Raw genomic sequence first — 230,686 nt, 5'->3', positions numbered from 1 at the left:
CCAGACAAGCTGAACCATGGGCTTGCCAGCAATGGTTTTCAGTGGCTTGCCGGGAAAACGGCTGGAGCCGTAACGCGCAGGAATGACAACGGTGAACGCTGCTGTCATTTTTCCAGCCGCTCATCGGTGCTCAAGGTGCGCGCTTCGCTTTCGAGCATCACCGGGATGCCGTCGCGTACCGGGTAGGCAAGGCCTGCCCCTTTGCTGATCAGCTCGGTCTTGTCGGCGCTGAGCTTCAATGGTCCCTTGCAGACAGGGCAAGCGAGGATATCGAGTAGTTTGGTGTCCATAGGAGATCCTGAAGCAATCATGGAGAGAGACGTAGCAGTTGCTCATCGAACCAGTCGACAAAAGCATTGGACGGTACTGCATCCACTGCCAGATACCACCAGTCATCGGCTGCAAAGGCACGACATTTCACCGCATCCTTCTCGGTCATGACCAAGGGTAATGAAGGCGTGAATGTCAGCGCCTGGGCACTGTAGACCGCATGGTCGGCGAACGCGTGAGCCACCGGCCGCCAGTGTAATCCTTCGAGGGTATTGAAGAAACGTTGAGGATTGCCGATTCCGGCGACCGCATGCAGCGCCTGCCCGGCCGGGAAATAATCCACCGGCTGGCGTTCGTCACTGCGCAGATTGATCAGGGCTGACGGTTTGAGCATAAATGCGTAGCCATCGTCGCGATCAGCCGTCGCGCCGTTGTAAAGCAAGGCGTCGACACTGCCTAGCCGCTCAACCGGCTCGCGCAATGGCCCGGCAGGCAGACAACGACGGTTGCCCAGCCCGCGGGCGGCATCGATCAGCACCAGCTCCAGATCGCGGGCCAGACGATAATGTTGCAAGCCATCGTCGGAAAGAATCAGATCCAGAGGCTCGGCAGCGAGCAGAGCCTGCACGGCGCGACTGCGATCCGGATCGATCATCAGCGGCACGCCACTGCGTTTGACGATGAGCAACGGCTCGTCGCCCGCCTCACTGGCACTCTGGTCGGCCTTGACGCGCCACGGCAGGCTGGGAGGTTTGGCACCGTAACCGCGACTGACCACACCAACGCGCAGGCCACGACGACGGCAGTGCTCGATCATCCATAGAATCAATGGCGTCTTGCCAGTGCCGCCGATGGTGATATTACCCACCACAATAACCGGCACCGGAGCGCGGTAGATGCTGCCCTCACCCGCCAGAAAGCGCGCGCGTTTGCCATCGACGACACGCCGATAAAGGCATTCGAGCGGACGCAAAAGCGCCAGCCCAGGGTGGCCCTTGTACCAGGCATCAAGCAAACGTTCGGTAAATGCCATCAGTTAGCCGGCGTGGCCTCGACAGTGGTCATGCGCAAATGGCTGAAACCCAGTTTGCCCGCCGCATCCATGGCCGTAATCACCGATTGGTGCGGGGTCTTGCCGTCGGCACTGATCGACAACGGCAGGCTGGTATCGCCCGCCGACTCGCGTTGCAGCGCTTCGATAAGGGTTGCCAGATCGTTCTTGGGCAACAGTTGGTTGTTCAGCGAGAAGATCCCGTCGGCGTTGATGGCGATGTCCAGATGCTTCGCGCTGGCGTCCACCTCCGGCGTACCGGTGACCGCCTGTGGCAGATCCACCCGCAGTTGGGTTTCACGGGTGAAAGTGGTCGTCACGATGAAAAACAGCAGCAGGATGAACACCACATCAATCAGAGAGACCAGATTGATGTCGATGTTTTCCCGGGGTCTGCGACGGCGAAATTTCACTTCTTCTTGCCCCCGCCCGCTCTGGCCAGCGACTTGAGATCGATTTTGGCGTCGATCAGATCGACATCGCGGTCGCCCTGCACCACTTCAACCAGACGAATGGCCTGCTGCTCCATGCCGACCACCAGTTCATCGACGCGACTTTGCAGGAAGCGATGAAAGAAGATTGCCGGAATAGCCACGATAAGACCGGAGGCGGTACAGATCAGCGCCTTGGAGATACCACCGGCAAGTACACCGGCATTGGCCGTGGCCCCCGAACTGTTGAACGAGCCGAAGATATCGATCATGCCCAGCACCGTACCCAGCAAGCCAAGCAGCGGTGCCATGGCGGCAATCGAACCCAGCGCGCTCAGGTAGCGCTCCAGTTCATGGATAACCCGGGCGGCGGCTTCTTCGATGCATTCCTTCATGATCTCGCGACCGTGCCTGGAATTGGCCAGACCTGCGGCGAGAATTTCACCCAGAGGCGAGTCAGCGCGCAGTTGCTTGAGCTTTTCGCCGTCGAGCTTCTTTTCCTGAATCCACTGCCAGACCTGTCCGAGCAGATGCGGCGGCGTGATACGGCTGGCACGCAGCGTCCACAGACGCTCGATGATAATGCCGGCAGCGGCGATGGAGCTCAAAATAATCGGCAGCATCATCCAGCCGCCAGATTTGACCAGTTCCCACACAGTGATCACTCCCTCGAAAAATTGGCGCCACTCTATCATAGGGTCGCCAAGTGCCGAACGCCGAGATCGATATCCATTCACTCAGTCACGCCAGAAACGCCGTTGCGCGCGCTCTGCCTGCGGCGTGCCGAACGTACCCAGCCGCAGACTGACAGCGCCCAGCTCAGCGCTGTCATAACTGGCCATACCCAGCCATCGATAACGCGCCATGACCAACGGATGCGGGTGGCCGAAGGCGTTGTTACGGCCACGGGAGATCAGCACGCCAACCGCTCCGACGGCCTGAAGAAATACTTTGGATGACGAGGTCCGGCTGCCGTGATGCGGGGACTGCAACCAATGGGCACGAAGGTCGAAACCGCTGGCGATTGCCGCACGTTCCGCGTCGACGTCGATATCACCCGTCAGCAGCAGACGCTCGCCCCCGGCGTCGACACTCAACATGCAGGATGCCGGATTGCCATCAGGGCCCTGCTCCCAGCGCCAGGTGGAGAACACCACCCCATCCCACTCCCAGCGCGCATCGCTCTCACACAAGCGCGCGTCGAGTTGCGGCGCGAGCCTGGCCAGCTCACCGCCCAGTACACGGTCAACCGGAAATGCCTGATGAACCGCCGCTGCGCCCCCGGCATGATCGGAGTCGGCGTGACTGATCAACATCAGGTCCAGATGACGCACACCGGCCTTGCGCATGGCGGGCACGACCACACGCTGACCGATATCGAACTCGCCGAAACGTGGACCTGCGTCGTACAAGAGCGTGTGATTTCGAGTGCGCAGGAGAATGGCTAGGCCCTGCCCCACGTCCAGCTGCAATACTTCTACCTGGCCTGCAGGCACTGAGTCGAGCGGCGGAAAAACGCACAACAACAGCAATGGCCAACCCAGCGGACGCATCGGCACGCCTTTGGGCAGTAATAAAATGAAGGCCCCGAGCAGACTAAGCAGCCACGCCCACCCCGGCATTGCACTGGGCAACCAGGCGGGCAAGACTGCGGCAACCGAGCCGAGAAACATAAACAGCCACTCTAGCGCTCCTCCGGCCAGCCAGAGCAAGCCTTCGCCCACAATAGGCACCGGCAGCAGCAGTGTTCCAAGCAACGCAGGCGGCAGGACGATCAAGCTGACCCAAGGCACAGCCAGCAAATTGGCAAACGGACCGCTGAGGCTGATCGGCAGGTTCAGCGCCAGCAGAATAGGCAGCAAGCCAATTGCGATCAGCCACTGCGCACGCGTCCAGCTTTGCCACCAATTCCAGGCACCGAGACGTCCACTGAAAATCAGCACCAGAATGCCAACCGCCGCGAAAGACAGCCAGAACCCCGGCTGCAGTGTCACCAGCGGCTCGAAAATCAGCACCGCGTTGAATGACAGTAACAACGGCCAGACAACGCCCAGGTGCCGAAAGCGCAAACGCCACAGCAGCACCATCGCGACCATCACACAGGCACGCCGTACCGGCACCTCGAAACCGGCCAGCAGCCCGTAACCCAGCGCAGCGATGAACGCCAGCGCACAGGCCCAAGGCAGCCAGGGCAAAGCCCGTGGCCACAGCCCCCAGCGTGCAAGGCCTGCGACCAGCGCGTAAATCACCCCGGCCAGCAAACCGATATGCTGGCCGGAAATCACCAGCAGATGCACCGTGCCGGTGTCCTGCAGCACCTGCCAATCGGTGCTCGACAACCCGGAGCCATCGCCCAGCACCAGCGCCGCCAAGCCGCCCTCTCTGCCCTGCGCATCGACCGCCAGCAAGCGCTGACGAATAAGGTCGCGCCACGCCCCGCGCGCAGGTGTCAGCAGTTGACCATCCACCACCGTACCGGTGGCATCGATGCGCTGCGCCAACAGCCAGGCTTCGTAATCAAAAGCATCAGGATTGACCAGCCCGGCCGGCCGCTTGAGTTTGACCGCCATGCGCCAGCGCTCACCGCTGTTGACCTGCGGACCGCCGTACCACGCCACCCGGATGCGTGCAGGCAATATCGCCCTGCGCGACCTTGCCCCCTCCAGTTCGAAACGCACCACGCCCTCGGCGACACTGGGCAAACCGACCACCTTGCCTTGCAGCCACAGCGTCTGACCGTCCAGACGATGAACCAGACGGTCATTCAACGCCCACTGCGCAGAAACACACGCCCAGGTAAAACCGAGCAGGAACAGCGCCAGTGGATAGGTACGAAACGGTAGCAGCATCAACGCCAGTATCGGCATCAGCAGCAACAGCCAGGTCGGCGGCAAAGCAGGCAGAAAGCATAAGGCCACAAGCCCCGACGCGAGCGCGATCATCCCTGTGCGCATGGTGATTCCTTGAAGCGGAAAGCTTCAAGGATCAGCGCAATATCGAAATGTCGGAAGTGATGGTGTGTTGCAAAACCTGAACAGCCGGTCTCGGCAGACAGGCGACCCGCCAGGCTGGCGGGTCGCAAAGCATGTGTTACTGACGCATACCGCGCCCGCTCACCAGCAACCGTGCGCAGCCGAAGTACAGTACAAACGTTGCCACGATCATGAACGCCAGGGCGATGCTGATCTTGATGTCGGAGACGCCCAGAATGCCGTAGCGGAAGGCGTTGACCATGTGCAGGACCGGGTTGGCCAGCGATACGGTCTGCCAGAACGGCGGCAACAGGTTGATCGAGTAGAACACGCCACCCAGATAGGTCAGCGGGGTCAGGACGAAGGTCGGAATGATCGAGATGTCATCGAAGTTGCGTGCAAACACTGCGTTGATGAAGCCCAGCAGAGAGAAAATCGTCGCGGTCAACACCACCACCAGAATGGTCACGCCCAAGTGGTGCACTTGCAGGTCGGTGAAAAACATCGACAGCATGGTGACAATGAAACCCACCATCAGCCCGCGCAACACGCCGCCCAGGGTGTAACCGATCAGAATGGTGTGCGGGGAAACCGGCGAGACCATCAGTTCTTCGATGGAGTGCTGAAACTTGGCACCAAAGAAGCTGGATACCACGTTGCCGTAGGAGTTGGTGATCACCGACATCATGATCAGCCCCGGCACGATGTACTGCATGTAGGTAAAGCCGCCCATGTCGCCAATCTGGCGGCCGATCAGGTTACCGAAGATCACGAAGTACAGAACCATGGTGATCGCAGGCGGCAGCAGGGTCTGCGGCCAGATCCGCATGAAGCGATGGACCTCGCGGTAAACGATGGTCTTCAGGGCAATCAGGTTGGGGCGCAACTCGCCGCTCTGCACAGTCATAGCGCCACCTTCGCAAGGTTTTTTTCCACCAGGGACACAAACAACTCCTCAAGGCGATTGGATTTATTGCGCAGGCTCAAGACTTCGATGTTCTGGAAAGCGAGCTGGCTAAACAGCGCGGTGATGCCGACATTCTTGTCGACCTGAACTTCCAGGGTGTGGCTGTCGAGCAAACGGCAAGGGAAACCGGGCAGCTGCGGCGCGGTCTGCCAGGACGCCTTCAAATCCAGCACGAAGGTTTCGACAGTCAGGGTGCTGAGCAATTGCTTCATGCCGGTGTTCTGCACGATCACCCCGTGGTCGATAATGCCGATGTTGCGGCACAGCTGCTCGGCCTCTTCCAGGTAGTGAGTGGTGAGGATGATGGTGATGCCTTTTTGATTCAGTTCGGTCAGGAACGTCCACATCGAACGGCGCAATTCGATGTCCACACCAGCAGTGGGCTCATCGAGGATCAGCAGACGCGGCTCATGAATCAGCGCACGGGCGATCATCAAGCGCCGTTTCATACCGCCTGACAGCGACCGCGAAGGCACGTCGCGCTTGTCCCACAGGCCCAGTTGAGTCAGGTACTGCTCGGCGCGCTCCTTGGCGATCTTTGCCGGGATGCCGTAGTAACCCGCCTGGGTGACGACGATGTCGAAGGTCTTCTCGAACTGGTTGAAGTTGAACTCCTGCGGCACCACGCCAATGGAACGCTTGAGCGCAGCGGGCTCGCGATCCAGATCGTGGCCGAAGATGTTCACCGTTCCGCTGGTCTTGTTGACCAGCGTCGAGATGATACCGATGGTGGTGGACTTGCCTGCGCCATTAGGGCCAAGCAAAGCGAAGAAATCACCCTCGGCCACGTCCAGATCAATGCCACTCAAGGCCTGGAAACCGTTGCCGTAGGTTTTGGTTAGCTGCCGAATGGACAGAGCGGAAGACATATCGGAAAGAGTACTCATCAGGAAAAAGGAATGAAGCTGACCGGGAACACACGCCTGTCATGACGACCCAGGCGTGCAATGGTGCTCGGCTGGGTCATTCAAGTACAGACACATCTGTTAATAGTAAATATCAAGAGCCGAACATGAGCCCGATCAACTGTTTTAAATGCTCAGACTGCATGCTCAGGTCAGCGGACTCATGACGGCCTTGCGATACGCCGGACGCGTCTTGAGGCGTTCATACCAGGCTTGGAGGTGGGGCAGCGGCGGACGTTCAATCGGCATTTCGAACCAGCCGTAAGCGAAGCACCCCAGGGGAATGTCGCCCATGCCAAAAGCTTCGCCGGACAGGTAAGGCTGGCGAGACAGGGCCTCATCGGCGACCAGCAGCAGACTGTGCAGGGTCTTGATGCCTTGCTCGATGGCCGGCCAGTCCTGTTTCTCGGGCGGGGTGCGTACCACGCCCCAGAATACCGGGCTGAACGGGGCCGCGATGGTCGAGGAGGTCCAGTCCATCCACTTGTCTGCGTTGGCGCGGGCCTGAAGGTCAGCGGGGTATAAGTCCGAGTCGGGGGCATGGCGGGCGGCCAGATAGCGTACGATCGCGTTCGACTCCCAAAGCACGAAGTCGCCGTCTTCAATCATGGGAATCCGGCCATTGGGGTTTTTCGCGCGGTAAGCTGCTTCATTGACCAGCCCGAATGCCCCACCGGCGTCCTGCGTTTCGTAGGGCACGCCCACTTCTTCGGCAATCCAGAGTGCCTTGCGCACATTGCTGGAATTCTTTCGTCCCCATATCTTGAGCATTGCGTTCCCCTCGCAGTCGCTGATAAATAAAGGCTCACAGTCTACCCCGAAGCGGCGGCAACTTCCTCGTCAACCAGGGGTCACTATCGATGTCGCCTCACCACTGCCCGGCGACCAGTTCTTGATCGCTGCCACGGCGGCGGTCATCACGGAGGAATACCTATGCTGTTGTTGTGGATTGTAGTGCTGGTCGTCGGCATTGCCTGGCTGGCCCATCGGCGTACCGCCCCGCTCCCGGCGCTTGGCGTGGTAGCCGTCTACCTGCTGGCCATGGGCATTTTCAGCCACGCGCCAGGATGGCTGCTGACTGTTTTCTGGGTGCTGTGGCTGGCAGTGTTCGTACCTGTTGTGCTGCCCGACCTGCGCCGCAAGCACTTCACTGCGCCCATGTTCAGCTGGTTTCAGAAAGTGCTGCCGCCCATGTCGGAAACCGAGCGCGATGCGATTGACGCCGGTACGGTCTGGTGGGATGGCGAGCTGTTCAGCGGTCGCCCGGACTGGGACAAGCTGCTGGCCTATCCAAAAGTCCAGCTCACCGAAGAAGAACAGGCCTTTATCGACGGGCCGACCGAAGAACTCTGCGCGATGGTCAGCGACTGGGAAATCGGTCAGGCCATGGACCTGCCGCCTGAAGCCTGGGCGCACATGAAAGAGCACGGGTTCTTTGCCCTGATCATTCCGAAAGAATTCGGTGGCAAGGGCTTCTCGGCCTACGCCCACTCTCAGGTGGCCATGAAACTGGCCACCCGCAGCGGCGACCTGGCCTCCACCGTGATGGTGCCCAACTCCCTCGGCCCTGCTGAATTGCTGCTGCATTACGGCACCGACGAACAGCGCAACCATTACCTGCCACGTCTGGCACGTGGCGAAGATATCCCCTGCTTCGCGCTGACGGGTCCATTGGCAGGTTCCGATGCGGGCGCGATGCCCGACACCGGGGTCATCTGCAAAGGTCAGTGGCAAGGCGAGGAAGTCATCGGCCTGCGCCTGACCTGGGAAAAGCGCTACATCACCCTTGGCCCGGTTGCCACCCTGCTCGGCCTGGCTTTCAAGGCTTACGACCCTGAGCACTTGCTAGGCGAAGAGGAAGATCTGGGCATCAGCCTGGCATTGATTCCGACCGACACGCCAGGCGTTGAAATCGGCCGTCGCCACTTGCCGCTGGGCGCAGCGTTCATGAACGGCCCGAATTCAGGCAAGGACGTCTTTGTTCCGCTGAGCTACCTGATCGGCGGCCAGCCAATGCTCGGCAAAGGCTGGATGATGCTGATGAACTGCCTGTCGGTAGGACGTTCGATTTCGCTGCCCGCGGTCGGCACCGGCGCTGCCAAGTACACCAGCCTGGTCACCGGCCAGTACGCCAAGGTACGCGAGCAATTCAATGTGCCGCTGTCGGCGTTCGAAGGTATTCAGGAAGCGCTGGCGCGCATCGGCGGCAACGCCTGGCTGATGGACAGCGCGCGCATGCTGACCGCCAATGCGGTCGATCTGGGTGAAAAGCCCTCGGTGCTCTCCGCGATCCTCAAATACCACCTGACCGAGCGTGGCCGCGAATGTATCGGTCACGCCATGGATGTGCATGGCGGCAAGGGCATCATCATGGGCCCGAACAACTACCTGGGCCGCAACTGGCAAGGCGCGCCGATTTTCATCACCGTTGAAGGGGCGAATATCCTTTCACGTAACCTGATGATCTTCGGCCAGGGTGCCATTCGCTGCCATCCATTCGTGCTCAAGGAAATGGCCTTGGCAGGGCGCGAAGACAAGCAGCAGGCGCTGCTCGAGTTTGACGCGCTCCTGCTCAAGCACATCGGTTTTGCGGTGAGCAACGCCGCCAGCACCCTGATTCTTAATCTGGGCTTTGGCCATTTTGAAAGAGCGCCGGGCAACAGCCTGAGCCAAGGCTACTTCCGCGCGTTGAACCGTCAGGCAGCAGCTTTCGCGATGTTGGCGGACTTGAGCATGATGCTGCTGGGCGGCGAGTTGAAACGCCGCGAACGCCTGTCGGCGCGTCTGGGGGATGTGCTCAGTCATATGTATCTGGCTTCGGCGGCACTCAAGCGCTACCACGATCTTGGCTCGCCAGATCACATGAGCCCGCTGTTTCGCTGGGCCATGGAAGAAAGTCTGGGCCATTCGGAACGTGCGATGGACGAGATCCTCAGCAACTTCCCCAACCGCATACTGGGTGGGCTGTTGCGTGCAGTGGTGTTCCCGTTCGGTCGTCGCCATAAGGGCCCTTCGGACAAGCTGGACGCCGAAGTTGCACAGGTACTGGGCCGCGCCAAGGGCGATCCGACACTGGAAGAGTTGCTCGCAGGCTGCTATCGCCCGCAATCGGCAGAAGATCCGGTCGGCGCGCTGCAACATGCCATCGACTTGCTGACTACTGCATATCCGTTGCACAAGAAGCTGCAAACGGCGCTCAAGAGTGGTCAGATCAAACCGGCCGCAGGCGAGCATGCCATCGACGCTGCGTTGCGCATCGGTGTATTGCAGGCAGAAGAGGCACAGACACTGCGTACAGCCGAAGCCGCCCGTCGCAAGGTGATCGACGTGGATGATTTCGACAAGGAAGAACTGACCCTGGCAGCGGGCAAGATTCGCTGACGTTCAAGGTCACACCACACAGCAGGCGCGTAGAGCTTTATACTCTCGCGCCTGTTTTTGCATTTGAGGATTACCCGATGGCCGACGCCACTCTCGATCACCAACTTGGCCTGCTGGCACACCTGCGCAGCATTCTGGTCGCGCTGGGCGAGGCCGAGCAGGTTCCGGAAGAAAGCCATGCGCTGTTCATGGAGCGCTTCGACGAACTGGTCGAGCAACTGCCGCAGGACCCGATAGAAAGCCAGTACCTGGGCCAGGACATCCTGTGTCAGGTCATCCAGCGCTACCCGCAAATCGCCCACCTGGTGCCTCGCGACCTGCTGTGGTTTTTTGCCGGTGACTGCCTGCATTTCATGCCGGATGATGAAATCGAGCTGTATCAGGCGCTGGAAGAGCGCCGTTACGAAGCCGAGCAGAACGACGAACCATTTGACTGGAACCAGGAAAAGCAGCTGCTGGCCATGTCGACACAGGGCAGCAAACACTGATCACCTCTCGTTGTAACGCCTGGCCCGGAGTCTGTTCCGGGCAGGTTGCCTGTTACTCACGCCAATGCGTATCAGCAGGCGACACATCGATAAATACGATCATTCCGTTCCGGGATTCGAATCAGTTAATCGAATAGACAGGCATACCATGACACTCCCTTGCGCCTGAAAAGGCCACCTGATAAGGAGTGCTCTCTTTCCATGACTCAATTTCGTAAAGTCCTGTCGATTCAGGCAGGCCAACCTGCCTCTGACGGCGCGGGAGTCAAACTGACACGCGTTTTCGGCGGACGGGGCGTGGAACAATTCGATCCATTCCTGATGCTGGACGAGTTCGGGTCGGACGTGCCTGATGATTATATCGCGGGCTTTCCACCTCATCCGCACCGTGGCTTCGAAACGGTGACCTACATGCTTGAAGGCCGTATGCGTCACGAAGACCATATGGGCAATGTAGGCCTGCTGCAGGGCGGCGGCGTACAGTGGATGACCGCCGCACGCGGGATCATTCACAGCGAAATGCCTGAACAGGAAGAAGGCACCATGCGAGGTTTTCAGCTATGGCTGAACCTGCCGGGCAAGAACAAGCTGAACGACGCCAGTTATCAGGACATCCAGCCGGAAAACGTTCCTCGCCTGACCACTGAAGCCGGCGTGCAGGTGGTGGTATTGGCCGGGCATTTCGACGATGGCCAGGTTCGACAGGCCGGTGCGGTACAGCGCCCGGATACCGAGCCCTTGTACTTTGACTTCGACATGCCTGCCGGCAGCCGTATCAGCCCGCGCTTGCCCGAAGGGCATCTTGCATTGCTGTACGTGTACGAAGGCAGTATCGAAATAGAAGGCAGCGCACAGTCAGTGAGCAAGCGCCATCTTGCGCGCCTGTCTGACACAGGGGATTTGCAGATCAGCAGCACCAAGGGTGCGCGCGTCTTGTTGATTGCAGGCAAGCCCTTACGCGAGCCGATCGTGCGGTACGGGCCGTTCGTGATGAACACCCGCGAAGAGATTGACCAGGCGTTGCGTGATTTCCGGGAAGATCGTCTGACGGCGTGACAGGCAGATACTCTCACGCAGGTAATCAGGAAACCGTGCACCTCGCTTGAAGTGCACGGTTTCGCAACTACTGTCTCGTGACAGAGACGAGCGCGACTCAGACCAGCACAGGGTTCTGCTTGCCTGGGTCGATCTTGTAGCGTTCGATGGCCTGGGCCACGACCTTACGCTCGACCTTGCCGTCATCGGCCAGCGCCTTGAGCGCAGCCACAGCCACGAAGTAACGGTCCACCTCGAAGAAATGACGCAGCGATTCACGGGTATCGGACTGACCAAAACCATCCGTACCCAGCGCCACGAAACGACGCAGGGGTACGAATGGGCGGATCTGGTCAGCGAAGATCTTCATGTAATCCGTTGCCACGACGACCGGCCCTTCCCTGTCGGCGAGACAGCTTTCAACGTAGCTCAGGCGCGGCTCCTGCTCAGGGTGCAGCAGGTTCCAGCGCTCGACGTCCTGGCCTTCACGGCGCAGCTCGGTGAGGCTGGTAACACTCCAGATTTCACTGCTCACACCAAAGTCGTCCTCCAGCAATCTGGCGGCCGCGATGACTTCCAGAAGGATCGACCCGCAGCCCATCAACTGCACGTGCTTGCCGGAGTTGACCGATGCACTGGCCTGCAATGGATACATGCCCTTGATAATGCCGGCTTCGGCGCCCTCGGGCAGATCAGGGTGCGGGTAGTTCTCGTTGAGCAAGGTGATGTAGTAATAAATGTCCTCATTTTCGGCAAACATGCGGCGCATGCCATCCTGAATGATCACCGCCAGTTCAAAGGCAAACGTCGGGTCATAAGATACACAGCACGGTATCGTCGACGACATCACGTGACTGTGCCCGTCATCATGCTGCAGGCCTTCGCCCATCAGCGTGGTCCGGCCTGAGGTGGCCCCCAGCAGAAAGCCCCTGGCCCGGGCATCACCCGCCGCCCAGGCCAGATCGCCCACACGCTGGAAACCAAACATCGAATAGAAGATGTAGAACGGCACGGTCATCACGCCATGGTTGGCGTAGGACGTACTGGCGGCAATCCACGAGGAAATGGCACCGGACTCGTTCAGCCCTTCCTGCATGATCTGCCCGTCAGTACTTTCCTTGTAGTAGCTCAGTTGCCCTGCATCCTGTGGCGTGTACAACTGACCGACATGGGAATGGATGCCGATCTGGCGGAACAGGTTCTCCATACCAAAGGTTCGCGACTCGTCCGGCACAATCGGCACGATCAACTTGCCGATGTTCGGGTCCTTGAGCAGCGTCGAGAGGATGCGCACAAAGGCCATGGTCGTCGATATACCGCGATCACCGGTGCTTTTCAGCTGGGTATCCAGCACCGAAAGCGGTGGAACCTGCAAGGTGGCCGCGTCACTGAAACGCGCCGGAATGTAACCGCCCAACTGAGCCCGGCGGGCCTTGAGGTACAGCGCTTCGGTACTGCCCTCGGCGGGTTTCAGATAAGGCATGTCGCCCAGTTGATCATCGGTGATGTCCAGAGAGAAACGGTCGCGGAAGGCCTTGATTGCCTCTGCACCGAGTTTCTTCAACTGGTGGTTGATGTTCTGCCCCTCGCCAGCCTCGCCCATGCCGAAACCCTTGACGGTCTTGGCCAGAATCACGGTCGGCCCGCCCTTGTGACGCATTGCGGCAGCGTAGGCGTTGTAGACTTTTTCCGGATCGTGCCCGCCCCGCGAGAGCTTCCAGATATCGTCGTCGCTCATGTCGCTGACCAGCTCCAGCAACTCAGGGTACTTGCCGAAGAAATGCTCACGCACGTAGGCGCCGTTCTGGGATTTGTAGTTCTGGTACTCGCCGTCCACGCATTCCATCATGCGCTGACGCAGCAGCCCGCTCTTGTCCTTCTCCAGCAGCGCATCCCAGCCACTGCCCCAGATGACCTTGATTACGTTCCAGCCAGCGGCGCGATACAGGCTTTCGAATTCCTGAATGACCTTGCTGTTACCACGCACCGGGCCGTCGAGACGCTGCAGGTTGCAGTTGACCACGAAGATGATGTTGTCGAGCTTTTCGCGCCCGGCCAGCGCAATGGCCGCCTGAGACTCGGGCTGGTCCATTTCGCCATCGCCGAGAAAAGCCCAGACCTTGCGCCCCTGATGCTCCTTGAGCCCGCGATTTTCCAGGTAACGCATGAAACGCGCCTGATACGCCGCCGTGATTGGCCCAAGCCCCATTGAAACAGTAGGGAACTGCCAGAAGTCCGGCATCAGGCGCGGGTGCGGATAAGACGAGATGCCATCACGGTCCGTTTCACGACGGAAGTTGTCCAGTTGCTCTTCGCTCAGGCGACCTTCCAGGTACGCCCTGCCGTAAATGCCCGGCGAAGAATGGCCCTGGATGTAGACCAGATCGCCGGCGAACTGCTCGGTACGACCCCGGAAGAAGTGATCGAACCCCACGTCATAGAGCACGGCGGCAGACGCATAGGAGGCAATATGGCCGCCCACACCGGAATGCTTGCCGGCACGCAGTACCATCGCCAGGGCGTTCCAGCGGATGAACGCGTTGATACGCTTTTCAACCTGGAGGTCACCCGGATAAGGCTGCTGACGGTCGCTGGGAATGGTGTTGACGTAGGGCGTCGTGACCCGACCATAGAAATCGCCATGTTGAGCGACATCGAAGTCCAGCAACTGATCGATCAGGTAGTGCGCGCGCGGGCGCCCTTCAATGTTGAGTACCGACTCAATCGATTCGAGCCATTCGCGGGTTTCTTGCGGATCCTCGTCAAGAAACCGGGGTTGCTGTGCCATCGTCGTCTCCTACTGTGATGCGGCAGTGGACGCCGGACAGGCGTCTGCCTTGAAAAATCTGATTGCAATTGCAATCACATGCCGGAATTTATCCCGTGCTCGGTTACTATTGCAACCCTCAAGAACTTCAGACAAAGGTGATTCATGTCGTCAGCCGAACCGGATACGTGGTTCAGATTCGTCAGGGCGCACCGCTGTCTTATTCGCGAGATCGAACGCCGTCTGGCGGCGGCCGAGCTGCCCCCATACGCTTGGTATGACGCGCTCTGGGGTGTGGAAAGCGGGCCTCAAGGCATGCGCCGCATGCATGAGCTGGCCGATGTCATGGCCATCGAACGCTACAACCTGACCCGCCTCATCGACCGCCTTGAAAGCGAAGGGCTGGTGGAACGCCACAGATCGGACAGCGACGGCCGGGGCGCGGTGGCAGCGATCACCGACAAGGGCCGGACACTGCGCAAACAGATGTGGCAGATCTACGAAACGGCGGTCGACGAGCTGTTTCTGGCGCAATTCGACGCCCCGCAGCGCCGCGTGTTTGCTGATGCGCTGGAACGTGCCGCACTGGCAGCCCGACAAAGTGGCAGTAAAAGCTGACATCAGACCAGCCGATAGCGTTGCAGGGCGAGTTTCAACGGCTCGTAACTCAGTTGCCCGCCCTCCGCAAGCGCGGTCAGGGCCTGAACGACAATCCACTCGGGGCTGATTGCAGGCTTACCTTGCGGCGCAGCGGAATCGGCTCCCAAGGCAACAAACCGTCCGGGGACATGTTCACGCAGTTGCTCGGCCACGGCCTGCGGATAACCGGTGACCGCCACCACGGCGTCGTGCCCTTCGCCGAGGCAATCACGCAAGTGCCAGGACCGAGGGGTCTTCAAGGGATGGAAACGATTCCAGCGTCGGCCCGAGCCGGCATCGCGCGCCAGTCGGGTATAGCTGGGGCAGCTCCAGACTTCGCAATCGACATTCCAGTGCTCCTTGAGCAGGCTGGCCGCCTGACGTACTGACCGCAGGGCCAGGCCCGCACCCAACAGGCGCACGCGACGGCCGTCGTTGCCGGAAACGACATCGCCAACCCGATACATACCTTGCACAGCCGCCGCAGCCTGCGTCTCGCTTAACGCACTGACCTGATCATTGGATTCGTCATGCAACGCCATGTAATAGAAACCGGCCCGGCCTTCAACATACAGACTGTGCAAGGCGTGCAGCGTGATCGCCCGCGCCTCCGCAGCATCCGCAGGGTCGTAAGGCTGACACTTGCTGTTTGAAAGGAGCCACAACGGCAGCCACGGATGAGCGCCCTTGGGCCAGCGAGATGGCAACGTCTCGATGTCGTTGCAGAAAATTCCACGTTGGGATGACTCCGATGCCAGCGCGCTCAGTTCGGCCGAGGTTTCGCTGCTGATCATGTAGATCAGAGGCAATTCGACCTTGCCGGCCTGTGCAGCAAATCGCAAAGGCCAGGCGCTGGCGAGCACGCCCTCCTGTTCGCAGGCCATGTGCTTGCTGGCTCGCACCACGGATATACGCCGCGAGGTAGACGGGTCTCGGGTCAGACGCTCGACGATGTCGGCCATCGCAAACAGGGGTGAACAGCACCCGCGCAGCGCAAGCCCCGCAGCCGCTTGAATCTTTTCCATGCAAGCCAGCGCTGCAACCCGGGTTTGCGGCGCCAACTGGTGGCCATTTGCGCTGTTCATCACTACTCCTTGCTGTCGGACAAGCGTCCTTGCACCTTAATGGAACGAAGAATATGATTGCAATCGCAACAAAATCCCATCCGGTGTGCGTGATCGCAGTGCAGGGCCCAACGCCCAAACACGTGTGCGCTCGTATGCAAATGCTTCGACGAGCGCACTTTTTTACAGCCTTGACCGGTGTTCAAACTCAAAAGACACAGGTAGTCCATGTTTTCATGTACTACTTAAATTACACATGCGGATAATGAGTACAGCCAGGCCGAGAACAAAACAATAAACAAGGTATTACATGGAGGTTCGTACCGTGAAAGCCCAACTTGACTGCCCACCGCTGAAGATAAACGGGGCCCCTGCCCCTCTCCGTCAACTGATCGAAGACTTTGAAAACGATCTGCACCACATTGGCGATTTTACCTACGCCTACTTTTCCACGCCCAAGACGCGCAATGTCAAACCCGTCATTTTGTCCAATTACCCAGACTCCTGGCTGAAATCTTATGTAGCCTCAAACTATCACCTCATTGATCCCATCATCAAACATGCCTGGCATAGCATTACGCCATTTTTCTGGAGAGAGGCCCGCAATGCTGTTCAGGGCGTCGAAACCGACGATTTCCTGAAGCGGTCAGCCAAATATCAGCTGTCCTCGGGGGCCACTTTCACCCTGCACGATGCCAGTGGGCTTTTTGCCGCACTGAGTCTTTGCAATGCCCGGCAGCAGAACGATTTCGATCAGCGAATCCGCGAAAAAGCCGCCGATATCCAGATGAGCCTCATCCGCTTCCATGACCGTTTGATCAAGACCCGAGCGCCCCATGAACTCTTTCCGCAGCCCGCCCAGTGCAAGTTGTCCACCCGCGAAACAGGTGTGTTGAAATGGGTGGCGATGGGCAAGTCGTACAGCGAAATCGCTGAAATATTTTCCATCTCGGAACGCACTGTGAAATTTCACATGTCCAATGTCTCCAGCAAGCTCGAAGTGCGCACTGCCAAGCAGGCGGTCTACAAAGCCATCAACATGGGCATGGCCTGATTCAGGCAGCGCTGTGCATGCAGGCTTGCGGTGCGGAACCTGATACGCCAAGCGCTATCGGCCAACGCAGCAGGTCATCCGTGACAGGCTCTCTGAGGGCAATATTCTCGAGCAGCCGCTGATGGTTGTCGGCCGTCACCGGCATCTCGAGCAACAGCACTGTCTCGCCTGGCGATGCTTCACCGGTCGACAGCACACGGTGCTCCCATCCAGACTTGCGCACGATCCGCGCCATTGCCTTGCTGACCACCGTGATGATCGATTGCAAACCGGACAACGCAGCATGGTTGTGCATGGAGAACAGCAGCATTTCGGTCAGTGGTGCGTGCAGAATACCCAACGAGCGTGCCCGAGCCGTGTCGACAAAGAACCTGCTCGACTCCGCCATGGCGGCATTTTTGGGCGCAGCGCAGTCAAAAAAACTGCGGAATGGGCCTTCCAGCATGTAGGGATCACAGGTGTTGATCAGCCTTAGCCCGGCCAGCGGAACCCCCTTCCAGCTTCCGACAAGGTAAGTGGTAGCGGCATTGTCGTATTCATCAAATTCAAATGCGTGACTCACACGAACTTTCCATTCAAGACGATCTGAAAAAATCTTCTTGCGCATGGAATACAGTGTTTCCAGCAACGTAACGGGCATCGTAGTGTAACTGGCTAACTGAAACTCAAACCCGCTCGACATTATAAACTCCACTCCACACAACCAGTGTCAAGCATCGCGTATTTCAAAGGGTAAATCTACTGTACCTAAGAACAGGTCAACACCTTAAAATATAACCTTCTGTTATTTGCACTTAGGTACAGTGTTATTTCAGCCAAAAATAAGGAAATCTGCTTCGGCGCTCTGGATATCCAAGACGGCTGCACCCCAAACAATAATGACTCCATAGGGATAATGATATGAACAGTCTATATGCCGGTATCGACACCTTGAACGCGGTTCCAGTTCTGGACGATATTACCCAACACGAAATCTCTGCCCTGAAAACCCGTTTCAACCTGGCCGATGCACACACTCATCAGGATCAGAGCGATACTCAGCGCATGATCGTCGCCAGCCTGCCCGAGCTGTGGTATCAGGCGCAGAACCAGACCCAATACCAGAGCGAGCAGGCCTTTATTCATGCCTTTTTCACCTTCCATGGTCAGCACCATGCGCTGAAACGCCACGACGAAATCTATCTCGTCTACGCAGCGTCCATCGCCATGCACATTACCGCGACCTACCTGCGCAAACAGAACATGAGTGTCGGGCTGATCGAGCCTTGCTTCGACAACCTGCACGATCTCTTGAAACACATGGAAGTGCCTATGTCGGCACTCGATGAAAGCCTGTTCACCTCATCGACCGAGGTGTACGCAAACTTGCAGAAAGCGGCCATCGGGCTGGATGCGATCTTTCTGGTCGACCCTAATAACCCGACCGGTTCCAGCCTGTTTGCCGACGGACCGGATACGTTCGTCGAAGTGGCCAGATACTGCCGCGATTACAACAAACTGCTGATACTCGATTTTTGTTTCGCCTCGTTCTTCAAGGCGGCCGGTCGGGAACGCGTGGACGCCTACGCGATTCTCGACGATATCGGCACGCAATACCTGGTCATGGAAGACACTGGCAAGACCTGGCCGCTGCAAGACACCAAATGCGCCACCCTCATGGCCAGCCAGGACATCAACGCCGATATCTATAGCATCGTCACCAGCGTCCTTTTGAACGTCTCGCCATTCATCCTCAATGTGGTTACCCGCTACATCGAGGACAGCAAGGACGATGACTTCAACTCAGTGCGTTCGGTGCTGGACGTCAACCGCCGCATGGCCCGCGCGGGTCTTGAAGGCCGGTTTTTGCAGTATGTGGAGCCGATGATCGACACCAGCGTGGCGTGGTTCGAGATTCTGCCCACTGGCATTAACGCCGATGAGTTGCAGGCTTATCTGTTGCAATGGGACGTGTACGTACTGCCGGGCAAATATTTCTACTGGAGCCAGCCCGAAAAAGGCCAGCGTTACATACGTCTGGCGCTGGCACGCAAACCGGAAGAATTTGCGGCCGCCGTTCAGGTCATCGCAAAGGCCCTGGAGAACTTCCATGTCTGACTTCGACCTGCCAATGATCGACGCAACAGTGTTCATGGGCATGCACCACGCCGATCCCGGCGTGCGTGAAAAATCCCTGGGTTTGTTTTCCCGGTTCTATGAAAGCAGCGTGCAGATGAATTTCGCCCAGATAGGCATTTGCGACGCCATTATCTGGAAGAAAAGCCGCGCCTTGCAGGACGTGTACTACCCGTTCATGGATGTACTGCACACTGACATGGCCATCCAGCGCCAGGGTTGTAGCGAACACATACTCCAGCGCGCCGCGACGGACACACTGCTCAAAGGCCTGCCCGTCGAAAAGAAACTGCTGGCGGCGCAGGTACTGGAGCAGGAAATCCCGTTTTATACCCATGATCCAGAGCTGCTGCGCCTGCACGTCCTGCAGCCTTTCCTGCAGCCGTTCGAAAGCCCCGTCAGACAGCCTGCGTTCCCGGAGATGTTGCAACGTCTCTATGACCAGTCGAGTGCCATGGTGATCCGCAACGAGGACTTTGAACATGTCTGGTAAAACCATTCTGGTGCCGCTGGTGACGCCCCTGAACGAACAGGCGCAGGTCTGCGAAACCAGTCTTGAACGTCTTTTGAGCAGCCTCGCAGCCCACGTCGACGGCTACATTCCATGCCTGACCTCTGGAGAAGGCTGGCGGCTGTCGCGCCAGCAGTGGCTAAAGATGCTGGAGCTGACCCTACGCTACGCAGGCGACAAGCTGGTCATCGCCGGGATTGAGCGCAGTTCGACGCAGGAGGTACTGGACTTTGCCCTGATGGCTCAGGATGCCGGCGCGCAAGCGGTGATGTTCACCTCGCCGTTTACACCCGGTATCAGTCAGCAGGTGATCATCGACCATTACCAGACCATTCATGACGCGACGCATCTGGATATCTTCATGTACAACGAGGCCGCCCTGTCAGGCAACGAAAAGACCTTCACCACCCTCAAGGCAATCGCGCAGTTACCCAGAGTGATTGGCCTCAAGGACTCGCCGTCCATGTCCCGCTCGCAGGATCAGGTGGATGCCATTCGGCAACAGGGCGTCGACTACTTTATCGGCTGGGAAATGCAGCTGGCTGGCGAACTGGAGTCCGACGGCAATGTGGTGTCCCTCGCCAACCTGGAACCGCTGCTCTGTCGGCAAGCGGCTGCCCGCCAACAGCCAGCGCTCAGTCAGGAAATCGCGACGCTCAATGAACGGTATCTGCTGAGTGCGTCCGACTGGTACGCCCAGGTCAAGCGCGAGCTTAAAGCGCGTGGCGTGATCGACAGCGACCGGGTTATGACCGAGGAGGCTGCTTAATGGAAAACATGCAAAAGCAACTGTTTCTGGCCAATCGTGCGCTTATCGAAAAGCTCGTGCCTATCCCACAGGAGCTTCTGACATTTGAGCAGCGCTGGATCGACGACGCCATCGAACGCAGCATGACCGCGGATGTTCCTGGTGATCTTGCTGGTCTGCGCAGGATGCTGGCCGAACTGGTCGAACTGGAGAGCAGCGAAGTACCGCCCAGCGCGCACTATGTCGGCAGCGACATGACGCTCGACGAGTTTCGGATTCTGGTTCAGGAGTTTGCGCTGGATGGTCTGACCGAAGCGCAGGTTTTCTATCATCTGATGCCCAGGCTCAGCCTGCCCGCGCAAATGCCCATGCTGCGCATGATGATCGACGAGTTTGGCTCGGGAAACCTCAAGCGCTCGCATACCACGCTGTATCAGGACCTGCTGCGCGAACTGGACATGCCGCTGGACCTGCAATTCTATGTGGAGGCCAACTCCAGTGCCGGTTTCACCTTTCCCAACATGTTCTGCTGGCTGGCCATGCGCGCGGATGATCCATCATGGTTTGCCGGGGTCATTACCTACTTCGAGACCGTGGTGCCGTTCTTTTTCGAGTGTTACACCCAGCTCTGCGAGCGATTGCAGATCCAGGCTCATACCTACTACTCCGAACACGTTCATATCGACGTTTTCCATGCCATCGAGGGGCAGCGCCTGCTCAAGGCCATGGACGTCAGCGGTGATCTGGACCCGGTGAAAGCCTGGCGAGGCATCTGCATGGGGCGCGAGATCACCAATCTGGCATTCGACCTGGCCGTAGAGAAAGCTCGCCGAGTCAAGCACTTCAACAAGGAGGCCAACCTTGAACGAGCCTGCTGAGTTTCGTCGTCCCGACACGTTCACCGTGCATATCGGCCAGGAGCAATACCTGGTACCGAGTAGTTGCCCGCATCGTGAGGGGTGGCTGGAGCATGGAGTGGTCAACGAGAAACGCCGATCCATTACCTGTCCCCTGCACTTCTCGGTGTTCAGCCTCGAAACCGGAGAGCAATTGAGCGGCCCGCCTTGTGGCAACCTGCAGGTTCGGCGACTGAGGTAGAAGCGCGTCCCACGGCAGGATTCGCTCCTGCCGTGGAGGCGTCATGTGAGGCGCAGGAACCTTTTCAATTCCGCACCTTGGGCAATCGCATCGTGTCGGCCCAATTCGATCAGTTCGCTGCAATAACCCGATTCGAACAACAGATAGCTCAGGACACTGGCGCCACTGCTTTTGGTCGCGCCCGGCCCGCGCAGGAACGTGCGCAATGCAGGCGGAAGTTCACGGCGGTGCCGGGCAGCGATTTCGTCCAGCGGGCGGCTTGGGGAAATCACCAGCACTTCCACCGGCTCCATACCCGGCTGCCTGATCTGATCGCAAGGCAGCAACGCGCTGGCCATGTTCAAGCGCTCCAGCAACTCGATATCGCTTTCCAGATTATCGATGAAGGTGCTGTTGAGCATGTGGCCGCTGATCTGCGCCAGACTTGGCTGTATGCCGATTGGCGCACGTGGTGCCGGCCTTTCGGTTTTCAGCCCGCGCGGATTGCCACTCACGCCTACGACCAGAACACGATTGGCACCCAGGTGCAGCGCCGGACTGATCGGTGCCGACTGACGCACGGCACCGTCACCAAAGTATTCCTGATCCAGCATTACGGGGGCGAACAGCAAGGGAATGGCCGAACTGGCAAGCAGGTGATCCACGGTCAGTTGAGTCGGGCGGCCGATACGTCGATGACGCAGCCAGGGCTCGATGGTGCCGCGGCCCTGATAGAACGTGACTGCCTGCCCTGATTCATAGCCAAAAGCTGTTACCGCCACGGCGCGCAGGTGATGGGCATCAATGGCGGCCTCGATCCCGGACAGGTCCAGCCGCTCATTGAGCAGTTCACGCAGAGGCGAGCTGTTGAGTAAGGCAACCGGGATATTTCGCCCGAAGCCCATCAGGCTGCGGCCGAAAAAACGGCTCGCCTGATGAATCACACCAGACCAGTCGCTGCGCAGCACCTGATGGCTGCGGAACGACTGCCAGAACTCGGTCAACTGGTGAATGGCAATGCGAAAGTGCAGCGCACCACTGGCCAGTTTCACCGCGTTGATTGCCCCGGCTGACGTACCGACAATGACCGGAAAGGGATTGGGAGAACCGGGCGGCAGCAAGTCGGCAATGCCTGCAAGTACGCCAACCTGATACGCAGCACGCGCACCGCCACCTGACAAAATAAGCCCGGTCACGGGCTCGACTTCGGTTACAGCCTGGGTCACTACTGCGGTATCTGGCATCTACAACTGGCCTCGATGGTCAACGACGCTTTTTATCTACGTTTGTTATATAGCTTCGGTTCGCCAGCCGGTCGACTCTTGAAGCGCCGATGCGCCCAGAGATATTGTTCCGGGCATTCAGTGATAGCACTTTCTACCCATTGATTGATACGCAAGCAATCGGCTTCGTCGCTTTCACCCGGAAAATCCTGCAGCGGTGGGTGAATCACCAGCCTGTAACCGCTACCGTCAGCCAGACGCTGCTGAGTGAATGGCACCACTTGAGCACGGCCCAGACGCGCAAATTTGCTGGTAGCGGTCACGGTCGCGGCCTGAATGCCGAACAGCGGCACAAAGATGCTCTGTTTAGCGCCATAGTCCTGATCCGGTGCATACCAGATGGCCCGGCCGGCACGCAGCAACTTGAGCATGCCGCGCACGTCATCGCGCTCGACAGCCAGCGAATCAAGGTTGTGCCGCTCGCGTCCGCGACGCTGGACGAAATCGAACAGTGGGCTCTTGTGCTCGCGGTACATGCCGTCGATGGTGTGTTGCTGGCCCAGCAGTGCCGCACCGATCTCCAGCGTGGTGAAGTGCAGCGCCATCAGAATCACGCCCTCGCCTTTCTCCTGAGCATTCTGCAAATGCTCGAGCCCTTCGACATGAGCAAGTCTGGCCAGACGTTTTTTCGACCACCACCAGCTCATGGCCATCTCGAAGAAGGCGATCCCGGTGGAGGCGAAGTTTTCCTTGAGCAGACGCTTGCGCTCGGCGGCGGACAAATGAGGAAAACACAGCTCAAGATTGCGTGACGCGATATTTTTTCGATCAGTGGCCACTCGGTACATGACCGCACCCAATGCCCGACCGATGGCCAGCAGGGCGCGAAACGGCAACTGGACAACCAGCCATAAAAGCCCTAGCCCCAGCCACAACGGCCAGAAACGGGGGTGAAGGAAACTGGCTTTAAAGCGCGGGCGATCCATTTGGGCTTCCGTCAGAACAAAGGCCGCGCATTCTACAACGGTTCTACCTGCTTGCGGCTCGCGGGCGTTCTCGCTATAAGTCTCGGCACTTTTAGCGACAAGCTGTTGTGTATATCAACCATGAGCCAGATTGAATCGCAAAACCCGGAACCTGTATTTCAGCTCAAGGGCAGCATGCTCGCCATCACTGTGATGGAGCTGGCCCGGACCAACCTTGAAGCGCTCGACAGGCAACTGGCGGCGAAAGTGGCACAAGCCCCCAACTTCTTCAGCAATACGCCGTTGATCCTGGCTCTGGACAAACTCGCGCCGAACGAAGGCCCGGTGGATCTCCCCGGGCTGGTGCGTATCTGTCGCCAGCACGGTCTGCGCACCCTGGCGATCCGTGCGAACCGCATCGAAGACATCGCTGCAGCCATTGCCGTTGATCTTCCGGTGCTGCCGCCGTCCGGCGCACGTGAGCGCGTAATCGACCCGGTTGAAGTCGAAGCGCCGAAAAAGATCCCGGAAAAACCACCCGAACCGCTCATCAAGCCGACCCGCGTGATAACCGCTCCGGTGCGCGGCGGTCAGCAGATTTATGCCCAGGGCGGCGATCTGGTTGTGGTTGCGCCGGTCAGTCCCGGTGCGGAACTTCTGGCCGATGGAAACATCCATGTGTACGGCCCAATGCGCGGCAGGGCACTGGCGGGAATAAAAGGCGACACGAAAGCACGAATCTTCTGTCAGCAGTTGAGTGCAGAGCTGATTTCGATTGCCGGGCAATACAAGGTTTCCGAGGACTTGCGCAGGGACCCTCTATGGGGCTCGCCGGTTCAGGTCAGCCTGTCAGGTGATGTGTTGAACATCATTCGTCTTTAACGGATACTGCCGCAATTTTCAAAGTATCTCTGATTCGTCGCAAAACCGTCGTGAGGCGGCAGGAAGTTCTGACAAGCACTGCTTTTCAGCGGGTATATGAGTTGAAAGTAATAGCTTAACGCTACCTTTCCGGAATCAGACCCCAGAATTGACACAATGCTTCGACGGGCGCGGCGCCAGGAGATGCTCTTCAGGGACTTAATGTCCTTTTCCTCTAGGGGTGATACACCTTGGCCAAGATTCTCGTTGTTACATCCGGCAAGGGTGGTGTGGGCAAGACCACCACCAGCGCCGCTATCGGTACCGGTCTCGCATTGCGTGGTCACAAGACAGTCATCGTCGACTTCGACGTCGGCCTGCGTAACCTCGACCTGATCATGGGTTGCGAGCGTCGGGTCGTGTATGACTTCGTCAACGTGGTCAATGGCGAAGCCAACCTGCAACAGGCGCTGATCAAGGACAAGAAGATCGAAGGCCTGTACGTGCTGGCTGCCAGCCAGACCCGTGACAAGGAAGCACTGACCAAGGAGGGCGTTGAAAAAGTCCTCATGGAGCTGAAGGAATCTTTCGAATACATCGTCTGCGATTCGCCGGCAGGTATCGAGACCGGTGCTCACCTGGCCATGTATTTCGCCGATGAAGCGATCGTCGTGACCAACCCCGAAGTATCCTCTGTGCGTGACTCCGACCGTATGCTGGGCCTGCTGGCCAGCAAATCACGTCGTGCCGAACGCGGCGAAGACCCGATCAAGGAACACCTGCTGCTGACTCGCTACAACCCTGAGCGTGTCAGCAAGGGCGAAATGCTCGGTGTGGAAGACGTCAAGGAAATCCTTGCTGTTACCCTGCTCGGCGTGATCCCCGAATCCCAGGCTGTCCTGAAAGCCTCCAACCAGGGCGTGCCGGTCATTCTCGATGACCAGAGCGACGCTGGTCAGGCCTACAGCGATGCCGTTGACCGCCTGCTGGGCAAAGACCGGGAACATCGCTTCCTGGATGTGCAGAAGAAAGGATTCTTTGAACGTCTGTTCGGGGGTAATTAATGAATATTTTTGACTTCTTTCGTGACCGCAAAAAAGAAAGCACGGCCTCGGTAGCGAAAGAGCGTCTGCAGATCATCGTTGCGCACGAACGCGGCCAGCGCAGTACCCCGGACTACCTTCCTGCACTGCAGAAAGAGCTGGTGGAAGTGATCCGTAAATACGTCAATATCGAGTCCGATCAAGTTCAGGTTGCTTTGGAAAGCCAAGGCAGCTGCTCGATTCTGGAACTCAATATCACCCTGCCGGATCGCTGATCAGGCAGTCGCTTGCGGCGGTATCGGCGCACTTCTCAGGAAGCTGCGCCCTTACCGCCGTTGGCGTTTCTAGCGTTTCGAGGCCGTTGCATGCCGTTGTCGAACATCCGCATCATTTATCAGGACGCAGCCGTTCTGGTAATCGATAAGCCTACCCTGCTGCTTTCCGTCCCCGGCCGCGCCGATGACAACAAGGATTGCCTGATTACCCGCCTGCAGGAAAACGGCTTCCCCGAAGCCCGCATCGTCCATCGTCTGGACTGGGAAACGTCGGGCATCATCCTGCTGGCCCGCGATGCCGACACGCACCGCGAGCTGTCGCGTCAGTTTCATGATCGCGAAACCGAAAAAGCCTACACCGCACTGTGCTGGGGCCAGCCGTCGCTGGACAGCGGCAGTATCGACCTGCCGTTACGCTACGACCCGCCTACCAAGCCCCGGCATGTCGTGGATCACGAGGGTGGCAAACACGCGCTGACATTCTGGAAAGTCGTCGAACGTCACGACACCTACTGCCGGGTCGAACTTACCCCTATTACCGGTCGCTCGCACCAACTGCGGGTGCACATGCTGTCGATCGGTCATCCGCTGTTGGGCGATGGTCTGTATGCCCACCCCGAAGCGCTGGCGGCGTATCCGCGCCTGTGCCTGCATGCCAGCATGTTGAGCTTTACCCATCCGGGCACCGGCGAGCGGTTGACCTTTGAGTGCCCCGCGCCTTTCTGATCTGAATGACACGCTGGCTATCGTGCAGATGCTCCGCGTCATACAGCTGCTCTGACTATCGTTCCCACGCTCCGCGTGGTAATGCCGTTCGTGACGCTCCGCGTCACACAGCGGTTCTGCGACTTCAGGTGGATTTAGGGTCGACTCAAGTCACCTTTTCGCCCCTCGGCGACTCACTTTGAGGGACCAAAGTGAGCAAGGCCCTTGTGGCTCCGGTTTCCGGCTCAACTTCGTCAGGCTCCTTCACGGTCGAAAAGCGTTTCTGTGGCAGCGGCAACGACTGAGCCAATGGGGTAAACTCGCGCCATTGCTGTCTGGAGCTATTTATGCGCGCAGAGTTGAACAACGGCCTCATCGATTTTCTGAAGGCTTCTCCCACCCCGTTCCACGCCACCGCCACCCTCGTGCAACACTTCGAAGCTGCGGGTTTTCAGCGGCTGGATGAACGTGATACCTGGGCAATAGAAACTGGAGGTCGTTACTTCGTCACCCGTAATGACTCCTCTATCGTCGCCTTCCGCATGGGCCGTCAGTCGCCACTCACCGGCGGGATTCGCATGGTTGGCGCACACACGGACAGCCCGTGCCTGCGGGTCAAACCGCAACCGGAACTGCAGCGCCAGGGCTTCTGGCAACTGGGCGTCGAAGTCTACGGCGGCGCGCTGCTGGCACCGTGGTTTGACCGTGATCTGTCGCTGGCAGGTCGCGTCACCTTCCGCCGCGATGGCAAGGTTGAAAGTCAGTTAATCGACTTCAAGCTGCCGATTGCCGTGATTCCCAATCTGGCCATCCACTTGAACCGCACTGCCAATGAAGGTTGGGCGATCAATGCGCAAAACGAACTGCCGCCAATCCTCGCGCAAGTGGCTGGCGACGAACGCGCGGACTTCCGTGCGCTTCTGACTGATCAACTGGCCCGCGAACACGGGCTGAATGCAGACGTGGTGCTCGATTACGAGCTGAGCTTCTATGACACACAGAGTGCCGCCGTTGTCGGCCTCAATGGGGACTTCCTGGCAGGCGCACGCCTGGACAACCTGCTGTCGTGTTATGCCGGGATGCAAGCGCTGCTGAACAGCGAAAGTGACGAAACCGCTCTACTGGTATGCACCGATCATGAAGAAGTCGGTTCGTCGTCGACCTGTGGCGCAGACGGCGCAATGCTTGAGCAGATCGTCCAGCGCCTGCTGCCGAGCAGCGAAGACTACGTGCGGACCATTCAGAAATCGCTGCTGATATCGGCCGACAACGCCCACGGCATACACCCCAACTACGCCGAAAAACATGACGCCAATCATGGTCCCAAGCTCAACGCCGGGCCGGTGATCAAGGTCAACAGCAACCAGCGTTACGCCACCAACAGTGAAACGGCCGGTTTCTTCCGCCATCTGTGCATGGCTGAAGAAGTACCGGTGCAGAGTTTCGTGGTGCGCAGCGACATGGCCTGCGGCTCGACTATCGGACCAATCACCGCCAGCCATTTGGGTATCCGCACGGTAGACATCGGCCTGCCGACGTTCGCCATGCATTCGATTCGCGAACTGGCTGGCAGTCATGATCTGGCGCATCTGGTCAAGGTATTGAGCGCGTTCTATGCCAGCCACGAGCTGCCATAACACCTGCAATGATTGATTCTCGTGGGGGCGGCGTGCTGCTCCCGTGTAACAGTTCTGACGCCCGGCCGAATACCCTGATTGAAAAAATAAAGTTTCGCGGCTTACACATAAAAAACAACGCAGGTTTTATCGGTTTTACCCCTGGCACCTTTGTGCCGTACACCGTTGATTCGTTTATAAAGGGACATCATGTCCCGAACCGCACCGACGTACCCTGTCGATGATTCAGTACGAATAACCCGGTTACGTGACTCAGGTATCGTCCTCGTCGGTTTTATTGACGATATCGTCATCGTCGTTCACGTAATACGGAATGTCGGCTTCAACACCGTTTTCTCCCGTCCTGGCCACCAGTTGTCTGTACCGCTTACCGTCCCAGAGCCTGAAAACAAGCGTGGAGTCTTCTCCTGCCGATAACGTGGAACCTTCACTGCCAATAAGTTTGCTGCGAGCGCCTGCTGTCAACACACTGTTCTTTCCAGCGGTCAGTCTGCTTTGGTCTCCCGCCATCAACGTGCAGTCATGCCCGCCGGTCAACTTGCTTCTGTCTCCAGCGGTGAGGTAACTGTTGTTACCGGCCAGTAGTTTACTGCGGTCCCCCGCCGTCTGATTACTGTCTGCACCGGCGATAAGTCTGCTGCGGTCACCTGCCAGCTGTACGCTGCCTGCACCGGCTATCAGCGTGCTGCGAAAACCTGCGGTCTGCGAACTGCCCTTGCCGGCGATAAGCATGCTTTTGTGTCCGGCCACCTGAATACTTTCATGGCCCGCAATCAACGAGCTGCCATAACTTGCAATCTGGTTACTGCCGTAGCCCGCAGTCAATGTGCTGCGAATGCCCGATGTGAGACTGCTGCCATAACCGGCAATCAACACACTGCGAAGTCCGGCGATCAACGTACTGCCATAGCCTGCCGTCAGAAAACTTCGGATTCCGCTGGTCAGGGAACTGCCATAACCGGCGATCAATGAGCTGTCCTGCCCGGCCGTTGCCGTACTGCCATACCCCGCCGTCAATGAACTTCCATGCTCGGCAGTCTGGGTACTGCCATAACCTGCCGTGAGCGTACTTTTATAGCCTGCCGTCTGCGTACTGCCGTAACCCGCGATCAGCGAACTCTCATAGCCGGCGGTGGAGGTACTTCCGTAGCCGGTGGTGAGCGAGCTTTTTTCCTGCGCGGTTTGCGTACTGCCATAACCGGCTGTCAACGTGCTCTCGTAACCTGCCGTCTGCGTGCTGCCGTAACCCGCGATCAGCGAGCTTGCATAACCTGCGGTGGAAGTGCTTCCGTAGCCTGTAACCAGGTCACTGCGTTCCTGCGCCGTTTGCGTACTGCCATAACCCGCAGTCAATGTGCTCTCGTAACCTGCCGTCTGCGTACTGCCGTAACCCGCAATCAGCGAACTTGCATAGCCCGCAGTGGAAGTACTTCCGTAACCAGTGGTCAGCGAGCTGCTGTCCTGTGCGGTTTGCGTACTGCCGTAACCGGCGGTCAACGTGCTCTCGTAGCCTGCCGTCTGCGTACTGCCATAGCCAGCAATCAGGGAGCTTGCGTAACCCGCAGTCGACGTGCTTCCGTAACCTGTGACCAGGTCACTGCGTTCCTGTGCCGTCTGGGTACTCCCATAACCGGCAGTCAATATGCTTTTGAAGCTCGCCGTTTGGGTGCTTCCATATCCGGCGATAAGCGAACTGTTTGAGCCTGCCGTTGAAGTGCTGCCATAACCTGCGACCAGGTCACTGTACTCTCTGGCCGTCTGAGTACTCCCATAACCGGCGGTCAGCATGCTTCTGTAACTCGCGGTCTGGGTGCTGCCATACCCTGCGATCAGCGAACTGCCCGAACCTGCTGTTCCAGTACTGCCATAGCCCGCGATCAGGTCGCTACCGTCCCTGGCAGTCTGAGTGCTTCCGTAGCCAGCGGTCAGAATACTTTTGTGGCCTGCTGTCTGCGTACTTCCATAGCCCGCAATGATGAAGCTCTCATGGCCCGCGGTGCCCGTGCTTCCATAGCCTGCGGTCAGGTTACTGTCAGCGCCGGCCGTTTGCGTGCTGCCGTAACCGGCAATCAGCGAGCTGTCGGCACCGGCTGTCCCGGTACTTCCATATCCGGCCGTCAGGGTGCTGCCTTCACGGGCAGTCTGGGTGCTGCCGTAACCTGCAGTGAGCGAACTGCCGCTGCCCGAGGTTTGCGTACTACCGTAACCGGCAATCAACGAGCTGTCGGAACCTGCCGTGCCAGTGCTGCCGTACCCAGCCGTCAGGTTGCTGCCTTCCTGTGCGGTTTGCGTACTGCCATAGCCCGCAGTGAGCGAACTGTCGCCTCCAGAGGTTTGCGTGCTGCCGTAACCGGCGATCAACGAGCTGTCGGAACCTGCCGTGCCAGTGCTGCCGTATCCGGCGGTCAGATTGCTGCCTTCCTGTGCAGTCTGCGTACTGCCGTAGCCCGCTGTCAGTGCGCTGTCCCCTCCTGACGTTTGCGTGCTGCCGTAACCCGCGATCAGCGAGCTGTCGGAACCTGCCGTGCCGGTGCTGCCATATCCGGCGGTCAGGTTGCTGCCTTCCTGAGCCGTTTGGGTACTGCCATAGCCCGCTGTCAGTGCACTGTCGCTTCCTGATGTCTGAGTACTGCCATACCCCGCAATCAACGAGCTGTCGGAACCTGCGGTACCGGTACTGCCGTATCCTGCGGTCAGGTTGCTGCCTTCCTGTGCGGTTTGCGTACTGCCGTAGCCCGCCGTAAGGGCGCTGTCCCCTCCTGACGTTTGCGTACTGCCGTAACCGGCAATCAGAGAACTGTCAGAGCCTGCTGTGCCGGTGCTACCGTATCCAGCGGTCAGGTTGCTGCCCTCCTGCGCAGTCTGCGTACTGCCGTAGCCTGCCGTCAGTGCGCTGTCACTTCCTGATGTCTGGGTGCTGCCATATCCGGCGATCAATGAGCTATCCGCGCCTGCGGTGCCGGTGCTGCCGTACCCAGCCGTCAGGTTGCTGCCTTCCTGTGCAGTCTGGGTACTGCCGTAGCCCGCCGTCAGTGCGCTGTCCCTTCCTGAAGTTTGCGTGCTGCCGTAACCGGCGATTAGCGAGCTGTCGGAACCTGCCGTGCCGGTGCTGCCGTATCCGGCGGTCAGGTTGCTGCCTTCCTGTGCAGTCTGGGTACTGCCATAACCAGCCCTGAGCGAGCTGTCACTCCCGGAAGTTTGCGTACTGCCATAACCTGCAGTCAGCGAGCTGTCGGAGCCTGCCGTGCCGGTGCTGCCGTACCCAGCGGTCAGATCACTATGGCTTCCCGCCGTTTCGGTGCTGCCGTAACCCGCGACAAGCTGGCTGTGGCTGTCACCAATCAACGTGCTGCCGTAGGTCGCTGTCTGCAGCGTCTGCGTGGTGACGGCGGGAAGATTGCCCTCCGCGCCGACAGCGGCACTCACTGATGCCACGTCAAATACTTCATGACTGACAACAAGCTCGCCACTGGCCGGACGAACCTCGACAGCCGCAGGGGGACTTGTCGATGAGTAACTGGCCCGGTGCATCAAGAGGTAATGTGCAGCACTGCTTTTGTCACCGACATGAACGACTTGCGCCCGCTGGAATTTCACCATTCCGCTCTCGGACAACGCAATGAGGTCGGCAACGGCCACTTCACAGACAACCCATCGCGCATCGGCATGAACACTCAAAAAGGCGCTGGTTCCAACACCCCACAATAAACCTGCCAGTCCATTTTCATGTGCTTTTGTCGGTTGCCAGTGCCTGCACTCAACGGTCCCTGAGACAGGCCACACCAAACCGCAGTGATCGGCCATGTTATTTGCACATGTCCGTAATACCAACGCTTTTTCAAGATTCATTACAGCGCCCTCATAGATCCTTTAAATGAAAGTAGCCGCACTCATCAATTCACACGTTAACGGCCAGCTACGATATCAACCTTCACATCCCACACGCGAAACTGCGCCAGGCAATCCACTTACCGACCACGCGCAATGACGCTCTAAAAACGTATCACACCCAACTAATAAATATTAATCAATACGGATTTTTACTATTTATTTTCGACAACCGGAATAAAAAAACCTTAACTTTTTCACCTAAAAAACTTTTTAAGTTACGCTCCCCCCTTTGCAGCTTAAAGTTATTTTCTCATTAAATTTTTAAATAAGCCGGACGTCTGCGCGCACGCACTCGACCTGAGCGGCCCGCACAGCCAAGGTTTTCAATGAAGAGGAAGGTCACGTCTTACTGGCTGGCACCCGCAACTAACAAAGCGCTGAATACACCGATATTAATTTACTGAAACTTGCCGCATGCCCGGAGTTTTTGAAGAGCCGCACTCAACTACAACTTGCCACGCACATTGGCGCGCACATGAATAGCATCATGACGCCAGTATTCAAGATCGCAATCAATCAGTCGATCACGCTGGTCATAGTTTATTCTTGCAATACGCAGGCCGGGGCTGCCCAGGGAAACCTTCAAGGCGGCTGCAGCGTCGGCATGCAGTGCCGTGGGGACCATATCAAAACGTACTTGTCCGTAATGCAGGTCATAACAGCGGGCATAAAGCTCGGTGAGTGACTCGTTCAGGTCGTGATCGAGGATGCCGGGGAATAATTCCGGCCTCAGGTAATGCTCAACATAGAGCACCAGCCGCTGATCGATACGCCGGGCGCGGCAGATCTGGATCACGCTCGACAGCGCAGGCAGTTCGAGCATTTCGCAGATCATCGCCGAAGCCGGTTGCAGACGTGCCGACAGCAGCTGAGTGTGAGCCACTCTTCCCTGCGCGCAGACCATTGCGTGAAAATGGCTGCGCCGAATCAAGTCATACGCCAGTCGTGGCGGGGAAATGAACCAGCCGCGACGCTCTTCACGGTAAATAAGCCCTTGCGCCTCCAGTTGCACGAGGGCCTCACGCAACGTGATACGGGTGGTAGCAAACACCTCGCTAAGCTTGCGTTCCGCAGGCAGCTTGCTGCCATGCGGCAACAAGCCATGTTCGATCTGCTCCTGCAGAGCACTGCAAATCGTTGTTACCGCCCGTGGCACATCTTCGCGCATTCCGGTATCCGTCTGGACTAGACCAGCTCTATTGCGGGGCACACCTCAGTGCAACCGACGCCATTAACTCCATTGCTTCAAGCCTAGGCCGGGCACATGACCATTCTGTGACATGACGAAACACGATCCATGCCAACTGCTCCGAAAAAAGGCCTTTAGCCGTTGAAAAGCAAGCACGATCCCATGGTCTACGCTTAGCGCCAGGCACTGCCGAACCACGTTAAAAACAGCTTCTGGCACTGAACACGACACGAAAATGTCATGCAAAAAGCCTAACTTGGCTCAGGTATTGCTGATCTAGACCAAACAATCCGAAACGAACACTTCTTGCAAGAAGTGCACTAGGGAAGGTCTGAAGTAGCCGGATGTTTTCCGGCTACCGAGTCCTCAGCACTTTTCAAAAAACGATGCATGTCGAAATTTGCTCAATTATCTTCGCTTTTTAGCTCTTTCGGCCGCTGCAAAGCCTTTTGCGGTAACCATTTCCTGCATTACACGCGCACCTCTCCTGCGCTCGCCAACAAATGTCGGCGGGCCATCCACAGGTTTGACAGGGCGAACAACGTCACCATCTGCGCGGTGTTCTTGGCCAAGCCCCGAAAGCGCACTTTTTCATAGCCAAACTGGCGTTTGATGACCCGAAACGGATGCTCGACCTTGGCGCGAACCTGGGCCTTGGCCTTCTCGATTTTGCGGATCGCCTTGTACAAAATACTGCGTTTTCCGTGCTTTTTGTAAGTGCTGCGGCGGGCGGCAATCTGCCAAATGACCTTGCGCCCGGCGTGTTCTTCGCGCTTCTCGACCCCGGTGTAACCTGCGTCGGCGCAGACTACGTTTTCCTCGCCGTGCAGCAGTTTGGCAACCTGCGTGACGTCTGCCACATTGGCCGCTGTTACTACCACGCTGTGCACCAGGCCTGACTCGTCGTCGGCGCCGATGTGAGCCTTGGCGCCGAAATAGTACTGGTTACCTTTCTTGGTTTGATGCATCTCAGGATCGCGTTTGCCATCCTTGTTCTTGGTCGAACTGGGCGCGTGAATCAGCGTGGCATCGACGATGGTGCCTTGACGCAACGACAAGCCACGGTCGCCCAGATAACCATTAATTACGCCGAGAATCCCGGTCGCCAACTCGTGCTTTTCCAGCAGACGACGGAAGTTGAGAATGGTGGTTTCGTCTGGAATTCGCTCCAGGCTCAGGCCTGAAAACTGACGCAGGATGGTCGTCTCATACAGCGCTTCTTCCATCGCCGGATCGCTGTAGCCGAACCAGTTCTGCATCAGATGAACACGCAGCATCGCCATCAGTGGGTAGGCGGGCCGGCCACCTTCTCCTTTTGGATAATAGGGCTCAATCAGGGCAATCAAACCTTTCCAGGGCACCACCTGATCCATCTCGATCAGGAACAATTCCTTACGGGTCTGCTTGCGCTTGCCGGCATACTCGGCGTCGGCGAAGGTCATCTGTTTCATCATCGAAAAGCTCGGCGACTGGTGTCCGGAGATTTTGCCAAATTAGGAAGTCTTTTTCAGAGTTTCCCTAGGAGCTCCGAATGAAACATCTTTTGTTGGCATCACTCCTCGGTTCAGCCATGGCAATGAGTTCGCTGGTCATGGCTGCGGACACAGACCTTAAAACGCTGGAGGCTGCGGCCAAGGCTGAAGGTGCGGTCAATAGTCTCGGCATGCCGGATGACTGGGCTAACTGGGGTGGCATCTGGAAAGACCTGGAAACCAAATACGGCCTCAAGCACATGGACACCGACATGAGTTCGGCCCAGGAGATCGCCAAATTCGATGCGGAGAAAGACAACGCCAGCGGTGACATCGGCGACGTGGGTGCCGCGTTCGGTCCTATAGCCGTTGCCAAAGGCGTGACCCAGCCTTACAAGCCAACCACTTGGGAGCAGATTCCGGACTGGGCCAAGGACAAGGACGGCCATTGGGCGCTGGCCTATACCGGCACCATCGCCTTTATCGTCAACAAGAACCTGTTGCACGGCTCTGAAATACCGAAAAGCTGGGCCGATCTGAAAACCGGTAAATACAAGGTTTCCATTGGTGATGTAAGCACTGCTGCGCAAGCAACCAATGGCGTACTGGCCGCAGCCATTGCCATGAAAGGCGACGAAAGCAACATCGAGCCAGGCCTGGCACTGTTCACCGACCTGGCCAAGCAGAAACGCCTGTCACTGGCCAACCCGACCATTCAAACCATCGAAAAAGGCGAAATCGAAGTCGGCGTGGTCTGGGACTTCAACGGTCTCAACTACAAAGCCAAGATGGCCAAACCGGATGACTACGTGGTGCTGATCCCGTCGGACGGCTCGGTGGTTTCCGGCTACACCACCATCATCAACAAATACGCCAAGCACCCGAACGCCGCCAAACTGGCGCGTGAATACACCTTCAGCGATGCCGGTCAGATCAACCTGGCCAAAGGCAATGCGCGTCCGATTCGCGTCGAACACATCAAGCTGCCAGACGACGTGAAAGCCCAGTTGCTGCCGCATGAGCAATACCTCAATGCCAAGCCGATCAAGGACGCGGATGCCTGGGAAAAAACCTCCAAAGCGCTGCCTCAGAAGTGGAACGAGCAAGTCATCATCGAGATGAACTGATTCTCTCCTGCGGCTCAGGGATGAAGTCGTGTACATCGGGCGAGCCAGACTCGCCCGTTCTTTTAAAGCGAGTCGCCCATGAAACACAACGTCATCCTGATCGTGCTCGATGGCCTCAACTACGACGTGGCCCGCCACGCAATGGGCCATCTTCAAGCCTGGCATGATGCTGGCCGCGCCGCGCTCTACAAGCTGGAATGCGAGCTACCCGCCCTCTCCCGCCCCCTGTACGAATGCATATTGACCGGGGTCGCGCCTATCGACAGCGGCATCGTGCATAACAACGTTTCCCGCCTGTCTAACCAGCGCAGCGTCTTTCACTACGCTCGTGACGCCGGCCTGACCACTGCAGCGGCGGCCTATCACTGGTTCAGCGAGCTGTATAACCGCACGCCGTTCGACACGGCACGCGATCGTCATACCGAGGCAACGGAACTACCCATTCAGCACGGGCTGTTCTACTGGGCCGATCACTACCCGGACTCGCACCTGTTCGCCGACGCTGAAAGCCTGCGCCTGAAACATGCACCGAACTTTCTGCTGATTCACCCCATGAACATCGACGACGCCGGGCACAAGCACGGCCTCGACACTGCGCAATACCGCAACACCGCCCGCAATGCCGACATCATTCTGGCTGACTACCTGCAACGCTGGCTGGACGCGGGTTATCAAGTGCTGGTGACCGCCGACCACGGCATGAACAACGACCGCTCGCACAATGGCCTACTGCCGGAGGAACGCGAAGTGCCGCTGTTCGTGCTGGGTGATGCGTTCAGCCTGAATGTCCATGCAGCGCCACGCCAGACCGACCTGTGCGGCACCATCTGCGAATTGCTCGGCATACATCACGACAAACCGGTCTGCCGGGAGATGCTCAATTGACCCGATTTTCCCGAGGCAAGTGGCTGGGGCTGTTGTGCCTGGTGCCCTTTGCCGTGTTCTTCATTGTGTTTCAGATTGCGCCGCTGCTCTGGGTGGCGACTCACAGCCTGCAAAGCGACGCCGGTTGGGGCTGGGAAAACTTCACCAAAGCGTTCAGCTCGAAGTTCTATCGGCAGGCGATCCAGTACAGCCTGGAGATCAGCTTCTGGTCGAGCCTGTTCGGCATCATCATCTCTGTGCTGGGTGCCTATTCGCTGCGCAAGGTAGACTCGCGGCTGCGCGATTTCGTCAATTCGTTCGCCAACATGACCAGCAACTTTGCCGGCGTTCCATTGGCGTTCGCGTTCATCATTCTGCTGGGTTTCAACGGCGCATTGACCCTGATCCTCAAGCAAACCGGGATCATTGATGACTTCAACCTGTACTCCAAGACCGGGTTGATCATCCTCTACACCTACTTCCAGATCCCGCTTGGCGTGCTGCTGCTCTACCCGGCATTTGACGCGGTGCGCGAGGACTGGAACGAGTCGGCGGCGCTATTGGGTGCCAGCACTTATCAATTCTGGCGCTATATCGGCCTGCCGGTCCTGACCCCTGCGCTGCTCGGTACGTTCGTGATTCTGCTGGCCAACGCGCTGGGCGCGTATGCCACGGTGTACGCCCTGACCACCGGCAATTTCAACGTGCTGCCGATCCGCATTGCCGCGATGGTGGCAGGCGATATCACCCTGCACCCGAACATGGCCAGCGCTCTGGCGATGATTCTGGTCGGCCTCATGACTCTGGTCACAGTCGTCCATCAGTGGCTGTTGAAGAGGAGCTACCATGTCGCGCGCTGAACGACGGCCTGCGGGCATTTACCACAAAACCGTGGTTTACCTGCTGTTCCTGATCCTGTTATTACCGCTGGCCGGGACCTTTCTGTACTCGATTTCCACCAGTTGGTCGGCGACCATTCTGCCCAGTGGCCTGACCTTCAAGTGGTACGTGGCGCTGTGGAGCGATCCGCGTTTTCTGGCGGCGTTCGGCCAGTCACTACTGGTATGCGTCGGCGCGTTGATACTCTCGGTGGTGCTGATTCTGCCGCTGCTGTTTGTCGTCCATTACTACTTCCCGCGCCTCGACGGGCTGATGAACATCCTGATCCTGCTGCCGTTCGCCGTGCCTCCTGTGGTCTCGTCGGTAGGCTTGCTGCAACTCTATGGCTCAGGCCCCATGGCCATGGTCGGCACGCCGTGGATTCTGATTGGCTGCTATTTCACTGTTGCCCTGCCTTTCATGTACCGCGCCATCACCAATAACCTGCAGGCCATCAACCTGACGGACCTGATGGACGCCGCCCAGTTGCTCGGCGCCAGCACCTGGCAGGCGGCTTTCATGGTCGTGCTGCCTAACCTGCGCAAGGGCTTGATGATTGCCCTGCTGCTGTCGTTCTCGTTCCTGTTTGGCGAATTCGTGTTCGCCAATCTGCTGGTCGGCACTCGCTATGAAACCCTGCAGGTCTACCTGAACAACATGCGCAACAGCAGCGGTCACTTCAACAGCGCGCTGGTGATTTCCTATTTCCTCTTCGTGCTGGTGCTGACCTGGGCCGCCAATCGACTGAACAAGGACAAAGACTGAGATGAGTTTTGTCAGCATTGAAAACCTGCAGAAAAGCTATGCCAGCACGTCAGTGTTCAGCGACATCAACTGCAGTATCACGAAAGGCGAGTTTGTCACCTTGCTCGGCCCGTCCGGCTGTGGCAAGTCCACGTTATTGCGCTGCATTGCCGGGCTGACGCCAGTCAATAGCGGGCGCATCCTGCTTGATGGCACTGACCTGGTGCCGCTCACACCACAAAAACGCAACATCGGCATGGTGTTCCAGAGCTACGCGCTGTTTCCCAACATGACCGTCGAGCAAAACGTCGCGTTTGGCCTGCGAATTCAGAAAGTCAATGCGGCCGACAGCGAAAAGCGCGTTGCCGATATTCTGCGCATGGTCGAGCTGCACGACTTTGCCACGCGTTATCCGCATCAGTTATCTGGCGGGCAATGCCAGCGCGTGGCTCTGGCGCGCTCGCTGGTCACTCGCCCACGCCTGCTGTTGCTTGATGAGCCGCTGTCGGCACTGGATGCGCGAATTCGCAAAAACCTGCGTGAGCAGATCCGCGCCATTCAGCGCGAGCTGGGCCTTACCACGATCTTCGTGACCCACGATCAGGAGGAGGCGCTGACCATGTCCGACCGCATCTTCCTGATGAACGAAGGCCGGATCGTGCAGAGTGGTGACGCAGAAACCCTTTACACCGCTCCGGTTGACGTGTTCGCTGCGGGCTTCATCGGCAACTACAACTTGCTGGAAGCCGAAGACGCCACGCGCCTGATGCAACGCCCGATCACCAGCCGCATTGCGATTCGCCCTGAATCGATCCAATTGAGCCTGACCGGCGAACTGGAAGGCGAAGTACGCAGTCACAGTCTGCTCGGCAACGTCATCCGCTACCGGATACAGGCCCGCGGCGTGGAACTGGTGGTCGACGTACTGAACCGCAGCGCCGACGACCTGCACCCGGATGGAAGGCGTGTAACACTGAACATCGAACCGTCGGCGCTCTGTGCTCTGAACTAACCGTGCTCTGAACTGATTTTGTTCTGCACGGATAACGCCACACGCTTGCCGATCAAGACGCCAAGCGTGAAGCTGACAGCTGATTCAACAGACTTTTAGGAGAAACGCACATGCCCCTGGCAATTTTCGACCTGGACGAGACCCTGATCGGCGGCGACTGTGCCACGCTATGGAGCGAGCAGATGGGTCGCCTGGGCTGGGTCGACTCAACCTCGTTCATGCAGCGCAACGACGAACTGATGGCCGCCTACAGCGCAGGCGAGCTGGCAATGGAAGACTACATGGCGTTCAGCCTTGAACCCATGGCTGGCCGTACGCCTGAAGAAATCGATCATCTGGTCGGCCCGTGGGTTGAGGACGTCATCGAGCCGATCATCTACAGCGACGCCTGCAAATGTATTGCCCAGCATCGCGCCAAAGGCGACCGGATTCTGGTGATCTCGGCGTCAGGTGTGCACTTGGTAAAACCCATCGCAGAACGCCTCGGGATCGACGAAGTGCTGGGTATCGAACTGGACGTGCAACATGGCGTGTACAGCGGTGCCACGGTCGGCGTGCTGACCTATCGGGAAGGCAAAATCACGCGCCTGATGGAGTGGCTGGACGCCGAAGGGGAAAACCTTGAGGGGGCGAGCTTCTACTCGGATTCACGCAATGACCTGCCGCTGCTGCTCAAGGTTGACCACCCCAATGTGGTCAACCCCGATGCCGTGTTACTGGAACACGCGCAGAAAGCAGGCTGGCCGGTGCACGACTGGAGCTGAGTCCAGAGGCACCGACGGGTCAGACCAGGCTTTCGTCGATGACCAGCACGATCTTGCCGGACACCGTGTTGGTCGCCAGCTCTTCGAACGCAGCGTCGGCATCCTTGATCGCAAAGGATTTCGCCAGTTGCGGCTTGAGGCGGCCTTCAGTGAACAGCGGCCAGACGTGCTGGCCCAGGTCGCTGAGCAGGTCGGCCTTGAATGTGTCATCGCGACTGCGCAAGGTCGAACCCATCAACTGGATACGTTTGCCCAGCACGTGCGCCAGATCCACCTGCGCCTCGCGCCCGCTCATGATACCGATCAGCACCCAGCGACCGTCCAGAGCCAGCAGTTTGACGTTAAGTTCGGCGTAGCTTGCGCCCACCGGGTCGAGAATGACGTTGAACGGTGCAAAATCGTTCAGGCCTTCAAGACTTTCGCTGCGCACTACGCCGCCCTGTGCTCCCAGTTCGACGCAATAGGCCAGACGCTCGGTCGAACCGACACTGACCCAGACCGGGTTGCCGAACGCTTTGCAAAGCTGAATACCGGCTGAACCAACCCCACTTGCGCCTGCGTGCAACAACACCTTTTCACCCGGCTTGAGGCCTGCCAGCTGAAACAGATTGAGCCACGCGGTGGCATACACCTCAGGGATGGCGGCGGCCTCATGCAGCGACAGCCCTTCCGGGACCGGTAATACGTGTCGCCCGTCGACCACCACTTCTTCAGCCATCGCCCCGCCCGCCAACAGCGCGCAGACGCGGTCTCCGACCACCCAGGACGTGCCCGGACCCACTTCGGCGATCACCCCCGAGCACTCCAGACCGAGCGTTTGAGTGACCCCGGGCGGCGGCGGATACTTGCCCTCGCGCTGTAACAGATCGGCTCGATTCAAACCTGCCGCAGCCACTTTGATACGTACCTGCCCCACATCAAGGGCCGGACTCGGCTCCTCGACCCACTCCACATGTCCTTCAACGCCTTGCAATGCCTTCACGGTGCCTCCATAGTGAGTCCAGACTGAGCCCGTGGCTGTTTTGCCCGGGCTTTTGCATTATGCGGCCGGGTCCGAAGGAACCGGCGACCTCAAAGACGGCCTAATATGCGTTATCAATTGTCCTCGCGTCGAATCAGCATGAAGCAATTATTCCCCAGCACTGCCCTCGCACTGTTTGTCGGCCTTAGCGTTTTGCCGATGTCAGCCAGTACCTTTGCCGCCAACAGCTGGGATAATCTTCAGCCGGACCGCGACGAAGTGATTGCCAGCCTCAACGTGGTTGAGCTGCTCAAACGACATCACTACAGCAAGCCGCCCCTGGACGACAAGCGTTCAGCGATTATTTACCAGAGCTACATCAAGCAACTGGACCCCTCGCGCAGCTATTTCATGGCCAGCGACATTGCCGAATTCGACAAATGGCAGTTCCAGTTCGACGACTTCCTCAAAAGTGGCGACCTGAATCCGGGTTTCACTATCTACAAGCGCTACCTGGACCGCATCAAGGCGCGTCTGGACTTCGCGCTGGCTGAGTTGAGCAAGGGCGTCGACAAGCTTGACTTCAATACCAAGGAAACCCTGCTGGTGGACCGCAAGGACGCCGCATGGCCCAAGGACACTGCCGAGCTCGACGAGCTATGGCGCAAGCGCATAAAAGATGAAGTTCTGCGCCTGAAGATCGCAGGCAAGGATCCGGCGAAGATCCAGGAAACCCTGACCAAGCGTTACAAGAATCAGCAGGCCCGTCTGAACCAGACTCGCGCCGAAGATATCTTCCAGGCCTACATCAACACTTTCGCCATGTCTTATGACCCGCACACCAACTACCTGTCGCCTGACAGCGCGGAAAACTTCGACATCAACATGAGCCTGTCGCTGGAAGGCATCGGCGCTGTGTTGCAGAGCGATAACGACAACGTGAAAATTGTGCGTCTGGTCCCGGCAGGCCCTGCGGCCAAAACCAAGCAGGTCGCGCCAGCCGACAAGATCGTGGCCGTTGCCCAGGGCGACAAGGAAATGGTCGATGTGATCGGCTGGCGTCTTGATGAAGTCGTCAAGCTGATCCGCGGTCCGAAAGGTTCCGTGGTCCGTCTGGAGATCATCCCGGCCAGCAATGCGCCGAATGACCAGACCAGCAAGATTGTCGCCATCACCCGTGAAGCGGTGAAACTTGAAGAGCAGGCGGCCAAGAAGTCGATCCTGCACCTCAAACAGGACGGCAAGGACTACAAACTCGGGGTCATCGACATCCCTGCGTTCTATCTGGACTTCAAGGCCTACCGTGCTGGCGATCCGGAATACAAGAGCACCACCCGTGACGTGAAGAAACTGCTTACCGAGCTGCAGGCCGAGAAGGTCGATGGCGTGGTACTGGATCTGCGTAACAATGGTGGCGGTTCGTTGCAGGAAGCGACCGAGCTGACCAGTCTGTTCATCGACAAGGGCCCGACCGTGCTGGTGCGTAACGCCGACGGCAAGGTCGATGTGCTGGAAGACGAAGCCAAAGGCGCGTTCTACAAAGGCCCTATGGCCTTGCTGGTCAACCGCCTGTCCGCTTCGGCATCTGAGATTTTCGCTGGCGCGATGCAGGATTATCACCGTGCGCTGGTGATTGGTGGCCAGACCTTCGGCAAGGGCACCGTGCAGACCATTCAGCCGCTCAATCATGGCGAACTGAAGCTGACTCTGGCCAAGTTCTATCGGGTTTCCGGTCAGAGCACCCAGCATCAGGGTGTAGTGCCGGACATCACTTACCCGTCGCTGATCGATACCAAGGAAATCGGCGAGAGCGCGCTGCCCGAGGCCATGCCATGGGACAGCATCAAACCGGCGATCAAGCCGGCAATCGACCCGTTCAAGCCGTTCCTGGCGCAGTTGCAGGCGCGTCATGAAGCACGTTCGGCGAAAGACGCCGAGTTCGTGTTCATTGAAGACCGTCTGGTGCTGGCCAAGAAGCTGATGAACGAAAAAACGGTCAGCCTCAATGAAGCCGACCGTCGTGCCGAGCATGCGTCCATCGAAAGCAAGCAGCTCGCGCTGGAAAACACCCGCCGCAAGGCCAAGGGTGAAGAGCCGCTCAAAGAGTTGAAGAAGGAAGACGAAGACGCGCTGCCGGTGGAAGACGAGAAAACCAAACCCGAGGACGATGCCTACCTGGCAGAGACCGGGCGTATTCTGATCGACTATCTGGGGCTAAGCGCCGCTGTGGCGAAAAAATAAGACAGACTCATTGATGGCCATTTAGCGTCAACGTCATCAAACAGTCATGAAGCTGTCGTGAAATACGGGGCTGAACGCGCAAGCGCTCAGCCCTTTTTTATTCTCTTCGAGACGACCATGACCCTAACCGAGCAGTTGAGCACACTGAGTTCGATTCTGGCTCGTGGTGATTTGCACAGCTTGTTCCAGCCCATCGTGTCGCTATCGGAACGTCGCATTCTGGGTTATGAAGCCTTGACCCGCGGACCGTCCAACAGCGCGTTGCATTCGCCCCTGAACCTGTTTTCCATCGCTCGACAGGCAGGCCGCCTGAGTGAGCTGGAACTGAGTTGCCGTGACAGCGCCTGCCGGCGTTTCAGCCAGCAGAAGTTGCCGGGCAAGCTGTTTCTCAACGTCTCTCCCGAATCGCTGCTCGAAACGTCTCATCCACCGGGCCGCACCCTGGAAATGCTGCGCCGTTATCAAATCGCGCCCAAGGATGTAGTCATCGAACTGACCGAGCAGATGCCCACCGATGATTTCGACCTGCTGTACAACGCGCTGCACCACTACCGCGACATGGGCTTCTCCATCGCGCTGGATGACCTGGGTGCCGGTTATTCGAGCTTGCGACTCTGGTCGGAGCTGCGCCCGGACTACGTGAAAATCGATCGGCACTTCATCGACGGAATTCACCAGGATGCGGTGAAGCGCGAGTTCGTTGGCTCCATGCTGCAAATGGCCAAGGCTTCCAGAGCGACCGTGATTGCCGAAGGCATCGAATTGCCCGAAGAGCTGGCGGCGCTGAAGGACATGGGCGTGGATCTGGTTCAGGGCTATCTGCTTGCCCGTCCGCAAGAGCGCCCGCCACGCGACACCCGCGCCATGCTGCCCAAGGCAGAGACCACCAGCGCGCCGTTGAACGAAGAAGCGGCAGACCTTTCTGCCCTGCTCAACCCGCAACCATCAGTCAGCCAGTCCACGCCCACAGCTGAGGTGCTGGAAGCGTTTCGCAGGCAGGCCAATCTCAATTCGCTGGCCGTGCTGGACGACGAGGCCAGGCCCTGCGGCATCGTCCATAGGCATTCATTGTCCGAGGCACTGCTCAAGCCCTTTGGTACCGAACTGTTTGCCCGCAAGCCAATCAGCCGCCTGATGAGTGATGACTTTCTGGCCGTGGAAGTCAGCCAGTCACTGCAACAGGTCAGCCGACTGTTGACCAGCCGAGCCCGGCAGCGCATCGAAGAAGATTTCATCATCATCTCCAACGGTACCTATCTGGGCCTGGGACGGGTCATCGATGTTCTGAAGCTGATTACCGAGATGAAAATCCAGCAGGCACGTTACGCTAACCCGCTGACCCTGCTGCCCGGCAATGTTCCGATCCAGCAATGCCTGATGCGTCTGCTGCAACAGGGCCGCGAATCGGTGATCTGCTATGTGGACATTGACAGCTTCAAGCCTTTCAACGACATCTACGGCTACGCCCGTGGCGATGAAGTGCTGCTGTGTCTCGCGCAGTGTCTGAACGACCGTATCGACCCAAGCAGAGACTTTGTCGGACACATCGGCGGGGATGATTTTCTGATGGTGCTGGGCATTGAGGATTGGGAGCGCCGCCTGAAAACCCTGCTGGATGATTTCCAGAATCAATGCCGACGTTTCTACCGCGCGGAGCATCTGGAAGCCGGTTGCTTCGTCGCCCTCAACCGACAGGGGCAGCGTCAGGAATTCCCGTTGTTATCGCTGTCGATTGGCGTAGTGCATCTGCACGAAGAAAGCTGCACGCTGGTCGATGCCAGCCAGCTGGCCGACCTGGCCTCACAAGCCAAACATTTCGCCAAGGACGTTGCTGGCGCGAGCATTCATGTGATCGATTCGACGCGGCTGGATTTATTGGTACAAGCGTGAGGGTAAATGAGCTGAACGTGCGACTTCGCGAGCAAGCTCGCTCCCTCAGGTTCGCTGTTGTGGGAGTGACCGGGCGGCGACCCGCATTACTCACGAAGGGGTCGATACAGCCACTGAAGATTCGGGGGCCGAATCGCTACTGCACCTCCACTTCCGGGTAGCTGTATTCAAACACCCGAACCACTTCGGCGGCGTGCCACGAGGCGGCGGCGACGCCATCTGACGGGCCAGAGAAGCGTCCGAGGCGCTCTGCGCATTCAAAAAAACCTGGGCGCGGCAAGCGGCTTGCGCCCTGACTGATCACCAGCGAGCTGCGCAAAGGCTGTTCCGCGCGGGCGTCCATGGCGGCCAGATGCTCCAGGGCTGCGGTCAGGGTCTGCATGGCCGGACTGGGCAATTGCAAACGCTCGACCAACGCGCGATAGGTCAGCAGATGACGCTGGCGGCGCGCCTGATCGAGCTCATTGAGAAGGCCGTCCCAATGCTGACGGCTGATGCGCACGCTCACGACTCGCCTCGCCAGCCCGGCACTCCAAGCTCCCATGCCAGGCTGCGCTTTATTGCAGCATCCGGCTGACGGGTACCATTCTCGATCAACTCCAGATAAGACGGACTGATGCCGACCGTACGCGCCAGGCTGGCCACTTCAAGACCTTTGGCCTCGCGCAGTGCCCGCAACTCATCGAACCCTGGAAGCTCACCGGCAGCGATGCCGGAAGTCGATGCAACAGGTTCCTGGCGCGGCTTGCCGACCAACCCGGCAGCCTTCAGCAGTGCCTGGTACTGAGCCCAGGGCAGCACTGCATATTCCGGCTCACCGTCACGGGATATCACTTGAAGATCCATAGAGTCACCTTGTACTACACGACCGCACACTGATCAGGCTTGATTCATAGGCTGGCATCTTAACAGCGGAACGCTATGGCTTGTGTTCAATCAGTGAGACTTACACCTTACCCCGCTCTTTCTCCAGCAGCGCCTGAGTCTTGGGCAGCTGCTCGACCACGATGAGTTTCTCGGGGGGTTGCTGCTCGCGCCACGCACGAAAAGCATCCAGTTCGTCGCTCAAGTGCTTGGTGACCCAGGCCAGCACTGCGATGTCATCGAACATCCCCAGGCCTGGAATCCAGTCAGGAATAGCGTCCAGCGGGCTAAGGAAATACATCAGGCCCGCGACAATGGACAAAATGGCTTTAGGACTGATGCTTCGGTACTCACCACGCCAGTAAGCCAGACACAAGGCCTGGATCAAACGCAGATCGTCCTTGAGCTTGCCCAGACGATTACCTTCACTGTTGCCCTTGCGTGCGACAGCAAACAACAACCCTGGCAGTCGCCCCGCTGCCAGCAGACGCCGGGCTCCGGGCAGATAACGAATAAAATTCCACGGTGCTTTCATACCCACTCCCGTTCAGCAAAATGTCTTTCGATAAAAGCAGATCCGGCGAACCTGCCTGGCCGGTACCGCAAGGTTATCCACAATAATTGTGGATAACCTTGTGAACAGTGGCTTTTTTCATGCCTGAACTCCCCGTTATCGGGGGACCACAGTCAAATCGGGCGTTTTTTACTCACAAAAAAGCTACAAAGGTGTGAAACCGCCCCCCTCGCTCAAGCGAGTGCCGTTACCTTGCCGGACTGTCGGACAATGCTACTGCGCGCTTCCATGATAGTGGGACTGCCCGAATGGCCAAGCGTTCGGGAAATAAGCCGGACACAAAAACGCCCTGTCGAGACAGGGCGTTTTCTGTAGCCAGGTAGTACGTTACTTCTTGGCCGGAGCCGAAGCGGCAGGAGCTGCCTCTTCTTCTTCGTCAGCATCAGCACCAACTGTCGGAGCAGCTGCCGGGTCTTTGATGCCAAGCAACTCAAGGTCAAAGACCAGTACCGAATTTGCCGGGATCGCAGGGCTCGGGCTCTGCGCGCCGTACGCCAGATCACTAGGGATGAAGAGTTTGATCTTCTCGCCTACGTGCATCAGTTGCAGACCTTCGACCCAACCCGGGATAACGCCGCCTACAGGCAGGTCAATCGGGCTGCCGCGCTCAACGGAACTGTCGAAGACCTTGCCGTCAATCAGTTTGCCTTCGTAGTGAACAGTCACAACATCGGTAGGCTTAGGCTGAGCGCCATCCGCTTTCTTGATGATTTGATACTGCAAGCCGGAAGCAGTGGTGACCACGCCATCCTTTTTGCCGTTCTCTTCGAGGAATTTCTTGCCAGCGGCCGAAGCCTCTTCGCTCATCTTGGCCAGACGCTCCTCGGAGCGCTTCTGCAGGGCCGAGAAGGCTTCAACCAGCTCTTCGTCTTTGAGTTTCTGATCTTTCTTGCCGACTGCGTCTTCGATACCCAGGGCCACAGCCTTGGAATCCAGATCATCCATACCTTCCTGAGCCAGGCTTTTGCCCATGTTCAGACCGATGCCATAAGACGCTTTTTGTGCCGGAGTTTTCAGCTCTACGGTGCTGGCTTGCTTGTCACAACCTGCGAGTACCAGACCGACCAGGGCAATCGCCGCTGCCAACCGATGCTGTTTCATGCTAATTCCTTGTTCATGCGCCAAAAGGGCAAACGAGTAAAGCCGCGAGCTTATCAGGCCGCCGCGATCAATGGCTACCGGCATGAGAGGGAGAAAACGCCGATAAGTTCAGGTATCCAAAGGTTTTCCCGGCGCGGCACTGGATTGTTCAGTTGCAGTTCAGTTTGTGATTCGCATGGGAAACGCGCGGGTTTGCAGTGAAGGGCTCATGACACGGGGCTGACCACCCCGGCATGAGGCCAGCGCTTACTGGTCTGCAGCACGCGCAGGTGCCCGGCTCTTGCCACTGCGCGAACAAAGTCCTGCACATTGATCGTACCTGCGGCGAGTTGCGCCTGGATGGACTCAGCCCCCGAGTAAACGCGCGATACGCTTCGTAAAAGCCGAAGCTCCTCGTCAGACCGGCTGGGTGTGTACGCGAGCAGCGCACCATCGGCTGCCGAGAAATAAACTGCCGACATCTCGAAGCCGTAACGAATTGGCGAGCCTTTGGGTCGCTGTGCAGGCTTGTACCGATAACTGAACATGCGATGCAGATCGTCCGGGTCAAAGAAATCACTCACTACTTCACGCCCGCCCTCAGCTACGAGGTTGGCAGATGAAAAATACATGCCGTCAACACGATAGCCATCAGGTAATGCAGGCCGGTAGTAAGCATCGGGGTGAAACGCCGAACAGGGTGCGTAGACCGGAGCGCCATCTTCAAGGATCGGCTCGGCGATCAGGTAAGCGCGCGTTACCGGGTTGAACAGTAGGAAACCGATGATCTGCGAATGAATGCGAGTACCAATCCGGCCGTGCGCGTAACGTGCAGCTTCATCAGCACGGGTAAACGGCACGCTGAGGCTCAGAGGCCTGGGTGGCCATTGCACGGCGCAGCTTGCAGGCGATGTCACAGGAGGCGTGCGAGTGGCGGCATCGTCCGGATAAGGGTGCCAGTCTGTAGACACTTTCCCGACCCGCCCCCACAGACGACTGGGCACTATCACTTCCAGATCCCCGGCACCTGCCAGCAACCGGACCACATCACTGGGCAGCATGGTGAGGTTCTGCAGCGCCTTGTGGATCTGACTGAGTTCACTCAGGTGCGGCATGCCTGGCGGTCCGGCTACGCGCGCGAACAGCGTGTCTTCGGCGGCAGAACGGGACAGCGTGTATTTGATCAAGGAGCCGTCAGGTCCGGAAAGATAAGTCGCCGGACAAACCTCCTGGTCATCGATCGCTGCATAGATGTCGCCCGCTGAAAAACTGTTCGGGTAAGTAACCTTTTCACGCTCCGGCCATTCTTCAAGCCCGGCCTGAAGTGACGGGTGAGAATGGTAAATCGCATAGTCGTCATACCCTTGCGGGTAGAGCACATACCCCTCCTCATCGTTGCGCGGAAAGACTTCGTTGGGGTCAAAGCTGAACCGGCTACCGTTCATGGGTTCGGTCGCAACGTACTTGCCATCCTTGCGAACCAGAATAAAGCCGCCGTATTCACGGTCACGCCGATTGCCGATCCGCTCATGGGCATAGCGCGCCGCATCATCAGGATGATCGAAAGGCACGCTAAACGCTGGCATGCCGGGATGATGGTCAACGGACCGTTTTTCAATTCTTTTTCTGGGGTGCATCCGAGGCTCCTTGAAAGCCTGACTGATTGAGACATTAGCGTAAGGAAACTCAGGGTGGCGGGTGACATAGATGAATATGACAACAGGTAGACGCCGCGGCACCCGGCAACATGAAACTAAAGATAATTTTTAACCGTTAACGGATGTGGTTCGATCCGCTGCGTGGGCGAATCTGCCCAGCCCCTGTTTCGATCACCACGACTGGCGATCAGGGCTTATGCAGTTTGTCGTGCTCAGGAACGTGTTATGCAATCGAACAATCGTTTTCGCCCGATGCGCTCGAGAGTTTGCCAATTAGCAGGCCTTGCAGCCATCACCGCAGCAGTCATGTTGCCGGTCAGCTCAGCCTACGCGACCAAGAAGCCACCTATTGTTGTAACCGAGGGCATCAAGGCATACAGGCTGTGCACAGGCCCCGACAATCTGTCACACGTCATCGAAGGCTCGATTGATCAAAAGGCAATGACCGATGTGAACGCCCTGCACTTCAAGGAAACCCCGGCGCACTCGCAATATGACTGGCACGCCGCACCGGAAGAGCAATACGTGATCACCCTTTCAGGCACGCTCGAATTTTCCACCACGGGTGGAGAGAATTTCGTACTGCGCCCAGGGGAAATATTATTGGCACAGGACACTACCGGCCCTGGCCATCGCTGGAAACTGATCGACGACCAGCCGTGGCGACGCGCTTACGTCATTAACCAAACCAGGCGACAAGGCTGCATTCGTACCAAAGGACGGAGCTGCTTCGAAGGGCTGCTAACGTCCAGAGCTCAATGCGGGTCTTGCAGCGGGACAACCTGATCCAGACTGGCAAAACGCTCCACCAGAAAATCGATCAGACAACGCACCCTGGCGGACAAATGCAACTGCTGCGGATAGACCGCGTAGACGTCCGCCCGAGTGGGTGTCTGGTCTTCAAGCACCAGACGCAGACGGCCACTGCGCACGTACCGGGCAATGTCCCATTCAGCCCGCAGCAAAATGCCGAACCCTTCCAGCGCCCAGTTCAGCGCGACCTCACCGTCATTGCAGCCCAATGCGCCATGTACCTTGACGTTCTGCGTACGCCCCCCGTTGCTGAAGCTCCATACCCCGTAGGGTGTTTCGTTCTGACGCAGAAAAATACAATTGTGATGCTGCAGTTCCGCCAGACGTGTCGGCGTACCGTGCTTTTCCAGGTACAGCGGTGATGCGCAGAGCAGACGTCGATTGGATGCGATCTTGCGCGCATGAAAGGCCGCGTCCGGAAGGCTGCCGAAACGAATGCCCAGATCAAAACCATGGATGGCCAAATCCAGTGGGTGGTCACTGATTTCCAGCTGGATCTGAACCTCGGGGTAACGGGCAAAAAAAGCCGCCAGTGCCGGGCCTATATGGCGGCGACCGAAACCCAGTGAAGCGTTGACCCTGATGAGCCCTTTGGGGCTGGCAGAACTGCTGGTGATCAACTGCTCGACTTCATCGATCTGGGTCAGAATCCGCGCCGCATGGCTGAAATACAACTCGCCCTCGGCAGTCAGACTCATGGACCGCGTGGTGCGATTCACCAAGCGTGTGCCGAGCCGCGCTTCCAGAAGGCTCAAGCGTTTGCTGATGGCAGGCGGCGTCACGCCCAGTTCGCGGGCTGTCGCGGCAAGACTGCCCTGCTGAGCCAACAGATGGAAAAACGACAGGTCCTGTGTCTGATTCATTGGTAAATCAAAGTTAATTATGTAGTGATTTCGAGTAACTCATACGTTCCGGTTCACTACATATACTCCGTCCACACCCTGTCGAACAGAGCGTTCGCAGGCACAACAAAAAGCACCGGACAGTGGAGTGGACCATGAGCAGTTACAACATTGCAGCAGTACCCGGCGACGGCATTGGCGTGGAAGTGATCGCCGCAGGTGTTGAAGTCCTACAGGCGCTGTCGAAAAAATCCGGCTTCGACCTGACCTTCAAACACTTTGACTGGAATTCGGATAACTACCTGAAGAACGGCCACTACATTCCTGGAGGCGGTCTGGCCGAACTCAAGACATTCGATGCGATTTTCTTCGGCGCAGTGGGTGCCTTGAATGTACCCGACCATATTTCCCTGTGGGGTTTGCGCCTGCCGATCTGCCAGGGCTTTGACCAATACGCCAACGTACGTCCAGCGCGCGTTCTGCCCGGCGTAAAGAGCCCGCTGCACAACGGCCACGAGATCGACTGGGTCGTCGTTCGCGAAAACTCCGAGGGCGAGTACTCCGGCAATGGCGGGCGCGTGCATCGTGGTTTGCCAGAGGAAGTCGCAACCGAGGTTTCGGTGTTCACACGGGCCGGTGTAGAGCGCATTCATCGCTTCGCTTTCGAACTGGCGCGCACTCGCCCGCGCAAGCACCTGACCATGGTCACCAAGTCCAACGCGCAGCGCCATGGCATGGTGTTGTGGGACGAGATTTTCTACGAAGTGGCCAAGGACTTCCCGGACGTCAGGATCGACAAGGAGCTGGTGGATGCCGTGACCACGCGCATGGTGCTCAAGCCATCGTCGCTGGATGTCATCGTCGCCACCAACCTGCACGCCGACATCCTTTCCGATCTGGCTGCCGCCCTGTCCGGCAGTCTGGGCATCGCCCCTACCGCCAACCTCAACCCAGGCCGCAACTTCCCGTCGATGTTCGAACCGATTCACGGCTCGGCCTTCGATATCACCGGCAAAGGCGTCGCCAACCCGATTGCAACGTTCTGGACCGCTGCGATGATGCTTGAGCATCTGGGTGAATCGGCAGCGGCCAAGACCCTGATGTCGGCCATCGAGGCGGTCACCGAAAGCGGTCTGCATACCCCGGACCTCGGTGGCACGGCCACCACCAGGCAGGTCACCGACGCGGTACTGCAACTGATCAACCGCTGAGGCGCGTTCGCCAGATCATCGTCGTATCGCGGTACAACGCCACGGAGACCGGCCTGCCGAGTCTCCGGGCATTTCCTGACAACAATAAAAACTCAGGACCCGGTCATGAAAAGCATTCTAGGCAAACTGTACGTACAGGTTTTACTCGCGGTCATTCTAGGCGCCATCGTTGGCGTTGTGGCACCGGAGACCGGCGCAGCGCTCAAACCCATCGGCGATGCATTCATCAAGCTGATCAAGATGCTGCTCGCACCAGTGATTTTCCTGACAGTGGTGTCCGGCATCGCGCGCATGGAAAACATGAAGGAGCTGGGCCGCGTCGGGTTTCGGGCACTGATCTATTTTGAAGTGGTGTCGACCCTGGCGCTGGTCATTGGTCTGGTCGTGGTAGATGTATTCAAACCCGGTGCCGGGATGAACATTGATGTGGCGACGCTGGACTCTTCCAGCCTGAGCACCTACACCAGCGCGGCGAAGCATTCGTCGTTCATGGACTTTTTGATGGGCATCATTCCCGACACCATCATCGACGCATTCGCCAAGGGCAATATTCTGCAAATCCTGCTGTTCTCGATCCTGCTCGGGATCGCTCTGGCTCAGGTAGGTCCGCGCGCCAAACCTTTTGTCGATGCGCTGGACAGCCTGATGCAGGGCATGTTCAGAATCGTCAACATGGTCATGCGCCTGGCACCGCTCGGCGCATTCGGCGCAATTGCCTTCACCATCGGCAAATATGGTTTCGGTTCGCTGTTTTCTCTGGGCAAACTGATGGCCTGCGTCTACCTGACCTGCGCAGTGTTCGTGATCTTCGTACTCGGGCCGATATGCCGCTACAGCGGGTTCAGCCTCTGGAAATTCCTGCGTTTCATCAAGGAAGAACTGTTCACGGTGCTGGGCACCAGTTCATCTGAATCGGTGCTGCCACAGATGATCTCGAAAATGGAGAAAGCCGGCGTGTCAAAACCGGTCGCAGGAATGATCATTCCATCCGGCCTGACCTTCAATCCGGACGGCCAGGCGATCTACTATACGATTGCTGCGATCTTCATCGCCCAGGCGACCAACACGCCACTGACCCTGACCGACCAGTTGATCGTACTGGTGGTGCTAATGTTCACCTCCAAGGGTTCGGCGGGTGTCACGGGCTCAGGCTTCATCATTCTCGCCGCGACCCTCGCGTCACTTGGCACCATCCCTGTCGCGGGCATGGTGCTGTTACTGGGCGTGGACCGTTTCATGTCCGAAGCGCGGGCGATCACCAATACCATCGGCAACGGCGTCGGCACCATGGCCATCGCCAAATGGGTCGGCGCACTGGACAGCGAAAAGATGCACCGGGCGCTGAATGGCGAGTACGAGCCGAAACAACCCGAGCCTTTGCCCCTGCCGAAAACCGGTCAGGCCAGACCTGCCGCGATCACGGAAGGGATCAGTCCGTCGCCGACCTGAATCAGGCCAATTCGGAAATTTCGATCAGGTTCAGATCAGGATCGCGCACGTACACAGAACGAATCGGCCCGGTGGCGCCGGTACGCTCCACCGGACCTTCAACGATAGGCCAGTCCTGCTCCTGCAGGTGCGCGATGACTTGAGCCAGCGGGATGCTGGCAATGAAACACAAGTCCAGCGCACCTGGCACAGGCAGATGGGCCTTGGGCTCGAACTCTTTACCACGCTCATGGACATTGATTTTCTGATTGCCGAAGCGAAACGCCAATCGGCCCTGGCGAAAGCGTTCAGGGGCCATACCCATGACACGTACGTAAAAATCCTTGCAGGCGTCAACATCAGCAGTGGTCAATACAAGATGGTCCAGATGATCAATCACGGGATCAGCTCCGTTTGGAATAGAGTTCTGTTTACGGCAAAGGCCGCATTTCGGATCAGATGATGCCAAGCCGACGCCATTCGGCGCGAGTGGCTGCGTCTATACCATGTGCTTCGAGAACGGCGTCGGTGTGCTGACCCAGGGTCGGCGCGGGCGTTCTTACCTGGCCCGGCGTGCCTTGAAGTTTAGGCACAATCCCCGGGAGGGTAACGGGCGTGCCGTCATCCAGCGCGCTCTGCAACAACATGTCACGCGCCTGATAATGCGGGTCGCCGGCGATATCGGCAGCGTCGTAGATCTTGCCTGCCGGGATACGCGCCTCGTTGAGTGCAGCAAGAACTTCGTCCATCGAGCGCTCGGCGGTCCAGGTCGAAATGGCAGCATCAATGCGTGCCACATGCCTGACCCGCCCGTAGTTGTGCTCAAGCTCGGGGTCATTGGCCAGATCCATTCGACCGATTTTTTCCATCAACCGGCGGTAGATACTGTCGCCATTACCTGCGATCAGCGCGTACTTGCCATCATTGCAGCGGTAGGCGTTGGTCGGTGCAATGCCTGGCATGCTGCTGCCTGCTGGCTCACGGACAGTATTGAATACCGAATACTCGGGAATCAGGCTTTCCATCACGTTGAACACTGACTCGTACAACGCGACATCTATCTGCTGCCCATCACCGCCATTCTGCTCGCGGTGACGAAGCGCCAGCAGAATGCCGATCACGCCGTGCAACGCTGCAAGTGAATCGCCGATCGACACACCGACACGCACCGGCGTACGCCCTGGCTCGCCCGACAAATGACGCAAACCGCCCATCGCCTCGCCTATTACGCCAAAACCCGGCCTGTCACGGTACGGGCCGGTCTGCCCATAGCCGGAGACGCGCAGCATGATCAGTTTCGGATTGAGGGCATGCAGCTCTTCCCAACTGAGCCCCCAACCCTCAAGCGTACCGGGGCGGAAATTCTCCACCAGCACATCGGCATCACGGATCAGCTGGCGGGCCATCTCCTGCGCCTTTGGTTGACGCAGGTCGAGGGTCACCGACTGCTTGTTGCGCGACTGCACCGCCCACCATACGGAGGTGCCGTCGTGCAGCAAACGCCATTTGCGCAGAGGATCACCGGTCAGCGGCGGCTCGACCTTGATGACCTCGGCACCGAACTCGGCAAGGATCTTCGCCGCAAAAGGTCCGGCAATAAGCTGGCCCAGCTCCACCACCTTGATGCCCTGAAGAGGTAAATTCATGACACGTCCGTTCTTGTTGGGAATGGATAGATGATCTGCGCAAATGCGGTGGATGGAAAGCCGGAGGTGTTTGACAAGGTTCTGCCCTCGCCCCCCCAACCCGGTGAGGCTCATTCAATCAGTTGCTGCACGCCAGCTGAAAACTCATAGAAGCGTCACCCGAGGCACCGTCCTTACCGACCATGAGACCTAACACATTGACTTCTTTTGTGGTGGCAGCGCCACCCAACTTGACGTGACCGTAGAACAACCGTTCATAGTCACTGGTATCAATAGAAGATGCCGAGCAGAAACCAGGCGAGCGTTTGAAGTGGTCTTCATTGAAAATCACTTTATACGTTGCGAAATAGTCGCTCTTACTACTGTAACTTACGGACTTGATCCACGGAGACGATTGAGCAACGACAGTGCCGTGCTGATCGATAGTCGCGGTGTGCAGCACAGGCAAGGCCAACGCGCTGACGGAGGCGGCCATGACAGAGGCAGCCATTAGCAGTTTAAGACCAGTGTTCATATAATTTCCTTATTTAAATATAGAGCATTCAACCGCCCTGACAGGGCGACCTTACAGAATCAGATATAAGACATTCGGTCAGCACACTGAAGGCGCCAACCGACAAAACCAGCTAATACCAGCGAAGATGAGAAATCAAGGACTTGATCGCGTTAAACAAAGAGCTAGTCATAAACTTCAACAAATAAGGAAATAACTTACATTGGCTAAGAGGAAGTCTTACCTGATGATGCGTGGAAGCACACAACGTTGTATCACATGAAAACAGCGCTCCTCTGCGCCATTAACCAAATCATGCCAGTAGAATGCCCGCACATCCCAAAATGCTATTCAATACAGATATAAAATGCAGACGTAGGCCTGTAACCCAAGCCGCGCCAGGTGCCCCGCTCCCCCGGCCCGCCTTAGCTAAGGCTTGGCCGCCCAATAGCGGTCGGCAGTAAAAAACACCAGCAACAGCGCACCCGTAACCCCCAAGGTTGCGGGCGCGCCCATGAACGCTGCGCCCAACCCGGCCAATAGACCGCCGATGGCCTCAAAGCCGAAACGCATTGCGATATAAAACGCCACGACTCGCCCACGCAGTGCTGCGGGCGCCTTGCTTTGCAACAGCATGTTGGTGCTCACGTTACTGGCAGTAATACCGAAACCCACCAGCGCCAACAAGCCAAGCGCGGCTGCCAAAGGCGCATTCAAGGCCATTCCCAGCATCGCCACCGAGCAACACAGAACGGCAGCCGTGATGAACGCGCCAAGCCGGTTGAGAGTCCCACCCAATGCCAGCATTAACGTCGAGACGAACGCCCCGGCGCCAGCAGCGCCCCACAACCAACCCAGGGTCTGCGCATCCCCTCCGTAAATTGACTTGGCCAGGATCGGCAGCAGCACGGCGTAGTTCGACGCCAGCAGATTGACGACGACCACGCCGATCATCAAGCGGCGAATATCAGTCGTACGCCAGATATAACTCAATCCTTCCTTGAACACCTGACCTGTGGAACCGCTGGCTTTTACCTCGGCAGCCACACGGGTTCTGATCAGGCTGACCAGCAACAGGCCGAAGGCAATCGAGGTCATGAAAAAGCAGGCGCCTTCACCGCTGACCGTGATCAGAAAGCCCGCCAGCGGCGGGCCAATGAAACGAGCGGCGTTGATCAGCATGGCATTTAGCGCCAACGCATTGGGGAGATCGGCGGGCTCATCCACGAAACTGCTGATCAGAGCCTGGCGCAGCGGCGTTTCAACCGCGTTGAGCAGCCCCAGCAGCACAGCCATGACAATGATGATGGTGTCATCTATCCAGCCCAGCCAGGCGAGGATAGCGAGAGTGAGCGATTGCCCGGCCAACAGTGCCTGGGCAATGATCAGCAAACGACGCTTGTCGTGCCGGTCGATCCAGGCCCCGGCCAGCGGGCCGACCACCAACTGCGGCGCCAAGGTCAGAAATGTCAGCAGGCCCAGCAGGAATGCCGAACCCGTGAGATGGTAAGCCAGCCAGGAGAGCGCAACCTGCTGCACCCATTTACCCAAGGTGGAAATTGCCTGACCAGCGAAATAAATCTGAAAATTTCGATGCGCCAGCGCTCTGACTGGAGCAGGCCACCGCTTCAAAACGGGCGGATAGGAAGACGACATCAGAACCTCACATTAAGGCCCCACGCGATCGTCTTCTACCAGCGACGGTGATCGTGCGCGAGAGGCACGATACGCCTGCTCATTCGGGGAGCAGGCAGCCTTTCTTTTTCAAGGAATCGAGGACCCACGAACGGTCGTTTTCACCCTTGGCAATCTGATCAAGCTGCTTCTGCTCGGCATGATGCTTGGCAGAGGCGCGGTCGTAGACTTCCGCTACGTGGTCGTAAGGTACACACAGCAGGCCATCATCGTCACCTATCACCAAATCGCCCGGCTCGATCACCATGCCATCGATAGCAATAGGCACGTTGATTTCCCCAGGCCCGTCCTTGTAAGGACCACGGTGAGAAATACCTGCCGCGAACATCGGGAAATCACCGGCGCCGATGCTTGCCGCGTCGCGAATCGCCCCATTGATGACAATACCCGCCACACCGCGTTTGACAGCGTACGCCACCATCATTTCGCCGATCAGGGCGTTACTCAGATCGCCGCATGCGTCTACCACAATCACATCCCCAGCCTCGGCGATGTCGATCGCGTGATGCAGCATGAGGTTATCGCCAGGCCGGGCTTTAACTGTCAACGCAGGGCCTGCCAGGACGCCCTCGCGGTGCATGGGACGCAGCCTGGCACCCGCAGCAGTCATTCGGTTCATCGAGTCGCTGATGTTGGCCACCGGCACATCGCGGTAGCGATTGACCCACTCCAGGCTGACTTTTCGAGCTGCTTTGAGGACACGAAATCCAATGGTCATGTGGCATTTCTCTCTTGAAATTATGGGATGCCGCCGGGTATCAACTAGCCATTTACAGAATGGCATTTCATTAAAATCGAATCAAAACCCAATAATGCGAAAATTTTGCGATATAAGAAATTTAATTATGCCTATATTGCAACGACATTTCGTTATGGTAGGGTTTTGTTAACGACGGGGCAGCGACCCTTGCCGCCAACGACACAAACAAGAACAAGGTAACGACCATGACCCGCAAAATTCTGCTGACCGGCCCCGCGCTCGCGGCTGATGCAATGGCATTCGCCGCTTCGCAAGACATATCGATCATCCCTACAACGCCCTACCTGCCAGCCGAAAAGCTGACCGCGCTCATCTACGAGGAGCAGCCAGACGCGATCATCGTGCGTCAGGGCAAGCTGACACGTGAAATGATCCAGGCGTCGCCCAAATTGAAAATCATCGCCAAAAACGGCGTTGGCTACGACACCATCGACATCCAGGCCGCCGCCGAACAGGGCGTGCCCGTGACCATCGCCTTGGGCGCCAACGCGCAATCGGTGGCCGAGCATGCCTTCGCACTGATGTTCAGCGTTGCCCGTCAAACCGCTGCGCTAGATGCCCGGATGCGCGCCGGTCACTGGGACAAAACCACGGCCAATGGCACCGAACTGTTCGGCAAAACTCTGGGACTGGTGGGGCTGGGCTCGATCGGCAGCATCCTGATGGACCTGGTCGCTCCGCTGCATATGAAGGTGAAAGTGTTTGATCCGTACCTGAAAACACTGCCGCAGCGCGATTACGTCGAGCGCGAAACCGATTTCGACAGCTTGCTGGCCACTAGCGATATCATCAGCCTTCACTGCCCCCTGACAGATCAAAACCGCGCTCTTTTTGGCCGCGATCAGTTTCGGCGCATGCGCTCAAGCAGCATCCTGATCAACACCGCGCGCGGCGAGTTGGTAGACACCGCGGCGCTGGTCCAGGCACTGATTGATGGCGATATTTCAGGGGCCGGCCTGGACACGTTCACCCCTGAACCACCACCTGCCGACAGCCCGCTATGGAGCCTGCATAACCTGGTAGCCCCCCCCACGTGGGCGCAAATACCACGGATGCACGCGACCGCGTCGGCCTGTTGGCGGTGCAGCAAATAGTCAAGGTTTGGCAGGGTGCCGAGCTTGATCCGCGCTGCGTGGTCAATCGCCAACTGTTGGGCACTGAAGCCTGATTAACCTGAGCCAGGGTTGACGATCAACCTTGCACTCAACCGAACAGCGTTTCTCCAGAAAAATAATTACAGGAGAGCACCAATGGCCATCGCTCAAACATCCCCCCCGATCAGCGATCTCGAACGCCTCACCATGAAGCGGGTCGCCTGGCGACTGCTGCCGTTTCTGATCGTGTGCTACCTCATTGCGATCATCGACCGTGGCAATATCGGCATGGCGTCGCTGCAAATGAATCAGGACCTGGGCTTGAGCCCGGCGATCTTCGGCTTTGCCAGCAGCCTGTTTTTCTTCTCTTACTTCCTGGTAGAAGTGCCCAGCAACCTGGCGCTGCAGAAGTTCGGCGCACGGATCTGGATTGCCCGAATCATGGTGACCTGGGGGATCATCTCCGCCGGGACGGCATTCGTGACGGGCGCGAATTCTCTTTATGTCATGCGCTTCTGCTGGGCGCTGCTGAAGCAGGTTTCTTCCCGGGCGTGCTGCTGTACCTAACCTACTGGCTGCCATCGGCGTATCGGGCCCGCATGGTTGCCATCTTCATGGTCGCCATTCCTGGAGCCAATTTCATCGGCTCCCCCTTGTCGGGGCTGCTGCTGAGCCTGGATGGCTGGATGGGTATGCGTGGCTGGCACTGGCTGTTCATACTGGAAGGTATTCCCGCGGTCCTGCTGGGCATCGCGTGCCTGTTCGTTTTGACCGACAAACCCGATCAGGCGAAATGGTTGAGCGACGAGCAGCGTCACTGGCTGGTCAACAAGCTGGCCGAAGAGCGTCAACGCAAGACCAACATCGGCCATATCTCCCTATGGAAACTGCTCAGGCACAAAGACATCTGGGTCTTGGCGCTGGTCTACTCCGGGGCATCGGCGGCGGGCAGCACGATGAGTATCTGGGCCCCGCAACTGTTGAAGACCTTCGACCTGTCGAACATGGAAATCGGCCTGGTCAATGCCATCCCCTACGGGATCGCATCGGTGGCAATGATCATCTGGGGGCGTAGCTCCGACCGGACCGATGAGCGGCGCTGGCACACCTCGCTCACCTTGCTGCTGATCACTGCCGGCTTGCTTCTGGCCTCCGTTACCTCCTCACTGCCGGCAACCGTGATGCTGTTGAGCATGGTGCTGATCGGTGCCTACTCCATGAAAGGACCGTTCTGGGCGCTGGTGTCCGGCTGGCTGTCTTCGTCGACAGCAGCTGCGGGGCTCGCCGCAATTGGAGCCCTGGCAAACCTGATCGGTGGTGGTGTGATGGTCAACGTCTACGGCGCCATCCATGGCGCAACCGGGAGTTACGCCCTGGCCATGCTGCTGGCCGCATTGTGTGCGGCAGGAGGTGTGATGGTGCTGGTGATGGGCCGCAAGCGTCTGAAACAGGAAGCCGCTGAAGTAGAGCCTGTATAAAGCTCTCTGTCTTGCTGGACAAACAACGCCGCGCGCTTCATGCAAGCGAGTGGCGTTGTTACTTGTTTACCCTGTTATCTTCTGAAATCCCGAACTCCCTCCTGCGCCAGACCTGATTCATCCCTTCGCGAACTCAGCTGACCGCTTCGATACTGTCCGATTCAGCAGATTGCCGATCATCACGAAGCGTCTTGCCACCCAGGCTGCGCATCAAATCATCGGCCACTTCCGAGAAAATCTTTCTCAGGCGCCCGGCATGCTCCTCGGTCAAGCGACTGGCCGGACCCGACAACACCAGAGCGCCGATCAATTCTTGAATAGGCCCGTAAATCGGCAACGCCATGGAGGCTGCGTGAGGATCGGTGGCACCACATGAATAAATAGGATCGAGCCCATTGCGCGCCTCTTCTAAAGTGGTGCGCAAAGCTTGAGCGCCCGCAGCGCCGTCCATCGGCCGCATATCGCCTGGTTGCAAATGCAACCGCAGCCGATGAGGCGAGTTGACCCTGTACTGGCAGAGCCGGTAAGCCCCATGCCGCACATAGAAGGACGCAGTCTCGCCGGTTTCTTCGGTCAGGCGATGCAGTCGAGGCATCACATGCCGCTCCAGATCGAGGGCCTCCTGATAAACCGCATTGAGCCGCATCACCTCGCTGGCCAGCATGTACCGACCATCCGCAAGACGAGTGACAAGGCCGTAGGTTTCCAGGGAAACCATCAAACGCATGATGGTGCTTTTGATCAGGTCTGTGCGCTGCACCAGCTCAACCAGACTCAATGCAGTGTCACCCACCTGGAATGCAGTCAGAACGGTCAACACCCGATCAGCGGAAGCTACCCCGTTAACCGCAGGTCTTGGACGCGTTTTAACCATTGGATGCTCCTTAGCGCTTATAGGGCTCGTGATACCGAGCTAATGAGCGGGCATTATCAGCCAGGCAGACCCGAACCGCCACTGCGCGGGTTTTCAGGTGCTCTTGCATCCCGAGCAACCCCACCACCCTGCGGCCCGCCATCGTACGCGCCACTGATGAGCCTATTTGCGGCTCAGGCCGGGACAGGTGCCTAGGGAAATAAGCAATTGCTTATCATGCCGATAGAAACGGAAATGCCAGCGCCTTCAACCCGTTTGGGGACGCAGGCAAGACGGGGAATATAACCCCAGCAGTAGACGAACCCATACGAAACCTGATGCGCAAGGAGCCGTAAAAGGCTTTGCCAGCGGCGTACATGAATGTGTACTTAAAACCGTGGCTGAAGATGGATTCCAACGAAATTCAGACACAAAAAAAGCGGCACAAAGCCGCTATTTCAAATAGCAGAAAGCCCGCACGAGGCGGGCTTTCTGTTTGCTTCAAGGAGTTCAAGGGCCTTGAAGCTGAATATGGCGCAGCGGACGGGACTCGAACCCGCGACCCCCGGCGTGACAGGCCGGTATTCTAACCGACTGAACTACCGCTGCGCGTAACACTAAAAGCGAGTTTGGTGGGTGATGACGGGATCGAACCGCCGACCCGCTGCTTGTAAGGCAGCTGCTCTCCCAGCTGAGCTAATCACCCTTCACTCTCGGTGTGGCGCGCATTCTACGGAGCGACCTGCACTCTGGCAAGCACTTTTTTAAATAATTTTTATAATCCTTCCAAAGGCTTACAAACGCTCTGTGCAGGGTTGGCCGCAGCCGCCGAGGAGCGAATAATGCCCGCCTTTGTATAGAAAGAGAGACTCACCTCATGTGGTTCAAAAACCTGCTTGTCTATCGCCTGACCCAGGACGTGCCTTTCGATGCCGAAGCGCTGGAGACAGCACTGGCAACCAAACCGGCTCGTGCCTGCGCCAGCCAGGAGGTGGCCACCTATGGTTTCGGCGCTCCTTTCGGCAAGGGCGAGGACGCTCCATTGGTACACATCAGTCAGGACTTTCTGCTGATTGCTGCACGCAAGGAAGAGCGCATTCTGCCGGGCAGCGTTGTACGCGACGCGCTCAAGGAAAAGGTCGACGAGATCGAAGCCGAGCAGATGCGCAAGGTCTACAAGAAGGAACGTGATCAGCTCAAGGATGAAATCATCCAGGCCTTTCTGCCACGTGCGTTTATCCGCCGCTCCGCGACCTTCGCTGCCATCGCGCCAAAGCAGGGCCTGATTCTGGTCAACGCCTCCAGCCCGAAACGCGCCGAAGACCTGCTGTCGACACTGCGTGAAGTGATCGGCTCGTTGCCGGTACGTCCGCTGACCGTCAAGGTTTCGCCGAGTGCGACCATGACCGACTGGGTCAAGACCCAGAAAGCGGCCGACAACTTCTTCGTGCTTGACGAATGCGAACTGCGCGACACCCACGAAGACGGCGGCATCGTACGTTGCAAGCGTCAGGACCTGACCAGCGACGAAATTCAGCTGCACTTGAACACCGGCAAGGTCGTCACCCAGCTGTCGCTGGCCTGGCAGGACAAACTGTCGTTCGTGCTGGACGACAAGCTGGTGGTCAAGCGCCTGAAGTTCGAAGACCTGCTGCAGGATCAGGCGGAACAGGACGGTGGGGACGAGGCACTGGGCCAGCTGGACGCCAGCTTCACACTGATGATGTTGACCTTCGGCGAGTTCCTGCCGGAACTGTTCGACGCGCTGGGCGGCGAGGAAATCCCGCAGGGGATCTGATCCCCTCCCGTCGCTGCCTGCAACACCGCGCCGTCCTGTGAGACGGCGCGTTCATTTCACACAGGTTTTTTTACAGGAGGAAGCACCCCATGCGTGCGTTGGCAGCCTTGAGTCGGTTTGTCGGTAATACCTTTGCTTATTGGGTGCTGCTGTTCGCCATCCTGGCGTTTCTGTTCCCGCAGGCCTTTATCGGTCTGAAAAGCTGGATCGTACCGCTGCTGGGTCTGGTCATGTTCGGCATGGGTCTTACCTTGAAGCTGGAAGACTTCTCTGAGGTGGCGCGAAACCCGTGGCGCGTTGCGCTGGGTGTGGTCGCGCACTTTGTGATCATGCCCGGCGTGGCATGGTTGCTGTGTCAGGTGTTTCAACTGCCGCCGGAAATCGCTGTGGGTGTGATTCTGGTTGGCTGCTGCCCGAGCGGTACGTCATCCAACGTCATGGCCTGGCTGGCCAAAGGTGATCTGGCGCTGGCGGTGGCAATCGCGGCGGTGACCACCCTGCTCGCCCCGCTGCTGACCCCGACCCTGATCTGGTTCCTGGCGTCGGCGTGGCTGCCGGTGTCCTTCCTCGATATGTTCTGGTCGATCCTGCAACTGGTCATGCTGCCGATCGTGCTCGGTGTGGTTGCACAGCGTCTGCTGGGTGCGCGGGTCAGCTACGCCGTGGACGTGCTGCCGCTGGTCTCGGTGGTGAGCATCGTGATGATCGTCTGCGCCGTAGTTGCCGCCAGCCAGGCGAAAATCGCCGAATCGGGCTTGTTGATCATGGCCGTGGTGATCCTCCATAACACCTTCGGCTTTTTGCTGGGTTATTTCACCGGCAAGGTCTTCAAGCTGCCATTGGCGCAACGCAAGTCACTGGCGCTGGAAGTCGGCATGCAGAACTCCGGCTTGGGCGCTGCGCTGGCCAGCGCACATTTCTCGCCGTTGGCGGCGGTGCCGAGCGCGCTGTTCAGCGTCTGGCACAACATTTCCGGTGCGTTGCTATCGACGTATTTCAGGAAGATGCCGGAGGAAGAAACCAGGCAGGGTCGTTGATGAGCGGCGCATGACTGGGATGCAGAAATGCATGCCTACGAGCATTGGCACGATAGTCATATCGTGCCAATGCAGCGCGGAGCGCTTATTGCACCTTCCCTCTCAGCGCCTTCACCTCTTCACGCACATCCACCGGCGTTGCAACATCTGCTGCAATGGGCGAACCCGCGACCAGCACCACACGCGACCAGAGGCGACGGAACAGGGTCTTGCTCGGGTCACGGCTGAAAAAGCTGCCCCACAACCCTTGTAGTGCCAGCGGAATGACCGGCACCGGGGTTTCCTCAATGATGCGGCTCATGCCGCTCTTGAAGCCGCTGATCTCGCCGTCGGTGGTCAGCTTGCCTTCCGGGAAGATGCACACCAGCTCGCCTTCGGCGAGGTACTGAGCGATGCGCTTGAACGATTGCTCGTAGATGTCCATGTCCTCGTTGCGCCCGGCAATCGGGATGGTCCCGGCCGTGCGGAAGATAAAGTTGAGGACCGGCAACTGGTAGATCTTGTAATACATAACAAAACGGATCGGCCGCCGCACTGCACCGGCAATCAGCAACGCATCGACAAAGGACACATGGTTGCAGACCCGCAGCGCTGCGCCCTCATCTGGTATCCGGTTCAAATCGCGATGCTCGACGCGGTACATGGAATGGCCCAGCAGCCAGATCATGAAGCGCATGGTGAACTCGGGGACGATTTTGAAGATGTAGATATTGACGGCGATGTTCATCAGCGACACCGCCAGAAACAGCTGCGGAATCGACAGTTTGGCGAAGCTCAGCAGCAGAATCGAAACAATCGCCGAAACCACCATGAACAGCGCGTTGAGGATGTTGTTGGCAGCAATGACCCGTGAGCGCTCTTTCACCGGTGTTCGCGACTGGATCAGGGCGTACAACGGCACGATATAGAAGCCGCCGAACACGCCAATGCCCAAAATATCGAACAACACCAGCCAGCCCTGCCCGTAGGAAAGGACCGCCAGCCAGTCGTTGGCCTGCACGTTCTGCGGGAAACCACCGGAATGCCACCACAGCAACAGACCGAAAATCGTCAGCCCCATCGAGCCAAACGGCACCAGCCCGATCTCGACCTTATGCCCGGATAACCGCTCGCAAAGAAGCGAGCCCAGCGCGATACCAATGGAGAACACGGTCAGGATCAGCGTGACGACCGTTTCGTCGCCGTACATCCACTCTTTCGCGTAAGCGGGGATCTGCGTCAGGTAGATAGCACCGACAAACCAGAACCACGAGTTGCCGACAATCGAGCGCGAGACTGCGGGCGTCTGTCCAAGCCCCATGCGCAGGGTCGCCCATGACTGGGTGAAAATATTCCAGTTGAGTTTCATCTCGGGCGAGGCGGCAGTCGCGCGCGGAATACCGAAGCTGGCAACGAACCCCAGGCAGGCGACCAGCACGATAGCGGCCGCAACAATCCAGGCATAGTGCGCAGAAGACATCATTACGCCAGCACTGATGGTGCCGGCCAGAATCGCCAGAAAGGTGCCCATCTCGACCAGCGCGTTGCCACCGACCAGTTCACTCTCGCGCAGGTGCTGGGGCAGGATCGAATATTTGACCGGCCCGAACAGCGCTGAATGCGTGCCCATGGCGAACAGCGCCGCCAGCATCAATTCAAGGTGATCGAACAGAAAGCCCGCAGCCCCGACCGCCATTATGACGATCTCGCCGAACTTGATAATGCGGATCAGCGTGTCCTTGGGGTACTTCTCGCCGAACTGCCCGGCCAGCGCCGAGAACAGGAAGAACGGCAGGATGAACAGCAAGGCACACAGATTGACATAGATCGAACGATCCCCGTCGATGCTCAGCTTATAGAGGATGGCGAGGATCAATGACTGCTTGAAAATATTGTCATTGAACGCCCCGAGGGACTGCGTGATGAAAAACGGCAGGAAACGGCGTTTCCCGAGCAAGCTGAATTGTGACTGTTGGCTCATCGTCCGTGGTCCTGAGAGGCTGTTGACCGGAGCATGTCACTCCGGCAAGTGCGCCATTGAAGACGTTAAGCAGGCATATGTCGATAGTGCTGTTGCTTCTACCGGCTCACGATGCGAAGCCTGTCAAACCAAACGCTACTCTTTGCGTCGTGCCAACCCTGATACGACAGCCACGAACAGCAAGCTGAAGCCCCATCCCGCGAGTATCTCGACCCACATTACAAAACGCACCAGGCGCTTGGCACTGAAGAATCCCCACAGCTCTGCAAAAATATTCGCCTTCGGGGTTTCAATCAACGGAGCCCAGTCTTTTTCCTGGTGCAGGTCCACCAGCGGGAGCAGCAAATCAAGAGAGAATGCAAGTGGGCTGAAGCCGGTATAGGCCTCTGGCAGCTCAGCGCAGAGATACCAGTTACCTGTATCGGATGGCTCTTGCCCTGTGGGTGAGGCCGGAGGCATGCATGACGCATACTTTTCGTTTTGAAAAACAAGCGGGTCGCTTGGAGCAAAAATTGCGCCTTCGTTAGCGGCCAGCCAATAGATGCCTGAACACACTAACCAGACACTACAAACGAACGTAACAGCAGCATCGGTCTGTAACCGTATCCCGTCAGAAAGCCGTACATAACATGCAGGAAGGTCATCAGCTTTTTGTAGAACCAGCGCCGCAAAGGATTCCAGCGCTTAGGGCCTTGGCCGATCAAACCGGCAGCGCGAAGGCGCTTTTCGAACTCTATGCCTACCTGACGAGCCTCTTCAGCATGGCCCATTTCATCAAGAACACTTTGCAGATGTCGCCAGGGCTGAGGGCGAAACTCCTTTACACCATATTCGTGGGAAACAGGCGTGCTTTGCTTGTTCAGCCACTCCAGACGACCCTCGATCGACATTTCAGCATGGACATTTATGAACCCATAGACAAAGCCATTGATATCCAAACTCCTGCCCCAAGATTGCTTATCATCGTCCAGAGATCCCGATCGAGCACCGGCAAAAGAGACAGACTCTAACGACTCCTCCAGACCACGTAGAATCAGCGTCCCCTTGATATTGATTCGATCAGCGTCTAGCGTCCCAATGCATTTGGCATTGCTTATTACAAGATCCCCTCCGACTTGAGCATTTTGCAGATTAACCCTCCCCCAAGCACTGAACCTACGATCCAGCGATACCGACTCGGAGATTACTGCATCGTCCATGCGAAAAGCGTCACCGCTCGGCCACTCGAACTGACCGCCGCTACACCTTAGCTCTCCGTAAACTCTGGCACCGACAAAACGCACACCACCGCTAGCAGAAAAACCATCACTCAGAAAGACGCTGCCTCTGACAATAATTCTGTCGGCCAGCAAAGCCCAGTCTTCAGATGCCGTGAATGTGGCGCTTGCACAATTAAGTTGCCCCTTTATCTGAGCACCGCCCAAGCTCACGTTACCATTGGCCACGAAACCATCACATAGATGGATATCCCCCCCACAAACAACGCCCTCAGCTGTAAGTGCAGTAGCGTCAATACCGTCCAAATTTGCACTCGAAAAACTGATCTGACCTTTTACGCGTGCTTCGTCGAGATCAACCAGGCCGTAAGAACTGACACTGTTTAGTGAAAAAAAACCCTCTACTTGAACACGTCCCGCGCGCATGCCGTTTAGCCTTGATCCGTGAAAAATCAAGGAGTGCGAGAATTTGGCGTCTGTCAGTAAAGTTTTAAGCTGTAAGTGGCAGTAGGTGATCGACAGCGATACGGGCACGACTGACGAACTCAAATTTAGGCCACCTTGAATGTAAGCGCCTACAAGCCGGACACCACATTCGTGCACAGGAGCAGCTTTATCCTCGCCCAAAGACAGAAAACGCAAAAAGCCTGCTCGAATAGTGTTTGTTGGAGTAGGATCTTCGGGTACGTCTAGACCTATCTTCGCTATCGTCCCCAAACTGCAACAATTCAACAACACCTGCTCAGCTGGTTGGAGTGGGGTGAATTCATGCAATGAGCGGCCATGGGCTTTCATTTTAACTCCCTGTACTTGTGCACGATGCTGTACTAAGCAGTGGCGCGCATTGATCAAAGACCCCGGATAATAGATACAAGGCCAGTAGCCATCAATCTATAATTAGGGAAGGTCTGAAGTAGCCGGATGTTTTCCGGCTACCGAGTCCTCAGCACTTTTCAAAAAACGATGCATGTCGAAATTTGCTCAATTATCTTCGCTTTTTAGCTCTTTCGGCCGCTGCAAAGCCTTTTGCGGTAACCATTTCCTGCATTACACGCGCACCTCTCCTGCGCTCGCCAACAAATGTCGGCGGGCCATCCACAGGTTTGACAGGGCGAACAACGTCACCATCTGCGCGGTGTTCTTGGCCAAGCCCCGAAAGCGCACTTTTTCATAGCCAAACTGGCGTTTGATGACCCGAAACGGATGCTCGACCTTGGCGCGAACCTGGGCCTTGGCCTTCTCGATTTTGCGGATCGCCTTGTACAAAATACTGCGTTTTCCGTGCTTTTTGTAAGTGCTGCGGCGGGCGGCAATCTGCCAAATGACCTTGCGCCCAGCGTGTTCTTCGCGCTTCTCGACCCCGGTGTAACCTGCGTCGGCGCAGACTACGTTTTCCTCGCCGTGCAGCAGTTTGGCAACCTGCGTGACGTCTGCCACATTGGCCGCTGTTACTACCACGCTGTGCACCAGGCCTGACTCGTCGTCGGCGCCGATGTGAGCCTTGGCGCCGAAATAGTACTGGTTACCTTTCTTGGTTTGATGCATCTCAGGATCGCGTTTGCCATCCTTGTTCTTGGTCGAACTGGGCGCGTGAATCAGCGTGGCATCGACGATGGTGCCTTGACGCAACGACAAGCCACGGTCGCCCAGATAACCATTAATTACGCCGAGAATCCCGGTCGCCAACTCGTGCTTTTCCAGCAGACGACGGAAGTTGAGAATGGTGGTTTCGTCTGGAATTCGCTCCAGGCTCAGGCCTGAAAACTGACGCAGGATGGTCGTCTCATACAGCGCTTCTTCCATCGCCGGATCGCTGTAGCCGAACCAGTTCTGCATCAGATGAACACGCAGCATCGCCATCAGTGGGTAGGCGGGCCGGCCACCTTCTCCTTTTGGATAATAGGGCTCAATCAGGGCAATCAAACCTTTCCAGGGCACCACCTGATCCATCTCGATCAGGAACAATTCCTTACGGGTCTGCTTGCGCTTGCCGGCATACTCGGCGTCGGCGAAGGTCATCTGTTTCATCATCGAAAAGCTCGGCGACTGGTGTCCGGAGATTTTGCCAAATTAGGAAGTCTTTTTCAGAGTTTCCTTAGAGCTCAACTCTCCCCTCACTGCGACACCCCGCCACGCTCGACCTTGGTCGACAAAGACGAAGCGCGGCCATCGTGCGAGACTGCGCGCTATCGATACGGTGTGGAATTTCATATGTCGCTGTCCAGCGGGCTGATTGCGGCCGTTGCCTTGTCCTATATGGCCATCATGTTTGCTATCGCCTTTTACGGCGACCGCTACAGCGCATCGCTGCGCCCGAGCATGCGCGCCTGGGTCTACAGCCTGTCGCTGGCGGTGTATTGCACCAGCTGGACGTTTTTCGGTGCGGTGGGTCAGGCCGCCGAACAGCTGTGGTCGTTCCTGCCGATTTATCTGGGGCCTATCGTGCTGATGGTGCTGGCACCATGGGTGCTGCAGAAGATGGTGCTGATCAGCAAGCAGGAGAACATCACCTCCATTGCCGACTTCATCGCGGCACGCTACGGCAAGTCCCAGTCACTGGCGGTCATGGTCGCGCTGATTTGCCTGATCGGCATGCTGCCGTATATCGCGCTGCAACTGAAAGGCATCGTGCTGGGCGTGAATATCCTGATCGGTGCCGTGGCTGATTCCACCGGCACCCGCGCTCAGGACACCGCGCTGGTGGTGTCGCTGATTCTGGCGTTGTTCACCATCGTCTTCGGCGCACGCAATCTGGATGTGACTGAACACTATCGCGGTATGGTGCTGGCTATTGCTTTCGAAGCGCTGGTCAAGCTGTTCGCGTTCATGGCAGTCGGCGTGTTTGTCACGTTCGGCCTGTACGACGGATTCGACGACCTGTTCAATCAGGCCAAACTTGCGCCACGCCTCGAGGAATACTGGAAGGACACGATCAACTGGCCGTCGATGTTCGTGCAGACCGGTGTGGCGATGATGGCGATTGTCTGCCTGCCCCGACAGTTTCACGTCACGGTGGTCGAAAACATCGAGCCTCAGGACCTGAATCTCGCCAAATGGGTGTTCCCGGCCTATCTGGCACTGGCGGCATTGTTCGTCGTGCCGATTGCGCTGGCCGGACAAATGCTGCTGCCCGCGTCCATGCTGCCCGACTCGTTCGTGATCAGTCTGCCACTGGCGCACGCTCACCCGTCACTTGCCCTGCTGGCCTTCATCGGCGGCGCATCGGCGGCAACCGGTATGGTGATCGTCGCCTGCGTGGCGTTGTCGACGATGATATCCAACGACATGCTGCTGCCCTGGCTGTTAAGGCGCAAAAACACAGAGCGGCCGTTCGAAGCGTTTCGTCACTGGATGCTCTCGGTAAGGCGCATCAGCATTGTGATGATTCTCCTGCTGGCCTATGTCAGCTACCGGATGCTGGGCTCAACGGTCAGCCTGGCGACTATCGGGCAGATTGCCTTCGCCGCGATCACCCAGTTGGCACCGGCCATGTTCGGTGCGCTGTACTGGAAGCAGGCTAACCGGCGTGGTGTCTTTGCAGGCCTGGCGGCGGGGATCTTCATCTGGTTCTACACCTTGGTATTGCCGGTCGCGGCGCATGGCATGGGCTGGTCGCTGAGCAATTTCCCGCTACTGTCCTGGCTGCACAGCAACCCGTTCGACCTGCCGATCTCACCGATGACTCAGGGCGTGGTGCTGTCGATGGCCGGCAACTGCACGCTGTTCGCCTGGGTGTCGATGTTGTCGCGCACCCGAGTGGCGGAGCACTGGCAGGCAGGTCGTTTCATTGGCCAGGAAACCCAGGGGCGCGACTTCAGCCGACCGCTGCTCGCCGTCCAGATAGAAGACCTGCTCAACCTCTCGGCGCGCTTTGTTGGTGAAGACCGGGCGCGTCAGAGCTTCATTCGCTTCGCCAACAGACAAGGCAAGGGTTTCAACCCCAGTTTGAATGCCAACGGAGAGTGGATCGCGCACACCGAGCGGCTGCTGGCTGGCGTGCTCGGCACTTCCTCGACCCGCGCCGTGGTCAAGGCTGCTATTGAAGGGCGCGACATGCAGCTGGAAGACGTCGTACGCATCGCCGACGAAGCGTCCGAAGTCTTGCAGTTCAACCGTGCGCTGTTGCAGGGGGCCATCGAAAACATTACCCAGGGCATCAGTGTGGTGGATCAGTCCTTGAGGCTGGTGGCCTGGAATCGCCGCTACCTCGAGCTGTTCAATTACCCCGAAGGCCTGATTGGCGTCGGCCGGCCGATTGCCGACATCATTCGCTACAACGCCGAACGTGGGCTGTGTGGGCCGGGTGAGGCCGAAGTGCATGTAGCGCGACGCCTGCACTGGATGCGTCAGGGCCGCGCGCACACCTCGGAGCGGCTGTTCCCCAACGGGCAGGTGATCGAGCTGATCGGCAATCCGATGCCCGGCGGCGGTTTCGTCATGAGTTTCACCGACATCACCGCGTTTCGTGCCGCCGAACAGGCCCTTAAAGGCGTCAATGAAAGCCTTGAGCAGCGTGTCGCCGCACGTACCCATGAGTTGTCGCAGCTCAATCAGGCGCTGACCGAGGCCAAGGGCACCGCCGAAGCCGCCAACGAATCGAAAACCCGCTTTCTGGCCGCCGTCAGCCATGACCTGATGCAGCCGCTGAATGCTGCAAGGCTGTTTTCCGCTGCGCTGTCGCATCAGCAGGACGGAATTTCCAGCGACGCCCAGCAATTGGTCCAGCATCTGGACAGCTCGTTGCGTTCTGCCGAAGACCTGATCAGCGACCTGCTGGACATCTCGCGCCTGGAAAACGGCAAGATCACCCCGGACCGCCAACCATTCCCGCTCAACGCGCTGTTTGACACCCTGGGCGCCGAATTCAAAGCGCTGGCCCAGGAGCAAGGTCTGAATTTTCGTGTCAGAGGCACTTCACTGCGCGTCGACAGCGACATCAAGCTATTGCGCCGGGTCCTGCAAAACTTCCTGACCAATGCTTTCCGCTATGCCAAAGGCCCTATTCTGCTGGGTGTCAGGCGTTACGGCGACAGCCTGAGCCTTGAGGTCTGGGACCGCGGGCCAGGCATCCCCGAAGACAAGCGCCAGGTGATCTTCGAAGAATTCAAACGCCTCGACAGCCACAAGACTCACGCGGCGAAGGGGCTGGGCCTGGGGCTGGCTATTGCCGATGGTTTGTGTCGCATTCTCGAGCACCCTTTGCAGGTGCGTTCGTGGCTTGGCAAAGGCAGCGTTTTCAGCGTGCGGGTGCCACTGGCAGCAGCCCCGGCGACAATGCCCGACACGCTGCCGGATGTCAGCCGACCCGCGCTGAACGGCACGCAGGTGCTGTGTGTCGACAATGAAGACAGCATCCTGATCGGCATGAACAGCCTGCTGTCACGCTGGGGTTGTCAGGTGTGGACCGCTCGCAGTCGTCAGGAATGCGAAGCACTGCTGAACAATGGCGTCAGGCCGCAGATTGCGTTGGTGGATTACCATCTGGATGAGGGCGAGACCGGCACTGAACTGATGGCCTGGCTAAGAACACGCCTGGGGCAACCAGTGCCGGGCGTGCTGATCAGCGCTGATGGTCGTCCGGAGTTGATCGCTCAGGTGCACGCAGCAGGACTCGATTACCTGCCCAAACCGGTCAAGCCTGCAGCGCTGCGAGCGCTGCTGAGCCGGCATGTGAATCTGGACTGAGAAAGGGCTGACGGTTGTTCGCCATGCCGCGGACAACCGGATCAAAGCGGTTGCTCAATCAAACAACCAGTAGCCCAGCAATGTCAGCACCACCACCGCCAGCACAGGCCGCAAAACGCGGTAAGCCTTGGGGTTGGCGCGCTTGAACTGCTTGACCTTGCCACTGAAGCCGTCGCTGAAGCGCTTGCTGAACGCATACGCCTGATTGATCCCGCCGACCCGCTCGTCGTCCAGATTCTGCGGCGCGGTTGCGCGGCCCAGAAACGCACTGACGCTGCGGTTCACACGCGTCATGAAGCGGTTGGTCAACGGACGCTCGACGTCACAGAACAGAATCACCCGGGTCTGCGGCGTTTCATTCTTGACCCAGTGCACGTAGGTCTCGTCGAACATCACGTCCTGGCCGTCACGCCAGGCGTATTCCTTGCCATCGACAAAGATCCGGCAGTCATCGGAGTTCGGCGTGGACAGCCCCAGGTGATAACGCAAGGAACCGGCAAACGGATCGCGGTGCGGATTGAGGTGGCTGCCGCCCGGCAACAGCGCGAACATCGCGCCTTTGACGTTGGGAATGCTGTTGACCAGCTCAACGGTCTTCGGGCACAGCGCTTCGGCAGATGGCAGTGCCTTGTCATACCATTTCAGATAAAAACGCTTCCAGCCCTTCTTGAAGAACGAGCCGAAACCGGCGTCGTTATTCTTCTCGGCCGCACGAATGTAGCCTTCATCGAACAGGTGCATGGCTTCGTCGCGAATGGTTTCCCAGTTGTCCTTGAGGATATCCAGCTCAGGGAATTTGCTGCGATCCAGATACGGCTCGGACGGCACACGGGAAAACAGGTACATCAGTGCGTTGTAAGGCGCGAACAGTGCCGAATGGTTGACGAACTGCCGCAACAGGGGCAGCCGGGCCCGACCGCGCAAATGAACGTACAGCGTGCTGCCCAGAAACAGCATCAGGATCGATGCCTTGGCAACAAATGAAAGGGTCATGAAGCTCTCCTTGAAGCGGGCAGATAACGCCAAACGTCACGCGGGCAGTACTGATGCATGATTCTGAATGAAAGACCGCAAGCACCGGACGAACAGAGATAATCGTCCGGCGACGCGTAAGCTGGCCATCATAAACCCTTGCGTTGCCCGCATGAAGTGCACACTTGCGAAGATGTGTTACTGAGAAAGCTCCTGATCGGTAAACAGGTCGCTGAACAGCATGCTGGACAGGTAACGTTCGCCAGAGTCAGGCAGGATCACCACGATAGTCTTGCCCTGCATCTCCGGTTTTTCAGCCAGACGGACGGCCGCCGCCATGGCTGCTCCGCACGAGATACCGCAAAGGATGCCCTCTTCCTGCATCAAGCGCCGGGCCATGGCCTTGGATTCTTCATCGGTGACACGCTCTACGCGGTCCACAATCGACAGGTCGAGGTTTTTCGGAATGAAACCGGCACCGATGCCTTGAATCTTGTGCTGGCTGGGCTTGATCTCTTCACCGGCCATCGCCTGGGTGATAATCGGCGAACCGTCCGGCTCGACCGCAACCGACAGGATCGGCTTGCCTGCGGTGTGCTTGATGTAGCGGGAAATACCGGTGATAGTCCCGCCAGTCCCGACGCCTGCCACCAGTACGTCGATAGCGCCGTCGGTGTCCGCCCAGATTTCGGGGCCGGTGGTCTTTTCATGGATGGCCGGGTTGGCCGGGTTCTCGAACTGTGCGGGCATGAAATATTTTTCCGGATCGCCCGCCAGCAGCTCTTCTGCCTTGGCAATCGCGCCTTTCATCCCCTTTGCCGGTTCAGTCAACACCAGTTCGGCACCCAACGCCTTGAGTACCTTGCGACGTTCTATGCTCATGGAAGCGGGCATGGTGAGCATCAATTTGTAACCACGAGCGGCGGCAACGAATGCCAGGCCAATCCCGGTATTGCCCGAGGTCGGTTCGACGATGGTCATGCCGGGCTTGAGTTTGCCGCTGCTTTCAGCGTCCCAGATCATGTTGGCGCCGATACGGCACTTGACGGAGTAGCCCGGATTACGCCCCTCGATCTTGGCCAGAATCGTGACACCGCGTGGCGCAATACGATTGATCTGCACCAACGGCGTATTACCGATGGAATGGGCGTTATCAGCGTAGATACGACTCATGAAAGTGTCCTTGTGCACATCGGTTAAAGACCCAAAGCCTATGCCGCCAGCCCTGGGGCGTCCAGTCTGACCGAACGGATGACCGCGTGCGTAGTCAATCCCTCATTGAAACAGGAGACTCATGTCATGAAACGTCGCTACAGCTGGCCGCTATGGACCCTGGCCGCTCTGGTAGTTCTGCTGATCGCGATCAATATCGCCTTGCCCTATCTGGTGCGCGACTATCTGAACGACAAACTGGCCGACATGGGCGACTACCGAGGTGAGATCACCGACGTAGACCTCGCGCTGTGGCGAGGGGCTTACCGGATCAAGGGACTGAAGATCGTAAAGACCGATGGCAAGGTCCCGGTGCCCTTTTTCGACGCACCGATGATCGAACTGGCTGTCAGCTGGCATTCACTCTGGTATGACCATGCAGTGGTCGCGAAAGCCCTCTTCACCGGCCCGCAGATCAACTTCGTGGACGGCGGCAGCAAGCAGAACTCGCAGACCGGTCAGGGCACCGACTGGCGTACCCAGATGGACAAGCTGCTGCCCATCACCCTCAACGAATTGCGCATCGATAACGGGCGCATCACGTTCAATAACTTCAATTCCACGCCCAAAGTAAAAATCGAGGCGGATCAGGTCAATGCCAGCATCTATAACCTGACCAATGTGGTCGACGTGGAAGGCAACCGCGATGCCGAATTCAAAGGCAAGGCACGCCTGCTGGGCCATGCCGATCTGGAAAGCACCGCCAGATTCGATCCGTTCAGCAACTTTGAAGATTTCGACTTCAAACTGCGCGCCACCGGCATTCAGCTCAAGAAGCTCAACGACTTTTCGTCGGCGTATGGCAAGTTCGACTTTAACGCCGGTGACGGCGATCTTGTGATTGAAGCGCAAGCGGATAAAGGACAGCTCAGCGGCTACATAAAGCCCCTGCTACGCAACGTGGACGTGTTCAACTGGCATCAGGACGTCGAGAACAAGGACAAGGGCGTTTTCCGCTCGATCTGGGAAGCGCTGGTCGGCACCAGCGAAACCGTGTTGAAAAACCAGCGGGAAAACCAGTTCGCCACCCGTGTCGACCTGAGCGGCAGCGTCCATCAGCAGGACATCAGCGGCTTCCAGGCGTTTCTGCAGATTCTGCGCAACGCCTTCGTACAGGCATTTAATGCGCGGTATGAGAGCAGCAAGGGGTCTTAGTGGTTTTTTTTATCCACGGAATAAACGCCCCGCTCCTCGGCGGCATGTGCCTGTTGCTGCAATGCATCCCAGCCCAGGCAAGCCAGCGCAAGGGTACGTGGCGTAGCTTCGCGAGAGTTGCTGTAGCGAGTGATACTGCGAGGGCTGACACCCAACGCCTGTGCGGCCTTAGCCAAGGGCAAACCCGTGCGGGCACGCCACCCGATGAAAATACGCGTGTTTTCGTCGGTGGCAGCTTGAGCCTGAGCGTCGAGATACAGGGTATCCGCACCGATCTGGATATCCAGTTCCGGCCATTCAACCGTCCAGCCATCATCGCCCACTTGGGCGTGGGCGAAAGCTTCAGCAGCAATCAAGGGTCGTAATCCCGGAAAAGCCTGCACATCAGCGCTCATGTCGAGGACGAATTGTTGATCGTCGATGAATGTCAGGGCCAGCCGGTATCCGGACTGCGCCTGAACATCCTTGAGCCGGGGTCGTTTCATGGATGCCATCGTTTCCACTCCTCCATCAGTTCGTCGCGGTGAATTCGTATCCATTCGAGAGCTTCCTTAAGCACAACAGTCGGGGCATGTCCGCGCATGGGCTCTACGAGCTCAAGGCAAATCAGTACATCCAGACCACCAACGGTCAGATGCACATGCGGCGGCAGGTGGTCTTTTTCCCTCAACTGAATCCTGTATTTATCCCTGAATCTGTATTTAGTCGACATGAAGTGTATGGTATAGCCAAATTAGCCATACAGAAAGCAGCGTTACAATTTCGACCCGGTCACTGCGTGACGCCCCATTCAAGAACTAAACAAGGGATACGATAGAGAGCCTTATAAACCGGGGCTTTCAGCGGCGTTACGTACTGCTGTTGTGCACCTGTGCCGCTGGCCTGTGCCCCAATTCTGAATAAGGAACTGCGCCTATAGTGGCATTATAGAATTGCAGCACAGAACGCCCACGGCTAAAGTGCGCGATCTAATTAAGCATTCAACAGGGAACACACATGCGCGTCGTCGGATGGATACTTACAGTACTGGGCTGTCTCTGGGCTTTCTCCGGCATAACCAGAATCTTAGCTGCGTTCACTGGCTACTCAGCGGCGAGTGTAGTGTCGCAACTGATTATAGGGCTGTTGACGCTGGGGCTGGCGTGGCTGGCGATATGGGGCGGCGGCAAGCTACGTGCGAAAGCGAATAAGGCATCGGCCTAATCACGCTGCTTGTCCAGACTCTCCGTGGTTGGTTAACTCCCTGTGCAGGGCCTCGCGGGTGTTGCGTAGCCAGTGTATCGCCTCGGCCTTCTGGTCAGCGGGGAATGACCGGGCAGCCCGTCTCCCGTTGACACCTATTTCACAGCGCCAACGGTTCCGCACAGCCCAGTAGCTCAAACCCTTTACGCCGCTACGGTTGTGCCGGGCAAGCTTCTGGTTCTGCGTGTTCTGCGCAACACTGCAAAGGCGCAAGTTCAGTGGGTCATTATTCGCCCTGTTGCCGTCGCGGTGGTCCACCAGCGCCGGACCAGGGTCCACGCCGTAGTAAAGGGCAAACGCTACACGGTTCGCCCGCAGGGAAACGCCACGGCAGCGAACTTGATAGTAACCACGGCCATTAGAGCTGCCTGCTATTGTCCCTGCTTTTCGGCTACTGTTCGGACGCTCAACCCACCGCAGGCCGGTAGGCGACGTACTGTCTATGGCAAGATGCTTGCGAATCCACTCCAGCGGTATTGGATGATGGTTCATGGATAAACCTGTATTGCAGGCAGCCGCGTACCACCCCTGCATGTAGGGTGATGGCGGCTAGTGCTTCGGCGTGCTGCATCCAGGCTACTGGAGCCATCGTTTACAGCGTTATGAAAGCGGTGCGGAGTACCTGCAAGCTCGCCATCAATCACTGCCTGAGCAGCCAGCAGTGCCACCTCAGATGCTGCCACAAGGGCCTTGCACGGCAACAAAGTGGTGCCCTGCTGTGGTGTGGTGGCTTCGCCGTAGAGGACTGCGGCTTGGGTATCGACCTGTACCACGCTATTCCCGACACGGATGCTCAGCGGGGCGTGTCGCTGACCGAAACTCTTTAGGCCTTCGGGATAGATAGCAAATCCTGCAAGTGCAGCCACTTGTTCAAGGTCCTGATGCTGCAGATCAGCAGGCGCAATTCCTGCCTGTGCCAAGGTCATCAGACCACGACCGGCAGCGACGGTATTCAACTCCGATGCAGCGGCGGCATTGATCGTTTCCCTGATCATCAAATCCAGCGCGACTGCCGCCAATGTCTTGTTGCTGGCCTCGGCAGCGTCTTTCACTACACCAACGCCAACAACATCACGGATGGCAAGTACGTCTAGGGAAACTCTGAAAAAGACTTCCTAATTTGGCAAAATCTCCGGACACCAGTCGCCGAGCTTTTCGATGATGAAACAGATGACCTTCGCCGACGCCGAGTATGCCGGCAAGCGCAAGCAGACCCGTAAGGAATTGTTCCTGATCGAGATGGATCAGGTGGTGCCCTGGAAAGGTTTGATTGCCCTGATTGAGCCCTATTATCCAAAAGGAGAAGGTGGCCGGCCCGCCTACCCACTGATGGCGATGCTGCGTGTTCATCTGATGCAGAACTGGTTCGGCTACAGCGATCCGGCGATGGAAGAAGCGCTGTATGAGACGACCATCCTGCGTCAGTTTTCAGGCCTGAGCCTGGAGCGAATTCCAGACGAAACCACCATTCTCAACTTCCGTCGTCTGCTGGAAAAGCACGAGTTGGCGACCGGGATTCTCGGCGTAATTAATGGTTATCTGGGCGACCGTGGCTTGTCGTTGCGTCAAGGCACCATCGTCGATGCCACGCTGATTCACGCGCCCAGTTCGACCAAGAACAAGGATGGCAAACGCGATCCTGAGATGCATCAAACCAAGAAAGGTAACCAGTACTATTTCGGCGCCAAGGCTCACATCGGCGCCGACGACGAGTCAGGCCTGGTGCACAGCGTGGTAGTAACAGCGGCCAATGTGGCAGACGTCACGCAGGTTGCCAAACTGCTGCACGGCGAGGAAAACGTAGTCTGCGCCGACGCAGGTTACACCGGGGTCGAGAAGCGCGAAGAACACGCTGGGCGCAAGGTCATTTGGCAGATTGCCGCCCGCCGCAGCACTTACAAAAAGCACGGAAAACGCAGTATTTTGTACAAGGCGATCCGCAAAATCGAGAAGGCCAAGGCCCAGGTTCGCGCCAAGGTCGAGCATCCGTTTCGGGTCATCAAACGCCAGTTTGGCTATGAAAAAGTGCGCTTTCGGGGCTTGGCCAAGAACACCGCGCAGATGGTGACGTTGTTCGCCCTGTCAAACCTGTGGATGGCCCGCCGACATTTGTTGGCGAGCGCAGGAGAGGTGCGCGTGTAATGCAGGAAATGGTTACCGCAAAAGGCTTTGCAGCGGCCGAAAGAGCTAAAAAGCGAAGATAATTGAGCAAATTTCGACATGCATCGTTTTTTGAAAAGTGCTGAGGACTCGGTAGCCGGAAAACATCCGGCTACTTCAGACCTTCCCTAAGCCTGCCATCAATGTACTGCGGGACAGACTAGGTTCCTGACGACGGATTGCGCCTGCGGTAGCGGGTTCCTGACGAGCGTTTAATGCTCGCAGCGCCCTGATAATCATGGCTTGGCCGACAGGTTTGCGTCCGCCAGCGAGGTAGTTTGATTTCATCTTGCTGTACTCCTTGAAATACGTGAGGTGCCAAAACGGCAAAAGGAAACACCAGACACGCCGAGGCCTCCGGACTAGTGGTGATGGGTTTAATGCAAGTTGTCCACAGGACAAAGGTGATTGCCGTGGTAGTACAGGAACGGGCGTAAAGCGGGGAAGTGCGGCGATTAATGCTGGCGCTTTCGCGGGATGCTTGAACGAGCTTGCGAATGCAGAGGGCGCGCTGATCGGGTTCTAATATGAAACGTGATCGGGCTTTGGTCTAGGTGGTGCCGTGGTATCCAGAACGTCCGACTGGACACCACTCGCCCTGCCATGACTCAGATGCACCAGTACGACGCAGAGGCAGAGAGATAGGGGTTCTCTCTTCATCAGTATGTGATATCTACCAATCAGCCCGAACCGGGAGGAACTTCCGTTAGGCCATCCGGCCCAGTTCATAGCCTTTGCGTTCTTACCTACGTATGTCACTTCAAACCGGACATGGTGTGCGGAGTGCCAATGACTGGTCAGGCTGCAGCACAGGCGCGCTTAACCGACGCAATCGAGATGCTGAAATGCTCGGCAGTCGCCTTGATACTGGCACCTTGGGCAACGCGCCACGCGCTAACCTGTGCATCGTCTATCACCTTTTCGCGACCCAGGGCCTTGCCCTCAGCCTTGGCGCGCTCAATGCCTGCCATCTGCCGGGCCTTGATGTTAGACCGCTCCAGCTCAGCCACAGCAGCCAGCATGGTGAGCATCGCTTTGCCCATAGGCGTACCCAGGTCGAAGCCCTCGCGCTTGGAAATGATGCTTACGCCCTTCGCCTGCAATACCTCTACAGTGTTCAGCACGTCCAGTGTATCGCGCCCCAAGCGGTCTACAGCGCTCACCACGAGCGTATCACCACGACGTACGTACGCTACAAGGGCAGCAAAGCCAGGACGATCCAAGGCCTTCACAGCGCCAGATACACCGCTGTCCTCGTACCACTCCTCTACGTTGTATGTATCGGACAGCCCGTGCTTTTGGGCATCGACACTTTGGTCGTGAGTGGAGACGCGCACATATCCGATGGTAGCCATGATGAAATCCTGAGTGGGTGGCCTGAGTAGCTCAGAACCTATGGCTCACATAGTGCTGGGTAGCTCAAATTAAGTCAACACCTTTGAGCTACATTATCGCAGTCGTTTGTGCATAGCTCACAGCGTGTACCATTTGAGCTAGCTGGAAGCATGCAGCGCTTGTAGACATAGCCCATCACACATTGATAGCGTTAGGTCGTCATCACATGAGTGGTGGCTTTCTAAGGAGAGAACACGATGGCTGAGGTAGCGTACTTCTACATTTATAAAGACGAAAAGAAGGAATGGCGCTGGAGATTCAAGGCCAAGAACGCAAAGATCATCGCAGTAAGCTCTGAGAGTTATCACAACCTGAAAGACTGTGAATACTCTATCACCCTCCTAAATGATCAGGGTCCGACTGCGCCAGTCATAGGTGATGACGACTACGATGCAGCCAGAAAGTAATTAGGTACAGGCCCATCACCAGTAGATGGGCCATCGCTAATCAAACTCCCGGTGGTTGAGAGGATGCTCGCTGGCTGTAGCGCCCCACGGGGTAAGACGGCGTGACCGAATTGGAGAAGCCCTAGCGCACGAAGGCAGCATTTTTAGGCCGTGTATAGAACTCCGCATCCTGATTCAGCCCAGTAGGTTGCGTACCGCTGCCAGCAATGCCCTAGGTCGGTCGAGCGGTGCGCTCCCGCCGTATATACTCGTTGCCCTTGAGCCTTTGCTCGTATGTCCAAGCACTGCTCCCACCTCTTCGCCTGACGCACCAACTGCACGTAACAGGTCAGCGCAGGTATGCCGGAGGCTGTACAGGCTCAATCCCTCGGGATGTCCCCGTAATCCAATACGAACGGCTGCGCTTAGTCGCGTAACACGTTGTCTACCGCGCCGCTCCCTCTGGTGCTTCGTCGCATTCTCCGGCAGGTCCACTGCCGCTAGGACAAGCTTGAATGCTGCGATGTCATCATCGTGCACCGGCAAGTCTCTCCGGCTTGCAGAGTTCTTTGCACCTGACAACCCAGCACGGAACACCAGCTCACGCTTGCCGAGAATGTCTACACGTTCTGATAGCGCGTCTAACCCCTCTTGCAACAGCTCTATCGGGCGTAGGCCATACCGAACAAGCAACCGCGCTGCTGTCGCATCCACTTCATCGCCGCGAGCAGTCAGGCTCTTGTGCACATTGTCTAGAACATCCAGCGGCATGGGGCCCCTCGCCTCTTTGGAAAGGCCAGCCCCTGCCCTGACAGCTCTTGCGACTGCACCAGTCCTAGGCAAAGAGATGCCACTCCACCCCGGCAGCTCACGCAGGATTGTGATCAACCCCGCTGCTTGTGTATGCACTGAACTTGCCTTACCACCGCTGGCGAGCTTTCCCTCGGCGTACTGCATGATGCGCTGCACTTGTTCCGCCTGGGTACTGGGCCAGCTGAGAACATCGCTACAAAGCTTACGCATGATGGATGCACGACCGGAGCTGACACGCTGGCAGTATCCGTCGAGAGCTTCTGCGAACTCTCCCCCTGTCCGGTGATCGCCATCAACTGCGCGCTGCTGCTGAGACGCACGAACTTCCGCAGCCACGGGAGGCGCAGCTAGCGGCATAGGGGAGCCGTCACGCACTGCGCGTATTGCCTTGAGTGCGGCCATAGCTTCCAACGGGTGGTATTTAGCTGCGTCCATATGCGTACCATCTGCAACCGCCTGCCACGCCCTCTCCTGCCACTCCAGCTCAGCCTGCCAACTTTTAGCTAAGCGCTGTCCTCTTGGGTGCATTGCCTGCACTGCGGCCAATGTGACGCGCTCTACAACAGCCTGTAAGCCACTCAGAACTGCATTGGCATCTACGCCCGGCAACTCGTCGCCTATCGGTCTGACATCGCCACAGTGCCCCTGCACTGCCTGAGCACATATATTGTCGAACTCTACTGACACCTGTCGTGCAAGCCTCAGCGCCTCTGCCCTATCAGCAGTGCCAAGCGCCTTACGAAACTCAGCACGTCCAACAATGAGAGCCACATCAGCAGGAAACCTGCGTCGGTAGTGATACCGTCCGTCGCGTCGGGACAAGTAGGACATTCGTCTTTCTCCGGGGCACGTGTCACGGTCGTGTGTTGGCGGCTTGTGGACCATGCGGAACCTGAATATCGGGGCATGTGTCACAATCTGAATTCGCTATAAGCCTTATTCTACAAGGCTTGGAGCCGACCGAATGGTTTTTAAGTGTACCCATGAGTCAAGAACTGAATGAGGCGTCTGCGTTCACAGCCGTCCGGCAGCCACGTTATAGTTCCGGCATTGCTTGCCCCTGTTACGGTGTGCGCACCGACAGGCTGCGCCTACCCACGTGAAAAGGATTGATCATGAAGTTCGAAGGTACCCCGGCATACGTCGCCACTGACGATCTCAAGCTGGCGGTCAACGCGGCAATCACGCTGGAGCGTCCGCTGTTGGTCAAGGGCGAGCCCGGCACCGGTAAGACCATGCTGGCTGAGCAACTGGCCGAGTCCTTTGGCGCGAAGCTGATCACCTGGCACATCAAGTCCACCACCAAGGCGCATCAGGGCCTGTACGAATACGATGCCGTCAGCCGTCTGCGTGACTCGCAACTGGGCGTCGACAAAGTCCACGACGTACGTAATTACCTGAAAAAGGGCAAGCTCTGGGAAGCCTTCGAGTCCGATGAGCGGGTCATTTTGCTGATCGACGAGATCGACAAAGCCGACATCGAGTTCCCCAACGACCTGTTGCAGGAACTCGACAAGATGGAGTTCTACGTCTACGAAATCGATGAAACGATCAAGGCCAAAAAGCGCCCGATCATCATCATTACCTCCAACAACGAAAAGGAATTGCCGGACGCCTTCCTGCGTCGCTGCTTCTTCCACTACATCGCCTTCCCGGACCGTGCCACGCTGCAACGCATCGTCGACGTGCATTACCCGGACATCAAGAAAGACCTGGTGAGCGAAGCGCTGGACGTGTTCTTCGACGTGCGCAAGGTGCCTGGCCTGAAGAAGAAGCCTTCCACGTCCGAGCTGGTGGACTGGCTGAAGCTGCTGATGGCCGACAACATTGGTGAAGCCGTGCTGCGTGAGCGCGACCCGACCAAGGCGATCCCGCCGCTGGCCGGGGCGCTGGTCAAGAACGAACAAGATGTGCATTTGCTGGAGCGTCTGGCGTTCATGAGCCGCCGCGGCAACCGTTGAGCGCCTTCATCCACCCCGTTACGTAAAAGGGCGACAGCCATGCTGCTCAACCTGTTCAACGAAATGCGCGCGGCCAGAGTGCCGGTGTCTCTGCGTGAATTGCTGGACCTGATCAATGCGCTGAAACAGCGGGTTATCTTTGCCGATATCGATGAGTTCTACTTTCTTGCGCGCACGATTCTGGTCAAGGACGAGCGCCATTTCGACAAATTCGACCGGGCCTTCGGTGCGTATTTCAAAGGTCTGGAAAATCTCGACGATCATTTGCAGGCATTGATCCCCGAAGACTGGCTGCGCAAAGAGTTTGAGCGCTCGTTGAGTGACGAGGAACGCGCGCAGATTCAGTCCCTCGGCGGCCTCGACAAGCTGATCGAGGAATTCAAGAAGCGTCTGGAAGAACAGAAAGAACGCCACGCCGGTGGCAACAAATGGATCGGCACAGGCGGCACCAGCCCTTTCGGCTCGGGGGGCTATAACCCTGAAGGCATTCGTGTCGGCGACGCAGGGGAACGCAAGGGCAAGGCAGTCAAGGTGTGGGATCAGCGCGAATATAAAAACCTGGACGATCAGGTCGAGCTGGGTACGCGCAACATCAAGGTGGCCCTGCGCCGTCTGCGCAAGTTTGCCCGCCAGGGCGCTGCGGATGAACTGGACATCGACGGCACCATTGATCACACCGCTCGCGATGCGGGCCTGCTGAACATTCAGATGCGCCCTGAGCGGCGCAACACCATCAAATTATTGCTGCTGTTCGACATCGGCGGTTCGATGGACGCGCACGTCAAGATCTGCGAAGAGCTGTTCTCGGCCTGCAAGACCGAGTTCAAGCATATGGAGTATTTCTACTTCCATAATTTCATCTACGAATCGGTGTGGAAGAACAACCTGCGCCGCGGCTCGGAGCGGACCGCCACTCAAGACCTGCTGCACAAGTACGGCGCAGACTACAAAGTGATTTTCATCGGCGACGCTTCAATGGCACCGTATGAAATCACCCAGCCCGGTGGCAGCGTCGAACACTGGAATGAAGAAGCAGGCTATGTATGGATGCAGCGCTTCATGGCCAAATTCAAGAAGATCATCTGGATCAATCCCTACCCCAAGGATGCCTGGGACTACACCACGTCCACGCATATCGTGCGCGACCTGATTGAAGGACAGATGTACCCGCTAACCCTGCGCGGCCTGGAGGAAGGCATGCGTCATCTGGCGAAATAAGCATGACGGGCGCGTGCTGACTCTACGCAACGCCCGTTCTCGTTATTACCCTCTCCAGCGATCAGCGCCAGTCCCGCTCAAGTTGCGGCTTGCGTCCGTCCACCGTGGATCACCCAGCCGAGTAACAGCCCGACGCTTTCCACCACAAGAGCCAGCAGCAATGCACTGATGATGCCCCAGGCAATGACTTCGGGGGCCAGCAGGACTTGCCACGTATAACCGTTGAACGTTTCCCGGCGGATATCCGCATCGGCAGACGTGACGACGAACAGGACTTTGGAATACCACGGTCCCTGGAGTCCGAGCCACTGACGCTCAAGGATATGGGTACGGCTCATCAACGTATCGATGTTGTCCGCATCGGCTCGGAAAACCGGGTCTTCGCTGCTGCGATAGTGCTGGATCAGCGCCTGTATATCGCCCTTGAAGAACTGCTGCGCAGTAGCGGTGTAGCCCTTGACGGCCTGTTGCGCCTCGATCAGATGCGCTTCGACACGCTTGCTGTAATCACTGATGAATCCGGGGATCTGTACCCCGAACAGCAGGCCTGTGGTGAACAGGACCAATCGCAGATAACTTCGCAGCATCAATATCCCTCTTCTTTTTTATCCAGTATGCCGGTGGAGGCGCTGTTACTGCACTGCTGTCTCGACCGAGCCTTGCGCCACGCACTCACCCTTGCGCCACAGGCTCCACTGGCCCGGTTCATAGCGCTTCCAGTTTTCGTTCTCGGTCAATGGCTCGGTGGCGATCACAGTCACCACGTCGTGCGGCGTTGTTTCAGCCTGAAAATCGACAATCACGTCGACATCTTTCAACCTTGCCGGGCCGAACGGCGCGCGCCGGGTAATCTGAACCAGTTTGGTACTGCAAAAGCAAAACAGCCAGTCGCCATCGCTCAACAGGCAGTTGAACACGCCTTTACTACGGTATTCAGTGCAGGCCTGGATCAGCGAAGGCAGTAATTGCTCAACCTCAACCGGCTCGGGAAAGGCTTCGCGAACGCGATTGAGCAGGTCGCAGAATGCAGCTTCGCTGTCGGTATCGCCCACCGGCCTGTAAAAGGTGGCAACGGGGGTGAAATCCGCCAGCTGGCCATTGTGCGCAAAGCACCAGTTGCGGCCCCAGAGTTCACGCACGAAAGGATGTGTGTTGGACAGACAGACCTTGCCGACGTTGGCCTGACGAATATGGCCAATCACCACTTCGCTTTTGATCGGATAGCGCTGCACCAGTTGCGCAACTTCAGATTCACTGCTGGCTGCGGGGTCTTGGAACAAGCGCAGGCCGCGACCTTCGTAGAAAGCAATGCCCCAGCCATCGCGATGCGGACCAGTACGCCCGCCACGCTGCATCAGCCCGGTAAAGCTGAAGACTATGTCGGTCGGGACATTGGCGCTCATGCCCAGTAGTTCACACATGCTCAGGTTCTCGCTTCAAGACGTTTTGCAGCAGGTCATGCGCCGACAATGACGGCGCATGCCAACGAAGCGGGATCTACAACCGCGGTTCGACTCGCGCAGCCCTGGTCGGAGGAAGCGGCGCAGCGGATTTGCGAGGGTAATGATCGTCCTCGGCAAACGGTTCGTCAGCGGGGTCTGTGTCGACAGGCTGAGCGGCGGGCCGGGGCTGGCGAGCCTTGCGGCTGCGCTCGATCGGCCAGCGGATGAGCACGAACAGCGCGTACGCAGCGAAGGCGAACATGCCATACATGGCCAGATCCGACACAGCGGTCCAGACATTGCTGCCGACCTTGAACATCAGGTCGAGCGCGGTGATCGCCACGGCTGGCGCCATCGCATCCTTGGCAGGGTCGACCATGGTCGGCGTAAACAGCAGCACCGCCACTGCTACCAGCAACGGTTCCTTGAGATAACGCCACATCCAGCGGGTCATCAGGAACCATACCAGCAGGCAACCCAACGCGGCGAAGGCGTAGACGCTCCAGGCGATCAGATAGTCGTTTTCGGTCATGACGTCCGTGGTAAGGCAGGTAAAGAGGCGCTTATGATAACGGCTTTTGCCTGACGCGGCTTGCCTCGCTTCAGTAATCGGTTCAGCGTGTACCGAATTTCCATGATTGATGCCTAAACAGAGAGCCCAGCATGTCCTTCTCGAATGCAACCTCCAGCGCCCCGATTGCTCGCAAGGCCGACGGTTCCGATCCCTATGCCTGGCTACAGAACCGCGACACTGACGAGGTGCTCGACTACCTCAAGGCGGAAAACGCCTGGCAGGAGCAGCAACTGGCAGAGCAGACCGGGTTGCGCGAAAACCTGTTTCAGGAGATCAAGGGCCGTATCCTTGAAACCGATCTGTCACTGCCCTCCCCTTGGGGGCCGTACCTTTATTACACGCGCACCACACAAGGCGATGAATACGCCCGTCACTATCGCTGCCCGCGCCCGGCCGACGACTCCAATACCGTGGACGAAAGCCGTGAAGAACTATTGCTGGACCCGAACGCCATGGCCAATGGCGGCTTCTTTTCGCTGGGCGCGTTCAGCATCAGCCCTGACCACCAGCGCCTGGCCTACAGCCTGGACACCAGTGGCGACGAGGTGTACCAGCTTTACGTCAAGGAACTGAGCACCGGCCAGATCAGCAGCCTGCCGTTTGAGGACTGCGACGGCAGCATGACCTGGGCCAACGACAGCCAGACCCTGTTTTTCGGTGAGCTGGACGAGACCCATCGCCCCGGCAGGCTGCATCGCCACACATTGGGCAATGCATCGGCAGAGCTGGTGTTCGACGAGCCGGACGGTCGATTCTTCCTGCACTGCTTCCGCAGCAGTTCCGAACGCCAACTGATCATTCTGCTCAATAGCAAAACCACCAGCGAAGCGTGGGTGCTGGACGCCGATCATCCGCAACAGGCCTTCACCTGCCTCGCGCCGCGCAGCGAAGGGCACGAGTATTATCCGGATCACGGGCTGCTCGATGGTGTGTGGAGCTGGTTCATCCGCAGCAATCAGAGCGGCATCAACTTCGCGCTGTATCACGCAGCGGAACAGGCCAGTGGCGCCCCCGTTCGCGAAGACTGGCAGACCCTGGTTGCGCACGATGACAAGGTCATGCTCGAAGGCGTGAGCCTCAACGCCAAAGCGATCAGTCTGAGCCTGCGCGAAGGCGGCTTGCCGATCATCGAAGTACGCCCGCAGGATCTGCCTGCCTATCGCGTGCAGTTGCCCGACGCCGCGTACAGCCTGTATGTGCAGGACACCCTGGAGTTCGACAGCGACAGAATTCGCCTGCGCTATCAGTCGCTGAACCGTCCGGCACAGGTGCGTCAACTGACCCTGGCCAGCGGCGAGCAGGTAGTGCTCAAGGAAACGCCGGTGCTGGGCACTTTCAACGCCGACGCCTACGTCAGCCAGCGTCTGTGGGCCACCGCCAGTGATGGCACTCAGGTGCCGATCAGCCTGGTGGTCAAGCGCGAACTGGCCGGCAAGGCGACCCCGCTGTATCTGTACGGCTACGGTGCCTACGGCGAAAGCCTCGACCCGTGGTTTTCCCACGCGCGCCTTAGCCTGCTCGACCGTGGCGTGGCGTTTGCCATCGCCCATGTACGCGGCGGTGGCGAGCTGGGCGAGGCCTGGTATCGCAATGGCAAGCAGGAACATAAACAGAACACCTTCGGCGACTTCATTGCCTGCGCCGAACACCTTGTTGCTCAGGGCCTGACCAGCGCCGAACAGCTTGTGATCAGCGGCGGCAGCGCCGGTGGCCTGCTGATCGGTGCCGTGCTTAATCAGCGACCCGAGCTGTTCAGGGCAGCAATTGCCGAAGTGCCGTTCGTCGATGTGCTGAACACCATGCTCGATCCGGACCTGCCGTTGACCGTCACCGAATACGACGAATGGGGCAACCCGCAGGAGCCTGAGGTCTATGAGCGCATCAAGTCCTACGCGCCTTATGAGAACGTCAGCGCTCAGGCGTACCCGGCCATGCTGGTCATCGCCGGTTACAACGACAGCCGTGTGCAGTATTGGGAAGCCGCCAAATGGGTCGCGAAGTTACGCGCCCGCAAAACCGACGATAATCTGCTGCTGCTCAAGACCGAACTGGGTGCCGGACACGGCGGCATGAGCGGTCGCTATCAAGGGTTGCGTGACGTGGCGCTGGAGTACGCGTTTATCTTCAAGGTATTGCAGATCGCCGAATGAACTTGGCGTGAAACACCTTTCTTACTAGCATCGGGGGGCACGGAGCTGCCCCCTTCGTATCAGGATTGAAAGACCGAACCATGTCAGAACCATTGTCCAACCTGAACAACGCCATACGCGACATGCTGCTGGACTGCGGCCTGTTCGACACGCTGCTGCCCGGCGACTTCGTGACTGTAGCCGGGTATTTCAGCATTACCGACATCGAAAAAGGCGAGACCATCTTTGCCGAGGGCGATGCCGGGACATTCATGTGCATCATTCATCAAGGCACTGTGTCTGTGCAGAAACTTGCCGCAGACGGTCAACAGGTCGAAATCGCCGTTCTGCGGCGCGGGCGGGCGTTCGGGGAAATGGCTGTACTGGATGGCGAACGTCGCTCGGCCAGCTGTATCGCGGCCACCCAATGCCAGTTATTGAACCTGGGACGCGACTCTCTGGACAAGATGCTCGACGAGGCGCCGAAAATCGCCGCCAAGATCATTCGTGCCCTGGCCATCTCGCTGTCCAGGCGCCTGCGTATGGTCGACGGCCAATTACTGTCGCAGCAGGTGTGAGTTTGCCCATCTGGCGCTAAACTTGCCGATATTCCGCTTTCAATGCGCACACGCACAGGTGACACCATGAGCACGGCCAATCCTCCTTCCCATACTGCCAAGCTGGACCGCATTCTGGCCGACGCCCAGCGCGACCGAGAAATGGGTTACCGCGACAAGGCGTTGCGCATGTACCCGCACGTTTGCGGCCGTTGCGCCCGTGAGTTCGCTGGCAAACGCCTCAGCGAACTGACCGTGCACCACCGCGACCACAACCATGACAACAATCCGCAGGACGGTTCCAACTGGGAGCTGCTGTGCCTGTATTGCCACGACAACGAGCACTCGCGTTACACCGATCAGCAGTATTTCGCCGACGGTTCGCTGAGCACTCCGAAAACCGCCAAGGCAACCCACAACCCGTTCGCAGCGCTGGCGGGATTGATGAAGAAGGACGAGTAACCCGGTACTTTCCCGCAACCGTATTTCCCCGCCCTACCCACGCAGTCTTCGGCCTGCGGCCAACCGACTGACCGGATACTTCGCCATGCCCTCCCGTACCTCAAGACGAACCTTTGTGAAAGGGCTTGCCGCCAGTGGCATCCTCGGCGGCCTGGGGCTGTGGCGCAGTCCGGCATGGGCGGTTCCGAACCCGGGTCAGCCGGCCGGGCTGTCCGGCACCGAGTTCGATCTGTATGTCGGCGAAACCCAGGTCAATATCACCGGTAATACCAGAACCGCGATGACGATCAACGGCGGCATTCCTGGCCCGCTGCTGCGCTGGCGCGAAGGCGACACCGTGACCCTGAGGGTCAAGAACCGGCTCGACGAAACCACGTCCATCCACTGGCACGGCATTATCCTGCCCGCCAACATGGACGGCGTGCCGGGGCTGAGCTTCGACGGTATCGCGCCCGATGGCATGTACGTCTATCGCTTCAAGGTCAAACAGAACGGCACCTATTGGTACCACAGCCACTCGGGCTTTCAGGAACAGTCGGGGGTTTACGGGCCGCTGGTGATCGACGCCAAAGAGCCAGAGCCATTCAAGTACGACCGCGAACACGTGATCATGCTCAGCGACTGGACCGACGAAGAGCCGCTTCAACTGATGAAAACGCTCAAGAAACAGTCCGATTATTACAACAATAACAAGCGTACTGTCGGCGACTTCATCAACGACGTCGGTGAGAAAGGCTGGAGCGAGACCACTCGTGATCGCTGGATGTGGGCGAAAATGGGGATGGAGCCGACTGACCTGGCGGATGTCAGCGGCGCGACCTACACCTACCTGATGAACGGCCAGGCCCCGGATATGAACTGGACCGGCCTGTTCGTACCCGGTGAGCGGATTCGACTGCGCTTGATCAACGGCTCGGCCATGACGTATTTCGACGTGCGTATCCCGGGCCTGAAAATGACCGTAGTCGCCAGCGATGGCTTGCACGTCAAGCCAGTAACGGTCGATGAATTGCGCATCGCAGTGGCAGAAACCTTCGACGTGATCGTCGAGCCTGCCGAAGGAGCCTACACGCTGTTCGCCCAGTCGATGGACCGCACCGGCTACGCCCGCGGCACCCTGGCCAGCAGGCCCGGCTTGCAGGCCGTCGTCCCGCCCCTTGATCCACGCCCACTGCTGAGCATGAATGATGTGGGCATGGCGGGTATGGATCATGGCAGCATGAACCACGGCGCAGCCCCGGCGATGGACGACATGTCAGGCATGGACCATAGCAAGATGGGCCATGACTCGATGCCCGGCATGGACCACAGCAAGATGCCGATGAAAGAAACACCTTCCATGCAGTCACACCCGGACAGCGAACAAAACAATCCGCTGGTCGACATGCAGGCCATGAGCACCTCGCCCAAACTCGACGATCCGGGCATCGGCCTCAGGAACAACGGGCGCAGAGTTCTGACTTACGCAGACCTGCGCAGCACCTTCGAAGACCGGGACGGTCGTGAGCCCAGCCGCACGATCGAACTGCACCTGACCGGGCACATGGAAAAATTCGCCTGGTCGTTCGACGGTGTGAAATTCTCGGACGCCAAACCGCTCATGCTCAAGTACGGCGAGCGAGTGCGTGTCGTGCTGGTCAACGACACGATGATGTCTCACCCCATCCATCTGCACGGCATGTGGAGCGATCTGGAAGACGAAAACGGTCAGTTCATGGTGCGCAAACACACCATCGACATGCCTCCGGGTTCACGCCGCAGCTATCGCGTCACCGCTGACGCACTAGGCCGTTGGGCTTATCACTGTCACATGCTGTACCACATGGAAATGGGCATGTTCCGCGAAGTGCGGGTGGAAGAATGAGGATTTTACCGGTGAATGGATTGCGCAACTCGTCCTGCCTGCCAACCCTGCTGCTGACGGCAGGCCTGGCCATGACACCCTGGGTAAACACGCAGGCTGCCGGAATGGAAGGCATGGAAGGCATGGAAGGCATGGAAGGCATGGATCATGGCAGCCACTCGATGCCTATGGACGCCAGCGAGCACAATGCCGCCCCAATGCAGAGCCGGACACCAATCCCGGCTGTCACCGACGCCGACCGGGCTGCGGTGTACACCAGCCATAGCGGGCATCAGGTCCACGACAGCGCCATCAACAGTTACTTTCTGGCCGACAAGCTGGAATGGCAGGACGCAAACGACGGCAGCGCGCTGGCCTGGGACCTGTCCGGCTGGATTGGCGGTGATGTCGACCGCTTGCTGTTGCGTTCAGAGGGCGAGCGCAGCAACGGCAAGACCGAGGAGGCGGAAATCCAGGCGTTATGGGGTCATGCCGTCAGCTCATCGTGGGACGTAGTCGCTGGGGCACGCCAGGACTTCAAACCTGGCGCGCCACAAACCTGGGCGGCTTTCGGCCTGCAAGGGCAGGCGATTTCGGATCTTGATATCGAAGCCACCGCATTCATCGGTGAGGCCGGGCAGACCGCGGCGCGCCTGGAAGCTGACTACGACCTGTTGCTGACCAACAATCTGATTCTTCAACCCACTGCCGAGCTGAATTTCTACGGCAAGAACGACCCGCAACGCGGCAATGGCTCGGGCTTGTCGACCAGTGAGTTCGGCCTTCGGCTGCGCTATGAAATCACCCCGCAATTCGCTCCTTACGTGGGCGTAACCTGGGATAGGTCCTACGGCAATACTGCCGATTACGCACGCGAAGACGGTGAGGACGTTGCCGATGCGCGGCTGGTCGTCGGTTTACGCATGTGGTTCTGAGAGCGTCGGAATTGAAAATGGCATTGCTCTGACGCTGCCGTATAATCCCCGGTTTTCTTCAGAGCACCCTCCCCGTGGCCAATAAACGGTACGCCTGCATCGGTCTTTACAACCCCAAGTCCCCGGAAAATGTCGGCTCCGTCATGCGAGCAGCCGGCTGCTACGGTGTGGCGTCGGTGTTCTATACCGGTAAACGCTATGAGCGTGCGCGGGATTTCATCACCGACACCAAGAAAATCCATCAGGACATCCCGCTGATCGGCATCGAAGACCTCAAGAGCATTCTGCCGCTGGGTTGTATTCCGGTGGCCGTCGAACTGGTGGACGGTGCCCGTGCCCTGCCTGAATACACGCACCCTGACCGCGCGTTGTATATCTTCGGTCCGGAAGACGGCTCGCTGGATCAGGACATTCGCGACTGGTGTGAAGACGTGGTCTATATCCCGACCGAGGGCTGCATGAATCTGGCCGCAACCGTCAACGTGGTGCTCTACGACCGCATGGCCAAAGGCATCAATACCCGCTCGGGGCCACAGTTCGGTCGCGAGAAAATCGATCCGGCCAGCGACCGCTGACGGAAAAGCATTGAACCTGTGTCGCGGGCGAACAGTCAGTTTCTCTGAACCGGGTTACTACCTACTTCCTGCGAATTATCGCCTCATGGAGAGCCATCATGCGCGACACCCCGATTATCGAACGCATCGACACACCTGAACTGCTGCAGCGCAACCCTGATCAGAACGTCCACGGCTGGGAGCGCATTGGCTCACTGGCTGGCGGTGTACTGATGATGGGCAAAGGTGTCCGTCGTGGCGGCTTTCTGGGCCTGATCCAACTGGCCATCGGCGGCGCAGTGCTGGCTCGCGGCATCAGCGGTCACTGCTCGGCCAAAAGCCTGGTGGAAAAAGGTCGCAGCGACCTGCACAGCGCCCGCTCGACTATCGAACGTGCCGGTGCCCAGTTGAACAACCTGAAAGACGACGCCGAAAACGCGGTGAAAAACGCTGCCGTCAAAGGTGTGGAAGCGCTGGCCGAGCCAAAGCCGGTCGTTTAAACGCTCAACCTGCGCGAAAGATCAGGTAATCCTCCCAGTCGTCTTCAGCCACACTGTTCTCGCTGAGCATGCGGCCTGACTGGGAGATACGCTCGTGATGCACAGCCGTGCGATCACCACACACCAAATGATGCCAGAGCGGCAAATCCTTGCCCTCGCTGACCAGCCGATAGCCACAGGTGGGCGGTAGCCATTTGAATTCATCTGCCTGCCCCGGCGTCAGTTGAATACAGTCAGGCACCGACGCACGACGATTGGCGTAGTCGGAGCACTGGCAGGTCTTCAGGTCCAGCAGCTTGCAAGCGATCCGCGTGTAATAAACGCTGTTGTCTTCTTCGTCTTCCAGCTTCTGCAGGCAGCACAAGCCACAGCCATCGCACAACGATTCCCACTCCTCGGCGTTGAGCTGGTCGAGGGTCTTGCGAATCCAGAAGGGTTCAACTTTAGCGGCCATGGTTCGGACAACGGTATCGAAAATGAAAAGGCCGTCAGTCTAGAGGTACAAGGGGTGCGGGCCAAGCACTTGCGACTGCCGGTAGCCGGGACTTGTCAGCGACAGGGCAAAACAGTAGCGTTAACGGGTTTTCCAGTGCGCTCAAGCGATGCCTGCCGACCACGGCCCATCAAGCCACGCTCGTTTTTCACCTTCGCTATCAAGGACTTTTATGAGCACGAACCCTCGCATCGCCGATCACCCTATCGACCCGCAATTCACCGAGCGCTGGTCGCCACGTGCATTCAGTGGCGAAAGCATCGATCAGGAAACCCTGCTGAGCTTTTTCGAAGCGGCACGCTGGGCACCCTCGGCCTACAACACGCAGCCTTGGCGTTTTCTGTATGCACGTCGCGACACGCCTAACTGGGAGCGTTATCTGGGCCTGCTGAACGAGTTCAACCGCAACTGGGCGCAACATGCAGCAGCATTGGTGATCATCGTCTCCAAGACCACCTTCGTCGCGCCAGGCGCAACCGAAGAAAGCCCGGCCTTGTGGCACACCTTCGATACCGGCTCGGCCTGGGGTTATCTTGCACTGCAAGCGAGCCTGAGCGGCTGGCACACCCACGGCATGGCGGGCTTCGATCAGGACCTGACCCGCAAGGAGCTGAGCATTCCAGAGGATTACGCACTGCACGCCGCGGTGGCCATCGGCAAAATCGGTGACAAGTCGACGCTGCCGGAATACCTGCAAGGCCGCGAAGCGCCAAGCCCGCGCAAGCCACTGGCAGAACTGGCCGCTGAAGGTGATTTTTCGCTGTAACTGACTGTTCTCTGCAATCAATGCCGACGAGCCGACGCCTGAAACGTCGGCTCGCTCGGAACGGCCTCAATAACCTCGCGAAAAATCGACCTCTCCGCGCAAAGCTTCTCCAGCCTGAAACGCTTTCAGGTTTTCAACGAAAAGCTCGGTCATGGCCACCGGCGATGTCGGGGCCGAACTATGACCGGTCAACAGCAGACCATAGGCGGTCCAGAATGGATGGCGCTGCGGCAAAGGCTCCTGACGGCAGACGTCAATGACCGCACCGGCCAGATGGCCTTCCTTCAACGCCTCGACCAGATCTGCGTCCACAACCGCTACACCGCGCCCAACGTTAATGAACAGCGCCGTTGGCTTGAAGCTGGCGAACAGCTTTGCGTCATACAGGTCGTGGGTCTCAGGTGTATTGGGCAGTAGATTGATGACGTAATCCATCTCGCCAAGCAGCCTCGTCATGTCAGACAGCGCTGTTACCTCGATGAACGGCGCCTGAGTGCGCGCACTGGAGGCCACGCCGTAGACGTGCACACCGAACGGCAAAAGAAACTCGGCGACACGCTGGCCGATATTACCGGCGCCCACGATCAATACCTTGCGACCAGACAGACTCTGGCCAGTACGATTGTCCCACTTGCGCTCGACCTGACTCATCAAACGCGCCAGCACCTCACGCTCGTGACCGAGCATGTAGGTCAAAACGAATTCGGCCATGACCTGACCGAAAATCCCGACTGCACGTGTCAGGCGATATTCGCGCGACAGGCTGTCGGCCAGCAGTGGCGTAATACCCGCCCAGGTGGATTGCAGCCACTGAGGCTTGTGCCCTTGACGCAGCAGGTTGGCCATCAGGTCCGGCTGTCCCAGCCAGACCGGGCAATCGCTGGCCATTCGCGACAGCTCGGCAGAGTCGCCCGTGCTGAAGACTTCCAGATCAGGCGCGGCCTTGCGCAACAATTGGGTGTAAACGTGATAATCGTGCTCGGCAATCAGAACGCGCATGTTTCAAAAACCTTAAAAACAGGACAGGCAGCCCACGGCGATGTGGACCGCTTTACAACGTGAGCAACTATTACATCGGATCGTTGCGGCGCAGCAGCTCTTCCGGCAAATGCTCGATGTAGTCATCTTCGGCAGGGGGCATCTGCAGGTGATAGCCCTGGCTGTCGAGATTCTCCAGCACCACATTGATGTCCTCGCGCGACAGCGCACGCTCGGGACTCAGGACCAGGTCAAATGCATGAACCGGCTTGCCAAACGCGACCAGCAGTTCAGGCGGCACGCGTTTGAGGACATCGCTTTTCAAGACGTAAAGGTACATCTCGTTTCTTTTCGGGCTGCGATAAATCGAGCAGATACGCTTCAAGACTGTTCTCCGGGGGTGGCCAGGCTGTCCAGCAGCGCCTGACCCATCAACTCGCGACGCCAGCCACGCAGCGAGTCGGGCAATTGGTAAGGACCGTCGGGGTAGCCGCTCTTGAGCAGCGCTTCGAGAGTCTTCTTGCGCAGCATCAACTCCGGGGCCATGTCCAGTTGCTCGGCGTATTGCTGACCGATTGCACGCAGACGCTTGATCGACCCGGCCGCATCAATGGGCAGTGGCTCAGGCAATGCAGGCGGCCACTCTTCTGGCGGAAGCGTGCCTGCGGTCTTTATCAGCTCAAGCAGAAACTCGCCGTCATGACGAACGGTGCGGGGGTGCATGTCTTCGATACGCCCCAGTGCAGCGAGGTTATCCGGCTGCGTCTTGGCCAATGGCCACAGCGAGTGCTCACGCACAATGCGGTTGCGCGGCAGGTTGCGGGCGCGCGCCTCGCGCTCACGCCAGGCACACAACTCACGCAGCACCGCCAACTGGGCACGGGACAGTTTCCAGGCCAGTTTGGCCTCACGGTAGACCTCGTACGGGTCAACTTCGCGGCGCAGGTTGGCGACCAGTTCGGCACCGTCATCCAGCAGCCAGGCGTATTTGTCATCGGACAAACGCGGACGCAGGATGGCGAACAGTTCGGCAAGGTGCACAGCATCTTCGGCGGCGTAACTGATCTGCGTCTCCGACAGCGGACGTTGCAGCCAGTCAGAACGGGTTTCGCCCTTGGGCAGGTCGATGTTGAGGACCTCCTGCACCAGACGCGAATAGCCCATGGAAAAACCGAGGTTCAGGTAAGCGGCTGCCAACTGGGTATCAAACAACGGCACCGGCAGGCTGCCAGTCAGACGCAGCAAAACTTCGAGGTCCTCGCTGCACGCGTGCACTACCTTGATGACGTCGGGGTTTTCGAGCAGCGCAGACAGCGGCTGCCAGTCGTTGATCAGCAAAGGATCAATAAGCCAGGCGCTTTGCCCGTCGCCAATCTGCAGCAACGCTGCTATCGGGTAAAAAGTATCGACCCGCATAAACTCGGTGTCGAGCGCGACAAAAGGCAGCAACTGCCATTCTGCGCAATGCCGGGCGAGGCTGTCGTCGTCGCGAATCCAGTGAATATCGATGGCCACACGGCTCTCCCTTCAACAATGGCGCGCAGTATATATCGTGATGGGAGATTATCGCGCGTCTGTCGTCCCGGTCTGGCGTATCTTCACGCAAATGACGGACAGGAGGAACTGTTGCCTGGCAAAAGGGCCAAGGATGAGCGTCCCCACGCAAGCGTGGAAACGATCTCTATCCTGAGCAAGCACAGATTTTACTGCTTGTCAGCGGCCGCCAGTTCAGTGCGGCACCCGGCGAACATATCCAGGCTTGGGTTGTAGACCTGAGTGTCGACTTTCAACAAGCCGAGCATTGAATGAAAGAGATTGTCCTGGCTCAACGGCGCATTGCGCTGTTTGGCCAGGCACTCCGGGCTGACTGCAAAGGACTTCTGATAGGTATCGGACAACCAGATAAGCATCGGCACATGCTTTTGCTGATCAGGAGCCAGCACATACGGTGTGCCGTGCAAGAACAAATTGTACTCGCCAAGCGACTCACCATGGTCCGACAGGTACACCATGGCAGTGTCGACCTTGTTTTGATTACTGCGCAACAGATCAATCAACGTGGCCAGTACGTGATCGGTATACAACAGTGTGTTGTCGTAGGCATTGACGATGCTGTCCCGGCTGCAATTGTTCAAGGCATTGCTTTCACACACCTGCGTAAACTTTTCAAACTCTTTAGGGTAACGCTTGAAGTATTCAGGGCCATGGCTACCCATCTGGTGCAGCACCAGAACAGTGTCCTTGTCGAGGCTGTCGATAAAACCCTGCAGGTTTTGCAACAGTATCTCGTCGCGGCATTCATGGCTGTTGCACAACAACGGGTCCTTGAGATTACTGACATCCTGGAAGGTCACTCGATCACAGGTCCCTTTGCAGCCCGCCTGATTATCACGCCACACCACTTCTATACCGGCACGCTTCAGGACATCCAGCAAACCTTCCTGATTACGGGCCTTGGTTGCGTTGTAGTTCTTTCGACCCATGTTGGAGAACTTGCACGGCACCGACACTGCGGTTTCGGTGCCGCACGAGTAAACATCGGTAAACGCCACCAACCCGCTCTCCTTGTTCAGGTTGGGCGTGGTGTCGCGACCATAGCCAAGAATTCCGAAGTTTCCGGCACGGGCACTTTCACCCACGACCAGTACGGTCAAAGACTTGCGGGCATGCGTGGCCCAGTCCGCCGACCGCTTGGCGTCCTCGCCAATCTTGACGAACGGGCGCTGTGCGGAGATCACTTGCTCGCTCAGGTAGCCAAGCGAGGCACCGATGTAATTGCTTGGCACGACCATCAGGCGCAATTCGTGATGGTTGCGGAACAACGAGGACAAACCTTGATAATTCGCCAGCGCAACGCCGCCTATTGCCACGCAACAGACCACGCCTACCACCAGCTTGCTGAACAGTTCCAGGTGCCAGCGACGGTAGCTGATCGGCAGTTTCCATAGAATCAGCGAAGGCAGTACGCCCAACAGAACGATATACAACGCCAGTTTAAAAGACAGCAGCCCTTGCACTTCCGTCACGTTGGTTTCGGCGAAGTTTCGGAACATCCCGGCGTCAATCATGACACCGTACTCGGTCATGAAATACACCACCCCGGCGCTGATCATAAACAGAGCGATCACCACAGGCTTAAACACACGGCGAAATGCCAACAGCGTCAGAACGATATTGAATACGCAGAAAATCATCAGCCCGAATGCAAAGCGCATGGCCAGACCTTTGGCATCGGAGCTGGTAATCGCGAAAAGATGCTGCCACAGATTTATATTGAAACCCAGTAACAGAAAGGCACTGGTAAGTAAGGTAACAACCTCTGGACGAACAGCTCTGGGTGTCGGCATCGTGGTCTGCTTATCGAATTAATATGCATCGGGCATTCAGAAGCCAGATAACTCCCGATGGCGCGCACTCTAGGCAGCGCTTCATCAATTTTATGTGAAAACGGTGAGAGGATTGGGTTGAATGAAGCTTATTTCACCGTGAAGCAATACGCGCCCATAAACGTGCAGTTACCCCGCCAACAAAGCGTCTGCGCAAGCAAGCTCGCGCAGACGCTGTCACTCTGGAAACGCTCGATCAGACCGAACGACGGCGATAGGCACGATAGCCCGGCAGCCAGAAATTACGCTCGATGGCTTCAAGCAGTGCCTCTTCGGAAGTTTCCAGTGCCAAGCCTTCAGCCTGGGCCTCTTTGGCAACAGCCAGCGCAATTTTGCGGCTCACCTGCTGGATCTCCTTGAGCGGCGGCAACACCGCATCGCCCTGCCCCGTGACCATCGGCGAACACTCGGCCAGCGCATTGGATGCCGCCATCAGCATACGGTCGGTGATGCGCGACGCCTTGCAAGCCACCACGCCGAGGCCGATGCCCGGAAAGATATAGGAGTTGTTGCACTGAGCGATGTGCACGGTGCGACCGTTGATCTCCACCGGCGCGAACGGACTGCCGGTAGCAACCAGCGCATTGCCATCCGTCCAGCGCAGGATTTCTTCCGGCGTGGCTTCTACCTTGGAAGTCGGATTGGATAGCGGCATTACCAGTGGTTTGGCGCAATGCTTGTGCAGTTCGCGAATCACTTGTTCGGTGAACAGACCACGCTGCCCGGACACGCCAATCAACACCGTAGCCCCGGCGTTCGTCACCACGTCGAGCAACTGCGGGAAGGCTTCTGTGCCAGCAGCCCAGCCAGACACATCGGCGGTCTTCTGCGCCAGACGCTTCTGGAAATCGAGCAGATTGTCCATACCCTCGGTCAGCAGGCCGAAGCGATCAACCATGAAGATTCGTTTGCGCGCTTCGCTTTCACTCAGGCCTTCAATGCGCATCGCTGCGATGATGTGCTCGGCAATACCGCAGCCCGCCGAACCGGCACCGACAAACACCACTTTCTGCTGGCCAAGGGTTTCATTCTTGGCCTTGCAGGCCGCCAGCAATGTACCCACCGCAACCGACGCAGTGCCCTGAATGTCATCGTTGAAGCAGCACAGCTCATCCCGATACTTCTCAAGCAACGGCATGGCGTTGGACTGGGCAAAATCTTCAAACTGCAACAGCACATCCGGCCATCGACGCTGTACGGCATCGATGAACAGTGCGATGAAGTCTTCGTATTCCTTGCCCGATACCCGCTCGTGACGCCAGCCCATGTACATCGGGTCGTCCAGCAGCTCACGGTTGTTGGTGCCGACATCCAGCACGATCGGCAGCGTGTACGCCGGGCTGATGCCGCCACAGGCGGTGTACAGCGACAGTTTGCCAATCGGAATGCCCATGCCGCCGATGCCCTGATCGCCCAGACCGAGAATTCGCTCGCTGTCGGTCACGACAATGATTTTGATCCGGTCTTTGGTGGCGCTGCGCAGAATGTCATCGATGCGGTCACGCTCGGGGTAGGAAATGAACAGGCCACGGTGCGTGCGGTAGATCTTGGAGAATTCCTGACACGCCTGACCCACCGTCGGGGTGTAGATAATCGGCAGCATCTCGTCCAGATGCGAGTCCAGCAGGCGGAAGAACAGGGTTTCGTTGTTGTCCTGGATCGAACGCAGGTAGATATGCTTGTCCAGATCGCTCGCGCACTGCTTGTACTGGCTGTAGACCCGGGTGACTTGCTCTTCGATGGTCTCTACGTTCTGCGGCAGGAGCCCGATCAGATTGAATTCGACCCGCTCTTGCGGGGTGAAGGCACTGCCTTTGTTCAGCAGGGGCATTTCCAGCAGTGAGGGTCCTGCATAGGAAATATACAAAGGTCGCGAAGTTCTGGTCATTTTCTCTAATCGCCTTTTTCGTCTACTCATTAATTCTTTACGTCGACCGGGGCGGGCAGCCTGGCTCGTTTCTTGTTATTTTTTCTTGTCGCCAGTTCTCTATCAGGCCATGCCGAAAACCATTCGGCGTGTAAGGTCAGGGCGAACATATTACCCGGCTAAAGGCCCATTGCGACATTTTGTCGCGCAAAGAATGGCTAAGTGACGCTACTACTGGCGCAGCTTTCCAGACCAGCGGGTGCACATAGCACGCTGGAGACCGTCATCAGAATGGATGAGAATGCCCCGACGAAAGCCGGGGCCTGAAAAGGTCAGGACACGCCTGGTTTTTCAGCGATGAGCCCGATGGTGAAGCCGTCCACCGCAGAGATCCTGCCGCGCCACAACACACCTGCGTCGCAAATCGGATTACCGTCAGTGGAATAGGTCCGGCAATCCTTCAGGTGAATGAAATGGAATGCTGGCGTGTCTTCGGAAGACTCTCCCGGCTTGAAGGACAGAATCATTTCTTTCATCGTCGCGTCAGTGCCATTGGCAAACGAACTGAACGGCGCCGAAATATCGTCGGCCAACTGCTCAAAATAGGTGTCGTGAGAAATCAGGTGCCCGGAAACCAGATTCCCGCCCACCGACAGCGTCACGCCCAGCTCCACCTTGGTGTTCGCGACAAACTTGACCAGCCATTGCAGCAACCAGTCGATCTGCTTGCCCTGCCACTTGAACTGGGCAATCACATCATCATGGCTCTGACTGGGAGAGGGTTGCGACTTTTGTACCTGATCTACGTCCGACATCTGATAGCTCCTCGCCTCACAAAACGTTGAACCCAAGGTATAGATCAGAAAGGGCTAAAGGGGAAACCGGGAGGGGTGAATAGTTTGGGAGTGGTGATGGGGCGGCATCGTCCCGACTTCGCTCAAGCGTTCGGGGTTGCTGTCGATTTCCAAAAAGTGAATAGCAACTCGGCGAAAAGCACACAAATTTGTTGCGCAATCAAGGCCTCAAGTATACTTTTCAGAATTCTGTATACACTGTTTACAATCACCACCCGTGGAGGCCAATATGGCATCGCCTGTTTTGTCATTCCGTGTCGAAGAAGGCTTGGTCGAAATGCTCGACCAGCTAGCGCTTGCCACGGACCGTGATCGTCAGTACCACCTGAAACGTGCTTTGTCTCGCTATGTCGAAGCAGAAGCCTGGCACCTGAAAGCCATTGACGAAGGCTTAGCCGACATTGATGCAGGAAAGACGATCAATCTGGAAACGGTTAAAGCCAAGTGGGTAGCACGTGCCGCAAATCGAGTTAAGTGAAAAAGCCGATAGCGATCTGGAAGCGATTCATGAGCATTATGCGGGGCTGATGGGCCATCAGAGAGCTGACGAAGTCGTCAGCACCATTCTGGAATCCATTGAGCAGCTCGCAACGTTTACAGGTATGGGACGCCCTTCCCAAGCCCCGAACATACGCGAGCTGGTACTTACTCGCTACCCCTTCTTAGTGAGCTATGTGGTTCGCAGCCAGGTCGTGTTCATCGTCCGCGTGCTGCATGAACGGAACGAGCGCCTGAACACTTCAAAAATCCCGGATCAATTCAGCTAGTTCTGACCGGCCAGCTATCTTCGACTGCGGAAAAAATGGAGTCGGGGAAGGGGAAAATCTGGGAACGAGGTAGGTAGTACAGCCTAAAAACAAAAAACCCCGTGAATCAAAGATTCACAGGGCTTTTCAAATAATGGCGGAGAGATAGGGATTCGAACCCTAGGTACCGGTGAAGGTACAACGGATTTCGAATCCGTCCCATTCGGCCACTCTGGCATCTCTCCAACGGCGCGCATCATAACAGTATCAGCGCAGAAGGCGAAGCCCTTCTGCTGTTTTTTTTCGTGCTATCAAGCGCTTGCGTGTTTTTCCGCTTATAGCGGCACGCCCAGACGGTTTGCGACTTCTTCGTAAGCTTCGATGACGTCGCCCAGACCCTGGCGGAAGCGGTCCTTGTCCATTTTCTTGCGAGTGTCCTTGTCCCAGAGGCGGCAGCCGTCCGGGCTGAATTCGTCGCCGAGGACGATTTCACCGTGGAATACGCCGAATTCGAGTTTGAAGTCGACCAGCAGCAGGCCAGCGTCGTCGAACAGTTTGGTCAGGACTTCATTGACCTTGATCGACAACTCTTTCATGCGAACCAGTTGCTCGGCAGTGCCCCAGCCGAATGCCACAACGTGGGATTCGTTGATGAACGGGTCGCCCTTGGCGTCGTCCTTGAGGAACAGTTCGAAGGTGTAAGGATTGAGCCTGGTACCCTCTTCGATGCCCAGACGTTTGACCAGGCTGCCGGCAGCGTAGTTACGCACGACGCATTCGACCGGGATCATGTCGAGCTTCTTGACCAGGCACTCGTTGTCGCCCAGCAGCTTGTCGAATTGGGTGGGAATACCCGCCTCTTCAAGCTTCTGCATGATGAAGGCGTTGAACTTGTTGTTCACCATGCCTTTGCGGTCCAGTTGTTCGATGCGCTTGCCGTCGAACGCCGAAGTGTCGTTACGGAACAGCAGGATCAAGCGGTCAGCGTCGTCGGTCTTGTAAACCGATTTGGCTTTGCCGCGGTAGAGTTCTTCACGTTTTTCCATGATGGGCTCCGCTTGCTAAGTAGTTGGGCTAGGCGATATGTCGCCAGTCGAGCCCTGAATCTTGATCGGCCAGTTGCAGCCAGTCCGGGTCGCACCCAAGGGTGTCGACAAAACATTGCCGGGCCAGATGCGGCAGGTTGTTCTTGCTGCTCAGATGCGCCAGCACCAGGTGCTGAAGGTCCTGCCATCCCAGCTCGCTCACCAGGCTGGCGGCCTGATGATTGTTCAAATGACCTGTTTCACAGCCAACGCGCTGCTTGAGAAAGACCGGATAATGGCCTCGGGCAAGCATGTCGCGACAGTGATTGGCCTCGATCATCAAGGCATCCAAGCCTTGATAACGCTGCAATACGTTAGGGCAGTAAGAGCCGAGGTCGGTCAGCAGACCGAAGCGGCGCTTGCCGTCGTTGAAGACAAACTGCGTCGGTTCAAGCGCATCATGAGCGACAGACACCACATCGATGCCCAATGCGCCCACCTGCAAGCTCTCCCCGCCCGCCAGCAAACCGGCAACTTCAACCGGTTTTCGCATACCGCGCAAGGTACCGCTGCTGAGGTAGACCGGTACATTGTAGCGCCGCGACAGCAAACCCACGCCATGCACATGATCGGCATGCTCGTGGGTTACCAGAATCGCACTCAACTGGTTTGCAGCGACGCCCAGACGCGCCAGGCGGCGCTCGGTTTCCCGCAGGGAGAAACCGCAATCGACCAGTACGTACGTATCGTTGCTTGCGACCAGCGTGCCGTTGCCACGACTGCCGCTGCCGAGAACCGCGAAACGCACTTAACCCAGGTTGTCTTGAATAACGCTCAACACCCGACGCGCGATATCCGCAGGCGCAACGGTATTGATGTTCTTCTCGACGGTCACTTGAACGTTATCACCCACCTTGCTCAGGCGAACCTGATAACGCTCGGCACGGGCATCGATCTCTTCCTTGCTCGACTTGCTGCCAAACAGGCGACCGAAGAAACCAGGCTCGTTTTCAGGCGTTTTGGCCTTTTCAGCCAGGTTGATGTAGTACAGACCCAGGCTGCGGTTTATGTCCTCGACGCGCCAGTCACCTTGATCAAGCGCACGGCCGACACTCGACCACGCACGGTCGAGATCGGCACCGAGGTTCAAGACCGGGTTGCCGCTACCGTCTTCGCTCAAGGCAACACGGCTCGGGGTGTCGTAGTCACGTGCCGCCAACAGGGAAATAGAACCGCCCTTCTCGGCGTTGCGACCCATGCTGGCCAGCAGATCGTCGGTCAGCGCGGCATCAAGCCCCAGGTTGGTGGTACGGGTCGGGAACGCCACATCGGCAGTGCTGCCCGCAGGACGCTCGACGCTTACCACATAGACTTCACTGGTATTGCGCTGCACGCCCGGCTCAATACGAACCCGCACGCGGGTTTCAGCGTCGGCTGAAACGCCAGCGGCGCTCAGGCGCTTGGCAACCGAAGCGGACAGTTCATCAAGACGCTGCCACGAGGAGCTGAATTCGCCAGTCTGCGGGCGCTCTTCAGCGATACGGAAACCATTGTCTTCAAAGTATTGATGAGCCACCGGCCAGACTTCGGCTGGCTGACGCTGAGCCAGAATCCAGCGCGCATCGCCGCTTTTCTGCAGGCTGAAATCGCTCGACTCGGAAGTCGTGCCCAGTGGCAGAGGACGAGGAACCGTGTACTCGCCTTCTTTCTGGGTGCTGTCAGCCACATTGCGCGGGATCGGCAGCAACGGGTCGAGGCGCTTGACGCCGGACACATCGGCAGGCACCTGCATGGGTGGGGTCTGGGTAGCCTGGAGGTAATCGCTACCGCGATCACGGAAGTAACCATCTTCGCCCCAGAGCCAACCGCAACCGCTGGTGCTGGAGATAATAAGAGCAAGTGCGGAAAGTCCGGCCAATCGCTTCATTGCGTGATACTTCCTCAATTAAACCAGGACGCCGGACTGGCGCAGGGCCTGACGCAGCGGTTCGTGACAGGCTTCGCTGAGCCAGGTAAGCGGCAGACGGATACCGGCTGGCATCTTACCCATTTCATGCAAGGCCCACTTCACGGGGATAGGGTTGGATTCGATAAACAGGGTGTTGTTGAGCGGCATGAGCTTTTCGTGAATCGCCCGCGCCGTCTCGGCATCGCCACGCATGGCCGCTGCGCACAGATCGCTCATGAGGCGCGGTGCAACGTTGGCGGTGACGGAAATATTGCCCTTGCCGCCCAGCAGCATCAATTCGACTGCCGTAGCGTCGTCACCGGAGTACACCAGAAAATCACTGCTGACGCTGGCCAGAATGTCCTTGGCGCGCTGCAGGTTGCCGGTGGCTTCCTTGATGCCGATGATGTTTTTTACCGCAGACAGACGCGCAACAGTCTCTGGCAGCATGTCGCAAGCCGTACGGCCCGGCACGTTGTAGAGGATCTGCGGGATGTCTACGGCATTGGCGATGTGGCTGAAATGCTGAAACAGGCCTTCTTGCGTCGGCTTGTTGTAATAAGGCGTTACCAGCAGGCACGCATCGGCGCCAGCGGTCTTGGCGTTGGTGGTCAGCTCGACGGCTTCGCGCGTCGAATTGGCGCCTGTACCGGCGATGACCGGAATACGTCCTGCAACCTGGGCAACCACACGGCGGATGACCTCGATGTGTTCGCTCACATCCAGCGTCGCCGATTCACCGGTGGTGCCGACGGCAACAATGGCGTTGGTGCCCTCTTGCAAGTGGAAGTCAACCAGTTTGCTCAGGCTGTCCCAGTCCAGACGACCTTGTGCATCCATTGGTGTGACCAGTGCCACCATACTGCCCGCAATCATGCAACCGCTCCTGCCGGAAAAAGAGAGCCGTAATGGTACTGGCGCTATCAGCCTTGTACAAGCGAAGTACCGCGCTCTGAGCATTCCCCTGAGCGATGGTTTTCGCTACCCTTCGTCCTTTGATCGGTACTGGTCAACTGCGCACCTCGCTCAATCGGTCGAATTTGTCGCCAGAAGCCCTGCCCCAGTGCACTCCAGCCCCGTCATGGTACTTCCATGCAAGGCAGGCGCTCCGGGACCCGGGAAGGTATCTCGCGCCATCGATTGTCGAAACAGCCCCGCAAGTCCGAAAAAGTACCGACCGCTCATCGTCTAGGAATGCTGCATGTCGTCCACCCCCACAGTTCGCGAACAATTCCTTGTCATCAGTGCCCTTGGCGCAAACCCCATGGAGCTGACCAACGTCCTGTGCCGTGCCAGCCATGAAAACCGCTGCTCGGTAGTCACCTCGCGCCTTACTCGCCACGGTGAGTGCAGTGCGCTGATTCTTCAGGTGTCAGGCAGTTGGGACGCTCTGGCGCGCCTTGAAACCGGCCTGTCGAGCCTCTCCAAGAAGCATGCGTTCACCACCAGCGTGGTACGCAGCGCTACCCTGGAGAACCGCCCGGAAGCCCTGCCCTACGTGGCTTACGTCAGCTCGGCGTACCGCCCGGACATCATCAATGAGCTGTGCCAGTTCTTCATTGACCACAACGTCGAGTTGGAAAATCTGATCTGTGACACGTATCAGGCTCCGCAGACCGGTGGCACCATGCTTAATGCCACATTCACGGTGACACTGCCTGCCGGGACCCAGATCAGCTGGCTGCGCGATCAATTCCTCGATTTCGCCGACGCGCTGAATCTCGACGCACTGATCGAACCCTGGCGCCCACAAGCCCCAATGTAAGGAGTTCCCATGACCGTCACAGTAGATCAACCGGTTCCTGACTTTCAGGCACCTGCGACCAGCGGACAGACCGTAGAGCTGTCCGCGCTCAAGGGTCAGCAGGTCGTGATTTATTTTTACCCGAAAGACAACACGCCCGGCTGCACCACGCAGGGTCAGGACTTTCGTGACCATATCGCGCAGTTTCAGGCGGCCAATACGGTTGTGCTCGGTGTTTCCCGAGACAGCCTGAAGACCCATGAAAACTTCAAGGCCAAGCAGTCTTTCCCGTTCGAGCTTATTTCGGATAAGGACGAAGCCGTCTGCCAGTTGTTCGACGTCATCAAGCTCAAGAAGCTGTATGGCAAGGAATACCTGGGCGTTGACCGCAGCACCTTCCTGATCGACAAGGAAGGCGTACTGCGTCAGGAATGGCGCGGCGTGAAAGTGCCGGGCCATGTGGCTGAAGTACTGGCGCAGGCCGAGGCCCTGAACAAAGGCTGATATTCCGATAAGCGTTGCGGCACGCAAGGTGCCGCAACGATCCAGACTTGCTGCTTAAAGCAGTGGTGCCACAGTGGGTTCATTACGCGGCCAGGCATCGAGGACGGCCTTGAACAACGTGGCCAGCGGAATCGCAAAGAAGATCCCCCAGAATCCCCACAGTCCGCCAAACAGCAGCACGGCGCAAATGATTGCAACCGGGTGCAGGTTGACGGCCTCGGAAAACAGCAACGGCACCAGAACGTTGCCATCCAGCGCCTGAATGATGCCGTGGGCAATCATCAGGTAGATGAACTGATCACCCCAGCCCCACTGGAACAATCCGATCAACGCCACCGGCACTGTGACCACCACCGCGCCAACGTAAGGCACGACCACAGATATGCCGACCAGCATCGCCAGCAGCGCTGCGTAGTTGAGCCCGAGCGCGGCGAACGCGATGTAGGTCACGCCACCACAGATGAAAATCTCGATGACCTTGCCGCGAATATAATTGGCAATCTGACGCTTCATCTCATCCGCCACCCGGTTGATCAACGCACGCTCGCGAGGCAGATAGCCGCGCGCCCAGCGGCCGATCATGTGCCGATCCTTCAGAAAGAAGAACACCAGAATCGGCACCAGCACCAGGTAGATCATCAGGTTGACCAGCAATGGCAGGCTGGAGATCGAGAAGGTCAGCGCCAACTGACCGATCTTGCCCACTTCACCACGGGCGACTTCGATCGCCAGCAACACTTGCTCGTCGGAAACCAGATGCGGGTAACGTTCGGGCAGCAACAGCAGTACAGACTGCCACTTGGCAAGCATGCCCGGTGCTTCGTTGAACAGCGTGATCAACTGGTGCCAGAGCAGTGGTACCAGCACCAGCAGGAACAGCAGCAGCACACCGATGAACAGCGTGAAGACCAAGCCGACTGCGGCCATTTCAGGCATGCGCAGGCGCTCCAGAACACTGACCAACCCGTGCATCAGGAAGGCCAGCACCAACCCCGCAATGACCGGCGCGAGCATTCCGCCCAGGGTCAGGACAAGGGTAAACGCCAGAAACAGCAAGACCGCCAGTACCACCGCTTCCTCATCGGAGAAGTAGCGCTGCACCCAATTGCGAAGCACATTGAACATCAAACATCCTTTTCAAAAAAAACGGCAGTGGTGGTTCAAGCCTTGCGCAGCCAATAAAGATAAGTGCCGGCGTCGACCTCTTCATGCAGCAACTCATGCCCGGAAAGTCTGGCAAAAGTTCGAAAATCCCGCTGCGATCCGGCGTCAGTCGCGATCACCTTCAGCACCGCGCCGCTGGCCAGACGATTGAGTTCCATCTTGGCTTTCAGCAGAGGCAGCGGACAGTTGAGACCACTGGCATCCAGTTCGGCGTCGCACACCTCGGGGCGCACTACAGCGTCAGACATCGTTTCTCTCCAGGCGGACACATCGAATTACAAACCATGTCCGAAAAGGCATGGCGGATAAGGCGGCAAGAATACCTCACTCTGGTCAGCACGCCATTGAGCCAGCTACAGTACAGGTTCTTCTGACCAGAGCTTCGTGCATGAATTTTTTGCGTCCTACACTGCTCACCCTCGCTTGCCTGTTCGCTACGCATGGCATGGCTGATGACCTGCCTTCACTTGGCGACGCCAGCTCCTCGATTGTCTCTCCCGAACAGGAGCACCGTCTGGGCCGTGCGTGGCTGGGGTTGCTGCGCGGCCAGGTGGCGCAGCTGTCAGACCCGCAACTCAAGGACTACGTCGAGACCTCGGTGTACCGCCTGGCCGAGACCAGCCAGGTTCAGGACCGGCGTCTTGAATTCATCCTGATCAACAGCCCGCAACTCAACGCCTTTGCCGCACCCGGCGGGATCATCGGTGTCAACGGCGGCCTGTTCCTCAACGCCCAGACCGAGGGCGAATACGCGTCGGTACTGGCCCACGAGCTGGCTCACTTGTCGCAACGCCACTTCGCCAGAGGCATGGAGGCCCAGCAGCGTATGCAAGTGCCGGTAATGGCCGCGATGCTGGCGGGTATTGTCATGGCTGCCGCAGGTGCCGGTGATGCCGGTATCGCAACCATCGCCGGCTCACAGGCGGCTGCAATCCAGGAGCAACGTCGCTTTTCGCGCCAGAACGAGCAGGAGGCCGACCGTATCGGCATTCTCAATCTGGAGAAGGCCGGCTATGACCCGCGCAACATGCCCACCATGTTCGAGCGTTTAATGCGTCAGTATCGGTTTGATGCAAGGCCACCAGAGTTTCTGCTGACTCACCCGGTGAGCGAATCGCGGATCGCCGACACACGCAACCGCGCCGAGCAGGCCAAGCCTGGCGGCAAGGAAGACAGTCTGCTGTATCAACTGATGCGTGCCCGCGTTGCGTTGATATACGAAGAAACGCCAGGTATTGCCGCCAAGCGTTTTCGTGCGCAACTGGTTGAAAACCCGAAATCCGATCCAGCTCGCTATGGTCTGGCCATCGCGCAGATCAAGGGTGGGCAACTGAACGAAGCCAGAGAAGCCCTCAAGCCATTACTCGAAAAAGCGCCAAACGACATCACCTACAATCTGACGCAGATCGACCTGGACATCACCAATAACCGCTTGGCCGATGCCCAGCAACGGGTCGATCGCATGCTGACGCTGTACCCCGGCAGCTACCCGCTCAATGACGTGCGCATTGACGTGCTGCTCAAGCAGAACCGCACCGCCGAAGCTGAAAAAAGCCTTGAAGCGCTGCTCAAGACCCGCCCGGATGATCCCGACATCTGGTACGTCGTGGCGGAAACCCGTGGCCTGAACGGCAACACCATCGGCCTGCATCAGGCGCGCGCCGAATATTTCGCACTGGTCGGCGATTTCCGTCAGGCAATCCAGCAACTGGACTTTGCCAAACGCCGTGCGGCCAACAACTTCCAGTTGGCGTCACGCATCGACGCACGGCAAAAGGATCTGATTGAACAAGAGCGGATGGTCAAGGACATGATGAACTGATGTCCGAATGAGAAAGCCCGACACAAGCGTCGGGCTTTCTCATCGCCGCTGTCAGGCATTACCCGCTTGTCGCAAGCGCGCCGCCTGAGTGAAGTCCAGCATGCGCTGCAACGGACGTACGGCGTTGGGGATCAGCGCCGGGTCAACGAATATCTCATTGCTACCCTCGCGCAGGCACTGCAAGGTGCGCTCAAGCGTATTCATCGCCATCCACGGACAATGTGCACAGCTTCGGCATGCAGCGCCATTACCGGCCGTAGGCGCCTCGATGAAGATCTTGTCCGGGCACAGCTGCTGCATCTTGTAGAAGATGCCCCGGTCGGTGGCCACAATGAACGTCTTGTTGGGCAAGCGCTGCGCGGCGGCAATCATCTGACTGGTGGAGCCGACCACGTCAGCCAGCTCGATCACTGCTTCCGGCGATTCCGGGTGAACCAGAATCGCAGCCTCGGGATACAAGGCTTTCATGTCTTCAAGCTGCTTGGATTTGAATTCTTCGTGGACAATGCAGGCACCGTCCCACAGCAACATATCGGCACCGGTTTCACGCTGGATATAGCGGCCCAGATGCTTGTCTGGAGCCCAGATGATTTTCTCGCCGTTGTCCATCAGGCTTTCGACGATATCCAGCGCACAGCCAGAGGTCACTACCCAGTCCGCACGGGCTTTGACCGCTGCAGAGGTGTTGGCATACACCACCACGGTACGCTCCGGGTGCTGATCGCAGAACGCGGAAAACTCATCGACCGGGCACCCTACGTCAAGCGAACAGGTGGCTTCGAGCGTTGGCATGAACACGCGTTTTTCCGGGTTGAGAATCTTCGCGGTTTCGCCCATGAAACGCACGCCTGCGACCAATACAGTACTGGCAGCGTGGTTATTGCTGAAGCGGGCCATTTCCAGAGAGTCGGCCACGCAACCGCCGGTTTCCTCGGCCAGGGCCTGAATGACCGGGTCGCAATAATAGTGAGCAACCAGCACGGCATCCTGCTTCTTGAGTTCGGCAGCAATGTCGGCTCGGTAACGCGCCTGCTCTGCCGGGCTCAGCGCTTTGGGCTGCTTCGCATCGAGATGAGCCTGCACCAGGAAACGTTCGGAGATCTGTGTCATGTTCGCGGGACCTGAAGGCGCTAGAGCGCGAAAGGCAAGTTTACACCCGAAATACAGGCAATAAAAAAGCCGGAAACCCTTATCAACCAAGGCCCTCCAGCTTTACGCATACATCGCCTGACAAAGGCTGCGCCATGTGCAATCAAGCATATGGCTGATATTCAGTAAATATCGGCCCGACTTCTGAAGGCGCGCCGATTCTAACGCCAAAAAACCGATTTACCAGAAGTTTCTGGCTTGCCCATAGCCGATGAGAATCGTTCTTGAAACCGTCTAGAGATCCATTAATAACGAAACATGACAAAGAAATAATTTGTAGCGACTTTCTATTTGACACATCTCTAAAATATCTTGGCCGACCCAACATGGTTACTCACTATCACAGGTCTCATAGATGCCAGGTCCCCTACACTTCGCCATGAACACTTTTCGGCAGACCTCCTGGATGGCCGCTTCCGCGGCTATGTCACTGACCCTCATACTGCCCGCGCAGGCGGCCAGTGAGGCAGCCGTGGTGACGCCATGGGGCACTATAAGCGAGCCAACCAGCCCACCAGTCTGTAAGCAACTTCAAGCGCACCTGACTCCCAGAGACGGCTCGCTGGACAGCGCTGACGGTTCGGCGCTCGACTCCAGGCCTGACCAGGAGAATATCCAGAATGCAATCAATGGGTGTGCTGCCGGACAAGCTGTAAAGCTTGTAAAAGGTGACGGCGACAACTCGGCATTCCTCAGCGGGCCGCTGCAATTGAAATCCGGCGTCACGCTCTGGATAGACGAGGGCGTAACGTTGTTTGCGTCACGTAACCCCAAGGACTACGACAACGGCAAAGGCACTTGCGGCGTGACTACAGTTGCCAATCAGGATGCCTGCAGTTCACTGATTTCGGCCAAAAACACCCACTCCAGCGGCGTCATAGGCAAAGGCGTTATCGATGGTCGCGGCGGCAGTCTGCTTACCGCCGGGGCGAATGCCAATCTGCGCAGCTGGTGGGACCTTGTTTATCAGAAGACCTTGTCCAACGTTTATCAACAAACGCCGCGCCTTATACAGGTCAGTGGCGGAACGGACTTCGTTATCCAGGGGCTGACGCTGCAAAACGCTCCGGACTTCAACATTGTGACTGACGGCGTGACCGGGGTGACTGTATGGGGGATCAAGATTCTGAATCCAAGCCGGGTCTACAGCGTAGAGGGCTACCACTGCCCAAGCGGCTCGACGCCCGACCAGAAGACCCCAGGGACCTGCTTTACCCCGGAAACCGTGAAGAACACCGACGGCTTCGACCCCGGTCAATCGAACAAAGTATTGCTGGCCTATTCCTACATCAGTACAGGTGATGACAACGTAGCGATAAAGTCCAGCCGAATCTCCGGCAGTCGGGACCTGATGTTTGCGCACAATCATTTTTATTATGGCCACGGCCTGTCCATCGGCAGTGAAACCAACGGTGGCGTACACAATGTCAGCGTTGTGGATTTGGCGGCGGATGGTAGAGACAGCCAGGACGGCATCGGACTGAGAATAAAGACGAGTGCCAAGAACGGTGGAAAGGTAGACGGTATCCGTTACGAAAACGTATGCATGCGCAACGTCAAATTCCCGCTGGTGTTCGACACCAACTACGGCAGTGCCAGCGGAACCTCGTACCCCGATCTCAGCGACATCACCGTGAAGGGCTTCCACTACCTGAACAGTCCGCGATTCGGTGGCGGCAAAATGACCTTCGCCGGCTACAGTGACAATGGCCAGAAACGGCCGATTCTGATCACGCTGGATAACGTTGTCTTTGACGGCACTCAACCAGCCTTCACAGCGCTTACCGCCACCCACTTCACAATTGGCCCAGGGCCGGTAAGCTTCTTCAACAAACTGGTGCCTTCGATAAAAGACGACGTCACGGTGTCCGGCAGTCCAGGTGACGGTGCCCCGGTCGATTGCACGGCAGCGTTTGTGCCGATGAAATCAGTGGTGCCTTGGGCTCCGTTTTAACGGACGTTTGTTGTCGGACAGCGCTGCGGGGGCTTGGAGTTCCCCGCAGATGGCTGTTTGGTTATGGATATCCTCACGGGAATAATAAAACACCATGAGCATATGAATGCTGGAAAGCTGAAATCAGCCACTGAACAGGATGTTGGTGACTTCGGTCGGGACGATGGTGACGTCGCGGCTGGCCTGGATGGTCATGTAGCGGCCGCTTTCCAGCACGCTGCCCTTGGAAAACTCTGAAAAAGACTTCCTAATTTGGCAAAATCTCCGGACACCAGTCGCCGAGCTTTTCGATGATGAAACAGATGACCTTCGCCGACGCCGAGTATGCCGGCAAGCGCAAGCAGACCCGTAAGGAATTGTTCCTGATCGAGATGGATCAGGTGGTGCCCTGGAAAGGTTTGATTGCCCTGATTGAGCCCTATTATCCAAAAGGAGAAGGTGGCCGGCCCGCCTACCCACTGATGGCGATGCTGCGTGTTCATCTGATGCAGAACTGGTTCGGCTACAGCGATCCGGCGATGGAAGAAGCGCTGTATGAGACGACCATCCTGCGTCAGTTTTCAGGCCTGAGCCTGGAGCGAATTCCAGACGAAACCACCATTCTCAACTTCCGTCGTCTGCTGGAAAAGCACGAGTTGGCGACCGGGATTCTCGGCGTAATTAATGGTTATCTGGGCGACCGTGGCTTGTCGTTGCGTCAAGGCACCATCGTCGATGCCACGCTGATTCACGCGCCCAGTTCGACCAAGAACAAGGATGGCAAACGCGATCCTGAGATGCATCAAACCAAGAAAGGTAACCAGTACTATTTCGGCGCCAAGGCTCACATCGGCGCCGACGACGAGTCAGGCCTGGTGCACAGCGTGGTAGTAACAGCGGCCAATGTGGCAGACGTCACGCAGGTTGCCAAACTGCTGCACGGCGAGGAAAACGTAGTCTGCGCCGACGCAGGTTACACCGGGGTCGAGAAGCGCGAAGAACACGCCGGGCGCAAGGTCATTTGGCAGATTGCCGCCCGCCGCAGCACTTACAAAAAGCACGGAAAACGCAGTATTTTGTACAAGGCGATCCGCAAAATCGAGAAGGCCAAGGCCCAGGTTCGCGCCAAGGTCGAGCATCCGTTTCGGGTCATCAAACGCCAGTTTGGCTATGAAAAAGTGCGCTTTCGGGGCTTGGCCAAGAACACCGCGCAGATGGTGACGTTGTTCGCCCTGTCAAACCTGTGGATGGCCCGCCGACATTTGTTGGCGAGCGCAGGAGAGGTGCGCGTGTAATGCAGGAAATGGTTACCGCAAAAGGCTTTGCAGCGGCCGAAAGAGCTAAAAAGCGAAGATAATTGAGCAAATTTCGACATGCATCGTTTTTTGAAAAGTGCTGAGGACTCGGTAGCCGGAAAACATCCGGCTACTTCAGGCCTTCCCTTGTTGATGACGTCGTCGTTGATCGCGGTCAGTGAGACATCATGGCCTGTGATGATGTCGCCAATTATGTCCATGTACTGCGTTATCTGAAAGATATAACGTAATGGTTATTATAAATTATTAATCGAGCGCTAAAAAAAACCTAACTGAATCTTCAGTAAAACCATCTCCCTTTAAAGACAGGAGGCCAGCCAAAGAGGCCCCAATACGCTCAAAGATCAGCTCACTGGAAGAGACCGCGCCATATGCACCATAACAAATTTCAACAAATTGTACATCTAATTGCAGATCACTCAAAGCACCCCGCTTCAATCCAGAAAAAGATGCCCTCATATACTCGCTAGGCAAGCCAACCTTTACGACATCAAAATCACCAACCAATGAATCATCATATATTTCTTGAGTTACGGACTGAATCACATTACCCGCACGAATAGATACGTCACTTGACGGATTGTAACTCACACCCAGTAACCCATATAAACAGCGCGCACCTTTGGGAATCATGACCTCAAGTATCATAGAGTTACGACGAGCATAGCTGCTGCTCCCATTTAAAAATGAGCAGCCCGTATTCCCGACTCCCTTTCCAAAAAAGGCAGCATGAGGTTCGTCAAACCAAAAACGAAACTTTCCAAACTTTCCAGTACGACCTTCTATCATCACTGACCACTCCAAAACTGCAACCAGTTAGTATTAAATGAACCAGGCTCGCGAGAATTGATCGCCCTTATTACATCCGGATGATAAACACTGTAACCCGACACTTGATACTTATTCAGCGCACCTTGATGAGCTGCATCATAATCGAGCCCTTTCTTCATCATCGTCGACTCGGATAACTCATGAATATAAAAACTTGAGTCAGCACCATTTAATGGTTTCCCTTCAGAAAGCGCGGTTCGCAAACGCTCAATCATCAAAGTATTCTCTGGTACATCACCAAATTGTTTCAAATGCGATTCGACGATATCTATACCTTTATTAGAGACAAGAACATCTCGATCGGCAAGCTTGCCGAAACCGCTGCCCCCCGAACTCCCCTCAAGAAAAGCACCGGTGCCTTTAGGTGCAGCTGCAATACCCTCAGCATTAACCCACTTCCCTCCAACCCACTTGACCGCAAACCCACCAATTTCTGCGGTGATCAAACCACTGGCGACGTCAAATATCAACCCACCTGCCTGCTGGTCGGATTGCGCCAGTAATTTATCCCCTGCACGCTCAAGTCCTTGAGCCGGTATAGGGCTGGTTGCCCAATCCACCACAGAGCTTGCTGCGGACCAGATATTTTGACCAATCCCTACCACCGTGTCGTACGGGTGACTGGCAAAATTTACGGCGCTGGCAGCAGCCTTAGTAGGCCATTCCAAGGCCTGATTGACACTGCCAAGGCCCCGTTCGGAAAGCATATAGCCCAACGTTTTTGCAGGAGCGTACCCGTCAAACGTGACCTGACTCTGATCTACGCCTTTGCTGGCAAAATAATCGTCAAACAAAGCCTTGTTGTATTCGCCCAGAGTCCAGCCGCCATCTTTAAAAGATTGGAGCTGAATTGCACGTTTACGCTCTTTCAGTTCGTAGTCTCGTGCCTTGTCCAGTTCATCCGTTGCACGAGTGACATTTGCTTGGCAAGCACCAACGTCACCACCAGCCGTCGCACAGGCAGCCCGAGCCTTATCAGCATCCCGAATCTCAGCGTGTGATAGCCAGTTGTACTGGGCAGCATTAGCGGATACGGCAGCAGAGACGCCGACATCCGAATTCCCAGCGGCAGCGCCTAGTACGCCGACAATTTGCGACAAAGCAAGAAGATTGGCCTGCGCCTGCTCATACTCGGGCGTTCCCTTGACAAGGTTTGACGGAAGTAACTTATCCCCCAGCAATCCGACCAACACTTCGTTTGCACCACCGGCAATAGCTCCGGCGCGGAAATCACCACCCATGGCTTCGGCTAGCAGGCCACCCAGGCCTGCGTGCAAGAGAATCTTGGTAATGCTTCCTTCAGTTAACTCAAGATCTCCTATCGCCATTGCCCCTTTGGCGCCACCTATGCTGGCCGCGGCAGCGACTGCCGAACTGGCCAGGTTATCCGCAAAGCTCCCGCCGTAAACGGCTGTTTTGATTACTGCGTCAGCCGTTACTTTTACGGCGATGGTTTTTGCACTTGCCGAATCGAACCCCAACTCACTCGGCTTGTATCCAAGACCATCGGCCACACCCGCTGTCGCAACTGCCACCGCATAGCCTTTGATGCTGTCCTTGGATGTAACATCTTTCACAACCTTCCCAAGGTTGCCTCTATTGTCAACCGTACTGACAGTAGCCTTTGTAGCGACACTGATGGCGCCCGCCTGCAGCATCGAGTTCATGCCAGCCATCATTGGCCCCATGACAGCTGCCAAGGCAATTGCAATGATCAATTGCGAAGCCGGGCCCAATCCAGAGTTCTGATACTTGAAAGACTCATGAACCTCCTTCACGAGTCGCCAGTCAACATCGCCTCTCGCTTCAGCCTGTTTTAGCCAAGCAAGTTGTGGATCAGCTTTGACCATCGCATCAATAGATTGACTAACCGTCTGTTGGTCTATCTGCTTGACATCGATTGTCAGCCCGTTAACAGCTTTAATCGCGATACTTCCTTCAGCAGACATCTGCGTCTGACGAAGTGTCTCGTCTGTATTGCCTTTACCCTTTGAGGAAGTCCAGAAAGCATCATTATTGCTTTTGGTATGACTTTCGTCATGTAGATCCTTCACCCCCTCAAACGTAACCGCACCACCACTTTGAATCGTCAGGTCCTTACCGCTCTCCAGCTTCGCAGCCTGATACTTCTGATCGCCTCCGCTCGACAGCAGCAAATCACCACCAGTGGTAATTTCACTGCCGATGTTTTTCACATCAGTGATTTCGTCACGCTTGGTTTTCTTCGCCCCAAAACTCCCCTTCTTCTTTTTGTCATACAGCGAATAATCACTGTCCTGCGCAGCCAAGATGTCGAGGTTTTCACCGGCAACCAGGTACGCCTCTTTACCCGCAGTAATACGGCTGGAGATCACGGAGAGGTTCTGGCCCGCCTGCAAGGCAACGCTGCCCCCGGCATCAATATCGGAGGAGATTTGGCTGACGTGGTCTTCCTGACGGGTCAGTTTTTTGCTTTTGGACAGGGAGTGTTCTTCGTCCGCCGCAGAGCTGATGGTGAGGCTTTCGGTCGCGGCCATGGCGATGTCGCGTTTGGCATCGATCTGGCTGGCGATGACGGAGATGTCGCGTCCGGCCTGAACGGTCAGGTCGCGTCCGGAACTGGCAGTGGAACCCAGTTGGGTGATGTCGCTGCTGTTGTGTTTGCTGTCCGAGAACAGGCTGTTGGTGACTTCGGTCGGGGCGATGGTGACGTCGCGTCCGGCCTGGATGCTCATGTCACGACCGCTTTCCAGCACGCTGCCTTTGTTGATGACGTCGCGGCCTGCCGAAATGCTCATGTCGTTGGCAGCTTCGATGCGCGCGGCGCTGTCGGCGAACTCGTTGTGGCGCTGACCGCGTGCACTGTTGTCCATCGAGGTGACGCTGCGTTCGTTGACCACATCGCCGTTGATCGCGGTCAGTGAAACATCGCGACCTTTGATGATGCCGCCAGCGGTGTTGATCAGATCATTGCCCGCGAGCAGATCGAGCCGGTTGCCGGCTTCTATCAGGCCGGTGTTGATCAGGTTGTTGCCTGCGACTGCCGAGAGGTTGTTGGCGGCGTGCAAGGTACCGACGTTGTCGAGGTTCTGGCCGGCGATCAGTGAGACGTCGTTACCCGCAATCAATGCCCCGGTCGGACCAAGGCGATTGTCGGCCTGTGCCAGATACAGCACCGGCACCAGCACTTTCTCGCCATTCACTTCATGCTCTTCAAGCCAGACGATGTCGTGGGTCAGCGCTGCGACCTGTTGTGAACTCAGCGATACGCCGACAGCCAGGTTCAGTTGCTGCTTGCTGGCGATGGCGTTGTTCATCAGGTACTTGAACTGCGCCTCGTTGGAGGTTTGCCCATCGATGAAGGCCTGACCAGTGCGGGCCACGACTGCCTGCTGAACGAGGCGTTGTTCATACAAGCCGTCGCCCAAGCGCTTGGCGCTGACTTCCGGGTCGTAGCCCAGACCTGCGAGCAGGTAATCCGAGCTCATGAACTGCTTGAGTTCGGTGAGGACCGGGTTGGTTTCGATCAGGTATTTTTGCGGTTTGGAAACGAATGAGCTGCTGGGCAGGCCCTGCACTCGTGTAACGGTTTGTGCTGCGGCAGACACGACCGGCGTGATCGCGCTGGCTTGCGCCACTATGGCGGGCTGAATACTGGAGCCGCTAATAGGGCTATTCTGCGTAACCACCGTGCTTGAAACAGCGGCGGTGACGGGGCTGACCTGAGCAGCGACAGGGTCGCGAACAGCAGAAATGACCGGACCGCCTTGAGTATTTACGACAACCTGGGTAACGGCGTCAGTCGCGCCTGACTGGGCACCTGTTGGAGCCTGATTGACCGCACTGAGCGGGTTACCCTGAGTCCCATTTACAACCTGACCGGCCTTGTTGACCTGAGCGCCTTGCACCATTCCGGCATTCTGAGCAGCCGAGCTGCCGGAAGAAACGGCAGTGATGAGCGGAATGCCAGATGTAGAGCCAGCGTTCTGAACAGGCAGCAAAGCGCCGTTACCCTGATTGCCAGTTGCAATGCCTGTAACGCTGTCGACACTGGTGACACCTACGGAATCAGAGGTATGACCGGGTAGTACAAATCCGCCTATGGGCGCGGCACCTGGCGCGCTGGCGTCGAAGGAGGATGCATTGGCACTCACGCCAGCACCTTGTCGTATCACCGAAGCAAGCTGGCGGGTGGCGTTGGATATCTGGCCTACCGAGCCGATCTGGATGGTGCTTGCCTGCGCATCGGAAACGGTATGCTCGCGTTGCGCGACGGATACGGCCGCGCCGCCCATGGTCCAGCTTTGTGGCAGGCCGACGGGTTGGGCGACAGCGGCTGCGGTGCCGGTCTGGCCGCTCAGACGGAACAGTCCGTTCTGGCCGGTGGGCAGACTGAAACCTGGCAGGCTTAGTGGGTTGACTTGTTGTTGGGCCAGGTCGGGGGGGAGCTGGGCATTGATCCTGATAACTGTGGCGCCAGTGCCGGAGGTACGCGTGTCCTGAACCTTGCTGGTGCCTGCGCTGCCTGCATAGTCTTGGTGAATGACACTGTTCTGCAGATCCTGCTTGGCATTAATGGATACATTTCCGCCCGCTTGAATGACTGCACTGCGTCCGCCGTTACCGCTGCCATCTTTGGCGACTTCAACGTCACTGATAAGTGCGTAGCTTTCCAAACCTGCAGGCAGTTGTACTAGATTGTTACGGTCATATTGAGACTGCGGGCTGGTCCCACCGTAGCCATAACCGGTGAGCGTATTGGTAACTGCCTTTCCGGTCGACTTGTCTTTGACCACCACCGTTTTAATCGTGCCACCATCACGCCCTGGCTCACGTGTCGTCACGGACGAGGCAATGCCCAGGCTCAAGCCACCAGCCGCATCAACATAATAAACATAGGGGAAATCAGGGTTGTTGCGCTGATTGTAAGCAACTACCTGAGGCATGAACCGGTTGACCGTACCGTCCGTTACCCTGCCGGAATTATAGGTACGTGTGCGCTCGATACTGCCACTGACAGCACCCAGGTTTTTGACACTATTGGCCTGAATGTCGATGTTTCCCGTCGCGCTGATGGTGCTTTTACTGTTGAGGAAATCACCGCCTCTGAAAACGAAATCGCCTCCAGCGGTCAGCAGAGAGGAGGCTGAGGTGTCGTTATCCTGCCCACCCTCGTAAAACTCTCTAGCAATGTAATCAACATTGTAATGATCGCCACTGCAATCATTACAAAGTACGGCGATAAATCCGGAAACCAGCGTACGACCTACAGCAAACCCTTGAGCGCCACCTGCGTCAGAGGTACGGTTAGTAAAGCTTCCTGAATTGATGGTGAGGGTCCCGCCACTTTCTATTGACCCGGATATATTCGAAACATCATTAGCCTGAGTTCCGCCACCATAGCCTTTGATAAATAGCGCTCGCTGACTGTAAAGGTCACCGTTCTGGTTGGTAAAGCTATTAACACTCAGCGTTGTATCGCCGCCGCTAAAAATCAAACCTCGATCATTAGTGAGGGACGGCGTTGCAAGCGTCAGGTTTTGCGCAGCGCCCAGGGTTCCGTAGTTGGCAATGCCACCAGCATTCACGACTAAATCGCCTGCTGAGGTCAGGCGTCCGCTATTTGTAAGTTGGCCACCAATATTGATTTCGCTGTTACCACCACTCGTGATGCTCGAGGCGCCGTTCAGATTCAGTTGTCCAGCAGACAGATACATACCACCGACACTAGAAGTCCTACCACTACCGGTAAACGTCCCGCCAATACGTATGTCTACCCCGCCATCACTCGCAATCACCCCATCATTCGTCCAGTTCCCCCCACTCCCACTAAACGAATTCGACGCCAGCAACTGCCCGCCCGCCGTTTGATTCAAGGTGCCGACATTCACCGTCAAACGCCCGGCCTGAATCACGCTGCTGTTGGTCCAGCTGTCAGCACTAAGTGTCAAACCACCACGGGTAACGACGCTGCCGCCAGCATTGGTGACGTTGGCCGTAGAAATATTAAACGTGCCATTACCCGTATGCAGCAGCGACCCGCCACCATTGAGGAAGTTGCCAGCGTTGAGAGTCAGGTCGCTGTTGGCGCTTTCCAGGGTGCCGTTGCGGTTGTCGAACAGGTTACCGATCTGGAAGTTTGTGGCACCGCCACCGCCACCGCCCAGCGCACGCAGTTGTCCGGTCTGGTTGTCCAGACTGGCAGCGGTCACGGCCAGAGTGCTGTCACTTTCGATGATGCCAAAGCGGTTGTTCAGTGCGCCGCTCAGGTTCAGCTCGACCTGGCCGCCAGCGATCTGGCCGTCGTTGTCGCCGCTGTTGTCGAAGTTGCCACCGTTGACCCGCACCAGGCCTTTGGCGTACAGGCCGCCGTTGCGGTTGTCGAAACCCGGGGTGGTGATCAGCGCTTCGCCGGTGCGTGCGGAGACTCGCCCGCCGTAGTTGTCGAAGCCGCCCAGCGCGGTCAGGTTGAGGCGTTGCGCCTGAATGACACCGCCCTGACGATTGGCGTCATAGCCATTTTTCAGCACGCCGGCCAGTTTCGCGGTCAACAGACCTTGCAGGCTGGACAGCACTCCGCCCTGACTGTAGAGGTTGGCACCGGTCAGGTTCAGGTCGCCGTTCTGCGCGATGATCCGGCCGTTCTGGTTGTCGACAGTATCAGCGACATCGACAACCAGTGCGCCGACGCTCTGTACCGCGCCACGAACGTTGGAGAGGCTCGCTGCATTCAAATGCGCATCGGCGTTCTGGCTATAGATCAAGCCATCAGCATCGTTGAGGACACTGCCACCCGCGACGACTTTCAGTGTGTTGTTGGCAGCAACAGTGCCGCGGTTACGGTTGTCCAGTTGCCCGGACGTATTGAGGGTCATCAGGCTCTGGCTGATCAGTTGCCCGGCCTGGTTGTTGATCGCCGCGCTGCGCCGCAACAGCAGGTTACCGCCGCTGGCCAGCTTGCCGCTGGTGTTGGTCAGGCTGCCCAGCAGGTCGAGTGTCATATCGGCCTTGCTGCTCAGGTTACCGGCGCTGTTGTCGAGGCTGCTGCCTTCGAAGCTGAAACCCTGTTGGGCCGTCAGGTTACCGGCCGCGTTGTTCAGGACATTGGCTTTGATGGTCAGCCCTGCACCACCGTCGATCAGGCCGTTCTGGCTGTTGTTCAGCAGGCCCGCGACGGTCAGGGTCTGACCGGTTCCGCTGGAGAGGATGCCGCCGCTGTTGTCGAGGCTGTCAGCGGTAACGCTCAGTGTGTTCTGGCTGACCAACGCACCGTTGCCGCCGTTGAGCAATTCACCGGTCAGGGTTGTAACAAGGTTGCCGTTGCGGCTGGACAAGGTGCCGTTGGTACGGTTATCGAGGCGGTTGCCAGAGACGTTCAGGCCCTGCCAGCCGGATATCAGGCCGTTCTGGTTGAGCAGGTTGGTCGCGTTGACTGTCAGCACGTTGCTGCTGATCAGCTTGCCGCTACTGTTGTTGAGGGTGCGGCCATCGAACCTGAAACTCTGTGCGCTGGAGACCTCGCCAGACTGGTTATTCAGGTCGCGAATGCGGTTAAGGGTCAGCGAACCGTCTGCCGTGATCAAACCGCCGAGGTTGTTGAGGTCGTTGCCTTGCATGTCGATGGACAAACCGGCGTCGCCCATCACGCGTCCGCCATTGAGCGACAGTGCATTGAGGACCAGGGTCATGTCGCGCGTGGCCGACACTTCGCCGCTGTTGCCGGCATCCAGGCTGCCCGCCGTCAGGTTCAGGGTGCCGGTGCTGTTGATCAGGCCTTTGGCGGTGTTGTTGATCGATGTGGCGTTGAGGATCAGGCTGGTGCCGCCCAGCACCTGGCCGTTCTGGTTATCGAGGCTGGCCGCGCCCACCTTGAGCGCCTGAGCAGCGTTGATCAGGCCTTTGTCGCGGTTGGTGAGCAGGCCGGTAACCGTCAGGTCCAGATTGTTGCGGCTGGTCAGCGTACCGCCTGTGTTATCGAGGGTATTGGCGGTGGCGTCGACACCGGCTGCGGCGATCATGCCTTTGACGTTGGTCAGCGCACGGGCGATGCGCAGGGTCAGCAATTGGTTGCTGAGCAGTTTGCCGCCGCTGTTATCCAGTTGTTGCGCGTTGACGGTGAACGCCTGAGCGCTGGAGATTTCGCCGTTCTGGTTCAGAACCTCGTTGACGTTTTTCAGCAGCAGTGCGCCCGGCGCGTTGATCAAACCGCCCTGGTTGTCGAGCTGGCCGTTGTTCAGGTCCAGGCTCAAGGAGGTGTTGCTGAACAGGCTACCGCCCTGCTGACTCAGGCGGCTGACACTCGCGGTCAGTGCCTGGCTGCTGCCGATGCTGCCGCCATCGCTGTTGGTCAGTTGTGCGGTCGTCAGGTCCAGACGATCACTGCTGCTGACGCGACCGCTATGGCTGTTGTCGAAATTCCCGGTCTTGAGGGTCAGCAGGCCTTTGCCGCTGATATTGCCTTTCTGGCTGTTATCAAGACTGGCACTTTTCAGGTCCAGCGCACCATCGGTCAACAGCTTGCCGCCCTGGTTGCTGATCGCCCCAGTGCTGTCGAGGGTCAGTTTTCCAGCGCTGGAAACGCTGCCTGCGGTGTTGGTCAGGCTGGCGGCCTTCAACGTCAGGACGTCTTCGTTACTGATCAGGCCTTGAGTGTTATCGAGCGCTGCAGACAGGTCGATACCCAGAGCGTTAAGGGCACTGATCGCGCCACCGGTGTTGTCCAGCGTACTGCCCACCAGCGTCAGACCGGCTTTACTGGAGAGCAGACCGTTGGTTCGGTTGGTGATCTGCGCAACGTTCAGCGTCAGGGCTTTCTGTGCCAGCACCTGACCGCTGTCGCTGTTGTTCAGTTGCTGGCCGGTCAGGGTAATCACGTCCTGACTGGACAGTTCACCGCCACGGTTATCGACAGTAGTGACATTGATATCGAGGGCTTGGGTTGCGCCAATGAAACCGTTCTGACGGTTGTCCAGCGCGTCGCCGCGCACGGTCAATGTGCCTTGAGCAAGCATCTGACCGCCCAGTTGCCGAAGGCTGCCGATCTGTGCGTTGAGGTTCTGTTTGCTGGCGATCTGGCCGAGACCGTTGTCTGCTGTCGCGGCACTCAGCGTCACATCGCCGTCGCCAATCAGCGTGCCCTTGACGTTGGTCAGGGCGGTATTGACCATCAGGTCCAGGCCTGCGCGGCTGCTGATCAAGCCTTCGGTGTTGTCCAGGCTGTCGCTGCGAGTGTTCAACGCGGCGGCGGAAATCGTACCTTTGATGTTGCTCAGCGCCTTGTTCATGATCAGCGTCAGGGCCTGACTGCTGAGCAGTTTGCCGCCACTGTTATCGAGACTGTTGGCGTTCAGGGTAAAGGCCTGTGTACTGGAAATTTCGCCGTTCTGGTTGGCCACGCCGTTGAGATTCTTCAGCAGCAACACGCCGGGGGCGTTGATCAAACCGCCCTGATTGTTCAACTGGCCGTTGTTCAGGTCGAGGCTCAGCGAGGTGTTGCTGAACAGCTCACCACCCTGCTGGTCGAGGCTGGTGACGCTGGCCGTCAACGCCAGCGCACTGGCAATACGTCCGGCGCTCTGGTTGATGACCTTGCCTGCCGTCAATCGCAGGGTATCGCTGCTGGTCAGACGACCGCCCTGGCTGTTGTCGAACGTGCCGGTGGTGACCTGCGTGGCACCCTTGCCAGCCAGTTTGCCCGCCTGACTGTTGTCCAGGCTGGCGCTGGTCAATATCAGTGTTGCGTCGGTGGTGACAGAACCCGCCTGGTTGTTCAAAGCCCCGGTGGTGGTGACGCTCAAGGCATCAGCGCTGGAGAGGCTGCCCGAGGCGTTTTGCAGGGAAGCAGCGCTGACCGTCATGGCCGACTCACTGCTGAGCAGGCCGCCCGTGTTGTCCAGCGCGCCAGACAGGCTGATGTTCAGGTCCTTCTGGCTGGCCAGCGTACCGCCTGCGTTATCCAGGCGGGTACCGTCGAGACGCAGGGTGTTACCGAACAACAGGCCTTTGTTGAGGTTGATCACGCGCGCCACGGTCAGCCCAAGTGCAGTACCGGCCAGGACCTTGCCGCCATCGCTGTTGTCGAGTGTTTGACCAATGATGTCCACACCGATCTGGCTGGACAGTTCACCGGCCTTGTTGTCGATGTCGGCAACCTCGATTTTCAGCGCTTTTGTAGAGCCCACCAGGCCGCCCGACCGGTTGTCGAGGGTTTTGCCGGTCAGGGTCAGATTGCCCTGCGCAACCAGTTCGCCACCCTGCTGGGTCAGACTGCCGATATTGGCGACCATGTCGGCCTGACTGGCGATACGACCGCTGCCGTTGAGAGCGCTGTCGACCTGCAACTGCATCAGGCCAGCGGCGTTGAGCAGACCGTTCTGGTTATCCAGACGCGTGCCGACCAGTTCAAGACCGGCATTGCTGTTGATCAGGCCTTTTTGCGTGGTGCTCAGGCCGGTCTGGCTATTGTCGAGGGCATCGACGAACAGCTGCAGGCCTTTCTCGGCACGAATCGAACCGCCACGGTTGTCCACGCTGTCGCTATGCACGATCAGCAGGTTCTGCGCGGCAATACGGCCGCCGCGGTTGTCCAGCGTCTTGCTCGACAGGTCCATCAAGCCCTTGGCTTGCAGGCTGCCACCCGCGCGATTGTCCAGTGCGCCGGTCACTTTCAGAGTCAGTTGGCCATCTGTGACCAGTGCACCGGACTGGCGGTTGTCCAGACTCGCAGCACCGATGTCGATACCCTGCCCTGCGCCCAGCGTTCCGGCCTGATTGCCGATGGTTTCAGTGATCACCAGTTTCAGGAACCGGTCAGCCATGACCTGGCCAGCGGCATTATCGAGGCTCAGCGCATTCAGGGTCGTGTTACCGGCGCTGGTCAGCTCACCGCTGCGGCTCGACAGCTTGCCAGTGACGTTTACCAGCAGGTCGGCATCGCTGCTCAGGCTGCCACTGTTGTTATTCAGCTCATTGGCCGCCAGATCGATACCGTTGCCAGATACCAGACCGCGCAGGTTGGTCAGCAGTTGATCAACACGCACAATGAGCGCTTTGTCGCTGAGCACCGAGCCAGCGGTGTTGTCCAGCGACGTCGCGGCCAGGGTGAAGCCGTTGGCGCTGGAAATTTCACCGCTGCGGTTGCTGACTGCATTGAGATTTTTCAGCAGCAACTGGCCCGGCGCGGTAATCAGACCGCCGTCGTTGTTCAGCACGCCATTGCTCAAATCGAGACTGACGTCACTGTTGCTGTACAGACGGCCATCATTGGTCTGATTCAGGCCGGTGACCACGGCGGTCAGGGCCATGGCGCTGGCAATACGACCGGCGTCACTGTTGTTGACCAACCCTGCATCGAGTTGGAGGGTTCCGGTACTGGTCAGGCGGCCGCCTTGCTGGTTGTCAAAAGCACCGGTGACAAGCTTCACGCCCTTGCCGGCGATGCGACCGTTCTGGCTGTTGTCGAGACTGCCACTGGTGAGCACCAGCGTTGAATCGCCGAGAATCTGCCCGCCGCGGTTCACCACGGCACCATCGACCGTCAGGGACGAGACGCCGGAGCTGGTGATACTACCGGCAGTATTGCCCAGAGAAGCGGCGCTCAACGCCAGCATGCCATCGCTGCGCAATATCCCTTGATCGTTGTTGAGGACGCCCGTGTCTTTCAGACCCAGACTGTTTTTGGCGTAGACGCTGCCACCGCCCGTGTTGATCAGTTGCCCGACGTTCAACTGCACGCTCTGCTGGCCGGAAACGGCACCAGCGCTCTGGTTGTTCAGGCTGTCGGCATTGAGCAGCAACGCACCATTGGCCAGTAAACGGCCCTTGCCGCTGTTATCGAACTGGCCGACGGTTGCGGTCAGCTCTCCAAGGCTGGAGAGCTCCGCGTTGCGGTTGTCCAGCGTTGCAGCACTCAGATTGAGGCCGGTGGCAGAAATCAGGCCGCGCAGGTTGGTCAGCAACTGGGCGACACGCACGATCAAGGCTTTGTCGCTGATCACCGAACCTTCGGTGTTGTCCAGCGAAGTGGCCGCCAGCGTGAAACCGTTGGCGCTGGATATCTTGCCGCTCTGGTTGTTGACGACATTCAAGTTTTTCAGCAGTAACTGGCCCGGCGCATTGATCAGGCCGCCTTGGTTAGTCAGCAGGCCGTTGCTCAGGTCGAGGCTGACATCGCTGTTGCCATACAGACGGCCATCGTTGGTCTGATTCAGGCCGGTGACTACGGCAGTCAGGGCCATGGCGCTGGCAATGCGACCGGCATCGCTGTTGTTGACCAGCCCGGCATTTAGCTGGAGTGCGCCGGTACTGGTCAGGCGGCCGTCCTGATGGTTATCGAAGGTACCAGTGGTGAGTGTCAGACCATTACTGGCGATACGCCCGCTCTGGCTGTTGTCCAGGCTGGCGCTGGTCAGCGTCAGGGTTGAATCGCTTAGGATCTGCCCGCCGCGGTTGACCACCGCACCGCTCGTGCTGACTGACGCCGTGCTGGCACTGGTGATGCTGCCGGTGTTGTTGCTCAGAGACGCCGCACGTACCTCCAGGGTGCTATCGCTGCGCAGTGTGCCCTGGTCATTGTTCAACGCGCCGCTGACAGCCAGGTTCAGACTGTTTTTGCCGTAAACGCTGCCGGTGGCGGTATTGGTCAGTTGCCCCAGGTTCAGCTGTACGCCCTGCTGCCCTGCCACCGAGCCGTTCTGGTTGTTCAGGTGGTCGGACGTCAGCTGTAACGCGCCATTGGCCAGCAGGCGGCCTTTTTCGCGATTGTCGAACTGGCTGACGGTCGAGGTCAGGCTGCCAAGGCTGGAGATTTCTGCGTTGCGGTTGTCCACGCTTGCCGCGTTGAGCAGCAGATCGCCATTGGCGCTGATAAGCCCCAGCTGGTTGAGCAACGGCCCGGAAATACGGGCGGACAAAGCGCTGCTACTGGACAGTTTGCCTTGCTGGCTGTTGTCCAGAGAACCGGCGGCGATGGTCATAGCGCCATTGCTGCTGATCAGCCCGCTCTGACTATTGAGCACCTGAGACGCATTGATGTCGACAGTGCCGCCCTGGCTCAGAATCCGGCCTGACTGACGATTGTCGACGGTTGTGGCCACGATGCGTGTGCTGGACTGCCCGTTCAGTGTGGCACCCTGGTTGTTCAGGGTCTGGGTAATGGTGGCCTGCAAGGCGCGACTGGCGGTTATGCTGCCGCTGTTGGTCAACCCGTTGGCAGACAGCGTTACATCACCCGAACCATTGCGGCTGTTGTCGGCATTGACGCCCGCCTCGATCACCGCCGAGTTGTTGAGTTGTCCGCCTGCGGAAAGGCTCAGCGCATCGCGTGCGGCGACGTTCTGCCGGGTGGTGAGATCGCCCGCGGTGCTCATGGTCAATGACGACCCCGCATAGACCGGGCCGTTGACTTCGGCACTGTTGGCCCTGGCCGTGACGGCGCCACTTGCTGCGGTCTGCGTCATGCTCAAATGGCCGTTGGCATCAATCTGGATATCACCGCCACTGGCCGCAAGATTTCCCGCAAGCCTGACCCCGACGCCTGCCTCGGTGCCCACCAGACGGATCGCGCCCGCATACATCCCGCCCAGCGCCGAGCTGTCGACGGCCAGTTCCGGTTTGGCACTGCCGTCATCAGGCAGGGCTGTGGGATTGAGGGTCTGCGCGTCGACATCGTTACGACCGGAAATGATGTTGAGGCGCTTGGCGTGCAGCTCGGCATTGATCTTCGCGCTGCGGGTGATGATGTCGAACTGGTCGACGTTGTCTGCGTTCAGCCCCACGCCATCAATGGATATGCTGCCGCCCTGCACATTGAAACGCTGCAACTGCCCGTTGGCATCCAGCACCGGTTTACCGGTGGTCAGCGTGACCTGCGGGGTATTGATGAAACCGCAGCCGTTGCAACTGATGCCATACGGGTTGGCGACAATGACCCGCGCCGCTTGCCCGGCCACTTCCGTGTAGCCCCTGAGCTGGCTGGCGTTGGCCCCGACCACTTCGTTAAGAATGGTGGTAGCGGCCGTACCGCGCAGGTTGGAGTTGCCAACGATAATTCCGCCCAGTTGGGTGCTCTGGGTCTGATTCGTGGAGTTGTTGAGGATGACGCCTTGGCTGTCGACGTTGAACTGCTGATACTGGTTATGCGACAGGCCGGTGGCATTGGGCGCGGCAATATTGATGATAGGTACGCCATTGCCGGCCTGATTCAGGCTGGTATTCGGCCCACTGACCACGATGCCTTCGGCCTGAACCAGCAGCGGCTGCCAGAACAGGGCATTGGCCAGGATCAGCGCGAGACCGCGTTTGGGCATTCCCCAAAAGGACTGGCGCTCAATCAGCACAGCAGAAGGCTGACGAGCAAGCAGAGCCAGTTGGTGAACGTCCATGTAAACGACCTCAGAGCGGGAAGTTGAAAGCGGTCTGACTAAAGAAAGAAGTCCATACGAAAATAGATCGGCGCTTCGCGCTCGGTCACATCAGGACGTTGCTGGGAGCACGCGAAGGTCATTTTCAAGATATTTCAAGCAGGGCATATCACCCAGCGCAGTAGCCACAAGCAGAGAAATGGCCATGACGGCAACCGAAAGCATTGCAGTTCCGAGCTACTGATATACAAAGCCCACCCCAGAAGTGGCAGATCGACATCAAAAAGGCAGGCAATACTAGAACGCCACCATCATGGCGTCAAATATTTGTATCGACCATGTATCCGGTTTATTGAACTTTATTTAAACCTGGATTTATTTGAGGGGACCGGCACTTGCCTTCACGCTATAGGCTGTCTTTGCCACTGTTGAAGCTGGCGTAAACACCAACACCTCCCAGCCGACGGCGGTCCCGACTTCTTCACAAGCATTTTTTACGGAGGTGCTTTCAGTGGAGCTGCCTTCTACGCGGCCTTGATATTAAGGCCGCAGCAGGAATAGCAGTCATCTGCCACCCTCGGCACGGATCCGTGAGTGCGGAATTAACGGGATAAGGGTGTTGGCACCAACTGGCATGGATGCCTCTTCGCTGAGCGCACCTTTATTCGCCCAAAATTGCGGCGAGCCATAGCCGACAAAATGATGGGTGTGGCTGAGATCAGATGAATTGAAACAAAATTGTCGAGCGGACGCCTTGGAAAGGCTTTCCAACCGCTTTACAGATCACAGCACCAATCGAGCACAGGACGCTCAAAGCAGCAATCCAGGCATCACAATCTGCAATGCAAAAAAAAATCTGGAAATCCGCATTTTCATGGGCCTTCCAGATTTTCAAAATGGTGGGTCGTGTGGGATTCGAACCTACGACCAATTGGTTAAAAGCCAACTGCTCTACCAACTGAGCTAACGACCCTCTGTTGTGTGGCGCGTATATTACTGATTTTTATCAGTAATTCAACACCTTTTTCAAAAAACTTTAAAAATAACGTGTCGGGTCTGCCATGCCTGCGGCTGTGAAGCCCTCGGCGCGCAGGCGACAGCTGTCGCATTTGCCACAGGCTCGGCCCTGGTCATCCGCCTGATAGCAGGAAACCGTCAGTGAGTAATCGACCCCCAAAGCAGCGCCTGCCTTGACGATGTCCGACTTGCTCAAGTTCTGCAGCGGCGCTCTGATTGTGAACCCCTGCCCTTCCACACCAGCCTTGGTCGCGAGATTGGCCATGCGCTCGAACGACTCGACAAACTCGGGACGGCAGTCGGGATAGCCTGAATAGTCCACGGCATTGACGCCGATGAAGATATCCCGTGCACCCAGCACCTCTGCCCAGCCCAGCGCCAGCGACAGGAACACCGTGTTGCGTGCCGGTACGTAAGTTATCGGAATGCCTTCAGAGGGCGACTCCGGCACGGCGATGGAGCTATCGGTCAATGCCGAGCCGCCAATGCCGTTGAGGTTCAGGCCAATGACCTTGTGCTCGACTGCACCCAGATCGCGGGCAACGCGCGCTGCGGCATCCAGTTCGGCGCGATGACGCTGGCCGTAGTCGAAGCTCATGGTGTAGCAGGCGTAGCCTTCTGCGCGGGCCATGGCGACGACGGTTGCAGAATCCAGCCCACCGGACAGCAGGATCACGGCTCTTTTTTCGGTATTGGTCAATTCACTCATGTCAGCGCCCCGGCTCGTCATCCCAAAGAATTTTATGCAACTGCATCTGCAACCGTACCGGCAGATTGTCGGCAACGATCCAGTCCGCCAGATCACGACCTTTAAGCTCGTGGTGACTGGCAGAGAACAGGACTTCGCCCGCACGGCGTTCAAGACCGTACTGAATCAGCTTGGAGACGGCCCAGTCATAATCTTCGCGCGAGCAAATCACGAATTTTACCTGGTCATTTCTCGTCAGCAGCTCGATGTTCTCGTAACGGTTACGCGAGACTTCCTTTGACCCAGGGGTCTTGAGGTCCACAACGCGACTTACACGAGGATCGACTGCCGAGATATCCAGCGCGCCGCTGGTCTCCAGTGAGACCTCATAGCCAGCATCACAAAGACGCTTGAGCAACGGAATGGCATTGGGCTGAGCGAGCGGCTCACCGCCGGTCACACAGACATAGCGAGGACGATAGGCCGCCACTTGCCCAACGATGTCATCCAGCGTCTGGATGGTCCCACCGCTGAATGCGTAGGCACTGTCGCAATACTGACAGCGCAATGGGCAGCCGGTCAGGCGGACGAATACGGTAGGCAGACCAGCCGTACGGGTTTCACCCTGCAACGAGTGAAAGATTTCGGTGATGCGTAATGTGTCTTGCATATCAGCCACGGGCGTAACAGCTAAACAGGCCGTCCGCCTCCGTCAGGCACTTCAAAGGACCCTGCAATCGCAGAATCCGGAAAAGCGTAGGGTGTACCGGAATTTCGGGTGCGAGATTCTAACGAAAAAAGCCGCGACTAACGCGGCTTTCTTGATCAGCGGGTCAGAACATCAAAGACGCTGAAGATCTCGTTGCGCCAATTGTGCAGCTGAGGTGCCCGGATACTGAGCGACTACTTGCTGCAATATGCCTTTGACCTTATCGGTGTGACCGAGACGACGCTCGACGTCAGCCAGCTTGTATAGCGAGTCAGGCACCTTAGCATGCTTCGGATACTGCTGACTGACCTTGGCGAACGCCTGACCGGCACCCTGAAGGTCACCTTTGGCCAGATTCACTTCACCCAGCCAGTATTGGGCGTTGCCCGCGTACGAGCTGTTCGGGTACTTGCGCAGGAAAGCGGTAAAGGCCTGACTGGCCTTGTCGAAATCCTTTGCCTTGATCAAATCGAAGGCCGCTTCGTAATAAAGCTTTTCCTTCGCCGGGTCAGGAGGCTCGGTGCCTGCTGCCGGTGCCTGCTGAGCCGCTGAGGCCGAAGGCGTCCCACTGGCATCGATAGCGCCACCAGAAGGTTGAGAATTATTGGTAGCCGGAGCGGCTGCGCCACTGGCTATGCGTTGATCGAGTTCCTGATAACGCTCCAGAGCTTCCTGCTTCATGCGCTGGATATCATTCTGCTGCACCTCGACAACACCGCGCAAACGCGCGATTTCGTCCTGCATTTGCTGCAATTGCATGAACAGCTGACCTTGTGCCGAGGCAGGGGCCGTAACCCCTCCCCCGGCATAGGCGCCGGACGTGCCATAACCCGCTGGCGGATAACTGCTACTGCCAGAGCCAGAATTGTTATCGACCACAGGTGCCGCACCCAACGCTGAAAGCGGAAGGGCGAGGGCCAAAACGGTTAGAGCACGTCGGCACGTTCGCATGTCAAATTACTTACGCAGTTCGACGCGACGGTTTTGAGCCCAGGACTGCTCGTCGTTGCCGGTAGCAACTGGACGCTCTTCGCCGTAGGAAACCAGTTCCAGCTGAGCTGGCGAAACACCTTGCAGAACCAGGTAGCGTTGGACGGCTTTCGCACGACGCTCGCCCAGTGCCATGTTGTACTCGCGAGTACCACGTTCGTCGGTGTTGCCTTCCAGAACAACGCGAGCGCCGTTAGCTTTCAGGTCTTTTGCGTGCACGTCCAGGGAGCGCATGGCTTCTGGCTTCAGGTCCGAACTGTCGTATTCGAAGTAGAAGGTAGTGATTGCGCGCAGAGCAGCTTCTTCGCTCAGGGAGCCGTCAACTGCACCAGTGTTGGCGCCGTAACCAGCGTTAGGGTCAACAGCACCGCCTGCACCGGCATTGTCGCCGCCTTTGGAAGAGCAACCTACAGCTACAGCCATGGCCAGAGCCAGCGCAGCAAATTTACCAAACTTCAGCATTTCCATCTTGAAACTCCTAATGAACCCCAGTGTGTTAAGCAAATCGTGTAGCGCCGCGTCAGTTCAGGTAAGGGGACCAGGAAGGTTCTCTGACTTCGCCTTGAGCGGTAGGAAGCGGGAGCCTTACGCGTCCATTAATGGACACGAGCATCAAGACTCCCCGGCCCTGCTGGCGGGTGGCGTAGATTACCATGGTGCCGTTGGGCGCAACAGTAGGCGACTCATCAAGGTTGCTATCTGTGAGAATTTTTACGCTACCGCGGGCCAAATCCTGCACTGCCACCTTGAAATTAGTGAAGCCGTCCTGCCGGTGAATCATTACCAGCGTCTTTTCATCCGCTGACAATTTCGGGTTGGCGTTGTAGTTACCCACGAACGTTACACGTTCGGCACCGCCGCCATTAATGTTTGTCTTGTAGATCTGTGGCTTGCCGCCACGGTCCGACGTGAAGTATAGCGTAGACCCGTCCTTTCCGAAGAAAGGTTCAGTATCAATCGAAGAATCGTTGGTGACGCGGCTCAATTGGCGCGAGGCCAGATTGATTACGTAGATCTCCGGATTACCGTCCTTGGACAGAACGAATGCCAGCTTGCTGCCATCCGGCGACCATGCAGGCGCGCCATTCAGGCCTTCAAAATTGGTGATCTGCTCACGGCGACCGGTATCGATGTGTTGAACGAAAATGCGCGGGCGCTTCTGTTCGAACGATACATAGGCAATACGCTTGCCGTCCGGCGCGAACCGTGGCGACAGGATTGGCTCACGCGATTGCAGCAGGGTTACTGCGCGAGCACCGTCGTAATCCGAACGCTGCAGGGTGTAACGCGTGTTGTTCTCGGAGAAACGTTCGGCCGTCACGTAAAGCATGCGGGTAGAAAACGCACCCTTGATGCCGGTGAGCTTCTCGAACGACTGGTCGGCAATGTAATGCGCCATGTCCCGAAGCTGGTCATTGGTGCCTGACACGTTACCGGTCAAAACCTGCTGCTCGGTGGCTACGTTGAACAGCGCGTACTGGATCTGCAGACGTCCGCCGGCAGGCGTGATGTTGCCAACCATGACGTACTGGGCACCCAGCGCTTTCCAGTCACGGAAAATGACTTCGCTGGCCTGGGTCGGCAAGCTGATCATGTTCTGCTTCGGGATCGGCGCGTAGTAGCCGGAATTGCGCAGATCGTTGCTGACGATTTCCGCCATGTCTTCCGGCAGTACGTTACCGCCCTGCCATCCGAATGGCACAACAGCAATCGGTGCTGCACGGTCACTGCCGCTGGTGACCAGAATGTTCTTTTCTTCTGCCGACACCATTGCGGATGCGAAACAGAGAACGACCAGCAGTCCTCGAAAAAGGTTGATCACAAGGCTAGATCTCCAGGTGTGAATGTCATCTTGAATGAACGATAGGGAGCGAAGTCAGCCGGCTTCAGACCCTGCATTTCTGTCAAACGTCCAATGTTCTTCACCGCAGCAACCGCAGAGCTGTCGAACGGCCCGTCACCACTGGACTTGGCAATCGATACTGAAGCAATCGTACCGTCCGGCAACATGCCGATCTGCAACGTTACCGACATGTTGTTACGTGCCGATGGTGGACGACTCCAGCCTTCGGAAGCCCTGACACGAATCAGGTCATCGAAACTGCCAGCCGTTTCATCGCCCCGCTCGTCAGCCAAAGCCTGTTGCCGTTCCGGTTTATCGGACAGCAAATCGGCCAGTGCCTGCGCCTTCTTGTCTTCAGCGGATTTGCGAGCTGCTTCCTGCGCCTTCTTGGCGGAATCTGCAGCAGCTTTTTTCTTCGCGTCCTCGGCAGCCTTTTTCTTGGCGTCTTCTGCGGCCTTTTTCTTGGCCTCATCAGCAGCCTGTTTCTTGGCTTCCTCGGCAGCAGCTTTCTTGGCGTCTTCTTCGGCTTTTTTCTTCGCCTCTTCTTCGGCCTTTTTCTTGGCTATATCAGCCTGCTGCTTCTCTTCAAGCTTTTTGGCGTCGGCAACCTTCTTGGCTTCATCGGCTTTCTTGGCATCGTCAGCCTTTTTGGCCTCCTCTGCTTTCTGTTCGGCCTTTTTGGCTTCGTCGGCAGCTTTCTGCTCTTCGGCTTTTTGAGCAGCCTCTTCTTTCTTTTGTTCCGCAGCTTTTACAGCTTCCTGTTTGAGCTGCTCGATCTTTTTCTGCTCCAGCTGTTCGACTTCAGTTTGTCGCGCAGCGGTTTTCTTCGCCTCACCGGCAATCTTCTGGTTGGTCTGGGTAGTGGCCTGGCTCTTGGACTTGAGCTGATAGAGCGTTGCCTGAACGATAGGCTTGGCTTCGGGCAAATCCGGAGTCATGGCAAAGCTGACGAACAGCATGCCAAAGATCAGAATATGCAATGCCACGGCCCAGACACTGGGCCAGAAGTAGCTTTCCGAGGCGGACGGCTCTCGAATCGGCTGCATCAGGGTGCCTCGGTAATCAAGCCAACATTCCCGACCCCAGCCTTCTGCAGCCCGCCCATCGTGCCCATGACCGAGCCGTAATCGACGGTCTTGTCACCACGAATGAAAACCTGCGTCTGCTTGCCTGCGTCACGACCGGCAGCGACGATCTTGGTCACTGCGGCAGTCAGTTGCGGCAGGGTCATTGCCTTGTCCATCTGTTTGTCGGTATCGACTTCGCTGCCAAGGTTCCAGTAATAGGTCTTGTCAGCCTTGATCGAAATGGTCAGGACCTGATTGTTGTTGTCTTGCGGCAAAGCCTCGCTGGAGACCTTGGGCAAGTCGACTTTCACGCCCTGGTTGATCATGGGAGCCGTCACCATGAAAATCACGAGCAACACCAGCATCACGTCGATGTAGGGCACTACGTTCATTTCGGCGACCGGCTTGCGTTTTCTGCGACGATCTCGAGCGATTAAAGCCATGGGGAATTACCTGCTCACTCTTCGCTGGTGTGCACTTTACGGTGCAGGATGGCCTGGAACTCGTCAGCGAACGTGTAGTAACGGCTGATCAAGGTCTCACTGCGCGCGGCGAAACGGTTATAGGCAATAACGGCCGGAATGGCTGCAAACAGGCCGATGGCCGTTGCAATCAGTGCTTCGGCAATGCCCGGTGCCACGGTCGCCAGCGTTGCCTGCTGCGCCGTCGCCAGACCACGGAAGGAGTTCATGATCCCCCAGACAGTACCGAACAGACCGACATAAGGGCTGGTAGAACCCACGGTCGCCAGATATGGCAGACCCGCTTCGAGTTTCTCTTCCTCGCGGGAGATGGCAACACGCATAGCGCGCGCCACACCTTCCATGACCGCATCAGGATCGACGCCGGACTGCTGACGCAGGCGCGAGAACTCCTTGAAACCGGCACGGAAGATCTGCTCGACGCCCGAGTCCGGATCGGGATTGCTGCCCGCCTGACGGTACAGTTTGGACAGATCGATACCCGACCAGAAACGCTCTTCAAAGCTGTCCAGTGCACGTCGGCCTGCGCGCAGCATGTTGCTGCGCTGAAAAATCACGATCCACGAAGTGACCGAAGCAGCTACCAGAATCAGCATTACCGACTGAACAACAATGCTGGCATTGCTGACCAAACTCCACATGGAGGAATGGTCGACGACGTTAGCTTCCACGCTTTATCTCCTGCTCTGAATGTATGCCCGCGCCGCCCTGGTCGGCAAAGGCCGCTCGCAGAGCTTCGGGAATGGCCCGGGGTTTAAAACTATCGGCGCGTACACACGCCACCAGGAACTGCCCTTCACAGAGCAGCGTTGCATCCGACGCCCGCCTGATCTGCTGTTTAAAGCGCAGGCTGACGCGATTCAATTCGGTTACTTCCGCACTGACGAGCAACTCGTCATCCAGCCGCGCCGGCTTGTGATAACGAGCCTCACTGGAGTGCACGACAAATAAAAGGTTTTCCTGCGCCAGTTCGGATTGGACAAAGCCCAATTCCCGTAGCCGCTCGGTACGAGCCCGCTCCATGAATTTCAGATAATTGACGTAGTAGACGATGCCGCCGGCATCGGTGTCCTCGTAATAAACGCGACAGCGATGTGCGAACGACTGAACCCCGTTTTGCGCGCACATACTCTAGAGCTTACTCCTCAGGTTGCCAATCGGGTCAGGCAACTGTTTTTCAACCTTTTGCCACTTAGTTACAGGTATCGGCGGCAGGACTGGCAATGTGACCACGCCGACCGCAAATAAATTGCAAAGCATTGCTATAAATCCGCCGGATCATCGACCACATCGTCCGCCACCGGCATCTCCCCCATCCTGGAGGGAATATTCAGCCCGAAATGCAGGTACGCATGACGGGTGACCACACGTCCACGCGGCGTGCGCATGATATAGCCTTGCTGGATCAAATAGGGCTCGAGCACGTCCTCAATTGTGTGACGCTCCTCGCTGATGGCCGCCGCCAGGCTGTCGACACCGACAGGCCCGCCATCGAACTTCTCGATCATGGTCAGCAGCAGACGCCGGTCCTGATGATCGAAGCCATGCTCGTCGACGTCCAGCAGGTTCAGGGCCTTGTCGGCGGTCTGCCGGGTGATCTGCCCATTGCCGCGCACCTCGGCGAAATCCCGTACCCGACGCAACAAACGGTTGGCGATCCGGGGCGTACCACGGGCGCGCCTGGCGATCTCGAAAGCGCCTTGCGGCTCGATGACCAGTCCCAGAATGCCCGCCGAGCGAGACACGATCGTCGACAGGTCGGCAATATTATAAAACTCGAGCCGCTGAACGATCCCGAAACGATCGCGTAATGGATTGGTCAGCATGCCCGCTCGGGTAGTCGCACCGACCAGCGTGAACGGTGGCAGATCAAGTTTGATAGAACGTGCGGCGGGGCCTTCACCGATCATTATGTCGAGCTGGAAGTCTTCCATTGCCGGATACAGCACTTCTTCGACAATCGGCGACAAACGATGGATCTCATCAATAAACAACACATCGTTGGGCTCAAGGTTGGTCAGAATTGCGGCCAGATCACCAGGCCGCTCGAGCACCGGCCCTGAAGTACTCTTGATCGACACACCCATTTCCTGGGCGATGATATTGGCCAGCGTGGTCTTGCCCAGACCGGGCGGCCCAAAGATCAACGTGTGATCCAGCGCCTCATTGCGGCCACGTGCAGCCTGGATGAAAAGCTCCATCTGCTCGCGTACGGTCGGCTGACCGATGTAGTCCGCGAGGCTCAGTGGCCGAATCGCACGGTCCATCTGCTCATCACGATCACGGCCGCCAGCGGCGGTTATCAGACGGTCGGCGTCTATCACTTAACCCATCCCCTTCAACGCACGGCGAATCAGATCCGCACTGCTCAAATCTTTTTCCTTGATGGCGGAGACAGCCTTGCTCGCCTCCTGCGGTTTGTAACCCAGTGAAATCAGCGCGCTGACTGCATCGGATTCGGCCGATGCCACAGGCTCGGCCTGATTCGGACCATTGGAAACCAGCGTAAAGGTGCCTGGCAAGGATTCCCAGGCCTTGAACCGATCCTTGAGCTCGACCAGCAGACGCTCGGCGGTTTTCTTGCCTACACCGGGAATACGAGTCAGCGCCGATGTGTCCTGCGCCTGAACGCAACGCACCAGCTCATCAACTTCCAGGCCGGACATCAACGCCAGCGCCAGCTTGGGGCCGACCCCGTTCAGTCGGATCAATTCACGAAACAGCTCGCGCTCGCGTTTTTCATAGAAGCCATACAGCAGATGCGCGTCCTCGCGGACCACCAGATGGGTGTGCAATGTCACTGTCTCGCCGACATGCGGCAGCCGATACAGCGTCGTCATCGGCACTTCCAGCTCATAGCCGACACCATTGACATCCAACACCAGATGCGGAGGCTGTTTTTCGGCGAGAGAGCCGCGTAAACGTCCAATCACGTTTCAGATCCTTTCGTGTTGCCTGTCGCTTGCGCGAAGAAGAAATTGAACACAGTCATCATAAAGACACAGGTGCTCATGATGCAGTCACAGGCGCAAACGGCCGCCGCGACTTCGCGCGGTGCTCAACCCGTGAGGAATCAGGCTGGAGCGCGTGTGCGCATGACACAGCGCGATAGCCAGGGCATCGGACGCGTCAATCTGAGGCTTCTGGGTCAGTTTGAGCAAATGCATGACCATCATCATCACCTGCTCTTTATTGGCACCGCCAGTCCCTGCTACTGCCTGCTTGACCTGAGTGGCAGTGTACTCGGCAATTTCCAGCGCCTCCTCGGCACCCGCCACGATGGCCGCGCCCCTGGCCTGCCCCAGCTTCAGGGCTGAATCGGCGTTGCGCGCCATGAAAACCTTTTCGATGCCCATCGTCACCGGCCCGTAGGTCTTTATGACCTCACGCACCCCGCGATAAACGATCTGCAAACGTTCGTGCAATTCACCACTGCCGGTACGAATGCACCCGGAAGCGACGTAGACACAACCGCGCCCGGTGTCACGTACCACGCCATAGCCGGTAATTCGCGAACCGGGGTCGATACCAAGAATAAGAGTCATAACGCCTGCAGCTTGAGAAGGTGACGCAAAACAATAGGTGCAGCATAAAGGCAGAAGCCGGAGGCCGATAGCTGCGTGATGCTCACAGCTTCGCTCCCCCGGCTTCTGACTCGGTGTTACCTGTCGGCGATCAGCCCAGTTGCTCCATCACGTCGTCCGGAATTTCCGCGTTTGAATAGACGTTCTGCACGTCATCCAGGTCTTCAAGCATGTCGATCAGCTTGAGGACCTTCTCGGCGGCCTCCAGATCAAGCACTGCACTGGTTGTCGGCAACATGACGATTTCTGCGTCGTAAGCCTTGAAACCTGCGGCCTCAAGAGCGTTACGCACGGCATAGAACCCGGAGAACGACGTAAACACATCGATCGAGCCATCGTCGTTGGTCACGACATCATCGGCGTCAGCTTCCATGGCAGCCTCGATCAGGGAATCCTCATCGACGCCGGCAGCAAAGGAAATCTGACCCTTGCGATCGAACAGGTAAGCCACAGAGCCATCAGTACCGAGGTTGCCGCCACACTTGGTGAACGCATGGCGAACGGCAGCGGCGGTACGATTACGGTTGTCAGTCATGGTTTCGACCATGATTGCCACACCGCCCGGGCCGTAGCCCTCGTAACCCAGCTCCTCGACATCATCACCGTCGGACGCGCCCACGCCTCGCGCGACCGCACGATCAATGGTGTCACGGGTCATGTTTGCACCAAGCGCCTTGTCCAGTGCCAAACGCAGACGCGGGTTGGAACTAGGATCGCCGCCGCCCTGACGCGCAGCAACGGTCAGCTCACGAATCCACTTGGTGAAAATCTTGCCTTTCTTGGCATCCTGACGCTCTTTGCGGTGCTTGATGTTCGCCCACTTAGAATGACCTGCCATTTTTCGCTCCAGATTCTTTTTGAAACACCTTCACCTTTCGCCCTGAACAACCGGGCAAAAAGCTTCACTCAATAAGGGCAGATACAGGGCGTATCGACGATACGCCCTGCCCGGCATCACTCAGCCTTCGGCTGCTCGCGCAGACGGATATGCAGCTCACGCAACGCTTTGGCATCGACAACGCCAGGCGCCTGGGTCATGACGTCGGCGGCGCTCTGGGTTTTCGGGAACGCAATCACTTCACGAATCGATTGCGCGCCGGTCATCAGCATCACCAGACGGTCCAGACCAAACGCCAGACCACCGTGCGGCGGTGCGCCGTATTTCAAGGCATCGAGCAGGAAGCCGAACTTCTCCTGCTGCTCGTCTTCGGCGATACCCAGCAGACGGAAGACCGCCTGTTGCATTTCCTTGCGGTGGATACGAATCGAACCGCCGCCCAGCTCGGTACCGTTGAGCACCATGTCGTAGGCACGCGACAGCGCCGTCGCCGGGTTGGCTTCCAGCTCTTCAGGCGTGCACTTGGGTGCCGTGAAGGGGTGGTGCAACGCGGTGAAGCTGCCGTCGTCGTTTTCTTCGAACATCGGGAAGTCGACGACCCACATCGGTGCCCACTCGCACGTATGCAGCTTGAGGTCGTTACCGATCTTGATGCGCAGCGCACCAAGGGCTTCGCTGACGATCTTGAACTTGTCCGCACCGAAGAAGACGATGTCGCCATCGACCGCACCCACGCGATCAAGGATGACGTTCAGGTTGTCTTCCGGGATGAACTTGACGATCGGCGACTGCAAGCCTTCCGGCCCCTTCGCGCGTTCGTTGACCTTGATGTAGGCCAGGCCTTTGGCACCATAGATGCTGACGAATTTGGTGTAGTCGTCGATCTGGCTGCGCGCCATGCTGGCAGCGCCCGGCACACGCAGTGCGGCAACACGCCCTTTGGGGTCGTTGGCCGGACCGCTGAACACCTTGAACTCGACACCGGTGAGCTGATCGGCAACATCCACCAGTTCCAGCGGGTTACGCAGGTCCGGCTTGTCGGAGCCGTAGCGGCGCATGGCCTCTTCGAAGGTCATGTGCGGGAAATCACCGAACTCCAGGTCCAGAACTTCCTTGAACAGCTGACGAACCATCTTCTCGGTCAGACCGATAATGTCCTCTTCATTGAGGAAACTGGTCTCGATGTCGATCTGGGTGAATTCCGGCTGACGGTCGGCACGCAGGTCTTCGTCGCGGAAGCACTTGGCGATCTGATAGTAGCGGTCAAAGCCAGCCACCATCAGCAATTGCTTGAACAACTGAGGCGATTGCGGCAGGGCGAAAAAGCTGCCCGGGTGTGTGCGACTTGGAACCAGATAGTCGCGAGCACCTTCCGGCGTGGCGCGGGTCAGGATCGGCGTCTCGACGTCGAGAAAGCCGTTGTCATCCAGATAGCGGCGGATGCTGGTGGTGATGCGCGAACGCAGACGCAGCTTCTCGGCCATTTCCGGACGGCGCAGGTCGATAAAGCGATAACGCAGGCGTGTTTCCTCGCCGACGTCGGAATATTCATTCAGTGGGAATGGCGGAGTCTCGGACTCGTTCAGCACTTCGAGTTCGTAACCCAGAACCTCGATGGCACCCGACGCCATATTCGCGTTCACGGCACCTGCCGGACGAGCACGAACCTTGCCCACGACCTTGACCACGTACTCGCTGCGCACGCGGTCAGCGGCGGCGAAGCTGTCGGCACGATCAGGGTCGAACACGACTTGAGCCATGCCTTCACGGTCGCGGATATCGAGGAAGATAACGCCTCCGTGGTCACGACGACGGTGGACCCATCCGCAAAGGGTAATTTCCTGGCCTTCCAGACTCTCGTTCAGTTGGCCGCAATAATGGCTGCGCATCATGATGGTGTTTTCACTTCTCGTAATTCGAATTCGGTGGCGCTTTCGCTCCTGGCTTGCGCTCAGTGGTACACGGCACCGGCACAAGACTAAAGCCAGCCCTGGCCCACGCAGAGTCACGCCCGCTAGCAAGACGGAGGATTATATAGAGTTAATTGGCACCGTGCAGCCGAACGAACCTATCACGGCCGGATAAGTTCGTGACCGCCCCCGGCTCGGTCGCGCTAAGAGGGAAACGCAGGCACGCTGAAGCGGGCCTGCAGGAATGAGGGTGAAGACCACTCTAAACGTGGGTATTTTCCACGTGAGCATCCTTCAACAGATGCGCAACACAGACAACGCGAATCAGACCGCTGAAGTTTTTTACACCTCCATGACGTAAGTGAACCTCTCGATCAATGTAGGACAATACCGCATTAACAGAACACTCATTGGAACTTGCAATGCCTGACAGAATGTTCCAATACACGTTCTCCAGGCGCAGGCAGGTGGCCAGACCATTTAGCCGAACGGATTTGGAATGAGGCTGCGCCAGGGTCATGTTGAAATCTTCGACAAAGGGGTCATGGCGTATTTCCACCTCCCGATGTAAAAACTTAAGCTCTCGCTCAGCACTTCGTAACATCATAACGATCACCTTCGAATCATAAACTTTAAACATTAAAAGAAATATTCAAAAACAAATAAATACCCTGATGTATAAAACATGATTCGAGATTTTATATCCAGCCGCTCTGATACTTTATCACTGTAGGAGATGGCTACAGGAATCAGCGGAATATCGTTTAACCCTGAAGGCATAATGAAGAGGAGCAAGGAATACGGCTGGATGATATGCGTGACAACGAGCGACGACCAGGCCTTCATGTGCCTGAGCGCTCAAGCAGCGGAGGCCAAAAAGGCGAGGATCAGGCGCTGCCTGCAAGGCAACACATGAAGAACAGGCGAGTGGCGCTTGGCGTCACTCGCCCCGGTCGTTATTTCGACTCAAGCATCGAGCGCAACATCCAGGCAGTTTTCTCATGAACCTGCATACGCTGCGTCAACAGATCAGCCGTCGGCTCGTCGCTGACCTTGTCGAGAAGAGGAAAGATACTACGCGCAGTACGGACAACAGCCTCTTGACCCTGAACCAGACTTTTGATCATATCTTCGGCACTTGGCACGCCCTCTTCTTCCTTGATGGAAGACAGGCGAGCATACGTCGAATAAGTGCCAGGAGCAGGGAAGCCCAACGCACGAATACGCTCAGCGATAGAGTCAACCGCCAGTGCCAGTTCGTTATACTGTTCTTCAAACATTAAATGCAGCGTGCGAAACATCGGCCCGCTGACATTCCAGTGAAAGTTGTGAGTCTTGAGATAAAGCACATAAGTATCCGACAGCAGATGCGACAGACCGTCCACGATCGACTTGCGATCCTCTTCACTGATACCAATATCGATTGCCATGTTTCATGCCCTTTTAGTGAGGATTGAAAAGCAGTAAAGACCACTACTCTATCAAGAGAACCCGAATGGCGCAGCTTTCCGTTGGGTCGATGCCACAAGCCGGCAACGATTCATGGACATACCTGGGTGCTTTGTGACGCATCACGACAGGCGCCACGGACAGAAAATCCCTGCGCACCCTCAATGCTCATTAGCAAAACCAGCCTGAACGCTCTGCTTCAACCCCTGTAGCGGCACAGGCTATCCAGGCAGGGCAAGCAGGAGAGCCGTCATTGATTGCTGATTTGAGTAGCATCAGGCTTTGCTGTTAAATACACGTCGTGTCGCCAACGAGTTGCCATTCAGCGTTGGCGCATAGGCTGGCCCTGCGCCCGTGCATCACGCCTCATCTTGTTCAGAAGCGTACCGGGCGTTACCAGCTATTTCTTGTAATCCTTCTTGCATGTGAGCTTTTTAAAATGTTGAAAATCGTCCATCTGGTAACGGGAGCAGCAGCCCTGTTGCTCTCTTTCATACCTAGCCTGCGTAGTGAAGCGGTCTCTCTCTACCTGCAAAACCCTGACGCCATCTGCCTGGCATTCCTCGGGCTGCTTAACCTGATACTCGCTCCGGTAATCCCTTACTGGAATCGAGGCCCACGTCATAATCTGCAAAATCTGGTCAGTGCCCTGCTTGTCATTGCAGTAATCGTACAAACGCTGACCTTGCTTGTTCCTCTGCCCGGCATCGCAGGTCAACCGGCAATTCTGGTTAGCTTGAGTATTGCCATCGTGGCCGTCGCCTTGCACCTGGGCGTCAGCTTTTACAGGTCTTACACTCCATCCTCCGCACCTCAAAACCACGACATGGGAAATCGTGATACTGGCACCGTAAAGTGGTTCAACACCTCCAAGGGCTTCGGCTTTATCTCCCGGGATTCCGGCGACGATATTTTTGTGCATTTTCGTGCCATTCGCGGTGAAGGCCATCGCGTACTGGTCGAAGGCCAACGCGTCGAGTTTTCCGTGATGAACCGTGACAAAGGCCTGCAGGCAGAAGACGTTATTGCAGCCCTGCCCCGCCGCTGACTTTTTTCGGGCAATAAAAAACCGCGACCTCCAACGGAAGTCGCGGTTTTTTTATGGCAACAGATCAATAGTGAGGTGGCGGCGCTTCTTCCTCGAAGGTATCGAACTGACTGCCCATCTCCTCCTGACGCTTGATCATTGCAGCCATCTGCTGCTGTAGATGATCAAACTCGCGCCGCTGCTTTAGCAGCACATCATTGAGTGCCTGAATCGTATCGTCCTGAAAGGCCATGCGGCTTTCCAGCTCCATGACTCGCTCTTCAAGGCTCATGACTGCTCCTCCTCAAATCGAAAATCATTCGTCAATACCGGCCTGAGCTGCCGGCAGATTGTCGAGAACTGCTCGTCGGTGTAAGCAACTGCAGCATGCTTGCCCCACACGGGCGCAGGCCAGGCCGCATCGTCACGATTGCGCACAATTACGTGCATGTGCAACTGACTGACCACATTGCCCAAGGCAGCAATGTTGATTTTATCCGCATCGAACAGCTCTTTCAGCACCTTGGCCAGAACACTGGTTTCCTGCCATAGCTGCAACTGATCTGCAGCGCTCAACTGAAACACCTCAGTGATATCAGCCCGACGCGGGACCAGAATGAACCACGGGTAATGACTGTCATTGGAGAGCAGCAACCGGCACAGCGGAAAGTCGCCAATGGGCAAGGTGTCTTGTTGAAGACGAGAATCCAGAACGAACACGATAAAAAGCTCCTGACTGCCAGGTGAATGTACCTGCCCTGTCGGTAACAGGGTGCTGCGAGGTCCGCAGGATACTAGGGTTCGCAAGACGCTTCACCTGCCCGCCGCCATGCGCACCAGAATGAGTCCGGCATAACGGTGACCGCACCGATTTGACGCTCGCTAATGTCACACAACCGCCAACCATGAATTCATGCATTGAAACGCCGCCTGACAATTGCCTGCTTCAGGTACATGAAAATGAAACAGCCCTGGCCTCACCATGGTGACCAACCAGAGCATTGCTCCAGGTTCAGGCGAACCGGGCCCGCACTGCACCAAAATCACACACTGCTGTTGCGACAACAACACAACGCATTCGTTTTCTACTCAAAGGGAGCTGATTCGGGTAACGCTTTTGCGAGAAAGAACCGCCCCCAACCATGACACGTAAAATCCATCGATATTTTTACAAAATTGAAATATTCATAAAAATCATATGGATAAATCAAAAAAGCGATGTTGATTCTGATTTTTCACAAAATTTTTTCATTTTCGGAAATTTTGTGCACGCTTGTTGCTTTATGACCCATATGATCACGCCACCCCCGGCGGAAAACGAGGGTGACAGCATCAAGGGAAACAAGGCTCGCGACCTTGGGGGACGTGTTTGGCAGACTGCGTATTGATCCATTCGATCAAGCACAGATGCCACTACGGGCTAGCCTGGCGCCATGTCGTAAAGAATCTGAAAGGATAGAGCTGTACCTATAGCAACCAGCGTCAGCGTGATATAGATTCCGCCGACGAAAAATAGAAAGAGCCGCCCAGATAAAAAAACAGGTGGACGGCAAAAATCTTCTAAAATCCAAAGGAGCAATCACGATGAGAGTGATGAAGTGGAGCGCAATCGCACTGGCCGTTACGGCAGCCAGCACCCAACTGGCAACAGCGGCACCTTTCGTCAGCGATCAGGCTGATGCCAAGGGCTTTGTGGAAGGCAGCACGCTTGACCTGAAGTTGCGCAATTACTATTACAACCGTGACAAGAAAAACAACCCCGCTCCAGGCGGCCGCAGCGATAAAGACTGGACCCAAGGTATCTGGGCCAACTTCAGCACCGGTTACACTCAAGGCACCATCGGCGTCGGCGTTGAGGCATTTGGCTACGCTGGCCTCAAGCTTTGGGGTCCGGATAAGTACTCAGGTTCCGGCAACCTTGCGACCAGCGCTGACGGGGCTGATCGAGACAACAAAGACACATTTGGCAAGATAGGCGGCGCTGTCAAATTCCGCATCTCCAAAACCGAGCTGAAAGTCGGTGACATGCAACCTACCAGCCCGGTATTCGCTGTAGGTGGTTCGCGTCTTCTGCCTCAAACTGCGAGCGGTCTGAGCCTGCAGAGCAGCGAAATTGCAGGCCTCGATCTGGAAGCAGGTCACTTTTACTCCGGCACAGCTCAAGACACTACAAGCCATGACGGCACGATCTGGGCGACTTATGCAAATAACTTTGACGGTTTGCCTGCAAAAAGTGCTGATTTCCTTGGTGGCAAGTATGCGATCACCGACGGACTGGGCGTAGCGTTTTACGCATCCAAGCTTGAAGACATCTGGGATCAGTACTACGGTAATGTGAACTACGCCCTGCCTTTGGGGAACGATCAGTCGCTGGCGTTTGACGTCAATCTGTACCGTACACTTGACGAAGGCAGCGCCAAAGCGGGCTCGATCAACAACACCACCTACTCCGCATCGGCAGCCTATTCTTTCCTGGCAGCACATACAGTTACTGTCGCCTTCCAAAAAGTCGACGGTGACACTCCATTTGACTACATTGGTATCGGCAGCAGAAACCGCGGCGGCGACTCGATTTTCCTGGCTAACTCTGTTCAGTACTCTGACTTCAACGGCCCAGGCGAGAAATCGTGGCAAGTGCGTTACGACCTGAACATGACTCCTTACGGCGTTCCTGGTCTTAGCTTCATGACCCGTTACATTAACGGTGATAACATTGATGGCACCAAGGTGGACGCTTCCAGCGCCTATGTAGGTATGTATGGCGCGGATGGCAAGCATCACGAAACCAACCTTGAAGCTAAATATGTTGTACAGAATGGCCCGGCGAAAGACCTTTCCTTCCGTATGCGTCAAGCTTGGCACCGTGGCAACGATGCTCAGTCAGATGGCGACGTCAACGAGTTCCGCCTGATTGTCGACTACCCGATCTCGATCCTGTAATCGCAGCTCAGCACTCGTTAATAGAAGAAGCCCGGCTCATGCCGGGCTTTTTCATTCAGCTCTGAAAGAGCTCCCCTACCCTCTGCAAGCCTGCCCTGCCCTGTACGCGACCGGAACACCGCCGTACAATGCCAGGTCATATCCAGTCTCAGCAACCGACAACGGCCAACCATGCGCACCAGTCAATTTTTGCTCGCCACACAGAAAGAAACCCCTTCCGATGCGGTCGTGGTCAGCCATCAGCTGATGCTGCGCGCTGGCATGATCCGCAAGCTGGCATCCGGTCTTTACACCTGGCTGCCCATGGGCCTGCGCGTGCTGCGCAAGGTCGAAGCCATTGTTCGTGAAGAAATGGACGCCGCTGGCGCACTCGAAATTCTGATGCCCGGCATTCAGCCTGCAGAACTCTGGCAGGAATCCGGTCGCTGGGAACAATACGGCCCGGAGCTGATGCGTCTGGTCGACCGCCACAATCGCGAGTTCTGCCTGGGCCCGACCCACGAGGAAGTCATCACCGATCTGGCACGCAATGAGCTCAACAGCTATAAACAGCTGCCGATCAACATGTACCAGATCCAGACCAAATTCCGTGACGAAATCCGTCCACGCTTCGGCCTGATGCGCGGGCGCGAGTTCGTCATGAAAGACGCCTACTCGTTCCACGCTGACCACGCCTCGCTGCAGGTCACCTACGACCGCATGCACCTGGCATACAGCAACATCTTCACCCGCCTGGGCCTCAAATTCCGCCCGGTCGAAGCTGACAACGGCTCGATTGGCGGTGCAGGCTCGCACGAGTTCCATGTGCTGGCCGAATCCGGCGAAGACGATATCGTGTTCAGCGATGGCTCCGATTACGCAGCCAACATCGAAAAAGCCGAAGCAGTACCTCGTGAGAAAGCTCGTCCGGCCGCTACTGAAGAATTGCGTCTGATCGATACTCCAAACGCCAAGACCATCGCCCAACTGGTCGAAGGTTTTGATTTGCCGATCGAGAAAACCGTCAAGACGCTGGTGGTGCATGCTGCCGAAGAAGGCAAGCTGATTGCCCTGATCATCCGTGGCGATCACGAGCTCAACGAAATCAAGGCAAGCCAGCTTGAACAGGTTGCCAGCCCGTTGGTGATGGCATCCGAAGCCGAACTGCGTGATGCCATCGGTGCAGGCGCAGGCTCGCTGGGTCCGTTGAATCTGCCGCTGCCGTGCATCATCGACCGCTCGGTCGAGCTGATGAGCGACTTCAGCGTCGGCGCCAATATCGATGACAAGCACTATTTCGGCGTCAACTGGGAACGCGACCTGCCGGTTCCGACCGTCGCAGACCTACGTAATGTTGTTGCGGGCGACCCAAGCCCGGACGGCAAGGGCACGCTGGAAATCAAGCGTGGCATCGAAGTGGGCCACATCTTCCAGCTGGGCACCAAGTACAGCGAAGCGATGAAGTGCCAGGTGCTGGGGGAAAACGGCAAGCCGGTCAATCTGGCGATGGGTTGCTACGGCATCGGCGTTTCCCGCGTGGTTGCCGCCGCAATCGAACAGAACAGCGACGAAAACGGCATTATCTGGAACGACACTCTGGCGCCTTTCCAGATCGCCTTGATCCCTCTGCGCTACGAAACAGACGCGGTTCGTGAAGCGACAGACAAACTGTACGCCGAGCTGACTGCCGCCGGCTTTGAGGTATTGCTCGATGACCGCGACAAGAAAACCAGCCCCGGCATCAAGTTCGCTGACATGGAACTGATCGGTATTCCGCATCGCATCGTAGTCAGCGACCGTGGCCTGGCCGAAGGCAATCTGGAATACAAGAGCCGTACCGAGTCGCAACCGCAAGCCATTGCAGTCGCGGATGTGCTGTCGTTCATCCAGGGCAAAGTGAACCGCTGAGTCAAAAGGCGCACCTGTTTTCTCAACAGGTGCGCCGCTCGTCACTCGCCCAATCCGCATCAGAGATCCCATGCTCAAACGAAGCACCTTAAGCCTCGGCAGCGCCGTCCTTTGCGGCTCGTTTCTCGTCGGCGGCTGTGCCAATCAGCTATCACAACGCAGTGAGCACGAGGAGCGCGTCGAACGCAAACTGCTCGAACACACACTGCAAGTCGATATCGGTGAGCCCAAAACGCTGGAGTTACCGCAACGCCGCGTGCGGATTCACGAGCACAAATCGTTCGAAGTCACCGATTTTGAAGTCACCCGCCACTATGACCGCTATACGCCTTATCAGCCCTGGCGGGAGATCTACGAGATCCCGCTCGGCGCGGTCGCTGTTGTAGCAGGCGTCGGGGCGAATGTGGTCAACGTGTTTGCACTGGGCAATTTGCCGGAAAGCATGACCCGGGACTGGATTCACTACGGTGTGGCAGGTCTGAACCCGTTCATGAACGCCCCCTCTCACGGGCGCGCCCAGCAGAATCTGGCGAGCATTGACGAAGTCCAGAAAGACAAACGGATCGAGAACTCTACGCTGCCGTGGAATGAACGCCCGGTGATGGTCAAGGCCGGTAACGAAACTCATGAAATGAGCACCGACCGCAACGGCATTCTGCGCCTGAACCTGCTGGACAGTCCTTTTGCCGAACAGGACCTGAGCCGTATCACGCGCATTTATATCAATGTCGAAGACGACCAGGACAGCGCTCACGCCAACGCCAGCTTGCCAATCAGCCACTCTCTGCGCGGCAAGCTGCTGGAAGCCCACGCACTGATATACGACGATCTGGAAGATGACGAAGTCAGCCAATGGGTACATCGTGTCAAACGTCTTTCTGACCTGGGACTGGAAGAAGAAGCCAGCGAGCTTGAACAAAGCCTGATTGAGCTGACACGCAACGATCCGCAGTTGCAGGGTGAATTTCTCAAATCACTCGCCAGAGATGCTGGCCGTCTGGTCGCCGTTCCCGCCCAGAGCCAGTAATGTGAAAGGCTGCGGTATGTAACCGCAGCCGACCATTTCATTATTGCGAGAACAACTCCAATTGTTCATGAGCTGCGCGCAGGTCGTGCAGACGCACACCTATACCCAGAAGCCGAACAGGCTTGGCACCCCGGGCAAACGCCTGCGCCAGCAACTGCTCGTAACTGCCCAAATCCCTTCCGGCTCCGGACTGCTCCAGAGTCGTCTGGGTGAAGTCGTGAAACTTCACTTTGACGAAGGGCTTGCCGGGCCGGTACTGCCCTTCCATTCTCGCCATCCGGTTACCGAGGGTTTCCAGCAGCGCGGGCAGCTTTTCCAGGCAGGCAGCCAGATCAGGCAGATCCGTGTCGTAGGTATTTTCTACGCTGACTGACTGACGTCGACTGTCATTTTGCACGGGACGGTCATCTATTCCGTGCGCCAGACTCCAGAGACGCTCACCGAAGCTGCCAAACTCACGGACCAGCGCAAGCTTGCTGCGGCCTCGCAGGTCGGCACAGTCGACAATGCCCAGCCGCCCCAGCTTGTCTGCAGTGACTTTCCCGACGCCGTGGAGTTTGGTAACGGGCAAAGAGGCGACGAAATCCTCGACCTGATCCGGAGTAATGACGAACAAACCGTTGGGCTTTTTCCAGTCGCTGGCGATCTTGGCCAGAAATTTGTTCGGCGCGACGCCAGCCGAAACGGTGATATGCAGCTGATTCGAGACCCGGCGCCGGATGTCCTGGGCGATGCGCGTGGCGCTGCCGGAAAAGTGCCCGGCATCCGATACGTCGAGGAACGCCTCATCCAGCGACAAGGGCTCTATAAGGTCGGTGTAATCCCGGAATATCGTATGGATTTCCCGTGACGCCTCCTTATAGGCCTCCATGCGCGGCTTGACGATGGTCAAGTCCGGGCAGAGCTTGAGTGCATGCCGGGATGACATGGCTGAACGCACCCCATACGCGCGCGCCTCATAATTACAGGTCGCAATCACCCCGCGCCGCTCTGCAGAGCCCCCCACCGCCAGCGGCTTGCCAGCAAGTTCGGGCTCGTCACGCATTTCAATGGCTGCATAAAAGCAGTCACAGTCGATATGGATGATTTTGCGCTGCGTCATGACCTGATGGGATTTTGCAATCAATGGCTGAGCAGTATCTCATTCGTACCGGCAAGTAACATCCAGTGATGCGAAAGGTCGCCGTGAAAAGCAGTGAAAAGTCCCTGACGCGTGGTCTAAAAAACTGCGGAGCCCCGCCATACAGGCGTCAGAGCCGAAAAAACTCATAAGCGACGGCGCTAACCAATTGAAGAAAAAGCACTTTTTTAAAACTAACCATTGACATCTCGCCATCTCTCTGTAGAATGCCGCCACACAGACGCGGGATGGAGCAGTCTGGTAGCTCGTCGGGCTCATAACCCGAAGGTCGTCGGTTCAAATCCGGCTCCCGCAACCAAACATCAAAAAAGGCTACTCGAAAGAGGGGCCTTTTTTGTGCCTGCGTTAAAAGTACCTTCTCATGCCCTGCCACTGACACCCCTTCATTGCAGCCTGATCAGCGCTTTCACATTGAGGCGCAAAAAAGGCAGCATCATTGGCAAAGGTGCACAATCTGCTACTCATTTGCCTGCTTTCAAGATTAAGGGTTGACACTTCAGCGTTCGGCTGTAGAATGCCGCCACACAGACGCGGGATGGAGCAGTCTGGTAGCTCGTCGGGCTCATAACCCGAAGGTCGTCGGTTCAAATCCGGCTCCCGCAACCAAACATCAAGAAAGGCTACTCGAAAGAGTGGCCTTTTTTGTTTCCGGTGAAAAAACATTTCAGGCGACCGCTAACTGCCTGATAAAAAAGACTATTTTCCAAGCCCTTTGAAACCCTATCATCACATCTGTAACGTAATGCTTTCATTGACGACAGTTTTTGCATGCGCTGCCGATAGGTGTTACTAAGCTGAATCACGACTGAACCTCGGCTGAACAGCATCGCCTGGCCGGATTCGCTATTCGCTCGTTAGACGTTGACGCGCTAACATCCTGAAATATTTTCTGCGTAGGGATTGGTAACTTGGCTGCATACCTCCATCCTGTCGCGCACGATCCAAGGAGTGATTGATGCGCGACAACATGTCCGATTCCAATGAAACCGTTGATGCAGAACAACCCGGCAGCCCGCCACGCCAGAACTGGCGTGAACTGCTAAGCAAATACCGGCAGCCTATCGGGCTGGCGGTGATGCTGCTGTTGTTCAGCCTGGCCCTTATTGCCTGCCGCCACATGCTGGTCGAAATGGACTGGTATGCGCTGCACGACTCACTGTTCGCAGTGCCCCTGCCCGCTCTGGGCGGCGCGCTGCTCGCAGCAATAGTCGGTTATGTCATTTTGATGGGCTATGAACTGTCCGCCAGTCGCTATGCCAACGTCGATCTGCCCATCAAGACGCTGCTTCTCGGCGGCTTCACCTCGTTTGCCATCGGCAATGCGGTCGGCCTGTCGATGCTGTCCGGCGGATCGGTACGCTATCGCCTGTACTCACGCCATGGCGTGGGGGCAATCGAAATCGCCCGCATGACCGTATTCGCCAGCCTTTCGCTAGGCTGTGCGTTGCCGCCACTGGCGGCACTGGCCACGCTGAGCAACCTGTCAGGCGCGTCACTGGCACTCAAGCTTCCCGTCGACGTGCTGGCTGTAGTCGCCACAGCAGTGTTGATTGGCAGCCTGCTGCTGGCGGTGTTCGTCTACCGTCGCCGCCTGCCGGAACAGGACATTCCGCACAATATTCTGGTTCGCCTCGGTCGTCGTACCTTGCGCCTTCCAGACTTGAAGCTGACGCTGATCCAGCTGGTGATTACCGCGCTGGACGTCGCTGCTGCGGCGATGGTGTTGTACCTGCTGCTGCCGCACGCGCCGCCTCTCGGTGCGTTCATCCTTATTTACCTGCTTGCTCTTGCTGCAGGCGTGCTCAGCCATGTTCCTGGCGGCGTCGGCGTGTTCGAGGCCATTCTGCTCGCAGCCTTTGCCAACGAACTGGGTGCCGCCCCGCTAGCCGCCGCGCTGCTACTTTACCGCTTGATCTACGTGATCCTGCCGCTGCTGCTGGCCTGCCTTACCCTGCTGTTTACCGAAGCCCAGCGCCTGCTACCGACCAAGCAAGCCATGCGCGTTGCCTCGGGGCTGGCGGCACCGATTCTGGCCCTACTGGTTTTCTTGTCGGGGGTGGTGCTGCTCTTCTCTGGTGCCACCCCTGAAATCGATACCCGACTGGAAAACGTCGGCTTCATGATCCCGCATCGGCTGATCGACGCGTCGCACTTCGGAGCAAGTCTTGTGGGCGTGCTGTGCCTGCTGCTTGCCCAGGGCCTGCGTCGTCGGCTGTCTGCGGCCTGGATGCTGACCTCTATTTTGCTGCTGGTCGGTGCAGTGCTGTCGATACTCAAGGGCTTCGACTGGGAAGAGGCCAGCATGCTGCTGCTGACCGCCTGCCTGCTGCTCACGTTCCGCCGTTCGTTCTACCGCCCAAGCCGCCTGCTGGAGCTGCCGTTCTCGCCGGTCTACCTGATTGCCAGCATTTGTGTGGTCGGTGCCTCAATCTGGCTGCTGCTGTTCGCCTATCAGGACGTGCCTTACAGCCATCAGTTGTGGTGGCAGTTCACCCTTGATGCAGACGCCCCACGCGGCCTGCGCTCGGCCCTTGGTAGCGCAGTGCTGCTGGTGGTGGTTTCGCTGACCTGGTTGCTGCGTACTGCCAGACCGGTCATCAAACTGCCCGACACGGCAGATCTGGACAAGGCAGCCGAGATCCTCAAAGCATCCAAACAGCCGGATGGCGGTCTGGTGCTGACCGGCGATAAGGCGATCCTGTTCCACCCGGCTGGCAATGCGTTCCTGATGTACTCGCATCGCGGCCGCAGTCTGGTAGCACTTTACGACCCGATTGGCCCGACCCAGCAGCGTGCCGAGCTGATCTGGCAGTTCCGCGACCTGTGCGACGTGCACCATGCTCGCCCGGTGTTCTACCAGGTGCGCGCGGAAAACCTGCCGTTCTACATGGACATCGGCCTCACCGCCATCAAGCTGGGCGAGGAAGCGCGCGTTGATCTGCGACGCTTCGATATCGACGCCAAAGGCAAGGAAATGAAAGACCTGCGTTACACCTGGAACCGAGGTGGCCGCGATGGGCTTTCGCTGGAAATCTACGAGCCGGGCCAAGCGCCTATCGATGAGCTGAAAGTGATTTCCGATGCCTGGCTAACCGGCAAGAATGTCCGCGAAAAAGGCTTCTCGCTGGGCCGCTTCAGCACTGAGTACCTCAAGTATTTCCGTATTGCCATCGTGCACTTCCAGGGCAAACCGGTCGCGTTTTCCAACCTGCTGGAAACCACCAGCCCGGAACTGGCCAGTCTGGACCTGATGCGCTCTCACCCGGACGCCCCCAAGCTGACCATGGAATTCATGATGGTCGGCCTGATTCTGCATTATAAAGCCCAGGGTTATGCGCGATTCAGCCTGGGAATGGTGCCTTTGTCGGGGCTGCAGCCAAGACGTGGCGCGCCGATCACTCAGCGCCTGGGTTCGATGATCTTTCGTCGTGGCGAGCAACTGTACAACTTCCAGGGGCTGCGTCGCTTCAAGGACAAGTTCCAGCCCGACTGGGAACCTCGTTATATGGCCGTGCCTGCCGGACTTGATCCGCTCGTGGCACTGGCTGACACCGCCGCCCTGATTGCGGGCGGCCTGACTGGATTGGTGAAACGCTGATGATTCGACGCTCCTGGCGCCTTTTGCTTGCAGCTCTGGTAATTGTTCTTTTAGTCGTAGCACTGGGAATATGGATCTGGAACCGCCCTGCCCCGCCCGCATCGCTGGAACACTTGAACCTTGACGGCGGCGCGCCACTGACCAGCGTGACACCGGCCACCAGCATCAAAACCCGCATTGCGCTGGCCGTCACCGCTGAAGAAATGCTCACCGACAAGCAGTTGCTGGCGATCAGCAAGGACGCTTCGGCACGCATCATTCAGGTGGTATTGCCCAAGGACGACTGCGTCCTGCAACAGAAAACCTTTCAGGAAGCCCTGGCGAAGCTTGACGGCCCCGCGAAGGTTGTCGGTGGCATAGGCCCTGGCGCAACTCTGGCGTGGCGCTGGCTGGCCGAGCAGACCGACGACAAGGCGCAGGCCATTTCCGTCGGGTTTGCGCTGGAGCATGTTTCGAATCCGCCGCCTGTTCTGGAGGAAGACGAGAAACCGCCGCAGATCTGCGACGTGCCGCTGCCGCAAAAAGCTCCGCACGGACACTGGCTGGCCGCCTGGAACGACGCCCCGGATGATCCGAGTGCAGCGTTCGTGCGTGACCAGACCAATGCCGACACCAGCATCAGCGACTACGACATTCCGCTGCCTCAGGTGCTCAACACCGAGCTGCGCCACCTGTTACTCGGTGAAAACGACAGTGGCGGCCTGGGCATCCCGGTCGTCGAAGTCCCGGCCAGCCAGCCTTCCGATACCGTGACACTGTTCATGTCCGGTGACGGCGGATGGCGCGACCTGGACAAGGTCGTGGCAGGCGACATGGCCAAGATGGGCTATCCGGTGGTGGGCATCGACGTGTTGCGTTACTACTGGGAGCACAAGACACCGGAGCAGACCGCTGTCGACCTTACCGACCTGATGAACCACTACCGTCAGAAATGGGGCACCAAGCGCTTCATCCTGGCTGGCTACTCGTTCGGCGCGGACGTGATGCCCGCGATCTACAATCGCCTGGCTGCGGATGATCAGAATCGGGTCGACGCGATCATTCTGCTGGCCTTCGCCCGTACTGGCAGCTTCGAGATTCACGTCGACGGCTGGCTCGGCAACGCAGGCAAGGAAGCCACCACCGGACAGGAGATGGCCAAGCTGCCAGCCGCCAAGGTGTTCTGTGTTTATGGTGTCGAAGAGAAGAAAGACAGCGGTTGCACCGACACTACCGCAGTCGGCGAGGCCGTTCAGTTGCCTGGAGGTCACCACTTCGATGAAGACTATCCGGCACTGGCCAAGCGCCTGATCGACGCCATCAACAAGCGTCAGGGCAAGGCTACCGCTCAGTAAGCGCCGCCAGATAGAAGTCTGAACGGCATAAAAAATCCCGGCACCGTGAGGTCGCCGGGATTTTTTTATCCACGCTGCCAGCCTTGCCGGCGAACGCTTACATCTCTACTTGCGTACCCAGCTCGATCACCCGATTGAACGGCAGCTTGAAGAAGCGCAGGTTGCCGTTGGCATTCTTGAGCATGAACGCGAACAGCGCCTCACGCCAGCGCGCCATGCCATCCATCTTCGACGGGATCACCGTTTCGCGGCTGAGGAAGTAAGTGGTGCGCATCGGACTGAAATCCAGCTCCGGCAGATCACACAACGCCAGCGCAGCAGGCACATCGGGCTCATCAATGAAACCGAAGTGCAGGATCACCCGGTAAAAGCCTTCGCCATAGGACTCCACTTCAACGCGCTGAGCGGCAGGCACACGCGGTGAGTCCTCGTACACCACAGTCAGCAACACCACTTGCTCGTGCAGTACCTGGTTGTGCAGCATGTTATGCAGTAGCGCATGAGGTACGGCATCCGAACGTGCGGTCAGGAACACCGCCGTGCCCTGCACGCGATGCGGCGGCTGAACGCTAATACTGCCGATGAAGATCGGCAACGGCAGCCCGCCCTCGTCAATCCGCTCCGCCAATAGTTGCTTACCGCGCTTCCAGGTGGTCATGAGGATGAACAGCACCGCACCTGCCAGCACCGGGAAGGCACCGCCCTGGAAGATCTTCGGTACGTTGGCCGCAAAGAACAGGCCATCCACCAGCAGCAGGCAGATCAGCAACGGAACAGCCAGCAATGGCGGCCATTTCCAGAGCATCAGCATCACCGTCGACACCAGAATGGTGGTGCAGAGCATGGTCCCGGTCACTGCCACGCCGTACGCAGATGCGAGCGCGCCAGACGATTCGAAGCCGATCACCAGCAGAATGACACCCGCCATCAGCGCCCAGTTGACGGCACCGATATAGATCTGGCCTTGCGCGTCGCTGGAGGTGTGCTGGATATGCATGCGCGGAATGTAGCCCAGCTGGATCGCCTGCAGCGTCATCGAGAACGCGCCGGAGATTACCGCCTGCGAGGCAATGATGGTCGCCATCGTCGACAGGCCGATCAGTGGCAGCAACGCCCAGCCCGGTGCCAGCAAATAGAAAGGGTTGCGAACCGTTTCAGGGTTTCCCAGCACCAGCGCACCCTGGCCAAAATAGTTGAGCAGCAGTGCTGGCAGCACAAGGATGAACCAGGCACGCGAAATCGGCTTGCGACCGAAGTGCCCCATGTCGGCATACAGTGCCTCGGCACCGGTCAGGGCCAGCACCACAGCACCAAGAATGGCAACGCCAATACCCGGATGGATGATGAAGAAATTCACACCCCAGGCCGGATTGACCGCTTTGAGCACTTCCGGCGACTGCATGATGCCGTAAACGCCCAGCGCGCCGAGCACCAGAAACCAGGTCACCATCACCGGGCCGAACAGCACGCCGATGCGTGCCGTGCCGTGGCGCTGAATCAGAAACAGCCCCACCAGCACAATCAGCGCCATGGGCACGATCCAGTGATCGAGGCCATCGAAGGCCAGTTCCAGCCCTTCCATCGCCGACAATACCGAGACTGCCGGGGTAATCATGCTGTCACCGTAGAACAGCGCAGCACCGAACAACCCGAACACCACCATCATCATTTGCAGTTTGGGGTGTTTGGCCGATGCTCGACGCGCCAGCGCCATCAACGCCATGATGCCGCCCTCGCCCTGGTTGTCAGCACGCAGAACAAACGCCATGTACTTGAACGAAACAACCCAGATCAGCGACCAGAAGATCAGTGACAACACCCCGAGTATCGCGTCATGCGTGACTTCCACGCCGTAACCGCCCTGAAACACTTCCTTGAGGGTGTACAGCGGGCTTGTTCCGATATCGCCATAAACCACCCCCACTGCCGCGATCAGCAACCCGATAGGCTTGGCAGTGCCTGCGGCCTCCCCATGACTGTTTGTTTGACTCATCCACTACTCCCGGAAACCAGACATGAGGTTCAACACTGAGAACATCACAACGCGTAACAATTCAGATTCAGCCAGACATTGACATGCCTCGGCGCGATGGCGCGAAGCATAACGCAGCACTCGTTGTAATTCTTGGTGAAACGCAGACGGCGAGAATGATCAGGTCAGCGCGCCCCGTCTTTCAGGCAGTTTACGGGGAGATATTTCTCATTGAACGACGCAAATACCGGCCGGTCATTACTTAAGCCTGCCGCCTGAAAGGTCATCAAGAACCGCATCGACGCCCGGGCACCCTGATTCCTCTGACCGAGATGCCCTGATGACTACAAAAAATCTGACTGTTCAGCCATTACGCTTCCAGCCCTCATTTGAAGTCGTCCCCGACGATGAAGCGCAAACCAGCAAAGAGCTGGTGGAAGCCATGCATTCCATTCTTGAAACCACTCTGCAAGACACCGGGCACGCCATTCGCAGTGTGCATGCCAAGGCACACGGGTTACTTCGCGGGCAGATTCAGGTCTATGACGACCTGCCCGAGCCGCTGGCTCAAGGCGCGTTTGCGAAACCTGGAAATTTCCCGCTGTTCATGCGGTTCTCGACCAACCCGGGGGATATTCTTGACGACAAGGTCTCAACGCCCAGGGGGCTGGCGATCAAACTTGTGGGTATCGAAGGCACGCGCTTGCCCGGCAGCGCCGACGCATCGACCCAGGATTTCGTCATGCAGAACGCCAAGGCCTTTACTGCCAGGGACCCCAAGGCTTTTTTGAAAACCTTGAAGTTATTGGCCAAAACAACTGACAAAGCGCCGGGCATGAAGAAGGCACTGTCTGCAGTCCTTCGCGGTATCGAGTCCGCTATCGAGTCTGCCGGGGGCGAGAGTGGCACACTGAGAAGTCTCGGCGGGCACCCGATGACTCATATTCTCGGCGAGACGTTCTACACCGTCGTACCTTTTCTGTACGGGCCCTACTACGCCAAGCTGAGCGTAGTCCCCATTTCCGCAGAGTTGATGGCGCTGACCGACAAGGCTGTGGACCTGAAAGACAAGCCGGATGGCCTGCGTGAGGCAGTCAAAGCGTTTTTCCTCGAAAACGATGCCAGCTGGGAGGTTCGTATCCAGCTGGCCACGGACCTGGAGAAGATGCCGGTAGAGGATGCTTCGGCGATCTGGCCGGAAGACCTCAGCCCCTACGTGGCAGTCGCTCGAATCGATGTCCCCCGCCAATCCTCGTGGTCAGAGCAAAGCATTCAGGAAATCGATGAAGGCATGTCATTCAGCCCATGGCATGGTCTTGAGGCGCACCGTCCGCTGGGCGGAGTGATGCGAGTGCGCAAACCTGCCTACGAACACTCGGCGGGCTTTCGCAGTCAGCACAATGGGTGCCCGATGCACGAGCCACGGGGTTAACAGGTCAATCGGCCCGCGGTTAGATCCTTATGGCGATGGCTTCCGTTTCATCAGTGCGCCTCTGATGAAACGGAACAGCCTTCAGGCAAATACGACTTCAACTCGCGGCCGAGAGCGTAGCCAGATACGTCCTGCATATCCTGAAGGTCTCAACCAATGCGCCTCCCTCCCGAACCTGACAACTGCGCAGACAAAGTATGCAGGCTCGCGCAACAGCCAAGCGCTCTTTGAGCATAAATCCTCCCCTCGCCTGACATACGTCGCAATTCTCATCCAAACGCTGGTCATCGCGCCCGCTCACCGCTAGAATTGCGCACTTTTTGATCAGAGGCGCAGCAAGCGCCCAGTCAGCGCCTGCGCTTCGCGTTCGGGTGCCCTTCACGCCGAGGTTTGCCATGTCCACCGTCACCACGCCGTCCGCCCCAAAGGTCGGATTCGTTTCACTGGGTTGCCCGAAGGCACTCGTTGATTCCGAACGCATCCTGACCCAGCTGCGCATGGAAGGTTACGAAGTCGTTGCGACCTACGAGGATGCCGACGTGGTCGTGGTCAATACCTGCGGCTTCATCGACACCGCCAAGGCCGAGTCGCTGGAAGTGATCGGCGAAGCAATCAAGGAAAACGGCAAGGTCATCGTGACCGGCTGCATGGGCGTTGACGCAAATGTCATTCGCGATGTGCACCCCAGCGTGCTGTCGGTGACCGGCCCGCAGCAGTACGAACAAGTGGTCAACGCAGTGCACGATGTCGTGCCGCCCCGCAAGGATCACAATCCGCTGATCGACCTGGTGCCACCGCAAGGCGTCAAGCTGACCCCGCGCCACTACGCGTATCTGAAAATTTCCGAAGGCTGCAACCATAGCTGCAGCTTCTGCATCATCCCGTCGATGCGCGGCAAGCTGGTCAGCCGTCCGGTTGGCGATGTACTGGATGAGGCCAAGCGTCTGGTCAAATCCGGCGTGAAGGAGCTGCTGGTTATTTCCCAGGACACCAGCGCCTATGGCGTTGACGTCAAATACCGCACCGGGTTCTGGGACGGCCAGCCGGTCAAGACCCGCATGACCGAGCTGTGTCAGGCGCTGGGTTCGATGGGCGTCTGGGTTCGCCTGCATTACGTTTACCCGTACCCGCACGTCGACGAACTGATTCCGCTGATGGCGGCCGGCAAGATCCTGCCGTACCTGGACATCCCGTTCCAGCACGCCAGCCCGAAAATCCTCAAGCTGATGAAGCGGCCAGCCTTTGAAGACAAGACACTGGCACGCATCAAGAACTGGCGCGAGCAGTGTCCTGATCTGATTATCCGCTCGACATTCATCGTCGGCTTTCCCGGTGAGACCGAAGAAGACTTCCAGTACCTGCTGGACTGGCTGACCGAAGCCCAACTGGACCGCGTCGGCTGCTTCCAGTATTCGCCGGTTGAAGGTGCTCCTGCCAATCTGCTGGATGCGGCCATCGTGCCGGATGACGTCAAGCAGGACCGCTGGGATCGCTTCATGGCTCATCAACAGGCAATCAGCGCTGCGCGCCTGCAAATGAAGATCGGCAAGGAAATCGAAGTACTGATCGACGAAGTCGATGATCGTGGCGCCGTAGGCCGCTGCTTCTTCGATGCTCCGGAAATCGACGGCAACGTGTTCATCGGTCTGGAAGAGGGCAGCACCGTTCAGCCCGGCGACAAGATCATGTGCCGCGTTACCGATGCTGACGAATACGACCTGTGGGCCGAGATGCTGTAAGCACAGCCCCTAGCCATAATCGAAAGCCCTGCCCTTGAACCGGCAGGGCTTTTTCGTCTCTGGCCGTTGTCTATGCAAGACTGGCCGAAAGGAGAACGCGAGATGCGGTTATATACCCCGGACACCAACGATTACCCGGAGATGAGCGAGGTGTGGGAACGCTCGGTGCGCGCCACCCATGACTTTCTACCGGACGCCTACATCATCAGGCTCAAGGGGTTGCTGACACAGTATCTGGACAGCGTGACGCTGTTCTGCACCCGGGATGAGCAGCTCAACATCACGGGCTTCGCGGGCGTGAACAAAAACCGACTGGATATTCTGTTCATCGACCCGAACCATCGCGGGAAAAAGCTGGGCACGCAGCTGCTGACCCACGCAATCGAGCACTTCGACATCCGTGAACTGGACGTCAACGAGCAGAACACTCAGGCACTGGGGTTTTACCTCCGGCATGGTTTCGACGTTGTCAGCCGTTCTGAAGTAGACGGCTTGGGTCAGCCTTATCCGATGCTCAGAATGCGCCTGACCCGTCGTAACTGACATCGATTACAGCGCAAATGCAATGTTGCCGCGATTAACCAGCGTGAGGCGGTTACAATGGCGCCTTTCCCATCAGTAAACGGCTTTTCTTCATGACAGACCCCATTCGCCTTTCCAAATGCCTTATCGAGCTGGTCGGTTGCTCCCGCCGGGAGGCCGAACTGTTTATCGAGGGTGGCTGGGTTACTGTGGACGGCGTGGTCATCGAAGAGCCGCACTTCAAGGTCAGCACCCAGAAAATCGAGCTCAGCCCGGATGCCAAGGCCGACTCCCCTGAACCGGTCACGATAATCCTGCACAAACCTGCCTCGGCAAGCGCCGAAGAGGCTTTGCAGATGATCACGCCGGGCACGCTCTCGGTTGAGCACAGCTACAGCAAGCGTCCGCTCAAGGGCCACTTCATGCGCCTTGAGGCGATTTCAAGCCTGCAAGCCAATGCCAGCGGCTTGATGGTGTTCAGCCAGGACTGGAAAATCCTGCGCAAGCTCACCGATGACCGCAGCAAGATCGAGCAGGAATACGTGGTGGAAATCTCGGGCGAAATGGTTGCTCATGGCCTGAACCGGCTGAATCACTGCCTGACCTACAAAGGCAAGGAACTGCCCGCCGTAAAGGCCAGCTGGCAGAACGAGAACCGCCTGCGCTTTGCAATGAAAAACCCGCAGCCCGGCATCATTGCCCTGTTGTGTGAAGCCGTTGGCCTGAAGATCGTCGCCATTCGTCGCATCCGCATCGGCGGCGTGTCCATGGGCAAACTGCCCGAAGGCCAGTGGCGCTACATGACGACCAAGGAAAAGTTTTAACTCCCTCGGCACCCGACCTTATTACCGCGCGCATGACCATCGTCATGCGCCGCCATACGACTTATCAGGAAACACGCCTCATGATGAACAACGACGTACTGCGTAGCGTGCGCTACATGCTCGATATCAGCGACAGCAAGGTTGTCGAAATCATCGGTCTGACCGGTTTTGAAGTGTCCAAAAGCGATGTCATCGCTTTCATGAAGAAAGAGGAAGAAGAGGGCTATCTGGATTGCAGCGATGAAATCATGGCGCATTTTCTCGATGGCCTGGTCTACTTCAAACGTGGCAAGGACGAAAGCCGTCCGCCGCAGCCGATTGATCTGCCGATTACCAACAACATTGTTCTGAAGAAACTGCGCGTGGCCTTCGAACTGAAAGAAGACGACATGCATGCCATCCTGAAATCCGCAGAATTTCCGGTTTCCAAGCCAGAGCTGAGCGCACTGTTCCGCAAGGTCGGACACACCAACTACCGCGCCTGTGGCGATCAACTGCTACGCAATTTCCTCAAGGGTCTGACCCTGCGCGTGCGTGGCTGAACCGGTCGGCACCATGAGTTACAACGTCTCCCCTGTCGGCTTCGTACGCTCCTGCTTCAAGGAGAAATTCGCCATCCCCCGCCAGCCACAGCTGGCCCCGGCAGCACGTGGAGTGCTGGAGCTGGTGGCGCCTTTCGATCAGGGTGAGGCTGTTCAAGGGCTGGAACAGGTCAGTCATGTCTGGCTGCTGTTTCTGTTCCATATGGCGCTGGAAGACAAGCCGCGCCTGAAGGTTCGCCCTCCGCGTCTGGGCGGCAACCAGTCGATGGGGGTATTTGCCACGCGCGCGACGCATCGCCCCAATGGCATCGGCCAGTCGGTGGTCAGACTGGACAAAGTCGAAGCCGGTCGCCTGTGGCTGTCCGGCATCGACTTGCTGGATGGCACACCAGTGCTGGACATCAAGCCATACGTACCCTACGCCGATGCAATCGCCGAGGCGACCAACCACATCGCCAGCGCTGCGCCGGCCCTGATACCGGTGCAGTGGCAGGACGCCGCCCTGCGGCAGGCTCGCGAACACGCACTACGCCTGAGTGAGCCGCTGGTCGAGCTGATCGAGCAATGCCTGGCGCAGGACCCGCGCCCGGCCTATCAGCTACCGACGCCGGAACGCCGCTACGGCGCTCAATTCTGGGATCTGGACGTACGCTGGCACTACCCGCAGGCCGGTGTGATTTGCGTGCTTGAAGTCCTGCTGGCCTGAAGGGATGCCAGCGACAAATCCCGAGCAATAAAAACCCGCCTGATCCCTTCAGGGACGAGGCGGGTTTTGTAAGGCCAACTTACTTCTCGACGAATGCACGCTCGATCAGATAGTCGCCGGGCTCACGCATGCGTGGCGAAACGGTCAGACCAAAGCTGTTGAGCACTTCGCTGGTCTCGTCGAGCATGCTCGGGCTACCGCACAACATGGCGCGGTCGTCCTGTGGGTTGATCGGTGGCAAGCCGATATCGCTGAACAGTTTGCCACTGCGCATCAGGTCGGTCAGGCGGCCTTCGTTCTCGAACGGCTCGCGGGTGACAGTCGGGTAGTAGATCAGCTTGTCACGCAGCGCTTCACCGAAAAACTCGTTCTGCGGCAGATGCTCGGTGATGAATTCACGATAGGCGACTTCGTTCACGTAACGCACGCCGTGGCACAGGATGACTTTCTCGAAACGCTCGTAGGTTTCAGGGTCCTGAATCACGCTCATGAACGGCGCCAGGCCAGTACCCGTGCTCAACAGGTAAAGATGTTTGCCCGGCTTGAGGTCGTCCAGCACCAGCGTACCCGTAGGCTTTTTGCTGATGATGATTTCATCGCCTTCCTTGAGGTGCTGCAACTGCGAGGTCAGCGGACCGTCCGGCACCTTAATGCTGAAAAATTCCAGATGCTCTTCCCAGTTCGGGCTGGCAATCGAGTAGGCGCGCATGAGCGGACGACCGTTTGGCTGCTGCAGACCGATCATGACGAACTGACCGTTCTCGAAACGCAAACCAGGGTCGCGGGTGCACTTGAAACTGAAGAGGGTGTCGTTCCAATGGTGGACGCTGAGGACACGCTCGTGGTTCATGTTGCTCATGTACGTGAAGACTCCTGAAAAAATAGTGCGCGCAGAAGCACTGCGCTGTTGCGCGACATTCTAGTGGCAGACACAATATCTGTTAAATGAATTATCAAGATATAGGTTATCGGTTATATAGATATGCGATTTACTCTTCGTCAGCTCCAAGTGTTCGTTGCCGTCGCCCGACAGGAAAGCGTCTCCAAAGCAGCCGTGCTGCTTTCGCTTTCGCAGTCGGCTGCCAGCACCTCCATCACCGAGCTGGAGCGCCAATCGAGCTGCCAGCTGTTTGACCGCGCCGGCAAGCGGCTAAGCCTTAACGCCACGGGCAGGCAATTACTGCCGCAGGCCGTCGCTCTGCTGGATCAGGCAAAGGAAATCGAAGACCTGCTGAACGGTAAATCAGGCTTTGGCTCGCTGGCAGTCGGGGCCACACTGACGATTGGCAATTATCTGGCGACCCTGCTGATCGGCGGCTACATGCAGCGTCACCCGGAAAGCCAGGTCAAGCTGCACGTCCAGAACACCGCGCATATCGTGCAACAGGTTGCCCACTACGAGATTGATCTGGGCTTGATCGAAGGCGATTGCAGCCACCCGGACATCGAAGTGCAGTCCTGGGTCGAAGACGAACTTGTGGTGTTCTGTGCTCCACAGCATCCACTGGCAAAACGCGCCCATGTAACGCTGGAAGAACTGACCCATGAAGCCTGGATCCTGCGAGAACAAGGTTCAGGCACGCGTTTGACGTTCGATCAGGCCATGCGTCACCACCGCAACGGGCTGAATGTCCGACTGGAGCTGGAACACACCGAAGCCATCAAGCGGGCAGTGGAATCCGGACTGGGCATTGGCTGCATTTCCAGACTGGCGCTACGCGACTCGTTTCGTCGCGGCAACCTGGTGGAACTGGCCACGCCTGAGCTGGATCTGGCGCGTCAGTTCTATTTCATCTGGCACAAACAGAAATATCAGACGTCAGCCATGCGCGAATTCCTCGAACTGTGCCGCGCGTTCACCGCCGGAGTGAAGCGCAGCGACGAGATCGTGCTGCCAAGCCTGTATTGAACAAGCCCTAACCCAGCAGCACAATGCCCCACACCAGAGCGATCATGCTCAAGGCGATGAACTGGGCAGCGCTGCCCATGTCCTTGGCGTTCTTGGACAACGGGTGCAGGTCAAGAGAGATTCGGTCGATGGCAGCCTCTACAGCTGAGTTGAGCAATTCTACAATCAGGGCCAGCAGGCAAACGGCGACCAGCAAGGCATGCTCGGCCTTGCTGACGTGCAGGAAAAACGATAGCGGGACCAACACCACGTTAAGCAGTACCAGCTGGCGGAAAGCGGCTTCGCCTTTGAAAGCAGCTGACAGACCGTCCAGAGAATAGCCTGCGGCATTGAGGATACGTTTTAGACCGGTTTGGCCTTTGAAGGGCGACATAGAGAGGCTGCTGTGTAAAAAAGATGAGGAAAGCTAAGGCACTAAAGGTCAAAAAAGCGTGAATGCTCGCAACCTGAACACCGTTAACTGGACGAGATGGACTCAAGCTGCTGTAACAACAACGCTGCCTGAGTTCGCGTGCGTACGCCAAGCTTGCGGAAAATCGCCGTGACGTGCGCCTTGATAGTGGCTTCGGAGACGCTGAGTTCTGAGGCAATCTGCTTGTTCAGCAGCCCCTCACAGACCATCGTCAATACTCGAAACTGCTGGGGCGTGAGGCTGGCAAGGCCAGCGCTTGCAGCCTTCGCTTCATCCGAAACACTGATCACTTCATTGACCTGCGGCGGCCACCAGACGTCGCCATCGAGCACGGTGCGCACCGCCTGCTGAATGACTTCAAGGGGGCTGGATTTAGGAATGAACCCGCTGGCACCAAACTCTCTGGAACGCACCACTATCGACGCCTCTTCCTGAGCCGAAACCATCACCACCGGTATCTGCGGATATTGGCCGCGCAACAGGACCAGCCCGGAGAAGCCATAAGCCCCTGGCATGTTCAGGTCCAGCAGAACCAGATCCCAATCAGCCTTCTCTCCCAGACGGGATTCAAGCTGGGCAATGCTTTCTGCCTCGACGAGCCGCGCTTCAGGCCCCAGGCCAATGCTCAGCGCCTGATGCAGCGCACTGCGAAACAGGGGATGATCATCAGCGATCAGGATGTCGTAGGTCATGTAGTGATCCTGTTTTTATAGTGAGGGCCGACAGAATCGGCCACCCAGCAAGACTGGCGAATGCGCATCGCGACAACCCGAAAAGAGCGTCGGTGCCACACCAGACAAGATGAATCGGCTTCCAGGCGGCGCCAAGCATGCCCAGCAAGACCATGACGGTCAAGCGCGAAGCGTCATTGCCCGAGAACATGGATGGCAATTAGCCCATACAGGGCAGATCCGCAACACTGCGTGATAGAAAGCCTTCAAATAAAAGCCTTCAAATGAGTGTTGGCCGCGTCGTCGGGGTCTATCGGCTTGAGGTACTTGGCACCCAGATAATGAGCGCTGAACACATCCAGATAAGCATCCAGTACACCACTGGCGCAGGTATCCCCGGCCAGCTCCAGACAAAGCGCGGCGACTTCGGCAGTACAGAAGTGATCGTCTCGCCTTGATCGGCGCAAACGGTAACGCGAGATCTGCTCGGGCTCCAGCGTCAACACCGGAAACCTTTCCAGATACGGGCTTTTGCGGAACATCTTGCGCGCCTCGGTCCAGGTGGCATCCAGCAGAATGAACAGTGGGCGCTTGCCATCCATGCGCGACACCTTATTGACCACACGCTCCTCGGCAACGAATTCACCGGGAAAAACGATATACGGCTGCCACTGCGGATCGTCCAGCAAGGCGAGCAATTGCTCGTCGACATCTATTCGCGACCAGCCGAAGGCGTGGGTGTCCTTGATGACATCGGCGATCAGCCAGCCGGTGTTGGTCGGCTTCAAAGGCTCGGTGTCGTACATCAGCAGGCACATGCCTGACTCGGCAGTCACGGCAGGTCGCCACGCGCACAGGCAATAACTGGAGATAACCCGGCAATCCGGACAGCGCGGCGCGCGCGAGCCGCGAGCAATAAAGGGCTTGGTACTGCGGGCCAGACGCTCGTCGCGCAGACGGGAAACGGCATGACTCATTACAGGACACGCCTGCGGGGGGAATACATCGACACCACAAAGACTCGGCAGGATTAAAGTGCGCGCAGTTTATCAGAGCCCCGGCACTTCAACCCGCTTTCGGTCCTCGAGCTGTTCCCGCTTCAGAGAGACCGTGTTGAAACGGGTACAGCCCCTAGGCCCGATGAAGACTCCTGCTCTATACTGCTGCGCCATTGCAACCCGCGTTATCGGCGGGCTGCCCGGAACGCACTTTGAAGTCGCTGGTCCAACGGCCAGCCACTTAATCAGGAGAGTTTAATGCTGCGCCTTATCGTACCCACCCTTACGCTTTTGCTCGTTGCTCCGCTATGCGCCCAGGCGGCGTCGAAACAGGAGTTCGAACTCAGCAAGATGCTGGAAAAAGTGGCTAAGGAAAGCAGTGTCGGCACGCCAAGAGCGATCAACGAAGACATCCTCGATCAGGGCTATACCGTCAGTGGCAACGAATTGATCAACCACTTGAGCGTACGCGAAGGTCAGGCCCAGCAAATGCGCGCCAACCCGGACGTGATGCGCAACCAGTTGGGCAACAGCGTTTGCCACAACAACGGTTTCCGCCAGTTGATGACCAAGGGAGCCGTCCTCAAGTATCAGTTCACCGAGTACAAGACCAACCGCCCGGTTGCGACCCAGACCTTTCAGGCGTCGGATTGCACTGTAAAGCCGAAAAAGTAAGCCACCCCGGCACGTAGCCCCCTCCCCGCGCGCCTGTCCCTCAGGCGCGTCAGTTCAGCATCGCTCAATACATCCTGCAACGAATCCGCCCTGGCAATGAACAGGGAATGGGTAGCCTTTCTCTGCAAACCGGGACATCATCGATTCAACACGCCCCACCGGGCCATTGATTCTGCAGGAGGATAAACCCCGAATGCCGTATGTACCTGACGATCTTCTATCCCGACACTTTCAAAGCAACGGTCTCGACCTGACCAGCAAAATTGAAGAGCACATCAACGAGGTTGCTCCTGGTACCAGAAACCTGCCGCTGTATCGCGACATGATGCTCACGGTGCTACGCATGGCCCAGGACGACCGCAATCGCTGGGACGTCAAGATAACGCTGCAAACCCTGCGCGAACTGGACAAAGCCTTTCGGGTGCTCGAGCGCTTCAAGGGCCGCCGCAAAGTCACCGTATTCGGCTCTGCTCGCACCCCTCAAGAGCACCCCCTTTACGCACAGGCCAGAGAGCTGGGCGAAAAGCTTGCCCGCTCGGACATGATGGTCATCACCGGCGCAGGTGGCGGCATCATGGCGGCAGCCCACGCAGGTGCAGGTCTGAAACACAGCCTGGGGTTCAACATTACCCTGCCCTTCGAGCAGCACGCCAACCCTACGGTGGAGGGCACGGAAAACCTGCTGCCTTTCCACTTCTTCTTCACACGCAAGCTGTTCTTCGTCAAGGAAGCCGACGCACTGGTGCTGTGTCCAGGCGGGTTTGGAACCCTGGACGAAGCGCTGGAAGTGCTTACATTGATACAGACCGGCAAAAGCCCTCTGGTGCCCGTCGTGTTACTGGACACCCCTGGCGGCAGCTTCTGGCAAGGTGCACTGGACTTCATCAAAAACCAGTTGCAGGACAACCACTACATTCTGCCAGCCGATATGAAACTGATGAGACTGGTCTACAGCGCCGATGACGCCGTGGAAGAGATCAACCAGTTTTATGGCAACTTCCACTCCAGCCGCTGGCTGAAGAACAAGTTTGTGATCCGCATGCGCCACGCGCTCAGCGCGAAGGCTCTGGAGCACATGCAGGAAGCTTTCGCCGATCTGTGTATCAATGAAAACTTTCATCAGCACAGCTATCAGGGCGAGGAGCACGATGAAGTTCAATTCAGTCACCTGACACGACTTGCGTTTACCTTCACAGGACGCAATCAGGGCAGGCTTCGTGAACTGGTGGACTACATCAATCAACAGGAAAACTGGGAGGACGCCTCAGCGACAAGAGATGGCGCGCAGGATCAAGCGCCACAGAAAACGCTCTGATACCTCAGTCATCCCCGCCACGGCCGCTTAACAAGCGGCCGATCATATCCAGCGGATAGCCGCGATAACTCAGAAACCTTCCCTGCCTGGCTCGCTCACGAGCATCAACAGGCAAAGCACCGGCAAACTTGCGCTGCCAGAGCTCGTGAAGCTTCTCCTGCCAATCCACACCACATTCCCTGAGCGCCTGCTCAATGTCGGCCCGCTGCAAGCCACGCTGATTCAGCTCTTCTCGAATACGAACAGGGCCATAGCCCGAACGTGCCCGATAAGAAACGAAGCTTTCAAGGTAACGGGATTCAGAGAGCAGGCCTTCCTCGACCAGACGGTCGAGTGCTGCATCGATAAGCTCAGGGGGAGCGCCGCGCTGACGCAGTTTACGCGTCAGCTCGACCCGACCGTGCTCGCGACGTGCGAGCAGGTCCATTGCAGTGCGCCTTACGGCGACAGGTGTATCAAGTACGACAGGCATGACTATCAGATATCAGCGTCTGCTTCGGCCATATCATCAGCAACGGCAGCTTCGCGGGAACCGACAGCTTTGGTGTCGACACCAGGGGTGAGCAACTTGTCGCGAATCTGCTTCTCGAGCGCTTTGCAGATTTCCGGGTTATCTGCCAGGAACTTGGCCGAGTTGGCTTTACCCTGACCGATCTTGCTGCCTTGGTAGCTGTACCAGGCACCGGACTTCTCGACAAAGCCATGCAGCACGGCCAGATCGACGATTTCGCCGTTCAGGTAGATACCCTTGCCGTAAAGAATCTGGAACTCGGCCTGACGGAATGGCGGAGCCACCTTGTTCTTCACGACCTTGACGCGGGTTTCGCTGCCGACAACCTCGTCGCCTTCTTTCACTGCGCCTGTACGGCGGATGTCCAGACGTACCGAAGCGTAGAACTTCAGAGCGTTACCACCGGTAGTGGTTTCCGGGCTGCCGAACATCACACCGATTTTCATGCGGATCTGGTTGATGAAGATCACCAGGCAGTTGGCGTTCTTGATGTTGCCGGTGATCTTGCGCAGTGCCTGCGACATCAGACGCGCCTGCAGACCCACGTGCATGTCGCCCATTTCGCCTTCGATCTCTGCCTTAGGCACCAGCGCAGCAACGGAGTCGACAACGATGACGTCGATGGCGTTGGAACGTACCAGCATGTCGGTGATTTCAAGCGCCTGCTCACCGGTATCCGGCTGCGAAACCAGCAGGTCGTCGACATTGACGCCCAGTTTGCCGGCGTATTCCGGATCAAGCGCGTGCTCGGCGTCGACAAACGCACAGGTAGCACCCATTTTCTGGGCTTGCGCGATAACCGACAACGTCAGCGTGGTTTTACCGGAAGACTCTGGACCGTAGATTTCCACGATCCGGCCTTTCGGCAGACCGCCGATGCCCAGTGCGATATCCAGACCCAGCGAACCGGTGGAGATGGCAGGAATAGCCTGGCGATCATGGTCGCCCATGCGCATCACGGCACCTTTACCGAACTGACGCTCGATCTGACCCAAGGCCGCAGCCAAGGCTTTCTTCTTGTTGTCGTCCATTGAAGTCCTCACGTAATCAAATTCAATTAGGGCCTTGATGGCCACAACACCTGTATAAGTAGACAGTATTATTCCACAGCGATGAGCGCGCGCCTACCCCTGTTTTGGCATTTCTCCACGCGCAAGCTGTATAAGCCCTTGCAGCGCGGCTTCGACCGTCTGTCGACGGACCTGATCCCGGTCGCCATCGAACTGGCGACGCTGTGCGACAAGCGCGTCATCCTTGCCCCAACACAGCCATACGGTACCGACCGGTTTATCCGGCGAACCACCGCCAGGCCCTGCAACACCGCTGACTGCGACGGCGAATCGCGCGCCGCTTTCACGCTGCGCACCTCGCACCATGGCTTCGACAACAGGCTGGCTGACCGCCCCGGCCTCTACGAACAGTGCCTCGGGCACGCCCAATTGCCGAGTCTTCTGGGCATTTGAATAAGTCACATAACCCACTTCGAACCACGCCGAGCTGCCGGCGATGCGTGTGATCGCTTCGGCGATTCCGCCTCCCGTGCAGGATTCGGCGGTGGTCACTTGAGCGCTCATTGCGTCGAGAAGCCTGCCAAGTGTATCGGCCAGCCCGGTTATCTCGTCCACGGTGTCCTCGTTCATGCTGGAAGCCTGTAAAAGTGATTCCTGAGACAAAGCAGCCACCTTGAAGCGGGTCTGCCATTGCCGGTTTATCGCGCATCTTTCCTGCGTTCCGGCTTTTTGACCGTTTCGACCGTCGTTTCTCTCGGCCTTTTTCTGGCTTCTTCCAGCGGGATGAAGCGACCGTTGACGGAATCCCTTGCTCGTTTGTTTTTCATATAAAAGTCCTTTTTTATAGCGTGCCGCCCGGTTATCGAGTAGCCGCGATGAAAGTCTATACGCCAAATCGAGGTTCATGGCTGTCAGGAAACGCCCGGTCACCAATAAGCGGAAGGTACGCTGTAACTGCACCGCCTGATTGAGCGTGATAACCTTGCGACCATCGCACATACCCGGCAGACGCCCCTCGATTCAAGGAGGGACCACCCGTCATGCCTCAAGGTTGCCTCACTCCTCTCAAGAACTTGCCTAAGCCACTGATGAATAAAGCAATTTCCGACCTCTCCTCACATACCCCCATGATGCAGCAGTACTGGAAACTCAAAAACCAGCATCTGGATCAACTGATGTTTTATCGCATGGGCGATTTCTACGAGATCTTCTACGAAGATGCGAAGAAAGCCGCCAAGTTGCTGGACATCACCCTGACCGCGCGCGGTCAGTCGGCAGGCCAGAGCATCCCCATGTGCGGGATTCCTTATCACGCCGCCGAAGGCTATCTGGCCAAACTGGTTAAGCTGGGCGAATCGGTCGTGATCTGTGAGCAGATCGGCGACCCGGCCACCAGCAAGGGCCCGGTGGATCGTCAGGTGGTCCGCATCATTACGCCCGGAACCATCAGCGACGAGGCCTTGCTCGATGAGCGCAGGGATAACCTGATTGCCGCCGTACTGGGTGACGAACGCCTGTTCGGCCTTGCCGTGCTGGACATTACCAGCGGCAACTTCAGTGTGCTGGAGATCAAGGGCTGGGAGAATCTGCTGGCCGAGCTTGAACGCATCAACCCGGTCGAGCTGTTGATTCCGGACGACTGGCCGCAAGGTCTGCCTGCCGAAAAACGCCGTGGTGCGCGACGTCGTGCGCCGTGGGATTTCGAGCGCGACTCAGCCCATAAAAGTCTGTGTCAGCAGTTTTCAACCCAGGACCTGAAGGGTTTTGGTTGCGAAAACCTGACACTCGCCATCGGTGCTGCGGGCTGCCTGCTCAGCTACGCCAAGGAAACCCAGCGTACCGCCCTGCCCCACTTGCGCAGCCTGCGTCACGAACGCCTCGACGACACGGTAATCCTCGATGCCGCCAGTCGGCGCAACCTGGAGTTGGACACCAACCTGTCCGGTGGCCGCGACAATACGCTGCAATCGGTCATGGACCGTTGCCAGACGGCGATGGGAACGCGGCTGCTGACCCGCTGGCTGAACCGGCCGTTGCGCGACCTGACGATTCTTCAGGCACGCCAGACGTCCATTACCTGCTTTCTGGAGCGCTACCGCTTCGAGAACCTGCAGCCTCAGCTCAAGGAAATCGGCGACATCGAGCGGATTCTGGCGCGTATCGGCCTGCGTAACGCTCGGCCACGGGACCTTGCCCGTCTGCGCGATGCCCTGAGCGCTCTGCCCGAACTGCAACAGGCGATGACCGATCTTGAAGCGCCGCACCTGCAACAACTTGCGCAGACAGCCAGCATCTATCCGGAACTCGCTGATCTGCTGCAGCGCGCGATCATCGACAATCCGCCTGCCGTGATACGCGACGGCGGTGTTATGAAGACTGGTTACGACGCTGAGCTGGATGATCTGCAATCGCTGAGTGAAAACGCCGGTCAGTTCCTGATCGATCTGGAAGCCCGCGAAAAGGCCCGTACCGGTCTTGCCAACCTGAAAGTCGGTTACAACCGCGTGCACGGCTACTTCATCGAGTTGCCGAGCAAACAGGCCGAGCAGGCCCCGGCTGATTACATACGCCGCCAGACCCTCAAGGGGGCCGAGCGCTTTATCACGCCCGAGCTCAAGGAATTCGAAGACAAGGCGTTGTCAGCCAAAAGCCGCGCACTGGCACGTGAAAAGATGCTCTACGAAGCGCTGCTTGAAGACCTGATCGGCCATCTAGCGCCGCTGCAGGATACGGCAGCGGCGCTGGCTGAACTGGACGTGCTGAGCAACCTTGCAGAGCGCGCGCTGAATCTGGACCTCAACTGCCCACGGTTCGTTGCCGAACCCTGCATGCGCATCGAGCAGGGCCGTCACCCGGTCGTAGAGCAGGTACTGAGTACCCCGTTTGTCGCCAACGACCTGGCGCTGGACGACAGCACGCGCATGCTGGTCATTACCGGCCCGAACATGGGCGGTAAATCGACCTATATGCGTCAGACGGCGCTGATTGTACTGCTGGCGCATATCGGCAGTTTCGTGCCCGCTGCCAGCTGCGAACTGTCGTTGGTCGACCGGATCTTCACCCGTATCGGCTCCAGCGACGACCTGGCCGGTGGACGCTCGACGTTCATGGTCGAAATGAGCGAAACGGCAAACATCCTGCACAATGCAACTGACAAAAGCCTGGTGCTGATGGACGAAGTCGGACGTGGCACCAGTACCTTCGACGGCCTTTCGCTGGCTTGGGCAGCGGCGGAATGTCTGGCGCAACTGCGTGCTTATACACTGTTCGCGACGCACTATTTCGAGCTGACAGTGCTGCCGGAAAGCGAACCGCTGGTGAGCAATGTGCACCTGAACGCCACTGAGCATAACGAGCGCATCGTTTTCCTGCACCGCGTACTGCCAGGGCCTGCGAGCCAGAGCTACGGTCTGGCCGTGGCGCAACTGGCCGGCGTGCCGGGCAAGGTCATCAGCCGCGCCAAGGAACACTTGCAGCGTCTGGAAACCACCAGCCTGCCGCACGAGCAGCCGCGCGCCAAACCCGGCAAGCCCGCAGTCCCGCAGCAGAGCGATATGTTCGCAAGTCTGCCGCACCCGGTGCTGGACGAGCTGTCGAAGGTCAAGGTCGACGATATGACCCCGCGGCAGGCGCTGGATTTGCTATACACATTGCAAACTCGCCTGTGACGCGAAGCGTTACATACTGTTAGAATCCCGCGCGGTTGGGGACGCTCTCGGCTTTTAGCCTGGTCGAGGCGTTTTTCGAGCCGCGTGAAAATGCAGCGAACCATCGGTAGGTGGCAGGGACAGGTAGCAGACGACGCAGTCTTACCGCTTCAAGGCCACCCACCAAAAGCACGTGTTTTCATAGGGCCGGGAAACCTCCCGAACCTGGCACCCCTGTCTGGAAGGGCTCTGCCGCAGCCGCCTGAGGAGAAAATTAGAAATGACCTTCGTCGTCACCGACAACTGCATCAAGTGCAAGTACACCGACTGCGTAGAAGTCTGTCCGGTGGACTGCTTTTACGAAGGCCCGAATTTCCTGGTGATCCACCCGGACGAGTGCATCGACTGCGCGCTCTGCGAGCCTGAGTGCCCTGCCGTGGCCATTTACTCGGAAGACGAGATTCCCGCTGGCATGGAAAACTTCATCGAGCTCAACGCTGAGCTTGCCGAAGTCTGGCCCAATATCACCGAAAAGAAAGACGCTATGCCGGATGCGGCAGAGTGGGATGGCAAACCCGGCAAGATCGCTGATCTGGAACGCTAGATTCCAGACAGACAAAAGGCCCCCGAGAGGGCCTTTTTTGTTGGACAGTCCGGTTTTCTGCAGACAAAAAAAGGGGCGGTATGACCCGCCCACATTTTATCCCTGATCCCTGTATTCCCTGGTCATCATCCTGATGAATCGCATCCCGCGATGTCCTTGACCGTCGTCCTTGATGGCCTGTGCCTGTCCGTTGGCACAGCTTCGATATTAGAGATTTACCCCGGCAGAGCAACACCTCAAACGCTCCAGGATATTTCCATGACAATCGCCTTCGAAAATATAATTTCCATTTAAAACAAGGTGTTAAATCCTAAAACGCAGCTGTTTGGCGACAAGCCTCACTCTTGTTACCTGAATGACTTACAGCAACCGTACGCAATGACTTACAGGCTTTGAAAGCTGAAAGGCCGAGCAGACGCATTGACCTACGACATTCAAATGACGAAAGACTATAAAAAGGCCGATATACACAGTCTGTGTTATATCGGCCCTGGATTGACGTTACGAAGAGAGGGTTACTGGAAGAGAGACTCGCTGGACAGCCCGTTCTTTTCAAGGATCTCACGCAGGCGCTTGAGCCCTTCAACCTGGATCTGCCTGACCCGCTCACGCGTCAGACCGATCTCAAGCCCTACATCTTCAAGTGTGCTGCTTTCATGCCCGCGCAAGCCAAAGCGGCGGATGACGACCTCGCGCTGCTTCTCGGTCAACTCAGACAACCATTGATCGATGCTCTGGGACAGGTCATCGTCCTGCAGTAACTCACAGGGGTCGGTTGGACGATCGTCGGTCAAGGTGTCGAGCAGGGTCTTGTCCGAATCAGGCCCCAGCGAGACGTCCACCGAAGAGACACGCTCGTTGAGGCCGAGCATGCGCTTGACTTCACCTACCGGTTTTTCCAGCAGATTGGCAATTTCTTCGGGAGAAGGTTCGTGATCCAGCTTCTGGGTGAGCTCTCGGGCCGCGCGTAGATAAACGTTCAGCTCCTTGACGACGTGAATCGGCAGCCGGATGGTCCGGGTCTGATTCATGATCGCGCGTTCGATGGTCTGACGAATCCACCAGGTGGCGTAGGTAGAAAAACGAAAGCCTCGTTCAGGGTCGAATTTTTCAACCGCCCGAATCAACCCCAGGTTGCCCTCCTCGATCAGGTCAAGCAATGACAGCCCACGATTGACATAGCGTCTGGCAATTTTCACTACCAGACGCAGATTGCTTTCAATCATGCGCTTGCGCCCGGCCGGGTCTCCACTTTGCGACAGACGCGCAAAATGAACTTCTTCTTCCGGGGACAGCAGAGGAGAAAAACCGATTTCATTGAGGTACAGCTGGGTAGCATCAAGCGCCCGCGCGTAGTCAATGTACTTGTGTTGTTTGAGCGATGTTGAATGCTTGACCTTGGCGCGTCCGGAGGCAGCGGGTGGCTGCTTCTCGTTTGACGCTTCCTTCAGGACAATGCCGGCTTCCATAAGGAGCACTTCATCATCGATGTCAAACTCCGGCGCTTCGTTGCCAAGAGCCATTGTTTTAGTCCTTTGGTGAGTTCGACCTCAAGCTCCAGTATCGCCTGATTCCATGGCAACACTTGAGCCTGTTCCTAATACGCCCGGAACAGGCTGGCAACTATCAACGACGTGGCAAAAATCCCAATGGATCTACAGGTTTCCCTTGGCGGCGAATCTCAAAATGCAGTTTCACCCGGTCAGTTCCTGTTGACCCCATCTCGGCAATCGTTTGCCCTGCCTTGACCTGTTGACCTTCCCGTACCAAAAGCCTGCGATTATGACCGTAGGCACTGACGTAGGTATCGCTGTGTTTGATGATGATCAATTCGCCGTAGCCCCGTAATCCACTTCCGGCGTAAACAACTGAACCATCAGACGCTGCCAAAACAGGCTGTCCCAAATCACCAGCGATATCAATTCCTTTATTCAAACTGCCGTTTGAGGAAAATTTTCCTATCAAAATGCCACTTGAAGGCCAGGTCCAACCCGTCGGAGACTTACCGGCCGGGCCTGTCCCGGTGGTCGCAGAAGGAGGTATTACCACAGGTACAACGGCAACAGGCTTGGAAATAACCGTAGTTTTGACGGACCCGGAACTGCTGGTGCTGGTTGATGTAGAGGTCACCGGACGTCCTGCGCCAGAAGTCGACGCTACGTCCTGCGTTGAAGAGGAGCGCCCGTCAAAGCGAATTGTCTGACCTGGCTTGATGGTAAACGGCTCGGGGATCTGATTACGGGCAGCCAGCGCTTTCCAGTCCCAGCCGTAACGGAATGCAATAGAAAAAAGCGTGTCACCGCGCCTGACCACGTATTGGCCGGTGGTTACCGTCGGGCGCTGGGCAACGGCATTACCGTTACGATCAACGACACGAACACCGCCTGAAGGCGTGCTGGAGCAGCCGACCAAAAGGACACTGAGAGCAATGCCAATCACCAGACGCTGATAACTTCTTGAAGACCTGAGCTGCTGAATGACTGTGAGACTCACCCGCCACTCCCTTTACTGGTGACTGAATTCAAAAAAGATGCCTATTGTGCCGTAATAGCGACGGGCAGCCAGTGATTAACCGTTGAAAAAACGTTGTTATGTATCAATCAGCTACATGGAATGATGCCATCAGGCCATTCAACATTCCGGGCCGCGCGCTGTAGACCAATGACTGAAGCCAGAATTCACTGTTTACCGAAGACAATCTTCACGCGATTGGCCCGTTGAGCAGTGGCACGAAGCGCACAGCCCCCAGTACGTGCCGGGAAAAACCGTTTTCTTCACGGATGATCAGCATCAATTGCTGAACCTCTCCCGAACCCACCGGTATGACCAGCCGACCTCCAGGTGCCAGTTGATCAAGCAGCGCCTGCGGTACGTCGGTTGCCACTGCCGTGACGATAATGCCGTTATAAGGTGCCAGAGCAGGCCAGCCTTCCCAGCCGTCGCCCCAGCGGAAAACCACATTACGCAGATTGAGCTCGACCAGACGCTCCTTGGCGCGGTCCTGAAGGACTTTGATACGCTCGACCGAAAATACACGCTCCACCAGTTGCGCCAGCACCGCGGTTTGGTAGCCCGACCCTGTACCGATCTCCATGACCTTGTCCAGCGGACCTGCTGCCAATAGCAGCTCGCTCATCCGCGCGACCATGTAAGGCTGGGAGATCGTCTGGTTGTGGCCGATGGGCAGCGCTGTGTCTTCATAAGCGCGATGCGCCAGCGCTTCATCGACAAACAGATGCCGGGGCGTCTTGCGAATGACGTCCAGCACCCGCTGGTTGGAAATACCCTCTTCGCAGAGGCGCTGGATCAGACGTTCACGGGTGCGCTGCGAGGTCATCCCGATCCCGCGACGCAATAGATCATCCTGCTCGCGCGACATCAACGAAGACCCTCCAGCCAGGTATTCAGGCTGCTGAATCCGTCCTGATAAGTTCGATCCAGCTGCAACGGCGTAATCGATACATAACCCTGTATGACCGCATGGAAGTCGGTGCCAGCACCGCCGTCCTCGACATCGCCGGCAGCGGCAATCCAGTAGCCGGCACGACCACGCGGGTCGACAACCTTTACCGGCGCCGCAGCACGGGCACGGTGCCCCAGTCGGGTCAGTTGAATGCCGCGGATATGCTCAAGCGGCAGGTTCGGAATATTCACGTTCATTACCGTGCGGGGTGGCAGGTCGAGTTGCTCATGGGCCTCAACCAGCAAACGCGCATAATGCGCCGCCGTCGCCAGATTATCCGGCTGACGTGACAAAAACGAAAAGGCAAACGACGGACGCTGCAGAAAACGCCCTTCAAGCGCTGCAGCGACCGTTCCGGAATACAGTACATCGTCGCCCAGATTGGCACCCAGGTTGATACCTGAAACCACCATGTCCGGTTGATGCTCCAATAACCCATGAATCCCCAGATGCACGCAGTCGGTCGGCGTACCATTGAGACTGATGAAGCCATTGGCCAGTGCATGTGGGTGCAAGGGCCGGTCGAGTGTCAGGGAACTGCTGGCACCGCTTTTGTCCTGATCAGGGGCGATCACCACGCACTCGGCATAGTCCGCCAGCGCCGCATGGAGCGCGACAAGACCGGGCGCATTCACCCCGTCATCATTTGATATCAGAATACGCATGAGCTGTCCGTCTGCCCAACCGGCACCAGATCGATGAGTTCACGTACCAAGACGGTCGCAAAGCATCCGGGCGGAAGGACGAATTCCAGTTGCAGAATGTCAGACTCGGGATAATGCCACGTCAGCCGCCCAATGGGCAGTCGCAGGATGCGACGTTCGTGCTCCATGCCCGCTCTGACCAGCCAGTCACGCAACACGGATTCGTCATCGGCAACGGTATTTTCCAGCGCTGCCGTCTCACCGCCAGCTGGCGAAGGGCCTTCACCCCACTGAGGACCGGTGGGGTGCAGATCGAGGATCGCCAGACGAGGATCGCTGCATTCATCCAATCCGGCCGGGAAAAAACTGCGACTGTCGGTGAACGCAAGCAAATCCCCGACCTGAGCCTTCTGCCAGCTGCCATCGGCAACCCGGGCGGCCAACACCCGGTTGAACAGGTAACTGCGCGCCGTGGACAACAGTCGCGAACGCACGGCGCGCTGCTCAGGCAGCGCCTTGCGGGCGGCGTAATCGCGTGCCTCGCCAAGATTTCCGCCCTGATAGCCAAAACGCTGCGTGCCGAAATAATTGGGGATGCCCTGCCGGGCAATGGTTTCAAGGCGCTGATTCAACGCGCCCTGGTCTGCCTCCAGCTGAGTCAGACGCAGGGTGAAGCCATTGGCCGCATGGGCGCCACGTTGCAGCTTGCGTTTGTGACGACCGCTTTTAAGAATCTTCAGCGTGTCGTCCTGCGCAGCAGACAGATCAGGATCGGCCTTGCCCGGCAGTTGAATACTGAACCACTGACGGGTCAATGCCTGGCGATCCTTGAGACCGGCGTAGCTGACTGTGCGCAACTGAACGCCCGCAGCCCGGGCCAGCCGGCGCGCCGCCTCTTCCGTGTTCAGGCCGCGTTTCTCGACCCATAGCCACAAGTGCTCGCCATCCCCGGAAAGCGGAATGTCCAGCACTTCATCGACCTGAAAGTCTTCGGCAGTCGCCTTGAGGGCTGCACGACCCAGTGCATCGCCGTAGGCCCTGGGGCCAAGCAGTTCAAGTTCATTCATGCGCGCAGCAACAACGCAACGGCATGCACCGCGATGCCTTCTTCACGTCCGGTAAAGCCGAGTTTTTCTGTCGTTGTCGCTTTCACGTTCACCTGGTCCAGCTCAACCTGTAGATCTTCAGCGATCAAGGCACGCATGGCATCGATATGCGGTGCCATTTTCGGTGCCTGGGCAACAATGGCGGCGTCGACATTACCCACTTTCCAGCCTTTGCCTTGGATCTGCTTGAGGACATGACGCAGCAGCACGCGGCTGTCGGCACCTTTGAACTGCGGATCGGTGTCAGGAAAGTGCTTGCCGATATCGCCCAGTGCCGCGGCCCCCAGGAGCGCATCGCTCAGGGCATGCAGCAGGACATCGCCATCGGAATGGGCCAGCAGGCCGAACCCGTGTGCAATCCGCACGCCGCCCAAGGTAATGAAGTCGCCTTCAGCGAAACGGTGCACATCATAGCCATGGCCAATACGCATAAAAAAACGCCCTGAAAAAAGTCAGGGCGTGATTCTACCTGCTTTGGCGCTCGTTAGCTGTTCAAGGCTTCAGCGTGATGCCTTAGATGGTCTTCGATGAAGCTGGCGATGAAGAAATAGCTGTGGTCATAACCTGGCTGCATCCGCAAGGTCAGCGGATAGTTCGCAGCCTTGGCGGCCTGAACCAGAACTTCAGGCTTGAGCTGATTGACCAGAAAGTCATCACGATCACCCTGATCCACTAGCGTCGGCAGTTTTTCCGACGCTTGCCCAATCAACACACTGGCATCCCACTCGCGCCAACGCGAACGGTCTTCACCCAGATAACGGGAGAACGCCTTTTGCCCCCACGGGCAGTCAATCGGATTGCTGATCGGCGAGAACGCCGATACCGACCTGTAGCGACCGGGATTGCGCAGTGCGCAGACCAGCGCCCCATGCCCGCCCATCGAGTGCCCGCTGATACTGCGCGCCTCTGACGCCGGGAAGTGCTCTTCGATAAGGGCTGGCAGCTCCCTGACGACGTAATCATGCATCTGGTAATGCCGCGCATATGGCTGTTCGGTGGCATTGAGATAGAAGCCCGCCCCTTGACCGAAGTCCCAGGCACCTTCAGGGTCGTCTGCTACGTCGGCACCGCGCGGGCTGGTGTCGGGTGCCACGATAATAATGCCCAGCTCGGCCGCAAGCCGGTGAGCTGCGGCTTTCTGCATGAAGTTCTCGTCGGTGCAGGTCAGACCGGACAACCAGTACAGCACCGGGAGCTTGCCGCCCTGCTCTGCCTGCGGCGGCAGATAGACCGCAAACACCATGTCACAACCCTGTACTTGAGAGTGGTGTTTGTAACGCTTGTGCCAGCCGCCGAAGCTTTTCTGGCAGGAAATATTTTCCAAAGGCATGTCGCTTCCTCCAGTTGCAAGCGGCAAGCTACAAGCATGTAACAAATCTTCGTGCTTGCCGCTTGCCACTGCTCCTCAAAAATGAATGACGGTGCGGATGCTTTTGCCTTCATGCATCAGGTCGAACGCCTTGTTGATGTCTTCCAGGCCCATGGTATGGGTGATGAACGTATCCAGCGGGATTTCACCGGTCTGCGCCATGTCGACATAGCTTGGCAGTTCGGTGCGGCCACGCACGCCACCAAATGCCGAACCGCGCCAGACGCGTCCTGTCACCAGCTGGAACGGACGGGTAGAGATTTCCTGACCGGCACCGGCCACGCCGATGATGACCGACTCGCCCCAGCCCTTGTGGCAGGATTCCAGTGCTGCACGCATCAATTGCACATTACCGATGCACTCAAACGAGAAGTCGACGCCGCCATCGGTCATGTCAACAATGACTTCCTGAATAGGACGGTCGAAATCTTTCGGATTGACGCAGTCAGTCGCGCCCAACTGTTTGGCGATCTCGAACTTGGCCGGGTTGATATCGATGGCGATGATTCGAGACGCTTTGGCTTTGACCGCGCCGATCAACGCTGAGAGACCGATACCGCCCAGACCGAAGATCGCTACTGTATCGCCAGGCTTGACCTTGGCAGTGTTGAGCACCGCACCGATACCGGTGGTGACACCACAACCCAGCAGGCAGACTTTTTCCAGCGGTGCCTGTTTGTCGATTTTGGCCACCGAGATTTCCGGCAGTACGGTGTATTCGGAGAAGGTCGAAGTGCCCATGTAGTGGAAAATCGGCTCGCCCTTGTAGGAAAAACGCGTGGTGCCATCCGGCATCAGGCCTTTACCCTGCGTGGCACGAATCGCCTGACACAGGTTGGTCTTGCCCGAACGGCAGAATTTGCACTGGCGGCATTCCGGGGTGTACAGCGGAATAACGTGATCACCGACCGCGACAGAGGTGACACCTTCGCCAATGGCTTCGACAATCGCACCGCCTTCATGACCGAGAATCGACGGGAAAATCCCCTCGGGATCGGCACCGGAAAGTGTGTAGGCATCGGTATGGCAGACGCCGGAGGCCACTACTCTGAGCAGCACTTCTCCCGCCTTGGGCATGGCGACATCGACTTCAACGATCTCCAATGGCTTTTTGGCTTCAAAAGCGACAGCAGCGCGCGACTTGATCATCAAACTTCTCCGACGGGTAAAAACAAGGTATGCAGTGTAGTACAGTGCCAATTGGCGAGTAATACAGCTAAAAGCAAAACATTAATGCTGTACAGGGATAATCCATGCACATCAATCGCTGGGAAGGTCTGGACGAATTCGTTGCCGTCGCTGAATGCGGCCAGTTTACAGCGGCAGCGCAAAGGCTCGGGGTTTCCTCGTCACATATCAGCCGTCAGATCGTGCGCCTTGAAGAACGACTGCAAACCCGTTTGCTTTATCGCAGCACGCGCAAGGTCGCGCTGACCGAGGCTGGTCAAACTTTTTTGCATCACTGCCAACGTTTGCAGGACGGCCGCGAAGAAGCACTGCGCGCTGTAGGCGATCTGGCCAGCGAGCCGAAAGGGTTGCTGCGCATGACCTGCGCTGTGGCTTATGGCGAGCGCTTCATCACGCCCCTGGTGACACGCTTCATGGACCTGTATCCGCACTTGCGGGTCGACATCGAGCTGAGCAATGAAACGCTCGATCTGGTGCATGAAGGGATGGATCTGGCGATTCGCCTTGGCCGGCTACAGGATTCGCGCATGGTTGCAACTCGCCTCGCGCCACGGCAAATGTATCTGTGTGCTTCGCCTTCCTACATTGAACGCTATGGACGACCTCACAGCCTGTCGGAGCTGAATCGCCACAACTGTCTGGTCGGGGGCAGCGATACCTGGCAGCTTCAGCAGAATGGCCGAGAGTTCTCTCAGAGAGTGCAAGGCAACTGGCGCTGCAACAGCGGCCAGGCGGTGCTGGATGCCGCGTTGCATGGTGTCGGCCTGTGTCAGTTGCCGGACTATTACGTGCAGAAACACCTCAACGATGGAACGCTGGTTTCATTGCTGGAAGCCCATCAACCGCCCAATACTGCCGTCTGGGCGCTTTATCCTCAGCAAAGGCACCTGTCGCCCAAGGTGCGCAAGCTGGTGGACTATCTTAAAGAAGGCTTGGCGATGCGCGATGAGTACCGCCAGTAGTCAGCGACCGAACTCAGTGCGGCGTTGACGCAACCATTCAAGATCCTCGGGACGAGTGACCTTGATGTTATCGGACCGCCCTTCGACCAGTCGCGGCGACTGCCCTGCCCACTCGATCGCCGATGCTTCATCGGTGATGCTCACATTCGACACCAGACTGTCCGCCAAGGCGCGATGCAGGGCCCCAAGACGAAACATCTGCGGCGTGAATGCTTGCCAGATCAGGCTCCGGTCCACGGTTTCAAGCACGCGACCACTGCTGTCGGCACGTTTGAGGGTATCCCGGGCCGGTACGGCCAGCAGGCCGCCAACCGGGTCGTCAGCCAGCTCGCCGAGCAGATTATCCAGATCACTACGCGCCAGATTAGGGCGCGCAGCGTCATGCACAAGCACCCAGTCATTGTCGCTCGCGCCCTGAGCATGCAGGTGCAGAAGCGCATTGAGCACCGAGCCTGAACGCTCGCTGCCGCCATCCACTCGCTGAATGCGGGCATCTTTAGCGCAGGGCAATGCAGCCCAGTAAGGGTCGTCCACAGCCAGACTGATCACCAGGCCCTTGAGCCGAGGGTGATCGAGAAAGCAAAGCAGGCTGTGTTCAAGAATTGTCAGGCCGCCCAGTTGCAAATATTGCTTGGGACGGTCAGCTGCCATGCGAGCACCAATGCCCGCAGCAGGTATCACTGCCCAGAAGGCAGGAAGAAAGTCTTTCATGGCACCAACTTGATTATTGCGCGAGCTGGTAAAGGGTTTCGCCGTCCTTGACCATGCCGAGTTCATGTCGGGCACGTTCTTCGACGGTTTCCAGACCCTTTTTCAACTCCATTACCTCGGCATCAAGCACGCGGTTGCGCTCCAGCAGCACCTCATTCTCAGCGTGCTGGTCGGCAATCTGCTGAGTCAGGCTGGCCACTTGCGCAAGGCTTCCGTTACCGACCCAAAGGCGGTACTGCAAGCCAGTCAGCAACAGGAGCAGGACGAGGAACAACCAGTTAGGACTGCGCATTGAAATATCAGGTACCCAGTAAAAAAGACAGCAGAGCCAACGTGAACAACAAACGACTGAGGGCATTGAGCCTGACATAAGCCAGGCTCAATCACTCCAGATTACCGCGGAGCGTCAGCATCAGAGCTGCACAGGCAAGTCAGGTGACTCGAGTCTGTGCAGCACTCTGCGTCTTTTTACCATCTATGGCTCAACCGCGAAACTCGGCACGACCACGATACGCGGCCTTGGAGCCCAATTGCTCCTCGATGCGCAGCAGTTGGTTGTACTTGGAAACGCGGTCGGAGCGGCACAGCGAACCGGTTTTGATCTGACCGGCAGACGTGCCCACAGCCAGGTCGGCAATGGTCGAGTCTTCGGTTTCGCCGGAACGGTGAGAGATGATCGCAGTGTAACCGGCAGCCTTGGCCATCTGAATGGCTTCCAGCGTTTCGGTCAGGGAGCCGATCTGGTTGAACTTGATCAGAATCGAGTTGGCGATCTTCTTGTCGATGCCTTCTTTCAGGATCCTGGTGTTGGTTACGAACAGGTCGTCACCGACCAGTTGGACTTTCTCGCCGATCTTGTCGGTGAGAACTTTCCAGCCATCCCAGTCGGACTCGTCCAGACCGTCTTCAATGGAAATGATCGGGTGCTTGCGCGTCAGCTCGGCAAGGTATTCGGCAAACTCGGCGGAGCTGTACTCGCCCTCTTCGCTGAGTTTGTACTTGCCGTTCTTATAGAACTCGCTCGCCGCGCAGTCCAGCGCCAGGGTCACGTCGGTGCCCAGCGTGTAACCCGCATTGGCGACGGCTTCGGCAATAGCGTCGAGCGCTTCCTTGTTGGACGCCAGGTTAGGCGCGAAACCGCCTTCGTCGCCAACAGCGGTGTTCAGGCCACGCGCCTTGAGCACTGCCTTGAGGTGATGGAAAATCTCGGTGCCCCAGCGCAGGCCTTCAGCGAAGGTTTTGGCGCCGACAGGCTGGATCATGAATTCCTGGATGTCGATGTTGTTATCAGCATGCTCGCCACCGTTGATGATGTTCATCATCGGCACCGGCATGGAGTACACGCCCGGTGTGCCATTGAGGTTGGCGATGTGCGCGTACAACGGCAGATCCTGATCCTGAGCCGCCGCCTTGGCAGCTGCCAGGGAGACCGCAAGAATTGCGTTTGCACCCAGGCTTGCCTTGTTCTCGGTGCCGTCCAGCTTGATCATCGCGTGATCCAGAGCCTTCTGGTCAACCGGGTCCTTGCCCAGAAGCAGGTCACGGATAGGGCCGTTGATGTTGGCTACGGCCTTCAGAACGCCCTTGCCCATGTAACGGCTCTTGTCGCCATCACGCAGCTCCAGCGCTTCGCGCGAGCCGGTTGAAGCACCAGACGGCGCGCAGGCGCTGCCAACGATGCCGTTATCGAGGACCACATCTGCTTCTACAGTGGGATTGCCACGGGAGTCGAGAACTTCACGACCTTTGATGTCGACGATTTTTGCCATTGTTGTAAACACTCCAAGATTGACGAAAACGACGCAGCTGGGAAAACAATGCTCGCAGTCAGACGCAGAAAAAGGCAGGTCTGAATGCGACAACCCCGTCACGAATGACGGGGAACGGCACTTTACCGGAGAACCCTGTTCAAGCGGTCTCTACGATCGGAAAACTTTTGACAAGTTCATCCAGTGACTTGAGCTGGGCCAGGAACGGCTCCAGCTTGTCCAGACGCAGGGCACACGGGCCGTCGCATTTGGCGTTGTCAGGGTCCGGATGCGCCTCAAGGAACAGGCCGGCCAGATTCTGGCTGATGCCTGCCTTGGCCAGATCCAGGACCTGAGCGCGGCGGCCACCGGCAGAATCGGAGCGACCACCCGGCATTTGCAGGGCGTGTGTCACATCGAACAGGATCGGGTATTCGAACTGCTTCATGACGCCGAAGCCGAGCATGTCCACCACCAGATTGTTGTAACCGAAGCTGGAACCCCGCTCGCAGAGAATCAACTGATCATTACCCGCCTCTTCGCACTTGGTCAGGATGTGTTTCATTTCCTGAGGTGCGAGAAACTGGGCTTTCTTGATGTTGATGACTGCGCCGGTCTTCGCCATCGCAACGACCAGATCGGTCTGACGCGACAGGAAGGCAGGCAACTGGATGATGTCGCACACTTCGGCAACCACGGCAGCCTGATGAGGCTCGTGCACGTCGGTGATCAGCGGCACGTTGAAGGTGCGCTTGATCTCTTCGAAAATGCGCATGCCCTCTTCAAGGCCCGGCCCGCGGTAGGAATTCACCGAAGAGCGGTTGGCCTTGTCGAAGCTGGCCTTGAACACATAAGGGATACCGAGCTTTTCGGTCACCCTTACGTACTCTTCACAGACCTGCATAGCCATATCCCGGGATTCGAGTACGTTCATGCCGCCGAACAGCACCATTGGCTTATCGTTGGCGATCTCGATCGAACCCACGCGAATTGTTTTCTGAGCCATGTGTGAAGTCCCTGTCAGGAGTTTTTCTGATGTTGAGCCAGTGCCGCCTTGACGAAACCGCTGAACAGCGGATGACCGTCACGGGGCGTGGAAGTGAATTCCGGGTGGAACTGGCAAGCGACGAACCATGGATGATCCGGTGCTTCGACCACTTCAACCAGCGCACCGTCGCCGGAGCGACCGGAAATCTTAAGGCCAGCCTCGATCAGTTGTGGCAGTAGATTGTTGTTCACTTCATAGCGATGACGATGACGCTCGACAATCACGTCCTTGCGGTAGCAGTCGTGTACCAGCGAACCGGCTTCAAGCTGGCAATCCTGCGCCCCAAGACGCATGGTGCCGCCCAGATCGGAACTTTCGGTACGGGTTTCGACTGCACCAGTGGCATCTTCCCACTCGGTGATGAGACCCACCACGGCGTGCGCGCTGGTACGGTTGAACTCGGTGGAGTTGGCGTCTTTCCAGCCCAGCACGTTACGTGCGAACTCGATGACCGCCACTTGCATGCCCAGGCAGATGCCCAGATACGGAACCTTGTTTTCCCGTGCAAACTGGACGGCAGTGATCTTGCCCTCGACCCCACGCAGGCCAAAGCCGCCTGGAACCAGAATCGCATCCACGCCTTCAAGAAGGCCGGTGCCCTGGTTTTCGATGTCTTCGGAGTCGATATAACGCAGGTTCACCTTGGTACGGTTGGTGATGCCGGCGTGGCTCATGGCTTCGATCAACGACTTGTAGGCGTCGAGCAGTTCCATGTATTTGCCGACCATCGCGATGGTGACTTCGTGCTCGGGGTTGAGCTTGGCGTCGACGACCTTGTCCCACTCGGACAGATCGGCACCCTCACATTGCAGGCCGAAGCGCTCGACCACAAAATCGTCCAGGCCTTGCGAATGCAGGATGCCCGGGATCTTGTAGATGGTGTCCGCGTCTTCAAGGGCGATAACTGCACGCTCTTCAACGTTGGTGAACTGAGCGATCTTGCAACGCGACGACACGTCGATCGGGTGGTCGGAGCGGCAGACCAGCACATCAGGCTGCAGACCGATGGAGCGTAATTCCTTCACCGAATGCTGAGTCGGCTTGGTCTTGGTCTCGCCGGCAGTGGCGATGTACGGCACCAGCGTCAGGTGCATCAGCATCGCGCGGCGTGCGCCCACTTCGAAACGCAACTGGCGGATGGCCTCGAGGAACGGCTGCGACTCGATGTCACCCACCGTGCCGCCGATTTCGACCAGCGCCACGTCGGCATCGCCTGCACCCTTGATGATGCGGCGCTTGATTTCGTCGGTGATATGCGGAATGACCTGAATGGTCGCCCCCAGATAATCACCACGGCGCTCTTTGCGCAGGACGTGTTCGTACACACGGCCGGTGGTGAAGTTGTTGTTCTGGGTCATGGTGGTGCGGATGAACCGCTCGTAGTGACCAAGGTCCAGGTCGGTCTCGGCGCCGTCGTGAGTGACGAACACCTCACCGTGCTGGAACGGGCTCATGGTGCCTGGGTCCACGTTGATATAGGGATCCAGTTTGAGCATGGTGACCTTGAGTCCCCGCGCCTCCAGGATGGCCGCCAATGAAGCCGAGGCAATGCCTTTCCCCAATGAAGAAACAACACCGCCCGTGACGAAGATGTAGCGCGTCATGAAAAACCCTAGAAGTCTGCGTTAAAGCGGTCAGAGCCGCCGGGGATAGCGAAGGAAGGCCGAAGCCCCCGATTACCGACAAAATTCACGGTGCACTCCCGAAACTGCTGCGTTGAAACCGACCGGCCGAAGCCAGTGTGGTGTGCGCTACATTTTAAGAATTACCCAGCAAACACTGGTTGGTAACCGGCAACTTGCGTTGTTTCAAAAGAACCAACAGAAGTTGTATCAAGAAGGGAGCGTAGTCTACCTGAAAGGGCCTTTCAGCTCAAACTTTGGTCGCTGGTCGGTACAACCCAGTGCAAACGCCAGCTTTCATTGGGCGAACCGTCCAGTCCAGGCAGGTTGGCGACGGCCAGCAAGTCATTATCGCAGTAGAGCAGCGGCAATCTGCCGCGCAGAAAAACCGGTACAGCCTGTTCGTTGAGCAACCGTTTCAGATCACGACTGCCGCGTCCGCCGAGGTGCATCACCTCACCTCCCCGCCGGTAGCGGATTTGCAGAGCGCCACACGGCACATCACCTTCAAGGCTTACCCAGCCATTGCCCGGCAAGTGCAACGGTGTGCGGCAGTCGGGCCAGTCTGTTACCGGGTGACGGACATGCTCCCAGTCAGCGGGCACCCACCAGATGCAGCCCTGCGCCCTGTGCAGCTCGCCATCGGCAAGCCGCCACAGCGGACGGGCATCCTGCGCTGCGTCGCGCAATGCCTCCCAGCCAGCCCAGTGATCGGTATCCGGCAGACGCGTCAGCGGCGCAAGCCAGTGGCGCAGTGCATTGCGCTGCCTTGCTGCGGACAGCACGGCAAGCGGGCCAATGCTCAGCACCGGCAAACCAAGCCAGGCAAATGGTGTCGTGGCCTGGGCACCGGCCAGATCCTGCACCGCAAGCTCGTCCAGCAATTGCTGTGCTTCGCCGAGGTGGCACGCCGTGCGCGCCAGACTGATCGATGCCTGAGGCCATCTTGAGGTCAGCAATGGCAGCACGTCACTGCGCAAGAAGTTGCGCGAGAACCGAGAGTCGTCGTTGCTCGGGTCTTCGACCCAATTCAGACCGTGCTGATGTGCGTAGCCTTCAAGTTCGACACGAGACACTGCCAACAGCGGTCGCACCAAATGCCCACGCCCCAGAATTCGCTGATCGGGCATGGCAGCCAGACCGCGTACACCAGCGCCGCGCAGCAGACGGAACAGCAGGGTCTCGGCCTGATCGTCACGGTGCTGGCCGGTGAGCAACACATCCCCCTCAGCCAGCCTGTCAGTGAACGCGGTGTAACGCGCCTGCCGGGCAGCCTGCTCGATGCTCGCACCAGGATCGACGTTTACCCGAACCAGCTCAAATGCCACACCCAGCGCCTGACAAACCTGCCGACAATGTTCAGGCCACGCATTGGCTGCGGCCTGCAGGCCGTGATGAACATGAATGGCGTGTAAGACAGGCAGGCTTTCGCACTTGGCGAGCTTAGCCAGAAGATGCAACAGCACCGTGGAATCGAGGCCACCGGAAAAGCCGATATGCCAGGTTGGCGCGTTGCGCCAGGGAGCCAAAGCCTGAAGGAGCCTGGCAGGAAGGTCATGACCGCTGTGTGTGGAGGTGGTCATTGGTGTTTCTCACCGAACTTCGCTTATTCACGCACTGAACGGTTCAATGCTCAAGCCAGCCCTTTCGCGAACAAACGAAATGTCGCGCGGTTCGCTCCCACGCCTTTCGGGCAGAAGCCCGCAAGACGTGGGAACGATCGTGGCGACGCAGCTTACAGACCGTAGCTCATCAAGCGGTCATAACGGCGGGCCAGCAGCTCATCGTTATCGAACTCCTTGAGCATCGCCAGCTGACTGCTCAACTCTTCGCGAATCAAGGCAGCGGCGGCGACCGGATCACGATGCGCGCCACCCAGTGGTTCGGCGATGACCTTGTCGACGATACCCAAGCCTTTCAGGCGGTCAGCGGTGATACCCATGGCTTCGGCAGCATCCGGTGCCTTCTCGGCGGTTTTCCACAGAATCGACGCGCAGCCTTCCGGAGAGATTACCGCGTAGGTCGAATACTGCAGCATGTTCAACTGGTCGCATACGCCAATCGCCAGCGCACCACCGGAACCACCTTCACCGATAACAGTAGCGATGATCGGGGTCTTGAGACGAGCCATCACACGCAGGTTCCAGGCAATTGCCTCGCTCTGGTTGCGCTCTTCCGCATCGATACCAGGATAAGCGCCCGGCGTATCGATAAAGGTCAGGATCGGCATCTTGAAGCGCTCGGCCATTTCCATCAGGCGGCAAGCCTTGCGATAGCCCTCGGGACGCGGCATGCCGAAGTTGCGACGAACCTTCTCGCGCACCTCACGACCTTTCTGGTGACCGATAACCATGACCGGCTGGCCGTCGAGACGGGCAATACCGCCGACGATTGCTGCGTCATCGGAGAAATGACGATCACCGTGCAGCTCATCGAACTCGGTAAAGATGTTTTCGATGTAGTCCAGCGTGTAGGGACGACGCGGATGGCGTGCCATGCGCGCGATCTGCCAGCTGGTCAGGTTGCCGAAGATGCTTTCGGTGAGCGTCTTGCTCTTGTCTTGCAGCCGGGAGATCTCGTCGCCGATGTTCAGCGAGTTGTCGTTACCCACCAAGCGCAGTTCTTCGATTTTGGCCTGCAAGTCAGCGATAGGCTGTTCGAAATCAAGAAAATTCGGGTTCATAGGCATCCGTCTTGGGTCGACGGCCAAGAGGCCGGCCGGTTGATCCGTCTGCGCCCTTCCTGTTCGGAACAGGCGCGGTCAGGTCGAAATTAAAATTCAGGGTTGAGCGCAAGTCGAGCCTGCGACGTTCAACGATACTGGAGAAAGACGTTCTCACGTCCGAACTGGTCACGCAGAGCTTGAATCAAGCTGTCAGCGGGATCAATGCGCCATGCTTCTCCCAATTGCAGCAATGCACGGGCGTCCTGCCCCGTGTAGTCCACCGTGATCGGGCAGGCACCGCGATGGCGCTTGCACAGATCACCCAGCCAGCGCAGCCGGTCGCCCTTGAGTGCTTCGGCGCGTACCGTCACTCGCAGGCTCTCGGCCAGATTGGTGCGCGCATCTTCGATACTCATGACCCGCTTGGCGCGCAACCGCAGCCCCCCGGAGAAGTCATCATTACTGACTTCGCCTTCGACCACCACCATAGCATCGGTCTGCAACAGTGATTGAGCCGAATGAAACGCTTCGGCAAACAGGGATGCTTCAATGCGTGCAGAACGGTCGTCCAGGGTAATGAACCCCATCTTGTCGCCCTTCTTGTTCTTCATCACGCGCAAGGCAATGATCAGGCCGGCCACCGTCTGGGTGTCTCTGGCGGGCTTTAGATCGATGATCCGCTGACGAGCGAAGCGACGAATCTCGCCTTCATACTCATCGATCGGGTGCCCGGTCAGGTACAGCCCCAGGGTTTCCTTTTCACCGCGCAGACGGTCTTTGAGGCTCAGCTCGCGAGTCTTGCGATGATTGGCGTAAACATCGGCGTCCGCTTCAACGAACAGGCCGCCAAACAGGTCCGCGTGACCACTGTCGTGACTGCGCGCGGTCTGCTCTGCCGCCTGAATGGCTTCTTCCAGCGCGGCAAGCAGCACCGAGCGGTTACGGTCAATGTTGGCCTGATAGGCCTTGGGTTCGAGTTCGAAGTACGGCCCGAGACGATCCAGCGCACCGCTGCGAATCAGGCCATCAAGCGTTCGCTTGTTGACCCGCTTGAGGTCGACGCGGGCGCAGAAATCGAACAGGTCCTTGAACGGCCCGTTCTGACGCGCATCGGTAATCGCCTCGACCGGGCCCTCGCCCACCCCTTTGATGGCACCAAGCCCGTAAAGAATGCGGCCATCATCGCTTACCGTGAATTTGAACTCCGATGTGTTCACGTCCGGCGCGTCGAGGCGCAGCTTCATCGTGCGCACTTCTTCGATCAAGGTCACGACCTTGTCGGTGTTGTGCATATCCGCCGACAACACGGCAGCCATGAACGGTGCCGGGTAGTGAGTCTTCAGCCAGGCGGTCTGATATGACACAAGTCCGTAGGCAGCCGAGTGGGATTTGTTGAAGCCGTAACCGGCGAATTTCTCCACCAGATCGAAGATGTTACCGGCAAGGTCCGGGTCGATGTTATTGGTCTTGCAACCCTCAATGAAACCGCCGCGCTGCTTGGCCATTTCCTCGGGCTTTTTCTTACCCATTGCGCGACGCAGCATGTCTGCACCGCCGAGGGTGTAACCGGCCATGACCTGCGCGATCTGCATCACCTGTTCCTGATACAGGATAATGCCGTAGGTCGGTGCCAGTACCGGCTTCAGGCCTTCGTACTGATAATCGACGTGCGGGTAGGACAGCTCGGCGCGACCGTGCTTACGGTTGATGAAGTCGTCAACCATGCCCGATTGCAGCGGGCCGGGACGGAACAGTGCTACCAGTGCGATAAGGTCTTCCAGGCAGTCGGGCTTGAGCTTTTTGATCAGCTCTTTCATGCCGCGCGACTCGAGCTGGAACACCGCAGTGGTTTCGGCACGCTGCAACAACTGATAGGTCGGCATGTCATCGAGCGGGATGAACGCGATGTCCAGCGGCTCTTCGTTGACCTTGGCGCGGTCGCGGTTGATGGTCTTGAGCGCCCAGTCGATGATGGTCAGGGTGCGCAGACCGAGGAAGTCGAACTTCACCAGCCCCGCCGCCTCGACATCGTCCTTGTCGAACTGGGTTACCAGGCCGTCACCGGCCTCGTCGCAATAGATCGGCGAGAAGTCGGTCAGCTTGGTCGGGGCAATAACCACACCACCGGCGTGCTTACCGACGTTACGCACAATGCCTTCAAGCTTGAGCGCCATCTCCCAGATTTCTGCAGCCTCCTCATCAACCTTGAGGAAGTCGCGAAGAATTTCTTCCTGCTCGTAGGCTTTTTCGAGGGTCATGCCGACTTCGAACGGGATCATCTTCGACAGACGATCAGCCAGCCCGTAAGACTTGCCCTGCACCCGCGCCACGTCACGCACCACTGCCTTGGCGGCCATGGAACCGAAGGTGATGATCTGGCTAACCGCATTGCGACCGTATTTCTCGGCCACGTATTCGATCACCCGATCACGGCCGTCCATGCAGAAGTCGACGTCGAAGTCGGGCATGGAAACCCGCTCCGGGTTCAGGAAGCGTTCGAACAGCAGGTCGTATTCCAGCGGGTCGAGGTCGGTGATCTTCTGCACATAGGCAACCAGCGATCCGGCACCCGAACCACGACCCGGCCCTACCGGTACGCCATTGCTCTTGGCCCACTGGATGAAGTCCATCACGATCAGGAAGTAACCAGGGAAGCCCATCTGGATGATGATATCCAGCTCGAAATTCAGCCGGTCGACATACACCTGACGTTTGGCTTCGTAATCTTCAGTGGTGTCCTTGGGCAACAGGACGGCAAGACGCTCTTCGAGACCATCGAACGAGACCTTGCGGAAATACTCATCGATGGTCATGCCATCAGGAATCGGGAAGTTGGGCAAAAAGTGAGTGCCCAGCTTGACGTCGATGTTGCAGCGCTTGGCGATCTCGACGGTGTTTTCCAGCGCCTCGGGCAGGTCGCTGAACAGCTCGGCCATTTCTTCCGGGCTTTTCAGGTATTGCTGATCGCTGTAGTTGTGCGAGCGACGCGGGTCGTCCAGCGCACGGCCTTCGCCAATACACACGCGGGTCTCGTGGGCTTCGAAATCAGTCTGCTTGATGAAACGCACATCATTGGTCGCCACCAACGGCGCGCCGTGACGCTCGGCCAGGGCCACCGCAGCGTGCAGATGTTCTTCGTCATTGGCGCGATTGGTACGCTGCACTTCGATGTAGAAGCGGTCAGGAAAGACTTCTAGCCACTCGCGCAACAGTTCGTCCGCCTCGCCGGGGTTGCCGCCGAGCAACGCCATGCCGATCTCGCCTTCCTTTGCAGCGGAAAGCGCAATTACGCCTTCACTGGCCTGCGCGACCCACTGGCGCTGGATGACGATCTGGCCGTTGCGCTGGCCTTCGATAAAACCACGGGAAATCAGTTCGGTCAGGTTCCGGTAGCCCTGGGCATTCATGGCCAACAGGCTGATGCGACTGAGCGCAGCGTCTTCATCCCTGCCCGCCAGCCACAAGTCGACGCCACAGATCGGCTTGATGCCCGAGCCTTGCGCGGCCTTGTAGAACTTGACCAGCGAACACATGTTGTTCTGGTCAGTCACCGCCACGGCGGGCATGTTCATGCCGGTCAGCGCCTTGATCAACGGTTTGACCCGGACCAGACCGTCAACCAGCGAGTATTCGGTGTGCAGGCGTAGATGAACGAAAGAAGCCGGCATGGTGATCCTATAAAACGCGAAAATACAAAAAAACGAAGGGCAGGATTGTAACGGGCCCGAGATGAAACGTCAGTCCTGCAATAAACCGACTGGTAGCGGGATCGACCCGCCGATCATTATGGATGCTCGCGCTTCATGGGCTGCACGCACAGGTGCAAAGGAGCGTCGATGAATAGGCGTAGGCCCCAACCGGGCCAATGCCTCCAGGTGCACCGGCGTAGGATAACCCTTGTGCCCACCGATGCCATAACCCGGATAGATGAGTTCGAACGCTGCCATTTCCCGATCCCGGCTGACCTTGGCGAGAATCGATGCGGCCGCGATGGCAGGCACCCTGGAGTCGCCCTTTACAACCGGCGCAGAAGGCACTGACAACTGCGGGCAACGGTTACCGTCGATGAGCGCCAGCTTCGGCGTGATACTCAACCCCTCGACGGCACGTTTCATGGCCAGCATCGTGGCGTGCAAAATATTCAATTGGTCGATTTCTTCAACTTCAGCCCGGGCAATGAACCAGCACAGGGCCTTCTCCTGAATTTCGACGTAGAGTTTTTCGCGCCGGGCTTCAGTCAGCTTCTTTGAGTCGTTGAGCCCGAGAATAGGTCGGGCAGGGTCGAGAATGACTGCCGCCGTCACAACCGCGCCGCACAGCGGGCCGCGGCCTACTTCATCAACACCTGCTACCAGATCCTCGACGAGTGTAAAATCCAGACCTGTTTGCATGATGGGCGACCTCACAGTGAAGACGACTGGCCGAGCAGGCTCAACACCGCATCAGCGGCCTGATTGGACGCATCTCGACGCAAAATACGGTGAATGGCATCAAAGCCTGCGGTTTGCGCCTGACCGTCGTCGATCAGCGGCAGCAGCGTCCGCGCCAACACTTCGGGGGTGGCGTCATCCTGCAGCAGTTCTGGCACCAGCAGGCGCTGGGCAAGCAGGTTAGGCAGCGATACGTAAGGGCTTTTGACCATCCGCTTGAGTATCCAGAAGGTCAGCGGTGCCAGACGGTAAGCCACCACCATAGGTCGCTTGTAAAGCAGGGCTTCCAGAGTCGCGGTGCCGGAGGCGATCAGTACCGCATCGCATGCTGCCAGCGCCACATGCGACTGCCCGTCGAGCAGCGTGACTGGCAGATTGCGGCCTTGTAACAGCTGCTCTACCTGAGCCCGTCGCTGAGGACTGGCGCAGGGCAGTACGAAGCGCAAGCCAGGGCGCTGGGCGAGAAGAAGCTCGGCAGCATCGAAAAACAAACCGCCCAGACGCCCTACTTCGCCGCCCCGGCTGCCCGGCATCAGCGCAACAACGGGCGCTTCCTGAGTAAGGCCAAGCCCTGCGCGGGCTGCGGCGCGATCTGACTCCAGAGGGATGGTGTCTGCCAGCGGGTGACCGACAAAGCGTACCGGTACGCCCTTCTCTTCATAGAAACGGGCTTCGAATGGCAACAATGTCAGCATCAGATCACAGCCTTCACGAATCTTCAGCACACGCTTCTGACGCCAGGCCCAGACTGACGGGCTGACATAGTGCACGGTTTTGATGCCCGCGCGGCGTAGCTGAAGTTCGATATTGAGTGTGAAGTCGGGGGCATCGATGCCGATGAAGACGTCCGGTTTTTCATTGATGAGGGTCTGTACCAGCAGCTTGCGCCGGGCCAGCAGCTCACGCAGCCTGCCAAGCACCTCAACCAGCCCCATCACCGACAGGCGCTCCATCGGGAAGTAGGACTGCATGCCCTCAGCCTCCATCAACGGGCCACCCACGCCGATGAAACGGATATCAGGATGGCGCACCTTGAGGGCGCGCATCAGGCCGGATCCGAGGATATCGCCGGATGCTTCACCAGCGACCAGAGCGATACATAATGGCGTGGTCATGATTAGCGAATGATACCGCGGGTCGACGTCTGGATAGACTGAAGGAATACGGCCACTTCAGGGAACTGCGCCGCCGGCTCGGCAAGGTCGGCCGCCGCCTGAGCGATGGTCAGCCCCTGACGATAGACTGTCTTGTAAGCTCTGCGCAGCGCATGAATGGCTTCTTCGGAAAAACCACGACGGCGCATGCCCTCGAAATTCATGCTGCGCGCTTCGGCCGGGTTGCCAAACACCGTCACGAACGCCGGAACGTCCTTGCCGATGGCCGTACCCATGCCGGAAAAGCTGTGAGCACCGATATGGCAGAACTGATGCACAAGAGTAAAACCGGACAGGATGGCCCAGTCATCGACATGAACGTGGCCTGCCAGCGCGGTGTTGTTGACCAGTATCACGTGGTTGCCGATCACACTGTCATGGCCGATGTGTGCATAAGCCATGATCAGGTTGTGATCGCCCAGCGTGGTTTCGGCACGGTCCTGAACAGTCCCGCGGTGGATGGTCACACCTTCACGGATCACGTTGTGATCACCGATGACAAGACGGGTTTCCTCGCCCTTGTATTTCAGATCAGGCGTGTCTTCGCCCACCGATGAGAACTGGTAGATGCGATTGTGCTTGCCGATCCTGGTGGGTCCCTTAAGGACAACATGAGGACCGACGACTGTACCCTCGCCAATTTCCACACCGGCTCCGATGATCGACCAGGGGCCAACCTCAACGTTGTCGGCCAGAATGGCCGTCGGATCGATGATTGCGCGAGGGTCAATCAAACTCATAGTTTACGTTCCGCACAGATGATTTCGGCAGAGCATACCGCCTTGCCATCAACTGTAGCCTTGCATTCGAACTTCCAGATCTGACGCTTGCTGCTCAGGAACTTCGCTTCAAGAACCAGCTGGTCGCCCGGCAGAACCGGTTGACGGAAACGCAGTTTGTCCGAGCCCACGAAATAATAGAGCGTACCGTCTGACGGCTTGGAGTCGAGCATCTTGAACGCAAGAATACCGGCAGCCTGCGCCATAGCTTCGATGATCAGCACACCCGGCATGATGGGATGCTCAGGGAAGTGGCCGTTGAAAAAAGGCTCGTTGACGCTGACATTCTTGTAGGCGCGAATGTTCTTGTTCTCGATATCCAGCTCCGTCACACGGTCCACCAGCAGGAACGGGTAACGATGAGGCAGGTATTCGCGAATTTCTTTGATGTCCATCATTTCGAGGGGAAGCCTGTAGTAAAGATTAGGGGTGCGTCGCGACTGCGCAGCACCCCTCTACATCAAGGAGGCAGTTTATCGACTGTGCACGCTTGATATTAAAAAGGTATCAGCCATCAGATGAGCGATTATCGGCGCAGGTCACCGTCTCTACAGCCTTTTCAAGCTTTTGCAGACGTCGCGCCATATCATCGATCTTGCGCAGACGAGCTGCACTCTTGCGCCACTCGGCGGCCGGCTGCATGGCAGTACCGGACGAGTACGAACCCGGCTCGGTAATGGAATGCGTCACCATCGTCATGCCGGTGATGAAAACACCATCACAGATTTCGATATGCCCTACCAGGCCGACACCGCCGGCCAGCATGCAGTGCTTGCCGATTATGGTGCTTCCGGAGATGCCAACACACGCAGCCATCGCTGTGTGATCGCCAACCTGCACGTTGTGGGCAATCTGAATCTGGTTGTCCAGCTTCACGCCGTTGCCAATTCGCGTATCAGCCAGCGCACCACGATCGATTGCCGTATTGACGCCAACCTCGACGTCATCACCCAGGGTGACGCCACCGATCTGTGCAACCTTGTGGTAGATACCTTTATCCTTGGCAAAGCCAAAGCCTTCGCCACCCAGCACGGCACCCGACTGGATGACCACGCGCTTGCCAATGCGCACATCGTGATAAAGCGTTACCCGCGGGGCCAGCCAGCCGTCTTCACCAATCTCGCAGCGAGCGCCGATGAAGCAGTGAGCACCGATGGTGACACCGGCTGCAATGCGCACACCGCTCTCGATCACAGCAAAAGCGCCAATGCTGGCAGCAGGATCAATCAGTGCATCCTCGGCAATCACGGCCGTCGGATGAACGCCTGCACTACTTCTAGGCTTGGGATCGAAAAAATGCGAAATGCGCGCGTAGGCCAGATAAGTATCAGGAACCACCAGCGCATTACCGTTGTAACCGTCGGCGTCTGCAGGCTTGAGCAGCACCGCAGTGGCTTGGGTATCGACCAGCAATTTACGATACTTGGGATTTGCCAGGAAACTGACTTGACCAGGGCCTGCCTCTTGCAAAGTGGCCAGCCCGGTGATTTCGATATCCTTGTCGCCACGTAGCGTAGCGCCAAGGAACTCGGCCAATTGGCCGAGCTTGATGGTTATGCTCATGGTTACTTCAGCTGGTTCATGCGCTCGATGACCTGGCGAGTAACGTCGTATTGAGGCTTGACGTCAATCACTGCACCGCGCTCGAAGACCAGGTCGAAACCACCTTTCTTGATGACTTCTTCAACAGCCTGATCCAGCTTTGGCTTCAACTGCTTGAGCATTTCGCGGTCAGCAACGGCCTTGGCTTCGTTCAGTTCCTTGGACTGGAACTGGAAGTCACGAGCCTTTTGCTTGAATTCAAGCTCCAGACGCTCGCGCTCAGGCTGAGCCATCTTGTCGCCACCGCTGACCAGACGGTCCTGAATACCCTTGGCGCTGCTTTCCAGGCTTTTCAGCTTGGTCAGTTGCGGACCGAATTTTTTCTCGGCATCAACAGCGTATTTCTTGGCAGCATCAGATTCCAGCAAGGCCATCTGATAGTTCAGTACCGCAATTTTCATGTCGGCAAATGCAGGGCTTGCGACCAGAACGGTTGCCAGCAGTACCAATTGAGTCAACTTACGCACAATACAACTCCTACAAAATTCGTTGCGTTATCAAAGATCAGACGCTTAGAAAGTCTGACCCAGGGAGAATTGGAAGACCTGAGTTTCTGCTTCGTCGTCCGGCTTCTTGATCGGCATCGCCAAGGCGAAGCTCAGAGGGCCGAGCGCAGTGATCCAGGTGACACCGATACCCACAGAGCTGGCCATGCCGGAAAGGTCGATGTTGTTGCATTCGACATTTTTGCCACTGGCTGTCTTCCTGCTGGAATCGCAGTTTGTATCAAATACGTTGCCGACATCCCAGAACACGGAGGTGCGCAGGGAACGCTGGTCCTTGACGAATGGCAGCGGGAACATGACTTCTACGCCACCCTGCACCAGGGCATTACCACCGAACGGCAGTGGATCCTGGTCCGGATCGGCCAACGTACCGGGTTTGGAACCGTTACTAGGCGTGCTGCGCGGACCAAGCGTGCTGTCCTTGAAGCCACGAACCGAGTTGAAACCACCGGCATAGTAGTTCTCGTAGAACGGCAGACCCGAGGTCGAACCGTAGCCGTCGCCATAACCTAGCTCTGTGTGCAGACGCAGAGTGTAGTTATCGGTGATCGGGTGGAAGTACTGCGCACGGTAATCCAGCTTGAAGAACGACAGGTCGCTGCCCGGTAAGGTAGATTCGAACACCAGGCTTTGCGAGTGACCACGGGTCGCCAGTACGCCTTTGTTCAGAGTCGATTCAGACCAGCCGACCGAGCCCTTGAAGTTCAGGTACTTGTCGCCTTCTTTTTCAACAAAGTCGAAGATCTCGTCAACGGTGTACTTGCCGGTCTTGATCTCATCCTGCTGCACGGTCAGGCCGTAGGTCAGGCGCGAGGTTTCGCTGATCGGGTAGCCAAGGTTGATACCGGCACCCAGGCTGTCTACCGCGTAGCTTGCAACATCAACGTCGAGGTCATCGTAGTTGGTGGTGCGGTAGAACGCGCTGTAACCCAGGCTGACACCATCCGGCGTGTAGTACGGATCGACGTAGCTGAAGTTGTAACGGCTCTGGTATTCGCTGCGGGTCAGGCCAATGCTGACCTTGTTACCGGTACCGAGGAAGTTGTTCTGGCTGATCGAACCACCCAGGATCAGACCGGCGCTTTGCGCGAAGCCGACGCTGGCGGTGATCGAACCGGACGCCTGCTCTTCAACCGCGTAGCTCACGTCAACCTGATCGTCGGTGCCCGGAACAGGCGGCGTCTCGACGTTGACTTCCTTGAAGAAGCCCAGACGGTCCAGACGGGTTTTCGACTGGTCGATCAGGTAGGTCGAAGCCCAGCCGCCTTCCATCTGACGCATTTCGCGACGCAGCACTTCGTCTTCCGACTTGGTGTTACCGCGGTAGTTGATGCGGTTGACGTAGGCACGCTTGCCAGGATCGACCACGAAGGTGATGTCGACCGTATGGTCTTCGTTGTTCGGGGTCGGCACGCCGTTGACGTTGGCGAAGGTGTAGCCTTCGTTACCCAGACGACGGGTGATCAGTTCGGACGTGGTAGTCATGACCTTACGCGAGAACACCTGACCCGGCTGTACCAGCAGCAGAGACTTGACCTGGTCCTCAGGAACCTTCAGGTCACCGCTGAGTTTGACCGACTTGACGCTGTATTTTTCGCCTTCGTTGATGTTGACCGTGATGTACACGCTCTTCTTGTCCGGCGTGATCGAGACCTGGGTCGAGGCGATATCCATGTTGATATAGCCGCGATCGAGGTAGTACGAACGCAGACGCTCAAGGTCACCCGACAGCTTTTCACGGGCGTACTTGTCATCATTCTTGAAGAACGACAGCCAGTTGCTGGTCTTGAGCTCGAACAGGTCGGTCAGGTCCTCGTCGGAGAAGACCGTGTTGCCCACCACGTTGATATGCTGAATGGAGGCGACGGTGCCTTCATTGATGTTGATTTTCAGGCCTACGCGGTTGCGCGGCTGTGGAACGACCTCGGCGTCAACCTCGGCAGAGTAACGGCCTTGGGCAACGTATTGGCGTTGCAGCTCGTTACGCACCCCTTCAAGGGTTGCACGCTGGAAAATTTCACCCTCGGCCAGACCGGACTGTTTCAGCCCCTTCATCAGGTCTTCGGTGGAGATGGCCTTGTTGCCTTCGATTTCGATACTTGCAACCGAAGGACGCTCGACGACGTTGATGACGAGTACGTTGCCATCGCGACCCAGCTGGATATCTTGAAAGAAACCGGTTTTGAACAGCGAACGGGTAGCATCGACCAAACGACCATCGTCCGCCTGCTCGCCTACGTTCAGCGGCAACGCACCAAAAACACTGCCGGCGGATACCCGCTGGAGGCCATTGACACGAATATCGGAGATGGTGAAGGACTCGGCGTGAACTTCAGCGATCATCAGTGCGGAAAGAACCGCAGTTAGCAGCAGACGTTTCATGAAGTCCTTTCTTATTCCAACTGGCAATAAACAAACTGCCGCAAAATGCGGCAGATTCGCAACTCGGCAAAGCGTTACAGTCGGCCCAGATCGTTGACCAGCGCGAGCAACATTACGCCCACCACCAGACTGATACCGATCTGTGCCCCCCAACCTTGAACCTTTTCCGAAAGGGGACGACCACGCGCCCACTCGATCAGATAAAACAGCAAATGCCCCCCGTCCAGGACGGGAATGGGCAGCAAATTCAGAACACCCAGGCTAATACTCAGATAAGCGAGGAAGTTCAGAAAATCTCCGATGCCCGACTGGGCCGAAGCGCCCGCCACTTTAGCAATGGTTATCGGTCCACTCAAGTTTTTTACCGAGAGCTCGCCGAACAACATTTTCTTCAGTGAGTCCAGGGTCAGCACGCTCATGTTCCACGTGCGCTTTATCCCCTCGCCCATCGCGGCGAAAGGACCGTAGCTGACCTCGCGCAGCATTTCCGGTGGCCAATCGACAGCTTTAACGCCAGCCCCCAGATAACCTGCGGCCGCCTTGCCTTCGCCTTTCGCGGCGAGGGTTACAGGAACGTCCATTTGTACACCGTCACGCTCGATGCGCAGCGATACTTTTGCTTCAGGGCGCCCGCGTACCCGGTCAACAACCTGCTGCCACTCATTGAGCGGCTGACCGTCCATCGAAATCAGGCGATCTCCGGTTTTAAGCCCGGCACTCTGCGCCGGACCTTTCGGGTCGATCTCTGCCAGCACCGGCAACAAGGCCGGGCGCCACGGACGAATACCCAGCGACTTGATCGGATCAGGCTCTTCAGCCCCCCGGAGCCAGTCATTGAGCACCAGCTCACGAGACGTGTCGACCGTCGAACCCTGATCCCTGAGCTTCAAAGCGATGGTGCCGCTTTCACCCAGACGGCGGACCAGTTGCAGATTGACCCCCGCCCAGCCCGACGTCGGCTCGCCATCGACTGCGACGATTTCCTGCCCGGCAGTCAGACCCGCCTGCTGAGCGATGCTTCCGGACTCCACGGCACCGATAACCGGACGAACCTGCTCGCTGCCCATCATCGCCAGCACCCAGAAAAACGCGATGGCCAACAGGAAATTGGCTGTCGGGCCTGCGATCACGATTGCGATACGCTGCCCGACGGTCTTGCGGTTGAACGACTGATGGGCAAGCTCGGGCGGGACATTGCCTTCGCGCTCGTCGAGCATTTTGACATAGCCACCCAGCGGAATTGCAGCGACCACATACTCGGTACCCTGACGATCACTCCAACGCAGAAGAGGCGTGCCGAAGCCCACCGAAAAACGCAGCACCTTGACGCCACAACGCCTGGCCACCCAGAAGTGGCCGAATTCGTGGAAGGTCACCAGCACGCCCAACGCAATCAGGGTGCCGAGAATCATGTATAAAGCGCTCATCAGCCTTCTCCGGGTACCGACTGGTCGGCCAGCGTGTTAATCATCGCAGACTTCAAAGCCTGCCGTTGACGCACCACATCGACCCTTTCATTCAAATCCTGACGGGTCATCAGATCGCTATCGCGCGTTTCTTTCAAGCCATTGGCCCGCGAGCAAACGCGCTTTTGCATCCGCGGCAAACACCGCGTCGAGCCCTTCGACCGCAGTCACAGGCTCATGATTCAGAACCTCCTCGATAATACCGGCGATTTCCAGGTAACGGATACGCCCATCGAGGAATGCAGCGACAGCCACTTCATTGGCTGCGTTAAGCATGGCAGGCGCACTGCCTCCAGCCTCTGCCGCATGACGCGCTAGCCGCAGGCAGGGGAAACGCTCCTCGTCCGGCTTTTGAAAATCAAGCTGGCCGATACGGAACAGATCCAGAGGCGCAACGCCAGAGTCTACACGTGCAGGCCAGGCCAATGCATTGGCGATGGGCGTGCGCATGTCGGGATTGCCCAATTGAGCGAGCACAGAGCCATCAACATAATCGACCATCGAGTGGATCACGCTCTGTGGATGGATGACCACCTCGACCTGATCCGGACGCGCATCGAACAACCAGCAGGCTTCGATCAGCTCGAGCCCCTTATTCATCATGGTCGCCGAATCAACGGAAATCTTGCGCCCCATCGACCAGACAGGATGCGCGCAGGCCTGTTCGGGCGTTACATTCTGCAACTGTTCGAGCGGGGTTTCGCGGAAAGGCCCGCCCGAGGCTGTCAACATGATCCGCCTGACACCCACAGCACCAAGCCCGCGAGCAAAATCGCCCGGCAGGCACTGGAAAATCGCATTGTGCTCACTGTCGATGGGCAGCAGCACTGCGCCGCTCTGCCGAACAGCCTGCATAAACAGGTCGCCGGACATGACCAGCGCTTCCTTGTTGGCCAGCAAGACCTTCTTGCCCGCCTCGACCGCAGCCAGGATTGGGCGCAGACCGGCAGCGCCGACAATGGCGGCCATGACAGCGTCCACACGCGGGTGCGCAGCCACTTCACACAGACCGCCCTCGCCCACCAGAACCCGGGTGTCGAGCCCGGCCGCAGCAAGGTCGTCCTGCAATTTACGGGCGATGACCTGATCGGGAACCACGGCGTATTGCGGGGTATGCCGGACGCACAGGGCCAGCAACTCATCGAGACGACTGAAGCCCGTAAGCGCGAACACCTGATAAAGAGAAGGATGACGTGCGACGACATCCAGAGTGCTCAGACCAATAGAGCCTGTGGCACCCAGAATGGTGATGTGTTGCGGCCCACTCACATGACACCCCAGTCGGCGGCCCAGAGCAGAACCGCAAATACCGGAATGGCCGCAGTAAGGCTGTCGATACGGTCCAGCACACCGCCGTGCCCAGGCAGCAGGTTGCTGCTGTCCTTGACCCCTGACTGGCGCTTGAACATGCTTTCAGTCAGGTCGCCAATTACGGAGATGAACACAATCACAGCAGCGCCAAGAAGCCCGGCGATGAACTGAGCAACCGTCCAGTCACGAGAAATGCCCACAGCGGCCGTGATGCCCAGACTGACCGCAAGACCGCCGTATACGCCTTCCCAGCTCTTGCCCGGACTTACCTTGGGGGCCAGTTTGCGCTTGCCGAAAGCCTTGCCGGAGAAATAGGCGCCAATGTCGGCAGCCCAGACCAGCACCATCACTGACAGAATCAGCCAGTTACCCAGCGGCCACTGCTTGATCAGCACCAACCCCTGCCAGGCAGGCAGCAAAATCAAAAGACCGATCACCAGCTTGCAGGCCGCGCTTGCCCAGTGGCTACTGGAGTCCGGGTAGGTAAGAACCAGAAAGGTCGCCACGCCCCACCAGATGACTGCAGCGACGAGCACCCAGGGCTCCAACCCTGGCAGCAGGTACATGAGGAATAGCAGAACTGCGACCACAGCCGCATAACCGATGCGCATCGACTGCGCAGCAAAACCTGCGAGCCGCGCCCACTCCCAGGCACCCAGCACGACAACAACCCCGATGAACAGGGCGAAATACATGCCGGTCAGCAGGAAAAAACCACACAAGGCGATCGGCAACAGAATGAGTGCCGTGATGATCCGTTGTTTCAGCATTAAGCCCGGGCTCCAGCTTCTACCTGTTCGCTGGTTTTACCGAAGCGACGTTGGCGAGAAGCGAAATCTGCCAGCGCGGCGCGCATGGCATCGTGTTTGAAGTCCGGCCAGAACAGGTCGGAGAAGTACAGCTCGGCGTAGGCCAGCTGCCAAAGCAGGAAGTTACTGATGCGGTGCTCGCCACCGGTGCGGATGCACAGGTCCGGCAACGGCAGATCGCCTGTTGCCAGACAGGTCTGCAGCAGCTCGGGGGTTATATCCTCCGGTTGCAGATGCCCGGCCTGAACCTCGCGCGCCAACCGCTGGGCAGCCTGTGCGATGTCCCATTGCCCACCGTAGTTGGCAGCGATCTGCAGCACGAAACGGCTATTGCCGGACGTACGCACTTCCGCCTCGCGCATTGCAGCCTGCAGCTCGGGATGAAAGCGCGAGCGGTCGCCAATGATCCGCAGGCTGATGTCGTTCTCGTTCAGGCGCTTGGTTTCACGGCGTAGCGCCGTGAAGAAAAGCTCCATCAGTGCACCAACCTCTTCAGCCGGGCGCTGCCAGTTTTCACTGGAGAACGCGAACAGTGTCAGCACCTCGACCTTGGCTTCGGCACACACCTCGATAACGGCCCGCACAGCGTCGACGCCCGCCTTATGGCCAGCAACGCCTGGCAGCAGGCGCTTCTTGGCCCAGCGATTATTACCGTCCATGATAATCGCGACATGGCGCGGTACCGAAGACGGCACGGCCGGTTTTATCTTTTCCATGAAAGCGTCCGAAACCTTAAACAGCCATCAGATCAGCTTCTTTCTGCTTGACCGCAACTTCGATTTCAGCAACGAATTTGTCAGTCAGCTTTTGCACGTCGTCCGCCGCGCGACGCTCTTCGTCTTCGCTGATTTCCTTCTCCTTGACCAGATCTTTCAACTGGCTCAGAGCGTCACGACGAATGTTGCGTACAGCAACACGAGCGTCTTCAGCGGCGTCGCGTGCCTGCTTGGTGAAGCCCTTGCGGGTTTCCTCGGTCAGCGCCGGCATGGAGATCAGCAGCAGCTCACCCAGGTTGGTCGGATTGAAGCCCAGACCGGAGCTCTGGATAGCCTTGTCGACAGCAGCAAGCATATTACGCTCGAACGCCACGACCTGAAGAGTGCGCGAGTCCTTGACGGTCACGCTGGCAACCTGACTCAGCGGCGTGTCGGCACCGTAATAAGGGACCATGACACCACCCAGAATGCTCGGGTGCGCCTTGCCGGTGCGGATTCGGGTGAACGCGTGGGTCAGCGACTCCAGACTCTTCTGCATGCGGGTCTGAGCGTCTTTCTTGATTTCGTTGATCATTGTTGGGCTTCCTCGATCAGGGTCCCTTCAGCGCCACCATGGACGATATTCAGAAGGGCACCCGGCTTGTTCATGTTGAAGACGCGCAATGGCATCTTGTGATCGCGACACAGGCAGATTGCGGTCAGATCCATCACGCCCAACTTGCGATCCAGCACTTCATCGTAAGTCAGATGATCGAACTTCTCGGCATTCGGGTCCTTGAACGGATCTGCGGTATACACGCCATCCACCTTGGTGGCCTTGAGCACTACATCGGCGTCGATCTCGATCGCGCGCAGGCAGGCAGCCGAATCGGTCGTAAAGAACGGATTACCCGTACCCGCAGCAAAAATCACCACTTCCTTGGCGCTGAGATGGCGCATGGCCTTGCGGCGATCATAATGATCGGTCACACCCAGCATGGAAATGGCCGACATCACGATGGCCGTGATATTAGCGCGCTCCAGCGCATCGCGCATTGCCAGGGCGTTCATCACAGTGGCCAGCATGCCCATGTGGTCGCCTGTTACCCGATCCATACCCGCAGCACTCAAGGCTGCGCCACGGAAAAGGTTACCGCCGCCGATCACCAGACCGACCTGAACACCGATACCGACCAGCTGGCCGACTTCCAGCGCCATACGGTCCAGTACTTTGGGGTCAATGCCGAACTCTTCCGAGCCCATGAGGGCCTCACCGCTGAGCTTGAGTAGAATGCGTTTATAGCGAGCCTGATAACCACTGCCCTGCTGAGCCATTGCGAATCTCTCCTGCGGCGTTTTCTGAAAAAAATCTGTGCTGGCTATTCCAAGCCTGCGCTTACTTTAGCTTGACGCTCTGCGAGCGTCGGGAGAATGCAGCCTTGTGAGCACAATCTCCAAGGAAAATTTCCTTTTCTCTTTCGACAAAGAGGCCGCACGCGTGAGCGGGCAGCCTCTTTGGGGCGACAGTTGAAAAACCGTCTTACTGCTTGGCAGCAGCCAGCTGTGCAGCCACTTCGTCAGCGAAGTTATCAACTGGCTTCTCGATGCCGTCGCCTACTTTGAAGTAGGTGAAGGACACGATTTCAGCACCGGCTTTCTTGGCCAGATCACCGACCTTGACTTCCGGGTTCTTGACGAAGGCTTGCTCGACCAGGCTGGCTTCAGCCAGGAACTTGGTGATACGACCGCCAACCATTTTTTCAACGATTTCAGCTGGCTTGCCTTTGATCTTGTCTTCGTTCAGTTGCAGGAAGACGTTTTTCTCGCGCTCGATCGCTTCGGCAGAAACTTCCGAAGGGAACAGGAACTCGGGGTTGCTTGCCGCTACGTGCATGGCGATATCTTTGGCCAGCTCGACGTCGCCACCCTTGAGGGTAACAACTACGCCGATCTTGTTGCCGTGCAGGTAAGTACCTACAACATCACCTTCGATACGCTTCAGGCGACGGATGTTGACGTTTTCGCCAACCTTGCCGACCAGTACCAGACGTGCAGCTTCCTGAGCTTCGATCAACGGAGCGGCATCAGTCATCTTCTCAGCGAAGGCTTTTTCGACGCTTGCAGCAACGAAAGCCTTGAAGTCGTCTTGCAGGGCCAGGAAGTCGGTCTGCGAGTTGACTTCGATGATGACAGCGGCTTTACCGTCGTCCTTGATGGCGATAGCGCCTTCAGCAGCAACGTTGCCTGCTTTCTTGGCGGCCTTGATCGCGCCGGAAGCACGCATATCGTCGATTGCTTTTTCGATGTCGCCGCCAGCCTTGGTCAAGGCCTTTTTGCAGTCCATCATGCCTTCGCCGGTACGCTCGCGCAGTTCTTTGACCAACGCTGCAGTAATCTCTGCCATTTCAAAATCCTCTTGGATAGGTCTTCAACCATTCCACCCGGCTCGCCGGGCGTGCAATTCTTGAAAAATCAGGGTGGCAGCAACACATGACAGCAAGGTCATGGCTACAGACCGACAAATCATTTCCTAGGTGGCAAAAAGGGGGCTAAGCCCCCTTTTCGCGTACTGAGTAAACGCCAGGCGTTTGTACTCAGCCTTCTACAGCAGCTGCAGCTGGAGCTTCTTCGACGAATACGTCGGTGCCGCCAGCAACATTGTTACGACCACGGATAACAGCGTCAGCCATCGAACCCATGTACAGCTGGATGGCGCGAATGGCGTCATCGTTGCCCGGGATGATGTAGTCAACGCCTTCCGGGCTGCTGTTGGTATCGACAACGCCGATAACCGGGATACCCAGCTTGTTGGCTTCGGTGATCGCGATGCGCTCGTGATCAACGTCGACAACGAACAGTGCGTCTGGCAGACCGCCCATGTCCTTGATACCACCCAGGCTGCGATCCAGTTTTTCCAGATCACGGGTGCGCATCAGGGCTTCTTTCTTGGTCAGCTTGGCGAAAGTACCGTCTTCGGACTGTACTTCCAGCTCGCGCAGACGTTTGATCGACTGACGGATGGTCTTGAAGTTGGTCAGCATGCCACCCAACCAGCGATGGTCGACGTACGGCGAACCGCAACGTGCTGCTTCTTCAGCAACGATTTTGCCAGCGGAACGCTTGGTGCCGACGAACAGAATCTTGTTTTTGCCCGAAGCCAGGCGCTCAACGAAAGTCAGAGCTTCGTTGAACATAGGCAGGGTTTTTTCAAGGTTGATGATGTGAATCTTGTTACGCGCGCCGAAAATGTACTTACCCATTTTCGGGTTCCAGTAACGGGTTTGGTGACCGAAGTGCACACCGGCCTTCAGCATATCGCGCATATTGACTTGGGACATGATAGTTCCTTGATAATAAGTCGGGTTAGGCCTCCACGCATCCCAATGACCAACCAATGGCATCTGCCAAGGGCACCCAGGTCATCGTGTCGACACGTGTGTGGGTTTGTGCTTCAAGGACGGACCTTGGAAAGCGGCGCATTTTATATCACAAAAGGGAAGAGAACGGAACTCCCATCAAGTTCTTGTTTTGCGGTGCTTTTAAAGCCGCATCCGCTGCCTATAGAAGGAAGCGATGATTACCCGGCACCGGCGGTCTGATAGAATTGCGCCTTTGCGCACCAACCGCGTGCCAGCCACGCCGAGAGATTCTGTATGACCATCACCCTCAAAACCCCGGAAGACATCGAAAAGATGCGCATCGCCGGTCGCCTGGCCGCCGATGTTCTGGAAATGATAGCGCCTCACGTAAAGCCCGGTGTAACCACCGAAGAGCTGGACCGCCTCTGCCACGATTACATCGTCAACGAGCAACAGGCGATCCCTGCCCCGCTTAACTACAAAGGCTTCCCCAAGTCGATCTGCACCTCGATCAATCAGGTAGTCTGCCACGGCATCCCGAGCGACAAGAAGCTGAAGAACGGCGACTCGCTCAACATTGACGTTACCGTCATAAAGGACGGGTACCACGGGGACACCAGCAGGATGTTCCATGTCGGCACCGTTCCGGTATGGGCCGAGCGTCTGTCGAAAGTAACTCAAGAGTGTCTGTATAAGGCTATCGAAATCGTCAAACCCGGCACTCGCCTGGGCGACATCGGCGCCGTTATTCAGAAACACGCTGAAAAGAATGGTTTCTCTGTGGTTCGGGAGTTCTGTGGTCACGGCATCGGCAAGGTGTTTCATGAAGAGCCGCAGGTCATGCACTTCGGCGAGGCTGGAACCGGTATCGAACTGCAGGAAGGCATGACCTTCACCATCGAGCCGATGATCAACCAGGGACGCCCTGAAACCAAGATCCTTGGCGATGGCTGGACGGCGATCACCAAGGACCGCAAGCTCTCGGCGCAATGGGAGCACACGCTGCTGGTAACCGCTGACGGTTACGAAATCTTCACTTTACGCAGTGACGACACTATTGCACAAAAAGCCCCCTGACCGGAGGCTGCACGACTGAACACCCGACACATCACTTGCACAGCCCGACATGAGGAATACTGCTCCATGCCGCAAGTAGATCCAGACTTGTTCGATCGTGGCCAGTTCCAGGCCGAACTGGCCTTGAAAGCCAGCCCCATCGCTGCGTTCAAGAAGGCTATCCGCAGGGCGAAAGACGTCCTTGATGATCGTTTCAGGTCAGGGCGCGACATTCGGCGACTGATAGAAGACCGGGCATGGTTTGTAGATAACATCCTGCAGAAGGCCTGGGATCAGTTCGAATGGAGCGAAGATGCCGATATCGCCCTGCTTGCAGTGGGCGGCTACGGGCGCGGCGAGCTGCATCCGTACTCGGACATTGACCTGCTGATCCTGCTGGACAGTGATGACCACGAAATTTTTCGCGAACCTATCGAGCGGTTTCTGACACTGCTCTGGGACATCGGTCTGGAGGTCGGGCAAAGCGTGCGCTCTGTCAATGAATGTGCACAGGAAGGCCTGGCCGACCTGACTGTCATCACCAACCTGATGGAAAGCCGCACCATTGCAGGTCCCGAGCATCTGCGCCAACGCATGCTGGAAGTCACCAGTACACAGCATATGTGGCCGAGCAAGGAGTTCTTCCTTGCCAAGCACGCCGAACAGAAAAAGCGTCATCACAAGTACAACGATACCGAATACAACCTGGAACCCAACGTCAAGGGCTCGCCCGGCGGCCTGCGCGACATTCAGACCATTCTGTGGGTTGCGCGACGCCAGTACGGCACGTTGAATCTGCATGCACTGGCAGGCGAAGGCTTCCTGCTGGGCAGTGAAAACGCCCTGCTGGCCTCCTCCCAGGAGTTTCTCTGGAAAGTGCGCTATGCGTTGCACATGCTGGCCGGACGATCAGAAGATCGGCTTCTGTTCGATTATCAGGTCCGCATCGCAGGCTTGCTGGGCTATGAAGACAGTGACGCCAAGCTCGCCATCGAGCGTTTCATGCAGAAGTATTATCGCGTGGTCATGAGCATCGCAGAACTCAGCGATCTGATCATCCAGCATTTCGAAGAAGTGATTCTTTCCGACGACAGCGGCACAGCGCAGCCGATCAATTCGCGCTTCCAGCTGCACGACGGCTATATAGAAGCCACCAACCCGAACGTTTTCAAGCGCACCCCGTTTGCCATGATCGAGATTTTCGTGCTCATGGCCCAGCATCCCGAGATAAAGGGCGTGCGCGCCGACACCATTCGTTTGCTGCGTGAACACCGGCACCTGATCAACGATGATTTCCGTAACGATATCCGTAACACCAGCCTGTTCATAGAGCTGTTCAAGTGCGAGACAGGCATTCATCGCAACCTGCGCCGGATGAACCGCTACGGCATTCTCGGGCTATATCTGCCGGAATTCGGCCATATCGTCGGGCAGATGCAGCATGACCTGTTCCACATCTATACCGTCGATGCGCACACGCTGAATCTGATCAAGCACCTGCGCAAGCTGCAATACACAGAAGTGTCCGAAAAATTTCCGCTGGCAAGCAAAATAATGGCTCGACTGCCAAAGCCGGAGCTGATCTACCTGGCCGGGCTGTACCACGACATTGGCAAGGGCCGTGGCGGCGATCACTCGGAGCTGGGCGCAATAGATGCACAGGCGTTCGGTACGCGCCATCATCTGCCTGACTGGGACACCCGTCTTATTGTCTGGCTGGTGAGCAACCATCTGGTCATGTCGACCACCGCACAGCGCAAGGACCTTTCAGATCCCCAGGTCATCCACGATTTCGCCCAGTTCGTCGGCGACGAAGTGCACCTGGACTATCTGTATGTGCTGACCGTTGCCGACATCAACGCAACCAACCCGACCCTCTGGAATTCGTGGCGCGCCAGCCTGCTGCGCCAGTTGTACACCGAAACCAAACGCGCCTTGCGCCGCGGCCTGGAAAACCCGGTTGATCGCGAGGAGCAGATCCGTCGCACCCAGACTGCAGCGCTGGACATCCTGGTACGCAACGGCACCGACCCTGACGATGTCGAGCAACTCTGGTCAGCGCTGGGAGACGATTATTTCCTGCGTCACACCGCTGGCGATGTTGCCTGGCACAGCGATGCCATCCTGCAGCAGCCAGCCGACGGCGGCCCGCTGGTGCTGATAAAGGAAACCACTCAGCGGGAATTCGAAGGCGGGACGCAAATATTCATTTACGCCCCTGACCAGCATGATTTCTTCGCTGTGACCGTGGCGGCGATGGACCAGTTGAACCTGAACATTCATGACGCGCGCATTATCACGTCCAGCAGCAAATTCACACTCGACACCTATATCGTCCTCGATAACGAAGGCGGTTCGAGCGGCGACAACCCGGAACGCGTTCAGGAAATCCGCAACGGCCTGACCGAAGCGCTGCGCAACCCGGATGATTACCCGACGATCATCAAGCGCCGCGTGCCTCGTCAGCTCAAGCACTTTGCGTTCGCACCGCAAGTCACCATTCACAACGACGCCCAGCGCCCTGTGACGGTACTTGAACTGCTGGCACCTGACCGCCCCGGCCTGCTGGCGCGCATTGGCAAGATCTTCCTGGAGTTCGATCTGTCATTGCAGAATGCCAAGATTGCGACCCTGGGCGAACGCGTGGAAGACGTGTTCTTCATCACCGACGCGAACAATCATCCGCTGTCCGACCCACAGCTGTGCAGCCAGCTGCAGGACGCAATCGTCAAGCAACTGAGCGTCAACTCAGAGCCCGGCCATGATTTGCGAATCAGCATATGAGCACTCGGCCAAACGAATCGACTCAACGCAGTCCATTGAGGAACACTCCCCATGAATAACGCCATGCAACTGCTTCAGCCTTACCCTTTCGAGAAGCTGCGCGCCTTGCTGGCCAGCGTAACGCCCAACCCGGAAAAGCGCCCTGTTGCATTGTCGATTGGTGAGCCGAAACACCGCTCACCCGATTTCGTCGCCAAGACACTCGCAGACAACCTCGATCAGATGGCGGTTTACCCGACCACGCTGGGTATCCCGGCGCTGCGCGAAGCCATTGCCGGCTGGTGCAACCGTCGATTCGGCGTACCACAGGGCTGGATCGATCCGGCGCGCAATGTATTGCCGGTCAATGGCACACGCGAAGCGCTGTTCGCCTTCACCCAGACAGTGGTCAATCGTAGCGATGACGGCCTGGTGATCAGCCCGAACCCGTTTTATCAGATCTATGAAGGTGCCGCCTTTCTGGCCGGAGCCCAGCCTCACTACCTGCCATGCCTGAGCGACAACGGTTTCAATCCCGATTTCGACGCAGTCAGCGCGGACACCTGGAAGCGCTGCCAGATCCTGTTCCTGTGCTCGCCGGGTAACCCGACCGGAGCACTGATTCCTGTTGAAACCCTGAAAAAACTCATCGCCCTGGCCGACGAACATGACTTTGTCATTGCTGCGGACGAATGCTACAGCGAGCTGTACTTCGATGAGCAGGCTCCACCACCTGGCTTGCTCAGCGCCTGCGTCGAGCTGGGTCGCCAGGATTTCAAGCGTTGCGTGGTGTTCCACAGCCTGTCCAAGCGTTCCAACCTGCCAGGCCTGCGTTCAGGTTTTGTGGCCGGTGATGCCGACATTCTCAAGGCCTTCCTGCTGTATCGCACGTATCACGGCTGCGCCATGCCGGTACAGACTCAGCTGGCGAGCATTGCTGCCTGGAATGACGAGGAGCACGTACGCGCGAACCGTGACTTGTACCGTGAAAAATTCGATGCTGTGCTCGACATCCTCGCGCCAGTGCTCGACGTCCAGCGCCCGGACGGGGGGTTTTACCTGTGGCCGAATGTAGGCACCGATGATGCTGCATTTTGCCGAGACCTGTTCATCGATCAGCATGTGACTGCAGTACCGGGTTCGTACCTTTCCCGCGAGGTGGATGGCGTCAACCCGGGTGCCGGCCGGGTTCGCCTGGCGCTCGTGGCACCTTTGGCCGAGTGCGTCGAAGCCGCCGAACGTATCCGCGCGTTCCTGAGCAAATAAAAAGCCAAGCTTCAGGAGGACAGCCCCGCCGCACGCGATGTGCGGCGGGGTAATTAGTTACCACCTGCTACACCCTGCACAAACGTACCTTCAACCTTCATTTTTCAGGCTTCCTGAAAGGAAGCGAACTACGATGAAGGTCAATCCCATGTCTGCACCCACCACACAGGGCATAAAGCTGCCTGCATCCTGCGCCATGCGCAGTGCAACGAATCATCAGGCCTCGTACGAAACCGCCATTCGCGAAAACCCCGCCAACGCAGCAATCACTCCTGCCTACGAATCAGGAGCACGCCATGGCTGCGAAGAGTCAACGCACATGGCGCGTCTTCTGGTTTCGTTCAGCAAATACTGGGCACGTGGGCGGACCCTGAAAATGCTTTTTCAGAAAGACCCTCCTGCCATTCTGACAACCCCCGTTGTCGAAGCTGCAAAGAAATGGCTGCCTCACATAAATCTGAAATTCGAGTTTGTGACAGGCGGGGTCAGCGATATCCGAATCGGTTTCAACGAGCATCTGAACTGGAGCGCCATAGGGACTGATGCCCTGTTGGCCGAGCAGAATGAAGCCACCATGGAATTCAACGTCAAGGAGCTGTTCACGGCAGACCTGAAACCCATGCCGGACTTGACGCGCATCGTGCTCCATGAATTCGGGCACGCCTTGGGAGCAGTTCACGAGCACCAGCATCCTCAGGCAAACATCCCCTGGAACGAACCGCTTCTACGCCCTCTGCTTTTACAATCCGGATTGACTGACGAAGAAATCAATACCAATTTTTTCGACAAGTACGAAGCTGCTGATTTCTACCATTCGGCTTACGACCGTGATTCCGTCATGCATTACGACATTCCCAACGGCCTGACCCTTGGCGACTTTGAAATTATCAACACAGGCAAGACGCTAAGCCCTAACGACATCAAAGTGATGGGTTCCATATACGGGGACCGGAAAAACTCAAAGTTCGAGGCGAACTGACAAGGCATCGTAAAGAAAATACTGATCGTCAGGCAGTAATGCGCAAGCAGTGCCTGCAATGCGCTGGCCGCTACCCTGCCGAATTAGCCAGCAACCGCATTTGAGAGATCGCGCCACGTACTTCACCCGTGTGGCGCGAGGGCTTTACAGCGCTACCGGTCACTGTGGTGTTCGCAGTTTTTCCGCAACCCACCCGACCGCCCAGCTTACCGGGTCATGGGACTGCATGGGCAGCAACGGTTTTCCTTCACGTGCGGCCAGCCTGCCTTGCGTCTCAGCCTCACCATGAATCCAGATCGTACTTTGCTTGAATCCCTCGGCACGTTGACGTTCCCTGTAATAACGTTGCCGGACAAGCGCTTCTTGACGCTTCTTCTCTTGTTCAGACATAACGCACCCAGCCTTTAAATGGAAAGCAATAATTGCCCGCCCGGGCTTGCCACTCAAGCGTGGAAGGGTGAAGTTTTCTTAATGACAGTTAGGGTTATTATCTAGTTTTTGTTCAGTCTTTGTACCAGCGCTGTCACAACACGACGCGGTCTGACGTGGCATAATACCCGGCTAAATTGCGAGGAGAGAAAGTGGGGAGTATCGAGCAAGATCAGCCACCCCACCCCAAAACGATGACTTACACTCTATTTGGCATCAAAGCCTGCGACACCATGAAGAAGGCCCGCACCTGGCTCGACGATAATTCCGTGAGCTACGATTTTCATGACTACAAGACACAGGGCATCGACCGGGAATACCTCGCGCAGTGGTGCAATGAACACGGCTGGCAGGTCGTGCTGAACCGCGCAGGCACCACCTTTCGCAAGCTCGATGACGGACAAAAGGCCGATCTCGATCAGGCGAAAGCCATAGAACTGATGCTCGCGCAGCCGTCCATGATCAAGCGTCCGGTGCTTGATCTGGGCAATAAAACCCTGATCGGCTTCAAGCCCGACCTGTATGCAGCGGCTTTACAGTAAGCCAGAGCGCTACTGAAAGCCCCTTGATAAAGCCAAGAGGTATTTACATGTCCACTACCCTGTTCAGCCTGGCCTTCGGCGTCGGCACTCAAAATCGTCAAGGCTCATGGCTCGAAGTATTTTACGCTCAGCCGCTGATCAATCCTTCCGTAGAACTGGTCGCGGCCATCGCGCCTGTTCTGGGTTACACCAACGGCAATCAGGCAATCACCTTCAATGTAGACCTAGCATACAAGCTGGCCGAGGCGGTCAAATCCGTGGACGCGACCCAGGCCGCGCTGCTGACTCGTCTGGCGGAAAGCCAGAAGCCGCTGGTTGCCACCCTGCTGGCTGAAGACGCAACCCTGACGTCGACTCCAGAGGCTTACCTCAAGCTGAACCTGCTGTCGCATCGCCTGGTCAAGCCACACGGCCTGAACCTGGCAGGTATCTTCCCGTTGCTGCCAAACGTAGCCTGGACCAGCCAGGGCGCGGTCGATCTCGCCGAACTGGCCGAACGTCAGCTTGAAGCACGCCTTAAAGGCGAACTGCTGGAAGTGTTCTCGGTCGACAAATTCCCGAAAATGACTGACTACGTCGTCCCGAGTGGCGTTCGTATCGCTGACAGTGCTCGCGTACGTCTGGGCGCTTACATCGGCGAAGGCACCACCGTCATGCACGAAGGCTTCGTCAACTTCAATGGCGGCACCGAAGGCCCGGGCATGATCGAAGGCCGCGTTTCTGCAGGCGTATTCGTCGGCAAGGGCTCGGATCTGGGTGGCGGCTGCTCGACCATGGGTACGCTGTCGGGTGGCGGCAACATCATCATCAAGGTTGGCGAAGGCTGCCTGATCGGTGCCAACGCCGGCATCGGTATTCCGCTGGGCGATCGCAATACCGTGGAATCGGGTCTGTATGTGACCGCCGGCACCAAGGTCGCGCTGCTCGATGAGAACAACGAACTGGTCAAGATCGTCAAGGCACGCGAGCTGGCAGGCCAGAACGACCTGTTGTTCCGTCGCAACTCGCAGACCGGCGCAGTGGAATGCAAAACCCACAAGTCGGCCATCGAGCTGAACGAAGCACTGCACGCTCATAACTGATGCTGTGTGCGGGTTCAAGGCTGCGGCCTTGAACCCGCCTCCACACGCTGGACGAACAATGCCCCTCATTTCTCCCTGGCGTGGCGACTTCCCCGCTATCGCCGCCCTGCAACGGCAAGGCCAGACCTATCTGGACAACGCCGCCACCACGCAAAAACCCCAGGCGCTGATCGATGCCCTGACTCATTACTACGTCAACGGTGCCGCCAACGTGCATCGTGCCCAGCATCTGCCGGGCGCACACGCCACCCAGGCGTTTGAAGCCAGCCGTGGCAAGGCCGCGCACTGGCTGAATGCCGGCGAGAGCGGACAAATCATCTTTACCCACGGGGCCACTTCTGCGCTCAACCTGCTGGCCTATGGGCTGGAGCATAGTTTCACTGCGGGCGACGAGATCGCCATTAGCGCACTGGAACATCACGCCAACCTGCTGCCGTGGCAGCAACTGGCTCAGCGCCGCGGCCTGAAACTGGTGATACTGCCGCTCGATCCCGATGGTGTAATCGACTGCCATGCTGCGGCCAGTCTGATCGGCCCTCGCACGCGTCTGCTCGCAGTCAGTCAGTTGTCCAACGTGCTCGGCACCTGGCAGCCGCTCGCCCGCCTTATCGCACTGGCGAAAGCGCAAGGTGCGCTCACGGTCGTGGACGGATCACAAGGTGTGGTGCATGGACGCCACGATGTACAGGCACTGGGCTGCGACTTTTATGTGTTTTCCAGCCACAAGCTTTATGGTCCGGAAGGGCTAGGTGTGCTGTACGGACGCAACGACGCGCTACCGAACCTGACGCACTGGCAGTTCGGCGGCGAGATGGTGCTGACCGCCGATTATCAACACGCGAAATTTCGCCCGGCACCGCTGGGCTTTGAAGCGGGCACCCCGCCCATCGCCAGCGTGATCGGTCTGGGCGCTACGCTGGCTTACCTGGAAAACCTTGATCATCAGGCGGTCGCGGAACACGAAGCAAATCTGCACCGTCGCCTGCTTGAAGGCCTGCAAAGGCGTGAAGGTATTCAGGTATTGGGCTCACCGGACCTGGCACTGGCCAGTTTCGTCGTGGACGGCATACACAACGCCGATCTGGCTCATTTGCTGACCGAACAGGGTATTGCCGTGCGCGCTGGTCGTCACTGCGCGATGCCACTGTTCGATACACTCGGTCTGCCCAGCGCAATTCGTGTTTCACTTGCGCTCTACAATGATTCAGATGACTTGCTGCGGTTTTTCAGCGCACTGGATCAGGCACTGGAGCTGCTTCGATGACTCTCCCCGCATTGGCGCAGACCGCGCTCGACAGCTTTTCCCAGCCACAGAGCTGGGAACAGCGGGCACGCCTGCTCATGCAATGGGGGGATCGCCTCCCCTCGTTGAGCGACGAAGAAAAGACGGACGACAATCTCGTACACGGCTGTGAAAGCAAGGTCTGGCTGACGGGCGAAGTCAGTGCAGGAGCCTGGCTGTTCAGAGCCAGCAGCGACGCCCGGCTGATTCGAGGTCTGGTGGCGCTACTGCTGGCCCGCGTTAACGGTCTGTCGGCCCCGGAGCTGGAAGCCGTGGACTTGTCTGACTGGTTCGATCAGTTGGGCCTTGGTCGCCAGCTCTCACCATCACGCAGCAACGGCCTGAATGCCGTGCTACAGAAGATGCGTCAGCTGACTCAAGCCTGATCGGGCGTTGCAACCGCTGGCTTGACCCGCTCCGAAGGCCGTCGCGCACCTGCAACCAGCTTGTCCACTGCACGCGTGGCGGCGACCATGCCGAACGTGGCAGTGACCATCATCACCGCGCCGAAGCCGCCTGCACAGTCGAGCTTTACACCCTCACCGACGAACTTCTTTTCCAGGCAAATACTGCCATCAGGCTTGGGATAGCGCAGCTGTTCGCTGGAGAACACGCAAGGCACGCTGTAGTGGCGGTTAGGCGTGCGTGAAAAGCCATAGTCGCGACGCAAGGTGGAACGTACCTTGGAGGCAAGAGGGTCGTTGAACGTGCGGTTCAAGTCGGCGATCTGAATCAGGGTCGGATCAATCTGCCCACCGGCACCACCGGTGGTGATCATCTGGATCTTGCGCCGCTTACACCACGAAATCAGTGCTGCCTTGGCGTTGACGCTGTCGATACAGTCGATCACGAAATCCATGTCCGGGGTGATGCACTCAGCCATCGTGTCGCGGGTCACGAAATCAGAAACCGCATGCACGATGCAATCAGGATTGATCGCGCGAATCCGCTCGGCCATCACTTCGACCTTCGGCCGACCGACTGTGCTGTCCAGTGCATGCAATTGGCGGTTGCTGTTGCTGACACAGACGTCGTCCATGTCAAACAGCGAAATCTCGCCCACACCACTGCGTGCCATGGCTTCCGCCGCCCACGAGCCCACGCCGCCGATACCGACCACTGCCACATGAGCCGCGCGCAGGCGCGCCAGGCCTTCAATGCCGTACAAACGGGCGATGCCAGCGAAACGTGGATCTTCTGCGCTCATGATCAATACCTCAAAACCGGCGCGCATTATAGGGGTTTGTAGGGGGTTAAGGCACCCGGCTTGTTGCCCCGTCGAAATCAGGGCTGATGGGGCAAAAACTATCTCGGGCCTCTCATATAACCCCTTTCGCTCCGCACAAAGCCTCTACAAACATATTTGTCCGACCCGCGAGCAAATAAGAGACGGGACTTCCGGTCCGGGCCCGCGATTCTGGATAGCCATGCTGTTCGCACAATCCCTCACTTATCTGGCAGCCATCATTATGGCCGTCCTCTCTGCTCACGCGACCCGCCCTGCGCTGTCGACTGCTTGACATATCCACAGCACACAATAAACGACGGCCCCAGGTCGTCGTTTTGCTTTAAGATATCCGCCTTTTCGCGCCCAAAGTCTTGCTACCGGAGTTCTGTACATGACTGCCCCTACCGACCTGTCGCCCACCCTTCAACTTGCCTGCGATCTGATCCGCCGCCCATCAGTGACGCCGGTCGATGCCGACTGTCAGGCAGTGATGATGCAACGCCTGGGCAATGCCGGCTTCAAGCTGGAGCCCATGCGTATCGAAGACGTCGATAACTTCTGGGCCACACACGGCACTACCGACGGCCCGGTGCTGTGTTTCGCAGGTCATACGGACGTGGTCCCTACCGGCCCGGTGGAGAACTGGCAGAACGACCCGTTCGATGCGTTGATCGACGAGCACGGCATGCTATGCGGACGCGGTGCAGCGGACATGAAAGGCAGCCTGGCAGCCATGCTCGTGGCCGCCGAGCGCTTTGTAGCCGATCACCCGAATCACAAGGGTTCGGTGGCATTCCTGATCACCAGTGACGAAGAAGGCCCGGCGCACCACGGCACCAAGGCTGTCGTCGAACGTCTGGCAGCGCGCAAGGAGCGTCTGGACTGGTGCATCGTCGGCGAACCTTCGAGCACCACGCTGGTGGGCGATGTGGTCAAGAACGGGCGTCGCGGTTCGCTGGGCGCCACACTCACCGTGCGCGGCAAACAGGGCCATGTGGCTTACCCGCATCTGGCGAAGAACCCTATTCACCTTGCAGTTCCGGCACTTGCCGAACTGGCTGCAGAGCACTGGGACCATGGCAACGATTTCTTCCCGCCAACCAGCTTCCAGATCTCCAACCTGAACGCCGGCACGGGTGCAACCAATGTCATCCCGGGTGATCTGGTAGCAGTGTTCAACTTCCGTTTTTCGACCGAGTCGACCGTCGAAGGCTTGCAGCAGCGTGTCGCCGCCATTCTCGACAAGCATGAGCTGGACTGGCATGTGAACTGGGCGTTGTCCGGCCTGCCGTTCCTGACCGAGCCGGGCGCATTGCTGGACGCCGTGTCGTCCAGCATCAAAAGCGTCACGGGCCGTGACACCAAAGCCTCGACCAGCGGCGGAACCTCCGACGGCCGTTTCATCGCGACCCTGGGTACGCAAGTGGTTGAACTGGGGCCGGTCAACGCGACGATTCACCAGGTCAACGAGCGGATTCTGGCCAGCGATCTCGACGTGCTGACCGAGATCTACTACCAGACCCTGGTCAAGTTGCTCGCCTGATGCTGACCTGCCCGATCTGCTCTGCGCCGCTCAGTACCGCCGACAACGGCGTGGTATGCCCGGCCAACCACCGCTTCGACCGTGCACGTCAGGGGTATCTGAACCTGTTGCCGGTGCAGCACAAGAACAGCCGCGACCCCGGCGACAATCAGGCCATGGTTGAAGCACGGCGGGACTTCCTCAACGCCGGGCATTACGCCCCGGTAGCCCGGCGGCTGGCTGAACTGGCCGCCGAGCGCTCCCCCGCGCACTGGCTGGACATCGGCTGCGGCGAAGGTTATTACACCGCGCAAATAGCCGAGGCCCTGCCCCATGCCGACGGCTATGCGCTGGACATCTCCCGCGAAGCCGTGAAACGCGCCTGCCGTCGTGACCCCGGGCTGACCTGGATGGTTGCCAGCATGGCCCGTGTTCCCTTGCCGGATGCCAGCTGTCAGTTTCTGGCCAGTGTGTTCAGCCCGCTGGACTGGCTTGAAGCCAAGCGCTTGCTGACGCCTGGCGGCGGACTGATGCGGGTCGGCCCGACCAGCGAACATCTCATGGAACTGCGTCAGCAGCTTTATGATGAGGTCCGCGATTATGCCGACGACAAGCACCTGTCTCTGGTGCCACCCGGCATGCAGTTGCAACACAGCGAGACCCTGCGCTATACGCTGAAGCTGATCGACGGCCAGTCCCGTGCCGATCTGCTGGCCATGACGCCTCACGGGTGGCGCGCCAGCGCCGAGCGCCGGACTGCCGTCATTGAGCAATCAGGACCTTTCAAGGTCACCGTTTCCATGCGCTACGATTATTTCGTGCTGCAATAAGCATTCAACAGAGGCACCCATGCGCCAACCCGATATCGAGATTTACCTGAAAGACGAAGACGTCGACCACAAGGCCATTGCCCAATGGTTGAGCGTCGCCCTGGGCCCATGCAGTGACTGGAACCAGAAAGGCCAGACCTGGAAGTGCAAGGCCGGCAATGTGACCGTAACCTGGCTGCCCAAAGCAGTCGGTAAATGGAACAGTCTGCATCTGGACAGCGATCAGACCCCATGGGAAGACGACATCGCCTGCGCCCGTGCGGCATTCAAAGCCTTGAACGTCGAAGTGCGCTGCGCACCCGGCACCTGGGTTGAAGAAGAAAGCGATGAAACCGCCGACCGCTGGATACGCGTCAGCGCCGATGGCGAGGAAGAAATCATCTGGCGCACCTCGTAAGCCTATTGCAGCGACGGCATCAGGATGTGCCGTCGTGGCTCTCGAAGGTGGCCGCTCAGTCTTTAATCTTCTACAAACACCAGGCTTTTTGCCGATCGCTTCGGGATACGTCACACTGACGCCCATCTCGGGCAGTCGCCCGTCCCTTACTCAGCAGAAGCCGTATGACCCGTTCTCCGTTCCGTCGTCTTGTGTTCGGCACCCTGCGCCGATTGTTGTATCTCTGGGTGCGCTCGGAAACCATCAATCAGTCGTCTTTTACGCTCAACCTGGACCGTAGCCGTCCGGTGTTCTATGCCCTGCAGTCGCCGTCGATCAGCGATCTGGCGGTGATCGACACCGAATGTCGCAAGGCTGGCCTGCCTCGTCCCGTATTGTCGGTAGCGGTCGGCAACCTGATAGAGCCAGCTGCATTCTTTTACCTGACTCCGGCACCTGACTGGCTTGGCCGCCAGGACAAGCGCGGCGCACCGCCGACACTGGAGCGTCTGGTCGCAGCCGTGAGCCAGAACCCCGGCGAAGATGCGCAGATCATCCCGGTCAGCGTGTTCTGGGGGCAGTCACCTGACCGCGAGTCCAGCGCCTGGAAACTGCTGTTCGCCGACAGCTGGGCCGTGACCGGCCGGTTGCGCCGCCTGGTCAGCATTCTGATTCTGGGTCGCAAGACCCGTGTACAGTTTTCCGCGCCCATTCACATGCGCGAGCTGGTGGGTGAAAACAAAGGTTACGAACTGACCCTGCGCATGACCCAGCGTCTGCTGCGCGTGCACTTTCGCAACCTGAAAAGCGCGGTCATCGGCCCGGACGTTTCGCACCGGCGCACCGTGGTCAAAGGGCTGCTGGACGAGCCGCTGGTCAAGCAGGCGATCATCGAAGAAGCCGAACGGGAGAACATCACGCAGGACAAGGCACGGGACCGGGCGCTGAGCTACGGCAACGAGATCGCCTCGGACTACACCTATTCCGTCATCCGTTTCATGGAAGTCGTCCTCAGCTGGTTCTGGAACAAGATTTACGACGGCATCAAAGTCAGCCACATCGAAGGCGTGCAGGAAGTGGCGCCAGGGCATGAATTCATTTACGTCCCTTGCCACCGCAGCCATATCGATTACCTGCTGCTGTCCTATCTGTTGTTTCGCAACGGGCTCACGCCGCCGCACATCGCTGCCGGCATCAACCTGAACATGCCGGTCGTCGGCAGCCTGCTGCGCCGTGGCGGGGCGTTTTTCATGCGCCGCACATTCAAGGGCAACCCGCTGTATACCGCGGTTTTCACCGAGTACCTGCACACACTGTTCATCAAGGGTTTCCCGGTCGAATACTTTGTCGAAGGCGGTCGCTCGCGGACCGGGCGCATGTTGCAACCGAAAACCGGCATGCTCGCCATCACCCTGCGCAGCTTCCTGCGCAACTCGCGGATGCCGATTGTGTTCGTCCCGGTGTACATCGGCTATGAGCGCGTGCTGGAAGGCCGTACCTATCTGGGCGAATTGCGCGGAGCGACCAAGAAGAAAGAGTCGATCTTCGACATCTTCAAAGTCATCGGTGAGCTGAAGCAGCGTTTCGGCCAGGTATCGGTGAACTTCGGTGCCCCCATCAAGCTGGCCGAATTCCTTGACGGCGAACAACCGGACTGGCGCGAGCAGGCGCTGGCACCGCAATTTCGCCCGGAATGGTTGAGCGAAACCACTCATCGGCTGGGTGAACGTGTGGCCCAGCACCTGAATGAAGCCGCCGCCGTCAACCCGATGAACCTGGTTGCTGTGGCCTTGCTGTCAACGCAAAGGCTGGCGCTGGACGATCAGGCCATGGAGCGTGTTCTCGACCTTTACCTGACGCTGCTGCGCGCCGTACCTTACTCGCCGCACACCACGTTGCCGGAAGGCGACGGGCGCTCGCTGATCGAGCACGTCAAAGGCATGGACCTGCTCGCCGAACAAAAAGATGCATTGGGCAAAATTCTGTACCTCAACGAACAGAATGCAGTCCTGATGACGTACTACCGCAACAACGTCCTGCACATCTTTGCCCTGCCCTCACTGCTGGCCAGCTTTTTCCAGAGCTCGTCGCGCATGAGCCGCGAACAGATCCTGCGCTACACGCGTGCGCTGTATCCATTCCTGCAATCGGAACTGTTCATTCGCTGGCCGCTGAGCGAGCTGGATGAGGTTGTCGATCAATGGCTGGCTGCGTTCGTCGAGCAAGGCTTGCTGCGCTTCAAAAAAGACGTCTACGTGCGTCCGGAGCCCAGCTCCCGTGAGTTCGTGCTGCTGACCCTGTTGTCACGTGCCATCGCGCAGACCCTGCAGCGCTTCTACATGGCAATCGCCTTGTTGCTCAACAGTGGACAGAACACGTTGAGCGCCGAGCAGCTGGAAGACCTGTGTACGGTCATGGCCCAGCGCCTGTCTATTCTGCATGGCCTTAATGCACCAGAGTTCTTCGACAAGAGTCTATTCAGGCACTTCATCCAGACCTTGCTGGACATGGGCGTGCTGCGCAAGGACAGCGCTGGCAAGCTGAGCTATCACCCGATGCTGGGCGAACTGGCAGAAGGTGCGGCCAAGCGGGTGTTGCCGGCCGAAATCCGTCTGTCGATACGGCAAGTGGCGTTACACAGCAATGAAGAAGAGCAGGATGCGGGAAATGGTGAAGGGGTAGCGTAGGGCTTTTCCGCAATTAGCCGGGGATATTTAGGCACGTGTTTTATGCTCCCCCGGCCGCTGCTAAGGTGTGGTTTGTACCCATGACTGGTACTCATCACACTCAATAAAGAAATTGAAATGTCCAGCGAACCCTTGGTACGCCTTCAGGGTGTTGTTTATTACCTGTCACGCATCTCTCTGCCAACTGGCTGCAGGTTGACTGTCACCCTGAGTGACAGCAGCCTGGCTGATGTGCCAGCCACTGTCCTTGACGCCCGCGAAACACAGATTACCCAGCAAGTGCCATTGCCGTTTGAACTGGGCTATGCCGCAGGATCAGAGCGGTCTGAAGATCAAGGTCATTCAAGTGAACGGTTGATTGTTCTTCGCTGCAAAGGCTTTCATCAACGGCGCGTTTTCAACGCGCCGTTGTTGTTTTTGTTGTTGCACACCGCATCATTTCCATCGGCACTAAACAGCACTGTTTCTTTCAGGCTTCGGGTGGATGCCGCAAGTTCCTGATACGCTTGATCCCGTACCCACTTCTCACAAGGACGCTCTCATGCCTCGCTTTTCGTTCACCTTCGCTGGTCTATGCGCCGGGCTGCTGCTGTCGGCCAACGTCTTCGCCCTGTCGCTGAACGACCTCTCGCAATCGGATGCGACCGGTGGTCTCAAAGACGCGCTGACCCAAGGCGCACAGGTCGCGGTCAAACAGCTCGGTGTTCCCGGCGGTTTCAGCAAGAATGAAGCGGTGCGTATCGAGCTGCCAGGCAAACTCGGTCAGGTCGCGAAAAAAATGAAAATGCTTGGCATGGGTGCTCAGGTCGATCAGCTGGAAACCAGC

At 57.7% G+C, this 230,686-nt stretch carries 199 protein-coding genes, 6 tRNA genes and 5 pseudogenes (2 of these 210 running past the window's edge); 85 read left to right on the top strand and 125 right to left on the bottom strand.

What is annotated here, in order from left to right; translation table 11 throughout:
* From kdsB to LJU29_RS08880, 9 genes are all read right to left on the bottom strand, one after another.
* On the bottom strand, positions 1-108 hold the start of the coding sequence (gene kdsB, locus LJU29_RS08920; protein ID WP_004657844.1) for a 3-deoxy-manno-octulosonate cytidylyltransferase. Its footprint begins 657 nt before the window's first position; 108 of the gene's 765 nt are visible here — the first part of the coding sequence; it begins with the start codon at positions 106-108; its stop codon lies beyond the left edge, outside the window.
* The gene (locus LJU29_RS08915) at positions 105-290 is read right to left on the bottom strand and encodes a Trm112 family protein (RefSeq protein WP_002552679.1); all 186 of its coding nucleotides are present in this window, start codon (positions 288-290) and stop codon (positions 105-107) included. Before LJU29_RS08915 ends, kdsB begins: the two co-directional genes overlap by 4 nt.
* A gap of 17 nt (positions 291-307) precedes the next feature.
* Positions 308-1,303: a tetraacyldisaccharide 4'-kinase gene (gene lpxK, locus LJU29_RS08910; RefSeq protein WP_057422140.1), complete on the bottom strand. Its 996-nt coding sequence runs from the start codon at positions 1,301-1,303 to the stop codon at positions 308-310.
* Positions 1,303-1,734 (bottom strand): flagellar polar localization protein PocB, encoded by a 432-nt coding sequence (pocB, locus tag LJU29_RS08905; protein WP_002552677.1) that lies wholly within the window; start codon positions 1,732-1,734, stop codon positions 1,303-1,305. Before pocB ends, lpxK begins: the two co-directional genes overlap by 1 nt.
* Complete coding sequence (pocA, locus tag LJU29_RS08900; RefSeq protein ID WP_002552676.1) at positions 1,731-2,408, bottom strand: flagellar polar localization protein PocA; 678 nt, start codon at positions 2,406-2,408, stop codon at positions 1,731-1,733. Before pocA ends, pocB begins: the two co-directional genes overlap by 4 nt.
* A gap of 81 nt (positions 2,409-2,489) precedes the next feature.
* A complete protein-coding gene (locus tag LJU29_RS08895) occupies positions 2,490-4,706 on the bottom strand; it encodes a DNA internalization-related competence protein ComEC/Rec2 (RefSeq protein WP_257112088.1) in 2,217 nt (738 codons plus the stop codon).
* 136 nt (positions 4,707-4,842) lie between these two features.
* Positions 4,843-5,631, bottom strand: a complete 789-nt coding sequence (locus LJU29_RS08890; protein WP_002552673.1) for an ABC transporter permease — start codon at positions 5,629-5,631, stop codon at positions 4,843-4,845.
* The gene (locus LJU29_RS08885; protein ID WP_002552672.1) at positions 5,628-6,560 is read right to left on the bottom strand and encodes an ABC transporter ATP-binding protein; all 933 of its coding nucleotides are present in this window, start codon (positions 6,558-6,560) and stop codon (positions 5,628-5,630) included. The genes LJU29_RS08890 and LJU29_RS08885 overlap by 4 nt, the downstream gene beginning before the upstream one ends.
* A gap of 183 nt (positions 6,561-6,743) precedes the next feature.
* The gene (locus LJU29_RS08880; RefSeq protein WP_004657835.1) at positions 6,744-7,367 is read right to left on the bottom strand and encodes a glutathione S-transferase; all 624 of its coding nucleotides are present in this window, start codon (positions 7,365-7,367) and stop codon (positions 6,744-6,746) included.
* Between the two features lie 162 nt (positions 7,368-7,529).
* Between LJU29_RS08880 and LJU29_RS08875 the strand changes: the two genes are divergently transcribed.
* The 3 genes from LJU29_RS08875 to LJU29_RS08865 all read left to right on the top strand — a co-directional run bounded on the left by LJU29_RS08875 (position 7,530) and on the right by LJU29_RS08865 (position 11,521).
* Positions 7,530-9,977, top strand: a complete 2,448-nt coding sequence (locus LJU29_RS08875; protein WP_060407101.1) for an acyl-CoA dehydrogenase — start codon at positions 7,530-7,532, stop codon at positions 9,975-9,977.
* Positions 9,978-10,054: 77 nt separating this feature from the next.
* Positions 10,055-10,465 carry a PA2817 family protein gene (locus LJU29_RS08870; protein WP_004657828.1) on the top strand — a complete coding sequence of 137 codons (411 nt, stop codon included), beginning with the start codon at positions 10,055-10,057 and terminating at the stop codon, positions 10,463-10,465.
* 201 nt (positions 10,466-10,666) lie between these two features.
* On the top strand, positions 10,667-11,521 hold the full coding sequence (locus LJU29_RS08865; RefSeq protein WP_257112086.1) for a pirin family protein: 855 nt from the start codon (positions 10,667-10,669) through the stop codon (positions 11,519-11,521).
* 97 nt (positions 11,522-11,618) lie between these two features.
* Here LJU29_RS08865 and aceE read toward each other — a convergent pair whose 3' ends face one another.
* Positions 11,619-14,288: a pyruvate dehydrogenase (acetyl-transferring), homodimeric type gene (gene aceE, locus LJU29_RS08860; RefSeq protein WP_257112085.1), complete on the bottom strand. Its 2,670-nt coding sequence runs from the start codon at positions 14,286-14,288 to the stop codon at positions 11,619-11,621.
* A 144-nt stretch (positions 14,289-14,432) separates the two neighbouring features.
* On the opposite strand from aceE, the gene LJU29_RS08855 reads away from it, so the two are divergent.
* Positions 14,433-14,885, top strand: a complete 453-nt coding sequence (locus tag LJU29_RS08855; protein WP_004657820.1) for a MarR family winged helix-turn-helix transcriptional regulator — start codon at positions 14,433-14,435, stop codon at positions 14,883-14,885.
* A gap of 2 nt (positions 14,886-14,887) precedes the next feature.
* On the opposite strand, the gene LJU29_RS08850 is transcribed toward LJU29_RS08855, so the two are convergent.
* On the bottom strand, positions 14,888-15,991 hold the full coding sequence (locus LJU29_RS08850) for a transketolase-like TK C-terminal-containing protein (RefSeq protein WP_002552665.1): 1,104 nt from the start codon (positions 15,989-15,991) through the stop codon (positions 14,888-14,890).
* Between the two features lie 289 nt (positions 15,992-16,280).
* Between LJU29_RS08850 and LJU29_RS08845 the strand changes: the two genes are divergently transcribed.
* The gene (locus tag LJU29_RS08845; RefSeq protein WP_005758328.1) at positions 16,281-17,024 is read left to right on the top strand and encodes a helix-turn-helix transcriptional regulator; all 744 of its coding nucleotides are present in this window, start codon (positions 16,281-16,283) and stop codon (positions 17,022-17,024) included.
* A gap of 1 nt (position 17,025) precedes the next feature.
* Here the strand turns inward: LJU29_RS08845 and LJU29_RS08840 are convergent, their stop codons facing one another.
* The gene (locus LJU29_RS08840; protein ID WP_257112083.1) at positions 17,026-17,706 is read right to left on the bottom strand and encodes an acyl-homoserine-lactone synthase; all 681 of its coding nucleotides are present in this window, start codon (positions 17,704-17,706) and stop codon (positions 17,026-17,028) included.
* A gap of 218 nt (positions 17,707-17,924) precedes the next feature.
* Between LJU29_RS08840 and LJU29_RS08835 the strand changes: the two genes are divergently transcribed.
* The 5 genes from LJU29_RS08835 to LJU29_RS08815 are packed head-to-tail and all read left to right on the top strand — an operon-like array spanning position 17,925 to position 21,496.
* Complete coding sequence (locus tag LJU29_RS08835) at positions 17,925-19,121, top strand: aminotransferase class I/II-fold pyridoxal phosphate-dependent enzyme (RefSeq protein WP_054995978.1); 1,197 nt, start codon at positions 17,925-17,927, stop codon at positions 19,119-19,121.
* Entirely contained in the window at positions 19,114-19,632 is a 519-nt protein-coding gene (locus LJU29_RS08830) for a DUF6190 family protein (protein ID WP_004657811.1), read from the top strand. The genes LJU29_RS08835 and LJU29_RS08830 overlap by 8 nt, the downstream gene beginning before the upstream one ends.
* On the top strand, positions 19,622-20,419 hold the full coding sequence (locus LJU29_RS08825; protein WP_257112080.1) for a dihydrodipicolinate synthase family protein: 798 nt from the start codon (positions 19,622-19,624) through the stop codon (positions 20,417-20,419). Before LJU29_RS08830 ends, LJU29_RS08825 begins: the two co-directional genes overlap by 11 nt.
* Positions 20,419-21,276, top strand: a complete 858-nt coding sequence (locus LJU29_RS08820; RefSeq protein ID WP_005732913.1) for an iron-containing redox enzyme family protein — start codon at positions 20,419-20,421, stop codon at positions 21,274-21,276. Before LJU29_RS08825 ends, LJU29_RS08820 begins: the two co-directional genes overlap by 1 nt.
* Positions 21,260-21,496: a Rieske (2Fe-2S) protein gene (locus tag LJU29_RS08815; RefSeq protein ID WP_002552658.1), complete on the top strand. Its 237-nt coding sequence runs from the start codon at positions 21,260-21,262 to the stop codon at positions 21,494-21,496. The genes LJU29_RS08820 and LJU29_RS08815 overlap by 17 nt, the downstream gene beginning before the upstream one ends.
* A gap of 41 nt (positions 21,497-21,537) precedes the next feature.
* Here LJU29_RS08815 and LJU29_RS08810 read toward each other — a convergent pair whose 3' ends face one another.
* Both LJU29_RS08810 and LJU29_RS08805 read right to left on the bottom strand, forming a co-directional pair.
* Positions 21,538-22,719 (bottom strand): patatin-like phospholipase family protein, encoded by a 1,182-nt coding sequence (locus LJU29_RS08810; RefSeq protein WP_002552657.1) that lies wholly within the window; start codon positions 22,717-22,719, stop codon positions 21,538-21,540.
* 32 nt (positions 22,720-22,751) lie between these two features.
* Positions 22,752-23,684, bottom strand: coding sequence for a lipid A biosynthesis lauroyl acyltransferase (locus tag LJU29_RS08805; protein ID WP_054098285.1), 933 nt, complete (start codon positions 23,682-23,684; stop codon positions 22,752-22,754).
* A gap of 120 nt (positions 23,685-23,804) precedes the next feature.
* On the opposite strand from LJU29_RS08805, the gene minC reads away from it, so the two are divergent.
* The 5 genes from minC to LJU29_RS08780 all read left to right on the top strand — a co-directional run bounded on the left by minC (position 23,805) and on the right by LJU29_RS08780 (position 28,184).
* The gene (minC, locus tag LJU29_RS08800) at positions 23,805-24,545 is read left to right on the top strand and encodes a septum site-determining protein MinC (RefSeq protein ID WP_005743828.1); all 741 of its coding nucleotides are present in this window, start codon (positions 23,805-23,807) and stop codon (positions 24,543-24,545) included.
* 230 nt (positions 24,546-24,775) lie between these two features.
* Positions 24,776-25,588, top strand: a complete 813-nt coding sequence (gene minD, locus LJU29_RS08795) for a septum site-determining protein MinD (RefSeq protein WP_002552654.1) — start codon at positions 24,776-24,778, stop codon at positions 25,586-25,588.
* Positions 25,588-25,842: a cell division topological specificity factor MinE gene (minE, locus tag LJU29_RS08790; RefSeq protein ID WP_002552653.1), complete on the top strand. Its 255-nt coding sequence runs from the start codon at positions 25,588-25,590 to the stop codon at positions 25,840-25,842. Before minD ends, minE begins: the two co-directional genes overlap by 1 nt.
* Before the next feature lie 90 nt (positions 25,843-25,932).
* Positions 25,933-26,568 carry an RluA family pseudouridine synthase gene (locus LJU29_RS08785; RefSeq protein ID WP_004657795.1) on the top strand — a complete coding sequence of 212 codons (636 nt, stop codon included), beginning with the start codon at positions 25,933-25,935 and terminating at the stop codon, positions 26,566-26,568.
* 326 nt (positions 26,569-26,894) lie between these two features.
* Positions 26,895-28,184, top strand: a complete 1,290-nt coding sequence (locus tag LJU29_RS08780) for a M18 family aminopeptidase (RefSeq protein ID WP_002552650.1) — start codon at positions 26,895-26,897, stop codon at positions 28,182-28,184.
* A 252-nt stretch (positions 28,185-28,436) separates the two neighbouring features.
* On the opposite strand, the gene LJU29_RS08775 is transcribed toward LJU29_RS08780, so the two are convergent.
* The 3 genes from LJU29_RS08775 to LJU29_RS08765 form a co-directional block, all read right to left on the bottom strand.
* A complete protein-coding gene (locus LJU29_RS08775) occupies positions 28,437-32,033 on the bottom strand; it encodes a beta strand repeat-containing protein (RefSeq protein ID WP_257112075.1) in 3,597 nt (1,198 codons plus the stop codon).
* Positions 32,034-32,520: 487 nt separating this feature from the next.
* Positions 32,521-33,243: a UTRA domain-containing protein gene (locus LJU29_RS08770; protein ID WP_005732905.1), complete on the bottom strand. Its 723-nt coding sequence runs from the start codon at positions 33,241-33,243 to the stop codon at positions 32,521-32,523.
* Positions 33,244-33,734: 491 nt separating this feature from the next.
* Positions 33,735-34,715 (bottom strand): IS5-like element ISPsy2 family transposase, encoded by a 981-nt coding sequence (locus LJU29_RS08765; RefSeq protein ID WP_054078085.1) that lies wholly within the window; start codon positions 34,713-34,715, stop codon positions 33,735-33,737.
* An 80-nt stretch (positions 34,716-34,795) separates the two neighbouring features.
* Between LJU29_RS08765 and LJU29_RS08760 the strand changes: the two genes are divergently transcribed.
* From LJU29_RS08760 to LJU29_RS08735, 6 genes are all read left to right on the top strand, one after another.
* Positions 34,796-35,863 (top strand): ABC transporter substrate-binding protein, encoded by a 1,068-nt coding sequence (locus LJU29_RS08760; RefSeq protein WP_002552647.1) that lies wholly within the window; start codon positions 34,796-34,798, stop codon positions 35,861-35,863.
* A 78-nt stretch (positions 35,864-35,941) separates the two neighbouring features.
* A complete protein-coding gene (locus LJU29_RS08755; protein WP_004657771.1) occupies positions 35,942-36,748 on the top strand; it encodes an alkaline phosphatase family protein in 807 nt (268 codons plus the stop codon).
* Positions 36,745-37,587, top strand: coding sequence for an ABC transporter permease (locus LJU29_RS08750; RefSeq protein WP_257112072.1), 843 nt, complete (start codon positions 36,745-36,747; stop codon positions 37,585-37,587). Before LJU29_RS08755 ends, LJU29_RS08750 begins: the two co-directional genes overlap by 4 nt.
* Positions 37,574-38,371, top strand: coding sequence for an ABC transporter permease (locus LJU29_RS08745; RefSeq protein WP_002552644.1), 798 nt, complete (start codon positions 37,574-37,576; stop codon positions 38,369-38,371). Before LJU29_RS08750 ends, LJU29_RS08745 begins: the two co-directional genes overlap by 14 nt.
* A 1-nt stretch (position 38,372) precedes the next feature.
* Entirely contained in the window at positions 38,373-39,362 is a 990-nt protein-coding gene (locus LJU29_RS08740; RefSeq protein WP_057454095.1) for an ABC transporter ATP-binding protein, read from the top strand.
* 110 nt (positions 39,363-39,472) lie between these two features.
* Positions 39,473-40,126: an HAD family hydrolase gene (locus LJU29_RS08735; protein ID WP_002552642.1), complete on the top strand. Its 654-nt coding sequence runs from the start codon at positions 39,473-39,475 to the stop codon at positions 40,124-40,126.
* A gap of 19 nt (positions 40,127-40,145) precedes the next feature.
* Here LJU29_RS08735 and LJU29_RS08730 read toward each other — a convergent pair whose 3' ends face one another.
* The gene (locus tag LJU29_RS08730) at positions 40,146-41,108 is read right to left on the bottom strand and encodes an NAD(P)H-quinone oxidoreductase (RefSeq protein ID WP_005732900.1); all 963 of its coding nucleotides are present in this window, start codon (positions 41,106-41,108) and stop codon (positions 40,146-40,148) included.
* Positions 41,109-41,246: 138 nt separating this feature from the next.
* Here LJU29_RS08730 and LJU29_RS08725 point away from each other — a divergent pair, with 138 nt between their 5' ends.
* Complete coding sequence (locus LJU29_RS08725; protein ID WP_257112068.1) at positions 41,247-43,328, top strand: carboxy terminal-processing peptidase; 2,082 nt, start codon at positions 41,247-41,249, stop codon at positions 43,326-43,328.
* Between the two features lie 117 nt (positions 43,329-43,445).
* Positions 43,446-45,218 (top strand): bifunctional diguanylate cyclase/phosphodiesterase, encoded by a 1,773-nt coding sequence (locus LJU29_RS08720; RefSeq protein WP_038820298.1) that lies wholly within the window; start codon positions 43,446-43,448, stop codon positions 45,216-45,218.
* A 136-nt stretch (positions 45,219-45,354) separates the two neighbouring features.
* Here LJU29_RS08720 and LJU29_RS08715 read toward each other — a convergent pair whose 3' ends face one another.
* From LJU29_RS08715 to LJU29_RS08695, 5 genes are all read right to left on the bottom strand, one after another.
* Positions 45,355-45,726, bottom strand: coding sequence for a hypothetical protein (locus LJU29_RS08715; RefSeq protein ID WP_002552638.1), 372 nt, complete (start codon positions 45,724-45,726; stop codon positions 45,355-45,357).
* Positions 45,723-46,064 carry a helix-turn-helix domain-containing protein gene (locus LJU29_RS08710; RefSeq protein WP_004643821.1) on the bottom strand — a complete coding sequence of 114 codons (342 nt, stop codon included), beginning with the start codon at positions 46,062-46,064 and terminating at the stop codon, positions 45,723-45,725. Before LJU29_RS08710 ends, LJU29_RS08715 begins: the two co-directional genes overlap by 4 nt.
* Before the next feature lie 100 nt (positions 46,065-46,164).
* A complete protein-coding gene (locus LJU29_RS08705) occupies positions 46,165-46,617 on the bottom strand; it encodes a YkvA family protein (protein WP_257112065.1) in 453 nt (150 codons plus the stop codon).
* A 366-nt stretch (positions 46,618-46,983) separates the two neighbouring features.
* On the bottom strand, positions 46,984-47,757 hold the full coding sequence (gene bamJ / locus LJU29_RS08700) for a BamJ family beta-barrel-assembly machinery protein (RefSeq protein WP_122322827.1): 774 nt from the start codon (positions 47,755-47,757) through the stop codon (positions 46,984-46,986).
* A 206-nt stretch (positions 47,758-47,963) separates the two neighbouring features.
* A complete protein-coding gene (locus LJU29_RS08695) occupies positions 47,964-49,373 on the bottom strand; it encodes a DUF4329 domain-containing protein (RefSeq protein ID WP_057423956.1) in 1,410 nt (469 codons plus the stop codon).
* A gap of 246 nt (positions 49,374-49,619) precedes the next feature.
* Between LJU29_RS08695 and LJU29_RS08690 the strand changes: the two are divergent.
* Positions 49,620-50,139: pseudogene (locus LJU29_RS08690) on the top strand (hypothetical protein).
* Positions 50,140-50,149: 10 nt separating this feature from the next.
* Here the strand turns inward: LJU29_RS08690 and LJU29_RS08685 are convergent.
* Positions 50,150-51,070, bottom strand: coding sequence for a LysR family transcriptional regulator (locus tag LJU29_RS08685; RefSeq protein WP_019742084.1), 921 nt, complete (start codon positions 51,068-51,070; stop codon positions 50,150-50,152).
* A gap of 134 nt (positions 51,071-51,204) precedes the next feature.
* Between LJU29_RS08685 and LJU29_RS08680 the strand changes: the two genes are divergently transcribed.
* The gene (locus tag LJU29_RS08680) at positions 51,205-52,260 is read left to right on the top strand and encodes a tartrate dehydrogenase (protein WP_057454090.1); all 1,056 of its coding nucleotides are present in this window, start codon (positions 51,205-51,207) and stop codon (positions 52,258-52,260) included.
* 105 nt (positions 52,261-52,365) lie between these two features.
* Positions 52,366-53,709 carry a dicarboxylate/amino acid:cation symporter gene (locus LJU29_RS08675; protein WP_057454089.1) on the top strand — a complete coding sequence of 448 codons (1,344 nt, stop codon included), beginning with the start codon at positions 52,366-52,368 and terminating at the stop codon, positions 53,707-53,709.
* Position 53,710: 1 nt separating this feature from the next.
* Here LJU29_RS08675 and LJU29_RS08670 read toward each other — a convergent pair whose 3' ends face one another.
* The 5 genes from LJU29_RS08670 to LJU29_RS08650 all read right to left on the bottom strand — a co-directional run bounded on the left by LJU29_RS08670 (position 53,711) and on the right by LJU29_RS08650 (position 58,240).
* Positions 53,711-54,088, bottom strand: coding sequence for a VOC family protein (locus tag LJU29_RS08670; protein WP_002552629.1), 378 nt, complete (start codon positions 54,086-54,088; stop codon positions 53,711-53,713).
* 55 nt (positions 54,089-54,143) lie between these two features.
* Positions 54,144-55,334 (bottom strand): CaiB/BaiF CoA transferase family protein, encoded by a 1,191-nt coding sequence (locus LJU29_RS08665; protein ID WP_122322826.1) that lies wholly within the window; start codon positions 55,332-55,334, stop codon positions 54,144-54,146.
* A 118-nt stretch (positions 55,335-55,452) separates the two neighbouring features.
* The gene (locus LJU29_RS08660) at positions 55,453-55,848 is read right to left on the bottom strand and encodes a hypothetical protein (protein WP_004643774.1); all 396 of its coding nucleotides are present in this window, start codon (positions 55,846-55,848) and stop codon (positions 55,453-55,455) included.
* Between the two features lie 408 nt (positions 55,849-56,256).
* Positions 56,257-57,483 carry an MFS transporter gene (locus tag LJU29_RS08655; protein ID WP_122322513.1) on the bottom strand — a complete coding sequence of 409 codons (1,227 nt, stop codon included), beginning with the start codon at positions 57,481-57,483 and terminating at the stop codon, positions 56,257-56,259.
* A 79-nt stretch (positions 57,484-57,562) separates the two neighbouring features.
* Positions 57,563-58,240, bottom strand: coding sequence for an RraA family protein (locus LJU29_RS08650; protein WP_054995495.1), 678 nt, complete (start codon positions 58,238-58,240; stop codon positions 57,563-57,565).
* Positions 58,241-58,467: 227 nt separating this feature from the next.
* Between LJU29_RS08650 and LJU29_RS08645 the strand changes: the two are divergent.
* Both LJU29_RS08645 and LJU29_RS08640 read left to right on the top strand, forming a co-directional pair.
* Positions 58,468-59,450: pseudogene (locus LJU29_RS08645) on the top strand (hydroxyacid dehydrogenase).
* An 82-nt stretch (positions 59,451-59,532) separates the two neighbouring features.
* A pseudogene (locus LJU29_RS08640) lies at positions 59,533-60,854 on the top strand (MFS transporter).
* 133 nt (positions 60,855-60,987) lie between these two features.
* On the opposite strand, the gene LJU29_RS08635 reads toward LJU29_RS08640, so the two are convergent.
* From LJU29_RS08635 to LJU29_RS08625, 3 genes are all read right to left on the bottom strand, one after another.
* The gene (locus LJU29_RS08635) at positions 60,988-61,728 is read right to left on the bottom strand and encodes an IclR family transcriptional regulator (protein ID WP_005747133.1); all 741 of its coding nucleotides are present in this window, start codon (positions 61,726-61,728) and stop codon (positions 60,988-60,990) included.
* A 511-nt stretch (positions 61,729-62,239) separates the two neighbouring features.
* Positions 62,240-62,316 (bottom strand) — tRNA-Asp (locus LJU29_RS08630).
* 21 nt (positions 62,317-62,337) lie between these two features.
* A tRNA-Val gene (locus LJU29_RS08625) sits at positions 62,338-62,413 on the bottom strand.
* Between the two features lie 171 nt (positions 62,414-62,584).
* Here LJU29_RS08625 and rdgC point away from each other — a divergent pair.
* The gene (rdgC, locus tag LJU29_RS08620) at positions 62,585-63,505 is read left to right on the top strand and encodes a recombination-associated protein RdgC (protein WP_005759410.1); all 921 of its coding nucleotides are present in this window, start codon (positions 62,585-62,587) and stop codon (positions 63,503-63,505) included.
* A gap of 89 nt (positions 63,506-63,594) precedes the next feature.
* On the top strand, positions 63,595-64,542 hold the full coding sequence (locus LJU29_RS08615) for a bile acid:sodium symporter family protein (protein ID WP_005747132.1): 948 nt from the start codon (positions 63,595-63,597) through the stop codon (positions 64,540-64,542).
* An 85-nt stretch (positions 64,543-64,627) separates the two neighbouring features.
* Here LJU29_RS08615 and LJU29_RS08610 read toward each other — a convergent pair whose 3' ends face one another.
* From LJU29_RS08610 to LJU29_RS08600, 3 genes and pseudogenes are all read right to left on the bottom strand, one after another.
* The gene (locus LJU29_RS08610; protein ID WP_257112061.1) at positions 64,628-66,502 is read right to left on the bottom strand and encodes an MFS transporter; all 1,875 of its coding nucleotides are present in this window, start codon (positions 66,500-66,502) and stop codon (positions 64,628-64,630) included.
* Positions 66,503-66,637: 135 nt separating this feature from the next.
* Positions 66,638-68,145, bottom strand: a pseudogene (locus tag LJU29_RS08605) (membrane-associated oxidoreductase).
* 621 nt (positions 68,146-68,766) lie between these two features.
* Positions 68,767-69,747: an IS5-like element ISPsy2 family transposase gene (locus LJU29_RS08600; protein WP_054078085.1), complete on the bottom strand. Its 981-nt coding sequence runs from the start codon at positions 69,745-69,747 to the stop codon at positions 68,767-68,769.
* A gap of 183 nt (positions 69,748-69,930) precedes the next feature.
* Between LJU29_RS08600 and LJU29_RS08595 the strand changes: the two genes are divergently transcribed.
* Positions 69,931-73,404, top strand: coding sequence for a hybrid sensor histidine kinase/response regulator (locus tag LJU29_RS08595; RefSeq protein ID WP_257112060.1), 3,474 nt, complete (start codon positions 69,931-69,933; stop codon positions 73,402-73,404).
* A gap of 54 nt (positions 73,405-73,458) precedes the next feature.
* On the opposite strand, the gene LJU29_RS08590 is transcribed toward LJU29_RS08595, so the two are convergent.
* Positions 73,459-74,397, bottom strand: coding sequence for an aspartyl/asparaginyl beta-hydroxylase domain-containing protein (locus LJU29_RS08590; RefSeq protein ID WP_005760401.1), 939 nt, complete (start codon positions 74,395-74,397; stop codon positions 73,459-73,461).
* Between the two features lie 177 nt (positions 74,398-74,574).
* The gene (gene cysK, locus LJU29_RS08585; protein ID WP_057423230.1) at positions 74,575-75,549 is read right to left on the bottom strand and encodes a cysteine synthase A; all 975 of its coding nucleotides are present in this window, start codon (positions 75,547-75,549) and stop codon (positions 74,575-74,577) included.
* Positions 75,550-75,675: 126 nt separating this feature from the next.
* Between cysK and LJU29_RS08580 the strand changes: the two genes are divergently transcribed.
* The gene (locus LJU29_RS08580) at positions 75,676-76,743 is read left to right on the top strand and encodes a DUF748 domain-containing protein (RefSeq protein ID WP_005740961.1); all 1,068 of its coding nucleotides are present in this window, start codon (positions 75,676-75,678) and stop codon (positions 76,741-76,743) included.
* Here LJU29_RS08580 and LJU29_RS08575 read toward each other — a convergent pair.
* The 4 genes from LJU29_RS08575 to LJU29_RS08565 all read right to left on the bottom strand — a co-directional run bounded on the left by LJU29_RS08575 (position 76,740) and on the right by LJU29_RS08565 (position 79,037).
* Positions 76,740-77,228, bottom strand: a complete 489-nt coding sequence (locus LJU29_RS08575) for a DUF2442 domain-containing protein (protein WP_004657733.1) — start codon at positions 77,226-77,228, stop codon at positions 76,740-76,742. The two genes, LJU29_RS08580 and LJU29_RS08575, sit on opposite strands and share 4 nt — an antisense overlap.
* A complete protein-coding gene (locus LJU29_RS08570; protein WP_257112058.1) occupies positions 77,225-77,455 on the bottom strand; it encodes a DUF4160 domain-containing protein in 231 nt (76 codons plus the stop codon). The genes LJU29_RS08575 and LJU29_RS08570 overlap by 4 nt, the downstream gene beginning before the upstream one ends.
* A gap of 491 nt (positions 77,456-77,946) precedes the next feature.
* Entirely contained in the window at positions 77,947-78,477 is a 531-nt protein-coding gene (locus LJU29_RS29550; RefSeq protein WP_371321898.1) for an HNH endonuclease, read from the bottom strand.
* A complete protein-coding gene (locus LJU29_RS08565) occupies positions 78,474-79,037 on the bottom strand; it encodes a hypothetical protein (protein ID WP_257112057.1) in 564 nt (187 codons plus the stop codon). Before LJU29_RS08565 ends, LJU29_RS29550 begins: the two co-directional genes overlap by 4 nt.
* Positions 79,038-79,146: 109 nt before the next feature.
* On the opposite strand from LJU29_RS08565, the gene LJU29_RS08560 reads away from it, so the two are divergent.
* Complete coding sequence (locus LJU29_RS08560) at positions 79,147-80,127, top strand: IS5-like element ISPsy2 family transposase (protein ID WP_054078085.1); 981 nt, start codon at positions 79,147-79,149, stop codon at positions 80,125-80,127.
* An 815-nt stretch (positions 80,128-80,942) separates the two neighbouring features.
* On the opposite strand, the gene LJU29_RS08555 is transcribed toward LJU29_RS08560, so the two are convergent.
* Positions 80,943-81,500: a recombinase family protein gene (locus tag LJU29_RS08555; RefSeq protein ID WP_054987943.1), complete on the bottom strand. Its 558-nt coding sequence runs from the start codon at positions 81,498-81,500 to the stop codon at positions 80,943-80,945.
* Positions 81,501-81,737: 237 nt separating this feature from the next.
* Here LJU29_RS08555 and LJU29_RS08550 point away from each other — a divergent pair, with 237 nt between their 5' ends.
* A complete protein-coding gene (locus LJU29_RS08550; protein WP_024959854.1) occupies positions 81,738-81,947 on the top strand; it encodes a YegP family protein in 210 nt (69 codons plus the stop codon).
* A gap of 174 nt (positions 81,948-82,121) precedes the next feature.
* On the opposite strand, the gene LJU29_RS29310 is transcribed toward LJU29_RS08550, so the two are convergent.
* Positions 82,122-83,570, bottom strand: coding sequence for a DUF6538 domain-containing protein (locus LJU29_RS29310; protein ID WP_306459391.1), 1,449 nt, complete (start codon positions 83,568-83,570; stop codon positions 82,122-82,124).
* A 284-nt stretch (positions 83,571-83,854) separates the two neighbouring features.
* Here LJU29_RS29310 and LJU29_RS08545 point away from each other — a divergent pair, with 284 nt between their 5' ends.
* Both LJU29_RS08545 and LJU29_RS08540 read left to right on the top strand, forming a co-directional pair.
* Positions 83,855-84,700 (top strand): AAA family ATPase, encoded by an 846-nt coding sequence (locus LJU29_RS08545; protein WP_002552618.1) that lies wholly within the window; start codon positions 83,855-83,857, stop codon positions 84,698-84,700.
* 39 nt (positions 84,701-84,739) lie between these two features.
* Positions 84,740-85,918, top strand: coding sequence for a vWA domain-containing protein (locus LJU29_RS08540; RefSeq protein ID WP_004664285.1), 1,179 nt, complete (start codon positions 84,740-84,742; stop codon positions 85,916-85,918).
* Between the two features lie 61 nt (positions 85,919-85,979).
* On the opposite strand, the pseudogene LJU29_RS08535 reads toward LJU29_RS08540, so the two are convergent.
* The 3 genes and pseudogenes from LJU29_RS08535 to LJU29_RS08525 form a co-directional block, all read right to left on the bottom strand.
* Positions 85,980-86,505 (bottom strand): annotated as a pseudogene (locus LJU29_RS08535) (DUF2937 family protein).
* A gap of 45 nt (positions 86,506-86,550) precedes the next feature.
* Positions 86,551-87,339 carry a class II glutamine amidotransferase gene (locus LJU29_RS08530; protein WP_002552615.1) on the bottom strand — a complete coding sequence of 263 codons (789 nt, stop codon included), beginning with the start codon at positions 87,337-87,339 and terminating at the stop codon, positions 86,551-86,553.
* Positions 87,340-87,415: 76 nt separating this feature from the next.
* Complete coding sequence (locus LJU29_RS08525) at positions 87,416-87,892, bottom strand: hypothetical protein (RefSeq protein WP_005740964.1); 477 nt, start codon at positions 87,890-87,892, stop codon at positions 87,416-87,418.
* 131 nt (positions 87,893-88,023) lie between these two features.
* Here LJU29_RS08525 and LJU29_RS08520 point away from each other — a divergent pair, with 131 nt between their 5' ends.
* The 7 genes from LJU29_RS08520 (at position 88,024) to LJU29_RS08490 (ending at position 94,914) form a co-directional block, all read left to right on the top strand.
* Positions 88,024-90,084, top strand: coding sequence for a S9 family peptidase (locus LJU29_RS08520; protein ID WP_054994884.1), 2,061 nt, complete (start codon positions 88,024-88,026; stop codon positions 90,082-90,084).
* An 80-nt stretch (positions 90,085-90,164) separates the two neighbouring features.
* The gene (locus LJU29_RS08515; protein WP_002552612.1) at positions 90,165-90,641 is read left to right on the top strand and encodes a cyclic nucleotide-binding domain-containing protein; all 477 of its coding nucleotides are present in this window, start codon (positions 90,165-90,167) and stop codon (positions 90,639-90,641) included.
* A gap of 66 nt (positions 90,642-90,707) precedes the next feature.
* Positions 90,708-91,082 carry a YajD family HNH nuclease gene (locus LJU29_RS08510; RefSeq protein ID WP_002552611.1) on the top strand — a complete coding sequence of 125 codons (375 nt, stop codon included), beginning with the start codon at positions 90,708-90,710 and terminating at the stop codon, positions 91,080-91,082.
* Positions 91,083-91,167: 85 nt separating this feature from the next.
* Positions 91,168-92,946, top strand: a complete 1,779-nt coding sequence (locus LJU29_RS08505) for a copper resistance system multicopper oxidase (protein WP_054994885.1) — start codon at positions 91,168-91,170, stop codon at positions 92,944-92,946.
* Positions 92,947-92,957: 11 nt separating this feature from the next.
* A complete protein-coding gene (locus LJU29_RS08500) occupies positions 92,958-93,860 on the top strand; it encodes a copper resistance protein B (RefSeq protein ID WP_257112056.1) in 903 nt (300 codons plus the stop codon).
* A gap of 74 nt (positions 93,861-93,934) precedes the next feature.
* Positions 93,935-94,435 carry an RNA methyltransferase gene (locus LJU29_RS08495; protein WP_002552608.1) on the top strand — a complete coding sequence of 167 codons (501 nt, stop codon included), beginning with the start codon at positions 93,935-93,937 and terminating at the stop codon, positions 94,433-94,435.
* Between the two features lie 98 nt (positions 94,436-94,533).
* Positions 94,534-94,914 carry a YgaP family membrane protein gene (locus LJU29_RS08490; RefSeq protein WP_002552607.1) on the top strand — a complete coding sequence of 127 codons (381 nt, stop codon included), beginning with the start codon at positions 94,534-94,536 and terminating at the stop codon, positions 94,912-94,914.
* Between the two features lie 4 nt (positions 94,915-94,918).
* Here the strand turns inward: LJU29_RS08490 and LJU29_RS08485 are convergent, their stop codons facing one another.
* Positions 94,919-95,368, bottom strand: a complete 450-nt coding sequence (locus tag LJU29_RS08485) for a YcgN family cysteine cluster protein (protein ID WP_005760440.1) — start codon at positions 95,366-95,368, stop codon at positions 94,919-94,921.
* Positions 95,369-95,579: 211 nt separating this feature from the next.
* Here LJU29_RS08485 and LJU29_RS08480 point away from each other — a divergent pair, with 211 nt between their 5' ends.
* Positions 95,580-96,173: a nitroreductase family protein gene (locus LJU29_RS08480; protein ID WP_057453997.1), complete on the top strand. Its 594-nt coding sequence runs from the start codon at positions 95,580-95,582 to the stop codon at positions 96,171-96,173.
* A 66-nt stretch (positions 96,174-96,239) separates the two neighbouring features.
* On the opposite strand, the gene LJU29_RS08475 is transcribed toward LJU29_RS08480, so the two are convergent.
* The 6 genes from LJU29_RS08475 to gvpU form a co-directional block, all read right to left on the bottom strand.
* Positions 96,240-97,172, bottom strand: a complete 933-nt coding sequence (locus LJU29_RS08475) for a D-2-hydroxyacid dehydrogenase (protein WP_057423232.1) — start codon at positions 97,170-97,172, stop codon at positions 96,240-96,242.
* Between the two features lie 70 nt (positions 97,173-97,242).
* Positions 97,243-97,536: a YcgL domain-containing protein gene (locus tag LJU29_RS08470; protein WP_003407219.1), complete on the bottom strand. Its 294-nt coding sequence runs from the start codon at positions 97,534-97,536 to the stop codon at positions 97,243-97,245.
* Positions 97,533-98,666 (bottom strand): ribonuclease D, encoded by a 1,134-nt coding sequence (rnd, locus tag LJU29_RS08465; RefSeq protein ID WP_044323710.1) that lies wholly within the window; start codon positions 98,664-98,666, stop codon positions 97,533-97,535. Before rnd ends, LJU29_RS08470 begins: the two co-directional genes overlap by 4 nt.
* A 188-nt stretch (positions 98,667-98,854) precedes the next feature.
* Positions 98,855-100,498 (bottom strand): phosphoethanolamine transferase, encoded by a 1,644-nt coding sequence (locus LJU29_RS08460; RefSeq protein WP_257112055.1) that lies wholly within the window; start codon positions 100,496-100,498, stop codon positions 98,855-98,857.
* 235 nt (positions 100,499-100,733) lie between these two features.
* Positions 100,734-102,425 (bottom strand): NAD-dependent malic enzyme, encoded by a 1,692-nt coding sequence (locus LJU29_RS08455; RefSeq protein ID WP_054994888.1) that lies wholly within the window; start codon positions 102,423-102,425, stop codon positions 100,734-100,736.
* A 311-nt stretch (positions 102,426-102,736) separates the two neighbouring features.
* Complete coding sequence (gene gvpU / locus LJU29_RS08450) at positions 102,737-103,219, bottom strand: gas vesicle accessory protein GvpU (protein ID WP_002552597.1); 483 nt, start codon at positions 103,217-103,219, stop codon at positions 102,737-102,739.
* 268 nt (positions 103,220-103,487) lie between these two features.
* Here gvpU and LJU29_RS08445 point away from each other — a divergent pair, with 268 nt between their 5' ends.
* Both LJU29_RS08445 and LJU29_RS08440 read left to right on the top strand, forming a co-directional pair.
* The gene (locus LJU29_RS08445) at positions 103,488-103,736 is read left to right on the top strand and encodes a CopG family ribbon-helix-helix protein (RefSeq protein WP_002552596.1); all 249 of its coding nucleotides are present in this window, start codon (positions 103,488-103,490) and stop codon (positions 103,734-103,736) included.
* Positions 103,714-104,025, top strand: a complete 312-nt coding sequence (locus LJU29_RS08440) for a type II toxin-antitoxin system RelE/ParE family toxin (RefSeq protein ID WP_005760456.1) — start codon at positions 103,714-103,716, stop codon at positions 104,023-104,025. Before LJU29_RS08445 ends, LJU29_RS08440 begins: the two co-directional genes overlap by 23 nt.
* Before the next feature lie 134 nt (positions 104,026-104,159).
* Here the strand turns inward: LJU29_RS08440 and LJU29_RS08435 are convergent.
* The 5 genes from LJU29_RS08435 to dapA form a co-directional block, all read right to left on the bottom strand.
* Positions 104,160-104,249: transfer RNA gene (locus tag LJU29_RS08435), tRNA-Ser, on the bottom strand.
* A 90-nt stretch (positions 104,250-104,339) separates the two neighbouring features.
* Positions 104,340-105,050, bottom strand: a complete 711-nt coding sequence (gene purC / locus LJU29_RS08430) for a phosphoribosylaminoimidazolesuccinocarboxamide synthase (protein ID WP_005760457.1) — start codon at positions 105,048-105,050, stop codon at positions 104,340-104,342.
* A 28-nt stretch (positions 105,051-105,078) separates the two neighbouring features.
* On the bottom strand, positions 105,079-105,837 hold the full coding sequence (locus LJU29_RS08425; RefSeq protein ID WP_005760459.1) for an MBL fold metallo-hydrolase: 759 nt from the start codon (positions 105,835-105,837) through the stop codon (positions 105,079-105,081).
* Positions 105,838-106,956: an NlpB/DapX family lipoprotein gene (gene bamC / locus LJU29_RS08420; protein WP_005732873.1), complete on the bottom strand. Its 1,119-nt coding sequence runs from the start codon at positions 106,954-106,956 to the stop codon at positions 105,838-105,840.
* 18 nt (positions 106,957-106,974) lie between these two features.
* Positions 106,975-107,853 carry a 4-hydroxy-tetrahydrodipicolinate synthase gene (gene dapA / locus LJU29_RS08415; protein WP_044345199.1) on the bottom strand — a complete coding sequence of 293 codons (879 nt, stop codon included), beginning with the start codon at positions 107,851-107,853 and terminating at the stop codon, positions 106,975-106,977.
* A gap of 325 nt (positions 107,854-108,178) precedes the next feature.
* On the opposite strand from dapA, the gene LJU29_RS08410 reads away from it, so the two are divergent.
* Positions 108,179-108,742, top strand: a complete 564-nt coding sequence (locus tag LJU29_RS08410; RefSeq protein ID WP_003317383.1) for a glycine cleavage system transcriptional repressor — start codon at positions 108,179-108,181, stop codon at positions 108,740-108,742.
* A 9-nt stretch (positions 108,743-108,751) separates the two neighbouring features.
* Positions 108,752-109,225, top strand: coding sequence for a peroxiredoxin (locus tag LJU29_RS08405; RefSeq protein ID WP_002552589.1), 474 nt, complete (start codon positions 108,752-108,754; stop codon positions 109,223-109,225).
* A 54-nt stretch (positions 109,226-109,279) separates the two neighbouring features.
* Here LJU29_RS08405 and LJU29_RS08400 read toward each other — a convergent pair whose 3' ends face one another.
* On the bottom strand, positions 109,280-110,350 hold the full coding sequence (locus LJU29_RS08400; RefSeq protein WP_004664275.1) for an AI-2E family transporter: 1,071 nt from the start codon (positions 110,348-110,350) through the stop codon (positions 109,280-109,282).
* A gap of 35 nt (positions 110,351-110,385) precedes the next feature.
* Positions 110,386-110,637, bottom strand: coding sequence for a sulfurtransferase TusA family protein (locus LJU29_RS08395; protein ID WP_002552587.1), 252 nt, complete (start codon positions 110,635-110,637; stop codon positions 110,386-110,388).
* 140 nt (positions 110,638-110,777) lie between these two features.
* Between LJU29_RS08395 and LJU29_RS08390 the strand changes: the two genes are divergently transcribed.
* Positions 110,778-112,211, top strand: coding sequence for a M48 family metalloprotease (locus LJU29_RS08390; RefSeq protein ID WP_054994616.1), 1,434 nt, complete (start codon positions 110,778-110,780; stop codon positions 112,209-112,211).
* Positions 112,212-112,262: 51 nt separating this feature from the next.
* Here the strand turns inward: LJU29_RS08390 and nadA are convergent, their stop codons facing one another.
* Positions 112,263-113,321: a quinolinate synthase NadA gene (gene nadA, locus LJU29_RS08385; protein ID WP_057423290.1), complete on the bottom strand. Its 1,059-nt coding sequence runs from the start codon at positions 113,319-113,321 to the stop codon at positions 112,263-112,265.
* A gap of 394 nt (positions 113,322-113,715) precedes the next feature.
* On the opposite strand from nadA, the gene LJU29_RS08380 reads away from it, so the two are divergent.
* On the top strand, positions 113,716-115,314 hold the full coding sequence (locus LJU29_RS08380; RefSeq protein ID WP_257112050.1) for a glycoside hydrolase family 28 protein: 1,599 nt from the start codon (positions 113,716-113,718) through the stop codon (positions 115,312-115,314).
* Between the two features lie 293 nt (positions 115,315-115,607).
* Positions 115,608-116,588, top strand: a complete 981-nt coding sequence (locus LJU29_RS08375) for an IS5-like element ISPsy2 family transposase (RefSeq protein ID WP_054078085.1) — start codon at positions 115,608-115,610, stop codon at positions 116,586-116,588.
* A gap of 267 nt (positions 116,589-116,855) precedes the next feature.
* Here LJU29_RS08375 and LJU29_RS08370 read toward each other — a convergent pair whose 3' ends face one another.
* The 19 genes from LJU29_RS08370 to LJU29_RS08280 all read right to left on the bottom strand — a co-directional run bounded on the left by LJU29_RS08370 (position 116,856) and on the right by LJU29_RS08280 (position 146,337).
* Positions 116,856-117,401, bottom strand: a complete 546-nt coding sequence (locus LJU29_RS08370) for a hypothetical protein (RefSeq protein WP_257112049.1) — start codon at positions 117,399-117,401, stop codon at positions 116,856-116,858.
* The gene (locus LJU29_RS08365) at positions 117,398-131,800 is read right to left on the bottom strand and encodes a two-partner secretion domain-containing protein (RefSeq protein WP_257112046.1); all 14,403 of its coding nucleotides are present in this window, start codon (positions 131,798-131,800) and stop codon (positions 117,398-117,400) included. The genes LJU29_RS08370 and LJU29_RS08365 overlap by 4 nt, the downstream gene beginning before the upstream one ends.
* A gap of 876 nt (positions 131,801-132,676) precedes the next feature.
* Positions 132,677-132,752: transfer RNA gene (locus tag LJU29_RS08360), tRNA-Lys, on the bottom strand.
* Positions 132,753-132,815: 63 nt separating this feature from the next.
* The gene (queC, locus tag LJU29_RS08355; protein WP_002554648.1) at positions 132,816-133,505 is read right to left on the bottom strand and encodes a 7-cyano-7-deazaguanine synthase QueC; all 690 of its coding nucleotides are present in this window, start codon (positions 133,503-133,505) and stop codon (positions 132,816-132,818) included.
* A gap of 1 nt (position 133,506) precedes the next feature.
* Entirely contained in the window at positions 133,507-134,154 is a 648-nt protein-coding gene (gene queE / locus LJU29_RS08350; protein WP_002554649.1) for a 7-carboxy-7-deazaguanine synthase QueE, read from the bottom strand.
* A gap of 171 nt (positions 134,155-134,325) precedes the next feature.
* Positions 134,326-135,144 carry a tol-pal system protein YbgF gene (gene ybgF, locus LJU29_RS08345; protein WP_054991767.1) on the bottom strand — a complete coding sequence of 273 codons (819 nt, stop codon included), beginning with the start codon at positions 135,142-135,144 and terminating at the stop codon, positions 134,326-134,328.
* A 6-nt stretch (positions 135,145-135,150) separates the two neighbouring features.
* Entirely contained in the window at positions 135,151-135,651 is a 501-nt protein-coding gene (gene pal, locus LJU29_RS08340) for a peptidoglycan-associated lipoprotein Pal (RefSeq protein WP_002554651.1), read from the bottom strand.
* 52 nt (positions 135,652-135,703) lie between these two features.
* The gene (gene tolB, locus LJU29_RS08335; protein WP_216597196.1) at positions 135,704-136,954 is read right to left on the bottom strand and encodes a Tol-Pal system beta propeller repeat protein TolB; all 1,251 of its coding nucleotides are present in this window, start codon (positions 136,952-136,954) and stop codon (positions 135,704-135,706) included.
* A gap of 47 nt (positions 136,955-137,001) precedes the next feature.
* Positions 137,002-138,072 (bottom strand): cell envelope integrity protein TolA, encoded by a 1,071-nt coding sequence (gene tolA / locus LJU29_RS08330; RefSeq protein WP_005759624.1) that lies wholly within the window; start codon positions 138,070-138,072, stop codon positions 137,002-137,004.
* The gene (gene tolR / locus LJU29_RS08325) at positions 138,072-138,536 is read right to left on the bottom strand and encodes a protein TolR (protein WP_002554654.1); all 465 of its coding nucleotides are present in this window, start codon (positions 138,534-138,536) and stop codon (positions 138,072-138,074) included. The genes tolA and tolR overlap by 1 nt, the downstream gene beginning before the upstream one ends.
* 14 nt (positions 138,537-138,550) lie before the next feature.
* Positions 138,551-139,246 (bottom strand): protein TolQ, encoded by a 696-nt coding sequence (gene tolQ / locus LJU29_RS08320; protein ID WP_257112043.1) that lies wholly within the window; start codon positions 139,244-139,246, stop codon positions 138,551-138,553.
* Positions 139,236-139,703 carry a tol-pal system-associated acyl-CoA thioesterase gene (ybgC, locus tag LJU29_RS08315; RefSeq protein WP_257112041.1) on the bottom strand — a complete coding sequence of 156 codons (468 nt, stop codon included), beginning with the start codon at positions 139,701-139,703 and terminating at the stop codon, positions 139,236-139,238. Before ybgC ends, tolQ begins: the two co-directional genes overlap by 11 nt.
* 134 nt (positions 139,704-139,837) lie before the next feature.
* On the bottom strand, positions 139,838-140,899 hold the full coding sequence (gene ruvB, locus LJU29_RS08310) for a Holliday junction branch migration DNA helicase RuvB (RefSeq protein ID WP_002554657.1): 1,062 nt from the start codon (positions 140,897-140,899) through the stop codon (positions 139,838-139,840).
* A complete protein-coding gene (gene ruvA, locus LJU29_RS08305; protein WP_004657901.1) occupies positions 140,900-141,508 on the bottom strand; it encodes a Holliday junction branch migration protein RuvA in 609 nt (202 codons plus the stop codon).
* Between the two features lie 87 nt (positions 141,509-141,595).
* The gene (ruvC, locus tag LJU29_RS08300; RefSeq protein ID WP_004657902.1) at positions 141,596-142,120 is read right to left on the bottom strand and encodes a crossover junction endodeoxyribonuclease RuvC; all 525 of its coding nucleotides are present in this window, start codon (positions 142,118-142,120) and stop codon (positions 141,596-141,598) included.
* 130 nt (positions 142,121-142,250) lie between these two features.
* Positions 142,251-142,997: a YebC/PmpR family DNA-binding transcriptional regulator gene (locus tag LJU29_RS08295; RefSeq protein WP_257112039.1), complete on the bottom strand. Its 747-nt coding sequence runs from the start codon at positions 142,995-142,997 to the stop codon at positions 142,251-142,253.
* Positions 142,998-143,113: 116 nt separating this feature from the next.
* Positions 143,114-144,889 (bottom strand): aspartate--tRNA ligase, encoded by a 1,776-nt coding sequence (gene aspS, locus LJU29_RS08290; RefSeq protein ID WP_002554661.1) that lies wholly within the window; start codon positions 144,887-144,889, stop codon positions 143,114-143,116.
* 280 nt (positions 144,890-145,169) lie between these two features.
* Positions 145,170-145,514, bottom strand: a complete 345-nt coding sequence (locus LJU29_RS08285; protein ID WP_005746541.1) for a ribbon-helix-helix domain-containing protein — start codon at positions 145,512-145,514, stop codon at positions 145,170-145,172.
* 349 nt (positions 145,515-145,863) lie between these two features.
* Complete coding sequence (locus LJU29_RS08280; protein ID WP_003314356.1) at positions 145,864-146,337, bottom strand: Dps family protein; 474 nt, start codon at positions 146,335-146,337, stop codon at positions 145,864-145,866.
* Positions 146,338-146,795: 458 nt separating this feature from the next.
* Between LJU29_RS08280 and LJU29_RS29305 the strand changes: the two genes are divergently transcribed.
* Positions 146,796-147,404, top strand: coding sequence for a cold-shock protein (locus LJU29_RS29305; RefSeq protein ID WP_002554664.1), 609 nt, complete (start codon positions 146,796-146,798; stop codon positions 147,402-147,404).
* A gap of 64 nt (positions 147,405-147,468) precedes the next feature.
* Here LJU29_RS29305 and LJU29_RS08270 read toward each other — a convergent pair whose 3' ends face one another.
* Positions 147,469-147,675 carry a SlyX family protein gene (locus tag LJU29_RS08270; protein ID WP_257112034.1) on the bottom strand — a complete coding sequence of 69 codons (207 nt, stop codon included), beginning with the start codon at positions 147,673-147,675 and terminating at the stop codon, positions 147,469-147,471.
* Entirely contained in the window at positions 147,672-148,103 is a 432-nt protein-coding gene (locus LJU29_RS08265; protein ID WP_257112033.1) for an HIT family protein, read from the bottom strand. Before LJU29_RS08265 ends, LJU29_RS08270 begins: the two co-directional genes overlap by 4 nt.
* Before the next feature lie 864 nt (positions 148,104-148,967).
* Between LJU29_RS08265 and LJU29_RS08260 the strand changes: the two genes are divergently transcribed.
* From LJU29_RS08260 to LJU29_RS08250, 3 genes are all read left to right on the top strand, one after another.
* Complete coding sequence (locus LJU29_RS08260) at positions 148,968-150,323, top strand: OprD family porin (protein WP_257112702.1); 1,356 nt, start codon at positions 148,968-148,970, stop codon at positions 150,321-150,323.
* Between the two features lie 171 nt (positions 150,324-150,494).
* Entirely contained in the window at positions 150,495-152,210 is a 1,716-nt protein-coding gene (locus LJU29_RS08255; RefSeq protein ID WP_002554668.1) for a proline--tRNA ligase, read from the top strand.
* Positions 152,211-152,280: 70 nt separating this feature from the next.
* Complete coding sequence (locus LJU29_RS08250) at positions 152,281-153,237, top strand: hypothetical protein (protein ID WP_002554669.1); 957 nt, start codon at positions 152,281-152,283, stop codon at positions 153,235-153,237.
* A gap of 40 nt (positions 153,238-153,277) precedes the next feature.
* Here the strand turns inward: LJU29_RS08250 and dinB are convergent, their stop codons facing one another.
* Positions 153,278-154,339, bottom strand: coding sequence for a DNA polymerase IV (dinB, locus tag LJU29_RS08245; protein WP_002554670.1), 1,062 nt, complete (start codon positions 154,337-154,339; stop codon positions 153,278-153,280).
* 260 nt (positions 154,340-154,599) lie between these two features.
* Between dinB and LJU29_RS08240 the strand changes: the two genes are divergently transcribed.
* The 4 genes from LJU29_RS08240 (at position 154,600) to LJU29_RS08225 (ending at position 159,310) form a co-directional block, all read left to right on the top strand.
* Positions 154,600-154,676 (top strand) — tRNA-Met (locus LJU29_RS08240).
* A gap of 231 nt (positions 154,677-154,907) precedes the next feature.
* Positions 154,908-154,984, top strand: a tRNA-Met gene (locus tag LJU29_RS08235).
* 349 nt (positions 154,985-155,333) lie between these two features.
* Complete coding sequence (gene mprF / locus LJU29_RS08230) at positions 155,334-157,976, top strand: bifunctional lysylphosphatidylglycerol flippase/synthetase MprF (protein ID WP_257112032.1); 2,643 nt, start codon at positions 155,334-155,336, stop codon at positions 157,974-157,976.
* Positions 157,976-159,310 carry a virulence factor family protein gene (locus LJU29_RS08225; protein ID WP_002554672.1) on the top strand — a complete coding sequence of 445 codons (1,335 nt, stop codon included), beginning with the start codon at positions 157,976-157,978 and terminating at the stop codon, positions 159,308-159,310. Before mprF ends, LJU29_RS08225 begins: the two co-directional genes overlap by 1 nt.
* A gap of 97 nt (positions 159,311-159,407) precedes the next feature.
* Here LJU29_RS08225 and LJU29_RS08220 read toward each other — a convergent pair whose 3' ends face one another.
* Positions 159,408-161,303, bottom strand: a complete 1,896-nt coding sequence (locus tag LJU29_RS08220) for a potassium transporter Kup (RefSeq protein ID WP_257112031.1) — start codon at positions 161,301-161,303, stop codon at positions 159,408-159,410.
* 319 nt (positions 161,304-161,622) lie between these two features.
* On the opposite strand from LJU29_RS08220, the gene LJU29_RS08215 reads away from it, so the two are divergent.
* The 6 genes from LJU29_RS08215 to tsaA all read left to right on the top strand — a co-directional run bounded on the left by LJU29_RS08215 (position 161,623) and on the right by tsaA (position 167,047).
* A complete protein-coding gene (locus tag LJU29_RS08215) occupies positions 161,623-162,714 on the top strand; it encodes a catalase family protein (protein WP_004657919.1) in 1,092 nt (363 codons plus the stop codon).
* Positions 162,715-163,109: 395 nt separating this feature from the next.
* Positions 163,110-164,453, top strand: coding sequence for a 30S ribosomal protein S12 methylthiotransferase RimO (gene rimO, locus LJU29_RS08210; protein ID WP_002554675.1), 1,344 nt, complete (start codon positions 163,110-163,112; stop codon positions 164,451-164,453).
* Between the two features lie 102 nt (positions 164,454-164,555).
* A complete protein-coding gene (locus LJU29_RS08205; protein ID WP_002554676.1) occupies positions 164,556-164,996 on the top strand; it encodes a GNAT family N-acetyltransferase in 441 nt (146 codons plus the stop codon).
* 92 nt (positions 164,997-165,088) lie between these two features.
* A complete protein-coding gene (locus LJU29_RS08200; RefSeq protein ID WP_257112030.1) occupies positions 165,089-165,799 on the top strand; it encodes an rRNA pseudouridine synthase in 711 nt (236 codons plus the stop codon).
* Between the two features lie 80 nt (positions 165,800-165,879).
* On the top strand, positions 165,880-166,341 hold the full coding sequence (locus LJU29_RS08195; protein ID WP_002554678.1) for a YehS family protein: 462 nt from the start codon (positions 165,880-165,882) through the stop codon (positions 166,339-166,341).
* Positions 166,342-166,354: 13 nt separating this feature from the next.
* On the top strand, positions 166,355-167,047 hold the full coding sequence (tsaA, locus tag LJU29_RS08190; protein ID WP_057453422.1) for a tRNA (N6-threonylcarbamoyladenosine(37)-N6)-methyltransferase TrmO: 693 nt from the start codon (positions 166,355-166,357) through the stop codon (positions 167,045-167,047).
* A 79-nt stretch (positions 167,048-167,126) separates the two neighbouring features.
* Here tsaA and fpr read toward each other — a convergent pair whose 3' ends face one another.
* Positions 167,127-167,906: a ferredoxin-NADP reductase gene (fpr, locus tag LJU29_RS08185; RefSeq protein ID WP_002554680.1), complete on the bottom strand. Its 780-nt coding sequence runs from the start codon at positions 167,904-167,906 to the stop codon at positions 167,127-167,129.
* Positions 167,907-168,029: 123 nt separating this feature from the next.
* Here fpr and LJU29_RS08180 point away from each other — a divergent pair, with 123 nt between their 5' ends.
* Positions 168,030-168,956 (top strand): LysR family transcriptional regulator, encoded by a 927-nt coding sequence (locus tag LJU29_RS08180; RefSeq protein ID WP_002554681.1) that lies wholly within the window; start codon positions 168,030-168,032, stop codon positions 168,954-168,956.
* Positions 168,957-168,963: 7 nt separating this feature from the next.
* Here the strand turns inward: LJU29_RS08180 and LJU29_RS08175 are convergent, their stop codons facing one another.
* The 3 genes from LJU29_RS08175 to LJU29_RS08165 form a co-directional block, all read right to left on the bottom strand.
* Complete coding sequence (locus tag LJU29_RS08175; protein ID WP_002554682.1) at positions 168,964-169,329, bottom strand: diacylglycerol kinase; 366 nt, start codon at positions 169,327-169,329, stop codon at positions 168,964-168,966.
* 83 nt (positions 169,330-169,412) lie between these two features.
* Entirely contained in the window at positions 169,413-170,060 is a 648-nt protein-coding gene (gene erdR / locus LJU29_RS08170; protein ID WP_002554683.1) for a response regulator transcription factor ErdR, read from the bottom strand.
* Positions 170,061-170,305: 245 nt separating this feature from the next.
* The gene (locus tag LJU29_RS08165; protein WP_257112028.1) at positions 170,306-171,016 is read right to left on the bottom strand and encodes a tRNA-uridine aminocarboxypropyltransferase; all 711 of its coding nucleotides are present in this window, start codon (positions 171,014-171,016) and stop codon (positions 170,306-170,308) included.
* 279 nt (positions 171,017-171,295) lie between these two features.
* On the opposite strand from LJU29_RS08165, the gene LJU29_RS08160 reads away from it, so the two are divergent.
* Positions 171,296-171,712, top strand: a complete 417-nt coding sequence (locus LJU29_RS08160) for a quorum-sensing-regulated virulence factor family protein (RefSeq protein WP_002554685.1) — start codon at positions 171,296-171,298, stop codon at positions 171,710-171,712.
* A 193-nt stretch (positions 171,713-171,905) separates the two neighbouring features.
* Complete coding sequence (locus LJU29_RS08155; RefSeq protein WP_002554686.1) at positions 171,906-173,027, top strand: LOG family protein; 1,122 nt, start codon at positions 171,906-171,908, stop codon at positions 173,025-173,027.
* A 4-nt stretch (positions 173,028-173,031) separates the two neighbouring features.
* On the opposite strand, the gene recX is transcribed toward LJU29_RS08155, so the two are convergent.
* The 4 genes from recX to LJU29_RS08135 all read right to left on the bottom strand — a co-directional run bounded on the left by recX (position 173,032) and on the right by LJU29_RS08135 (position 175,375).
* On the bottom strand, positions 173,032-173,499 hold the full coding sequence (gene recX / locus LJU29_RS08150; protein ID WP_005743450.1) for a recombination regulator RecX: 468 nt from the start codon (positions 173,497-173,499) through the stop codon (positions 173,032-173,034).
* A 5-nt stretch (positions 173,500-173,504) separates the two neighbouring features.
* Positions 173,505-174,569: a recombinase RecA gene (recA, locus tag LJU29_RS08145; protein ID WP_004657925.1), complete on the bottom strand. Its 1,065-nt coding sequence runs from the start codon at positions 174,567-174,569 to the stop codon at positions 173,505-173,507.
* Between the two features lie 93 nt (positions 174,570-174,662).
* Positions 174,663-175,163 carry a nicotinamide-nucleotide amidohydrolase family protein gene (locus tag LJU29_RS08140; RefSeq protein ID WP_495629094.1) on the bottom strand — a complete coding sequence of 167 codons (501 nt, stop codon included), beginning with the start codon at positions 175,161-175,163 and terminating at the stop codon, positions 174,663-174,665.
* Positions 175,164-175,246: 83 nt separating this feature from the next.
* Positions 175,247-175,375, bottom strand: coding sequence for a hypothetical protein (locus LJU29_RS08135; RefSeq protein WP_255872123.1), 129 nt, complete (start codon positions 175,373-175,375; stop codon positions 175,247-175,249).
* A 273-nt stretch (positions 175,376-175,648) separates the two neighbouring features.
* Between LJU29_RS08135 and mutS the strand changes: the two genes are divergently transcribed.
* On the top strand, positions 175,649-178,216 hold the full coding sequence (mutS, locus tag LJU29_RS08130; protein WP_257112701.1) for a DNA mismatch repair protein MutS: 2,568 nt from the start codon (positions 175,649-175,651) through the stop codon (positions 178,214-178,216).
* Between the two features lie 259 nt (positions 178,217-178,475).
* Entirely contained in the window at positions 178,476-178,799 is a 324-nt protein-coding gene (fdxA, locus tag LJU29_RS08125) for a ferredoxin FdxA (RefSeq protein WP_004657930.1), read from the top strand.
* 515 nt (positions 178,800-179,314) lie between these two features.
* Here fdxA and rpoS read toward each other — a convergent pair.
* The 8 genes from rpoS to LJU29_RS08085 all read right to left on the bottom strand — a co-directional run bounded on the left by rpoS (position 179,315) and on the right by LJU29_RS08085 (position 186,530).
* The gene (gene rpoS / locus LJU29_RS08120; protein WP_005760244.1) at positions 179,315-180,322 is read right to left on the bottom strand and encodes an RNA polymerase sigma factor RpoS; all 1,008 of its coding nucleotides are present in this window, start codon (positions 180,320-180,322) and stop codon (positions 179,315-179,317) included.
* A 103-nt stretch (positions 180,323-180,425) separates the two neighbouring features.
* Positions 180,426-181,292, bottom strand: coding sequence for a peptidoglycan DD-metalloendopeptidase family protein (locus tag LJU29_RS08115; RefSeq protein WP_002554701.1), 867 nt, complete (start codon positions 181,290-181,292; stop codon positions 180,426-180,428).
* Between the two features lie 208 nt (positions 181,293-181,500).
* The gene (locus LJU29_RS08110; RefSeq protein WP_002554702.1) at positions 181,501-182,136 is read right to left on the bottom strand and encodes a protein-L-isoaspartate(D-aspartate) O-methyltransferase; all 636 of its coding nucleotides are present in this window, start codon (positions 182,134-182,136) and stop codon (positions 181,501-181,503) included.
* Positions 182,137-182,177: 41 nt separating this feature from the next.
* Positions 182,178-182,927, bottom strand: a complete 750-nt coding sequence (gene surE, locus LJU29_RS08105; RefSeq protein WP_057422960.1) for a 5'/3'-nucleotidase SurE — start codon at positions 182,925-182,927, stop codon at positions 182,178-182,180.
* Positions 182,915-183,973: a tRNA pseudouridine(13) synthase TruD gene (gene truD, locus LJU29_RS08100; protein WP_005760242.1), complete on the bottom strand. Its 1,059-nt coding sequence runs from the start codon at positions 183,971-183,973 to the stop codon at positions 182,915-182,917. The genes surE and truD overlap by 13 nt, the downstream gene beginning before the upstream one ends.
* A complete protein-coding gene (ispF, locus tag LJU29_RS08095; protein ID WP_257112023.1) occupies positions 183,970-184,443 on the bottom strand; it encodes a 2-C-methyl-D-erythritol 2,4-cyclodiphosphate synthase in 474 nt (157 codons plus the stop codon). The genes truD and ispF overlap by 4 nt, the downstream gene beginning before the upstream one ends.
* Before the next feature lie 53 nt (positions 184,444-184,496).
* A complete protein-coding gene (gene fghA, locus LJU29_RS08090) occupies positions 184,497-185,342 on the bottom strand; it encodes an S-formylglutathione hydrolase (RefSeq protein WP_257112022.1) in 846 nt (281 codons plus the stop codon).
* A 75-nt stretch (positions 185,343-185,417) separates the two neighbouring features.
* Positions 185,418-186,530: an S-(hydroxymethyl)glutathione dehydrogenase/class III alcohol dehydrogenase gene (locus LJU29_RS08085; protein WP_004666019.1), complete on the bottom strand. Its 1,113-nt coding sequence runs from the start codon at positions 186,528-186,530 to the stop codon at positions 185,418-185,420.
* A gap of 110 nt (positions 186,531-186,640) precedes the next feature.
* Between LJU29_RS08085 and LJU29_RS08080 the strand changes: the two genes are divergently transcribed.
* On the top strand, positions 186,641-187,531 hold the full coding sequence (locus LJU29_RS08080; RefSeq protein WP_183132721.1) for a LysR family transcriptional regulator: 891 nt from the start codon (positions 186,641-186,643) through the stop codon (positions 187,529-187,531).
* Here LJU29_RS08080 and ispD read toward each other — a convergent pair whose 3' ends face one another.
* The 23 genes from ispD to rpsB all read right to left on the bottom strand — a co-directional run bounded on the left by ispD (position 187,532) and on the right by rpsB (position 213,797).
* A complete protein-coding gene (ispD, locus tag LJU29_RS08075; RefSeq protein WP_004657939.1) occupies positions 187,532-188,242 on the bottom strand; it encodes a 2-C-methyl-D-erythritol 4-phosphate cytidylyltransferase in 711 nt (236 codons plus the stop codon).
* 13 nt (positions 188,243-188,255) lie between these two features.
* Positions 188,256-188,534: a cell division protein FtsB gene (ftsB, locus tag LJU29_RS08070; RefSeq protein WP_057422958.1), complete on the bottom strand. Its 279-nt coding sequence runs from the start codon at positions 188,532-188,534 to the stop codon at positions 188,256-188,258.
* Between the two features lie 190 nt (positions 188,535-188,724).
* On the bottom strand, positions 188,725-190,011 hold the full coding sequence (gene eno / locus LJU29_RS08065; protein WP_005760233.1) for a phosphopyruvate hydratase: 1,287 nt from the start codon (positions 190,009-190,011) through the stop codon (positions 188,725-188,727).
* Positions 190,012-190,150: 139 nt separating this feature from the next.
* A complete protein-coding gene (kdsA, locus tag LJU29_RS08060; RefSeq protein WP_004666021.1) occupies positions 190,151-190,996 on the bottom strand; it encodes a 3-deoxy-8-phosphooctulonate synthase in 846 nt (281 codons plus the stop codon).
* Between the two features lie 14 nt (positions 190,997-191,010).
* Positions 191,011-192,642 carry a CTP synthase gene (gene pyrG, locus LJU29_RS08055; protein WP_257112019.1) on the bottom strand — a complete coding sequence of 544 codons (1,632 nt, stop codon included), beginning with the start codon at positions 192,640-192,642 and terminating at the stop codon, positions 191,011-191,013.
* A gap of 263 nt (positions 192,643-192,905) precedes the next feature.
* Complete coding sequence (gene tilS / locus LJU29_RS08050; protein ID WP_005760229.1) at positions 192,906-194,243, bottom strand: tRNA lysidine(34) synthetase TilS; 1,338 nt, start codon at positions 194,241-194,243, stop codon at positions 192,906-192,908.
* Between the two features lie 152 nt (positions 194,244-194,395).
* Positions 194,396-195,343, bottom strand: a complete 948-nt coding sequence (gene accA / locus LJU29_RS08045; protein WP_002554714.1) for an acetyl-CoA carboxylase carboxyl transferase subunit alpha — start codon at positions 195,341-195,343, stop codon at positions 194,396-194,398.
* Positions 195,344-195,471: 128 nt separating this feature from the next.
* The gene (dnaE, locus tag LJU29_RS08040) at positions 195,472-198,993 is read right to left on the bottom strand and encodes a DNA polymerase III subunit alpha (protein ID WP_057422953.1); all 3,522 of its coding nucleotides are present in this window, start codon (positions 198,991-198,993) and stop codon (positions 195,472-195,474) included.
* A gap of 69 nt (positions 198,994-199,062) precedes the next feature.
* The gene (gene rnhB, locus LJU29_RS08035) at positions 199,063-199,716 is read right to left on the bottom strand and encodes a ribonuclease HII (protein ID WP_002554716.1); all 654 of its coding nucleotides are present in this window, start codon (positions 199,714-199,716) and stop codon (positions 199,063-199,065) included.
* Between the two features lie 11 nt (positions 199,717-199,727).
* Positions 199,728-200,870, bottom strand: a complete 1,143-nt coding sequence (gene lpxB, locus LJU29_RS08030) for a lipid-A-disaccharide synthase (protein ID WP_005760226.1) — start codon at positions 200,868-200,870, stop codon at positions 199,728-199,730.
* A gap of 2 nt (positions 200,871-200,872) precedes the next feature.
* Positions 200,873-201,649 (bottom strand): acyl-ACP--UDP-N-acetylglucosamine O-acyltransferase, encoded by a 777-nt coding sequence (gene lpxA, locus LJU29_RS08025; protein ID WP_002554718.1) that lies wholly within the window; start codon positions 201,647-201,649, stop codon positions 200,873-200,875.
* A complete protein-coding gene (gene fabZ, locus LJU29_RS08020; protein WP_002554719.1) occupies positions 201,646-202,086 on the bottom strand; it encodes a 3-hydroxyacyl-ACP dehydratase FabZ in 441 nt (146 codons plus the stop codon). The genes lpxA and fabZ overlap by 4 nt, the downstream gene beginning before the upstream one ends.
* A 109-nt stretch (positions 202,087-202,195) precedes the next feature.
* The gene (gene lpxD, locus LJU29_RS08015) at positions 202,196-203,251 is read right to left on the bottom strand and encodes a UDP-3-O-(3-hydroxymyristoyl)glucosamine N-acyltransferase (RefSeq protein WP_005760222.1); all 1,056 of its coding nucleotides are present in this window, start codon (positions 203,249-203,251) and stop codon (positions 202,196-202,198) included.
* A 2-nt stretch (positions 203,252-203,253) separates the two neighbouring features.
* Entirely contained in the window at positions 203,254-203,757 is a 504-nt protein-coding gene (locus LJU29_RS08010) for an OmpH/Skp family outer membrane protein (protein ID WP_002554721.1), read from the bottom strand.
* 45 nt (positions 203,758-203,802) lie between these two features.
* Positions 203,803-206,178 carry an outer membrane protein assembly factor BamA gene (gene bamA / locus LJU29_RS08005; protein ID WP_257112015.1) on the bottom strand — a complete coding sequence of 792 codons (2,376 nt, stop codon included), beginning with the start codon at positions 206,176-206,178 and terminating at the stop codon, positions 203,803-203,805.
* A 74-nt stretch (positions 206,179-206,252) separates the two neighbouring features.
* Positions 206,253-207,605 carry a sigma E protease regulator RseP gene (rseP, locus tag LJU29_RS08000; protein ID WP_057422951.1) on the bottom strand — a complete coding sequence of 451 codons (1,353 nt, stop codon included), beginning with the start codon at positions 207,603-207,605 and terminating at the stop codon, positions 206,253-206,255.
* 117 nt (positions 207,606-207,722) lie between these two features.
* Complete coding sequence (gene ispC, locus LJU29_RS07995; RefSeq protein WP_257112013.1) at positions 207,723-208,913, bottom strand: 1-deoxy-D-xylulose-5-phosphate reductoisomerase; 1,191 nt, start codon at positions 208,911-208,913, stop codon at positions 207,723-207,725.
* On the bottom strand, positions 208,910-209,725 hold the full coding sequence (locus LJU29_RS07990) for a phosphatidate cytidylyltransferase (protein WP_005760214.1): 816 nt from the start codon (positions 209,723-209,725) through the stop codon (positions 208,910-208,912). The genes ispC and LJU29_RS07990 overlap by 4 nt, the downstream gene beginning before the upstream one ends.
* The gene (gene uppS / locus LJU29_RS07985) at positions 209,725-210,480 is read right to left on the bottom strand and encodes a polyprenyl diphosphate synthase (RefSeq protein ID WP_002554726.1); all 756 of its coding nucleotides are present in this window, start codon (positions 210,478-210,480) and stop codon (positions 209,725-209,727) included. Before uppS ends, LJU29_RS07990 begins: the two co-directional genes overlap by 1 nt.
* Before the next feature lie 16 nt (positions 210,481-210,496).
* Positions 210,497-211,054, bottom strand: coding sequence for a ribosome recycling factor (frr, locus tag LJU29_RS07980; protein ID WP_257112012.1), 558 nt, complete (start codon positions 211,052-211,054; stop codon positions 210,497-210,499).
* On the bottom strand, positions 211,051-211,794 hold the full coding sequence (gene pyrH / locus LJU29_RS07975; RefSeq protein WP_002554728.1) for a UMP kinase: 744 nt from the start codon (positions 211,792-211,794) through the stop codon (positions 211,051-211,053). The genes frr and pyrH overlap by 4 nt, the downstream gene beginning before the upstream one ends.
* A 205-nt stretch (positions 211,795-211,999) precedes the next feature.
* Positions 212,000-212,863 carry a translation elongation factor Ts gene (gene tsf, locus LJU29_RS07970; protein ID WP_005760208.1) on the bottom strand — a complete coding sequence of 288 codons (864 nt, stop codon included), beginning with the start codon at positions 212,861-212,863 and terminating at the stop codon, positions 212,000-212,002.
* A gap of 190 nt (positions 212,864-213,053) precedes the next feature.
* Positions 213,054-213,797 (bottom strand): 30S ribosomal protein S2, encoded by a 744-nt coding sequence (gene rpsB, locus LJU29_RS07965; RefSeq protein WP_005760205.1) that lies wholly within the window; start codon positions 213,795-213,797, stop codon positions 213,054-213,056.
* A gap of 315 nt (positions 213,798-214,112) precedes the next feature.
* Here rpsB and map point away from each other — a divergent pair, with 315 nt between their 5' ends.
* The 4 genes from map (at position 214,113) to LJU29_RS07945 (ending at position 219,882) form a co-directional block, all read left to right on the top strand.
* Positions 214,113-214,895 (top strand): type I methionyl aminopeptidase, encoded by a 783-nt coding sequence (map, locus tag LJU29_RS07960; RefSeq protein ID WP_002554731.1) that lies wholly within the window; start codon positions 214,113-214,115, stop codon positions 214,893-214,895.
* Positions 214,896-214,961: 66 nt separating this feature from the next.
* Positions 214,962-217,658, top strand: coding sequence for a [protein-PII] uridylyltransferase (locus tag LJU29_RS07955; protein WP_005760201.1), 2,697 nt, complete (start codon positions 214,962-214,964; stop codon positions 217,656-217,658).
* Between the two features lie 51 nt (positions 217,659-217,709).
* Complete coding sequence (gene dapC / locus LJU29_RS07950) at positions 217,710-218,903, top strand: succinyldiaminopimelate transaminase (RefSeq protein ID WP_257112011.1); 1,194 nt, start codon at positions 217,710-217,712, stop codon at positions 218,901-218,903.
* Between the two features lie 133 nt (positions 218,904-219,036).
* The gene (locus LJU29_RS07945; protein ID WP_057422950.1) at positions 219,037-219,882 is read left to right on the top strand and encodes a matrixin family metalloprotease; all 846 of its coding nucleotides are present in this window, start codon (positions 219,037-219,039) and stop codon (positions 219,880-219,882) included.
* A 159-nt stretch (positions 219,883-220,041) separates the two neighbouring features.
* Here LJU29_RS07945 and LJU29_RS07940 read toward each other — a convergent pair whose 3' ends face one another.
* Complete coding sequence (locus tag LJU29_RS07940) at positions 220,042-220,272, bottom strand: hypothetical protein (protein ID WP_005760197.1); 231 nt, start codon at positions 220,270-220,272, stop codon at positions 220,042-220,044.
* Between the two features lie 233 nt (positions 220,273-220,505).
* Between LJU29_RS07940 and LJU29_RS07935 the strand changes: the two genes are divergently transcribed.
* The 4 genes from LJU29_RS07935 to LJU29_RS07920 are packed head-to-tail and all read left to right on the top strand — an operon-like array spanning position 220,506 to position 223,603.
* Entirely contained in the window at positions 220,506-220,853 is a 348-nt protein-coding gene (locus tag LJU29_RS07935) for an ArsC family reductase (RefSeq protein ID WP_005760195.1), read from the top strand.
* Between the two features lie 47 nt (positions 220,854-220,900).
* Positions 220,901-221,935 (top strand): 2,3,4,5-tetrahydropyridine-2,6-dicarboxylate N-succinyltransferase, encoded by a 1,035-nt coding sequence (gene dapD, locus LJU29_RS07930; protein ID WP_257112010.1) that lies wholly within the window; start codon positions 220,901-220,903, stop codon positions 221,933-221,935.
* Between the two features lie 58 nt (positions 221,936-221,993).
* Positions 221,994-223,199: an aminotransferase class V-fold PLP-dependent enzyme gene (locus LJU29_RS07925; RefSeq protein ID WP_057454565.1), complete on the top strand. Its 1,206-nt coding sequence runs from the start codon at positions 221,994-221,996 to the stop codon at positions 223,197-223,199.
* On the top strand, positions 223,196-223,603 hold the full coding sequence (locus tag LJU29_RS07920; protein WP_002554738.1) for a SufE family protein: 408 nt from the start codon (positions 223,196-223,198) through the stop codon (positions 223,601-223,603). The genes LJU29_RS07925 and LJU29_RS07920 overlap by 4 nt, the downstream gene beginning before the upstream one ends.
* On the opposite strand, the gene tcdA is transcribed toward LJU29_RS07920, so the two are convergent.
* Positions 223,594-224,424: a tRNA cyclic N6-threonylcarbamoyladenosine(37) synthase TcdA gene (gene tcdA / locus LJU29_RS07915; protein ID WP_054996114.1), complete on the bottom strand. Its 831-nt coding sequence runs from the start codon at positions 224,422-224,424 to the stop codon at positions 223,594-223,596. The two genes, LJU29_RS07920 and tcdA, sit on opposite strands and share 10 nt — an antisense overlap.
* A gap of 412 nt (positions 224,425-224,836) precedes the next feature.
* Here tcdA and dapE point away from each other — a divergent pair, with 412 nt between their 5' ends.
* The 6 genes from dapE to LJU29_RS07885 form a co-directional block, all read left to right on the top strand.
* Positions 224,837-225,988, top strand: coding sequence for a succinyl-diaminopimelate desuccinylase (gene dapE, locus LJU29_RS07910; protein ID WP_002554740.1), 1,152 nt, complete (start codon positions 224,837-224,839; stop codon positions 225,986-225,988).
* Positions 225,988-226,797: a putative RNA methyltransferase gene (locus LJU29_RS07905; RefSeq protein ID WP_257112009.1), complete on the top strand. Its 810-nt coding sequence runs from the start codon at positions 225,988-225,990 to the stop codon at positions 226,795-226,797. The genes dapE and LJU29_RS07905 overlap by 1 nt, the downstream gene beginning before the upstream one ends.
* A 19-nt stretch (positions 226,798-226,816) precedes the next feature.
* Positions 226,817-227,194, top strand: a complete 378-nt coding sequence (locus LJU29_RS07900) for a hypothetical protein (RefSeq protein WP_257112008.1) — start codon at positions 226,817-226,819, stop codon at positions 227,192-227,194.
* 164 nt (positions 227,195-227,358) lie between these two features.
* Positions 227,359-229,860 (top strand): glycerol-3-phosphate 1-O-acyltransferase PlsB, encoded by a 2,502-nt coding sequence (gene plsB, locus LJU29_RS07895; protein WP_257112007.1) that lies wholly within the window; start codon positions 227,359-227,361, stop codon positions 229,858-229,860.
* A gap of 117 nt (positions 229,861-229,977) precedes the next feature.
* Entirely contained in the window at positions 229,978-230,361 is a 384-nt protein-coding gene (locus tag LJU29_RS07890; protein WP_005760183.1) for a YbaY family lipoprotein, read from the top strand.
* Between the two features lie 40 nt (positions 230,362-230,401).
* A protein-coding gene (locus LJU29_RS07885; RefSeq protein WP_005760182.1) for a DUF4197 domain-containing protein crosses the window boundary here: on the top strand, positions 230,402-230,686 show its beginning. Its footprint extends 405 nt past the window's final position; only the first 285 of its 690 coding nucleotides appear in the window; the start codon lies at positions 230,402-230,404; its stop codon lies beyond the right edge, outside the window.

This window comes from Pseudomonas ficuserectae, from assembly GCF_024584585.1.
GTDB lineage: Bacteria > Pseudomonadota > Gammaproteobacteria > Pseudomonadales > Pseudomonadaceae > Aquipseudomonas > Aquipseudomonas amygdali.
Note: the sequence above shows the minus strand (reverse complement) of the source record. Positions and strands in the feature narration are given on the sequence as shown.

Bases quoted from the DNA above. Each gene is read 5' to 3' on its own strand.
- LJU29_RS08915 (WP_002552679.1), bottom strand. From the start codon at position 290: ATGGACACCAAACTACTCGATATCCTCGCTTGCCCTGTCTGCAAGGGA.
- lpxK (WP_057422140.1), bottom strand. From the start codon at position 1,303: ATGGCATTTACCGAACGTTTGCTTGATGCCTGGTACAAGGGCCACCCT.
- LJU29_RS08895 (WP_257112088.1), bottom strand. From the start codon at position 4,706: ATGCGCACAGGGATGATCGCGCTCGCGTCGGGGCTTGTGGCCTTATGC.
- LJU29_RS08890 (WP_002552673.1), bottom strand. From the start codon at position 5,631: ATGACTGTGCAGAGCGGCGAGTTGCGCCCCAACCTGATTGCCCTGAAG.
- LJU29_RS08885 (WP_002552672.1), bottom strand. From the start codon at position 6,560: ATGTCTTCCGCTCTGTCCATTCGGCAGCTAACCAAAACCTACGGCAAC.
- LJU29_RS08880 (WP_004657835.1), bottom strand. From the start codon at position 7,367: ATGCTCAAGATATGGGGACGAAAGAATTCCAGCAATGTGCGCAAGGCA.
- LJU29_RS08875 (WP_060407101.1), top strand. From the start codon at position 7,530: ATGCTGTTGTTGTGGATTGTAGTGCTGGTCGTCGGCATTGCCTGGCTG.
- LJU29_RS08870 (WP_004657828.1), top strand. From the start codon at position 10,055: ATGGCCGACGCCACTCTCGATCACCAACTTGGCCTGCTGGCACACCTG.
- LJU29_RS08865 (WP_257112086.1), top strand. From the start codon at position 10,667: ATGACTCAATTTCGTAAAGTCCTGTCGATTCAGGCAGGCCAACCTGCC.
- aceE (WP_257112085.1), bottom strand. From the start codon at position 14,288: ATGGCACAGCAACCCCGGTTTCTTGACGAGGATCCGCAAGAAACCCGC.
- LJU29_RS08855 (WP_004657820.1), top strand. From the start codon at position 14,433: ATGTCGTCAGCCGAACCGGATACGTGGTTCAGATTCGTCAGGGCGCAC.
- LJU29_RS08850 (WP_002552665.1), bottom strand. From the start codon at position 15,991: ATGAACAGCGCAAATGGCCACCAGTTGGCGCCGCAAACCCGGGTTGCA.
- LJU29_RS08845 (WP_005758328.1), top strand. From the start codon at position 16,281: ATGGAGGTTCGTACCGTGAAAGCCCAACTTGACTGCCCACCGCTGAAG.
- LJU29_RS08840 (WP_257112083.1), bottom strand. From the start codon at position 17,706: ATGTCGAGCGGGTTTGAGTTTCAGTTAGCCAGTTACACTACGATGCCC.
- LJU29_RS08835 (WP_054995978.1), top strand. From the start codon at position 17,925: ATGAACAGTCTATATGCCGGTATCGACACCTTGAACGCGGTTCCAGTT.
- LJU29_RS08830 (WP_004657811.1), top strand. From the start codon at position 19,114: ATGTCTGACTTCGACCTGCCAATGATCGACGCAACAGTGTTCATGGGC.
- LJU29_RS08825 (WP_257112080.1), top strand. From the start codon at position 19,622: ATGTCTGGTAAAACCATTCTGGTGCCGCTGGTGACGCCCCTGAACGAA.
- LJU29_RS08820 (WP_005732913.1), top strand. From the start codon at position 20,419: ATGGAAAACATGCAAAAGCAACTGTTTCTGGCCAATCGTGCGCTTATC.
- LJU29_RS08810 (WP_002552657.1), bottom strand. From the start codon at position 22,719: ATGCCAGATACCGCAGTAGTGACCCAGGCTGTAACCGAAGTCGAGCCC.
- LJU29_RS08805 (WP_054098285.1), bottom strand. From the start codon at position 23,684: ATGGATCGCCCGCGCTTTAAAGCCAGTTTCCTTCACCCCCGTTTCTGG.
- minC (WP_005743828.1), top strand. From the start codon at position 23,805: ATGAGCCAGATTGAATCGCAAAACCCGGAACCTGTATTTCAGCTCAAG.
- minE (WP_002552653.1), top strand. From the start codon at position 25,588: ATGAATATTTTTGACTTCTTTCGTGACCGCAAAAAAGAAAGCACGGCC.
- LJU29_RS08785 (WP_004657795.1), top strand. From the start codon at position 25,933: ATGCCGTTGTCGAACATCCGCATCATTTATCAGGACGCAGCCGTTCTG.
- LJU29_RS08780 (WP_002552650.1), top strand. From the start codon at position 26,895: ATGCGCGCAGAGTTGAACAACGGCCTCATCGATTTTCTGAAGGCTTCT.
- LJU29_RS08775 (WP_257112075.1), bottom strand. From the start codon at position 32,033: ATGAATCTTGAAAAAGCGTTGGTATTACGGACATGTGCAAATAACATG.
- LJU29_RS08770 (WP_005732905.1), bottom strand. From the start codon at position 33,243: ATGCGCGAAGATGTGCCACGGGCGGTAACAACGATTTGCAGTGCTCTG.
- LJU29_RS08765 (WP_054078085.1), bottom strand. From the start codon at position 34,715: ATGAAACAGATGACCTTCGCCGACGCCGAGTATGCCGGCAAGCGCAAG.
- LJU29_RS08760 (WP_002552647.1), top strand. From the start codon at position 34,796: ATGAAACATCTTTTGTTGGCATCACTCCTCGGTTCAGCCATGGCAATG.
- LJU29_RS08755 (WP_004657771.1), top strand. From the start codon at position 35,942: ATGAAACACAACGTCATCCTGATCGTGCTCGATGGCCTCAACTACGAC.
- LJU29_RS08745 (WP_002552644.1), top strand. From the start codon at position 37,574: ATGTCGCGCGCTGAACGACGGCCTGCGGGCATTTACCACAAAACCGTG.
- LJU29_RS08740 (WP_057454095.1), top strand. From the start codon at position 38,373: ATGAGTTTTGTCAGCATTGAAAACCTGCAGAAAAGCTATGCCAGCACG.
- LJU29_RS08735 (WP_002552642.1), top strand. From the start codon at position 39,473: ATGCCCCTGGCAATTTTCGACCTGGACGAGACCCTGATCGGCGGCGAC.
- LJU29_RS08725 (WP_257112068.1), top strand. From the start codon at position 41,247: ATGAAGCAATTATTCCCCAGCACTGCCCTCGCACTGTTTGTCGGCCTT.
- LJU29_RS08720 (WP_038820298.1), top strand. From the start codon at position 43,446: ATGACCCTAACCGAGCAGTTGAGCACACTGAGTTCGATTCTGGCTCGT.
- LJU29_RS08710 (WP_004643821.1), bottom strand. From the start codon at position 46,064: ATGGATCTTCAAGTGATATCCCGTGACGGTGAGCCGGAATATGCAGTG.
- LJU29_RS08705 (WP_257112065.1), bottom strand. From the start codon at position 46,617: ATGAAAGCACCGTGGAATTTTATTCGTTATCTGCCCGGAGCCCGGCGT.
- bamJ (WP_122322827.1), bottom strand. From the start codon at position 47,757: ATGAAACAGCATCGGTTGGCAGCGGCGATTGCCCTGGTCGGTCTGGTA.
- LJU29_RS08695 (WP_057423956.1), bottom strand. From the start codon at position 49,373: ATGCACCCCAGAAAAAGAATTGAAAAACGGTCCGTTGACCATCATCCC.
- LJU29_RS08685 (WP_019742084.1), bottom strand. From the start codon at position 51,070: ATGAATCAGACACAGGACCTGTCGTTTTTCCATCTGTTGGCTCAGCAG.
- LJU29_RS08680 (WP_057454090.1), top strand. From the start codon at position 51,205: ATGAGCAGTTACAACATTGCAGCAGTACCCGGCGACGGCATTGGCGTG.
- LJU29_RS08675 (WP_057454089.1), top strand. From the start codon at position 52,366: ATGAAAAGCATTCTAGGCAAACTGTACGTACAGGTTTTACTCGCGGTC.
- LJU29_RS08665 (WP_122322826.1), bottom strand. From the start codon at position 55,334: ATGAATTTACCTCTTCAGGGCATCAAGGTGGTGGAGCTGGGCCAGCTT.
- LJU29_RS08660 (WP_004643774.1), bottom strand. From the start codon at position 55,848: ATGAACACTGGTCTTAAACTGCTAATGGCTGCCTCTGTCATGGCCGCC.
- LJU29_RS08655 (WP_122322513.1), bottom strand. From the start codon at position 57,483: ATGTCGTCTTCCTATCCGCCCGTTTTGAAGCGGTGGCCTGCTCCAGTC.
- LJU29_RS08650 (WP_054995495.1), bottom strand. From the start codon at position 58,240: ATGACCATTGGATTTCGTGTCCTCAAAGCAGCTCGAAAAGTCAGCCTG.
- LJU29_RS08635 (WP_005747133.1), bottom strand. From the start codon at position 61,728: ATGGTTAAAACGCGTCCAAGACCTGCGGTTAACGGGGTAGCTTCCGCT.
- rdgC (WP_005759410.1), top strand. From the start codon at position 62,585: ATGTGGTTCAAAAACCTGCTTGTCTATCGCCTGACCCAGGACGTGCCT.
- LJU29_RS08615 (WP_005747132.1), top strand. From the start codon at position 63,595: ATGCGTGCGTTGGCAGCCTTGAGTCGGTTTGTCGGTAATACCTTTGCT.
- LJU29_RS08610 (WP_257112061.1), bottom strand. From the start codon at position 66,502: ATGAGCCAACAGTCACAATTCAGCTTGCTCGGGAAACGCCGTTTCCTG.
- LJU29_RS08600 (WP_054078085.1), bottom strand. From the start codon at position 69,747: ATGAAACAGATGACCTTCGCCGACGCCGAGTATGCCGGCAAGCGCAAG.
- LJU29_RS08595 (WP_257112060.1), top strand. From the start codon at position 69,931: ATGTCGCTGTCCAGCGGGCTGATTGCGGCCGTTGCCTTGTCCTATATG.
- LJU29_RS08590 (WP_005760401.1), bottom strand. From the start codon at position 74,397: ATGACCCTTTCATTTGTTGCCAAGGCATCGATCCTGATGCTGTTTCTG.
- cysK (WP_057423230.1), bottom strand. From the start codon at position 75,549: ATGAGTCGTATCTACGCTGATAACGCCCATTCCATCGGTAATACGCCG.
- LJU29_RS08580 (WP_005740961.1), top strand. From the start codon at position 75,676: ATGAAACGTCGCTACAGCTGGCCGCTATGGACCCTGGCCGCTCTGGTA.
- LJU29_RS08575 (WP_004657733.1), bottom strand. From the start codon at position 77,228: ATGAAACGACCCCGGCTCAAGGATGTTCAGGCGCAGTCCGGATACCGG.
- LJU29_RS08570 (WP_257112058.1), bottom strand. From the start codon at position 77,455: ATGTCGACTAAATACAGATTCAGGGATAAATACAGGATTCAGTTGAGG.
- LJU29_RS29550 (WP_371321898.1), bottom strand. From the start codon at position 78,477: ATGAACCATCATCCAATACCGCTGGAGTGGATTCGCAAGCATCTTGCC.
- LJU29_RS08560 (WP_054078085.1), top strand. From the start codon at position 79,147: ATGAAACAGATGACCTTCGCCGACGCCGAGTATGCCGGCAAGCGCAAG.
- LJU29_RS08555 (WP_054987943.1), bottom strand. From the start codon at position 81,500: ATGGCTACCATCGGATATGTGCGCGTCTCCACTCACGACCAAAGTGTC.
- LJU29_RS08550 (WP_024959854.1), top strand. From the start codon at position 81,738: ATGGCTGAGGTAGCGTACTTCTACATTTATAAAGACGAAAAGAAGGAA.
- LJU29_RS29310 (WP_306459391.1), bottom strand. From the start codon at position 83,570: ATGTCCTACTTGTCCCGACGCGACGGACGGTATCACTACCGACGCAGG.
- LJU29_RS08545 (WP_002552618.1), top strand. From the start codon at position 83,855: ATGAAGTTCGAAGGTACCCCGGCATACGTCGCCACTGACGATCTCAAG.
- LJU29_RS08540 (WP_004664285.1), top strand. From the start codon at position 84,740: ATGCTGCTCAACCTGTTCAACGAAATGCGCGCGGCCAGAGTGCCGGTG.
- LJU29_RS08530 (WP_002552615.1), bottom strand. From the start codon at position 87,339: ATGTGTGAACTACTGGGCATGAGCGCCAATGTCCCGACCGACATAGTC.
- LJU29_RS08525 (WP_005740964.1), bottom strand. From the start codon at position 87,892: ATGACCGAAAACGACTATCTGATCGCCTGGAGCGTCTACGCCTTCGCC.
- LJU29_RS08520 (WP_054994884.1), top strand. From the start codon at position 88,024: ATGTCCTTCTCGAATGCAACCTCCAGCGCCCCGATTGCTCGCAAGGCC.
- LJU29_RS08515 (WP_002552612.1), top strand. From the start codon at position 90,165: ATGTCAGAACCATTGTCCAACCTGAACAACGCCATACGCGACATGCTG.
- LJU29_RS08510 (WP_002552611.1), top strand. From the start codon at position 90,708: ATGAGCACGGCCAATCCTCCTTCCCATACTGCCAAGCTGGACCGCATT.
- LJU29_RS08505 (WP_054994885.1), top strand. From the start codon at position 91,168: ATGCCCTCCCGTACCTCAAGACGAACCTTTGTGAAAGGGCTTGCCGCC.
- LJU29_RS08490 (WP_002552607.1), top strand. From the start codon at position 94,534: ATGCGCGACACCCCGATTATCGAACGCATCGACACACCTGAACTGCTG.
- LJU29_RS08485 (WP_005760440.1), bottom strand. From the start codon at position 95,368: ATGGCCGCTAAAGTTGAACCCTTCTGGATTCGCAAGACCCTCGACCAG.
- LJU29_RS08480 (WP_057453997.1), top strand. From the start codon at position 95,580: ATGAGCACGAACCCTCGCATCGCCGATCACCCTATCGACCCGCAATTC.
- LJU29_RS08475 (WP_057423232.1), bottom strand. From the start codon at position 97,172: ATGCGCGTTCTGATTGCCGAGCACGATTATCACGTTTACACCCAATTG.
- LJU29_RS08460 (WP_257112055.1), bottom strand. From the start codon at position 100,498: ATGCCGACACCCAGAGCTGTTCGTCCAGAGGTTGTTACCTTACTTACC.
- LJU29_RS08455 (WP_054994888.1), bottom strand. From the start codon at position 102,425: ATGACCAGAACTTCGCGACCTTTGTATATTTCCTATGCAGGACCCTCA.
- gvpU (WP_002552597.1), bottom strand. From the start codon at position 103,219: ATGTCGGACGTAGATCAGGTACAAAAGTCGCAACCCTCTCCCAGTCAG.
- LJU29_RS08445 (WP_002552596.1), top strand. From the start codon at position 103,488: ATGGCATCGCCTGTTTTGTCATTCCGTGTCGAAGAAGGCTTGGTCGAA.
- purC (WP_005760457.1), bottom strand. From the start codon at position 105,050: ATGGAAAAACGTGAAGAACTCTACCGCGGCAAAGCCAAATCGGTTTAC.
- bamC (WP_005732873.1), bottom strand. From the start codon at position 106,956: ATGAAGCGATTGGCCGGACTTTCCGCACTTGCTCTTATTATCTCCAGC.
- dapA (WP_044345199.1), bottom strand. From the start codon at position 107,853: ATGATTGCGGGCAGTATGGTGGCACTGGTCACACCAATGGATGCACAA.
- LJU29_RS08410 (WP_003317383.1), top strand. From the start codon at position 108,179: ATGTCGTCCACCCCCACAGTTCGCGAACAATTCCTTGTCATCAGTGCC.
- LJU29_RS08405 (WP_002552589.1), top strand. From the start codon at position 108,752: ATGACCGTCACAGTAGATCAACCGGTTCCTGACTTTCAGGCACCTGCG.
- LJU29_RS08400 (WP_004664275.1), bottom strand. From the start codon at position 110,350: ATGTTCAATGTGCTTCGCAATTGGGTGCAGCGCTACTTCTCCGATGAG.
- LJU29_RS08395 (WP_002552587.1), bottom strand. From the start codon at position 110,637: ATGTCTGACGCTGTAGTGCGCCCCGAGGTGTGCGACGCCGAACTGGAT.
- LJU29_RS08390 (WP_054994616.1), top strand. From the start codon at position 110,778: ATGAATTTTTTGCGTCCTACACTGCTCACCCTCGCTTGCCTGTTCGCT.
- nadA (WP_057423290.1), bottom strand. From the start codon at position 113,321: ATGACACAGATCTCCGAACGTTTCCTGGTGCAGGCTCATCTCGATGCG.
- LJU29_RS08380 (WP_257112050.1), top strand. From the start codon at position 113,716: ATGCCAGGTCCCCTACACTTCGCCATGAACACTTTTCGGCAGACCTCC.
- LJU29_RS08375 (WP_054078085.1), top strand. From the start codon at position 115,608: ATGAAACAGATGACCTTCGCCGACGCCGAGTATGCCGGCAAGCGCAAG.
- LJU29_RS08365 (WP_257112046.1), bottom strand. From the start codon at position 131,800: ATGGACGTTCACCAACTGGCTCTGCTTGCTCGTCAGCCTTCTGCTGTG.
- queC (WP_002554648.1), bottom strand. From the start codon at position 133,505: ATGAGTGAATTGACCAATACCGAAAAAAGAGCCGTGATCCTGCTGTCC.
- queE (WP_002554649.1), bottom strand. From the start codon at position 134,154: ATGCAAGACACATTACGCATCACCGAAATCTTTCACTCGTTGCAGGGT.
- ybgF (WP_054991767.1), bottom strand. From the start codon at position 135,144: ATGCGAACGTGCCGACGTGCTCTAACCGTTTTGGCCCTCGCCCTTCCG.
- pal (WP_002554651.1), bottom strand. From the start codon at position 135,651: ATGGAAATGCTGAAGTTTGGTAAATTTGCTGCGCTGGCTCTGGCCATG.
- tolB (WP_216597196.1), bottom strand. From the start codon at position 136,954: ATGGTGTCGGCAGAAGAAAAGAACATTCTGGTCACCAGCGGCAGTGAC.
- tolA (WP_005759624.1), bottom strand. From the start codon at position 138,072: ATGCAGCCGATTCGAGAGCCGTCCGCCTCGGAAAGCTACTTCTGGCCC.
- tolR (WP_002554654.1), bottom strand. From the start codon at position 138,536: ATGGCTTTAATCGCTCGAGATCGTCGCAGAAAACGCAAGCCGGTCGCC.
- ybgC (WP_257112041.1), bottom strand. From the start codon at position 139,703: ATGTGCGCGCAAAACGGGGTTCAGTCGTTCGCACATCGCTGTCGCGTT.
- ruvC (WP_004657902.1), bottom strand. From the start codon at position 142,120: ATGACTCTTATTCTTGGTATCGACCCCGGTTCGCGAATTACCGGCTAT.
- LJU29_RS08295 (WP_257112039.1), bottom strand. From the start codon at position 142,997: ATGGCAGGTCATTCTAAGTGGGCGAACATCAAGCACCGCAAAGAGCGT.
- aspS (WP_002554661.1), bottom strand. From the start codon at position 144,889: ATGATGCGCAGCCATTATTGCGGCCAACTGAACGAGAGTCTGGAAGGC.
- LJU29_RS08285 (WP_005746541.1), bottom strand. From the start codon at position 145,514: ATGATGTTACGAAGTGCTGAGCGAGAGCTTAAGTTTTTACATCGGGAG.
- LJU29_RS08280 (WP_003314356.1), bottom strand. From the start codon at position 146,337: ATGGCAATCGATATTGGTATCAGTGAAGAGGATCGCAAGTCGATCGTG.
- LJU29_RS29305 (WP_002554664.1), top strand. From the start codon at position 146,796: ATGTTGAAAATCGTCCATCTGGTAACGGGAGCAGCAGCCCTGTTGCTC.
- LJU29_RS08270 (WP_257112034.1), bottom strand. From the start codon at position 147,675: ATGAGCCTTGAAGAGCGAGTCATGGAGCTGGAAAGCCGCATGGCCTTT.
- LJU29_RS08260 (WP_257112702.1), top strand. From the start codon at position 148,968: ATGAGAGTGATGAAGTGGAGCGCAATCGCACTGGCCGTTACGGCAGCC.
- LJU29_RS08255 (WP_002554668.1), top strand. From the start codon at position 150,495: ATGCGCACCAGTCAATTTTTGCTCGCCACACAGAAAGAAACCCCTTCC.
- LJU29_RS08250 (WP_002554669.1), top strand. From the start codon at position 152,281: ATGCTCAAACGAAGCACCTTAAGCCTCGGCAGCGCCGTCCTTTGCGGC.
- dinB (WP_002554670.1), bottom strand. From the start codon at position 154,339: ATGACGCAGCGCAAAATCATCCATATCGACTGTGACTGCTTTTATGCA.
- mprF (WP_257112032.1), top strand. From the start codon at position 155,334: ATGCGCGACAACATGTCCGATTCCAATGAAACCGTTGATGCAGAACAA.
- LJU29_RS08225 (WP_002554672.1), top strand. From the start codon at position 157,976: ATGATTCGACGCTCCTGGCGCCTTTTGCTTGCAGCTCTGGTAATTGTT.
- LJU29_RS08220 (WP_257112031.1), bottom strand. From the start codon at position 161,303: ATGAGTCAAACAAACAGTCATGGGGAGGCCGCAGGCACTGCCAAGCCT.
- LJU29_RS08215 (WP_004657919.1), top strand. From the start codon at position 161,623: ATGACTACAAAAAATCTGACTGTTCAGCCATTACGCTTCCAGCCCTCA.
- rimO (WP_002554675.1), top strand. From the start codon at position 163,110: ATGTCCACCGTCACCACGCCGTCCGCCCCAAAGGTCGGATTCGTTTCA.
- LJU29_RS08205 (WP_002554676.1), top strand. From the start codon at position 164,556: ATGCGGTTATATACCCCGGACACCAACGATTACCCGGAGATGAGCGAG.
- LJU29_RS08200 (WP_257112030.1), top strand. From the start codon at position 165,089: ATGACAGACCCCATTCGCCTTTCCAAATGCCTTATCGAGCTGGTCGGT.
- LJU29_RS08195 (WP_002554678.1), top strand. From the start codon at position 165,880: ATGATGAACAACGACGTACTGCGTAGCGTGCGCTACATGCTCGATATC.
- tsaA (WP_057453422.1), top strand. From the start codon at position 166,355: ATGAGTTACAACGTCTCCCCTGTCGGCTTCGTACGCTCCTGCTTCAAG.
- fpr (WP_002554680.1), bottom strand. From the start codon at position 167,906: ATGAGCAACATGAACCACGAGCGTGTCCTCAGCGTCCACCATTGGAAC.
- LJU29_RS08180 (WP_002554681.1), top strand. From the start codon at position 168,030: ATGCGATTTACTCTTCGTCAGCTCCAAGTGTTCGTTGCCGTCGCCCGA.
- LJU29_RS08175 (WP_002554682.1), bottom strand. From the start codon at position 169,329: ATGTCGCCCTTCAAAGGCCAAACCGGTCTAAAACGTATCCTCAATGCC.
- erdR (WP_002554683.1), bottom strand. From the start codon at position 170,060: ATGACCTACGACATCCTGATCGCTGATGATCATCCCCTGTTTCGCAGT.
- LJU29_RS08165 (WP_257112028.1), bottom strand. From the start codon at position 171,016: ATGAGTCATGCCGTTTCCCGTCTGCGCGACGAGCGTCTGGCCCGCAGT.
- LJU29_RS08160 (WP_002554685.1), top strand. From the start codon at position 171,296: ATGCTGCGCCTTATCGTACCCACCCTTACGCTTTTGCTCGTTGCTCCG.
- LJU29_RS08155 (WP_002554686.1), top strand. From the start codon at position 171,906: ATGCCGTATGTACCTGACGATCTTCTATCCCGACACTTTCAAAGCAAC.
- recX (WP_005743450.1), bottom strand. From the start codon at position 173,499: ATGCCTGTCGTACTTGATACACCTGTCGCCGTAAGGCGCACTGCAATG.
- recA (WP_004657925.1), bottom strand. From the start codon at position 174,569: ATGGACGACAACAAGAAGAAAGCCTTGGCTGCGGCCTTGGGTCAGATC.
- LJU29_RS08135 (WP_255872123.1), bottom strand. From the start codon at position 175,375: ATGAAAAACAAACGAGCAAGGGATTCCGTCAACGGTCGCTTCATCCCG.
- fdxA (WP_004657930.1), top strand. From the start codon at position 178,476: ATGACCTTCGTCGTCACCGACAACTGCATCAAGTGCAAGTACACCGAC.
- rpoS (WP_005760244.1), bottom strand. From the start codon at position 180,322: ATGGCTCTTGGCAACGAAGCGCCGGAGTTTGACATCGATGATGAAGTG.
- LJU29_RS08110 (WP_002554702.1), bottom strand. From the start codon at position 182,136: ATGACCTCGCAGCGCACCCGTGAACGTCTGATCCAGCGCCTCTGCGAA.
- surE (WP_057422960.1), bottom strand. From the start codon at position 182,927: ATGCGTATTCTGATATCAAATGATGACGGGGTGAATGCGCCCGGTCTT.
- truD (WP_005760242.1), bottom strand. From the start codon at position 183,973: ATGAATGAACTTGAACTGCTTGGCCCCAGGGCCTACGGCGATGCACTG.
- ispF (WP_257112023.1), bottom strand. From the start codon at position 184,443: ATGCGTATTGGCCATGGCTATGATGTGCACCGTTTCGCTGAAGGCGAC.
- fghA (WP_257112022.1), bottom strand. From the start codon at position 185,342: ATGCCTTTGGAAAATATTTCCTGCCAGAAAAGCTTCGGCGGCTGGCAC.
- LJU29_RS08085 (WP_004666019.1), bottom strand. From the start codon at position 186,530: ATGATCAAGTCGCGCGCTGCTGTCGCTTTTGAAGCCAAAAAGCCATTG.
- ispD (WP_004657939.1), bottom strand. From the start codon at position 188,242: ATGAAAGACTTTCTTCCTGCCTTCTGGGCAGTGATACCTGCTGCGGGC.
- ftsB (WP_057422958.1), bottom strand. From the start codon at position 188,534: ATGCGCAGTCCTAACTGGTTGTTCCTCGTCCTGCTCCTGTTGCTGACT.
- eno (WP_005760233.1), bottom strand. From the start codon at position 190,011: ATGGCAAAAATCGTCGACATCAAAGGTCGTGAAGTTCTCGACTCCCGT.
- kdsA (WP_004666021.1), bottom strand. From the start codon at position 190,996: ATGGCTCAGAAAACAATTCGCGTGGGTTCGATCGAGATCGCCAACGAT.
- pyrG (WP_257112019.1), bottom strand. From the start codon at position 192,642: ATGACGCGCTACATCTTCGTCACGGGCGGTGTTGTTTCTTCATTGGGG.
- tilS (WP_005760229.1), bottom strand. From the start codon at position 194,243: ATGACCACCTCCACACACAGCGGTCATGACCTTCCTGCCAGGCTCCTT.
- accA (WP_002554714.1), bottom strand. From the start codon at position 195,343: ATGAACCCGAATTTTCTTGATTTCGAACAGCCTATCGCTGACTTGCAG.
- dnaE (WP_057422953.1), bottom strand. From the start codon at position 198,993: ATGCCGGCTTCTTTCGTTCATCTACGCCTGCACACCGAATACTCGCTG.
- rnhB (WP_002554716.1), bottom strand. From the start codon at position 199,716: ATGCAAACAGGTCTGGATTTTACACTCGTCGAGGATCTGGTAGCAGGT.
- lpxB (WP_005760226.1), bottom strand. From the start codon at position 200,870: ATGACCACGCCATTATGTATCGCTCTGGTCGCTGGTGAAGCATCCGGC.
- lpxA (WP_002554718.1), bottom strand. From the start codon at position 201,649: ATGAGTTTGATTGACCCTCGCGCAATCATCGATCCGACGGCCATTCTG.
- fabZ (WP_002554719.1), bottom strand. From the start codon at position 202,086: ATGATGGACATCAAAGAAATTCGCGAATACCTGCCTCATCGTTACCCG.
- lpxD (WP_005760222.1), bottom strand. From the start codon at position 203,251: ATGAGCATAACCATCAAGCTCGGCCAATTGGCCGAGTTCCTTGGCGCT.
- bamA (WP_257112015.1), bottom strand. From the start codon at position 206,178: ATGAAACGTCTGCTGCTAACTGCGGTTCTTTCCGCACTGATGATCGCT.
- rseP (WP_057422951.1), bottom strand. From the start codon at position 207,605: ATGAGCGCTTTATACATGATTCTCGGCACCCTGATTGCGTTGGGCGTG.
- LJU29_RS07990 (WP_005760214.1), bottom strand. From the start codon at position 209,725: ATGCTGAAACAACGGATCATCACGGCACTCATTCTGTTGCCGATCGCC.
- uppS (WP_002554726.1), bottom strand. From the start codon at position 210,480: ATGGAAAAGATAAAACCGGCCGTGCCGTCTTCGGTACCGCGCCATGTC.
- frr (WP_257112012.1), bottom strand. From the start codon at position 211,054: ATGATCAACGAAATCAAGAAAGACGCTCAGACCCGCATGCAGAAGAGT.
- pyrH (WP_002554728.1), bottom strand. From the start codon at position 211,794: ATGGCTCAGCAGGGCAGTGGTTATCAGGCTCGCTATAAACGCATTCTA.
- tsf (WP_005760208.1), bottom strand. From the start codon at position 212,863: ATGGCAGAGATTACTGCAGCGTTGGTCAAAGAACTGCGCGAGCGTACC.
- rpsB (WP_005760205.1), bottom strand. From the start codon at position 213,797: ATGTCCCAAGTCAATATGCGCGATATGCTGAAGGCCGGTGTGCACTTC.
- map (WP_002554731.1), top strand. From the start codon at position 214,113: ATGACCATCACCCTCAAAACCCCGGAAGACATCGAAAAGATGCGCATC.
- LJU29_RS07955 (WP_005760201.1), top strand. From the start codon at position 214,962: ATGCCGCAAGTAGATCCAGACTTGTTCGATCGTGGCCAGTTCCAGGCC.
- dapC (WP_257112011.1), top strand. From the start codon at position 217,710: ATGAATAACGCCATGCAACTGCTTCAGCCTTACCCTTTCGAGAAGCTG.
- LJU29_RS07945 (WP_057422950.1), top strand. From the start codon at position 219,037: ATGAAGGTCAATCCCATGTCTGCACCCACCACACAGGGCATAAAGCTG.
- LJU29_RS07940 (WP_005760197.1), bottom strand. From the start codon at position 220,272: ATGTCTGAACAAGAGAAGAAGCGTCAAGAAGCGCTTGTCCGGCAACGT.
- LJU29_RS07935 (WP_005760195.1), top strand. From the start codon at position 220,506: ATGACTTACACTCTATTTGGCATCAAAGCCTGCGACACCATGAAGAAG.
- dapD (WP_257112010.1), top strand. From the start codon at position 220,901: ATGTCCACTACCCTGTTCAGCCTGGCCTTCGGCGTCGGCACTCAAAAT.
- LJU29_RS07925 (WP_057454565.1), top strand. From the start codon at position 221,994: ATGCCCCTCATTTCTCCCTGGCGTGGCGACTTCCCCGCTATCGCCGCC.
- LJU29_RS07920 (WP_002554738.1), top strand. From the start codon at position 223,196: ATGACTCTCCCCGCATTGGCGCAGACCGCGCTCGACAGCTTTTCCCAG.
- tcdA (WP_054996114.1), bottom strand. From the start codon at position 224,424: ATGAGCGCAGAAGATCCACGTTTCGCTGGCATCGCCCGTTTGTACGGC.
- dapE (WP_002554740.1), top strand. From the start codon at position 224,837: ATGACTGCCCCTACCGACCTGTCGCCCACCCTTCAACTTGCCTGCGAT.
- LJU29_RS07905 (WP_257112009.1), top strand. From the start codon at position 225,988: ATGCTGACCTGCCCGATCTGCTCTGCGCCGCTCAGTACCGCCGACAAC.
- LJU29_RS07900 (WP_257112008.1), top strand. From the start codon at position 226,817: ATGCGCCAACCCGATATCGAGATTTACCTGAAAGACGAAGACGTCGAC.
- plsB (WP_257112007.1), top strand. From the start codon at position 227,359: ATGACCCGTTCTCCGTTCCGTCGTCTTGTGTTCGGCACCCTGCGCCGA.
- LJU29_RS07890 (WP_005760183.1), top strand. From the start codon at position 229,978: ATGTCCAGCGAACCCTTGGTACGCCTTCAGGGTGTTGTTTATTACCTG.